Consider the following 230,686-nt stretch of genomic DNA (forward strand, 5'->3'; position numbering starts at 1 on the left):
ATACCGTCGATCGCATTATCCCCAAGCCCGCCTATCTGGGAGGGCCGTTTCAAGCTGCCGGCATTAAGTGGGTTGCATCCTTCCCGGGAAATCTGCAGGTGCGGCTGGAACGCGCCTCCGCGACTCTGATCCTCAACTCTGTAAAGACCGGCTTTGCCGAAGTAATGATGGAAGGCTCGGTCATCAGTTCATACCGAACGGCTGCCAGCGCGGCCTTGGCCGCAGATGTGCTGCATGCAGGAAAAAGCACCAGCACGCTGGGATTGATAGGTTGTGGCCCGATCAACTTTCAAGTATTGCGCTTCCTGCTCTATACCCGTCCCGAAGTGAGGGATATTCTCCTTTACGACTCCGACCCGTGCCGGACCAGCCAGTTTGAGGCTTGCTGCCGCAGCTTGTGCGATGGCCGTACAGTCACTCGGGCGACACGTGGGCAGCATGTTCTGGAACAGGCGAGCATTGTCTCCATCGCAACGAACGCGGTCACGCCCCATATCGATAACTTTGCCGGCCGCGGAAACGATTTGACCTTGCTGCACATTTCTCTGCGCGATCTGACTCCGCAAGCAATCGGCCAGGCAGACAATATCGTCGATGACATCGACCATGTCTGCTCCAATGACACATCTCTGGACCTGGCGGCGCGTTCTCTCGGCCATCGCCACTTCATACGCGCCACGCTCGGGGAGGTCCTCGTGGGCAAGCAACTGCCCCGCAGCGGCGTGGGTCCACTGGTATTTAGCCCGTTCGGACTTGGAATCCTCGATATCGCCATTGGCTGTCTGGTGCGCGACCTGGCAGCCGCCGCTCACGCGGGCACCGCCATCGAAGACTTTCAACCTGTGCCCTGGGCACAACGCACCTATTAAGTTCCGAGACAACCATGAACCCAAGGATCAAGGAAGAAACTGGACCGGCAACCGTGACGGAAGCACTCCGCTTGCATGCTGAGCGGACTCCTGATCGCACGCTCTATCTCTATCTTGAAGATGGCGAGCAGGAGTCCGTACGCCTCAGCTATGGCCAACTCTACGCAAGGGCACTTCAAATCGCGGCAAAGCTCAGAACCCTGACCGAAGCTGGGGACCGGGCGCTGCTGATGTACCCCCCAGGTCTTGAGTTCATCAGCGCGTGGATGGGATGCCTTTATGCCGGTGTCGTTGCAGTGCCAGCCTATCCGCCGAAGAAACACCGTTCTTCACTGCAGCGCCTGCAGTCGATATTAAAGGACTGCGAGCCGGCGCTTACGATGTTGGATTCCAGTACCTTCCAGACCCTTGAAAAGCGGTCCGGCGGATACTCGGCCACGCTGGCGTTGGAGTATCTGATCACCGACGAAGAGTTTGCGACGCCCTCAGACGGAAGACCCACCCCTACGATTACCCCTGAAATGCTGGCGATGCTCCAGTACACGTCCGGTTCGACTGGGACGCCGAAGGGGGTCATGATTCACCATGGCAACATCATGGCCAACATGGCCGCGCTAAAGGCTGCCGGACGAGAAGATGAAAGCGCCGTTTATGCTGGATGGCTTCCCCTCTTTCACGATATGGGGCTGTTCGGCCACATCGTGCACCCGATGGTGCTGGGAGCGACGTCTATTCTGATGGCTCCCGCCGCCTTCGTACAGAAGCCGGAGCGCTGGCTTCGAGCGATTACCACTTATCGCGGTACGGCGGCAGCAGCACCGGATTCCGCCTATCTTCTCTGCGCCCGCGCCGTTTCCGAAGCCGCCAAGAAGAACCTCGATCTCAGCAGTTGGAAGCTCGCTTACAACGGAGCTGAACCTATCCGCGCCGAGACCATCGAACGATTCACCACCGCATTTGCCTCGTGCGGATTCAACCCGAAAGTCATGTATCCGGTCTATGGACTTGCCGAGGCGACACTCTTCGTCACAGCCAATCCCGCAGGAGAACCTGTTGCGCTCAAGAACCTGAGCGTAACCAATCTTGACCGAGGGATCGCCTCCGCACCTGCTCCCGAGGCGAAGACGCGCACGCTGGTCTCCTGTGGGCGCACATGGACAGAGCATGAGATACGCATCGTCGATCCGGATACGCTGCAACCCTGCAGTACCGATCACTGCGGCGAAATATGGATCACTGGGCCTTCAATTGGCGCTGGCTACTGGAATCGTGCGGAGGAATCGGAACGGACCTTCCGGGCTCGCATTCCTGGCGATGACCGGTCCTATATGCGCACAGGCGACCTCGGTTTTTTTGACGGAACTGATCTTGTGATCACTGGACGCCGCAAAGACCTCATCATTGTGGCGGGCCGCAACCTCTATCCTCAGGACATTGAGGCCACTGCAGAAAAGAGCCATCCCGCGCTCGTCATCAACGCCTCAGCGGCCTTTTCCATCGATTCCGACGAAGGAGAGTCCGTCGTTATTGCTTGCGAGGTGCGAAGGGAAGCACTCCGCAACCTGGACCCAGCAGCCGTATTCCAAGCGATTCGACAAGCCGTGGCGGAAGAGCATGAGATCCCGCTGCACGCGGTATTGCTGCTGAAGACCGCGACCATCTCCCGGACATCCAGCGGAAAGATTCAGCGCAGCGCCTGCAAAGCAGCTTTCCTGGCAGATGAGGGGCTTGACGTCGTGGGCAATTGGCGCAACCTCAGCGCGCAGATGGACACAGCTTCTGCCCCAGTAGACATTTCGGCATGGCTTGCAAAGTGGATCTCGCAGCGCACCGGGCAGCCCGCCTCCAGCATCGATATTCACGCTCCGTTCAGCGCATTCGGCCTGGGCTCGCTCGATGCCGTTGAGATGTCTGGCCAACTGCAGCAGAGACTCGGACGCAACGTCTCGCCCACAATCGTTTATGACTTCCCCAGCATTCATTCTCTGGCCAGCCACCTTGAGCCAGACGGCTTGCTACCGGCATCTGCGCACCCGCAGCGGACCCCGTCGCACGACACAGCCATCGCCGTTGTCGGTATGGGATGCCGCTTTCCTCATGCACAAAACCCCTACGAGTTCTGGAAGCTGCTGGTGGAGAAACAGGATGACTGTGACGGAAGAGAGCCAGCGAGTCTGCAGAATGTAGACAAGTTTGACGCGGATTTTTTTGGAATCAATGCTCGCGAAGCCGAAGCCATGGACCCGCAGCAGCGGATTCTGCTGGAAGTGGCATGGGAGACACTGGAGAATGCCTGCATCGCGCCCTCTGCCCTGGCAGGAACACGCACCGCAGTCGTCGTGGGCATCAGTAACGCCGAGTATGCCCGCCTGGCTACCGGCGAGGAGGCGACCGGCCCCTACATCGCCACGGGAAATGCTTTGAGTGTCGCGGCCAACCGGATATCTCATATTCTTGATCTTCGTGGACCAAGCTGGGCCGTGGATACGGCCTGTTCCTCGTCCTTGTTCGCAGTGCATCAGGCTTGCGGCATCCTTCTCCGGGATGAGTGCGATGCGGCACTTGTGGGAGGAGCCAACCTGATTCTCACTTCCCAACTCAGCGAGGCGTTCACTCGCGCTGGCATGCTCTCGCCCGACCGCCAGTGCCGCACTTTCGATGAGGCCGCCAACGGATATGCACGTGGCGAAGGCGTTGGCATGGTCCTGCTCAAACGCCTGCAGGATGCCGTGAATGCGGGCGATCCCATCCTGGCCGTCGTTCATGGCTCGGCGGCGAATCAGGATGGCCGCAGTCATGGCCTCACCGCTCCCAACGGCCCTGCACAACAGGCAGTGGTCCGCGCGGCGCTTGCTGCGGCGGGAACCGCACCCGGCGAGATCGGTTACATCGAAGCTCACGGAACGGGAACGCCACTGGGCGACCCAATTGAGGTAAACGCCCTCGCAGCTGTTCTCAAGGAGGGCCGTACGGCGGAGAACCCCTGCTGGATCGGTTCGGTGAAGACCAATATCGGCCACCTGGAAGCGGCTGCCGGCATCGCTGCCTTCCTCAAAACCGTACTGGCGCTGCATCATCGCCGTATCCCAGCCCACCGGAACTACAGTAAAATCAACCCTCATATCGCTCTCGACAGCTCGATCTTCCACATTCCCACTCAAACGATCGAGTGGCCGCAGGCAAGCGGCCGGCGGCGCGCAGGGGTCAGTTCCTTCGGATTTGGCGGGACCAATGTTCATGTTGTGCTTGGCTCCGCACCGCCGCCCGTCGATGCAGAGCGACCGCTGCACGAAGGACCTTTCACCTTCACTATTTCTGCCAGAACACAGCAGGCCCTTCGGATGCTTGCCGGGCAATACTCCGCTTACATCGACGCCCATCCAGAGACGCGCCTGGACGACTTGGCCTTCTCGATAGCGCATGGACGAACACTCTTTGAGCAGCAGGCGACGGTAACGGTTTCAACCCTGGAGGAGCTTCGCGCTGCATGGTCCGACGTGCAACAGGGAGCCTCACTCCACCCACTCGTTTCCGGGCGGGAAGGGGCCACCCCATCCACCGGACGCAAGCTTGCGTTGCCGACCTATCCCTTTGAAAGAAAGTCTTACTGGTTCCAAAGGCAAATTGCCACGCATCCATTGCTCGGCCGGCAAACGGAGCATCTGGCCGCCGCAGGCACCTGGACCTGGCACTCCGCATTCGACGGGCAGGAATCCGCATTCCTGATTGGACACAGACTGATGGACGCAATGGTCCTGCCCTACTCCGCCTATGTAGAGATGGCCCTCAGTGCGGCTTCGCAGGCTGTGGGTGAGGGAGCGTTCACCATTGCCCGCTTGCACCTCCATAGCCCTCTGATCCTGCGCGAGCGAGAACCACGGAGTGTGCGCACCACTCTCAGCCGGCGATCGGATACGGACCTGAGCTTTGAAGTCTACAGCCAAACGGGCACGGCTGCCTCGGCCTGGCATCTATGCGCAAGCGCCACCGTTCTGAAGCAGGGAGGGCCATGGCAATGAAGTTCAGTCTCATGTTTTTTGCCAGCAGCGAAGAGGCGCTCTCCAGCAACAAGTATCGCCTCGTGATGGAGAGCGCCCGCTTCGCTGACCAGAACGGCTTCCACGGCATCTGGCTGCCGGAGCGGCACTTTACGGACTTCGGCTCCTTGTATCCCAATCCCGCAGTCCTGCACGCGGCACTGGCGACCTCTACCCATCATGTGCGGTTGATGGCGGGCAGCGTTGTCGTACCACTGCATCATCCCATCCGCATCGCCGAAGAGTGGTCGGTTGTTGACAATCTTTCCCGCGGCCGCGTGGGCATCTCCTTTGCCCCCGGATGGAATCCCGGCGACTTCGCGCTCGCTCCGGAGAAGTATGACAACCGTGTCGAAGAGATGCTCTCCGGCATACGCACGGTGCAGCGCCTGTGGCGCGGGGAGAGCATCGATGCAATCGACGGAAAGGGCGAGCCGGTCCGGATCAAAACCTACCCGACGCCGCAGCAACCAGAGCTGCCGACGTGGCTGACAGCTGCGGGCAATCCAAAAACATTTGCGAAGGCGGGAGAGATCGGCGCAAACCTGCTGACGCATCTTCTTGACCAGGACGAGGAACAGCTTGCCGTCAAGATCGCCCTCTACCGCGAGGCGCGCGCCAACAGCGGCCATGACCCGTCCACCGGCATCGTGACCGTCATGCTCCACACCTTTGTCGGGGAGAATCAGGACCTGGTGCGCGAACAGGCGCGCGCTCCGTTCTGCAACTACATCTCCAGCAACATCGGACTCCTGAATGGCCTTGCGCAGAGCCGCGGGCACCAGGTCGATGTGCGCTCCATGCCGGCGCAAGAACTTGATGCCTTTGTGCAGTTTCTCTACGAGCGCTTCGCGGAGTCGCGCGGCCTCATCGGCACCCCCGAAAGCTGCGTTGGCCTGGTGGAACGGTTACAGGACGCCGGGGTTAATGAGATTGCCTGCCTGCTCGACTTCGGACCTCCTGTCGATCTGCTGCTCCAAAACCTCACGCACCTACAGCGCCTGAAGACTCTTTATCTCTCCGGGACTACTTGGGAAGAAAGCTCCCGCTTCGATCTGGCAGTCATTCAGGCGCGATGCCACGAAGAGATCTCGGCCTCCAACTTCCAGCAGATGCTCGAGTCGATGGGACTCCATATTGCGGGAGAGTTCGACGCCATAGAAAGAATCTGGCGCTGCCCGGGCGAAGCGCTAGGGCGCATCTTGGCACCGGAAACCATGCCCTCGGCCGGCTTCCATATCCATCCGGCATTTCTGGACGCGTGCAGCCGCGTGCTGGCAGCGGCCATGGAGACGGACAGCTCTGCAGCGAATGCACTATATCTCCCCGCCGGCCTTGAACTCTTCCGCATTCACGCAGATATTTCGTCCCTCCAGCAGGTCTGGAGCCATGCGATCCTCCGTTCCGCCAAGGAAGGCATCGAAGGGGATATCCGTGTTTACGATCTCTCGGGCGGCCTTGTCCTTGAGATTGAGGGCTTCCGGCTGCATCGCATGGAGACGGAAGCAAAGACGGTCGATTTTGCTCCTTTGCTCTATCGCCGCAGTTGGATCGAGGCTGCCGCCCCGGACTCGCTCCCCGCAGACCGAACCGGTACATGGCTTGTCCTCGCCCATCATAGCGATCTCGCCGATGGGCTCTCCTCTTTTCTGCAGGGCGTGGGGGATACCTGCAAGATCATCCAGCCGGAAGAAGGCCAGCTCCACCTGACAGGCCCTAGTTTTGCGTGGAGGGGAGTGATCTGTCTTCTTCCCGATATCAACACGGCACTCACGGCAGCTCAGGCCCTGACCGGCACCAATATTCCTCTCTGGTTAGTGACACAGGGCGCGATGCCGCTGCCCGACAGCGCTCCTTGCTCCATGAAGGACGCAGCGGTCTGGGGAGTGGGGCGGGCACTCGCCGTCGAACAGCCGGCAAACCTGGGCGGGCTCATCGACCTCGACCCCGCAGGCTCCAGCGGTTACGATCTCGGCCAAGTCCTCCGTTCGAACGGGGGCGAAGACATGATCGCACTCCGCGGCGGAACGCGGTATGTTGCACGGATCACGCGCGACGACTCGATCCCTGCCAAGCCCGCGAAGCGGCTTCGCTTCAGAAAGGATGCCACCTACCTGGTTACGGGGGGGGCGGGCGGACTGGGGCAGCAGGTCATTCAGTGGCTGCAGTCCAAGGGCGCCGAAAATATCGCCGTACTCAGCCGCAGAATGGAAGCTTCCCTGCGCGACGGCATCACAACCTTCCGATGCGATGTCACCCAGCATAACGAAGTGGCCGCCGTGCTGGATCAAATTCGGCAGTCCATGCCTCCCTTGCGGGGAGTCTTTCACCTGGCAGGCATGTTGGACGACGCCCGTCTGGCGGACCTGAATATGGATCGCCTCCAGCTCGCGGGAGCTGCTAAAAGCGGCGGGGCATGGAATCTGCACGAGCTTCTCGCGGACACCGATCTCGATCACTTCGTACTGTTCTCCTCAATGGCTTCGCTGGTCACCATGCCGGGCCAAGGCAGCTATGCCGCAGCAAATGCATCGCTTGATGCGCTGGCGCACACACGTCGCGCAGTGGGCAAAACCGCGCTCAGCATCAACTGGGGCCCATGGTCTGGCGCGGGCCATGCATCCACTGCCTACGGAAAACGGGCGCATGAGGCGCTGGCCGCGCTCGGCATCGCTCCCCTTGCCCCGGAGCTGGCCCTGGCCGCGCTCAACTTCCTGATGGAACGCGACGTGACCCAGGCCGGCGTTGCGCAAGTGGACTGGCAGCGGTTATTCAAAAATGATCCCCAGGCCGCAAAGTCTCCCCTACTCTCGAACTTCTTGCCCGCCAGACAGCAAAAAGCAGCGACAGAGACAGCCCTCGTGCAGGAGCTTGGCACTTGCGCGCCCGGCACTCGCGCAACATTGCTGATCGATCACCTGACCGTGATTCTTGTCGATATACTGCGCCTTCCGCGCGATCTGCCAGTCGATTCCACGCAGTCGTTCTTCCATCTGGGTCTCGATTCGATCCTCGCACTTGAATTCACCGCCCGTATCTCAGCCGGGATTGGCAGACCGTTACCGGCGACCACGTTCTTCACTCACTCCACGCTAGACGCTCTGGCTGCCCATATCCTCAATTCCCTGGCACTCCCGGACAAGGAGGCAGAGAAGATGAGCGAAGACGAGTTGGCGGAACTGATTGCCCAGGAGATCGACCGGCTATGAATCCGAGGAGCACAGAAGCACTGGCGGCTGCGCTCGCAGAACTTCGCCAACGACGCGCGGAGATTGAGGTGCTGCGGGCAGCTCGGTATGAGCCCATCGCCATTGTCGGCATGGCGTGCCGCTTTCCCGGAGACAGCGATACTCCGCAAAAGTTCTGGCAGCTTCTTCAAGCGGGCCGCGATGCGATCGTCGAAATTCCTCGCGACCGCTGGGAGATTGATCAGTATTATGATCCCGACCCGTCGACCCCGGGCAAGATGTCCGTGCGCTCCGGCGGATTCCTCTCGCATGTCCACGACTTCGATGCGGCTTTCTTCAATATCTCTCCGCGCGAGGCTACTTATCTTGATCCACAGCAGAGATTGCTACTCGAGGTCGCATGGGAGGCAATTGAGAACGCCAACATCGCCAGCCACCGGCTCAGGGAATCTTCCACCGGCGTCTATGTAGGGATTACCTGCTTCGACCATGCGATTGAGGTTGCCTCAGATGGAGGACGCTCCAGCAGCTATCTCGGCACCGGAAGCGCGCTCAACATGGCCGCGGGAAGGTTGTCGTTCGCACTGGGTTTAACCGGCCCCAGTATGGCCATCGACACTGCCTGCTCCTCGTCGCTGGTCTGCCTCCATCTGGCTTGCGAGAGCCTGCGCTCGGGCGAAAGCCGTATGGCACTGGCCGGGGGAGTGAACCTGATGCTTTCTCCGGAAGTCATGGTCAGCTTCTCGCAGGCTCGCATGCTCGCCCCCGATGGCCGATGCAAAACCTTCGATGCAGACGCCGACGGCTATGTTCGGGGAGAGGGCTGCGGCATGGTGCTGCTCAAACGGCTTTCGGAGGCCATGGCCGAGGGAGACCGCATTCTGGGGGTCATTCGCGGAACCGCAGTCGATCACGGAGGAGCGAGCGGCGGCCTGACCATCCCCAGCCGCAACTCGCAGGTAAGGGTCATTCGCCGCGCGCTTCAGCAGGCAGGCATTTCGCCTTCCGAGGTGAGCTATGTAGAGGCGCACGGCACCGGCACCTCGCTGGGAGACCCGATTGAAATGGAGGCTCTGGCCGAGGTCTTTGGCGCACGGGAGCACTGGCTCATGACCGGATCGGTCAAGACGAATATCGGCCATCTCGAGTCGGCCTCCGGCATCGCAGGTCTCATCAAGGTTCTGCTTGCCTTCCAGCATGAGCAGGTTCCCGCGCACTTGAATTTCCAGCGGCCGAATCCGCACATTCCATGGAACGATATACCTGTCCGCGTGACGGCGGAACCCTTCGATTGGCCGCGCGGAGCCGTCCGGCGCATCGCGGGCATCAGCGCCTTCGGCTTCAGCGGAACAAACGCGCATGTTGTCGTGGAAGATCCGCCAGCAGGCACACCATCTGCCGGAACAGTCCGCACAGTTCTGCCTGTTTCCGCCCGCTCGTCTGCGGCACTCCAAGCGCTCGAGCATGCGTACGAGGCCATCGTGCGCGAGACCGGTGAGCATGAAATTCCGGCCCTTTGCAGGGCAGCGGCAGCAGGCCGCAATCACTATGCCCATCGCCTGGCCCATGTTCTTCCGCACGGCCCGGTCTACCGCTCTGCGGCACAAGCCACCTCGCCGAGGACGGCATTCGTGCTCGCGGGTGCGCCGGAAGCGTGGGTAAAGGAACTTCACACCGCAGAGCCAGCCTTCCGCCAGGCCTTCGACCGCTATGCCCAGACCGAAGCCTTTGCCGCATGGTATGCCTGGGTGGAGCTATGGAAGTCCTGGGGCGTCCGCGCCTCGGCATTCCTGGGCACTGGAGCAGGAGCCTATGTTGCGGCGTGCCAGGCGCAGGCCATCCCAGTGGAGGATGCTCTGCTGCTCTTCCAAACTGGCCCTGATCCATCCGAACTGCGTGACATCCTCCCGCGCATTCGGATCTCGCCAGCTTCTGCAGCGCTGATGCCAGGAGCCGCGCTGACCGATCCCGAGTACTGGCTCCAACAGAAGACCACTGCTGCTTCCTGCAAAGAAATCCAGGAAGTACTGCGAGCGCTCCCCGCCGCGACCCTGATCCCGTCTCCGCGCGCGGGCAAGGCGCTCGAGCGCAGCGTTGCATGGCTCTATGCACAAGGGCAAGACCTGGATTGGCCTGCCTTTTTCGGCACTGGGCCGCAACCGGCCAGCACACTTCCAAACTATCCTTTCCAGCGCCAGCGTTTTCAGCTCCCCACCCGCTCCCACCAAAGAAACTCCTCCTCGGGAGATCTCTATTATCAGGTGCAATGGGAGGCTGCGCCGACACATCCCGCTACTCCTCGGGCGCGCGCCGACGAAGACACGTGGCTCTTGATTCCAGGGGAGGCAAATAACGGAGAAAGTTTTGCCGCGCTTCTGCAATCCCTCGGCTGTTCCGTTCAGGTTCTTGCGGGCTTTGCGTCTTTCCCTGTGCTCGAACCGCGCACCCGGGTTATCTTCTTCGGCGATACATGTGAGTTACTGCTACGTGTGGCGCAGCAGATGCTTCGCGCCCCGGACGCCAAAGGATCGAAGCTTTGGTGCATCACCCGGGATGCCGTTGACGCAGGAGACGTTCCCGCGCTCACCGGTCTTGCCCAATCACCACTGTGGGGTATGGCGAAGGGAATCTCCATCGAGCATCCGGAGATCTTCGGTGCAGCCATCGACCTTGATCGGGAAGCCTCCTCCGGCGAAGACGAAATGCTTCTCACCGAAATTCTGAGTGGCAGCCGGGAAGATCAGGTGGCACTCCGCGACGGGCGCCTCTTCGTGCCTCGGCTTGTGCGAACTCACGGACAAGCGGCCTCGCCGCTGCGCGTTGACGCCGACAGCCTTTACCTGATCACGGGCGGTCTGGGCCAGCTTGGCTCCCAGACAGCCAACTGGCTCATCGGGCGCGGGGCTCGCACTCTTCTGCTGACCGGACGAAGGCCGCCTGAGGAGTCGATTCTGGCGAGCCTTCGCCGCCATGGAGCCGAGGTTCGTTACGAGCAGATCGACGTGACGGATGCAAGCGCGGTTTCCGATCTTTTCCGAAGGATCCGTGAGGAATATCCACCCCTGAAGGGCATTGTTCACGCCGCCGGCATTCTGGGCTATGAGCCGCTGGAGTTTATGGAGCCATCGACGTTAGCCGCAGTTCTGCGCCCTAAAGTGGAGGGCGCGTGGCTGCTTCATCGCGAGAGCCAATCCCTGAACTTGGATTTTTTTCTTCTGTATTCGTCGATTGCCTCGGCATGGGGATCGAATGAACAGGCACACTATAACGCAGCCAACCGCTATCTCGATTCGCTCGCTCATTACCGGCATGCTCGCGGCCTGCCCGCAATGAGCATCAATTGGGGTCCCTGGACGGGTGGCGGCATGACATCGCCGGAAGCGGCCACCCTGCTCTCCCGAATCGGCGTGAGATGCCTGACTCCGGAATGCGCTCTGGAAGCACTGCATTTCTTACCTACGGTCTCGCAACTGGCCATCGCTGATATCGACTGGCATCAATTTCAACGCTCCTACGAGGCTCGCGGGTTCAAGGCCTTCCTCGATCACATTCGTGCGGAAATTTCTCAGCCCAGAGAGCCTGAGTCCCCGGAAAGAGCAGAAAACGAGAGCTTCACCGGAGACCGGAAATCGCTCGTGGAGGCCCTGGAAAAAGAGGCCGCTCACGTATTGGGTTTCGACTCTGGGCGACTTGACCGCGACCTGGGGTTCTTCGAGATGGGCATGGACTCGCTGCTGGCGCTGGAATTCCGGAGCCGAATTGAGAAATCACTGGGTTTGTCCGTGCCGGCGACTCTGCTCTTCGACAGCCCTTCGATTCATACACTGGCCGACTCACTTCTCAACGGGAAGTCAGCATCGGTGTCTGCACAGGAAGATATAAGGGTTCCCGAAGATAACTTAAAAGTAAAAATTGAACTTCTGTCGGAGGAAGAAGCCGAAGTTATGCTGGTAGAAAAACTTAAGTTTCTTAACTGAAGCAAATTATCTTATACTCCTCTTACATTTTTTCTAAAGGTACAGGCGGATTATCACCTCCTGGCCGTCCACCCATTTCTCCCCCTCCATCCATAGCACTATCTCTCACGGATCTGCACTGTTAGCCACGCGAAAGAGAACCCGGACTAGTCCGAAGCTCTTTCCATGGACAAGTAACGACGGCAGCAAGATGACCGGCAGGCAGCATCGATTCCGCATGACCTTGCGCAACAGGATCAAGGGCTGCGGATAGCGCCGGTTTTTTGCAGCATGGGCAGTCAAGCAGGAGTTTTCTATGGATACCGGAAAGCCGCCTTCAATGCCTGCGCCTGCCAGAGGCACTGAGATGTCTCTGGTGAAGCGGACACTGCTCCATCTGGAGCAGCTTCAGGCCAGGCTCGACGCAGTGGAGCGCGCAAGGTCGGAGCCAATCGCCATTGTCGGCATGAGCTGCCGCTTCCCTGGCGGGGCCAACCATCCGGAAGGCTTCTGGAAGCTGCTACACGGCGGAACTGACGCGATCACAGAAATCCCGGCCAGCCGGTGGAAGATAGACGAGTACTATAACCCGGACCCCTCTGCCGCCGGCACCATGTACTGCCGTCACGGCGGCTTTCTCTCAGACGTCGCGGGTTTTGACCCATCTTTCTTCCATATCAGCCCCCGCGAAGCCGCCTCCATGGACCCGCAGCAGCGCCTGTTTCTTGAAGCCTGCTACGAAGCACTGGAATTTGCCGCGATCCCTCCCTCTTCGTTGAAAGGAACCAGCACGGGAGTATTCGCCGGGATTACCACCAGCGACTATGCCAGTCTGCAACGCGCGGCGGGCCATGTGGACGGTTACTTCCTCACCGGCAATCCATTGAACACTGTAGCCGGACGCGTCTCCTACACGCTGGCCCTCCAAGGTCCGAGCATGGCCATCGACACGGCCTGCTCCTCGTCGCTGGTCTCTCTGCACGCCGCCTGTCAGAGCCTCCGCCTTGGAGAGTCCAATCTGGCGCTTGCCGGAGGCGTCAACCTGATTCTGTCCCCCGATAACACCCTCGCTGTCTGCCGCGCGCGGGCGCTCTCGCCAAGTGGGCGCTGCAAGACCTTTGACGCCTCGGCCGATGGTTTTGTGCGCAGCGAAGGATGCGGTGTCCTGGTCCTCAAGCGGCTGTCCGATGCAGTCGCTGAGGGCAATCGTGTGCTCGCGGTCATCCGCTCCTCTGCCGTCAATCATGACGGAGCTTCCTCTGGTTTTACCGCTCCAAACGGAGTGGCGCAGGAGGCGGTTCTGCGTAAGGCGCTGGGGCCAATGGATCCAGCAACTATCGACTATGTGGAGGCGCACGGTACGGGCACTGCGTTGGGAGATCCGATCGAGGTCAGGGCGATCGCCGAGGTCTACGGCCAAGGACGCACGCCCGGCCATCCCCTGAAGATTGGCTCCGTCAAGACCAATATCGGTCACGCCGAATCAGCATCGGGCATTGCCGGCGTCATGAAGGTCGTACTCGCGCTGCAACATGAAGAGATTCCACCCCACTTGCACTTCCACACACCCAGCCCGCTCATCCCCTGGTCCGAATTTCCGGTTGAGGTCGCAACCGGGGTCTCATCATGGGCTCGTGGTGCGAAGATTCGCCGGGCGGCCGTCAGTGCCTTTGGGGCCAGCGGCACCAATGCCCACATCGTGCTCGAAGAGGCTCCAGTGACCGGCGCTGCTGCCCACGCTTGCCAGCATGATTGCCATCCTCTGCTTCTCTCCGCCAAATCGGAACCGGCTCTCCGGGAGACCGTGCAAGCCTACCGGCTATGGCTGGAGACGCATCCGGAGGCCAGCATGGCTTCGGCCGGTTGGTCTTCCAGTGCGGGACGCGACCACTTCACGCACCGGATCGGTCTACGGGTAGCCTCACGTCAAGACGCGATTGATAAACTTCGCACCTGTACAGTTCCCGGTGCTGCAGCCTCGCAACCTCCGCGCGTCGCGTTCCTTTATACCGGGCAGGGATCGCAGTACACCGGCATGGGGCGTGAGCTGTATCGCACGCAGCCGGTCTTTCGCGATGCCATTAATCGGTGCTGCGGCCTCGCCGAACCCCTTCCACTGCGAGCGATCCTCTTCGAGGAGAATGCAGGCATCGAGCAGACGGGCAACTGCCAACCTGCTCTGTTCGCGCTGCAATACGCTCTCACCGAACTGCTGAAAAGCTTCGGCATCACACCGGGCGCGGTCATGGGTCACAGTGTCGGGGAGTATGCCGCGGCGTGCGCCGCCGGAGTCTTTCCACTCGAGGACGCTATACGCTTGATCCGCGAGCGAGGGCAGCTCATGCAGGCCTTGCCTCAGGACGGCTGCATGGCGGCTGTGCTGGCTGACCTCGCAACCGTGGAGCAGGCCATCTGCCCTCACGCCGCCGAGGTCTCGATTGCTGCCATCAATGGGCCGCGCAACGTTGTGATCTCCGGAGCGCGCAGCAGCGTCGCCGCCATCACCAAACACCTGGAAGAGCGCGATGTGCATTCGGTTGCGCTCAATACATCGCATGCTTTCCACTCGCCGCTCCTTGAGCCGATGCTGGAACGCTTTGAGACTGCGGCTCGATGCATCACAATGCAAGCGCCTCAGGTACCGCTGATCTCAAACCTTACCGGGGCGCTGCAGGATCAAGCTCCATCGGCCCGATACTGGCGCGATCACTGCCGCCAGGCCGTTCGCTTTGCCGATGGGGTTCAAACATTAGCCGCCACCGGCTTTGACACATTGTTGGAAATTGGTCCCAGTCCCATCCTGACCGGTATGGCCAAAGCATGCCTGCCAGCCGACGCCGGGGTCCATCTGGTTCCGCTGCTGCGGCCCGGCTCCACGCAGGAAACCTTCCTTGATGCGTTGCTACATCTCTACCGCCATGGAACCAGCATCCGCTGGTCTGCCTATGAAGAGAACGCGCCGGAACCGGCACCGCTGCCCACCTACGCCTTTCAGCGCAGCCCCATCTGGCTGCAGGAGACACCCCGCACGGAAATACCTAAGACGGAACAGCCAACCCCTATGATCCCAGCAGAACAGAAAAAACAGAGTAGTCTTGAATGGCTATGCACGCAGGTCGCAGAACTGATCCAGGCGGACCCAGCCAGCGTGAGCGTGGAGGTTCCCTTCCTCGAGTTGGGCGCTGACTCCATCGTCCTGATCGAGGCGATCCGCCTGATCGAAAAGCAATATGGCATCAAGATGGCCATGCGCCGCTTCTTCGAGGACCTCTCTACCATTGCAGCCCTGGCTGCCTTCATCGACCAGAACAGCGCAGAGCCCGAGCCTGCCACACCGGCAGTGACGAGCATAGCTGCTCCCGCCTCTCAAGAGAGCAATAGCTCACTTGAGAGGATGATTGCCGGCCAGAACAAGATGCTCGCCGAGGTGATGACGCAACAGATGGAGCTGATGCGCGCCTCGCTGGGGATCACATCACCGGATGCTGCTTCAGCAGGCACCGCAGCCGCCGCAACGGTTAGACCGGCGCGCGTTCAGCCCAAGGCTGCGCCTGCGGCAGAGGCTCCGAAACCGATGATGCCCTGGGGAAATCCGGTGGAGCAGCGCGCTCGCGGCCTGACGCCGGTCCAGCAGCAGCATCTGGAAGATCTGATCGGTCGCTTCACCGCAAAGACCAGGCGTTCAAAGGAATCCGTACAGGCATCCCGCTCGGTCGTTGCGGACAGCCGCGCGTCGGTCGGATTTCGCTTCTCGACGAAAGAGATGCTCTACCCCATCGTCGGCGAACGCACCTCCGGCTCGAAGCTCTGGGACATCGACGGCAACGAATATATCGACTTCACCATGGGCTTCGGCGTGCATCTCTTCGGGCACGCACCGGATTTCCTGCAGACCGCCATCGATCGCGAGCTACGGCAAAACCTGGAACTCGGAGCAAGGTCGCCGCTGGTAGGCGAGGTGGCTGAGCGCTTTGCCCGCATGACCGGCCTGGACCGGGTCGCGTTCTCCAACACCGGCACAGAAGCCGTGATGACCGCCATGCGCCTGGCGCGCGCCGTCACCGGCCGCGACGCGATTGTCATGTTCACACACTCGTATCACGGCCACTCGGACGGAACCCTGGCGGCAGCCAATCCCGAGGGCGGGACTACCGCGATCGCCCCGGGAGTCCCTGCTGGCTCGGTCGAAAACATCCTTGTGCTCGACTACGGCAGCGACGCGGCTCTTGAAAGCATCCGCGCCCTGGGCCCGTCGCTGGCCGCGGTGATCGTCGAACCAGTGCAAAGCCGTAATCCTTCCCTGCAGCCCGTTGCGTTTCTCAAGGAACTCCGGAGCATCACGGAGCAAAGCGGCACGGCACTAATTTTTGATGAGATGATCACAGGCTTCCGCGTGCACCCTGCCGGGGCACAAGGGCTTTTTGGAGTGCGCGCCGACATTGCGACCTATGGAAAGATCATCGGCGGCGGCCTTCCGCTGGGCGTTATTGCGGGCACTGCGCGCTTCATGGACGGCATCGATGGCGGCATGTGGAGCTATGGCGATACCTCTTTTCCCGCGACCGACCGTACCGCGTTCGGAGGAACGTTCTGTCAGCACCCGCTCTCGATGGCTGCAGCCCTTGCCGTGCTGAAGGAACTGGAGCGCGAGGGCGGCGCATTGCAGGCGCGCCTGAATGATCGCACTGCCACACTGGCCGAAACACTCAACAAGCTCTTCGCTGAAGAGCAGGCGCCCATCCATGTCACCAGCTTCGGCTCACTCTTTCGCTTTGAGTTCACTGCGAACTTAGACCTTTTCTTCTATCACCTGCTCGAAAAGGGAATTTATATCTGGGAGTGGCGAACCTGCTTCCTTTCCACTGCTCACACCGAAGACGACCTGCAGCGTTTCGTGAAAGCTGTGCGTGAAAGCGTGGTGGAGTTGAAACGCGGCGGCTACATCCAGACGCCGGCCAGCAAAGAAACCACGACAGCGGTGCCTCTCAGCGAAGCCCAGCACCAGCTATGGCTCGCCTCTCAGATGGGGCCGGAAGGCTCGCTCGCATACAACATCAACACCACGCTGGCGCTGCGAGGCGAAATCGACACGGAAGCACTCCGGAAAGCGATTCAGGGCCTCGTCGACCGTCACGAGGCACTGCGAACCACATTCTCACCCGATGGCACAAGCCAAACCATCCGGCCGAGCTTCCCACTCGAGATTCCTGTCGTTGAAGGGGACATCGAAGCCTGGCGCATGCAGGAGAGTAAAACGCCCTTCGACCTGACCACCGGTCCGCTCTTTCGCGCAGCCCTGCTCCGTGTGGACGGCGAGCATTCCCTCCTTTCGCTCACCGCACACCACATCGTCTGCGACGGGTCCACTTTCGGTATTCTTCTGGATGAAATTGCTACCGCTTATAACGGAAGCGTTCCGGCTGCGCCGCCGCTGCAATTCCGCGGCTATCTGCGCGCGTTGGAAGCGCAACTCGCTTCTGCGGAGATGCAAGCCCATCGTGCGTATTGGCTTGATGAGTGCCACGAGCCGGTTTCCGCACTGCGTCTTCCCGTCGACCGCCCCTATCCCGCCATCCGGAGCTTCCGCGGACAACGTGTCTCGACCCTCATCGATGCGCCCTTGGCCAACGCTTTGCGGGCTGCATCCCGGCACGCAGGATGCACGCTGTACATGACCCTGCTGGCCGGATTTCAGATTTTCCTGCATCGCATCACCGGCCAGGAGGAGATCCTCACCGGCATCCCGGTAACTGGCCGTTCCGTGCCTGACAGTGAGCGAGTCGCGGGATACTGCACGCACCTGCTGCCCATCCGGTCTTATCAAGAAGCAGACCTCACGGTCTCCGGGTTCATGGCCGCAACACGACGGCGCATGCTCGACGCCCTCGAGCACCAGGACTTTCCTTTTGCAGAGCTGCTGCGCGAGATCGGCTCTCAACGTAATCTCCATGCAACGCAGTTGGTCTCGACCGTCTTCAACCTGGAACCAGTCTCCGAGCTGCCCGCGCTTCACGGTCTCGAAGCAACGCTGGCTCCTCCGTTGGTTCTCTACACTGCCTTCGACCTGAGCCTGAACACGATCGACACAGGCACCGAACTGCTTCTCGAATGCCTCTACGATAGCGATCTCTTCGAGGAGAGCACCGTTCAACGTTTTCTTGCCGTCTATCGCCAGATTCTCTCCGCCATAACCCAGGACGCCGATCTTCCGGTGACACGCATCGCGATACTTCCGCCTGAAGATCGCGCGCTCATCGAACAATGGAATGACACTGCGGCCCCGTTCCTGAGGGGCCACGGAGTACACCATCTCTTTGAGGAGCAGGCCGCCAGAACGCCCGATGCAACCGCCTTGATTCACCTGCAGCGCCGCATCTCCTATGCGGAACTCAATCAGCGGGCGGAAGAGATCGCCGCGCAATTGCGCACCGCAGGAGTCAAACCTGGAGCATTGGCCGGTGTATTTCTCCGGCGCGACCCCGACCTCATCGCGGCCCTGCTCGGGGTACTGAAAACCGGAGCCGCGTATGTACCCATGGACCCCGTCTGGCCATCGGCGCGCGTGGCGCTGGTGCTGGAAGACGCCTCACTTGCTGCGATTGTGACCAACCGGGAACTCGCCGATTTCCTGCCCCCCACTTGCCACACTCTCATGGTTGAAGAACGGCCCAAGGAGCCACTGGCACCAGTCAGCTCTGCGGCGGTTTCCGAAGAAAGCCTCGCCTGGGTCCTCTACACATCGGGCTCTACTGGCCGCCCGAAAGGCGTCATGATTCGCCACAGTAGCGCTGCGGCGTTCCTTGCCTGGACACATTCCTACTTCACGGCCGCGCAGACCAGCTGCGTGCTGGCATCGACCTCCATCTGCTTTGACCTTTCCATCTTCGAAATCTTCACTCCGCTCAGCCGGGGAGGAAGCCTGGTGCTCGCTGAAAATGTTCTGGAACTCGGCAGCCTGCCGTCGAAGGAAGAGATCACCCTGATCAATACCGTACCTTCGGCAATGTCTGCGCTGCTGCAAGTCCAGGCTCTGCCCACAAGCGTCACGACCGTGAATCTTGCAGGAGAAGCGCTGCGCCGCCCACTCGTCCGATCTATCTATCAGGCAGCACCCCAGGTCACGGTCTACAACCTCTATGGGCCCAGTGAAGACACGACTTACTCCACCGCCACCCGCATCGACCGTGACAGTCCGCTCGAACCATCTATCGGCCGCCCCATTTCCAACACACAGGCCTACATCCTCGACCGTCATTTGGAGCCTCTGCCCATCGGGGCCATCGGCGAACTCTATCTGGGAGGGGCAGGACTCGCCGCCGGCTATCTGAACCGCCCCGATCTGACTGCGGAACGCTTCGTCTCTGCTTCGTTTGCACCGGCAGCACGCCTCTATCGTACAGGCGACATCGTACGCTATCGTTCCAGCGGAGAGATTGAGTACCTAGGACGTTCCGACAACCAGGTAAAGCTGCGAGGTTTCCGCATCGAACTTGGCGAGGTTGAAGCTGCTATCACAGCGCACACCGGCGTGGAGGCCGCAGTCGTCGCGCTGCAGGGATCGGGAGAACGCGCGCGCCTCGTCGCATGGGTGATGTCACAGGAACCGGATACCCTGCTGATTGCGTCGCTGCGAGTGCGTCTGCGCGAACAGTTGCCGGAGTACATGGTCCCGTCCGTCTTCCTCATCGTCACCGAGTTCCCGCTTTTGCCCAACGGAAAGATCGACCGCAATCGCCTTCCCGTTCCAGAAGAGGAGATTGCCCCAGCTCCGGTGGAAAACGAGGTCGAGGGAAAACTCGCTTCCATCTGGCAAAATGCTCTCGGCCTACCATCCATGCATACAGATGCCAACTTCTTCGAAGCAGGAGGCAACTCGCTGACGGCCATGCAGGTGGTTACACAGACGCGCCGGGATCTCGGTTGTCAGATCGAGTTGAAGACGCTCTTCTCATATCCAACCATTGCCAGCCTTGCACGCCACATTGCAAACGCAACGGTGATCAAGTACGAACCCATCCAACCACAGCCTTCGCAGGAGCATTACGCACTCTCCCCGGCGCAACTGCGCTTCTGGGTACAGGAGCGCCTCTGGGAGGACGCTCGCAGCGGTCCCATGCCGGCGCAGTTCCAGATGGAAGGCCCTCTCGATGTCGCCGCTCTGCAGCGAGCCTTCGAACTGCTAGTTGCGCGGCATGAGATTCTCCGCACGATCTTCGTCGAAACCGGTGGCCAGCCCCGGCAGAAAATCCTTGCACCTGAGGAGTTCGCAGCCTTCTTTGAACAGATCGATCTCAGTCATGCGGAAGACTCGGCGACCCAGCTTCACACACTCACGATGCGCGAGCGCCTGGCCCCGATGGACCTGGGCACCGGCCCGCTCTTTCGCGTCAAGCTGGTGCGGCTGCATGCCACGCGGCACATATGCGTTTGCGCCATGCACCACATCATCAGCGATGGCATCACAAACGAGGTTCTGCTCGACGACCTGCAGCAACTCTACAGCGCCGCAGCCCAGCAGGAGGAGCCGCTATTGCCAGCCCTTGCTGTGCAATACAAGGATTACGCCGCGTGGCTGAACGACCTGCTAGACAGCCCCGAGGGCGAACGAATGAAGGAGTACTGGCTCACCAAACTCTCCGGGTTCACGCCATTCTCCATGCCGGGAGACGCCCCCCCCGGCGGGATGATCCCGGGCGAGCGCTGGAAAACAGCTAGCCTCTCGCTGGATGCAGCCTGTACGGCAGGCTTGCAGAGGATGGCAGACCAACACCAGGCCACACTCTTCATGGTCCTGGTCGCTGCGGTGAAGAGCTTGCTCTATCGCAAATCGGGGCAAGAGGACATCATTGTTGGCACACCTGTGGCTGGACGTGTCTTGCCCGAGTTGGAGCAGCAGGCGGGCCCTTACCTTAACGTGCTGGCGCTGCGAGACCACATCTTCGGCAGCGAACGCTTCGACGCGCTGCTGCACCGCATTCGCGAGACTATCCTTGAAGCTTTCTCGAACCAGCTCTATCCATTGGACCGCCTCTTCGAACCCCTGCGGATCGTTCGCGACCCAGAGCGGAACCCGGTCTTCGATATCGGCTTCACCCTGCAGAACCAGCGCCGCGGTCCGCGCCAGGCTGGCCCGCTGCATATCTCCGAGATGGAGATTCTACCGAAGGAATCTCGGCACTCTGAAGCCAAGACCGCTCTCTGGTTCCTCATAAGCCCAGGCGAAGCAATGCTTGAGATCGACATTCTCTATGACCAGCACCGCATGAGCGAGGCATACGTACAAGCGCTTTCGCAGGATCTTCAATCCATCCTCAACGAAGTGACGGAGCAGCCTGGAGTCCGCCTGCAGGATCTCCGGCTGGGACGCAGCACTCCTCCACAAATCCCCGTGAAACACAGCGTAAAGATGGGAGCCTTTTAGCAATGCCCTTCGGAAACAATGTCTATCTGAAGCCGAACGTTCAGTTTGAGCCGCTCTTCAATCAGTGGTATGCCTGGTTTCTTTCAGTACCGCCCGTGACCGCGTCGCTGAATATCGCGGAGCGTTACCTACCGATCATGAAGTCCTACGTGGCATCCCCGATGATGCATGCCACGGCCTGTAAGAACCCGGCGATGAAGGGCGGTCCTTTCATTGACCTCGACGGCAAGCGGGTAGACGAGATCCGGGACCTGATCACGGTGACCATGGAGCATTCTGCCAAACTGATCGAGTTCGCGAAGGGCTTCAAACAGCTTTCGAGCCTGATCGCGAAAGAGGCGCATGGTCTCGCTATGGACCCCATTTATCCGCAGATTCCCGATGCGCTGAAGGGATATGTGGAGCTCTATTACGACCTGAACCACAACCCGTCATTCCGTGTATTCGAGTCGATGCTCTACAACAGCCCAAGCTACGAGCCAGCAGTCCAGAGCATCGCGCTTTCAGCCATCGATGCGAACACCCGCAGGCCATTCATCCTGAGTACACCACGCCTCAAAGACGAGAGCACCATCTTCTGCCAGATGCCGTTTGCTTCGCCCGAGATCGACACACTCTTCCACATGCGCGACGCTGCCGGCAGCTACAAGGAAATTGCGGAGAAGTTCGGAATCACCGGCGATATCGAGCCCCTCTTCCGCACCTTCTTTACAGAAGATGCTCCAGAGCAGAAAGACGACCGCGACTACGATGGCGATGGATTCCGCATTCGTTACTACGGCCATGCCTGCATCCTGATTCAGGCACCTGGCGTCAATATCATGCTCGACCCTGCGGTCAGCTACAGTTACCCGACAGACCTTCCCCGCTATACCTTCGCCGACTTACCTGAGCGAATCGATTACGCTCTCATCACGCACAGCCATCACGACCACATCATTCTCGAGACCCTGCTGCAGCTCCGCCACCGGATCGGAACCATCGTCGTTGGCAGAAATTGCGATGGGTTTCCGCAAGACCCCTCGCTGCAGCTTGCCCTGCGTAAAATCGGCTTCCCGAGCGTTATAGAAGTCCGCGACAACGAATCCATTCCTGTTCCGGGCGGATGCATCACGGCCATCCCTTTCATGGGCGAGCACAATGATCTCGCCATCCAGAGCAAGAATGCGTACTCGGTTCGCATCGGCTCTCACTCGGTGCTTGCTATCGCGGACTCGTGCAACCTCGACCCCACTGTCTACGATCACATCTTCCGCCAAACCGGCGAACCGGACATCCTCTTCCTCGGCATGGAGTGCGAAGGCGCACCGCCCTCTTGGGTCTTCGGTCCGCTCTTCCCAAAGCCGCTGCCCCGCGACATCGACAACTCCCGCCGCGCCCGCGGCTGCAACATTCACGAAGCTATGGCACTCGTTGATCGCTTCCGCTTCCGGCAGGTCTACATCTATGCCATGGGCCAGGAGCCTTGGCTCAACCACATTCTCGATAATGAGTTCTCTGAAGACTCGCCCAGCCTTATTCAGTCACGCTCCTTTGTGAACTACTGCCGTTCCAAAGGAATAGAGTCCGAGAGTCTCTACGCCCAAAAGGAGATCTTCGTTGCCAGCGCTCACTGAATTCAATGCTCTCGTTACCAGCGGTCCGTATGCCGAGCACCGCGAGTTCTGGATCAATGCCTACGCGCGCATTCCGGACGACTTCCGCTTCACTCAGAATGCACAGTCCTACGCGCTACCGAATGGCCCTGAACCCGTCCATCGCTTCGAGATTGGCGGTGCGGCGTCGGAGTTTCTCCGCAGTGCCGCCCAGCAAGGCGAGACAGGAAGTTTTATCATTCTGCTCGCCGCGCTGTTCCGGGTTCTGAGGCAATACAGCGGCGCGAAAGGGTGCTTTGTCGATGCGCCGCACCTGCTGGCCGAGCCCCGTACAAAGTTCAGCGGCGAGATCCCGCTGATCGCCGAATCGTACGCCGGGCCGACTGTACGTGAATACCTCAACCAAGTCCGCACCATAGTGCAGGAAACCTATGCTTACCAGGACTTCCCAGTCAGCGACTTCGCCGCTACTCTGCTCCCGCGCCATCCGCAGACCAACGTCCTTGTCCAATGGGAAGGACTGCATGAGCCTGCGGCCGGAAGTCATGACCTCATCATCTCCGCTCATCGCGGCTCGACGCCTGCCCTCACCCTCACCGGCAACCCCAACCTGTTCACTCTGCACTTCCTGCAGAACTTTGCCAGGCACCTCACGCATGCCATCGCGGGCTTGGCGGAACTCGACAGTCCACTGGAATCAATCTCTCTTCTCGACGAAACAGAGAGGCTGCGTCTCACCGCCCGTGCGGCGGCGACGCCCGTTCGCGGAACATTCCTCGACCACTTTGCCGAACGCGTGAAGGCGACGCCGGACAGCATTGCCATTCTGACCGAAGACAGTCAGGTGACCTACGCGGAACTGGACGAGCAATCTTCACGGCTGGCCCACTTCCTCAGTACCGGCTATTCCATCCAGCGCGGCGACACGGTCGGCATACTTTCGGACCGCTCGGAACGCTGGGTGATCGGCCTGCTCGGCGTGCTGAAGGCGGGTGGCGTCTATCTCCCGCTCGACCCCGAGCTTCCGCCTGACCGGCTCCGCTTCATGATCGAGGATGCCAATGTTCGCGCGCTGCTCCTGCACTCCGAACATCTGCCTCTCCTCACGGACATGTGGATGATTCCCATGGTTGCAATGGACTTCCAACTCACGGAGCTGGAGCCGGCTCCCGAACCGGCCGCAGGCAACGTTCTTCCGGAAGACGCCGCATACATCATCTACACCTCCGGTTCCACAGGAACGCCCAAGGGAGTGGTTCTCTCGCACCGCGGGCTCTTGAACATGGCACAACATCACGTCACTGCCTTCGGCTTTGACGAGACGGACCGGCTGATCCAGTTCTACTCCGCCAGCTTTGACGGCTCCATGATGGAGGTGTGCGTCTCCCTGCTGGCAGGTGCGCGTCTCGTTCTGGCTCGGCCAGAGATCGTCAAGGACCCTCAACAGTTCTCCGCTTACATGGCGAAGCATCAGGTGACCACTGTCAATGCGTTGCCCGTGTATCTCAACGCGCTGGACTGGTCCATCCTCGACTCCGTGAAGCGAGTCATCAGCGCCGGCGACAGCGCCCGCGTAGACGAAGCGGTGCGCCTGGCCCAGACACGCACAGTCCATAACTCCTACGGCCCCACCGAAGCGACCGTCTGCGTCACAGATTATGTCGTAGATCCCGGCGCGCACTATGGCTCCCGCCTGCCCGTCGGCAAGCCCATTCAGAATGTGCATATCTATCTGCTGGATGAAAACCATCAACTGGTGCCGGAAGGCTGCTTCGGAGAAATCTGCATTGCCGGCGTGGCGCTCGCGCATGGTTATCTTAACCGTGACGAGCTCACTGCGGCAGGCTTTATCGCCAATCCCTTTGAGCCTGGCGAACGCATCTATCGCACCGGTGATTTGGGAGTATGGCTGCCCGATGGCAACCTTGAGATTGCCGGCCGCAAGGACTCCCAGGTAAAGGTACGCGGCTATCGCATCGAACTCGGCGAGTTGGAAGCTGCTCTCCGCGAGCAGAAGGGCGTCGTCGATGCAGTGGCTCTGCTCAAAGACGACGTAACCCGAGGCAAGCATCTCGTGGCATGGGTCACTCCCGAAACGGTGGACCCCGCCAGGCTTCGCGAAGCACTGAAAAGCAAGCTGCCAACCTACATGGTTCCGGCCTCCATCCACAAGCTCGCCAAGATGCCGCTTACCTCCAGCGGGAAAATCGACCGCCGCACGCTCGCCACCATGGCAACCGACGCAGATACCACTTTCAGTTCCGGCGATCATGCGACGCCTGCGAACATGATCGAGCAGACCCTGCTCTCCATATGGACACATCTGTTGGGCCGTGAAGGGATCGGACGCAACGACAACTTCTTTGATCTCGGAGGAGACTCCATTCTGGTCCTCCAGGTCATCTCACGAGCGCATCAGGCGGGCATCAAACTCACAGCCAAGCAGCACTTTGAGCATCCGACTGTCGCTGCTCTCGCCAAGGTGGCCGTTGCGGTATCGAACACGCAGCCTTCCCAGGAGTCCGCCACCGGCGTTGTGCCGCTCACACCTGCGCAGCACTGGTTCTATGCCCAGCAGGTCAAAGACCGGCATCACTTCAACCAATCCATTTTGCTTGAAGTGCCGCAGTACCTGGGACAGCAGACACTCGAACGGGCGCTGAACGAACTCGTCCAGCACCACGATGCACTTCGACTTACCTTCGTGGAAGACGACGGCGTCTGGCAACAGGTCTACTCTAACCAGACACCGCACGTAGAGGTGACCACCTCCAGTCCCTCCAGTGAGAGCGAGAGACTCGCCACCGCAACAAAGTTGCAGCAGGACTTCAACCTGCAAAAGCCGCCGCTCCTGAGAGCACACCTCTTTCATCCAGCAGCCTCGGGCCCTGCCCATCTCCTGCTCATTGCCCATCACCTCATCGTGGATGGTGTTTCATGGCGCATTCTGCTCGAAGATCTGCACGCTGCCTGCCGGCAGATTCAGGAAGAAGATAGCGTCACCCTGCCGCTCAAAACCTCCTCAATCGGCGAGTGGACCCGGATGCTGAGAAGCCTAGACATCTCCGAATTGCCTGCCTCAGGGGATCGGCCGTCCGGGCCGAGCGAAGCAGCAAACTTTTTTGAAGGCATGTCTCCTGGAACCATGACCTCTGCGAGGACGCACACACTGGAACTGGCCCCGCCGCAGACAGATGCTCTACTCCACCATGCCACGCACGCGCTTTCCGCGGATATTCACGAGCTATTGCTCACCGCACTTCTGATGGCCTTCCGGCAATGGACTGGAGCAGGCAGCCTGCTCGTGGACATGGAAGGCCACGGCCGGGAGACATTCTCAAGCGACCTCGACCTCTCGCGCACCGTCGGGTGGTTCACCGCACTTTATCCTGTTCTTTTACAGACGCCGGAGTCCACGACACCAGTGGCGATTCTGCGCGCAATCCAGGCGCAACTGCGCGCCATCCCCCACCACGGCGCAGGTTATGGCATCGCACGCTATCTGCGCCAGGAGCCGGCGCTCCAAATGGACGCCGCAGCTCCTGTCCTCTTCAACTACATAGGGCAGATTGACCGCCTCCTGCCGGGCGGCTCCGGATGGAAGCCGGTGCTGCGCTCCAATGGGCCGGAGCGGAGTTCGCAGTCCGAGCGAATTCACCTCTTTGAGCTGGAAAGTATGGTGCTGGATGGCTGCTTCCGGTTGAGTTGGACCTACAACCAGGATGCCTACGCTGCTCACGAGATCGCGGAGCTGGCCCAGAGCTATGCCGACCACCTGCTCTCACTTACCTCGCCTTCCATTGCTTCTCCTTCTCAGTCCTCAAGCGCAGGCAACGAGAGCGAAAGCGCGTTCGCCACACGGGCTACGTCATGACGACTACCCATATCGCAGAAGACGTATATGAGCTATCGCCCATGCAGCGGGCGATGCTATTCCATGCCTTGCATCATCCCGGGCGTACCACCAGTTTCAATCAGTTCAGCGGCCGCATGACGGGCGGCCTCGACGCACAAAGCTTCCGGCAGGCCTGGCAGAATCTACTGAACCGTCATGCCATTCTGCGCACCTCTTTTCGGTGGGAGCTGCTCGACAAGCCCATGCAAGCCGTCCATCCCGCGCCAGTCGATCTGCCCTGGACCGACCTTGACTGGCGCGGCATGCCGGAAGCGGAGCAGTTGGAACGTTTTCAGCAATTCCTGCAAGAAGACCGCACCAACGGGTTTGCGCTCGACCAGATTCCGCTGATGCGCTGCGCGCTGATCCGCATTGACGACGACCAATACCTCTTCCACTGGAGCCACCATCATCTTCTGAGCGACGGCTGGTGCCTTTCTCTTGTGATGGAGGAGGTGTTCGCCCACTATGCTCATCTCACCCACGGCGCTCCGCTCACTCTGCGTACCGCTCCTCCTTATCGCGATTACATCGATTGGCTGGGCCGTCAGGATATCGACGGCGCCCGGCAGTTCTGGACCCGCTACCTCGAAGGGTTCGACTCACCCACGCGCATCCTCGCCGCAAGGCCTGCAGCATCTGACTTTGGCGCGGCAACCGAGCAGCTTCACTCAAATCTCTCGCAAGAGCTCAGCACACGCCTGAAAGAGTTCTGCAGAGAGCATCGCCTCACTCCCAACACAATCGTGCAAGGTGCATGGGCAATCCTGCTCGCGCGCTACGCGGGGGAGACCGATGTGGTTTTCGGCACAACCGTTGCTGGGCGTCCCTCTGAGCTACCCGATGTGGAGACGATGCTCGGACTCTTCATCAATACGGTGCCAGTCCGGGTACGAGTCGATCCCCGCCAGCTCTTGGTTCCCTGGCTCCGGATGATCCAGGCCCGGCAGGCAGCTCGCAGCCAGTTTGAATATGCCCCACTGTCGGATATCCAGCGTTGGAGCGAAGTGCCTCCAGCCACTCCGTTGTTTGAGAGCAACGTTATCTTCATGAATTACCCCCTAGACCACTCCCTGGTTGAGGGCGCTCACGGCATTCACATCGACCAGGTGCAGATCTACGACCGCGCCGATGTTTCCCTAGAGCTTCAGGTCACCGCGAAGTCACAATGGGAGGCCGATCTTGCCTACGATCCTGAGCGCTTTGAGCGCGAAACCATGCAGCGCATGCTCGGTCACTTCGGCGCTCTGCTGGAACAGTTTGTCAGCGAGCCCTCGAAAACCATCGGGCGATTTTCACTGCTGACTGCACCGGAGCGCGAACAAGTGCTGCAAAATGCTCGCGGCAAGGACGCTCCTTTCGATGCTTCCCGCACACTCGTTCATCGCCTCGAAGAGAATGCTGCCGCGCATCCCAAGAGGCCCGCAGTTGCATGCGATGGCAGAGTCCTATCCATCGGTGAGTGGAACGCGCGCGCCAACCGCCGGGCGCGCCAACTCTTGACGACCACTCCTCTTCAGCCGGACGACCTCGTCGCCATTCTCGCGCCGCGATCCGAACGCATGATGGAGGCCATCCTCGCGATATGGAAGTGCGGAGCAGCCTATGTCCCCATCGATCCGGAGTACCCGGCCGAACGCATCCGCACCATCCTCGCGGATTCACAAGCAAAGCTGCTTCTCACCACCAGCGATTTTCTTGCCAGCGGCTTCCAGTCCATCGCTCCTGTCATCGATCTTGAGGATCGCGTCGAAGGCGATGAAAGCGACCTTCTGCGGCCCATCTCTTCCGAAAGCCTCGCTTATGTGATCTACACTTCAGGCTCTACGGGCATGCCCAAGGGAGCGATGGTCGAGCACGCCGGCATGCTGAATCACATGCTCGCCAAAGTGGACGACCTCTCGCTCGACTCCACCTCGGTCATTGCGCAGAACGCCTCTCACTGCTTCGACATTTCAGTCTGGCAATTCTTTGCTGCACCGCTGGCCGGCGGCTGCACGGTCATCCTCGGCAATGATTTTGTCCACGACATTCCAAACGTTCTCTCCTGCATCGAGTCCACCCGCGTCAACATCCTTGAGGTTGTCCCCTCCTACCTCGCGTTGCTGCTGGAACAGCTCTCATCCCGGCCTGACACGCTCAGACATCTTCGCTACATGCTCGTCACCGGAGAGATTGTCAGTCCGCTTCTGGTGGAGGCATGGTTCCATCGCTTTCCTGAGATCCCACTCGTCAATGCCTACGGTCCGACAGAGGCATCGGACGACATCACGCACCACTTCATGACCCAAGCGGCGGAGGAGGCCTCCATCCCGCTGGGCCGGCCGATTCAGAATCTTCGCATCTACGTCGTCGACGAGCAGATGAATCTTTGCCCGCCCGGTGTTAACGGAGAGATCTGCGTCTCGGGTATCGGCGTTGGCCGTGGATATTTAGGCAACGAAGCGCAGACGAAGTCTGTATTTCGCGACGACCCGTTTCATGAGCATCGCGGCGTCCGCATGTACCGCACCGGCGACATCGGGTGCATGCTGCCGAATGGCGTGCTTTCGCTCGCCGGACGCAAAGACCATCAGGTAAAGATTCGCGGCTACCGTATCGAGTTGGGGGAGATTGAGACCGAACTCCGCAAGCTGCGGCAGATTCGCGAGGCGGTGGTGGTAGCTCACCGTGGCAGAGATGGCCAGGCCATGCTTTGCGCCTATGTGGTCTTTCGTGAAGCGGCTCTGCCGGGCGAAGAAATCGCCGCCTTCCTGCGCCTGAGACTGCCGGAGTACATGGTGCCCGCCATCTACATCGTGCTGGAGCAACTGCCACTCACTCGCAACGGAAAAATCGACCGGCCAGCGCTACCTGCTCCCGGCGTAGCCCGGCTCATGGAAGAACAAGTCAGCTCACCGCCGCGGAATACTGTCGAAGCCGCCCTATGCGCGGCATGCGGAGAGGCACTCGGCATCGATCCGCCCGGCATCCACGACAACATCTTCGCGCTTGGAGGTGATTCGATCCTCAGCATGCGCATCGTGGCGCTAGCCGCACGTGCCGGGCTCAAGATTACGACACGGCAAATCTTCCAGTATCCGACCGTCGCGGATCTGTCTGCAGTGGCAATTCCCCTGGAACCTCAGGCCGTTGAGCCTGTGGCTCCCACGGGTTCCATTCCTCTCGCTCCGATTCAAGAGAGGTTCTTCGCTCTACGCAAGTACGACCAGAACCAGTACAACCAGTCTGTGCTGCTGGAGGTGCCCGTCGATCTCGACATCGCACTCTTGCAAAATGCTCTGTACAGCACCGCACAACTCCACGATGCTTTCCGGCTACGCTTCCATAAGACCTCGGACGGATGGCGTCAGGAGATCGTCCCAGATGCGGATATTCCACTCGCCGTCCATGAAACAGCAAGCAGCGAACTCTCACGAGCTATAGACGAAGCGCATGCCAGCCTGGACATCACGCACGGTCCTCTGGCTCGGGCTGATTTCTTTCGCATCCCCGGCGATGCAACTGCTCGTCTTCTGTTGGTCGCGCATCATCTGGTTATCGATGGCGTCTCCTGGGGTATCTTTCTGGAAACTCTCTACAGCAACTACAAGCAGATGGCGAGTTCCCCACCAGCAGCAGCATGGGCTTCCTTTGCCAGAGGTCTGGAGAGGCTGACGAACTCCGGAGATGTTGAAGCTGACCGAGCGTACTGGAATTCGCTTGCAGAACTGCCTGTGCCGGAGCTGCCCATCGATCTTCAACCACCCGCTGGCCCCAATCTTGTCTCATCTGCGGAAGAAATCCGCACCACTCTGGACGAGCGGCTCACCACAGCGCTGCTTACGACCGCCCCTCAGGCGTATCGCGCACACATCAACGACCTCCTGCTGACGGCACTTTCGATTGCAATGCAAAACTGGACGGGCGCTACGAACATTGCCGTCGATCTTGAAGCGCATGGGCGTAACGAACTGGTGCAGGGCCTGGACATCACCCGAACCATCGGATGGTTCACTTCAATTTACCCCGTCATCTTTCCTCTACAGGAAAACAGCGGTCTGGCCAGCGTTCTCAAATCGGTGAAGGAAACACTGCGCCGCGTCCCCGACGGTGGCCTCAGCTACGGCCTGTTGCGCCACTCGCTTGGCACGACGATACCCACTCCGCACATCCTCTTCAACTACCTGGGACAAACTGACCAGCTCTTTCCGGCCTCGTTCGAGTGGAAGCTCGCTGCGGAGAGCAGCGGTAGAGGCCAAAACCCCAATCAACTTCGCGAGTATCCCCTTACACTCAATTGCTATGTCACCGGCAGCCGGCTCCAGATGGTCTGGGAGTTCAGCCGTCACCTGCATCACCAGGCCACCATTCGCACTCTCGCTCACAGCTATGCGTCTGTCCTGGCCGATCTGATTGAGCACTGCTCCGCCGCACCCACGCTTGGCTTCACCCCCTCTGACTTCCCTCTGGCATCCCTCTCTCAGACATCGCTCGACACGCTCACCGCACGAGCACCCTCCGATGTCGAAGACATCTACACTCTCACTCCCACACAGCAGGGGATGCTCTTCCATAGCATCCATGAGCCGGATGCCGGAGCGTATATCAACAACTTCAGTTGCCTCATCGAAGGCAACCTCGACGTAGAGCGTTTCCAACAAGCATGGGCCGACGTGGTACGGCGTCACCAGGTTCTGCGCACTTCGTTCCACTTCGACGGCCTTGAGGTTCCCGTCCAGGTGGTGCATCGCCATGCCGGTATTCCCTGGCATCTCGAAGACCATAGCCACCTGCCAGAGGCCGAGGCTGCCGCAGCCTGGCAATGCCACCTCACGCAGGAACGCTCTCACCACTTTGACCTCACGCATGCACCGTTGCTGCGGTTGAGCCTTCACCGTGTGGGAGAAGCAGCCTGGCGCTTCAACTGGTGCCAGCATCACATCGTGCTCGATGGCTGGAGCACAGGACTGGTGATGCGCGACGTCATCGCGGCCTATGCCTATCTCGCCCATTCCACGCCGCCACCATTCCGTGACTACATCGCCTGGCTGCAGTCGCAGGATCTCCCCGCGGCAGAAGAGTTCTGGACCAACCGTCTCGCGAGCTTCACTCTCCCAACCCCTTTACCCCTTGGGCCTGCCGAGTTGACAGGGATCGCCGGAGCCGGCGTGTACGAAGAGGCAGAGATTCTGATCTCCGCTGCCGCGACTACACAGCTCAGAGACTTCGCGCAGGAGCAGGGCATCACTCTCAACACACTCGCCGCTGCGGCCTGGGCTCTTCTGCTTCATCGCTACAGTGGAGAGCCCGACGTCGTATTCGGCACCATCGTCTCCGGGCGCCCCGAGTCGCTTCATGAGGCAGACAGCATGGTGGGACTGTTCATCAATGCGCTGCCGGTTCGCTGTACTGTCACCGCGGAGCCGCTGCGTCCGTGGCTGCAGAAGCACCAATCGAACCTCTCCCAACAGAATGAGTTCTCGTACTACCCTCTTGCCGAAATCCAAAAGCGCAGCGGCGTACCCTCCACTTCTCCTCTTTTCGAGAGCCTGCTCATCTTCCAGAACTATCCCCTCGAAGACGCCATGGGGGAGTCACTCGCAGGCATCCGGATCCGCGAGACACAGGCATTTGATCCTAATAACTATCCGCTCTCGCTCGTGGTCACTCCAGGCGCACAACTCTCTCTGCGCGCCTTGTTTTACAACGCACGCTTTGACCGCGAGACGGTGACCCGCATGCTTGGACACTTCGAGACACTTCTCGCCAGCTTTACGGCTTCGTCCGAGACTCCGATCACCACGCTACCGATTCTCACGGCTCACGAGGAGCAACAAATCCTCCATGAGTGGAACGACACGGCAGCGCCTGCCTTCCCGGACAAAACCCTTGTGGAACGCATCGAATCCATGGCACATCAGAACTCCGCGAGAACCGCCGTCCGCTGTGGCGAGGTCACCCGCAGCTATGGAGAACTGATACAGCACGCAGACCGTATCGCCAGTAAGCTGGCCAACCGTCACAGCATCCGGCCCGGCGACCGGATTGCTCTGCAGATGCCTCGCTCCGTGGCGATGATCGAAACCATTCTGGCAATCTGGAAATGCGGTGCGGCCTACGTGCCGGTCGATCCCGGTTACCCCGAGCATCGCATCCAGATGATTCTCTCCGCCGCAAAGCCTTCGCTGGTCGTAAAGGAGGACAGCGATCTCTTCGACACAGCCGGCGAGGACGAAGCCTTTACCCCACTCTGCCGTCCCGAAGATGTCAGTTATGTGATCTTCACCTCCGGCTCCACTGGTCATCCGAAGGGGGCCATGGTCGAGCAGCGCGGCATGCTCAACCACATTCTCGCCATGACGCGCCGGCTGCAACTCGATTGCGATAGCGTCATTGCGCAAACGGCCTCTCACTGCTCCGACATCTCCGTCTGGCAGTCCTTTGCATCTCTGGCCGTGGGAGGCCAGACCATCATTTATCCAGACGCGGTCGTTCTGGAGCCATCCTCGCTCATCGATTCCCTACGGCGTGATGACGTCACTGCTATGCAGTTCGTGCCCACCTATCTGGCCACATTTCTTGACGAGCTCAAGCAGCAAGCATGCACTACCTTCCCGACGCTACGATATCTCCTCGCAATCGGCGAAGTTCTGCAGCCCGCGCATGTCCACGCGTGGTTTGCCCTCAATCCTGGGGTGCCGCTGCTCAATACCTACGGGCCGACCGAGGCATCGGACTCAATTGCGCACTACGTCATGCAGAGCGCGCCGGCACTGCCCTCCATCCCTCTCGGCAAGCCGATACAAAACCTCCGGCTCTACATTCTCGATGCGCATAAGAACCTCTGTCCGATTGGCGTGAAGGGAGAGATCTGCGTGGCAGGAGTCGGCGTGGGACGGGGATACCTCTTCGACGATGCACGCACACGCGCCGTCTTCGAGGACGATCCAATCTCGCAAGAGCCGGGGGTCCGCATGTATCACACCGGAGATCTCGGGTGCTTTGCTCCGGACGGCAACATCCTATTCTTTGGCCGCCGCGATTTCCAGGTTAAGATTCGGGGATATCGCATCGAGCTTGGCGAGATCGAATCCACCCTCACAAGCCTGGATGGCATATCGCAGGCGGTCGTCGTCGCGCACGGCGATACCGCAAAGTGCTTGCACGCATACGCCACAGGAAAGGGCTGGACGCCAGCGACCGTGCGCGCGGCATTGGCAGAACGGCTTCCCGCATACATGGTGCCGGACTTCGTCATGTTGCTGGACGAGATGCCGGTGACTCCGAATGGAAAGATCCACCGCGCTGCACTTCCTCGTCCGCAACACGCTGAGATTGTCCCGACCGCGACCTCTATACCGCGCACGCCGGCAGAAGCGGCGCTCGCACGCATCTTCGCCGAAACACTCCAACGCTCTGCTGTGGCTATGGAGGACAATTTTTTCGACATCGGCGGCCACAGCCTGAAGGCTATGCTGTTGGCCGGCCGCGTCCGCCGAGAGCTTGGATTCGAGATATCGATTGCCGATATTTTCACCTCACCCACCCCTCGCACACTTGCGGAAAAGCTTTCCCACGCAGCCCCGGCACGCAGTCAGGAGATACCTGCGCTACCACTGCAGCCGTGGCATCCGGTCTCACGCGCGCAAAAGCGAATCTGGCTCGCCAGCCGCAACTCAGGCATCTCGACGTACAACATGTCCGCAGCATTGCAGATAGAAGGCGAAATCGATGCTACCCGGCTGGCTTCCGCACTCGAACAGCTCGTCGATCGGCACGAGAGTCTGCGCACCGTCTTCGGCCTCGTTCAGGGAGCGCTTCAACAAAGAATCCTCTCCCGCGTTGATATAGGTTTTCAGGTACGGCATCTCGTCCTCGATGGCAATCTGGACGAGTCGCTACAACGGGAAGCTCAACAGCCTTTCGATCTGACCCAGGGACCGCTCTTCCGCGCTGCAATCCTGAAGATCGGGTCATCCACTCATGTCCTGCTTCTCACCCTTCACCACATCATCGCCGATGCCTGGTCAATGACGGTGCTCACGCGGGACCTCCGGGCACTGTATCGAGGACTTGTTCTCACCCCACTCCCTATTCAGTACCGCGATTACGCGGCGTGGCACAACGAGCAGATCCACACGATGCATCTCCACCGCGAGTTCTGGAGGAATCATCTTCAGGATGCTCCGCGTCTGCAACTGCCGCTCGACCACACACGGCCGTCGCGCCCCACCCATCATGGACGCAGTCTGACGCTCGACTTAGACGCGTCAAAAACCGCTGCGTTACGCGAACTCGCTCGCCGCCACCATACCTCCCTCTATCACGTCGTCCTCTGCTCCATCTGCATCCTTCTGTCTCAGGAAAGTGGAAGCCGCGATCTCGTGCTCGGAACCGTCTCTGCGGAGCGCGACCATCCGCAACTCGCGGGTCAGATTGGTGTCTTCGTCAACCCGGTCGTGCTGCGTGTGCAAATGCCAGCGGATGGCTCCATCGAGCAAGCCATCGGCACGGTCATTCTGGCCTCGACCCAGGCACAGCTACACGCTGCTTATCCTTTTGATCTCCTGCTCGAAGAATTGAAGCTACGCTCCACTCCGGGCCGAGCGCCGCTCTTTGATGTTCAGGTGGACTACATTGCCGATCTCGAAGACAATCGCGATCTTACCGTTAGCGTGCTTGCGCAGGATGACACATCTTCCAAATTCGACCTCTCGTTCCATGCGGTGGAAGATGCGGACGAGCTTCACATCTCGCTCCAATACAACACCGGCATCTTTCGCGAAGAAACCATCCGCACGATGCGTGACCGGCTCATGGACATTCAACAAGCATGCGTCGATACCCCGGATCTGCCAATTGATCGCATTCCGCTTCGCCCCAAGTCCTCTGTTCCACAGCAAAAGGTTCGCGTAGGGCTGCGCCTGAAGCCGGCCGCCACCGCGCCCACTCTCCTGGAGCCATAATGATGGACGATCACCTTTATCTGCGCGGAGATATCGTCGCCGAACCACTCGTCTCCGGCTGGTATGCCTGGCCGCATCTGATCTCGCCCGCGACCTGTGCGATGAACATCGCAGGCCGCCACCTGAAGATCATGCAGTCTTATGTCCAGGCTCCCCACGTGCATGCCGCTGCTGTAAAAAACCCTCGCATGCTTGGAGGTCCCTTCGTCGATTACGACACGGATCGCAGCCCCGAGGTTCGGCAGCTCATCGAGCAAACCCGCAATGCACAGAGCCATATGCTCGAATTCGCCGCAGCTGTCCATGAGCTCAGCCAAATGCTTTCGGCAGAAGCCAGGGGAGCATCGCTCGATAGTCTGTACGCACGCATTCCTGCCCCTCTGCGCGGATATGTTGAGATCTATTACGACCTGCGAAACAACCCTGGATTCCGATTCTTCGAATCGCTGCTGTATCGCAGCCGCTATTACGACCGCAGCGCGCAAAGCCTGCACATTCACGCAACGCAGAATGATAACCGGCCCTTTGTGCTCAGCACGCCACGTCTCGCAGATGCCTCTTCTGTGATCGTCCGCATGCCGTTTGACTCGCCCGAACTCGACCGCCTGTTTCGCACGCGCTACGAACGCGGCCCGGTGCAAGAAATTGCCGAAAAACTCCGCATCCCCCCTGTGCAAAGAGAAACCTTTCGCAGCTTCTTCTCCGAGGAGCCGCCGCCGCAGCGGCAGCGGTTCGAGGGCGAAGGCGCCCGCATCCGCTACTTCGGCCATGCCTGCCTGCTGCTGGAGACGCAAGGCATCAGCATCCTGTCTGATCCCGTGGTCAGCTTCCCATACCGTGGCGCCAACTCCCGCTACACCTATGAGGACCTGCCTCCTCACATCGACTACGTGGTGATCACCCACAATCATCAGGACCATGTGCTCATCGAGACCTTGCTGCAACTGCGTCATATGATCGGCACCGTGATTGTGCCTCGCAACGGCACCGGGCAACTGCAGGATCCCAGCCTCAAGCTGACCTTGCAGGCGCTGGGATTTCCAAGCGTCCTTGAACTCGAAGAGATGGAATCTCTGCCCCTGCACGGTGGCGGCGTGCTCACCGCGCTCCCGTTCCTCGGTGAGCATGCAGACCTGGATATCCGCACCAAACTCTGCCATCACATCGCAGTGGATGGCTGGTCCACAATCTTTGCCGCGGACTCCTGCGCGGTGGACATTGAGATTTACCGCCGCGTCCATGAGCAGACGGGCGATATAGACGTTCTTTTCCTGGGCATGGAGTGTGACGGTGCTCCGCTCTCATGGCTCTATGGTCCGCTGCTCGATAAGCCTCTACCGCGCGACCAGGACCGCTCCCGCACGCTCTCCGGCAGCAACTTCGATCGCGCCCGCCAACTCGTCGATCTCTTTCACCCCAAAGAGGTCTATGTATACGCCATGGGTCAGGAACCATGGCTGCACCACATCATGGCCATTCAGTACACCGCCGAATCACTGCCCATCACCGAATCCAACAAGCTGCTGGAGTACTGCGCCGAAAAGAACATCAAGGCCGAGCGGCTATTTTGCATGAAAGAGACACTTCACGGAGCCGATCTTTGCCATTCCATAGTCTCCTGAACGCCGCCCCCAGCAGGCAGACGGATGCTCGCAGCGTCCATCTCTCTGCCGCGTCACGCTCCCTGCTCGGCCGCATCGCCGAAAACGAACTGGGAGAGCTTGCCCTGGTCACGGCAGCTCTTGCGCTCCTGATCTGGAAGCACTTCCGCGCATCGGCGATTCTCTTCCAAATGCCGGCGCTCTCCGGTACTCCGGGTGCTTCCGGTGCTTCCGGTGCTTCCGGTGAATTTGTAACTCTTATGGTAGAAATTGACCCCGTCAAAGAGCTGGGAGAATTTCTTGAACACATCGGAGCCATGCTCGAAGAGGCGTATAACGCCCCCTCCATAGCCTGCGGCGAACAGCACGCCCACGCTCCATTTCTTGTTACCCTGCACGATAACCGGATTCATGACCCCTCGACCCCGGATACCTCCGCGTCTCTTCGCATCTGCACCGCGCTGGACCAGGGAGAGGTTGAGATCGCTTTTTCCGAACCGGTCGAAGCCTTCCTCGTCGAAGGTCTTGCAGACGGCCTGGCCGATATCCTGACGCAATTGGAAGACTTCGAGCAACCGCTCAAGAACTTCAAGGCTCTGTCCGCCCGCGAGTGGCTGTCTCTCTCCAACTTCAGCGAAGGCCCAACTCTCACTCGAAGCTCAGAGACGGTCGTCGAGATGTTCGAAGCGCAAGCGGCTCGCACTCCCGATCAGCCGGCGCTTCTGCTGGAGGATCGCGTCATCACCTATGCCAAACTCAATGGCAAGGCGAACGCGCTGGCCCGCCGTCTCCGTGAAGAGTATGCCCTTGGCCCCGAGTCCATGGTTGGAGTCATGCTCGATCGCTCCGAGGCGATGATCGTCGCCGTCCTTGGCATTCTCAAGGCAGGCGCAGCTTTCGTGCCCATTGACAGTTCCTATCCGGTAAGCCGCATCCGCGACATCCTCAACGATACCGCGCTGCCGCTCCTGCTCACCCAGTCAGACAAGATGAACCGCTGGTTTGATTTCGCAGGCCAGATCCTCTTTCTCGACCAGACGCTCCCCGGCTGGCAGCCGGAACCTGACCACCCCCATCAGGCCATCGCATCCCATCATCTCGCATACGTCATTTACACCTCCGGTTCGACAGGAAAGCCCAAAGGAGTCCTGCTCGAACACCGCAATCTCTCTCACTACATACGGTGGGCGTGCGACTATTACTTCACAGACAAGCCGGAGACCGGCAGCTTCGGGCTCTACAGTTCTCTCAGTTTCGACTTCACGCTCACCAACCTCTTTTGCCCGCTGGTGCGCGGCAAATCTCTGCGCATTTATCCGCAGTCACAGAACATTCAGGCCATCCTTGAGCATGCGTTCGAGCCCGGCAGCGGTATCGATACCCTCAAGCTGACACCATCGCACGTGAGCCTGCTTGAGTTTATGGACGTGGCTCCGTCCACCATCCGCAAGATTATTGTGGGCGGGGAAGAACTCACGCCCCATCACATCGCCGTGCTCCGCAGGATTGACCGGAGTATCGATATCTATAACGAATACGGTCCCACAGAAGCCACGGTTGGCTGCATTGTCTGGCGTGTGGAAGATGATGTGCCAGCCGTTCTCATCGGGCGCCCCATCACCAACACGCGTGTGGCGATTCTCGATGAAGACAGCAAGCCTGTCCCCCTGGGAGTGCGAGGTGAAATCTACATCGCGGGCGATGGTCTCGCCCGCGGATATCACAACCGCCCCGACATTACAGCGGACAGATTCATCACGAGCCCTTTGCCTGGCGGGGATCGCCTCTATCGCACCGGAGATATCGGCCGCTGGCTTCCGGAGGGCCTGATCCAGTGCTTCGGCCGAACAGATTCACAAGTAAAGATTCGGGGATACCGCGTCGAACTCGGAGAAATTGAAGGCATTCTCTCTAGCCATCCTCAGGTCTGCGCGGCCGCCGTTGTTTATCGCCGCGACTCGCATGGAACCGGCAAGCTCATTGCTTTCACCACGCTCCTTGCAGACTTCTCTGCGCAAATGCTCCGCGAATGGCTGGCCCAAAGTCTGCCCGACTACATGGTGCCCTCTGAAGTCCATGTCCTCCAGACCCTTCCGCTCAACACCAATGGAAAGATCGATCGCACTGCGTTGCAGCACTTCCAGCCGGCAGCCGTGGAGAAATCCCCCACGCAAATAACGGCGACTCAGGAGAGTCTGCTCGGCATCTGGCGCGAGACATTCGATACACCCGACATCTCAATCGAAGACAAGTTCTTCGATCTCGGCGGCGACTCTCTGCTCTCCGTTCAGATCGTCTCGCGCATCTGGAGTGCATTCCGCTTTGAGATCTCCATTGATGACATCTTCGAACTGCAAACGATTGTTGCCATCTCCTGCCTGATTGACTCTGCGCAGCAGCCAGAGGTAGCCCCGGCAGCGCGCCTCATTCCTCCGGCGCCGCGAACCGCTCCTCTGCCGCTCTCGTTTTCGCAGCAGAGGCTTTGGTTTCTGTCACAGCTTGAAGAAACCTCGGCCTACCACCTCTCGAGTGCCCTCCGCATCGAAGGCGCGCTTGAGCATGAACGCATCGAGGCCGCGCTCTCCCAGGTGGTGCGGCGGCATGAGATTCTGCGCACTGCATTTCCAGAACTCAATGGTCTTCCATCGCAAGAGATCAAGCCATACATCCCGGTCAGCCTTCCCCTGCTTGAAGCGTCATCCGAGCAGGACGCGACGGTACACTTCCAAGCCTTCGCCGAACAGCCCTTCGATCTCGCCCGCGGTCCACTTTTCCGTGCGGTGCTCTACCGGGTCCAGCCGGGCTTGCATATTCTCGGACTCGCGATGCACCACATAATTTCGGACGCATGGTCCTCCGGCATCCTTATTCGAGAAATCACCAGCTTCTATCAAGGAGTCCAACTCCCCGATCTCACTATTCAATACGCCGACTATGCGCGATGGGAACGCGAGCAGCTTCTATCACCGGCGATACAACAGCAGTTAGAGGCACAGACGGCAGCACTCCGGGGAGCACCAGGACAGATCGAACTCCCCCTCGATCATCCCCGGCCTCAAATCCAGACCTTTGCTGGCGACGCGGTCACCTTCCACCTCGATGCCGAAGTCATGCGGCCGCTGCGATCCCTCGCGCAGGCAAGTGGCGCAACACCCTTCATGCTGCTGCTTTCGGCCTACGCGCTCCTGCTATCGCGCTACAGCAACCAGCAGGACATTGTGATCGGATCCCCGGTCGCGAATCGTACCGCGCCGGAGTCGGAACCGCTCATCGGATTCTTCGTCAATACCGTGGCATTCCGCATCGTTCTGGAGGCAAACGACACTTTCCGCGATCTTCTCGCAAAAGTGAAGCAGGTCGCGCTCGAAGGCTACGCCCGCCAGCAGGTTCCCTTCGAGCAAATTGTCGATGCACTTCAGCCGGAGCGCAACCTCAGCCGCACTCCTGTCTTTCAGGTCATGTTCGCCTATGAGACCGAACCGCCAACAGCCGCCATCATCCCCGGCCTCACAGTCTCTTCACTCCCTCTCGGCACACAGACCGCGAAATTCGACTTGACCCTGTACATGCAGGACAGCGGCAGCGATATCGAAGGCACGCTTGAGTTCAACACCGCAATTTTCGAACGCTCCACCATCAAACGTATGGCGGCCCATCTCAGGACTCTGCTCGCCGGCATTGCCGCAGACCCGAATGCCCCCATCGACACCTTGCCGATGCTCTCGCCGGAAGAACGTATTTTGGTCACCCGTAGCTGGAACCAGACGCAAGCCGATTTCCCCAGTACTCCTGTTCACTCTCTCTTCGAGCAGCATGCGAAAGAACAGCCGAACGCCGTGGCAGTCACCCTTGAGGACATATCACTTACCTACGGCGAGCTGAACCTCCGAAGCAACAAGGTGGCCCGGCAGCTTCTCGCACTTGGAGTCGCCCCGGGAACACTGGTCGGCGTCGCGATGGAGCGCTCTCTCGAAATGATCGTCGCTCTTCTCGCCATTCTGAAGGCTGGCGGAGCCTACGTTCCCATCGACCCCGAGTACCCGGGCGAACGGCTGAGCTTCATGCTCCGAAACTCCCAGGTATCCTTGCTGCTCACGCAACCCCACATTGCGCCTGCGCTGCCACCCTCCGCAGCCCAGCTCATCCTTCTGTCGCCGGAGCCTCCCAACCTTGCCTTCGCGCAGAATCCGTCGCCCGCCGTAGGTCCGGATCACACGGCCTACATGATCTACACCTCCGGCTCTACCGGGCAACCGAAGGGTGCGCTCAACTCACATCGTGCGCTGACAAACCGTCTGCTTTGGATGCAGAGTGCCTATCGCCTTACCTCCGAGGACGTCATTCTGCAGAAAACACCCTTCAGTTTTGATGTGTCGGTGTGGGAATTCTTTTGGCCGCTCCTGGCTGGAGCCAGCATTGTCTTCGCGAAACCCGGCGGCCACCGCGAGAGCGACTACCTCGTCGATCTCATTGGCAAGGCACAAGTGACTACCCTTCATTTTGTTCCCTCCATGCTGCGCGCTTTCCTGGAAGAACCGGGGGCTGGCGGCTGCACCTCGCTGAAGCGCGTCATCTGTAGCGGAGAGGCTCTGCCTCTCGATCTGCAACAAAAGTTCTTCGACGTTATCCCCGCGGAACTGCATAACTTATATGGACCAACAGAGGCCGCCATTGACGTTACCTTCTGGCAGTGCCGCCCTGGCGAGACCAGGCGCACCGTGCCCATCGGCCGCCCCATTGCAAATACGCAGATTTACATCGTAGACAAAGCCCTGCAGCCTACGCCCATCGGAGTGCCCGGGGAGTTGCTCATCGGAGGAACCCCTGTTGGTCAGGGATACTTCGCCGCCCCCGAACTCACAGCGGCCAAGTTCATTCCAGACCATCTCGGCGGCGACCCGCAGGCCCGGCTTTACCGCACAGGCGATCTTGCACGCTTCACCAGCGATGGCGTCATCGAGTTTCTCGGCCGTCTCGATCATCAGGTAAAGGTCCGAGGCTTCCGCATCGAGCTTGGAGAGATCGAAGAAACTCTGCGCACTCATCCCCAGGTCCGCGATTGTGTCGTCGTGGCAAAGACCGAAGCCGCCATCACACGCCTGGTGGCCTACATCGCCACCAGCGCGAGTCCCTCCTTGGCCGAGGAACTGCGCGCTTTTCTCAAGGACACTCTGCCCGCCTACATGGTGCCGGCGGCCTTTGTGATCCTCCAGTACCTGCCACTGCTGCCCAATGGAAAGATCAATCGCAAGGCTCTTCCAGAGCCCACCGCCGCAGCAGCAGTTCCGATCCAAGCTCAACCAGCCTCCACTCCGCGCGAGAAGATTCTCGCCTCTATCTGGTGCGATGTTCTTCAGCTCACGGCTGTAGACGTCCATGCAAACTTTTTCGAGTTAGGCGGAGACTCCATCCTAGGCCTCCAGGTGGTGGCCCGCGCCAACCAGGCGGGCCTGCACATCACAGCCCGGCAGATATTTCAGCATCAAACCATTGCCACGCTGGCCGCGGCCGCAGGCGATGCGGCAATTCGCTCCAATGTAGATCCAACCGGACCAACACCGCTCACCCCGATTCAGCTATGGTTCTTTCAGCAGGAACTCCCCGAACCCTCGCTCTTTACGCAATCGGTTCTTTTAGAGGTTCCGGCCAATACTGATGCCGAAAGGCTTTCTACGGCCCTGCTGCAACTCTGCGAATGTCATGCAGCCCTCAGACTGCGATTTCACCGTGCCAAAGACGGCTGGCAACAGTTCATTCCTGCCGCAACAGTGCCGCCTGACTTTGAAACCCACACTCTCGCCACGCCCAGCGAGATGGAGCAGCTTACACAGGCTGCCGAAGCCAGAATCGATATTGTCCATGGCCCTCTCCTGGCAGCGCGTCTGTTCACATTCTCAGACGGCAGTCCCTCACGGCTTTTTTTCACCATTCACCACCTTGCAGTCGATGGTGTCTCCTGGCGCATTCTTCTTGAAGACCTCTACCGCGCCTATCACCAGCAACCGCTTGCACCGCCTGCCACCTCTTTCCGGGAGTGGTCTCTTCATCTGCGCGATGTCGCCAAATCTCCCTCCCTGGCGGATGAAGTTTCCTTCTGGCAGCAGGTTCCTTCCTGCAATCTCTGGCCCACGCAAGAAAAAAATCTTGTCTCGGAGGAAGCATCCTGCAGCTTTGAACTCGACGAACACGCCACTGCGGCTCTGCTGCGCCAGGCACCGCGTACCTATAACGCGAGCATTCAGGAACTCCTGGTTGCGGCCTTGGCCCAGGGAGTCGCCAGCACCACTGGCCACTCTCGCGTCACACTCGACGTGGAACGGCATGGGCGTCATGCATCGGACCCACAAACCGATCTTTCCCGCACAGTAGGCTGGTTCACAACGATCTATCCCGTCTCAGTCAGTGTGGCCGTTTCTGCTTCGATCCGCGATTCAGTGCCTTCGGTTCGCGAACAGCTCCGCCGGATTCCGGAAGAAGGATTCCATTACCCGATCCTCCGGTATCTTGCCGCGCCGAACGCCTTCCGTGACTCGCAGCCCTCTCCCATCCTCTTCAACTATCACGGGCAAATAGATACCGCACTGCAGCAGACCGTAGAGTGGAAACCCGCCTCGGAAATAGTCACGCCTCTTCGTTCGCTGCGGGCGCGGCGCTCTCATCTGTTTGAAATTATCTCGGCCGTCAGCAATAACCGGCTGCAGGTCGAGTGGCATTACAACAGCCGCCTGCAGGAGCGCTCAGCAATCGAAGCGCTCGCGAGCAACTTCCAGCAGCAGCTCATCGCTCTGTGCCATCCTCCCATCCATCTTCAGAGTTCGCCAGCCATCGTCGACAGTTACACACTTTCGCCCTTACAAGAGGGCATGCTCTTCCACTCCCTCTACCATCGAGATCCCTCCGCCTACTGCCTGCAATTCAGCTTCCCCATTGAGGGCGCATTCCATCCCGCGGCCTTACGCCAGGCATGGAAGCGCGCCATGGAGCGGCATGAGGTGCTGCGCACCAGTTTTATGTGGGATGGCCTTCGTCAAGCACTTCAGGTCATCGCCGCAGAATTAGAGCTGCCTTGGAAGACGCTCGACTGCACGCACCTCGATCCAGACGAACACCAAAAGATACTAGAAGACCTACTGCTTGAGGAGCGTGAACTTGGCTTCGATCTACTGACGGCGCCCCTGTTCCGCTGCCTGCTCATCCAGTGGTCACCAGTGCGATGGACCCTCTGCTGGACAACCCACCACATCCTCATGGACGGATGGAGCACGGCCATTCTGTTGAGCGAGATCCTGGAAGACTACGTCGCCATCGCAAGCAATAACACTCCTCCGGAGCGGGCCACCCCTACGCCTTATCGCACCTATATCGACTGGCTTGCGCTGCAACCGGAAAGCACCCATGAGAACTGGTGGCGACAGTATCTACAGGGACTGCGGCGGCCAACGCCGCTTCCTGGAGACCGCTCCTCTTCCTCCGAATTCTCTGCCCTGCAGGAACAGTCGCTTGTGCTGGAAGCGGAATTCACCTCTGCTCTCACCGCAAAACTTCGCACGCAGCACCTTACCCTTAACACTCTGCTTCGTGGCACGTGGAGCTTAATTCTTAGCGCCGCCTCAGGGCTTCAGGATGTCACCTTCGGAGTCACTGTATCAGGACGGCCACCACACATCCCAGGCGTGGAAGCGATGGTAGGACTCTTCATCCACACGCTGCCACTGCGCTGCCGTATCGACGGAGCCTCCTCTTTCCATACTTATCTCGACACCCTGCAGGCAGAGCAGGCTGCCATGGACCACCACACTGCCGTCTCTCTCATCGACCTGCAGCGGTGGAGCGGTCTACCCAATGGCTCCCCACTCTTTGAGAGCCTCTTTGTCTTTGAAAATTATCCTGTCGCCTCGCCAGCAGGCATCGATCACTCCGGACTCACCCTCGGCGACATCCGCACTTTCGACCAGACCAACTATCCGTTGGCCATCACCATCACGCCCGGCCAGCAACTCAACCTGCGCATCGCGTGGGATCCGCGGCGCTTGCAGCCCGGCACCGTAAATCGCATCTTTGCTGATATCTCCCGGACGCTTGAGCGTTACCTTCTCCATCCGGAGATCACCTGCGCGGACTTGATTGCGATGCATGAGCCTGCCGCTCCAATGCAAACAACCACTCCCCCTAAAACGTCTGCTCCCAGCCGCATGAGCGTTACTCCACGAGATGAGATCGAGAGCAAGCTGCTCGCCATCTGGGAGGATGTTTTGGATAGAACGGGCGTCGGTATCACCGATGACTACTTCGACCTCGGCGGCCACTCCATCATGGCGGTGCGGCTGATGAACCAGATTGAGATCACCTTCCAGCGCCGCCTGCCGATTGCACAGCTCTTTCAAAATCCGACCGTCGAACAACTCGCCGTGACACTTCGCGACTCTTCGGCCATCTCTACGAACGGCATCGTGAAGATACGTTCTGGACACACCGGCACTCCCATCCTTCTACTTCCAGGCGCAGGCGGCAACGTCCTCTACTTCAACGCCCTCGCTCAGCAGCTACGTGCCGGCCCCTCGATCTATGGCCTTGAGCCCCCGGGGCTGAATGACGCGGCAGAACCACTCGCTACCGTCGAAGCCATTGCTGCTCATCACCTCGCCAACATCCTCCCTATCATTGGCGACGGACCGTGCGCCCTCGCCGGTCATTCCTTCGGATCGTCAGTCGCTCTCGAAATGGCTCGTCTGTTGAACGCGCGAGGAAACACCGTTGAGTGGCTCGCGATCTTCGACTCCACTGCGCCCACCTCGGTCAGCCATCCATATTGGCAATCGTGGACGGAGATCGACTGGCTCCTGGCGATCATCCACGAAATCGGAGAATTTCTGCACGCGGATCTGAATCTCTCGCGGCAAGATCTCGAAGACCGCAATGAAGAGGAACGGCTCACGCTGATCCTCGACCGCATCGCACGGCAAAGCGACTGGCTCGCCGGTGCCGATACAGGACGGCTGCGCGCCTATCTCCGCGTCTACCAAAGCAACTTTCGCACAACTTATCAACCTGAGGCAGCGCCGCTTCCCATACCGATCACGCTCTTTCGTGCTACGGAGTCCGGAGCGGAAGACTATGCGCCCTCTGCCGAAGTAGCAGCTCTCCGCGCCGACTCTTCATGGGGCTGGTCCGCATTTTCGTGCAGGCCGGTTGCAGTGATTGACCTGCCCGGCAATCACCTCACCATGCTGCTCCCGCCGCATGTCTCCGTTCTTAGCTCACACATCAACGCGATCCTGGAAAGAACCAGTCATGCCCGTCACGATTGATACCTTCTTCGCAAAGAAGATCTGCATTAACCTCGACCGGCGGCCGGACCGCTGGCAGGCCGTGCAGCAGAAATTCACCGAGCATCGGATCAGCAATGTAGAGCGTCTCTCCGCCGTCGATGCCCGGACAGCCGTGATTCCCGATCATCTGAGCCATCTTCGCCCGCAGGACTATGCCTGCACCATGAGCCACCTCGCGGCCGTAAAGCAGGCGAAGCGCGAGGGCTGCGAAAATGTCCTCATCTTTGAGGACGATGTGACCCTCGACCCCGCGCTCAACGATCTTTTCCCCGGGTACATGGCAGAGCTTCCCGAAGATTGGCACATGTTCTTCCTGGGCTGCTATCACCTCGTGGAGCCGATTGCAGTCTCACCGCACATCGTGCGCGGCGTGGAAGCGCTCACGGCACATGCTTACTGCGTCCGCGCTACTCTCTTTGATGAGTTCATCGCCCTCAACGAAAATCCCCCCGCCATCGTCGACCGTAATAATACGATTCTGCAACGACGCTTCCACTGTTACTGTTTCCAGCCCAACCTCGCCGGCCAGGAGCAAGGCTACTCCGACGTCATGGAGGAGGTCATGCCCGAGAAGCCCCTGGCGCATAACTACCCCATCGTTGGCCAGTGGTAGTTCCAAGAGCCACAAGGCCCACCGTGGGGTGGGCCTTGCAATGTGCAGTGATATGAAGCGAGCATGGGCAGCCGCTGTCTGTGTCTTTAGGAAACTGGCGGCTTCATCAGGCTGGCAAGGAATGTGTTGGAAAAGATGTTCTTCGCGTCAAATGAGCTCAGCCCACTCACCTCATCGTCCCAGCCGGAGAAAGTGGACTGGAAGCGCTGAATCACCTGCTCGTCTGTCCACGCGCCATCCGCCACAGTATAAGCCCAGCCCTTCGACCATTCGGGACGAACACGGCCGTTCGCTCCAGTGAACCACTGGTTCGACAGCAAAGCTTGTTCCAAATCTACATAGAAGTTGTTGGCGTGCTCCGTGCCCGGCAAATCCAGCACGTCGAGCCAAAGTGCACAGTCCCAGCCATTCGCAATGGCTTCTTTGTCATAATTCAGCGCTGAGATGGCAGGGCTTTTCGCACCGGTCACGCCGATCGCCGCAGGATCATCCAGGCCGGTGATACGAATCTCGAGCGGCGAGTTGATCGGGAACTGGTTCTGATTCTGGTACTTCTCCAGAAGACTGGTAAAGGTGTTGGCAAATACGCTGATCGCCTGCTGCACATTTTCCTTCTTCATGCTGATGGCATAGCCATTCGCCGTCACCCGCAGCGTGGTGTCCTTGATGTAGATCATCGTATCGGCCGATGGTCCCCAGAGATCTGTAGCATCGTCCACCAGAAGCCCGATCTGAGATATCAACTGCATCAACTGTCCCATGAGCGGCGTGAGCTGCGGCCCTAATCCAGTCTTGAAAGCCTGGATGAGATCTTCCAGAATCTGCCAGCCCTCCGCGATCCATCGCAGCCAGGAAATGCCTTTCTCCGACCGCAGGTCGACAGAGGATCCCAGGGACAGCAACCACTTGCGAAGTCCGTCCGTCACCACGGCGCCATCCACGGCGGCATCAAGCGGAACGCCGAGAATGCACTTGAACAGGGGCGTAATCCAGTCCGGGTAGCTGTCGGAAAATGGATAGTTATAAGCCGATGTCACTGCTTTCGAGCCCTGCGGCTGCGTCGGCGAATACGACCACACCTTGAGCCACGGATACTCCGAGAACGGATACCAGATTGCCTCGACCCGGCCGGTCTGGTTCAGATAGTCCAGCATGCTATGCCTCGGCACTTCACCGGGCGTCGAAGGAGCTGCGAACAGCTTCTTCCACGATATGGACATATCGCTCTGGCAGCGAAGATAGAAGTTGGGCACCACCGCCAGAGTTACGTCCGTTAGAAAGGCGCGGCCCAGGTGAGTGAGGAAGAGCGTATCGTTGCCATCCGCCTGACCGCGGGTAAAGGTCTGCAACTCATACTGCCCCTGCGCATTCGACACAACCGCCGTGAACGCCAGAATGCGATTGCTCATGCTGCCATATCCCGTGGGCAGATCTTCGAGCGGCGAAGGAATGGCTGTGCCATGGGCATCAATGGCCAGCACGCCGCCGACGGTGATATGTCCGGGCGCTGGAATGTGCGGAAAGCTGTAGCCGATCGTACCCGTTCCGCCCGGAGCATTCTGCAGAGCCAGCATCAGGTTGTCCATCGTGCAGCCGGTCTGAACTTTTACCTGTGCCGGGGCGCCTCCCGTGGCTGCGGTAACGCTCTCTACCGCGGTCAGGTTCTTCGTCATATCTACGATCAGAATCTTCGCGCTGGGCGACGTGCCCTCCACGACTGCAAGCGGAGACCAGTTGTGCTTGATGCCTGCCGGACGGACTGTGTAACCATTGGCGGCGGCCCAATTACACACCGCGGCCACATCCTCTGCGGTCTTCGGCACACATGTCCACAGGGATTTCACCTGGATGGTCCAGTCCCAATTGACAAAATCCTGCTGCGAGATGGAAATCCCAGTGGGAAATCCGGATGGCGGCGTTGACATATAACTCTCCTGCCCCGGCTGCAAGGGGTGGCTAGATAACTTCACATAGGATGCGGGCGTGAAACCTTCACACGGACAACCACGCCCGAACAAAGAAATTCCGCAAGATATGCCTCCTCTCTGGCAATCCAGAGCGAAATACTGGCATATAATTCTCCTGCCATGAATTTACCGGACCAATATAGCTTCACCACTAACTCATGTACACAGAAAAACTAAGATTTATCTAAACAGTCTGTAAATTTATCTCCCTATCTTCGACCGCACGGTCCTTTCATCGAACTGGCCTGCGCCATTCACCTCTCAACCATGACTTTGCAAGGTATTCGTGAGCCCTCAGAGCCAAACCGAATCCATCGCGGCCCGTTCGCCGGTCATAGATGTGCCTTTCTGGTGCCGGCAGACGGCAGACGGCCCTGATATTCCATCGGAACGCCTCACCTTATCCCCGGAAGAGTCCGCCCGGGCCAGCCGCTTTCTGCGCGCGGAGGATCGCCGTGACTACAGCATTGCTCACAGCCTGCTTCGCGATGCCCTCTCGCAATACCGGCCTACATACTTACCGGCCGCCTGGCAATTTGAGATAAACCCCTTCGGCAAGCCATCCATTCATAAGAGCCAGCGATCCGGCGGCACCATGGAGTTCAGCCTCTCCCATACCCGAGGGTTTGTCGCTTGTGCCATTGCCCCGGTCCGCATCGGCATAGACGTCGAGAGGCTCGATCGCGAAATCGAGGTGCTGGATATTGTCACGCAGCACTTCAGCGCCTCAGAGGCAGCCGCGCTCCACAGGCTGCCCTCCATAGAACATCGCGACCGCTTTTTTCAGCTATGGACGCTGAAAGAAGCCTTCTTCAAGGCACTGGGATGCGGAATATCCGATCGCCTTGACACTGCCATCTTCGACCTGGAAAATCCCGGCGCCATCAAATTCCAGGCTCCCCATGGAATCTGCACTTCCGATTGGCAGTTTGCACTCTTTCTCCCTACACCAACAATCCGAATGGCCATCGCCATCGAATCCGCGCAGACGGTGCGATGGAATGACGCAAGCGTAAAGGCAACATGGCCAGTCTCGCCTGGACTTCAAGCGGAATTTTAAGGAAGGATCGCCGGCCATGCACAGCATCGAAGAGCAAGCTTCTGCATCGGCCCACGCCCTCCCTGACCAGGCATCAGACGCCCCGGAACCGGCTCGCTGGTGTCATGCAATGACACTCCAGATCTCACACCAGAGCAAGCAGGAGATGGCAAGATGAAGAAAGGAAAAGTCGTATGGATGACGGGCCTGAGCGGCTCCGGAAAGACCACCTTGTGCCGCGCGGCCTCCGCGTTTCTCCGCGCCCGAGGAGAGCAGGTCCAAATCCTCGATGGCGATGAGTTGCGCAAAGGCCTGTCCTCAGACTTATGCTTCTCGATTGCCGACCGCATGGAAAACATCCGGCGCACCGCCGAGCTGGCCAAAATGCTGTGCGCGCATGAGACCACGGTCCTGGTCGCGATGATCTGTCCCACAGATGACATGCGGTCGCTCATGCGCAGTGTGCTGCCGGATGTCATCGAGGTCTTCGTCAATGCTCCGCTCGCGGTCTGCGAATCGCGCGATCCCAAAGGGCTCTACAGGCGCGCGCGCGAGGGCGCAATCAAAGAATTCACGGGAATCTCTTCGCCGTTCGACATTCCTCGCCAACCTCATCTCGTCTGCCACACAAACGTCGAAACAGTGCAGGAGAGCACGGCAAAGATCCTCGCCTTTCTCCTCGACACCGCTACAACGGCAGAGTCCAGCCAGCGGCGCAAGACAATTGCCGTGGACTTCGATGGTGTCATCGCCGATTACAATGGCTGGCAAGGCGAAGACGTACTGGGCGCGCCTCGGCCCGATGTCATCGAAGCCCTGCACAAACTTCGTGCTCTGGGCTGGAAGATCATCATCCACACCACCCGCGCGGATTACACCATTGCGTCTTTCCTGAACCAGGCCGCCATCCCCTTCGACGAGATCAACTCCAACACGGATTATCAAAACGCCGGCCCCAAGCCGGTGGCTACAGTCTATTGGGATGATCGCAGCCTAAGATACAGCGGAGACGCCGAACAGGATCTCGCCCATATCCTCAACTTCCGGACCTGGAGCGGACGTTCATGACCATGCTTCTACCCTCCGTCATCCGCGGCACTTACAATCTGTCCCTCCAAATGTAATTTTTGCCCATGGGCAGACCCCATCCTCGTCAGCGTCCGCACCCACCCGTCGGCACATAACTGGAGCTTTATTCTCAGTTATCTTCCTGATTTTCCTGTTGTTATCTTTTTCAGGTGGGATAAGTTTTAATCGTATTTGTGTAGTTCTGCTATACTCCACGTGCAGTAGAAACACACAGGAGGAAGATTCCATGAAAGTGGACAGCACTCAAGCCATGAAGACCGGGATACAGTTTGCAGGCGAAGTCATCCTCCCCGGTGGCAGCAATCTGGTCAGCGGCGACTACAAAGCGGGCGGTATTTATGCGGCACTCGGGCTGGCGGCCAAGGCCGTCTTCGGAGTTCCGGGCCTGCTGGTAGTTTCGGCAAGTTCGTTTGCCAACGCGGTCACGGGTAAAAACCTGATCGACTTCGTCAAATCCGTTCCGCCGCTTGAACTCGGCGCCCCCATGAGCAAGCCTGCTTCCGAAGAGCCTGCCAGCTAACCTTTTTTCACTTCTCTCTCCAGATAGGCATGCTGACTGCTGCGAGGATGCATCGTTTCCTCGCTGCGGGTGACTTTATTTTTTTAGCGAGCTCCCCCATGCCTCGAGAATTTCCTGAAGACCCCACAAAAGACAAGCCGCTGCGGGCCGGGCTTGCCTTTTGTGGAGAATATCTTGTTCCCGGCGGCAGCCACCTGGTTCAGGGAGACCTGAAGGGCGCGGCGGTCCACGGAGTGCTGGGCCTTACGGCCGGCATGCTTTTTGGATTTCCCGCGCGCCTGCTCTTCTCTTCCAACTCGTTGCGCACGGCCCTGCGCCGTCCTGCCACCGGGCCCACAGCCCAGGCGGCGGAGACTCCTGCGGCAGCCGCCCAGACGGCGGAAACCGTCCCCCAGCCATCCCCAAGGCGCGCGCCGCGCAAATCTTCCACGCGTCAGGCGCCCGCCAAGACCCAGGCCAAAGCCTCCGCTGCAAAACCAACGCCGGCGGCCGTTAAAAAACCAGCGGGCAGCCGTTCCCGAAAATCCACCTCATAAAACTCACGGCAGAAATACCACAAAAAAAGGAAGACCACTCCGCCATGAAGAAGAGCAGTTACCTACTCGGCCTTGCCTCCGGCGTTGTTGCAGCCGCTTACTGGAGAACCATCCTCAAAGAAGGAATCAAGGGCGGAGTCCGGGCCGGACGGGTCGTGCAGCGTGTCTCCGCCCAGGCCATCGAAGAGATGCAGGATGCCAGCGCAGAGGCATGGAGCGAGATCGAACAGCAGGATCACAAGGCATCCAAGTGAACACCGCAAGAAAAAACAAAAACTCCCAGCAACCGATCCTCATACTCCGATCCGCTATCCCAGGAAGACAACGATGGGATGTCATAACCATCAAAGGAAATAAAAAAAAAGCAAAAGCTCTGCAATACGCGCTTGAATGCATGCCGCACTTCCGCCAGGTGCAAGCCAACCCAGTCTCCGGGCGCGTGCTGCTTGTCTTCGATCCGCAGCAGACCCGGCTGAATATCGGCAAACTGTTGGCCACCACTCTTCGCAACCTGCCCGAGGTGAACGAAAGCATGCAGCCTCGCGCCTCCTCGGCGGAAAACTTGCGGCAGATCCTCAAGGCCGCCGGCCCGGACCGCAAAAAAGTAGGCGCAGCGATCTTCTTTTCCCTGGTCAGCTTCGCCATCCATTTCTGCGAAGGCCTCTTCGTGGTGTACACCATTACAAGCCGGAGCAAGTCGCTCAAATCCGGAGCCGAGGTCCAGCAAAAGCCGCTCTCGCTGACCACAACCGCCCTCTGTAGCGTGCTTCTCAACGCCGCCGATACATGGGCCCGCCAGGAACGGCTGCGCCGCTGGCACGAGCTCGGCCTGGAAACACGTCAGACCCTCCGCGCTCGGCTCATTGCAAAGATCACCGAAGAAGACCTCGCCTACTTCGATGCCCACTCGACCGGCGGACTGATCAATCTCATCTCAGAAGACACGGCCAGTATCGGCGAGTTCATGAGCCGGGGTTGCGAGATGGCAGTCGACAAGACCCTGACCGTGTGTGTATCCGGCGGCATCCTGATTTCTTCCTCGCCCCGGCTCGCCGCGCTCAGTTGTGTCCCGCTGCTTCCGCTCTTTGCCCTGCCCAGGTTCTTCGGCAAGGCAATCACCAACGCCTTCGCGCGGCGCAGCGAATCCAGTTCCCGGTTCAGCGAAGCCTTGGGAAACAGCCTGGCCGGAATCATCGACATCAAGAGCTTCACAGCAGAAGAAGCCGAGCAGCGGCGGCTCAGACTGCTGGAGGCAGACCTGGCGGACGCATCGCAGCAGGCCAACGATCTCTGGTCCCTGCAAAGCGGCATCGGCCGCGGACTCTACTCCGTAGGCATGTCCATCAACGCGGCGTACGGCGGAAAGCTCGTGGCCGACGGCACGCTCACAGAGGCACAGTATCTCCGGGCCGTCTATATGTTCCCGCGCCTGCTCGATGCCGTGGACGGTATGGCGGAGGTGCGGCGCGTATACCAGAAGGCGCTTACCTCCGCGAACCGGCTCACCGAGGTGCTCAACCACACGCCCGCAATCCTGAGTGGACCGGTCAAACGAAAGCGCAGCAACTTCGCCGGAGAAATCGTCTTCGACAACGTCACCTTCAGTTATCGTCCCGGGATCAGGGTCCTCGAAAACGTTTCGTTCGAGCTGCGCCCAGGACAGACGCTCGGCATCTGCGGCCACACCGGCTCCGGCAAGAGCACACTGCTGCGCCTGCTCATGCGCTTTTATGAGGTCGAAGAGGGCCGCATTCTTCTGGATGGACAGGATATCCGCGAGCTCGACCTTCACGACCTGCGTGCGGCCGTGGGCCTGGTCAGCCAGGACGTATATCTCTTTCAGGGAACCATTCGCGATAATGTACTTTATGGCCAGCCCGACGCCTCCGACGACCAGATTCGCGAAGCGCTCCTCGAGGCCGGCGCGGAAGAGATGGTGGCTGCCCTGCCCGGCGGCCTGCAGGCCGATGTCGGCGAGCGCGGCAGGATGCTCTCTGGAGGGGAGCGGCAGCGCATCGCCATTGCCCGGGCATTATTGAAGCAGGCGCCGGTGATGGCCTTTGATGAAGTCACCTCGCAGCTCGACTACGACACTGAAGCAACCGTGCAGCGCTCGGTCCGGAAGGTGACGGCTGATCGAAGCATGCTGACCGTGGCTCATCGTCTGTCGACGATTCGAGACTCCAATTCCATTCTGGTTCTCGAACGGGGCAAGGTCGTGGAACAAGGCACCCATGAAGACCTGGTCGCGAGAAGCGGTTTATACGCCTCCCTCTGGCGGCTGCAAACAGGCGACATCCAGGCATAAGGTCTCGGCGTTCCCGTTTGTGCATTCGCTCAGATATCTTGATTGAGCCGGACTTGCATGGCAAATAGCTCAGGAATCCCCAGGCTGATCAATGAGCGGCGAACAATAGAATCTCTACCTGGTCTGTGAAAGTAGTACAACGGCCAGAGGAACAGACTCACAGAGCCTTATCCTGATGGAACCGCCGCTGCTCAACTTAAATCCGCGCTAGATGCCCTCGCCGCATGCTTTGCTAACATCGACGCACGAGTTTCCCATGAACATCGTTCTGCACTCCGGTAGCCATACCGCTATCCCAGCCGCGCCGGTGGAACAGCGTCCACCGGCGTTCCCTGAAAGATTGGCCGTTCTCATCCCGGCATGGAATCCCGGAGCGGAGCTGACATCTCTAGTCGAAACCTTGATCCAAATGGGCTGCCGGACTGTGCTGGTCGTCGATGACGGCAGCAGCGCGGGCGCGCAGCCCGTTTTTCAGCGGCTGCGTGAGATGCCGGCCATTACCCTGCTGCGGCACGCGCACAACCACGGCAAAGGCTGCGCCCTGCGCACCGGATTCCAAGAGTTTCTGCGGGCATGGCCAGACTATGATGGAGTCATTACCGCCGATGCCGATGGCCAGCATGCGCCGGAAGACATTGCGCGGGTCGCGGCTGCTCTGGCCGCTTCTCCCACGCGGATCATTCTCGGCGCGCGTCCATTTCCTTCCACGATGCCGTGGCGCAGCCGGCTCGGGAACGTTCTCACTCGATATGCCTTCCGCGCGGCTACTGGGGTCATGCTGGCCGATACGCAAACAGGTCTGCGCGGTATTCCGCGAACGCTCCTGCCCGAATTGCTGACCATTCCCGGCGATCGCTATGAATACGAGATGGCCGCACTCACGCACTGGTGCTGCCAGGGGTGCGCTCCGGTCGAAGTGCCGATTCAGACGATCTATCACGATCACAATCGCTCTTCGCACTTTCATCCACTGCGCGATTCCTATGGCATCTACTCCGTGCTGGCGCTTCATCGTCTGCGCGGAAAGAGCCGCAACCCTCCTCGCTAATCACGGCATGCAGCGCTATTTGTGCGCCTGCAAATGCGATTGCGCCCAGGCAAGATTGTTGCGGGCCAGCGTGAAATCTGGCTTCAGAGCCAGTGCCTGTTGCGCCGCCCGGGCGGCAGCCGGCCAGCGGTGCAGAGCGGCATTGGCCGCAGCCATGTTGTTCCACGCCTCCGGCGAGCGCGGATTCCAGCGCAGCGCCGTGCGCGCCGCCTCAAGACATCCTTCATAATCGCCCGCCTCATAATCGTGCAGAGAGACATCGACCCAGTGATTGGCCAGAACCGCATCTTCCCCCGGACCGGCCGGGGTCTTCTTCTGAAGAAACAGCGCCAGATTATTGCGGGCGATCGCCAGTTGCGGATCATAGCGCAAGGCCGCCTTCTCGCTCTCAATCGCCGGCTTCCACTCTTTCAGCGCCCCATAACTGGCTCCGATGTTGTTGTAGGCAAGCGCCGAGTGCGGGGCGAGCGCCAATGCACGCCGCGCCGACGCAATGGCAAGCAGAAACTGCTGCTGCTGGTACTCGTTCAATGACTGATTGATCCAATACGAAGCGTCTTTGCGTTGAGGCTGCAAAGCGTCTTTGGCGATGGTGTCTGTGGGCAACAGACGAAGCGCCTGCTGTGCCTGTTGCCGTGCGGCGACCAGGTCACCCGTCCGCTCTTCAGCCTCAATAAGCAGATCGCGCTGCATCATCGCCGCTGGATTCAGCGTCACGGCAAGCTGCAACTGCCGTACGGCATCGGCAACACGGCCATGATCGAGCAGCCAGCGGCCATAGTAGGCATGCGGCAGGTCATCGCCGGGCGCCAGCGCAATCGCTCGCAGAAAGTAACGCTCGGCCACCGTCTCCAGTTGCGGTCTGCCCTGATCGGCGAGAAGCCCGTTCACAATGCCCAGATTGATTTCCAGCGTTGGATAATCCGGCGTATACCGTTTGGCCTTGTCAAAGTAGTGGAGCGCGGCTTCATCTTTTCCCTCACTCATCAGCACCAGGCCGTAGTTCATCAGCCCGCGGCCATTGTGCGGGCTCTTCAGCGCATCGTCATACCAGAGCGACGCCTCACTGTGCCAGACACGGTTACGAATGTGAGCGGCCCATCCATAGGCGCACAGAAGCAGCAGCGCGCTCGCGGTAACGGCGCGCCATATCCATGGGCCAGACACCTTGCGCGCCAGCCGCTCCACCGCGAGCCAGGCCGCCGAGGTGGCAGCCAGCGCCAGGCCCACAAACGGCAAAAACAGACGATGATCGTTCTCCACCTCAGAGAGTTTGTAGAGAGCCGTCGGCAGCGCCCCGGCCAGAAACCACAGCAGTCCGAAGGCGACAGGCCGAAGAGCCTTCGCACGGCTCAGCAGCACAATGGCAGCCAGCAAGGCCGCCAGAAATAAAAATCCAAAAACCGCATCCGCATTCACGGTGGAGAATGCTTTCAGATCTGTGTCCACGTTCAGATGCAGGGGCAGAAAGAATGTGACAAACTCGCGTAGCAGCACATAGGGCTGGGTGATAAACCACGCGTAGCTCGACAACGTAGACGGTGTGAAGCTCTTCGGCGTCATCGTGGCCTCCCATGCCATGACCACCGCTCCTGTCAGCACCGAGGGCCACGTTCGCATCACCGCATAACGGTACCGTCTCTCTGGCGGCGCTTCAAACATCGCCAGATACGCAAACAACAACGCGGGAAACACAATCGCCGGCGGCTTGCTGAGCAGCGCCAGCACATAAGGCAGCAGGTAGACTCCCCATCGCCGCCATCGTGGCCGCGCGGCATACAGCAGCAGGGCGCAAACCACGCCACACGCATCGTAAACATCACCCCGCTGAATCACGTAATTGACCGTCTCGGCCATGGCCGGATGCAGCCCATACCAGGCGGCGGCAAAGATCGCCGGCATTGTAAGATTGCGCTCCGGGCAGGCGGACTCAAGCACTTTGCGAAACAGCAGCATCATTACCACGCACTGCATCAGGTAAATCAGAAACGTGCCAATGTGAAAGTAGAACGGATGCAGCCCGTGCCCCATCCAGTAATCGAGGGCGAGGGTCGTTGAAACGATGGGCCGGTACGTCTGGTTAGCCGGCAGAATGCTGAAGGTCGTCGCATCGGTGAAGAAGCGCGGAATGTGACTCAGGCTCCGGATAGCCGGATTGTTCACCACGGTGTGGAAGTCATCAAAGTGAAATCCGTTGTGAAATGAGTTAGCGTAGACAGCGCAGATACCAAGTACTGCGATGGCACCAGCACTAAGTCCCTTGTACTTCACCGGTTTCTTCCCTCCACATTCCAGCTGGCATTATCGTGCATCCTTGCTCCAGTCCGGCAGGTCCAAGTATGCCACCAAAGCCTTCAGGTCACTTGCTCAATAAAGCTTCGGAGATTTCTTTCAAAATTACTTTGACAAGCCATAAGCAATCCACTAGTCTGGCTCGGTCTGCTGTATACCTTCTGCGCGGTTCTCTATCTTTCCGGCAGGCAAGAAATCAGGACGGGAGTTTAGTCCTTCATCCCCACCGAACCATCCGCAAGGAGATGGATCCATGCCGTCACGCCTTTTTTCCCGTCTTCTCTGCGCCATGATGGCGCTGACGCTGTTTACGCCCGCGCTGCATGCCACGCAGGTTGCGCTCACAGGCGACGCATCGATCGACTCCAGCCGTCCCGCAACAAATTTTGGTTCGTTGAGCAATCTCTACGTCAACGGCACCAGCACCACTCTGGTCCGGTTCAGTCTCGGCAATCTGCCCGCGGGCACCACAGCTTCCCAGGTGGAAAGCGCTACGCTCTTTGTCTTCGTCAACCGGGTCAATGCCTCTGGAGCTGTGATGGTCGCGCCCGTCAACTCCAGTTGGACGGAGTCGGGCGTGACTTACAGCAGCCAGCCGGCATATGGAGCAGCGATCGGCACATTTGCCGCCGACACAGCGGGCGAATACGTCGCTGTGGACGTGACCTCCCAGGTGCAGTCCTGGATCAGCACTCCAGCCGCGAATTTTGGGCTCGCGCTGAGCTCTCCCAGCGCCGACATCGTGCTCGACAGCAAAGAGAATGACCAGACCGCCCATCCGCCGCTGCTCGATGTAACGCTGGTCAATCAAGGGCCGCAGGGACCGGCGGGGCCGGCCGGAGCCACCGGAGCCACGGGACCACCGCTCACTTTTCAAGGAGCCTGGAGCAGCAGCACGGCCTATGCGCTCGGGGATGCGGTGAGCTTCAACGGCAGCAGTTATATCGCCTTGACAGGGAATCTTAATGTGTCCCCACCCTCGGATGGGACAGTCTGGGCTCTACTGGCGCAGGAGGGAGCCACCGGCCCAACAGGCGCTCAGGGCATTCAGGGGCTTCAAGGAATTCCGGGCCCGACCGGCGCTCAGGGAGCCACGGGCGTGACCGGTTCTCAGGGACTCCCTGGAGCGACCGGCGCAACTGGCGTGACGGGCGCAACAGGTGCCACCGGGGTTACCGGCGCGACGGGAGTCACAGGTGCAACAGGGGCAACCGGGGCTACAGGGCTTACCGGCGCAACCGGAGTAACAGGCGCGACAGGACCAACCGGAACCACAGGCCCACAGGGAGTCACAGGGTCCACCGGCGCGACTGGTGCCACGGGCGCCACCGGGGTTACCGGCACGACAGGCGTGACGGGCGCAACCGGAGACACCGGGGTTACCGGCGCGACAGGAGTCACGGGCGCAACCGGGGCAACAGGGGCCACCGGAGCCACCTCAAACTTCACCTGGGTGGGCAGTATTGGCAATGCAACGGACACTGCGACGTACTACCTTCCTCCAAGCGGAAACGTGCAGGTTCCTAATAGCAACACGGAAAGCGAGCCTGGTGCGGGAGATGTCTACGTGCCATTCTCGTGCACGGTCTCGGCCCTGCTGGTGCGTGGGCAGGAAGTGAACGCCAGTGCGTTGGCCACCGACTCCTCGACTTTCACGGTGCGGCACAACGGCCTCGATACCGCAATGCATTGCACCGTGAACAATTCCAGCGCGGTGGATGGCGCCGCGGCGACCTGCTCGGATACGGCGGATACATTCAGCGTGACCGCGGGCGATCTACTCGAGTTCAAGTACAGCCAGACGAGTAATGCCCCGATCATCAACTACAGCACCATGCTTGTCTGCCAATGAAGGGCGGAAGCACAAGCGGGGCGCGCAGCAGCAGGGCCCGCCTTTGCTCATGAGGGAGAAGGATTGCTACTTACCCACAATTGCGTCGTTGCCGCAACCGGGCTTGCAGCCCGGTGAAGACGAAAGAGCAGGACAGCACGCTGGTCCTGGCTCTACAAATCACTCCGGCATCAGGAATTGCCGCAGCCGCCCCCAAGGCAGGAAGGAATTCGCATCATGGGTGATGGTTATCTCGGAGAAATTCGCATGGTTGCATTCAACTTTGCGCCGCAATACTGGGCGTTTTGCAACGGGCAGACCTTATCGATAGCTTCCAACAACGCTCTGTTCGCTCTGCTCGGAACTTTCTATGGCGGCGACGGTATCTCGACCTTCAAGCTTCCGGATTTCCGTGGACGCATGCCCCTTGCCTTCGGGCAGGGGCCTAACCTGCCGGTCTATGAAATTGGAGAAAATGGCGGCCAACCGACTATGCAACTGTCACAAGCACAATTGCCGTCCCATACGCATCTGGCCCAGTTCCAGCCCTCCGGCGGAGGAGGAACCCCGACCGTCAGCGTGACCGTGAACGGCAGCAGCGCGCACGGCAACTCCGGCTCCGCAACTGGCAACTACATTGCTGGAATGACAGACGTTAACCGGTCGGCCGGTCAGTTATTTGTCAACAATCCCGAGGCATCCACGCTGGGGGCCATTGCCGGGGTCTCAGCCACCATCAGCGGCGTACCCAGCGGTGGAGGAACGGTCACAAACGCAGTGGCCGGCCAGGGGCAAGCCTTCAGCATTGAACCTCCCTATCTTTCCGTAAACTTTGTCATTTGCACGCAGGGAATCTATCCCTCCAGAAGCTAAAGCCCATGCGGGCCGGCGGCTCCCGGAGCACCGGCCCCGCAACTTCAGTTCCCTATGATCGAGATGCTTTCAACCCGGACCGCCACAGACGCAGACGCCTCCCTTTTGTTTGCTCTTTTTGCCGAACAAAAAGCCGCGGAGATGGCGCCTCTCGGACTCTCGTCCACGCAACTGCAACCGCTGCTCGACATGCAGTACCGTGGCCGCGAGCTGACTTATGCCCAGGCCTGGCCTTCTGCCGCCAATCTCATCCTCTGCCTGCCAGACGGCACGCCCGCCGGCCGGTTGCTTCTCCATCGTCAGCCAGAGAGCATTCGCATCCTTGATCTCGCGGTTCTCGCGCAGTACCAGCGGCGAGGCATCGGCAGTTGCGCTCTGCGCATGGTGCAGCGGTCGGCTGCGGAAGTCTCCACGCCGGTTCACCTGCGTGTCGTCAATGACAGCCGGGCCCGGCGTCTGTATGAGCGGCTGGGCTTCCGGCCGGTGGCGGGCGACGCGCTCTCCTGCGAAATGCAGTGGCTGCCACAAGAGGCTACGGCCCCGGCGCTTTCATCGCCGGCGAACGCCGAGCCCGCGGACGGTTGCGCGGCATCCGGCATCGTGTGCAAAGACCTGCTGCACCAAATCACCGCCTTCCTTCAGCAGATCGGACTGCGAGTGGAAACCGGCCCGCTGCCTTCACCGGGTTTCCTGCCCGGCATTCAGATGATCCGCAACGGATTGCGCGTGGACCCGGACGCATTGCTTTATCCCGGAGATCTGCTGCACGAGGCCGGGCATCTGGCCGTGATGCCTCCGGAAAGAAGAAATGCGGAGAAACCCTCCTCGTCGGATCCCGCCGAAGAAATGGCCTCGATCGCATGGTCCTGGGCCGCGGCTATCCACCTTGGCATTCCGGCTGAGGTTGTCTTTCACGAGCATGGCTATCGCGGCCAGGCAAGCATGCTTGCCGAGGGCTTTGCGCGTGGCCAATGCCCCGGTCTGCCCATGTTGTGGTGGCTTGGCCTGACCACGCAGCCACAACCCGGCTGTCCATCCATTTTTCCGCGCATGCGGGCATGGCTGCGGGAAAAGCCCGAAATCTCGCCCGCGGCACACCAGGATTCCCCAGCGATCAAACCCAATTTCACACCCGCGGTTCACGAGGCGCACGCATGAAGTTCACCAGAAAAATGTGCGGCCAGGAGTTGACACGTCCGCTCCGCAAAAGAGATGGCAAGCTCTCCTGCTGGCTCACGGCCTGTCTCGCGCTTACCTTGGCGTGGCCTGCGTCGCTTTATGGTCAGGCCATCTTGCGGGTCACTCCCGGTACTTCCACCGCGACGGTGGCCGGCACCGGCTCCGCTGGTTACTCCGGCAACGGCGGAGCTGCCACCAGCGCGGCTTTTGCCTCGCCCAGCGCGGTCGCATACGACGGCAGCGGCAACCTCTACATCGCAGACACCAACAACAATGTGATTCGCGAGGTCTCCACCACAGGCGTGGTCACCACCATCGCGGGCAACGGCGAAGAGGGCTATAGCGGCGATGGAGCCGCCGCCACCAGTGCCATGCTCGACACGCCCACCGGCATCGCCGTCGATTCCAACGGCAACATTTACATCGCGGATTCGCACAACAACCGCATTCGCGAAGTCAGCAACGGCATCATCAACACAGTTGCAGGCAACGGGACCGCAGGCTATAGCGGCGATGGAGCCGCCGCCACCAGCGCCATGCTCGACGATCCCACCGCCGTGGCCGTCGACGCCAGCGGCAACATTTACATCGCCGACACAGGCAATCAACGCATTCGCAATGTCGCGGCCGGAACCATCCATACGGTTGCGGGCAATGGCGAAGAGGGCTACAGCGGCGATGGAGCCGCCGCCGCCAGCGCCGAGCTCGACACGCCCACTGGCATCGCCGTGGATTCCAGCGGCAACATTTACATCGCGGATTCGCACAACAACCGCATTCGCGAGGTCAGCGGCGGCGTCATCAACACCGTCGCAGGCAGCGGAGCCGTCACCTTCCCGGGCAGCTACTCCGGCGATGGAGGCAGCGCTACCGCCGCTACCCTGGCCAAGCCCACCGGCGTGGCTCTGGACGCCGCGGGCCACGTCTACATTGCCGATACCAACAATGAGCGGCTGCGCGAAATCGCCAACGGCGTCATCGCGACGGTCGCGGGCAATGGCCAGCAGGGCTACAGCGGCGATGGAGCCGCTGCCACTTCGGCGGCTTTGAATGACCCTCGCAACGCAAGCGTCAACGCCAGCGGAAGTGTCGCTGTAGCAGACACGCTCAACGAGCGGGTGCGCGGCCTCACCCCGCCCACGCTCACCTATGCATCGCAGCCCATAGGCATCGCCAGCTCGCCCCAGTACATCACGATCGCCAACGCTGGCAGCGGCACGCTTGCCATCCAGTCACTGAACATCACCGGCGACTTTGCAACCGCCAGCAGCGGCACCTGTCCGGCTCTGCCCATTGCTCTCGCCGCAAACGCAAGCTGTACCCAGGCCATCGTCTTTCAACCGGCGCATACGGGCAGCCAGCAGGGCAGCATCACCGTTGGTGGCAGCTCGCTCGTGCCACAGACGATTCTGCTGAGTGGCAGCGCTACCATTTCCTCGGCGACACCCCAGCTCACCTCTTCGCTCAACCCTTCCATCTACGGCAAAGCGGTGACCTTCACCGCGACCGTGGCCGCCGGCACGCAGCCCACTCCCACCGGCAGCATCACGTTCTCAGATGGCGGAAGCCCGCTGCAGACCGTCACCATGACCGGCGGTTCCGCCAGTTATACAACGGCCCTGCTGGCGGCCGGTTCGCACTCCATCACCGCAGCCTATAGCGGAGACACTGCCTGGAAGCCCGCGACCTCCACCGCCTTGACGCAAACCGTACAGCAAGTCGCCCCGACGATTGACCTCAGATCTTCCTCCGCGTCCATATTGCTCGACAATCCGGTGACCTTCACGGCAACGGTAGCTTCCGGCAACGGCGCGCCCGGCGGCACGGTGATCTTCCTGGACGGTGCGACAGCACTCGGCAGCGTTCCCATCAACGCCGGGCAGGCATCGCTGACGGTCAACTCGCTCGCCACCGGCGCGCATTCCATCACCGCCATCTATAGCGGCGATACCAACTTTACTTCCGTCACCAGCAGTGTGGTAGCAGTCCAGGTTTCCGACTTCAATCTGAACATCTCCTCCTCCACCACCTCGGTCACCTCTGCCACCGTAACGCCAGGCGGTACGGCAACGTATCAACTGTCCCTCAGCCCGGTCGGCAAACCCACATTCCCCACCGCCGTCACCTTGAGCGCCAGCGGTCTGCCTGCCGGAGCAACGGCCACATTCAGCCCGGCAGTCATCCCAGCAGGAGCAGGCACCACACAAGTCACCCTCACCATCCAGGTGCCCAAAACGTTGGCAGCGCTGCGTGCGCCTGCACTTCCGCACGGCACGGCTCCCACCTATCTGGGGCTGCTGCTGTTGCCGCCGGTTTTCGGCGTTCGCCGCCGGACGATGCGCAGCGCCTCCGGTCGCCGCAAGGCGTTGCGCCGGCAAAGAGTGCTGGTTGGCCTGCTGGCCCTGACAGCTCTGGCCAGCATGATCGGCTGCGGATACCAGAGCGGCTACTTCGGGCAGCAGCAGAAGACCTACACCATCACCATCACCGGCACCTCGGGAGCTCTGTCTCACTCCACCAGCGTGCAACTCACCGTGGAATAAAGGAGACAGAACGATGCTCAGAAGAGTCACCGCCGCCGCGCTTCTCGCTGGACTCATGACTTTGGCCGCCCATGCGCAGTCTGCTCCTCAGCAACCCCGCCGCTTTCACCTGCCGCCGGTAGATCTGGCCGTTACCTACGACGCCGAGCGCGGCAAAATCGCCGCGAGCAACTGCGGCTGCTTCTGGTTTCAAGGCGGCGGCGTCAACTCCAGCATCACCCTTTGGCACGGCCTGGGCTTTGCCGCAGATATCAGTGGAGGCCGCGCCTCAGAAATTAGCCCCGGTATCAGCCTGAGCAAAGTCAACTTTCTTTTCGGGCCGCGATACACGTGGCAGGTGCCGCACTTCCCCATCGCACATCACGCGCCATCCCTCTTTGGTGAGTTTTTGTTTGGCGCCGCCCACGCGTACGGCACGGTCATTCCCTCGGCTTCGGGTGGGTCGTCCCATGCCACGGCCTTCGCCTATCAGACCGGAGGCGGCCTCAACCTATGGCTCGCACCCCACTTCGGCCTGCGCGCCCTGGAGTTGGACTACGTCCACTCGCAACTGCCCAATAACAGCAACTCCTCGCAGAACGATTTCCGCCTCGCGACCGGATTCGTCTGGCGCTTCCGCTAACCTCGGCTTTCCCGGTTCTTCCTGCCGCTCTGCCCGTAACGTTGCCATAAAACCATCGTGATGGATCTGGTTTCGCTGCTGAAAAACACCTGATCGGCCTCGTTATTCCTGGGCCAGTTGAGATGTTAGATCTCGGACGGAAGTGAGCCTGTAAAGGCGGAGGGTCGATAGATGAAGAAGCGACGCTTCAGCATAGATGATGGTGAAACAGTCCGTCGGCACATGCCTGGCAATCACGCCGCCCATGGCTGCGGTGGGTTTTCACTGAACCTGCCATGGCAGACGCAATCCCCCCAAAAACCGATCACACGCCCGAACCTCATTTAGGGGCGGGTTCTGTCTCTTTCTTCCAGGGTTGCCGCCATTCCGTGAGATCGCGGCAGTGGAACTCCCGCAATCTGGTACAGTTTGGGGATTCCTCAGGATTTAACAGCCTAAATGCTTTACTTTGTTAATCTTAGAAATTGGTGGAGGCGGCGGGAGTCGAGCTTTTCCACAGGCCATGGAATCTGTAACTTACAGATTCTATGAAGTGACGAACCGGACCAAAGTGCCACAATGCCGGATTGATCGTACACGTATCGTACACGGACGACGGGCGGGGATCCCGCCGCCTCCCGCATGATACTCATAACACGCAGGCTGCATCATCACAGGATTTCTCCCGGTTTGATGACTTTCGCAGTGAGTGCTTTTTGCGGGAAATCCTTAAGATTCAACGTGACGAGAAAATCTGCGTTGCCGGTTTCCGCGCACTGGCAAATGGGATCGTCGTTCGGATCGGGGGAGAGGGACTCATGGATCCGAACCTCAATCTTCTCCGCCCGTTCGCGAATCAGGTTGATGACGGCTCCGATAACGTGTGGGCGAACGCGCAAGCGCCGTAAAACGTGCTTATATTCCGCCAGAATTTCTTCGGAGTAAAGCCACAGTAAGGTGTCCTCTTCTGCCCATGTGTGGAGTAGGTCGGCGCTCGGATTCCGCCCTTTCCGATAGGGCTCTCGGAACCCAGCGATGCCTGCGACCAGGACGCTCGTATCTATGACGACGCGCCTCTTTCTCCTCTTAGCTTTCGGCGTCAACAGTGATCTCTGGAATGCGGCGTTCCCGCCTGTACGCGCGAACGGTCTTAAGAATCTCCTCTTCGGAGATGTCGCCCAAATCCTTTGCGGCGTCTGACAATCTCGCCAGAAACTCCTTCTTCCATCCGAGGCGCTTCCGTCCACGAGGAAGATCGCGGTACAACTCTGCCCTTCCCATGTTCTGCTCAATCTGCTCTTCCATGGAACGGAGGGGGACGCCGAATTTTATCGGCTCCTCGTTTGCGGAAAAACGACAGGTGAAGACGACGTACTCTGAATTGGCTTTCTTTAGCTGCTTCTGTGATGCCTGAAAAGCCTCGACGAGTTTGGTCAAAACATTCGTTCCAGTTCCGAGTGACTCCTTGAGGCAAAGGGCTACCTTCGCCGTGAGGAGGGTATTGGCATCAAACAAATAAGCCCCCTCTACACGCTTCGGCTTTAGTACGCCGAATTGAACAAGGTTTTGCAGGTCCTTCGGCTGCACCTTCAGTACGGCGCTGGCTTGCTTAAGTTTCAAGGTTGCTCCAACCATGATCCTCTCCCCCCCCCTAATTACAATCTAAATATTAGACGGCAATTAAGAAGAGGTCAAGAAATGCGCCAAACATGAGTTCGATTGCGTCCCTTCCGCGCTGGTTCACAGCTTTTTCACTGAATCCGAAAATGAATGCAGCATGATTTGAGATGGCCCATAGTACCCGTATCGGCATGATCGCCTCACAGATGGAACGTCAAGCTTTGAGCATGGAATCACGGAAAATCCGCAAATAGTTCCTTCGGCGATACCGACAGTGCCTTCGCCAACTTGACTATATTCTCCAACCCGATGTTCCTCTCGCCGCGCTCCACACCACCGACGTAGTTTCGATGCAGATCCGCCCGCTCCGCCAACTCTTCCTGCGAATAGCCCCGCTCTTCACGGAACCTGCGTAACTTGGAGCCGAAGCGGGATTTGACCGAACGAGAGGCCACTTTCCCATGCTTGAGCGATGACCACTATGAGTCTACACACGATGAGTGGTATGTTTACGGGCAGATCTTCGAATAGGCGGCTCCACCGCCGCCAAAGGAAATCCACAATAATGCCGGAATATTCACCGGAGTTCGCGTGATCACAGCCATTGGTTATGCGAATCTAAGAAACCATGAGGTTGTGGTTCATGGAGCAAAACTACGTCGAATGTCCGGAGCTTTCAGGGAAAACCATCCAGACGCTCCGTATATATAAGGACACAGGGGATGGGACCGACTTGCACATTGAGTTGACCGACGGCACCAGTTTCACCTGCTCGCTCTCGCATCTTCCAACCATTAAGGCGTCGTTATACAAAGGCGGCGTCGGAACCCCGGAGACCATCCGGGACTATGACGTGTAGGAGCTTTCTAACCCAGTCTGGACAGTCGTTATTCCTATCATGCATAACGGTCTCCCTAGAATTCATTGGACTCGGCGCTAAAAGCGGGTCTACGTTTTCGGCATAACGCGGCCTGAGATGGGCTGCGGGAGGTGCCGATGAACCCCATTTCCTCTTCTACCGCGCACTGTTGCCATCGTTGGCTCAGGTGGCTGCGCCGAATCCGCGAATCCGTCACGCTTTTCTCTCTGCTCGTCTTGTTCCCGACCTTGGCGGCTGCCCAAACCGCCTCGCCGTTTGATACGGGATTCAATGCCCTGCAAAACCTCTTCACAGGAACGATTGCCCGAGTGGCCAGCCTGATCGCCATTGTGATTGGCGGCTATAGTTTCGCTCACGGAGAGCCCGGTGCGAAGCGCACACTGGCGGGCGTAGTGGCTGGAACGGGCATCGCCGTACTCGCCGCCAACGTACTGAGCTGGCTTTGGGGAGTTTGACAGAGAGCCACGCTGGACCGAAATCATTCCCAACCAACTTCTTGGAATACAGGGATTTGCCATGCAAGCGAACACAACAAACCGCAGACGGAACCGGGTTTACAAGAGTCTGCATAAACCCCTTACGTATCTTGGGGTGGAGCGGACACTGTTTTTCTTGGTCTGCGTGACGGCGGTGGGGGCCTTCAATCTCTTCAACAGCCTGCTGGCCGGAATCGCTGTGTTCGCCGGCGGATTCGCATTCGGCCACTGGGTCACCAACATGGACCCGGCGTTCCTGCGCATTCTTGCTCGCTCCGAGCGGTACAAGACCCGCTACGACCCTGCCAAACACACGATTCCGCATGTGGAGGTGCGGTGATGCTGCGCTTCGACAAGATCATCAAGCCGTGGAGGGATGCCGCCGCCTTCGGCGACTACTTGAACCTGTATGGCTTCTGGAACGAAACAGCGTTTCTGACCAAGAGCGGCGATCCTGGCATGGTGCTGAGGGTCACGGGCGTCGATTACGAGAGCCTCGACTACGGCGAGCAGGAATACGCGGTGAAGCGCCTCGAAGCTGCGCTCAAGAACTTCGGGCCAGGATTCCACGTCTACCAATATCTATTCAAGACGAACAAGCCGGAAATTCCGTTCGCGGAGTACGACGACGCCATCGTGCAGGCGGGCCAGGAGCGCCGTCGCGAGCATTTCCTGAAGAAAGCAGATCATCTATTCGAGATCGAGATTTATTACGCGATCCTGCTGGAAGGCGCGCGGTCGAAAACCGGCTTCAGCACCGCTTTCGAGCGTCTTTCCCATGATCCGGCGGGTGGCCTGGATGAGCTGAAGGCGCAGTTCTCGAACCGCAGCATGAAGGTTCTGCTGCGGTCGCAGATTGAGCGCGATCTGGCCTGGCTTGAGCAGCGCGTACAGACGTTCGTCCGCCAGCTTGCCGACTTCGCGCGGATAGAAGTGCTCGATTACAAGGGCCAGTTCCGATTCTTCAGGCGGCTGGTTAACTACGACGACTGGCGAATTGCAGGAGAGCCGGGACACTCTCAGTTCCTCTGCGATCAAGTCGTGAACTCGCTGCTCGAACCGGAACGCGACCACCTCCGCGTCGGCGACGACTACGTCCGCATCCTGACCATGAAGGAGGCCATCGGCGAAACACGGCCTCTGGCGCTTGATGCGCTGCTGAAGATTCCCGCCAACTTCATGGCGATCTCCGAATGGATGCCACTGCCTGCGGAAGCGGCGCGCAAAGAAGTGAACAAGCGCCGCAGGCACTTCAATATCTCGAAGACCGGTTTCGTCTCGCAGCTCAGCAACGACCCAGCGAAGACAAACCCGCGCGATGTGCTGGTGGACGAATCGAAGCAGGCGGACATTGAGAACCTGGGTGACTGTCTACGCGCGCTCGGCGACGGACGGCAGCTCGGCGAATTTTCGCTGACCATCGTGCTCTACGGCAAAGACCGGCAGGCAGTCGATTCACTTGTGGGCGAGTTCGCGAGCGTTTTCACCAATGCCGACGGAACGCTCTTTGCCGAAACGTATAACCAGCTCAACGCCTACTTTGCCATCGTACCCGGCAATTATGCTTTCAATCTCCGCCGGCTGTATTTGCTGAACACCAATTATGCCGATCTGAGTTTCCTGTTCACGATCCTGCCTGGCGAAAAGGTGAATTCATATCTGGGTGCCGAATACCTCGCTGTCATGGAGACCGACAATCAGACGCCTTACTTTCTGAATCTGCACTGCGGGGAGGTGGCCCACACCCTCATTCTTGGTATGACGGGCAGTGGGAAATCATATTTGTGCTCGTTTCTGCTCCAGAACGCACAAAAGTACAATCCGTTCACATTCATCTTCGATATCGGCGGAGGATTTGAGGCTCTGACCCACATCTTCGGCGGCAGCTATCTGAATGTTGGGCGCGAGGAGCGCGATTTCACCATCAATCCATTTTCACTGGCTCCGACCCGAGAGAATCAACAGTTTCTCTTCAGCCTGTTGCGCGTGCTTATTGAAGGGGATAACCAGCGATACAAGCTGGATTTTAGGGAAGAGATCAAGCTCTGGAACGGCATTGAGCGAATCTACATGCTGGAGCCGGGCCAGCGGACCCTTTCCAACCTCTCCAGCATTGTCGGAGAACTGAAAGACCGGCTCTACCGGTGGACCCGGGCAGGGCAGTATGGATTCCTCTTCGACAATCCAAACGACACCCTTTCCTTTACGAACTTCCAGACGTTCAACTTTCGTGGATGGGGCGATGCGCCGGAACTGCTGGAGCCGCTGCTGTTTTACATCTTGCACCGAGCCTCTCAGGAAATCTGCGATCCACGGCGGCTCGCCACCTTCAAGACCTTTCTCATGGACGAGGCGTGGCTCTTCATGCGCAACCAAGTCATCCGCGACTACATTATGCAGGCCCAGAAGATGTGGCGGAAGCACAATGCCGCGATGATCCTTGCCACGCAGTCGATCAAGGAATTACAGGAATCGGGGATGTTGCACATCGTCGCCGAAAGCTGCCCCACCAAAATATTCCTGGCCAACCCGGAGATGGACCGCGCGGTCTACGCTGAGGCATTCCATCTGAATAATACGGAACTCGACCTGATCGCGAGTCTCGTTCCGCCCGGCCAAATGCTGATCCGGAAAGCGCAGTCCAGCAAGAAGGTCCACCTTAATGTGGATTCGGTTACGCATTGGATGGCTGTGAACAGCGCCAATGAAAACCTGCTGCGGCGTGAATATTTCACGCGTTACGGAATCTCTGAAGGTTTACGGCGTCTTGCCGACGAACATCCCTTTGAGTCCCACCAACAAACCCACACATCCAAACCGAATTCCAAAGGAGCCGCTGCATGAAACGCATACTCATCTTCGCCGCTGGATTCGTTCTGGCTCTTTCTTCCGCCACCGCGCATGCCCAGGATTTCTCGGCGCGAACCGTTCAATACCACTCACAGGACATTGTTCCGATTCACGCCAAGCTCAGATATACGACTCTGATCGAGCTGCCGCCGACCGAGAAGATCATGGAGGCAGCGGTGGGAGACAAGGATTTCTGGATTGTGAACGTGGTGGGTAATCTCTGTTTTGTTCATCCCGCGAAAGCCGGAATCAAATCGGACCTGAATCTCATTACGGACAAGGGAAATATCTATTCCTTCACGCTCCAGGAGGTATCGGGGACGAAGCTCAAGCCGGACTTAAAGGTCATCATTCACCCCGCCGGTCGCTCGTCGATCATAGCCGCCGACGGCCCTCCGCAGTTTGTGCCGGCGGCGCAACTGAAGCAGGCCAAGGAAGAGGTAACGGCACTTGAATCCCACATCACCCAAACCATCGACCAGTACAAAGCGGCCTATCCGCTGTCTCTGAAGTTCGACTACAAATTCCGCGCCAATGCGTCCCCGTTTGACATCGAAGCCATCTACCACGACAAGCGATTCACCTATATCAAGACCGACGCGCCGGAGAAATTCTCCGTCTACGACCTGCGTGACGGAAAACCCAATCTTGTGACGTATCAGCTTGAGAAGGGAACCTACATTATTCCCGAGGTGATGGATTCGGGTTATGTCCAGTTCGGTAAGAAGCGAATGAACTTCTCGCGGAAAGGATGAGAGGGGCGAGTATGCCAGAGCCAATGACAAATACGCAGAACGGACCGGCTGCTGAGACCGACCTGCGGCAAACGGAACACGATCCCAAAGGCGTACTGCCAAAGAATCTGAAGCCGTGGTTTTACCTTGGCATCGCGCTTCTGGTCATCGTCGCCGCAGTGTTCAGCAGCACCGGCAAGAAAGCGGCGACCCAAAAGACAAGTTCACAACAGGCGTCAATGCCCCTGCTTCAGGACAATACGGCGAACAATCAGAAGGAACTTAAAAGTGATGCCGTAGCGGCGGAGCAGAGCATGGAGCAGTCGAATGAGAGTATGGCGGATCCCGCACCAGAGACCATGACGCCCGCGCAGCAGGCCGCGGCCTCCGTCTATAGCCCCAATGGTGAACCAGCTCCATGCGCCCCGGGCCAACCGTGTGCCCAACAGGCAAGCGGCTATATGCAGGGGCAACTTTCTCCGGCTCAGCAGGAAGCCCAACAACTTGCCGCCAAAGATCGAGAGTTGTCTTATGAGTCCCGCTTCGCATCTAACCTTGTCTACACGAGAGCGCCGGTCAAGCCCTCCCATAACGCGTCTTCCCCAGCCTTGGCGAACGGAGCAGGCGTAACCGGCCCGCAGCAGGGCACCGCTTCTTCTCTGACAGTTCAGCGTCGGGCTGAGAGCGGTCGCATAGCACCACAATCTGCCCCCGATCCGGCTATAACTTCGTCCGCGCCCGGCGAGCAGGCGCGGACGGCTCGCCGCCCGGAAGTAGATATCGACTCGGCCGTCGGAAAACCCTATGTGATCTACGAGGGAACAACCTTGGACACGGTTCTCATGAATCGACTGAATGGGGATGCACCTGGTCCGGTGAAGGCGTTGGTGTCGAATCCCGTCTATTCGCACGATCGCCAGCATGTGCTGATTCCGGCTGGAACTGTTGTACTGGGTGAGGCAAGAGCAATCGGCTCCCCGGAGATCGGCCATCAGCGGCGCATGGCCCTGGTGTTTCATCGCATGATTATGCCCGACGGCTACTCCGTGGATCTCGATCAGTTTCTGGGACTGGGACAGTCCGGCGCAGTCGGCGTAAAGGGCAAGGTCAACAATCATTACCTCAAGATTTTCGGAACTTCGATTGCCCTCGGCGTCATCGCCGGCGCAGGGCAGATCGAAGAGGGCGGCGGTATCATCTCGACGAGCGGATCGCAGGCGTTTGCAACCGGGGCGTCGGCCAACATCTCCCAGTCGGCAACGTCCGTTCTCGACCGCTTTCTTGATATTCCGCCGACGATCACGGTTCGGGAAGGCCAGCGCATCAAGGTCTACTTCACGCAGGATCTGTTGTTGCCTGCATACAACAGACACAGGATTCCACAGGACTTCTGAAGGAGGACAGTACATGCACCGAACGGCAATGCGGTTCGCACTCGGACTCACTCTCGCTTTTGCCTTCACAGGATGCCAGAGTCATAAGGCAAAAGTGGCAGCCCTCCAGAAGCAGTACGACCAACTCGGGGCGCAATATCGGAAGGATTGCTTCTCAGAGGTAACTCAAATTTCGCCAAAGCCGAGCCGAAAGTGCATTGCCGAGAAGCGAACACTGGATGCTACCTGGAACCGGCTTCAGGTTGGACGCGCAAAGAAGTAACAACGGAGAAGACAAATGAAACGCTCAATCACCACCGCGGTTCTTGCGGCGGCACTCGGAGTGTTGCCCGCACACGCCCAGTTCGGGTCCGGCATCGTCTACGACCCCACCCAGTCCGCCCATGCAATCCAGCAGATTGCCCAGGCCAATAGGCTCTACACGACAACCATAGAGACCACGCGCAATGTAATTGCCGAGTATAACCTCGCCATGCGCCTGGCTTCGTTGCCTCAGAACCTCTACACCTCCTACAGCAACCTCGGGCGACAGCAATGGAGCAGACTGGTCCGTCCCGAGAATACGTATGGAAACTCGGCAGCCTGGATGAACGCGGCCTCCACAGGCTACGGCGCAACTGCGGCGACGCAATCAGCTAGCATCGCCGAACCAGGCAAAATCGCGGGATACAGCTCACTGAGCCCAGTGGGCAAGCAGATCATAGCTGCGCAAGGAGCCACCGTCGATCTTGATAACGCCGTGGATGCGAGCAGTCTCCAGACCATCGGGACAATCCGGGCTGAATCGGCACAGCGAGAGGCGGACATCGCCGCGCTCGAAGCCGCCTCACATTCTTCCAGTCCAGCCGAGCACACGGAAATGGCTACCCTGCAACGCATCAACCAGGCGCTCCTCATCCAGTTACGGACGCAGCAGGAGACCAACCAAATCCTTCAGGCAGAAGCCCTGCAGCAACTCGTCGGACAGAAAGTGCAACAGGACAACCTGAAATCGCTCTTTGTCACCGCGAACGACTATCAGCAGAATTTCAATTCCGTCACGCCCCAGGAAACGAGCGCCGGCACGGAGTGGGCATTCCATTACTGATGAAAGGGGCTCACCATGCATCTCCTCATTCTCATTAAGAACGGTTGCGACAACCTTACTGCAACAGCTTCTCCATCTGTAGATGCGGTTGGACTGCACATGGTGCTGGCGCTTGCCACCATCATGCTCGTCTGGTTCGGCGTTCAGGAGGCGCTGGCCTCAGCGCAGGGCGGAGCCGGTTTTAATGTCGGGCGATTCCTGAGCTTTTTCCTGTTGATTACCTTCGCTTACTGCTTCGTAAAGTTCTATGACAGCACAATTCCCGGCATCGGCTACTCCCTCAAGGGCTTCATCAGCGGCGGCACCAGCAGCCTGGTCGATTACATTGGGACCGATGCGACACAGCAGATTCAAAATACCATCCACGCTGCTCTCAATCAGGCAGGCACCCTGTCTCCGTCGCTGACCGAGCCTTACACGCTTCTCTGCACATGGACGGTTCAGATCATCCTGTCCATTCTTACCGCGCTCATCGGCGTCATCATCGCCTATGGAGCAATTGGAGCCACGGTCATTGGCTTGGTTGGCCCCGTGTTTATCCCTTGGATGGTATTCAACAAAACCGAATTCCTCTTCTGGGGATGGCTGAAGGCGTTCGTAGGCTTCGAGTTCTACAAAGTCGTGGCCGCAGCTACGCTCAGCGTGATGAGTCATCTGCTCATCGAGTACTTTACGAGTGGCCTGCATAGCTTTTCCGAGCCGCAACAACTCATTACACTGATGCCCGGCCTGCTCATTCTGTGCTTTGTCGCCGGGTTCATTCTTCTCAAGATTCCCACCATGACCGCTTCGCTATTCTCAGGCAACGTCGGTGGGCATGGGTTCGGTGCAGGCGGAATTCTCACCGCCGCGATTCTGCGGATGTTCTAACGCGCATGGAGAGGATGACAATGGCGACCACGGCAAAACCAACCCCGGAGATCACCCGCGCAGCCGAACGGTATCTGGAACAGTACGGCGATCCGCTGGTAATGAACACATACCTGAAGGTCGCCATTCTGGTACTGGCCGTCGTCAGCCTCGTCCTCGCCGGCCTGGTCTATCGCAGCCAGATGGCGCTTGCCCATATCCATCCGCTCGTCATCCGAATTGATAAGGCGGGCCGCGCACAAGCCATCGACTACCACGATTTCAAATATCGCCCCGAGGAAGCGGAGAATAAATACTACCTCGCGCGTTGGGCGGAGCTTTACTTCAGCCGCGACCGCTTCACCATCGAGCGGGACCAGACGAATGCCCTTTACTTCCTCGATGGCAATCTGCAACAAGCTGTGATCGATCAAGAGCAAAAGAGCAACACCATCGCCAACTACACCGAGGACACCTCGCGTCCGTTCGTGGACGTAAAGATCGAGAACGTGATCCTCGATAACCTGCAACGGCCTCCCTATTCCGCACGCATCCAGTTCGAAAGAGTGTTTACCGATCCGACCGATCAGTCGGTCGTCAAGCGGGAGCAGTGGACCGCCAGCGTGACCTATGTCTTCCGGGACAAGGTAAAGAACGAGGAACTAGCCGTGAACCCGCTAGGGTTGACCATCATCCACTTCCACGCCGGTCAAGCATTCGAGTAGTCGAGCGCACTTCTCAAGACGAGGCAGTCGTCATGTCCGAGCGCAGTTTCACAACACGGCCAGTCAGCCCTTTTCATCTTCGCTACGTCCGCCATGTCGATGGACGGCCATCCACTTCGGGTGTGAGATTCAGCCGGTCTTCTTTTGTGCGCGTGGCAAAAAGGCGGGTTCACCTTGTATCGCGGGGTCATGCGTTAGCTAGGAAACGACTAGGGATGCGATCCATGAAGCGCTCATCTCTTCTGGTTCTCCCTTACTCGTCCGGTCACACGCTTCGGGCCATATCCGGCGCCACATCACCCCGTCGCGCAAAGACCATGCGGCCGGGGACCCCGATTCTGCGGCACGTCGCCGCTCTGCTTTCCGGACTCCTCTCCCAAAGCAAGTTTGGGCCCCTGCTCCAGAAAGCGCGTCTTGGCACTTGGGAGCCGGGCTCCTCGCTAAGGCTTCGCCAAGGGGTGACCCGGCCAATCCGGGAATTCACTAACGGAGATTACACCATGTATCAGAACCGCATCACGCTCATCGGATTCCTCGGCAATGACGCCACCGCTATCACTTCCAAGAACGCGAGTTTCACCGTCCTCTCGCTTGCCACTAAAAGCACTTACAAAGACAAGAAGACCGGCGAATACAACGGCCACACCGAGTGGCACCGCTGCATCGTCTGGGGCAAGTTGGCCGATTACGCGAAGACCCTGAAGAAGGGCGCTCACCTAGCCATTGAAGGTGAGTTACGAAGCCGCGAGTCCACGAACAAGAAGACCGGCCAGACCAGCCGAGTCTGGGAAGTGCGGGTCTCGTCCATTCTGAAGCTCGACCGGGCCGAGAAGGCTGGCGTGGAAGAAGGGCCAGACGAAGACTTCAACCCTGAAGAGGACGCGGCCTGAACCGCTCCTCCTTCTCATCCCGGAAGCCCGGCATCACGCCGGGCTTCCAATGCTGGATCACCCGCTATGAGCTTTGAATTGCTGCGCCCATTTCTCCGTCCCATTGAGGATCTCTTGCTCGATCATGACGTGAGCGAAATCATGGGCAACCCCAATGGAAGCTGGTACGCCGAACGCGAGGGGGAGATGCAGGCTTTGCCGCATATCTGCTTCGATCCCGCGAGTCTGCGTACCGGTCTTGAAGTGATCGCCAACAACCTTGGCAAGCGGCTGGACGAAGACAACCCTGTCATCGAAGCCCGGCTTCCCGAAGGCAGCCGCCTGTGCGGTTACATCCCTCCGGCAGTACAACCCTGGCCGGGTCTCACCATTCGGAAGTTTACCGCCCGCCATTTCAGGATTGATGACCTGATCGTGCGCGGTACGCTTTCGCAGTCCCTCGCGTACTTCTTGATAGAGCAGATTCACACTGGCAAGACCCTGCTTATCAGCGGGGGAACGGGAACCGGGAAGACAACCCTGCTCAACGCACTCGCTTGGTACATCTCCGAGGACGAGCGAATTGTGACCATTGAGGATACCGCCGAGCTCTCGATTCCGAAGCCCAACATTGTCGGCTTTGAGTGCCAGAGCGATACCTTCAAGAGTCCGCTCTCGATGGAGCAACTCCTCAGAACAGCCTTGCGCTGCAGGCCGGACCGCATCATCGTCGGCGAGGTCCGGGGAACCGAGGCGCGAACCCTGCTCGATACTCTCAATACCGGGCATTCCGGCTCGCTCGCTACCATTCACGCCAACTCGGCAACCAGGGCACTCGCGCGGTTCGCGAATCTGGTTCTGCGTGGCAATCCGCAATTAAGCTATGCCGACATCGAAGCCGAAATTGGCGAGTCTGTGGATTTTGTCGTGCATGTCGAGCGTGAACTTGGGCGGAGGGTTATCCGCGAGGTGCTGCGGGTTTCAGGTTACGACCGCCGCGCAGAGCGCTTTGAGACAGAGTATGTTTTCCCCGCCAAAGGCCGGTCTGTACTGGAGGCGATCTCATGTTGAAAGACCTTCGCAAAGCCAATGGTCGCCGCCGTCCATCCGTTCGCCATGGTCAGGGCAAGCCGGCCACTAAAGCCGTCACTTCCGGTAAGAATTACGATTCGCTTCGCCGTGGCGAAGACATCCGAGCAGCGAAGGATTGGCTAGCTTGTGGCGCGCCAATCGCCGACGTATTGACCATGCTGGAAGTTCGGCATCGCTTTGATCTTTCTGCGTCAGATTGCCGCGCTTATGCTGTCGAGATTCTATGGGCTGCGCAGGGGTCATCCCAACCCAAAGCAGCTCACACAACCAACCCAAAGGAGTCACCTTATGCCGCTACTTGAAATTGCCGAAACCCGCCGTTATGTCTCCGCGATGATCCGCATCGAAGACACAACCGCGCGACGCATTGACCAGTACGCCGCCTTCATGAAGACCACCGCAGACGAAGTGGTAGATAAGGCTCTCTCCTACGTCTTCGCCAAGGACAAGGACTTCCAGGAGTTTCTTGACTCGCCCCAGTCGGCCCACGTTCGACAGAGCCTTCGAGTTCGTCAACCCAGTCAGAATGGCACGGCTTCCAATGGTGCCCATGGCTCTGCGAAGACACCCAAATCGTCCGAGGTTGCCCATGATTGACGTCCACGCAACGACTGATTCTGGTACAAGCAGTAGGTTCGGTGCTGCGCACCGGGTTTATTTCGACACTCCACCCCTAAAAGGGTTGCGTTTGGAACCGTTCCGGTTCCATTTGCAAACGTCGAAAAAACAAGAACTTAGCCAATTCGTGGTTCCATTTGGAACCGCGCCTCGCAGGTGAATCCATGGCGGAAACAGCGGGCATCGAAAACAACTTCACCCGGCTCACAGGGCGCGAGGCGCGGACACAGAGCATCGCGACGAGATTCACGATCACTGAAGAGCAAGCTCTTCTACGACGCGCCGAAGCCAGCGGCCGGAATCTTAGAGAGTGGGCGCGCGAGGTTCTGCTGCGCGAGGCGAATGCTGCAACCGTGGATTCTGGGATCGAATTGCTGCTGACTGAAATTGTCGGCCTCCAGCTTTTCCTGGCGCATGTCCTCAGCCCGATTGCTTGCGGAAAGGCCATCACGACGGATGAGTACGAGAACTTACTCAGCCAGGTGCGGGCCAGCAAACACAGCGTAGCCCATGAAGCGATGGCCAAGCACGCGAGACCGGAGAAGGAGGTGTAGCCATGCCGAAGACAGAATGGGGCCGCAAGGAATCCGTCATCTGGCCGTCGCGCCGGCCTATCTTTTCTATGGGATGGTTTGTTGTAACGCTGGCGCTGACGGGTGCGCTTCTCTGGCTCACATTCGCGCGGGCCTTCAACCCTTTCCAGCAGTTTTATCTCCCTGTTTATCTGAAGAGCGCCATTACGGAGAGCTTCCGTCCAGAAGGAAAGTACCGCGTCCTGCTCATGGCGGATAGCAAGAAGCGCATCTACTATGCGCGGGCGCAGGACGTGATGAGTGGATCCACGCCGCAGTCGAATGCCAAACCGCTGCCCCTGGCGCTCTCGAATTCCGCCCGAGCCGCGGGTATGGTCTATCTCTTTCGTAGCGCGCCCACGACGTACAACAGTCGCTCGTTGCACAACTGGCTGCGCCTTCAAGTTTACGGTGGACAGAGTCCTCTTCCGATTTTCAAGTGGCCGATCATTTCCGGCATTTTGGTATTCATCCTACCGCTCCCGTATTGGATAGGCCGTGATATCCAACGGCGCAAACAAATCAAATATGGTCGCAGACTTCGCGGGCCAATCCTTGTTTCTCCGCGCACCTTCAATCGTCTTGTGCGAGGCGACGGGGTTGGCTTCAACGTATCCTCCCGCGGGCAGCCGTTGCGCATCCCGCGCGCGGCGGAAGATCGCCATATCGAAATCATCGGCGATACCGGTTCAGGCAAGACGACCCTCATCATGCAGCTTCTCCGGCAAGTGCAGGAACGTGGTCATCCTGCCATCGTTTACGACCCGGCTTGCGAGTTCATTCAGCGTTTTTACAGTGAGAAGCGTCACGACATCGTACTGAATCCGCTGGACCGGCGCTGCCCCTATTGGGGGCCATCGGAGGAATTGGTGCGTCGCTCCGAGGCCCGGACTCTTGCTGCCTCACTCTTCCAACACCCCGACGAGCGGACCAAACATGAGTTCTTTATCGAAACGCCACAGAAGATATTCGCCAAGCTGTTGCTCGACCTGCCTACACCGCAACAGTTGATCGAGTGGATGTCCAACGAGGCGGAAATTGACAAGCGGGTGCAGGGAACCGAACTTGCTGCGATGATTCATCCGTCCGCCCCCCAGCAACGGTCTGGCGTTCTCGGTTCATTGAATTTGGTTGCTGACAGCTTCCGGCTCCTGCCGTCCAAGGATGAGGCGAAAAGGGAGTGGACGGCCCGTGAGTGGTCCAAGCACCGGCAGGGATGGATCTTCATTCCGTCGCAGGCGTCCGAGCGTGAGGCCCTTCGCCCCTTGCATAGCTTCTGGATCGATATGCTTGTGTTGCGCTTGTTGACTGCGCCCAGTCCGAACCAGCCACCTGTCTGGTTCGTGCTCGACGAGTTGGCGACGCTCCAGAAATTGCCTCAGCTTCATACTGCGATCACAGAAAACCGCAAGTCGGGCAATCCTCTGGTACTCGGATTTCAAGGCAAGGCGCAGCTTGAGGTGATTTACGGCCACCTTGCCGAGGTCATGCTTTCGCAGCCCGCTACGCGCATCTTTCTTAAGACTGGCGAGCCGGAAGCAGCCCAATGGGTGAGCCGCGCCATCGGGAATGTCGAGGTAGAGCGCGTGAAGGAAACCCGCTACCACGGTGGCGGCATGGGACAAAACTTCACCGTAGACCGACAGATCGAGCCGTTGGTGCTTGACTCCGAAATCAGCGGAATGGAGCCGATGCGTGCATACCTGAAACATGGAAACTACGTTGCGCGGTTCGGTTTTCATCCTGTCAAGATTCCAGACGACAAACCGAAATTCATTGAGCGCCTGCACAGTGATTACATCGTGCGTGATGCAAAGCCCGACGCTCAAAACGAGCCAGCGGGACAGTCGAACGGGAACCATTCGCGGGAACCTGTCTCGCCACCGGAGGTCGAAGAAAGCAACGGTGTTCAGAAAGGCGCAAGAAAATCCGGGACCGCGAACAAGCCGAAGGATGACCGGATAGATAAACAAACAGAACTGGATTTCACTTTGGGTCGGAAATTCTAAGCCGTGTTGACGATCTCAAAACCGCTTTCCGCAAGGCAGGCACAAAACTACCACAAGACGGAATTTGTCTCGAAAGAGCAGAACTACTGGTCGCAGCGTGGGGAGATTGCAGGTGAATGGCAGGGAAGAATGGCGGCTGATTTCGGTCTGGCGGGTGCGGTTGCCGCAGAAGATTTTGCGCGGCTCAGCCAGGGACAGAACCCACAGACGGGAGAACAGCTTGTCCGGCAGCGCGCCTCCTATACATATAAGGATGGCGATGGGATCACAATTAAGACGATGGAGCACCGAGCTGGGTGGGACGCGACATTCTCTGCTCCGAAGTCAGTCTCATTGACTGCGCTCGTCGGCGGCGATCATCGGGTACGTGAAGCGCATCGGGAGGCGGTGCGTACTGCGCTCGAACATCTGGAGTCCTACACCATGGCACGGATTGGCGGAAACCATCCCGCCGAGGCAACTGGCAGGTTCGTTGCCGCGAAATTTGAGCACGACACAGCGCGCCCTGTGGACGGGTATGCTGCGCCCCAGCTTCACACACATGCGGTCGTTTTTAATATGACCCGACGCGACACAGGAGAGTACCGCGCTTTGCAGCCTCAGGACCTCTTTGCCTCGCAGCAATTTGCCACGGCGATTTACCAATCGGAATTGACCTACAGGCTCCGTCAGCTTGGCTATGAGATCACCGCTGGGCGTAGCGGAGCACCGGAGATTCAGGGCTACACGCAGGATTATCTCGACGCATCGAGCCCACGCAGCCAGCAGATACGCGAGTATCTGGAGCGCACGGGCCGGAATGGCAATGAAGCAGCCGAAATCGCAGCTCATTCGACGCGGGATCGAAAGGAGATTCACTCACTCAAAGACGTGATGGCCGCTCACCGCAAGCTCGCCGCCCAGTACGGCAATCAGCCGGAGGCAGTCGTCAGGGCGGCTCAGGAACGGGTTCGACATCAGGAGCAGAGAACACCAGATTCCCATCAAAAGGTGCGCGAGGCTGTCAGCTTTGCCCGCGACCGCAATTTCGAGCGAGAGGCCGTGGTCGATGAACGCACCCTGGTTCGCGATGCTCTAAGGCGTGGCATGGGCGAAATCACCTATGCTCAGGTGCGGAGCAGTCTCGCTGCGCGGCTCGCCTCCGGCGAGTTCCGCGAGATCGATAACGCGCGCCATCTTCCCGGAAAACGGCTCACCACCGCCCGTGTGATTGAGGCGGAAGGGGATGTGATTCGCCGGATGCAGGAAGGCAAGAACCGGGTTGAACCGCTCATGGCGCAGCACGCGGCCGCAGCGGATAGCCAGCAACATTCCTTCCTCAACCGCGCACAGCGGACGACGATTCAGGAAGTCTTGAGTTCTCCGGATCGTATCCAGGGCATTCAGGGTTATGCCGGATCGGGGAAAACAACCGTGCTTTCCGCGCTGCGAGAGACTATTGAAGCGCAGGGTTACGAACTTCATGGTCTTGCTCCGACTTCCCGCGCGGCACGCCAACTAAACGAAGCTGGCATCCGGACTCAGACATTGCAAGGATTTCTCGCAGCCCGCCCCCCAAGCGCCGGAATTGACGGTGAAAGGTACTATTACTTCATTGACGAATCGAGCCTCGCCAGCACACGCCAGATGCGAGACTTCCTCTCACGCCTCAGTCCCGGTGACCGCGTGCTTCTGATCGGCGACACTCGACAGCACCAGAGTGTGGAAGCAGGCCGTTCCTTCGAGCAATTGCAGGAAGCAGGGATGAGAACGGTCAAACTGGATGAGATTATTCGCCAGAAAGACCCTGCCCTCAAATCCGCCGTGGAGATGCTGGCGCACGGCCAAGCCGCAAGTGCCATCATCGAGTTGAAAAGGCAGGGGCGAGTACAGGAGATTCCTGACCGCCAGGAACGCATCCAGACTGTCGCGCGATCCTACGTCGAGTTTCCAGATAGCACGCTTATCGTTTCCCCGGACAATGCCTCCAGGCGTGAACTGAATGCTGCGGTCAGAGTCGAACTGCGGGCCAACGGCGTTCTATCCGGAGAGGACCATCCGTTCCAAGTGCTAATTCAGCGTCAGGACATGACCGGCGCAGACCGCACGTGGGCCAGCCACTATGAACCGGGTGAGGTGATTCGCTACTCACGAGGAAGTAAGGCCGCTGGAATCGACGCCGGCTCCTATGCCGTGGTGGTGGCTGTCGATTCGACCAATAACCTGCTCACCGTTCAAAAAGAACAGGCTGAGTCCGTCACCTACGATCCCCGCCGTCTGACCGGCGTCAGTGTTTACCGGGAATCAACACTTGAATTTGCCGTAGGCGACAGGATTCAGTTCACCGCGCCGAATAAGAAGCTTGGCGTCGCCAACCGAGACATTGCCGTGATGGAATCGATTTCGCCAGATGGCCGGATGAACGCACGGCTCGACGACAGTCGCCAGATTGAGTTTAATGCCGCCGAGCATCGACACTTCGACCACGGTTACGCTGTCACCAGTCACAGCGCGCAAGGACTCACCGCAGAGCGAGTCCTGATCCACACCGACACGAGTGTCCATCCTGATCTCCTCAATGCACGATTCGCTTATGTCGCAGTCTCCCGCGCCAGCCACGAGGCGACGGTCTATACAAACCATGCAACACGGCTCGCACAGCAACTTGGAACAGAGGTCACCAAAACTGCCGCCCTCGAATTCAATCAAGTCGTGTCCGATGGGCAGGGGATAAGAATGCATTGATGGAGGAAATGTAAAATTGCGAAGACCACAATCAAAATAGAAGATCGGTAGCTACGCTAGTTGTTCCTGAAAAACCAGGAAAAGGTGCATAAAAACAGGAAAAGGCGGGCAAACAGGGGCATAGAATTTCCCCATAAGAAGCAGTCGTGAGGGGAGAAGCTGGGGAAAACGATGCGACCGAAGAGCGAGCCGAAGCAGGTGCAGCGAGAGTTGTTCCAGGTGGAGCTGGAGCAGATCATCGACATGAATCACGCCCTGGTGCGGCTGGGACAGAGCATCGAATGGGCAGAGTTTGAGGAGGCGCTGGGAGCGACGTATCACCCGACCCAGGGAGCCCCCGGCATTTCCACGCGCCTGATGGTGGCACTGCATTATCTGAAGTACCAGCACGATCTGAGCGATGAAGGGGTGCTGGCGCATTGGGTGGAGAATCCCTACTGGCAGCATTTCAGCGGAGGGCGGTACTTTCAGCATCGTCTGCCCATGGACGCGTCGAGCATGACGCGCTGGCGCAGTCGGCTGGGCGAGGCCGGAGCCGAACAGATGCTGCGCGCGACCATCACGGCGGGGATCAGGATGGGTGCGATTCGCAGCTCTGAGCTGAAGCGGATCAACGTGGATACGACGGTGCAGAGCAAGGCGATCCGTTATCCGACTGACGCGCGGTTGTATCACCGCTGCCGGGAGCGGCTGGTGAAGGCGGCGCGGCAGGAAGGAGTCAAGATCAAGCAGAGTTATCAGCATGTGGGCAGGAAGCTGTTGATGCAATCCAGCCGCTATGCCCATGCCCGGCAGATGCAGCGGGCGCGGGCCTGCACACGCAAGCTGCGTACCCAGTTAGGACGGGTGATACGCGAGATAGAACGGCAAGTGACAGAGCCTTCCGATACGTTATCGAAGTTGCTGGAAACGGCGCATCAGATCCACGCCCAGCAAAGGCATGACAAGAACAAGGTGTACAGCGTGCATGAGCCCGAGGTGGCCTGCATCGCCAAGGGCAAGGCGGGCAAGCCGTATGAGTTTGGCAACAAGGTCAGTGTGGCTTCCACCAGCCGGGGCGGATGGCTGGTAGGCGCAAAAAGCTTCACCGGCAATCCCTATGATGGTCACACGCTGGCCGCGCAGATGAAGCAGGTCAGGAGCATGATCGGCGAGCGGGTGCGCGAGGCGCATGTGGACATGGGCTATCGCGGTCACAACTACCAGGGCCGGATTACGGTGCATTTGGACAAGCGAAGAAGAGGCCGCACGCCGCGACCGCTGTGGCGCTGGATGAAACGCCGCGCCGCCATCGAGCCCAGCATCGGCCATCTGAAGAACGAACACCGACTGGACAGGAACCGCTTGAAGGGTGTTGCCGGTGATGCGATCAACGCCCTGCTCGCGGCCGCAGCAATGAACTTCCAGAAGCTCCTCGGAGTTTTTTGGCTCTATTTTCTGCGCGCTCTGCTGAACGTGCTGTCGCGATTGCGGCTCCTCACCGCGCCAACCAACCCGCCGATCTCATCCCTAACAACCTGAAATCCACTTTTCAGGATCGACTACGCTAACCATCTATTAGAAAGGCTTCTAATGTACCGGTTCCAATAATCCCCTATGAAGCTCCACATCGTGGGTTGCGCAATTCATATTCGCCGCTGGAATGATCCATCGGTATCGAAGTTCCGCTATTCGATAACGAAAGATCAATATCTGCTTTGGTATTGGAGAAACAGGTATCACACTAGTAGGTGAACTCAGACAGGGACCGTCTCTCCAGATACAGGCAACGCGGGTTTACCCCGGCATTAGGACTCACAGCCCTCTGCGATCAAAGACGCCTGAATATGCTGTATTGGAACGACTGGTGCGTTCCCCACGGTGTAACGTGCATTTCTGGTTCGCATTTTAGGAGGCTGAACTGCGGACCTACCTCCGCGGCCAGCATTGGCCCGTCATATCGCTGCACTTCGAGCCCACTGCACTTTTCAGGTCCATCTAGAGCAAACGTACCGATCACGGCATATCCGCCGACCGAAACCGTCTGTTCCAGAACCATTCGGTAGGCTGCACGGTCCGCGGCAGACGTAAGAAAATGGAAAACGGCTCGGTCGTGCCATACATCGTAGGTCTCCAGAGTGGGTGCAGCAGTAATGTCAGCGGCAATCCAGCGGATGTTGCCCGCCTTGGCTCCGAGGCGTTTTCGGTCACGCTCCAGTGCGGACTCAGAGATGTCCAGAACAGTGACTTCATAACCTCGATCCAGGAGCTTTTCAGCAAGAGTGGATGTCCCACCACCTACATCGATCACACGGCCATAAGAACATGCCTCCCCGATGAGTTTCATCGACATGAGTGGGTCGAGCAGGGTCCAGCTTAACTCCTGATCGCCTTTCGATCGATAGATGGAGTCCCAATGTCCTTTACGGTTCATTTTGAAATCACCTCCGCTTCGATGTATTTAAGGCCCGCCAGCATCATGGCTTGCAAAACTGCGAAACTATCTTCATCCCTGCCTTTGTCAAATGGATCGTCTTGATGATCCACAGCATTGGTCACGTGCGCAACGATTCCAACATCGACATGCTGGGTATTGGCGAAGGCGAAGAGAGACGCGGCTTGCATTTCAACCGCCAGGATGCCGGCCACCGCGTGGCGCGCAAGCTGCTCCATCGTTTCTCGGTACGGTGCGTCGGTCGTCCAAACTGCCCCTTGAACGACCGTCCGACCCAGGCGACCGAGTTCGTCCGCTAGTAAATTACCAATCGGAGTTGGGCAGGCGACCTGCTCGTCGGCCGGAAGATAGTGCAGGGATGTGCCCTCATCGCGCACAGCAGATGTCACGACAACAAAAGCAGGAAGTTGCAGAGACGGGGACACACGACCGGCCGAAGTAAGCCCTAAGATCAGCTGTACACCTGCGACACGCAACTGTTCGGCAACTAGTACCGCATAGGGACCTCCGATCGTCCGCGCAATAATGCCGCAACGAATTCCGTCCGTTTCTACTAAATACATCTTGGTGTGAAAACACGCCCATGGCTCGTAAGCTGTGGCCCTTCCATGGCTTACGAGCCAATCGGTCAAATCGCCATCAAAGTCGAGAATGCAAAGTGGCGGGACGTTCAACTCCGGCAGACCCTTCGTTGCACGGACTGCGCTCATCAGATCCTCTGGCCGAAATGCCGACGCGGAATCGAGGTCGTGCTCAAATAATGGGCATCGCTGCGATATCTTCATGAGATACCAATTTTAGCAAGGTGGGAAGCAAGGTGGCGTGAACCTTCAGATAGTTCGTTATTACGAACGACGGGGCTCCTTCAGCCAACATTTCGCACCCAGTCTGGGTATCGGATATATCGGCGGGACGCGGTCAAGAGGCTGAAATTTATCAAGCGGCCTCAGGAGCTTGGATTCTCAATGAGCAAAATCAAAGAGCATCTTGACTCTATACCTGGGTATAGGGCTTACGCTGCAAACAGGTTGAAAACATGGTTGTGCTCTTCGAACGCGGCATAACCACGTAAGGTGGCAGGGACTGAGCAAGCAATGCCTCAAACAAATCGAAGACACAATGTAAGTAAAAAACGAGGTGGCATCGTGACTCAATCAGAAGCTGTAGAACGTGCTGTCAAGCCGTGGAGCGATGAGCCGGCTGCAGACTCGGGCCTGCGGCGAGTGAGAGCCCATATTGGTGGCCTGCATTGCTCGCTATGCACCGGCACCATTGAGCAAGCTCTTGGCGGACGTAGTGGCGTGCATAAAGTGGCCGTCAGTCTCACTCATGAACAAGCGCTGGTGGAGTATGACCCGGCAAAAGTTCATGCCGAGGATTTGATGCGCACCCTGACAGATATCGGTTATACCCTTTCTGATCCCCGCAAAGTTGAGCCCTTTCTAGAGCAGGAGCGCGCGCTTACGCGGGAGCGAAACCGCTTTCTAACCGCACTGCTGTTCAGTCTCGGATCCATTGCTCTGATTGTTCGGCCGGAGAGTATCTGGGGGCTTGGTCTTGCGGCCTTTGTCACTGTCAGCCTGATTGCTTTTGGCTTCGCAGTTCTGCGGCAGTTGGGAGTCTGGCGAGCAATCGGCGGCGGCGTGGCGCTGGCGATTCCGGGCGGCCTTTTATTCGCTCTGCGCGAGCAAGGCAAACTAGGCGGCCTGGCGCCCTGGCTGGCATTGCTCTTCGCCATCGTCATGATATTCGGCCTGGGTGGGCATATTTTTCGCATGGCGGCGCAGGCCTTGCGACGTGGCATTCTCAATCAACATGTGCTGGTGCAACTGGGCGCATTTGCCGGATTGGCAGGTGGCATTATCGGCCTGGTGCTTCGTCGGCCTGATTATCCAACAGCGCCATTCTTTGCGGTTTCGGTCATGGTCCTGACCTACCACATTTTCTCCGAGTGGCTATCGCTGATCGTGAAGACGCGCAGCTCTCAGGCCGTGAAGAAACTGCTTGATTTGCAGCCCGAAACTGCTCATTTGCTGCGCGATACGGGAGAAGAAACCGTACCCGTGGAATTGGTACGGATTGGCGACCGTGTACGCATCCGCCCCGGCGAGCGCATACCTGTTGACGGCGACATCATGGAAGGACACTCGTGGGTGGACGAATCCCTTATCACGGGAGAACCGGTCCCCATCGAGAAGCAGTTTGGCGGCAAGGTGTCAGGCGGTTCCATCAACGGTTCCGGTACGCTCCTGGTACGGGTAACCGCAGTCGGCGAGCAGAGCTTCCTGCAAAAAGTTATTCGCAGTGTCGAAGATGCGCGTGCACTGAAGCCGGGGCTGCTGCATATTGTGGATCGTGTGCTTCGTGTCTATACGCCAACCGTACTCGGTATTGCAATGTTGGCCTTCATTGTCTGGACGATTGGGCCGGTACTGGCTGGTCACCACCTCAATCTGGAGCGTGCGGTATTTGCGGCGCTGTCGGTGCTGGTAATGGGGTACCCCTGTGCAGTAGGTATATCCGCGCCTTTATCGATTGTGCGCGGCGCGGGAGAGGCAGCCGAGCAGGGTGTGTTGATGCGAACCGGCGAAGCATTCCAGGCGCTGCGTCGAGTTACCACGGTGATCTTTGACAAGACCGGAACCCTGACAGTAGGTAAGCCAACCGTGCTCGAAATCGAGACTAACGGGATAGATGAAGAAGAACTCCTGGAGCTGGCGGCGGGCGCGGAGTCCTCTTCCGAACATCCGCTGGCACGGGCAATCGTCGACGCGGCCTATGATCGCCATCTTGCGATTCCAAAAATTGAGAATTTTCAGTCGATTGCCGGGCAGGGAGTCAAGGCGGGGCTCCTGGATTCGAATGGCAGCACCTACCGATTATTCGTTGGGAGTCCAACCTTCCTGCGAGAACAAGGAATTGAGATCCGGCTGATGAACGAGTCGATTGCACGGCTCGAGAGGCTTGGACGTACAGTGGTCGGCGTGGCTCGTGAGCAGCGAATCGTCGGTCTTCTTGCGCTGGACGATGCGTTGCGTCCGGACGCACGTGAGACGATAGACCGGCTCAAGAGTTCAGGAATTGGAATTGTTCTCTTAACCGGGGATAACAGCCGAGCAGCGAAGCATATTGCTCGGGAAGCAGGCATTGATGAGGTATATGCGGAAGTCTTACCCGGCGATAAAGCTGAAACTGTTCGCAGGATACAGAATGACAAGCGTACGCGAGTGGCAATGGTAGGGGATGGCATTAATGATGCCCCGGCTCTGATGCAGGCCGACGTGGGTATTGCCATGGGCAACGGCACGGATATTGCCATCGAAGCGGCTGATATCGTTCTGCTGAATACGCGCCTAACCGGCGTCCTTACGGCCTATGAGATCAGCCGCCACAGCTATCGAAAGATGCTGCAAAACATTACATTGGCTTTTCTATTCAATGGAATCGGCATACCGGTTGCGGCCACCGGCTTGATTTACCCGGTGTGGGCGATGGTAGCCATGGCAGCCAGTGTGACGACCATCTTTATCAATTCATTGCAGGGCCGTTCCGGACTATTCTTCGGCGCCATTTCCGGTGTCGGTCACGCTGACGCCGCGTGACTGTTCCTTACTCCAAACGCTGGGGAGTTTCCACAGCGGAAGGAGGTTTGCAGTGCTGAAATTAGCCAGTTATCTAATCAGCGACGAACCACAGCGGTGATGTGCACCTGGTGAATAGAGTGTCGTTCACGCTGTTTCTGCCCGGAAAGGAATTATGGTATGTCTGCTGTACTCCATGATGTAGCCGTTGGCCTCCAAACAGGCGGAATTTTCTTCTACAAAGCTCTTTGGTCGATTCTCTTTGGTGTCTGTGTCACGGCCATCATCGACGTCTTTGTGAATAAAGAAAAGATGGCCGGGATGCTCGGAGGACGTGGCCCAAAGACTGTCGGTATCGCGGCGGGTTTGGGCGCGGCAAGCTCGGCATGCACTTTCGGAGCAGTGAGCATATCGCAGGCGCTCTACAAGAAAGGTGCATCGACCGAAGCCACCTTAGCCTTTGCGCTCGCCTCAACCAACATCGTCTTCGAACTTGCCGTGCTGATCTATGTTTTGCTCGGAGGCGCGGTTCTGGCCGGAGAGTTGCTGAGTGGCCTCATGCTGATTGTCATCATGTACACACTCGTCCACCTTACCCTGCCCGTTAAGACATTCGAGCTGGCGCGACGCCGCCTGCAGGAACGTGATAAGGGTACGTCTTCTGCCATGCGGCGTCTTACCGACGTCGGCATCTGGCATCGAATCGCTGACCGATACTTTCGCACGCTCAACCGGATTGGCAAGAGCGTGGCTTTCGGTTTTTTCGCTGCTGGATTCATCGCGGCGTTGATGCCCGCCCGAGTCTGGACAGTATTATTTCTGGCTCCAAGGGGCTTCTTGGCGATACTCGAGAATGCAATGCTTGGGATTGGCGTCGGCATGCTGAGCATGATCGGTTCCATCGGCATTGTGCCTTTTGCTGCTGCGCTGGCTGTGGGTGGCGTGGGATTCCCAGGCGTGCTTGGTTGCATCGTCGCCGATCTGATCACGATTCCAGTGCTCAACGTTTGGCGCCGCTTTTTCGGTGCGCGTGCAACTGCTTATATTACGGTCATATTGTTCACTTCCATGGTCGGCTCAACCGTATTGATCACCTATATTTTCCGGCAGTTCGGCTGGCTGCCCACAGCGCTCAAGACAGGGCCGACCACCCACTTCCATTTTCATCTCAACTATACGTTGATGCTCAATGTGCTCTTTCTTGGTATCACCTTGGCGCTATGGACTGTTAAAAACTTTGGGGAAGCAAAGCAAAATGCACAGGCCTGACCTGCGGGACGAGGCAGTCTCGATATCAGATGTGGACCAAACTCACCAGAAATTTGGAGAGATAAGGCAGGAGTAACCATTTATCGAGGAGAGGAAAACACATCATGCTGCAATCAGTTTCATTCAAAGTCATCGGTGAACCACGCCTCCATTGTTCGAGCTGTGAACAGAGAATCGCACGTGTGCTATCGGGTCAGCCAGGAGTACGACAAGTTCGCGCGGATGCTTCGTCGCAGCAGATTGAAGTACTGTTTGATAACTCGACGACTGAAGAGAGCGCTGTTGCAGAGCGAATCCATTTGCTCGGCTACAGCGCCAAAATCATGTCGTCCTGACAACACTCCCATAATATCGGCGGGGTTGACGAGGAGAATCAATTATGGATCACAATCTGAAAGATGCGATGCCTTCCGGCAGTTCATCATGGATGACTGCTGCGGTGGCGCTGATAACGCTTTTTATCCTGGGAGCGGGGGGCTACTTTCTCTATTTGTATGCAGGCACCATTCTTCAGCACGGGCCGTCGATGCCTGCCTGGCTGCTGCTTCTGTTGGCGCTGGTGGGCGGCGCCGCGTCCTTTTTTTCGCCGTGCAGTATTGCCATCACCCCTGCATTCCTGGCGTACCTCTCCGGAGGCTCCGCTTCGTCCAAGGAAACCGCAGAGCCTTCGCGTCGCTCACTGTTCACGACGGCGGGGCTGGTTGCACTCGGAATCATAGCCTTTTATGCAGTTGCGGGCGCACTTATTGGCGCTCTGGGCAACGTTGTGTACAACTATCTGATCTATTTCATTCCGGCCGTGGGTGCAGTCTTTTTGCTGCTCGGTGCTCTGATTTTGTCAAGACGCAGTGACGTTCTGGCGTTTGCGGAGCGATGCAATCCGGCGAACAGATTCTATGAGCGCCATGAAGCCGTCCGTCCCAGCACGCAAGTTCGCTCAAAGCGGACCTTGCTATCCTTTGGCCTTGCTTATGGCGCAGCCTCCCACACCTGCTCACTCCCAATTTTTCTCGGAATTATGCTAATTCCTCTGGTCGCCGGCAACTATTTGCTGGCAGCGCTCTCGGTTCTGTTCTACGGCTCAGCGATAGCGCTGCTCATCCTGGTAATGACGATTCTCGGTCGGAAGGCGTTTACGAGTCTGCGGCATATTGGTCCATGGCTGATGCGCGCGACGGCATTTCTATTCCTCGGAACAGGAATATTTTTGATTTACTATTTCACTCAAAATTTCGGTCCATATCGCGACTCCGGAACACTTGCGAAGACTGCGATAGCACGATCAGAACCGACGTTCCAGCTCACCGAAGGGGGAGGCGCGACTGGCTATCCATACATGCCGCGAACCATTGTCATACCCACTGATCAACCTGTTCGTCTCGCCATTACGGATCATATCGGGGGCTGCCTGCTGCAGACGATTTTTGAAGGGCTGGGCAGCGGAGGCCGTGATGTTCAAATCACCGTGCCCGTTGGAAAAACCGTCACGATATCACTTTATGCTCCGCACTCCGGCGTCTATCAGTATCACTGTGGGGGTAATATGTATTCCGGCACGATCATAGCGAAATAGGCGGACATGTTTATAAACAAATCTCCTGCCTCCTCTCGGCTTGGCAGCAAACCGTAAAGCGGCTCAATGCAGTTGAACCGCTTCACAAGGCATTCACAGTAATTCCGGCTTCTCAGTTTACATCCTCCTCCTCGACATAAGAGCGCATAAGCTTTCCGCGTTTCAAGGCCCGCTCCTTGAGCATGACAAAGAAAATAGGCAACAGGATCAGGACATTGATGCTGGACGTAATCATGCCTCCCACAATAGGCGCGGCAATCGGTTTCATTACATCGGAGCCGATGCCTGTCTCCAGCAAGATGGGAGCGAGGCTGGCTAACACGGCAATGACCGTCATGAGGATCGGGCGTAGTCGCAACACCGCGCCTTCAATGGCAGCCGCTTCGAGGTCTTCCTTTGTCTGCGCCCGGCCCGATGCGACACGTTCGCTCAATGCTTCTCGCAGATAGACAACCATGACTACACCGGTTTCGACCGCGATACCAAAAAGAGCAATATAACCGACAGCCACAGCCACGCTGAAGTTGTAGTGTAAGAGCCATTGCAGCAACAACCCGCCGGTCAAAGCGTATGCAGTGGGAATCATGAGCATGAGCGCTTCCGCGACCGAGTGGAAAACAAGATAGAGCAGAACGAGGATGACAATAAAGACAATGGGCAAAATGAGCTTCAGCCGCTGATTCGCCTGTTCCTCAAACTTGTATTCCCCTGACCATTTATATGTATAGCCGGGTGGCAACTTGAGCTTTTCTTGAAGCAGGTGGTTGGCCTTGTTAACGAAACCTCCATAGTTAGTGGTATTCAAATCTACATAGATATAGCCGGTCAGCTCCCCGCCTTCGTCCCGGATCATAGCCGGTCCTTTGGAGTAGTAGATGCTGGCGACCTCTCCAAGCGGGATCTGCGCGCCGGACGGCGTGCCAATGAGAACATTCCGCATCGCTGACAGGTTATTGCGGAAACCGCGCTCGTAGCGCACATTGATGGGAAAGCGATCTCGTCCTTCGATGTTTTCGGCGATATCCTCGCCCCCTATGCCGGAAGCAACCGCAGTTTGAATAGCGGCTATCGTAACGCCATAGCGCGCGGCCTCTTCGCGATTGGGTTTTACATTTATATAGTAGCCTTGCGCTACTTTTTCCGCATATATCGATCTCACCTGCTTCATTCCAGAGAGCGCTTTTTGTATCCGCAAGGCAACATTCTGAATCCCGTCAAGACTTGGCCCCTGCACCTTTATACCTACAGGAGTCTTGATGCCGGTCAACTCCATATCCAGCCGGTTTGCAACCGGCATGGTCCATGTATTCGAGAGGCCGGGAAACTGAAGTTTTGCATCCATCTCTGCGATAAGTTTGTCGTAAGTCATGCCCGCGGGCCATTGTCTGCGCGGTTGCAGCATGATTGTGGTGTCGAACATATCGAGTGGAGCATTATCTGTCGCGCTATCGGATCGCCCCACCGTACCGAATACGCTACGCACCTCGGGAAAACTCCGAATGATACGGTCCTGCTCCTGCAGCAGCACCTTTGCCTGTCCAATCGAAATTCCAGGCAGAGCCGTTGGCATATAAAGAGCCGAGCCTTCATAGAGTGAAGGCATGAACTGGCTTCCGAGGCGAGAAGCAAGCGGCAGCGTCACAACTAGAAAGATGAGGTTGAGCACGATAATCAGCCAGCGATGGCGCAGGCAGAAACGCAATATGGGCAGATAGATCGCCTGCGTGATTCTCGCAATAGGATTGGTATGTTCCGGACGCAGGCGTCCCCTGATTAACATCACCATCAGGACAGGAATGAGTGTGACAGCGAGAATTGAGGATGAGCCGACCGCGAGAGTTTTGGTCCAGGCCAATGGGCGAAACATGCGCCCGGACTGCGCCTGAAGTAGAAAGACCGGCAGGAACGACACTACGATAATCAGCAGCGAGAAGAAAAGCGCCGGGCCGACTTGTTTCGCAGCGTTGATGAGAATACGCCGACGCTCCGGTTCCTTGACAGGCTCCGAATTGTTCTCCTGCCGTTCGGAGAGATGGCGATAGCCATTCTCCACCATGACGATCGATGCATCGACCATGACACCTACAGCCAACGCAAGGCCGCCCAGCGACATGATGTTCGACGATACGCCGAGCAGATATAAAGGGATAAACGACACGATGACCGCAATGGGCAATGCAAGGATAGGAATGAGCGCGGAACGAAAGTGGAACAGAAAAATAATAATGACCAGGCTGACGATAATGGCTTCTTCGAGCAGGTCGCGCTGCAGCGTGTGGATAGAAGCATGTATCAATCCAGAACGATCATAGGCCGGCATGATCTCGACACCAGGAGGCAACGACGGCGCAATCTGGCGCAGCTTCGCCTTAACGCCGTTGATAACATTCAAAGCGTTCATACCCTGACGCATAATCACAATGCCGCCGACCGTCTCGCCCTCGCCATTCCACTCCGCTGCACCCTCGCGAATATCAGGGCCGAAGCTAACGGTACCCAGATCTTTCAGTAAAACTGGCGTTCCATCTTTGTTGCCGACGACGACTAATTTCAGATTATTCAGCGAGTGAAGGTAGCCAAGACCGCGAATGATGTATTGCGCCCCGCTCATATCGAGGACGCGACCGCCGACTTCGTTCGTACTCTGCTTCACCCGGTCGATGACCTTCGATAGTGGAATACCATAGGCCAACAATTTGTTCGGATCGAGTTGGACCTGATACTGCTTGACGTATCCACCAATGGTTGCGACCTCTGAAACTCCCGGCACAGTCTCCAGGGCGTAGCGCAGATTCCAGTCCTGCAATGTGCGCAGATCGGCGAGGCTATAACGATGCGTCTTATCGACCAGAGCATACTCGTAGACCCATCCGGCTCCGGTCGCATCAGGCCCGAGCACAGGATGCACGCTCGACGGCAATTGACTAGCAATCTCCTGCAGATATTCAAGTACGCGTGAACGTGCCCAGTAGAGGTTCGTGCCGTCCTTGAACACGATATAGACGTAGGAATCTCCGAACATGGACTGCGCGCGCACAGCCTTGACATGAGGCGCGGACAGCATAGCGGTGACAATGGGATAGGTCACCTGATCTTCGATCAGTCCGGGGGGTTCGCCCGGCCAGCTTGTGTGTACGATGACCTGAACGTCCGAGATATCAGGCAGCGCGTCGACCGGAACGTGTTGCAGCGACCAGATCCCGGCAAGAGTCAGCAGTAAAACTCCCGTAAACACCAGAAAGCGGTTGCGGGCACACACTTCAATGATTCGAGATAGCATTTACATGCCTCCCGTCGTTGTTAGGTTGAGCTGCTTTGTCGCAATCGTCTGACCGTTCTTTTGAGCAACTACAGTTACCTGCCATGTGCCGCCAGAGCCAAGGGAAGCCGTGCCTTCATAGAGCCCGTTGCCTTTGCCGGTCAGCGTGGCAGTTGTGTTCATGGACGCCATGCCCATGGCCGGCATTGCGGCCATGTAGAACTTCACGGTTACCTGCGCTCCCGATATCGCAGATCCTTTGGCGTCTGTAAGTCTTACATGGAGGGCATTCTGCCCCTTCTGGGGAGGATCAGGATTGGTCGTGAAATTGATGTTTCCCATCGCAGATGCATTTGCAGAAGTAGAGTTGTTCCCTGCGCTCGTGGGGGGCGGTAGAAACGAACCTGCCGCAGCCTGCAACTGACTTTCAGAATCAATGAGGAAATTAGCGGAGGTGACAATTCGCTGGTGTGGCTTCAACCCCTTAAGTACGGCATAGTAATTCCCGGCCTCCGGTCCCAAAGTCACCTGCTTTGGCTCAAGATAGCCGCTGCCCTTGTAAAGGAAAACCAGGGAGCGCGTTCCTGTCTGAAATACAGCGGAAGATGGCACTGCGAGTTGCCTGCCCAGCGGAGCTTTCAAGTCGCAATTTACATACATGCCGGGCTTGAGGATGATTCCGGGATTCTGCACAATGACGCGGACTGGCACAGTGCGCGTTGCCAGATTGACCTGGGGAAGAATTTGATCAATTCGGCCATAGAAGATTCGGCCCGGATAAGCATCGACAGTAATCTCTACCGGATCACCAGGCTTCAATCGTCCCGCATCGTCCTGAAATACCTGTGCATACACCCAGACTCGCGATAGGTCAGCTACGGTGTAAAGCCGGGTCGAGGGATCTATATACATGTTTGGCAGCGCGTTGTAATTTGTGACGTAGCCGGAAGCCGGCGAATCGATCGTCAGATTGGTGATGACCTTTCCGCTGCTTTTAAGTTGTTGGAGTTCTCTGTGCGGTATCTGCCACTGCCCCAGACGCTGCTCGGCAGCGGTGGTCAGCGAAGCGGCACCCGCGGCAACCCCATCCACAGTGCTCGCTCTCATGGCCCTCTGACCTTGCCTTGCGAGCAGATACTCCTGCTCGGTGGCCACAAGATCGGGACTGTAGACCGTAAACAACGGCTCACCCTTATGCACATATTGATAGACCGCATTCACGAATACCTTGCGAATGTATCCCGGGAAGCGCACTTGAACATACGAAATCAGGCGTTGGTCAATATCGACATTTCCAGTAGCACGCACGTCGTTGTCCAGGTTTCTGTATTCAACCTTGCCAACCTGTACGCCGATGCTCTGCATACGCTGGGGCGAGAGTTGAACGGGCGTCAAAGCCGATTGCGGCTTGGAAGGTAAAGTTGCGCCTGCCGATGATCCAGTCGTGTCAGACGTTGACGTTGACGTTGACGTAGCCGCTGGACCTGTCGTCGGGCCTTCTGCTACCGGTTGCACCTCCGTTGAGATGGGTAGGTTCGCCTTTCGATGGTTGGAGGTTTTATGTTTGAGGTATAAGAACAATCCGCTCAGCGCGATGATCAGTACGCCAAACCATACAAGTGAAGTGCGGACAACGTATTTATTCATCGCAGTGTCGCTCCCGTCAGGGTTTCCAGATGCGCAAGTACAGTCTCGTGGTCAGCCAATACCTGGGCTTCATCGAGCTTCATGTCCAGCACGTTGACGAAGTAGAGAAGCACGTGTGTCATGACATCGCGATTGCTGGCGTAAGAACTAAGAGTGGAACGGTAGGCGGCAATCGACTGCGGAATCAGCCCTTCCCGGTATTCCTTCAGAAGCTCCTCGTCGTTCGTCACCTTTACATAGCCTCGCTGCACCTGGGCAAGTTGTTCTTGCAGATGCGAGTCCAGCTCTTCCTTCGATTGCGCTAGCATTTCCGCAGCCTCGGCCACCTTGGCATGGAAGCGCCGTCTTCGATGGAAATGAATATTGAGCGTGAACATGTAATAGTCGGGATACTTTCTGTCATTCTGCTGCCACATGTATGCCAGACCAAAGTCCGGTTTACCGTCTCGTTTGGCCGAAGCCAATGCGGCATTCTTTTCCTTGATCGAACTGGCGTCCACCTGTATCTGTGGATTCTGCCGACGCACCAATTGCAATAACTCAGCGGAGGTCAGCAGCAGCGGATGCTCTTCCAAAGATTCAGCAATAATGTCCGGTGAGTCCTGATCCCGGTGCAGCAGGCCCTTCAGCTCTGCTTCGGCATCGCCTCTTTCCTCGTTGTTCAGGGTAATCTCCCGCAATATTTTTGTGCGCTCCACCTGTGCCTGCAAGACATCTGCCTGCGATCCCTGGCCAACTGCATAGTGAGCCGTCGCATCCTGAATCAACTGGTCGAGCACCTTCTCGTTCTCTCTCAAAATGACGAGGGTCTTCTGCAAATACGCCAGACGGATATAGTCCACTTTGACTGCGTCGGCGACGCTGTCCATCGTCGCATCGAGGTCCGCCTGCTTCACGTCAGCCGCTCGTTTGGCTACTTCGCCGCGTAACCGCAGTTTGCCCGGATACGGCAGTTCCTGCGATGCGCCAATGCCGATGTAAGCAAAATTGTTGGTGGTGTAGCCGGCGAACGGTCTGGGGCTGCCAACGCTCATGTTCTGGTAAGTGAAGGTTGGGTCGGGCAGCGTGCTGACCTGGCGTGGAACCTGTTCCGCAGCCCGCCACGCATCATTTGCGGTTTTTATCCCTGAATTGTTCCGTTTGGCCTCAGCCAGAAGGCTGGCCAACGGTGTAGGCGTGCTTGTCGCCGGCTTTTGCCCAAGCGCAGAAGCCGTTGTGGTGAGCACAAGGGTAATGGTCAACAAAGAGACCATGGTCATACACAAGCTCCAATCTCAAATCCAAAGCAAGTTGTCCTCTGGAGACAGGCACAACCGTGCCTCTCCAGAGACATTTCGTTGGAGAGAGGAGCTTGCTAAATTCTTAGAACGGAAATTGAAGCAGGCGGGGATTGTGGAAGAGAAGAGCCGATGAGTTCGACTGGCGTGGACGACGTAAGAAAGCGTGGCCCCGGCAGCACCTTCGATGCAACGGTTAATGCGTCAAACTTCGCGATATTCGAGTTGAGAGCATATTCGTCGACAGAAGGGATAGCGTTACGAACTGACGCGCGAGTATTCTGGCAGCAACTGCGGCAAATCGGCGTGTTGACTCCGCCGCAATGCCCCATCATAGCGCGACGACATGCACGTTCCTGAACATTCAACTGCGCGCCGGGCATCATGCATGCTGCTGCTGGCGACAGATAGGACACCAGCAGCAAGATGAGAACACCGGCATGGCGAAGACCAGACATTTCCATCGCTAGACTAAATTGAATTTGCGAGAGAAGCAAGGGTGACTTCCAGGCACAACTTCAAAATATGCGGAATCGGAACCAAGTGTTAGGTTTCTATGGCTTCTCTTTCTTTGAATGCTTCCGCGCATACATACCAAGGCGCATCATGGCTGTGCCTGACAATGGCCATTCGGCTGGATTAGAGAAGCGGTATACACAGCGTTCCCTTACTGTACTGCGCGGCCAAGTGGCGCGAGCCGACGGTGCATGCATATCACGGCTGACAATCGGCGCAGCGCGCAGGCATCTCTCTTCAATTCCGCGAATGACCTTGTGCCTGAGTGAGGATGCATCGCGAACGCAGGATTAACTTTCCTTGAAACCAGAAGCGAAGCCGGATAGCCGACGGCATTCGAGACCGCGCCGTAAATGTCACATTGTGTCAAGCTGACCAGGACGAGGTCATTCTCTCTTAAAGGAGTTGTTCGCAGATTCCCCGTGATTTCTAACTGATAAAGGCACGACGAGTACGCTCTGGTTGACAGATAATACACTATATAGTGTATAAGTGAAATATGCAGACTATAGCGCCACGTCAAGCCCGCGCACCAAAGTGCCCGCCCAAACCGGCCATTGAAGATCGGTTGCTCATCGACCTGGAGCAGGCGAACTCGGTGGGGCGGACTTTTCAGGTTCTCTCCGATCCGACGCGGCTGCGCCTGCTGCATGCGCTGGTCAGGGCGGGCGAGATGTGTGTCTCGGACCTGGCTCGCGCCGTGGGAATGAAACCGCAGGCCGTGTCGAACCAACTACAGCGATTGTTGGACAGGGGTATCGTCGCGACCCGTCGCGACAGTAATTATGTGCACTATCGCATCGTAGATCCCTGCGTCGTAGGATTGCTCGATCTCGGCATCTGCCTGGCGGAGGATGCGCGGAAGCAAAAGCAGTGAAGGCAGCGTTGCCACAACTCGATACGCTCGCTCTGAACGAAGCGGTGGGTCAGCTGCACGAGGCGGCAGCCGCTAAAAAGTGCGCGCCGTGCGGATGCCTGCATGGTGCCCTGCGGGCGATCGAGCAGTCCTTTCCTGCAGGCGAGCGGCCTTCCGATCTGGATGAGGCCGTCCGGTCTGCCCGCGAACATACGACGCAGCAGAAGTATGAGTGCCTGGGCTGCCAGGTCTGCTTTCCTGCCAACGCATTGAACGCCCTCCAGGTGGAGGGTGATACCTGCCCAACCGAGCCGGATGAGGAACGGGCTGGATGGCCTCCGCTGCCGGGTGATTTCAAGGTTATTCGCTACGGCGCGCCGGTAGCGGTCTGTGCGTTGAACAGCACGGAGCTGATGAAAACCCTTACGGAAGCCAGGCCGGACGGCCTTGCCATTGTGGGAACAATGCATACGGAGAACCTTGGCATCGAGCGCGTGATCAGGAACACTCTGGCCAATCCGAACCTCCGCTTTCTGGTGATTTGCGGAACGGACACACAGCAGACAGTGGGCCATTTGCCGGGACAGTCGCTCCATTCGCTGTTTCAAAACGGGTTGGACGAAAAAGGCCGCATCGTGGGAGCCAAAGGAAAACGCCCTGTCCTGAAGAATGTGACCCGCGAGGAAGTGCAAGCGTTCCTCGCGCAGGTGGAGCCGGTCTCGATGATCAGCGAAGAGAACCCGGCGACGGTTACGGAGCAGATTACCGCGTGTGCGAGGCGCGATCCGGGAATTTACCCCTGGCCGGCGGGGACAGTTTCGGTGGAGCGCATCCGCGCTCGGGCGCCACAGCGGTTGACACTCGATAAGGCGGGCTACTTTGTGGTGTACCCCGATGCACGCAGGCAGGAGTTGATGGTGGAGCACTACTCCAACCAGGGCGCGTTAGATTGCGTGCTGGAAGGCAATTCGCCCGCGTCCCTGTACAGCGAAGCCATTGAACGCAAGCTACTGACCCGGCTGGACCATGCCGCATATCTTGGACGCGAGCTGGCCCGTGCCGAACAATCTCTAAAAACGGGTGAACCCTTCGTACAGGACAAAGCGCCCGGCGACGAAGAGGCGACGGAAACAACGCACACGAGTTGCGGCTGCAGCTCCGGCTCGTGCATTGGGAGTACGAATGACTGACAGAAGTCTATGTTGCACGTTGAACCAGCCCCCGGAGATCGCGCGTCGGGGCAGCTTGCTGAAGACTTTGTACGAATCAACCCTGGAACGCCGCGAACTGGAACATGGTTTTGCGTTCCAATTCAACGGCGACGCGGCGACGGAGCGAAAAGTGTTCGAGTTCATCGCAATGGAACGGCAGTGCTGCCGCTTCCTCTCCTTCCAGTTAAACCTGGCCGCGGAACGCGGATCGATCTGGCTGGCGGTGGAAGGGCCGGATAACATGAAGGAATTTGCTCGCGCCGAGATGGAAAGATTTGGTCCGCATGGCATAGCAGCCTCGTAGATCGCAATGATCGCGCTCAAGGCACAACTCTGCGGCGAATCGTAGGGCGAGCCATTGGCCGTCAATGCCCGGAAAGCACAGAACGAAGAAAGTACATCTGTCATTTTTATGCTGCGGGAGGGTTTCCGCTGCTGCAAAGAGGTAACGCGTGAAGACACGCTGGATCGGAATTCTTTTCGTAGTCATCGTAGTGGCCGGAATCATCGCGTGGAAGCTACACAGCCAGCCGCTAGCCGCGGCTCAAACTGCGCAAGCCGGTTCCTCCGCAACGCCGCAGGTCATTCTTGTCGCCAACTTGCGCGAAGCCAATGACAAAAGCGACAACTGCTCGACAATCATTCACATGGTTCACGTCGCGGGCAAGCATGGAATCGCGATTCGAGAGCTTTCTCCCGGCAGCCCGTCTCCATTGATCAAGCGTTATCACGTCCTGACCATTCCCACTCTCCTGGTGCTTCATCGCGGCAGGGTTGTTTCGCGTTACGAAGGAGAAAGCCAGTCTACAGTTCAGAAGATTCGAACCCGGTTGGCCAAACTTGAAGAGGCCCAGTCTTGACATCCTTGCTGAATCAACTGACCCACGACTTATCCGGCAGCAGCGTTTTGGCGATTCCTGTTGCGCTGGTGGGCGGCGCCATCGCCTCGCTGTGCCCTTGTTGCCTTCCTTTGTATCCCGCCGCCGCGGCAACCTGCAGCAGTGCAAGGGAGTCAGACTGCGGTTGTTGCGGGCCGCAGATGCCCATCGCGAAACGCGGCCTCGCTAATTCTGTAGCCTTTGCTCTTGGGATGGCGGTCGCCATGGCTCTGCTCGGCATTGTGGCGGCGCTCGTAGGACGAATTGCGACGGCGGGTGACTGGCTTCGATATGTGGTGGCGGTTATCCCACTGTTAATGGGCATGCACATTCTTGGGTGGTTGCGATTGCCGCTGCCTGCATTTTCCATCAAGGAGTCTCGGTTTCAGGCAACAGGCGCATTCGGCATTGGCTTTCTACTCTCGCTGGTGATCGCTCCCTGCGGAACCCCGATACTGGCGGCCGTGCTTTCCTACGCTGCCATCAAGGGAAACACGCTATATGGCGCTCTGCTCCTATTCGCATATGGTGTTGGGGCGGGGATTCCACTTTTGATTGCAGCCAGTGCGAGCGGCCGCATCGCGGGATGGTTGGATCTTCGCGGCTACCGGAAATGGGTGGATAGAGCGACAGGCGCGCTGCTGCTGGGACTGGGCTTTTACCTCTTGTGGGTGGCGTAGCCAGCAATTGAACGCAATATCTCGGATGAGCTTGGCGAAAAAGCAGAAGTTATCGCCGCGCAAGGAAGTACGATCCGACGACCAGCACAGCCGCAATCGCCTGTGCTGATAGTGTCTGCACCGTGGGGAAAATGGAGAACCATAATCCCATCCACGCGGGTGTAAAGCGCACAAGTGAAGGGATGACAGTTGTGGGGAGCCAATGGGCCAACTGCATTTCCTGCGCCTGCTCCCCGACCATCACAAGCAGAACAGCCCCCAGCATCACGCCTGTGAGCACCAACATCCGCTTGTACGGTAACTTCCGATGCCCCATGAACGTAAGAATCGCGACAACTCCGGTGAAAAGCAGCCCGAGCAAGACACCGTAGAAAACCGTGTCCCCTCCCAGCTTCAACCGATAGCTCTGCAGGAACAGAACGACCTCTACACCTTCTCGATAAAAGGATGTGAATCCGAGAAGGGCCATCCCAAACAGCACCCTGCGCTTCGAGATATCTTTATCTCCCGCAGTCTGGATCAAATCCCGCTTGCGTCTGTTGTGCATCGAAATCCATCCGGTCCAATAGACCTTATGGAAAAACCAATTCATCACAACCAGAAGCACAAATATCGCCAGCAGTCCGGTAGCGGCTTGCACATACAGCGCATTCATGCTCTTTGTTAAATCGTTAACGATGCCAACCGCAATGAACCAGGTGACAAGTGTCGCCAGGAATCCCATTCCTACGCCTGCGGCCACTGGACGCTGATAGGACTCGTGCGATTTGACCATGCTCGCGGTGATAGCTGAAAGGACCAGAATGCACTCGAGTCCTTCCCGGAAAACAAGGATGGCGATATCCAGAATTCCGGCAAGAGAGCCGCGGGCCTGGGCCAGTGGGTCCGGGTTACCAGCCGCGGTAATCCCTTGCCAGATCAATACCCCCAACAGTGCGAGGGACAGCCCCCCGAAAACTGCCCACAGGATTAGTTTCAGTTTTACAGGTGGCTCCGGTACAGTACGTAAGTCATTGTCTACATTGAGCATTTCAATCTACGACTATTTTAATCCTAGATTGATGCCCGTGCAAACTCAGCACGTCGCGTCGGCCAGAAGTGCTCCACTCTCACAGCCTCAAACAAAGGCAACGACAATGAGTTCATAACTTCGCATTTCGCAGCCGAAGCGCGTTTGAGATCACCGACACGGAGCTGAAGCTCATCGTCGCAGCCGCAATGACCGGGCTCAGGAGCCATCCAAAAACCGGGTAGAGAATGCCCGCGGCAATGGGCACTCCGAGGGCGTTATAGATGAAGGCAAAGAACAGATTCTGACGAATATTCCGCATGGTGAATTGACTCAAGCGCCTGGCCCGCAGGATTCCGCGCAAGTCTCCTTTCACCAGAGTCACGCCCGCAGCCTCCATCGCGACATCGGTGCCGGTTCCCATGGCAATACCCACCTGCGCCTGCGCTAATGCGGGAGCATCATTGACGCCATCACCGGCCATAGCAACCAGGCTGCCTCTCGCCTGCAAGGCTTTCACTATTTCCGATTTTTGATTTGGTAAAACGTCCGCGTCGTAGTCGATCCCCAACTGGCTTGCCACAGCGGCAGCCGTAACCCGGTTGTCGCCCGTCACCATGCGCAGCTTGAGACCGCTCGCCTTGAGTTCGCGGACGGCTTCCACCGCAGAAGCTTTAATGGGATCGGAGACTCCCAGAAGACCTGCGGCTCGCCCATCGATACCGATGAGCATCACGGTCTGTCCTTCGCTTCGCATCGCTTCGGCTGATTCTTTCAAGTCGCCCGGATCGATCGACAACTCACGAAACAGTGCCTCGTTCCCGGCGGCGACAACCATGCCGGATACCTCTCCTGAGACTCCCATGCCGGTCAGGGAGCGAAAGCCAGTCGCAGGTGGCAGCGTCAGCCCTCTTTCCGTTGCTCCAGTAACGATGGCATGAGCCAACGGATGTTCGCTGGCTCTCTCCAGGCTTGCCGCCAACTGAAGAAGAGCTTTCTCGTCATAGCCTCGCAGTGGAACAACGGAGGTAAGAGTGGGTTTTCCTTCCGTGACGGTTCCGGTCTTATCGAAGATCAGGGTGTCTACTTTCTCAAAGATCTCAAGGGCTTCAGCATTCCGAATAAGGACTCCAGCGCCAGCGCCGCGGCCCGTGCCCACCATGATTGCCATCGGTGTGGCAAGACCAAGCGCGCATGGGCAGGCCACAATCAGCACAGCCACAGCATTCACCACAGCATGTGCAAGGCGCGGCTCCGGGCCAAAGAAGAACCAGACAATAAAGGTGGCGGCAGCTGCGGCGATCACTGCAGGTACAAAATAACTGGACACCCGGTCAGCCAGCCGCTGAATCGGTGCCCTTGATCGCTGCGCCTGGCTCACCATACGGACGATCTGGGCAAGCACGGTGTCCGCGCCAACACGGTCTGCCTGCATCACAAAGCTGCCCGTTCCGTTTACCGTTCCGCCCGTGACTCTGGCTCCCGTGCTCTTTTCGACGGGGACCGGTTCCCCACTAATCATGGACTCGTCCACGGAACTGTGGCCGTCGAGAAGCATTCCATCGACCGGAACTTTTTCTCCGGGGCGCACACGCAGCTTATCTCCAATGACCACCTTGTCCAATGGAATATCGGACTCCTGACCATTCTGATCGATTCGCCGCGCCGTTTTTGGAGCAAGCCCCAGCAACGCACGAATCGCGCTGCTGGTCTGACTGCGAGCTCTCAGTTCCATGACCTGACCAAGGAGGACGAGGGCAACAATAATCGCGGCCGGCTCGAAATAAACCGCTATCTCTCCTCCCGGCCCGCGCAGAGAAGCGGGAAAAAGCAGGGGGAAGAACGTCGCAACAACACTATAGAAATAGGCCGTTCCCGTACCAAGCGCAATGAGCGTGAACATATTGAGATTGCGCGTCTTAAGGGATAGCCATCCGCGCGCAAAGAACGGCGCGCCTCCCCACAGCACCACCGGAGTTGCAAGGGCGAATTCAACCCATGTCCATATCCTTGCCGCAATTCCATGTGAGAACAAAGGGGCAGGCAGAAGTTGGGCGATCATATATGCCAGCAAGGGCAATGACAATGCCACGCTGACCCAGAAGCGGCGCTTCATATCGCGAAGCTCAGGATTCTCCTCTCCGTTCGCAATCGCTTTCGCCTCCAAAGCCATGCCGCAGATAGGACAGCTTCCGGGTTCGGAGCGCACGACTTCCGGATGCATTGGACAGATATATTCTGTCCTGGCCAATGTCGCTGGAACCATCTCAGGTTCGAGCGCCATGCCGCACTTCGGGCAACTTCCGGGCGTGTTTTCTCGCACCTCCGGGTGCATGGGGCAGATGAAGTCTGAACGGCTCGCACTTGCGGCATGATCGGATGCCGCAGATGGGGGCTGCAATTTTTCAGACGGCCAATATTTTCCGGGGTCGTGGCGAAACTTTGTCGCGCATCCTGAGCTGCAAAAATAGAGATTTTTTCCCGCGTGTTCGAGCGTCTCCGCCGCATCTCGTGGATCTACGGTCATTCCACAGACCGGATCCTTAATCTTCCCGGCCGGCTTTTCCGATTCAAGAATGGTCAATTTCTCCTCCTGATTGCACTCGTTCAGGTAGACGCAGGAGCCAGGAGAATCTTACAGTTTCGTCCAGTGGCAGGTGCAATCGACACACTTATGCTGTGCGCAGACACCGCAGACCAGTATCAATTGGCCTGCGAGGGCCTTGCGGGCGCGGTGAAGCCGAACCGAGGCATTGTTCATAGTGATTGCCTTGGCGCGGGCAAAATCTTCAATCGATTCCCCTCCCAAATCGATCCGCTCTATCGCTTCCCGATATTCGCTCTTCAGGCCTGTCACCAAATCTGCGATGCACATACAGCTCTGCTCCTGCAATTCGGGCACATACGAATTCGGAGCTTCCACCGCATAGCGCTGATGAGCATGATCCCGCGCCGCACTTCGGCGATAGTGGTCGATTAAGCTGTTTCGCAGAATGCGATAGAACCAGGCGACTATGCTCTCGTCAGACCGGAGTTGATGTTCCCGCTCAAGTGCTTTGACGTAAGCGGAATGGAGAATGTCCTCGGCCTCAGCCTTGTCCCCAACACGTACTGCCAAAAATCTGAGAAACCTCGCATGTTGATCGGCAATTCCCTCAATCGTTACGACTCGATCACCGTTGCCTGAATTACAAGCGGAATCTTTCATTGCCAAGCCTCTCCTCAAGGCAACTACATTCAAAGATACTGTACCCGACTTTTTCTTAAGGGGTGTCCGGACACTATTGGCTAAGTAACTGCTCATCAACAGAATCCTGACCCTCCTTCGTTCTCGTATTGCGCAAGGGCTGGCGATACAGAACCATGAAATAGCCGAAGATCAGCGCGTAGATTACCGCATTGCCGAACATATTGCCCGGCATGCCGCTCACACCATTGCCGTAAGGTCCACCGAAACCTTCCGCTGTGGACCAGATCATTAGCGAATACACCAACCCAAAAGGCAGAAAGATGCGCATCAGCTTTCCGCTCAACAGGCTCCATGCAATTAGCGCCTCCGCAATCGCAGACACTATGCCGACAAGAATCGGGCTCGTATGAGTAATCAATACGATCCACAGTTTGAGCCAGCCCACAATCCATGCGGGCTGCCCGGCCTCGGCCCCTGAAAGGAAGGAGACGAAATGCGTAATGAAGTAAGGATGGAACTTAAACAAGGTGTCCCAGGCCCACAGAAAACCAAACATCAAACGCGCAACGTAAATCCACAGATGATAACTGTTATTTCCTGCTGCGTTAGCCTCCGGCGGGCGGGGCTGAGATATGCGCCAGGTGAGATAGGCAAGTAGCAGCGCAATCAGATAGGGTGGAGCGATTCCGGCATCCGTTCCCCCGGTAGCAGGATTGAAATCTCCTCCTCGCTCCACCGCAATCCACATCACTGTCAGGTACCCGATGCCGACCCAAAGTGCGGCTCGCATGCCTCTACCGAAAAGCAATGCCAGCGCAATATAGAGTGCAAAGAACATGACTGCTGTGCCCGTGAGATGAACGGCGGTCGATGCAAACGGCAATCCGAGAAACTGCGCAATGGCATGCTTGGTCGCTCCGGAAGAGGCAGTCCAGGCATCGTACAACCACACCAGGCCGAAAAACACTCGAAAGTTGCGAAATTGGCGCGCCTGCGAAGCCGAAATAGACAAGGCCGTTGATGCATCGGGTGGAGCATCCAACCCCACCCATCGAAAAATTGCGGACGTTACGTCAGGCATACGATCCTCCTCATATTCAGGACTGCTGGTTGGCTGTAGCGCTGTTGGTGCGTGAATCGATCAACGCTCACATAATCCCAATGAGGAGCAGAGTCTGGGATCATCTCTACCCCTGATTGGATATTTGCGTCAGTACCAGGCCCTGACTCCGAACACGAAACGCGGATCGCTGGTGGACTCACCAGCTTGCCGTGCGAAATTGGCCGTATCGCCGTACTTGCCGTTGTAGGCAAATCCAATATATGGAGCGAATTTGCGGCTGAACTCGTATCGCAGGCGCATGCCAGTGTCGATCTCGGATAGACCAGAACCGGTGCCGCGGGCACGATCGTCCTTGTTATAGAAGTTCAGTTCCACTTGCGGCTCGGCAATCAGCCGCTGCGTGAACAGCAGTTCATAGGATGCATTGACGCGACCAGCTACGTTCCCGCCGTTGCGGATGTAGAGCGTGGGGGCAAACTCAAACAGGTACGGCGCCAGCCCTTCGATGCCGATGGCGGCCCAGACACGCGACGGACCAGAATCCAGATCCGCGCGCACACCGACTTGAGCATCGAAGTATCGGAGACGCGGAATTGGATGATCGTATAGAAATTCCTGATCGCCGTCGCTCAGCGATCCCATACTGGCGACGCCTTCTGACTTGATCCAGAGTTTGTTCATGTCCGTCCCGAACCATCCTTCGCCATCCCAGCGAAATTCGTGATCGGCCCCATTGGTACGATCTTCAAACTGGTCGACCAGAACATGGCCAAACAACTGATGGCCCATCTCCAGCGGCTTGATGCCCGGGATCGACGACGTCACCTTTCGATGCGAGTTCGGAGGTGCCGACTGTCCTTCCGCCATCAACGGCGATACGAATGTGCTCATCCAAAGCGTGGCGGCAGTAAGAAACAGCGTCGATGCTCCCTTGAATGCACCGGCGGAGCCAAGTACTCTAAGTATTCTCATGGCAGCACCACCACAGCACGAAACATGCCTGCCTCCATGTGATACAGCAGATGGCAGTGATAAGCCCACCGGCCCGGGGTATCGGCACTGACCAGATAGGTCACGCGTTCGGCGGGCTTCACGATAATCGTATCTTTGAATGGTCTGTGCTCTCCCTGCCCGTTCTCCAGTTCGCTCCAGAGGCCATGCAGGTGGATGGGATGCTCCATCATGGTGTCGTTGATGAGTACAAACCGCACCCGTTCACCAAGCTTGAGAACAACAGGATTGTTGTTCGAGAACCTCTCACCATTGAATCCCCATATATATCGATTCATGTTACCCGTGAGGTGCAATTCAATCTCCCTCGTAGGAGGTCTGCCATCCACTCCTCGATAACGAGAGCGGAGATCGGCGTAGGTCAACACGCGCCGGCCATTGTGATTGAGTCCGTCTCCCGGCAAGTTCAAGCGTGACTCTACATGCGCTGCGATGGTTGCAACCTCAGGCCCCAGATGCAGCTTGACCGGGTTGGAAGGTTCTAAACGTGATTCCAGCGAGCCTAATTCCGCTTCAGGAATGACGACTGCGGGTCTGGTATAGGGACCAGGCTGCGGGAATGGAGTTTTTCCGATTTCGCTATCGATCTGCATGCCCCGCATGCCCGCCATCGACATTTTCGCCGCCTTGCTGATCTGTTTCATCCGATTGCGGGCAGCCACCTCGGAGTCATTCATATTCATATTCATCTGCGAATGGCCGTCATCGCCTGTCTGCATGTCAGCGGTGGTCATGCCATCAATGCCGTTCATGTTCGCCATCTTCATACCGGCCATGCTGCCCATTTTCATCCCCATATCGACCATAGTGCGCTTTGGTCGAGGGTCCATGGGCGGAACGGGCGCAGTCATGCCTATGCGTGGAGCCAGCGTGCCGCGCGCGTATCCGGTTCTGTCTTCTGACTGCGCAAAGATGGTGTAGGCTTTTTCATCAGTGGGCTCCACAATCACGTCATATCTCTCGGCCACGCCGATGCGAAATTCGTCAACGGGAACCGGCTCTACATCGTTGCCGTCTGCCTGCACCACGGTCATCTTCAAACCTGGAATGCGGACATCGAAAAAGGTCATGGCCGAGCCGTTGATGAAACGCAGACGAACTTTTTCTCCGTGCGAGAAGAGCCCGGTCCAGTTCCAGCCGGGTGGGTTGCCGTTAAGCAGGTAGGTGTACGTCGCTGCGGAAATGTCGGAGATATCCTGGGTGCTCATATTCATCTTGGCCCATGCCAACCGCTCCGAAATAGTCTTTCCCAGACCCTTCTTTCGGGTTGCCGAGAAAAATCCAGGCACGGTGTGCCGATGATAGTTGTAGTAGTCGCTTTCCTCCTTGAGATTGCTGAAAACTGTTTCAGGGTTCGTGTCCGTCCAATCGGAGAGAAAGATCACGTGTTCGCGGTCAGATTGAATGGGGTCTTCGCCCTGTGGATCGATGATGAGCGGGCCGTTAACCCCTGACTGCTCCTGAAAACGCGTGTGGCTGTGGTACCAGGCGGTGCCATTCTGTTCAACCTTGAAGTGATAGTGAAAAGTCTCGCCGGGAGCAATACCGGGATAGCTCAGACCTGGCACTCCGTCCATATCAGCCGGAATGCGCAGCGAGTGCCAGTGAACGGATGTCGGCACTTTCAGTCGATTGGTAACGTGAATCGACACCTCATCGCCTTCGCGCCAACGTAGTATCGGCCCAGGCACGGAACCGTTGACCGCCATCGCCGTCACCCGCTTGCCGGTAAAATTGACGGGTAGATAGTCAATGGTGAGATGAAAGTTCTTGCCCGAAAGCGTTTGGGGCATGTGCGGAGACGTTTCGCCAAACGCGGGCACACCACGCCAGCCGACGGCTGCCATGGCCGCTCCCGCCGTGACACCCTGTACGAAGCGGCGGCGGGTGATTGGGGGAAACGAGGGAGTTTCATCATTCTTGTGACGATGCATAGTTGCTCCTGAATCAGTTGGCGCTTATGGGAGTGCTCGTTCTGCGGAACGCATTGAGCGTGCGGCGGCGCGGAACAGCGCAAGTCGGGCAGGAGACACTGCCGCGAGGAACAAGCTGGAAAGATGCGGCCAACGAAGAGGCTTTGCGCAAGCATTCCGGCTTTGCAGTGACGCGGCGGCGCCAGGCGACTAGATTCGGAGAATTGTTACAAGGGGATCGTACGGCGGGTTGTAGGTACTACTTCGCCGGTGGGTGGCGAGTCGCGCGCATAGTGGCGGATTATGAGAGACCGGAAGAAGGTAGGTTTGCACCAGTAACTGCGTGGTCCCAGCAGCAGTGACAGCGGGTGGATTAGTGATGCATGCAGAGTCGTCTTTGCAGAGGAGGTCTTTGCAAAGGCTCATTGCAGGCGGAAGATACGCCGCTGTGCGAGCGGAGACGCTGTTTGAGGAATCGCTGCTGATTGCCACGGAAGGACTGGCAAAAGCCATGCTCTCGCAACGGGCGTCGCACGTAACCGTGAGCGCTTGCACGCTTACAATCACAGCCAACAAGATCCAGAATGCGGTCTTTCGCAGCATAGAACGGATTATAAGCAATGCCGGTCGGGTGAGCAACCGATCAAAGGCGACAGGCAATTCCGAAATTAACTCAGGAGGCTCCATAATCACTCAAAAAGCTCCATAGATTTGCAGACACATACATTGGACCTACGATGCCGGTAGATCTGAATAGGTGCAGCGAGTCAACGCAACAGGAAGAGTACAACCTGCAGCATGCCTCGCGTTAACGAGGAGACAATTCGCGTGAAGCGGCTACTACCATGTCAACCTCACCCCTTCTCTTCTTCTTTCAGCTTCGCCCATTTGCATGAAACGTAGTTGACGATTACTCGACAACTTCTGAATAACTGAACGACCCTCGACTTTAAGTCGAGGGGTTGATCGGGCGCATCGAATGAATTCGATGAACGCGCCCGATCTTAACAAAGCCGCCGACTTTCAGTCGGCAGTCTCCTCTCCTTCGGAGACTTCGACCAACGTTCTTCGCCTGAAGCCGAGGGGTTTCCACCATCCCCGATGGGGACACTAAGTTTTTGGGCTCCGGGAATTGGAGCCCAAAAATCAATTTCCTGAAACGGAACGGATCAAGCTCTCCAAAGCACCTTTCTGCGTCAGAATGCTTGATTTTCCTGTAATGAATCTCTCGCTCCTGAAACTAACCCAATAGAACGCCCCTTCAGGGGGAGCGTCCTATAAACGTCGGCATATTGTTGCAACATCTATATTCAGGCTTCTCTGCGCATACCTTATCCCCTTGGACGACGGAATACGCGATAGTGGAACCCAAAACTCACAAAGTCTACCGGAGGACTCCTATGAAACGTAAGTTATTGATGCTCATTGTTGTTGCCGCGACCACTCTTGCCTTCAGCGGAATGGCAGTGGCTCAAAGCTCTATCGTCAAAGTCGAAAGCCAACACAACTTCAATCAGACAATTTCCAAGCTCAAGTCCGCGACCAGCCAGAATGGCCTGATGGTGATGGGACATATCAACCAAGGGCATGTCCTTTCCATGACCGGCCTTCACATGAATGGCGAGGCCTTCCTTGTAGGCAACCCCAACGTCGGCAAGAAACTCTTCAGTGTCGATCACGCTGTTGGGCTCTTCATCCCCGCACGTATTTTTGTGTATCAGGGAAAGAACGGGCGCACGTACGTCAGTTATGACAGGCCGTCAGCGGAGTTGGATCAATTCAACAATCCCAAGATCAGTATGATGGCGAAGATGCTCGATAAGAAGCTCGATAGCATCGCACAATCCGCAACCCACTGATCGACAAGCGTCTGGCTGACGCACCTACAGCAGAAAGCGAGGAGAACATGAGAAAAGGTTGGCCAACTCTTATTCTTGCGGGCATATCGCTGGCGCTGGCGTCAGTCGGACCGCTCATCTTTCCTATTGCCGAGTCGGGCACAAGCAGTCTGAGCGCCCTGGCACTGCACTGGATGGTCCCGGCGATCGTGCTGCTTGCCATTATCGCCATCGCAACGCGCAAGCGCCTGCCCCTAATCAGCCACTCCATCTTCTGGGGAGCACTCGCTGGGATGGTCGCCACCGTTGGCCTCGAATGCATTCGCATCTCCGGCTTCCACCTTGGATACATGCCCGGCAGTATGCCCAAACTCATTGGCGTCCTGCTCCTTGATCAATTCATGACCGGCCCCACCGTCCTGTCCAACATTGCCGGCTGGGCTTATCATTTCTGGAATGGCGCGTGTTTCGGGATTGTCTATGTCCTCTTTCTCGGCACGCGTCGTCGCTGGCTGGCCATCCCGTACGCATTAGTCATCGGAACGATCTTTATGCTCAGCCCGGTAGTCCGCGCCATGGGCATCGGCTATTTCGGTCTTCAGTTTTCCGTGGGCTTCCTGATAGTCGTTTATCTTGCCCACCTGGTCTTCGGTTCCATACTCGGATGGCTGTCTCGGCGACTTCTTCAAGCCCAGCCCAGCGCGGTTTGGCAGGCTGCCCGTTTGATATTCAGAAAGACCAGCGACGAACAGCAGCCCTCGGAATATCCGCGAGCAACAAAATGAAGTCCCGCAATCGAAGCAGAAATGCCTTCGATTCCAGATCACCGCCCGAAAATGCCGTCCATAATCCGGGTCCGCGCCTGGACGACTTCCAAATCGGACACAGCTGTGCTCGCATCTTTCACGGCTTTCCCCATTCCTCGCAACTGCCACGCAAACTCTGAGCAATGCTTGCAGATTGCAAGATGGATACGTAACCGCAACTTCTCTGCAAAGCTGGCGTTCACCGCCTCATCGCTCGCTATTTGTCGGACTACTTCGGCGCAGCTAAGCATCCCTCATTCCTTTCTGAATCCCTTCCGCTCCAGACATTCCCGCAAATGGTGGCGAGCCCTAAAAAGAATCACACCAATGTTAGTGCTGCTCAAATCCATCTTCTTACAAATTTCTCGCGTGCTCATTTCTTCAACCTCCCGCAGGTAGAAAACGATCCTCTGAGTATCCGGCAATTTTCCAAGACAATCCCGAATCGACTTCCCGGCTTCCATCCCATAAATCTCCCGCTCAATGTCGGCAGGTGGCCGGCGCCATCGTCCTCTCTGATCAAACCGTGACTCCACCACTTCGTCGATCGGGTCATTCTTTTCGATCTTGATCACCTCCCGGAGATGCTCTTTCACCTTGTTGTAGAAAATGCTAAACAGATAAGTGCGGATATGTGCCCGCCCCTCAAAATTTGGCGCCGATTCAATGAGTCCAAGAAACGTGGATTGAGCGAGATCTTCGGCTGCTTCGAGGGAAAACCCCATACCGCGCGCAGCGCGCAAAAGCTGCGGCAGATAAGCGTCAACCACTGCTCGTACCGTATTGCGCTCGCGACTCTTCACGCATTCAAGGAATCCCGGCTCCGAAAAATTAAGATCCATTCATTTGTCATCAAGCTTCACAGCCCGATGATCCCACTCCTCTCTATACCAGCCCTTGCCTCTATACCAGCCCTTGCCGGGGTTCTTTAGGCTTTGATATTAGCCGTCCTTCTCAATTTCGGTCTAGACCTCGAATTCTCAAAGAAGTGTAATCACCTGACGCACAGTGCGACAAGCCATTTCACCAGCTTTGCTGAACAGCATCTCTTTACAATCTGCGCGGATCATGGCTTTCTGCCCGTTTGGCCGGTAAAGTCGATCCCCTCCTGCAGAGCAGGAAAGACAAGTTCTGGATCGCTTTGTTGAATATTGATTCCCATGCGGGCTTTAGCAGCAGCGCTCTGTTTGTCGCACTGAATCAGTAAGCCTTCGCTGATTCCTTGCTTTTGCCTCCAGGTAATCAATCAAGTCTGAATAGTGGTCTAACGCAGCCTTCGGCTGATTCAGTCTTACGACATTCGTTTCCGGGCGAACTATAGGCTTCGCTCGGCTCCTTCTGTCAATCCCGCTTGTGCAGCTCCGCGCGACGCAGACGTGCGCGCCGTGCTCGCTTCCGCGCCCCTTCGGGCTTCGGGGATGGACAGCGCCTCACTTCGCCTTTTTCGCAGCCATGAAACGAATGTCTTTTTTTGGCCCCATAGGGCCGAAAAGAGGCAAATCCACACTTGGAGCACATCATGGCAACCTCTACAGTCAACAGCACAGCCGCAACCGCCAACAATAGCGCAGCCCGCAGCCGCAACGAATCGCAGCGCAAGTATCGCAGTGATTCGCCCTACCAGCAGCGCACCACTCAGCGCGACAACCCCACGCAAATGCTCATCAAGCAGGCCGTGGACCACCTCATCCAGCAGCTTGAGGCAGGGAAAAGCGAATCCCTGACCGCGTACCTGAAGGCGATGGCACGGTTTCATAACTACAGTTTCGGCAATGTACTCTCCATTGCCCGCCAGAAACCCAACGCGACCCGCGTCGCAGGCATTCGCGCATGGAACGAACTGGGCCGGTTCGTGAAGAAAGGCGAGAAAGGCATCCAGATTCTCGCTCCCGTGGTGGGCCATCGGCGGAAGAAGACCGAACCCGAGCAGGACGCGGAAACAGAAAACAACGTTAAGCCTCAACCTGTGTTGATCGGCTTTCGCGCCGTGTATGTGTTTGACGTAAGCCAGACCGAAGGCGTGGCGCTGCCGGAGTTTGACCACAACATCAGCGGCGAAGTGGGCGGCCACCGCGACCGCCTGATGGATTTCCTCAACCAGCAGAACATCGCGCTGGAGTTCAACGAGAAGATCGCCCCAGCCCTTGGCGTGAGCTACGGCGGCAAGATCGCTCTTCTGCCCGGCCAGTCCAAGGCCGAGGAGTTCACCACGCTGGTGCATGAAACGGCGCACGAACTGTTACATAAAGCCGAGCGCCGCACCATGACTACCGCAACCGTCCGCGAGACGGAAGCCGAAGCCGTGGCCTTTATCGTGGGTCAGGCCATCGGGCTGGAGATCGGCAACAGCACCGCCGACTACATCCAGCTTTACCACGGCAACGCGGCGCTGTTGACCGAAAGCCTTGAAGTCATCCAGCGCACTTCCGCCGTGATTCTCGGCGCAATCCGGGAAGCGGCTCCGGCGACCGAAAGCGTGGCCGTCGCGGAGGTGGCCTGATGCGCACCGTGGCGCTCATCCTCATGGAGGCCGGGAATCTTCCGCCCGGCTTCCATATCCACATCGACAACCCACCGTGGATGCCGCTCGACATCGAGGATATCGGAGTTCCCGGCCCGCATGGTTTGGTTGCCATCTCTGTCGCGCACTACGGCCAGCAGAACGGCGACACGATGCGCGACCCGGAGATGCTGTTTGAGTTGCGCCGCGCCGGACAGGATATGGAACTGTTTCCGTACCACTGGCGCAACGACTATCTCGGCATCGAGCAGTATTCCAGCTTCCACGATGACGCGGGAAAGCTCTTTACGCTGCCAGCACTCAAACGGCGGCATGAGGAGTTTGCCTACATGTGGGACAACAACCTGCGCGCGCAAGGCTATTACGAAGCCTTCCAGCGCAGCCGCAGTCAATAGCCCGCTCAATCATGGGCGGGTGATTGCGCCCGCCCAAACCTTCCACTCGACAACCAGCAAAGGAGAAGATCGCAATGACAACCGCAACTCAGTCCGAATATCGCAACCTCCCCGTCATCAGCCTCACGGAATCGCCCACCAATCCCCGGCAGGTATTTGACGAGACGAGCCTCAACGAACTAGCCGAGTCCATCCGAGCGCAGGGCATTCTCTCACCGCTTGTCGTGCGGCCCAAGGGGCAGCACACCTATGAGATCGTAGCCGGAGCACGGCGTTACCGCGCGGCGCAGAGGGCCGGTCTTGAATACGTTCCCGTCCGCATCGCGGAATTGAGCGATGCCCAGGCAGTCGAAGTTAGCATCGTTGAAAACCTGCAACGCCGCGACGTTCACCCGCTGGACGAAGCGAACGGCTACGTCGCCTTGATGCGCCTTGACTACACCGTGGAACAGATCGCCGCGAAATGTGGCAAATCGCCCGCATACGTGACGGCGAGGACGCGCCTCGCGCAACTTGCGCCCGCCGTCGCCGAAGCCTTCGCCAAGGACGAGATCGGCGTAGGCCATGCCCTCTTGCTGGCAAAACTTCAACCCGATGAGCAACAGGAAGCACTCGCCGCCTGCTGGCAGCAGGGCTACACCAACGGCAGCAAGGCAAAGCGCATCCTGCTGCCTGTCCGCCATCTCCAGCAGTGGATTGAGCACAACATTCTGCTGGAGCTTGCCGCCGCGCCCTTCCCCAAGGACGACGCGCAGCTTGTGCCCGAGGCAGGTTCCTGCCTTGAATGCCCCAAACGCACCGGCCACAACACGCTGCTGTTTGCCGACATCGGAGCCAACCAGCCCGATGCGTGTAGCGACCCCAAATGCTATCAGGCCAAGGTAGATGCTTTCGTGAAACAGACCGTGGCGGCAAAGCCGAAGCTGGTACAGATCAGCACCGCTTATGGCAAGCCGAACGAAGACAGCCCGGCAATCCCGCGCAACAAGTACGTTGTCATCCGCCAGGACAAACCGCAGAAGAAGGAGCAGCGCGACTGGCCGGAGTACAAGACGTGCAAGTACACCGCCGAGGCCATCGTCACCGAGGGCAGCGAAAAGGGCGAAACGCGCAAGGTGTGCGCCAATCCCGGATGCCCCATTCACCACGGGAGAAAGCGCATGCAGACCGATGCCGCGCTCAAGGCCGAACAGGAGAAGCGCCGCCGCGAGGAAGCGATAGCCCAGACAACCGGACTCCGCGTTCTCAAAGCAGTCGGCGATGCCGTTCCCGTCCGGCTCATGAAACACGACCTGCTGTTTCTTGCCGTTCGCTTGACTTCGATGCTGGATGAGCGCAAGGCTGTCATCCTCATCCGGCAGCATGGCATCGCTAAGCCAAAACACGGCGAGCAGCCAGCGAAACTGCTGGCCGAGTTTCTGCCTAAAGCCGAAGAAGGCAAGCTGGGTCGCATCCTCATCGAGGCTGCCATCCTGCTTTCCATGCGCGGCCCGCAGGACACCGAGCGCATTCTCCGCGAAGCCGCGCAGTGCTACAAGGTGGACGCGGACACCATCGCCGCGAAGGTCAAACAGGAGTTCGCGGCCAAAGACAAAGGAAAGGCCGCGAAGAAAGCCACGGCCAAGCCTCAACCGAAAGCGGCGAAGAAGTCCGCCGCCGCTTAACCACAAACCCAACCGGGATACACAGCGGAGCCGGCAACAGCGGCTCCGCAATTTTTTGTCTCTGGCTGCCCGTCTTCCCACCCGGTTCTGATGCCCCGGACGTGTCCGAGGCGACATCCTCAGCCCACCCGACCGGCAGACACGCACATCTGAACAATATCCAATCGTTACCCGGCGGACTCAGAAACCCGGCATCGCCCACTTGGCCATAGACATTCACAAATTTGATCGCTTCACGCTTGACTCTATACCTACGTACTGGGTTTACCGTTGATTCATGGAAAGGTTGACCATCAGCCAAGTGGCGAAACGTTCAGGCGTCAACATTCAGACGATTCGATACTACGAACGCCAGGGGCTTCTCTCAGCCAGGTCTCGCACCGCAGCGGCATATCGTATCTTTTCAGTTGAGTCGGTGCAACGGATTCGTTTCATCAAACGAGCCCAAGAACTAGGCTTTTCCCTGAAAGAGATCAAGGAACTGCTCTCGTTACGTATGGACACTCACACGACACAAGCCGACATTCGCAAGCAAGCACAGACGAAGATTGCCGACGTCGAACGAAAGATTCTGCATCTCGAAGCTATCCGCGCAAGCCTATTGCGAATGGCGGAGAACTGCTCCGGCTGCGGCTCTTTAAAGGATTGCCCCATCCTCGAAAGCCTGGATAAAGAGGATCCCGAATGACAAACGGCGACTGGAAGCAAAACCTGCTGATCGCGCCTGGAATCGGGCTATCACCTTTGTTGTGGATCGTCTGTTCAGCCTACTGGCCTGCCTACGCGCCGCTACTGGCTACGCTCGGACTTGGGCTTCTGGTTTCGAATCAGGCGTATTGATATTTCGCGCCCGCACGCAGCGTATTGACGGACCCCGGGTGCTTGGAATCGCAGCCGCCTGTCTGATCCTGTTCGGCAAATTCGAACTCGATTCAAGCCCGGCATTCTATTCCGGATCAGCGCTGCTCATCCTGGCCTCTGTATGGAACAGTTGTCCTTTCGCCATGCGCTGTGACTGCGCCCTGCGAGCAAATTCATTTCCGGCTTTGGGGGCGCGCAGCGAAGACAACTTATAACTCCCGGAGGATTCAAATGCCCAACAGCAAAAGGAAGGTGGAAGTCTTCAGCGCCGGTTGCGACGTATGCGATGAAACGATTGCTCTGGTGCAGAAGCTGACTTGCGTATCATGCGATGTTGTGGTCTACGACATACACAAGCCGGAAGCTGCAGCAAAAGCCGCGCACTATGGCGTGCACGCTGTTGTCGTAAATGGCAATCTCGCAGAGTGCTGTGCCGGCACATGACCCAATGAAAGCGCCTTGCGCACCACTGAAATCGGCGTTCCGCGATGAGTCTTGCGATTCCGAAAGCCGGAGCGGGATTTCGTACAAAGAGGCATCGCTCTGGCGTTTCGGAGTTGGTTATCTTGAAAACCAGCTGTGATCAAGAAAATCGCGCACATCGCTCCAAGAGCGACAGCCCATTCTGAGACAGATACCCGGTACCCGTTCTGAAAGAGCATTCACAAGAAGCAATACGCTCCAAGAACGCACGAAAAACTCCGTATAATTTGGGCGCGGCCTACTGGGATTCCTTCCGCTTCAAATGGAGCGTCAGTAAATCCAGCGCACAATCCTACCTCTCATCTTCGACCAACGTTTCGATAATCGGACAGCTACCACGCTTGTGCTTACGCTCGCACCGGCGGACCATTTGCCGTAAGGCATTTTGGATGGAATCGAGGGCTGCGATCTTCTCTTCAACCAGATGCAGTTTGGCGAGAGCCAAATCATGCGCCACCCTGCAGGTCTGGGGACCATCGAGCTTCAGCAGGCCTGCAATGTCGTTCAGACTGAAGCCGAGCATTTGCGCTCGTTTGATGAAACGGACGCGCCTGACATCCTCCTTCGTGTATTCGCGAAATCCTAATATAGGACGCTCCGGTTCCTGCAGCAGCCCTGATCGCTGATAAAAGCGGATGGTTTCTACACCCACTCCGGCGGCCTCGGCCAATTTTCCGATGGTCATTCGTGGTTTCATGCTTGACTCCGTACCTATGTACGGAGAGTACTCTGAATTCAGAGAAAAGGAAAACAAGACACATGGCATCTGAAACCAAGACATCTGAGAAATCGAAATCCGGGATATTGGCGCTGGGAGGTCTGGCGGCAATTCTCGCCTCGACCTGCTGCCTGGGGCCGCTGGTGCTGATTTCCCTCGGCTTCGGCGGCGCTTGGATCGGAAATTTGACGGTTCTCGAACCCTATCGACCGCTATTCATTGCCGTCGCGTTAGTCGCGTTGTATTTCGCCTGGAGACGCATCTATCGTCCGGCGGAGAAATGCCTACCCGGCGAAGTGTGCGCGCTGCCGCAAACAAAACGGCTGTATCAGATTCTGTTCTGGGTCGTTGCGGGACTGGTGTTGATCGCTCTTGCGTTTCCTTACGTTGCACCATTCTTTTACTAAGGGAGGGAGTTTTGCCGATGCCTGACCACAATCAAGCAGCAACCGACCTGGCATGCAGCCGCTACGCCGTTCTTCTCTGGTGGCTCCCAGTCGCCGCTCTTGTCGTCGGAGCCAATTGGCCAAAGCTCGAATTGCTGCTCTGGTTTCCGGCTTTTTTGGTTATGGGTGCTGCGTGCCTTGCGAACGCCGCACGATGTGGGCGAATACACTGCTACGTCACAGGCCCGCTCTTTCTGATCGCATCGGCGTACGTTGCCTTGCACGGCTTTGATCTCGTACCAATGCAGACCAATTTCTTCATGGGGTCCATTGTCGCGGTCTTTCTTCTTGCCCGCCTCGCGGAAATCCCACTCGGCAAATACAAGAGGAGTGCCTGTGGGGATCAGCCCAAGGCCGTTCGCTAAGGTCTGGTGCATCTGACCGTAAAGACAGGAGTGGCATGAATAAGCAATTCGATCTCATTGCAATTGGAACTGGATCAGCGGCGTCGTCTGTGGCTTCGCGTTGTCGTGCCGCCGACTGGCAGGTTGCCGTAATTGATTCACGGCCGTTTGGGGGCACCTGTGCGCTGCGTGGCTGCGATCCGAAAAAGGTGCTGGTTGGGGCAGCGGAGCTGATCGACTGGGGCCGTCGCATGCAAGGCAAGGGAATCCAGGCCGGAGAACTGAAAATCAACTGGCGAGAGCTGATGCATTTCAAGCGAACCTTCACCGAGCCGGTCCCTAAACATCGGGAAGAAGGTTTCCGCAAGGCCGGCATCGAGGCGTTCCACGGTCGCGCCCGTTTCACTGGCCCTACATCCATTCAAGTTGGCGAAGATACGCTGGAGGCGCGCCACATCGTCATCGCTGCCGGGCAGAAGCCTGCCGATCTGAAGATACCCGGCTCTGAGCACCTCATCGACAGTGAACACTTTCTCGAACTCGATAGCCTTCCGTCACGAATTCTCTTCATCGGAGGGGGATACATCGCGTTTGAGTTTGCGCATGTTGCGCTGCGGGCTGGAGCGCAGGTCACCATAGTCCATCGAGACAGCCGTCCACTGCGTCAGTTCGATTCCAGCATGGTGGAACTTCTGGTTCAGCATACGCGCGCGTCAGGAGCGGACATCCAGCTTGAGACCGAGGCCGTCGCGGTTGAAAAGCAATCGGGAGGCTTGGCTGTGCGGGTCTCGACCTCAGGCCAGATGCGGACCTTGTACGCGGACATGGTCGTCCACGCCGCTGGGCGTGAGCCCGAGATCGACGACATGAATCTCGACGCGGGCGACGTTGCGTGGGACCGGCACGGCGTGAAGGTGAATGAATATCTGCAGAGTGTTTCCAATCCGGCGGTGTACGCCGCAGGCGATGCCGCCGCCAGCGGAGGGCCCCCGCTCACGCCCGTAGCTTCTTACGACGGCGTGTTGGTAGCAACAAATCTGCTCAAAGGAAATCATGCCAAGCCCGACTACAACGGAATCCCTTCCGCCGTGTTTACGATTCCACCGCTTGCGTCCGTCGGATTGACGGAAAGCGCAGCGCGGGAAAAGGGATTGAAGTTCACAGTGAAGACGGAATCAACCGGGAGCTGGTATTCCTCGCGAAGGGTTGGCGAATCGTCTTCTGGCTACAAGACGCTGGTGGAAGAGAGAACGGATCGCATCCTCGGCGCGCATCTTTTCGGCGGCGCCGCCGCAGAAGTCATCAATGTGTTTGCGCTCGCCATCCGGTCGGGAATTCCAGCCCGGGATCTGAAACATATGATCTTCAGTTATCCGACCCATGGGTCGGATGTGTCTTACATGCTCTAACCCACGATCATTTACCGTGGATCAAATCCCAGGAGGAAAAGATGAAAAACCTTTCCAGGCTGTTTGTCGTAGCACTGCTGGCCGCACCCATTTCGGCCTTCGCGGCTACTCGCACCGTCACGCTCAACGTACCCGGCATGACCTGCCCGGTTTGCCCAATCACCGTGCGGAAGGCGCTGCGAGATGTTCCGGGAGTCGAGAAAGTGGACGTACGCTACGCGAAGAAAGAGGCAATTGTCACCTATGACAATGCCAGGACCGACGTCGCGGCCCTGACCAAGGCGACTGCAGATGCCGGATATCCGTCGAAACCGGAAGGAAGATCAAAGTAATGTCGACATCATGCTGCCAGACTCGGGTTGGAGCTACACCTGAGACAGACACGTTCTGCTCCATTTCGCAGACGAAGCCCCACAAGGTTGCCATCATTGGAAGCGGCGGAGCCGCCTTTGCCGCTGCGATTCGTCTGCAAGAAGGTGGCGCGGACGTGACCATGATCGAACGCGGCACAACCGGAGGCACCTGCGTCAACATTGGCTGCGTCCCTTCGAAGATTCTGATCAGCGCCGCCCATGTAGCGCATGTCCGCGCCACCAGTCCATTTGATGGCGGCATTTCTGCCATGACGCCCAATGTCAATCGGGCCGTGTTGCAGGCCCAGCAGCAGGCTCGGGTGGAAGAACTGCGCAAGGCGAAGTACGAGTCAATCATAGAGAACAGCGCAAATTTCCGCATGGTTCACGGGGAGGCTCGATTCAAGGACGACCGCACGTTGCTCGTGAAAGGATCTGATGGGCGGGAACACACGATCAGCTTTGACCAGGCATTGATTGCTACTGGAGCGTCGCCCGCCATTCCACCAGTCGCAGGGTTGAATAGTGCTCCGTACTGGACCTCGACCGAGGCCCTTGCCGCGCAGGAGTTGCCCGAATATTTGATTGTGTACGGCGGCTCCTATGTTGCGCTCGAGTTGTCGCAGGCCTTTTTGCGGCTTGGCAGCAGGGTCACCCTGATCGTGCGCTCCAGAATCCTTTCGCACAGCGATCCTGCGATTGGCGATGCAATCCAGCAAGTCCTGACCGACGAAGGCATGCGCATCGTCACTGGCAACGAGATCAAGCGAGTCCAACACGACGGCGGCCAGTTCACGGTGGAAGTCGGCGGTGAGCGCATCGTTGGCGATCGTCTGCTGATTGCGACAGGCCGAAAGCCTAATACGGCCTGCCTTGATCTCAAACATGGTGGCGTGCTGACCAACGTGGACGGCGCAATCCTCGCGGATGAGTTTCTGCGCACTTCCAACCCGAATATCTACGCGGCGGGCGACTGCACCACTAACCCGGAGTATGTGTATGTGGCCGCAGCGGCTGGAACACGCGCCGCCGTGAATATGCTCGGCGGCAGCGAGCCGCTGGATTTATCGGTGGTTCCCGGCGTCGTATTCACAGACCCCCAGATTTCAACGGTCGGCTTGGATGAATCGGCTGCGCGTGCAAAGGAATTTCGCGTGGACACCCGCACCCTCTCACTGGAGAATGTTCCCAGAGCGCTCGCCAACTTCGATACGCGCGGGTTCATCAAGGTGGTCGCCGATGCTGAGACCGCCAGGCTGTTGGGAGTGCAAGTCGTGGCCTCGCAGGCGGGTGAACTCATCCAGACAGCAGCGCTTGCCATTCGAGTGCAAATGACCGTCCATGATCTTGCAAATCAGCTTTTCCCATATCTAACCATGGTGGAAGGACTCAAATTGGCCGCCCAGACCTTCACCAAAGATGTGACTCAGCTTTCCTGCTGCGCAGGATAAGTTAAATAATTGAAAACAGATGCAATCATAGTTTCACATCTGAAGATTGCATTGTTGCGGCAAGCACTGCGGTGCCGCTCCGAGCTTATTGTCTCTTCCGTTGAGAGCTCCCCCTGCGCATATCTACACAATCTTTACGGGGATACCGCGTCAGTCGGCGTTTGCTCAATGGTCGCCGCGCTGATACTGGCCGACCTGAGCTGCCGTCTTGGTTTAGTCCAGCCATAACCCCAAAGTTGCGTGCTAAAAAGTTGTGAAAAGCGAGTCTTTTGGACATGGAATGAATCATGTTAAAGATTGAGACCTTTGTTGACGATGCAGGAGTTTTAAGGTCATGAACAATGAAGATGCCTTGGATGAGAATGACTCTAACCCGGTTCATCTCCACATTTGCACCCACTGCGGTCATCCGCGAAAGCGAGAAGAGGTTGGAGACAGGGAGATCAGTTCAGGGATCGTGCATTGCCCAAAATGCGGCACCGATGGTCCTCTGAACATTGAAATTAGGGATTTTCCAGCCTGAAGCAATTCGATGAAGCGCCCGCCCACCCCGTCAAGCGCTGAGAGGCAATCGCGGCTGCGTCGGCCTACGCAGGCTCTCCAGCTTGCGCGCTGTCGCCTTCACGAACTCTCTTACCAGCCGGGATTTTGTGTCTGCGCGGGCGGCGAGATGGGTGACGAGCTTTAGGTTTTTTTCTGCGAGCGGGCGCATGGTAATGCCGTCCCGCGCGATACGCCATGCACCTGTCCGAGTGAGAAATGCGAGTCCACCGCATTCCAGGATCAGAGGAACAGCCTCTACAGCTCCGGTGACATGGTGCAAGTCGGAAGGGGCAACGCCAGCCTTTTTCGCTTCGCTCATGATCGCGTCGTACATGTAGGGGCTAACTTGCCGTGAAAACATGACCCAGGTGCGGCTTTGCAATTCGGCAAGCCGCACCTCGCGGTTCGCAGCCAGCGGGTCACGGGATAACATCGCGATGTAAAACGGATGCTCGGCCAGCTTGAGGCAAGTGAGATTGCGTATTTCGGGAACTCCTGTGGTCAGCCCAAGATCAAGCGTTCCGCCGACCACATCGCGAGCCACTTCATGGGAGTAACTGCTTGACCAGTTGATTCGAATCCCCGGATAAAGCGGCAAGTGAACAGAGCGAATGACGGAGGCCAGCCATGGATCGGCGTATGCTGATCGCCCGATGTTGAGAACATTTTCTGCTCCCCGTGGCACGGCCCTGGCGGCTGTCACGGCGTCTTCAATATGGGCGACCCCCTTGCGCGCGTGCTCGACAAACTTTGCGCCGGCGTCTGTGAGTTCGACCATTTGGTGATTTCGCTCGAAGAGGCGAACGTCAAGCAGGCCCTCCAATTCGAGAATTCGCTTCGTAAGTGTGGACTGATCCACTCTCAGCCTCACGGCGGCTCTGGAGAAGTGAAGTTCCTCGGCCAGGACAATGCTTGACTGCACCAACCGCATTTCTGGAAGAAGCATGGCTGCCCTCCGACGGAGAACGCAAGGCAGCAACAGTGAACGGAAGAAATGAAGAAGGGATCCCACCACCGGGTGCGTGCAGGGATCATATCGATCAGCTAATCATTCTATTTGATGCGTTCCTGCCCTATGACGGTTGCTGGAATAAACCCGTTATGCATGGCAGGAATAACGGTCTCCCTACTTTTCATTAGACAGATTCTGCGGTTCCGAGTGAATCTCCAAACATCAGCATCCGTTGATTGAGGTCTTGAGATGAGGAAGCTCGAAAGCCGGGAGAAGGAAAACGGAAACAAGTCGCTTCGGCTGATTCCATTTGAAGGTCGCAGCCGCCCAACGGCGCGGATAAACTTAGGGGATGACGCCGATGCGTCTCACTCTGTCGCGCTGGAGCGGCATTTCACCGTGCCGGAAGTTGCCCGGCAATGGGGGATGAGCGAAAAGTCCGTCCGGCAGTTTTTCGTTAATGAACCCGGCGTGCTTAAATGGGGATCACCGGAAACCAGGAAGAAGCGCGGCTACTGCAACCTACGCATTCCGGAGAGTGTCTTGATTCGAGTACACCAGCGCCGGGCCGGATGAACTTGCCGCACGAGCTTTCTTCGGGGATTTCGGCGGTTTTGGTTCCATTTCCTGCCACGCCTGCCGGACACTCGCCGCAAGTTGTTCCTGTCGCGCCTTCACGAAGGGCGCGTAGTGCTTCTCGGTAATCTTTACGCTCTTGTGTCCCAGCAGAATCGAGACCTGATCAATCGGTACTCCAGCCAACAGCATTTCGACAGCGAAGGTGTCGCGAAACATATGGGGAAAGCAGCGCTTTCGCCCTCCGTCCGGCTTCTCCAACCCTGCGACCTCAAACAACCTGCGAAAGGCGCGCTGCCAATCTGCCACCGCCGACTTTGGGTCGCCATTCCCACTCCAGAAGAAGTAGCGCGGGTTCGGCTTAGGGCCGGGAGGAACATTGCGAAGATCCTCGGCAACTTTATGCGGAAGCGGAACGTAGACGGGCACGCCAGTCTTTGCCTGATAGAGTAAGAGGTCGTCATTCGACTGCAAGCGTTCCCTTTCGAGCGTCACGGCATCGCGAATGCGCAGACCGCTCCAACGCAACAACTGCACCAATGCACGGATGCGCTGTCCGCGCTTTTCCACGTCATAGCCGCGCTCCAGCCCGTCATCGAGCCGGTAGGTGCCATCAATGATCTCGTTGTATTCCTCGCGTGGAAAATAGTCGGTTGGCATCTGCTGTACAGTAATGCGCTTGAGATTAAGCGTCGGACTCTGTGTGATCCAGCCGGCGCGGATGCAGAACCAGAAGAACCCCGTAAGACGTTCCTGCTTTTTCTTCTTGGCCAGTCCACCATCTCTCCATGTCGCCCGAAACGATTGAACGGCACGCAAATCCAGTTCGCGCAGCAGGGTGTAGCCCTCTGACTTTGTCCAGGCAAGAAACTGCTTTCGGAAGATCGTCTCCAGTTTGCTGAGTGTGGACTCTGCCAAATTGCGCGCCCGTGCGTCAGCCAGGTATTCATCAACCGCCTGCTTAATAGTGACGGGCTCTTCTTTCTTTGCAGGCGCGGCCTTTGGGTCGTCGGCGCTCTCAATCTCGTGGGCAAGATTCTGAGCGCGTTCCCAGCTGGCGGTCTGGAGGCTGCGACGGATGTAGGTTCCATTGACCGTTCCTTCGACCCACATGGGGCAGGAACAGCGCTTCCAGTAGCGGTCATCGGTCTTGGAGCAGCGCTTCAAATGGCGACGATAGAGCGTAAGCATAATGGAGCTATCGTACGCGTATCGTACATGGAAAATCTATAAATTTATAAGTTGCTCAATATAAATAAGTTAATGCTGGTGGAGGCGGCGGGAGTCGAACCCGCGTCCGAAATTGGTGTCAGAAAAGAGACTCCATGCTCAGTCGCATTCCTTTAGGTTTCGCACTCTGCGCTTAGAAGCGACAAGATACGCAGAATGCTAGTCCGTGGATCTCATCCCCGCGGCCCAGACCCAGCCGAAGGAACCAGCCTGCTGTATGACGTCCTGCCTCGGCCCACAGGCGAAGCCTCAGAGGACGGCAACTTATTTAATTAAGCTGCGAGTGCCAGATTGTTGTTGGCAAGTATTGTTTTGCGAGCGATTACGGGTGCCCACCCCCCGGCATGCCTCTTTGCCGCAGTCAATCCCGTCGAAACCGTGACGCCCCCCTTGCTTGCAGGGTTTGGATCTCAAGCAACTATTTCTATTCTACCGCTGATTCGGGATTTATCCGGCACGATCGGGCACCGGTACGAAATTCAGGCGCGAAGAGTTGCTCTTAACCAGTAAGAGGAGCTGTCCTCAAGGTGAAGCAACCGCGCGGTAGGCTTTGACCGCTCCTGGGCCGCCCACTGGCCAGCTATGAATAGAATGAAAAGTGGCCGGGCAAAAAAAGACGGCACGAACGGTATGTTGTTCGTGCCGGGAGGCCAGTGACGCAACTTATAAACTTTTGACATCCTGGAGAGCACTTGCTCCATCCATAGATGTTGAGATGGGAACTGCCCCTTGGGCGTTGCTGCGATCACCGGAAAAACCAAGCCGGCATTTGCAGTGGATGTGTTCCCCATCCCGGTACTCCTTGAATATACGACGAACTGGATATAAACACAAGCCCAACTACAAAAAATAAAATCAGATTATGGACTCTCATTCAAATCAACAACTTAATGGCGACTCTTCCCTACCAAAGACGGAAGACGCCTCCATAAAACAGGGAAATTCGCGACTTCCGCGGGTGAGCACCGGCGTTTTGCTGGGCGGCAGCGCGCTGATTGGCTGCTTTGCGGTGGCGCTCTGGAACCGGAAGGCGCTGCTGTCGATGGTGCGAGGCCGAGGGGCACAGCCGGAGCCTGCCGCCGCGGAGCAGCCGGTTGATCCGGACGCGATCTATTAGCCGGACGCGATCCAGTTCGATAGACGGCCCCGAGATGAGGAAGTGCTCCAGGGATCAGGCTCTTCGGGAAGGGATGGCCTTCGGAAGGAAAAAGTGAATGCTAATTCGCATTCGTAAATATTCTTTATTCGCGTCTGCCTCAAATCCGCAAATGATTGATTTTATTGGGAGTAAATGTGATTCCGAATTCACATTTCTCGCGCAGGCTTCCTATGCGGTGGGAATCCCGTGCGCATCTTATTGATAATTAATACATTTATCCCATGGATTTCCCTTCCCTGAACGCTTCGCGGATCGGATTTTAGCGGCTACCGAGACTCGTAAGTGATTGATTTCAATAGACCGCAGAAAATGTGAATATGAATTCACATTTTTCGCGATTTTCCCTGATTCTGAATGCGCGATGGAGTCTGGAGCAGTCAGGACGCGCATTTGCGCGATTGTGAATCCTGAATCACATTTTCAAATGGCTCTCGCCGGCCCGGCGAGGACAGACCGCTTGCGCCTCTATATTGCTGATATCAAATTGCTTATTCGCACGCACAATGTGATTTGCAATTCACATTGCGCGCAGGATGTGTCCGGCCGATCCGGCGGCGGGGGCGGACCGGGAGAATGCAGGTCCCTCAGCCCGGTTCGTTTGGCCGGGACGACAAGAGGGCGGGGATTGTGGGAGAAACTCCGGGCGGCGTTTGTGGACGAGACATCGCCGGAATTCTTCGGCCGTTGGCCTCAGAATGACGCATCCGTGGGTGGGGCGGGGTCCGGGATGGGAATGCGGGGCTCTCCGCTACGCGCCTGTGGCGCTTCGCTCAGGATGAATGGCCCTTCTTGATCGCGGGTTTTCCCTCAGGGGCTAAAGCCCTGGATCTTTGGCGAGTTGGGATGTACGGGCCAAAGCCCGTACCCTTCAACAAGGCTGAAGCCATGCCCTGATCCATGCACGCAGTGCAGGGACCTATATCTATGGTACTGGGGATAGGCGGAATTTCCGGCGTTATACACTGTTCGCATTCCGTATGAACAAGATGCTTTTTGCTGCCGGTGCCCTGGTGCTGGCGATGCTGATCTCTACTCCCGGCCACGGACAGACCTTTCCCAAGGGGACGGTGGTGCATTATCCGCCACGCAACCCGGTGGAGCAGGCTGCGCAGACGCCCACCACGCTGGCTGGGCGGAAGAAAGCGCTGGCACGGGTGCTGGGGCAGATTCGGGAGTTCCGGCTGAAGACGGACCCTGAGTATGCTTCGCTGATCGGCGACAAGCGGTATGACGCGGATCTGACGGACTACTCCGTAACGGCGTATGAGCAGTGGCTGGCGCGGTATAACGAGTTTCTGCTGGATCTGGCCCCGATTGACACGACGGGGATGACGGCGGAAGAGCAGGCCAGCAAGAACAAGATGATGCAGTGGCTGATGGAGCAGCAGGAGCGGGCGGAGTCAAAGCCGTGGCAGGAGCCGGTGACGGCGGACAGCGGACTGCCGTTTGAGCTGCCGGAGCTGGCCACGGAGTTGAAGTTCGACTCGGTGAAGGACTACGACGATTACATTGCGCGGCTCGAGAAGATTCCCACGGCATTTCAGCAGATCACCGACGACATGACGGCGGGGGAGCTGGATGGCCGGAGCTATTCGCCGGCGATGCTGGCCAAGGTGCTGGCGCAGGTGAAGGCGGTGGACAGCCAGAAGCCGGAGGCGAGTGAGTTTGCCGCGCCTCTCCGCCACTTCCCTGCTTCGGTTTCGGCGGCGGAGCAGGCGCGCATTCAGAAGGCTGTGCTGGCGGCGATTGCGCAGAGCGTCTTTCCGGCATACGAGAGATTTGGCCGCTTTCTTGAGGGCCTGATGAAGACATCCCAGACCAAGGTGCATCCATGACGATCCCGACCTCTTCTTCTATTTCTGTTGCCCAAGCCCGCGTGGCCGTGCTGGGCGCTGGCAAAATGGGCGGCATTCTGCTGCAGGCGTTTTTGAAGCAGAACATTCTGCGTCCCGACCAGATTGTGGCGACGGTGGCGCATGAGGACCGCGCGCTGGCCCTCTCGGCGCAGTGGGGCGTGGAGGTGACGACGGACAACCTGGCGGCGGCGAAGCAGGCCAACGTGATTCTGCTGGGCGTGAAGCCGTTTCAGATTGCGGGGTTGATGGAGGAGATTCGCCCGGCGCTGGATGGGACGAAGCTGCTGGTGTCGTTTGCGGCCTCGGTGAAGACGGCGGCGATTGAAGAGGCCGCAGGCATGGCACTGCCGGTGATCAGAACGATGCCGAATACGCCCTCAATGCTGGGGGCGGGCATCAGCGCGCTGTGCTCGGGCAAGAATGTGCTGCCGGAGCATCTGCAACTGGCGAGCGCCCTGTTTGAAGCCGTGGGGCGCACGGTGGTGGTGGACGAGAAGCACATGGATGCCGTGACGGGGCTGAGCGCGAGCGGCCCGGCGTATATCTACATCATTTTGGAAGCGCTGGCCGAGGCCGGCGTGAAGGTGGGTCTGCCGCGCGACATTGCCACACTGCTAGCGGCGCAGACGACGCTGGGCGCGGCGAAGATGGTGCTGGATACGGGGTATCATCCGGCGCTGTTGAAGGATGCCGTGACGACTCCGGCCGGGTGTACGATTGACGGCATTCTGGAGCTGGAAGAAGGCGGGCTGCGCGTGACGCTGATCAAGGCCGTGATGCGGGCGACGCAGCGGGCGCGGGAGCTGGCGGCGGGGTGAGAGCAGTGGTCAGTTGTCAGTCCACAGTTGTCAGTTCGGAGTATGGGAGAGACCGCCCTTGAGGAGTTGTGCCTCAGGGGCTGAAGCCCGCTATTTTCTTGCGTGTTACGGCACGACTAAAGTCGTGCCCTGATACGAAGGATGATGCGGCCGTGGCTGCCGCGGCGAAGGAATGGCACTCGGGTTGCCGCCGTGGCGCAGGAATAGGACGCCGCTTTTGCGTGGAACGGAAATTGTCCGCGAAGCGGCGTGAGCGGAGCCGGGCGGGATGCCGGGGGTTCGTACAATAACGACATGGCTACCGCACATGCTTCTTCGGCTCGCACGGCTTTGCCTTCTTCTGCGCTGCGGCGCTTTGCCTGGCTGGTGACGGCCTATACGGTGCTGGTGATTGTGTGGGGCGGCGCGGTGACGGCGACCGGCTCGGGCAATGGATGCGGCGAGCACTGGCCGCTGTGCGATGGGCGCGTGGTAGTGCATCATCCGGCCCTGACCACGATGATTGAGTATGCGCACCGGCTGAGCAGCGGACTGTTTCTGGTGCTGGTGGCGGCGCTGATGGTGTGGACGCTGATGCGCACGGAGCGCAAGCATCTGGCTCGCCTGCTTTCTGTGGTGGGGCTGGTGCTGACGGTGAACGAGGCTCTGCTGGGCGCGGGCCTGGTGATGTTTGGCTACACCGACAACAAGGAATCACTGGCGCGCACGCTCTACTTTGCGCTGCACTTCACCAATACCTTTCTGCTGCTGGCGGCGGTGGCCGGCACGGCGCACTTTTTGTCGCGGCGGGAGGCCTACCGGCGCGACCGGCTGCGGCTGCGGGCGCTGGGCTTTGCGCTGCCGGGGCTGATCGCGATTTTGGCAGTGGGAGTGACGGGGTCGCTGGCGGCGCTGGGGGATTCGATTTATCCGGCAACGAGCCTCGGGGCGGCGCTGCGGGCGGATTTTGCCGGGCATGGGTCGCTGCTGATCCGGCTGCGGTGGCTGCACCCGGCAATTGCGCTGCTCGCCGGGGCGTTTCTGCTGTGGCTGGTGGCCGGCGCGGTGCAGAAGCCGGCACTGCGCATGCTGGGCGTGGGGCTGATGGCGCTGCTGGGCGTGCAGTATTGCCTGGGCGTGGCGGACGTGCTGCTGCTGGCTCCGACATGGGTGCAACTGCTGCACCTGCTGGGCGCGGACGTGCTGTGGATTGTGACGCTGCTGATCTCGATGCGGCTGTGCGTGGTAGATGAGGCTGTGCCCCTCAGGGGCTGAAGCCCTGGATTTTTGGCGGGTTGGGATGTACGGGCTAAAGCCATGCCCTGATACAGGAGGCTTTGATTTGGCTTTTCACCCACATCTCTTTGAGATGTGGGGCACCCGCCGGTAAGGGTGCGCGGGAGGAATGGGCGAGGCATTTGGCTCTGGACTGCGATAGGCTGGCATCACGCCTTTGAAACTATCCTCCGGAGTCTTCTATGCGTTCTTTTCGCTGGCTGTGGTGCGGCGCTGCTGCATTTTTTATTGCCCTTTCGATGCCTGGCTTGCCGCGCGCGCGCGCGCAGGCGACCAACTACCCTGACCAGCCGCCGATTCTGCTGGGTGCGGCGTGGTATCCCGAGCAGTGGCCGAGTTCACGGTGGAATGCCGATCTGGACTTGATGGAGAAGGCGCACATTCACGTGGTGCGCATTGGCGAGTTTGCGTGGAGCAGCATGGAGCCGAAGGAGGGGATCTACACCTTTGGCTGGCTGGACCAGGCGATTGCGATGGCGGCGCAGCACCATATTGCGGTGGTGCTGGGGACGCCGACGGCGGCTCCGCCGGCGTGGCTGACGACGAAGTATCCGCAGACGCTGCGGACGAATGATCATGGCGTGAAGGCGCAGCATGGAAACCGGGCGCAGTACTCGTTCACGGACCCGATGTACCGCAAGTTTGCCTACCAGATTGCGTGGGAGATGGCGAAGCGCTATGGGCATAACCCGGACGTCGTGGGATGGCAGCTCGATAACGAGATTGCGAATCCGGACTTTGGGCCGACCGGGCAGGCGGCGTTTCATGCGTGGCTGAAGAACCGCTACGGCACGATTGCGAACCTGAACCAACAGTGGGCGACGGCGTACTGGAGCGAGACGTACGACAATTTCGATGAGGTTCCGGTGCGGGACTACAACGAGAACCCCGCGCTGCTGCTGGACTGGCAGCGGTTTGTTTCTGACACGTGGAAGAGCTATCTCGAAAACCAGATCGAGGCGATTCGTCCGAATATTGATCCGCGCCAGTTCATCACGACGAACACGATGGGCTGGTTTGATGGATTCAACGAGTACGAGATTCACTCGGTGCTGGACGTGGCGGCGTGGGATGACTACATCTCAACGGACCACTACGACTACCTGGACAACGGCGCGCGGCATGATCTGACGCGCGGATATAAGAACAAGAACTTCTGGGTGATGGAGACCGAGCCGGTGTTTGTGGACTGGCGCGGAACGAACACTCCACTGAAGAAGGGACAGGTGCGCGACATGGCGTGGCAGGCGATTGGACATGGCGCGGACGCGGTGGAGTACTGGCAGTGGAGGAGCGCTCCGAACGGGCAGGAGGAGTATCACGGCGTGCTGGTGGGCGCCGATGGCGAGCCCGCGCCGGTGTACCCGGAGATTCAGAAGATTGGCCAGGAATTTGATGAGGCAGGCAGCGCGCTGGAAGGCACGACGCCGCACTCCGAAGTGGCGGTGATCAACGACTATGACAGCCGCTGGGCGATCAACTTTCAGCGGCAGGCGGCGAAGTTCGATCCGGTCAAGGAGATGCTGGCGTTTTATGATCCGCTGCGGACGGCCTCGCAGGCAGTGGATGTGGTTTCAGTGAATGCCGCGCTGGACCAGTACAAGCTGGTGGTGGCTCCGGCGCTGAATGTGCTGACGCAGGCCGAGGCCACGAAGCTGGAGGCGTATGTGGAGCAGGGCGGGCACCTGGTGCTGGGTCCGCGCAGCGGGATGAAGAAGCTGAATGACGGCCTGCAGCCGGAGCAGCAACCGGGACCGATGGAACCGTTTCTGGGCGCGCGGGTGGAGCAGTTCTATGCGCTGGACAAGGATGTTCCGCTGGAAGGGCCGCTGGGCGTGGGCACGGCGCAGATCTGGGCCGAGCCGTTGAGCGTGACGGCCAAGGGCAAGGATGCCGCGGCGGTGAAGGTGCTGGAGAGCTATGGACGGAGCAACGGATGGCTCGACGGGCAGGCGGCGATTGTGACGCGCAAGATGGGCAAGGGGACGATCACGTATGTGGGCGCGTGGCTGACTCCGGCACTGATGAAGCGCTTTGCCGACTACGAACTGCAGCAGGCGGGCGTGCATCCGCTGCTGGCGGGAGTTCCGGCGGGCGTGGAGGTATGCGTGCGGTCGAATGCGCACAAATATATCCTGATCCTGATCAATCACAACACCGAAGCGCGGCGCGTGGAGCTGCATCGCGCGATGTATAACCTGCTGGCGAACAAGACGGCCGTGGTGAATGCGGTGACGCTGCCGAAGTATGGGGTGGCGGTGCTGGAGGCTTCTTCCGCGCAGTAGCGCACGCGTGTTGACAGGCTTGTTGTCCTCCCAAACACCGGGAATCCCTTGCGGGTTTCCGGTGCCTTTTTTTTGCGGAGAAGGATGCAGCGGTGGAGGCAGGAAAAAGTCCCGGGCCAGCGAGCTGGCCCGGGACCGTAGTTGGGGAAGGGACTTGTGAATTACTGGGTGTTGGAGGGAAGCTGGGTTTCAGTCTGGCCCTGGGTTTGACTCTGGGTTTGGCTTTGGGGCTGCGCGGGCGACTGCGCCTGGCTGCCCGAAGAGCCGGTGGAAGTGTTGCTCATGTTGGTGAGCAACTGCACCTGCACGCGGCGGTTTTTCGCGCGGCCAGAGGCGGTGCGGTTGCTGGCGACTTCATCGGCCTTGCCGAGTCCGAGCACGTAGAACTTGTACGGCGGAACGTGGTAGGTCGCAGCCAGATAGCGCTCGACGGCCTGCGCGCGGCGCTGGCTGAGCTGATCGTTATAGGCCTTGGTTCCGGTGGAATCAGTGCTGCCGGTCAATGCCACAATGTAGCCCTTGGTGCTGCCCATTTGCGAGGCGAGCTGGTCGAGCTTGGACTTGTCTCCGCGTGAGAGCACGGCCTTGTTGAAGCCAAAGGTGACGTTGATCTGAGCCACGGGCTGATAGTTGTCGAGATTGGAAACGACACCCGAGAGCGCGTTGGTCTGGCTCATGGCCTGCTGGGCCGATTGATTGGCGGAGTCCGCACTCTGCTGCGCGGTCTGCGCGGCACCCTGCGCCTGCTGGATGCCGGACTGGGCGCGCTTGTCCACATTCTGAATCTCGCGATGATTTTGCGCGGTGACCTGATTCAGCTCATGGGTCTGCTCGACGAGGGGCTGCGTCTGGCTGCGCACGTACTTCTTTGTGGCGCACCCGGCAGTGAAAAGCAGAGAAGATGCTGCGCACAAGGCCACCAAGGGTGCTACGGAAGAGCGATAACGGGTCATAGGGAACGGTTCTCCATTTCGTGTCTGTCATTCGGCCCGAGACAGCGCCGTCAGGCAGTGGAGAAGCAAGCGAGAGGCCAAAATCGCAAGATTACGGCAGGTGCTTGAAATTACGAAAGTTATCTTGCGGGTTGCGGAAGAGCGCACGGTGAAAGTGTGTAGGTTTTACCCGATGCATAGGGTTGATTTACCCGATTTGGGATGGCGATGAGCCTGATTTTTTGCGCGCAGCAAGCCGCCATGGGCACGGCGGAGAGGGCGCGAGGCGGAGAACTTCCCTGCCCCGTTACACTGAGAGAAGGCTCTCGCCTGAGAAATTGCCGCCATGGATTTGCAGGAAAAGATTCGAACACTGCCCACCGGGCCCGGCGTGTATCTGTATAAGAATGCCGACGGTGAGGTGATTTATGTCGGCAAGGCGAAGAATCTGCGCTCACGCGTGCGCTCGTATTTGCTGGAGGCCTCGCAGGCGAACGCGAAGACGGGCTCGCTGATGCGCGAGGCTGTGGACCTGGACTACATCACGGTCGGCAACGAGCATGAGGCGCTGGCGCTTGAGAACAACCTGATCAAGCAGCGCAAGCCACGGTTCAACGTGCTGCTGCGCGATGACAAGACGTATCCGTATGTGAAGCTGACGCTGGGCGACCGCTACCCGAAGGTGTTTGTGACGCGGCGGCTGCGCAAGGATGGCGCGGCTTATTATGGGCCGTTCTTCCCGGGCAACCTGGCGTACCGGATTGTCGATCTGATTCATCGCAGCTTTCTGCTGCCGAGCTGCAAGGTGGATTTATCGCGCTACCATGCGCGGGCCTGCCTGCAGTACTACATCAAGCGGTGCCTGGGACCATGCGTGAAGCATCTGACGACGCCGGAGGCTTATCGCGAAGCGGTGCGCGACGCGCAGTGGTTTCTGGAAGGGCGCGGCGCGGACCTGGAGCGCTCGCTCGAAGTGCGCATGCAGGAAGCCGCCGCAGCCGAGCAATTTGAGCTGGCGGCGAAATATCGCGACCTGCTGGTGACGCTGCACCAGTTGCAGGAGAAGCAGCGCGTGGCCTCGGCCGACGATGACGACGCCGACGTGTTTGGCTACCACTATGAGAACGGCATGCTGGCGGTGAACCTGTTTCACATGCGCGGCGGCAAGATGGTGGACCGCCGCGAGTTCTTTTGGGAAGAACTGCCGGAGTTTATGGAAGAGGGCGCGCAGGAGGAAGAAGTGCTCCCAGCGCAGGCAGAGGGCCGGGGCGAGGTGCAGGTGGAGCTGCGCTTTGAGCCGGGTGCATTCTTCTCTGCGCTGCTGAAGCAGATCTATATTGAGCAGCCGTATGTGCCGCGCAGCATTTATGTGCCGGTGAATTTTGCCGACCGCGAAGCGCTGGCGGGCCTGCTGGCCGAGCAGACGCATCACCGCATTGAGCTGGCCGTGCCGCAGCGCGGCGACAAGCGCTCACTGGTGGACCTGGCCGGGCAGAATGCGCGGCAAAGCTATGAGCAGCGCTTTCGCGTGATGCAGCCGAATCAGAAGGCCATTCAGGAGGCACTGCAGGATGCGCTGATGCTCGAAGAGCTGCCGCGCCGCATTGAGTGCTTTGACATCTCGCACATTCAGGGCGCGGAGACCGTAGCGTCGATGGTGGTGTGGGAGAACGGCGCGATGAAGAAGGCTGACTACCGCAAGTTCCAGATCAAGACGGTGAGCGGCGTGGATGATTTTGCGTCGATGCGCGAGGTGCTGACACGGCGGTATCGCCGCGTGATTGAAGAGAAGCAGGCGATGCCGGACGTGATCCTGATTGACGGCGGCATCGGCCAGTTGCGTGCGGCGGCGGCAGCGCTGGAAGAACTGGGGCAGACGACGCAGACGGTGGCTTCGATTGCGAAGCGCGAAGAGATTATCTACCTGTACGGACACGAAGACGAGCCGATTGTGCTGGAGCGGCGCTCGCCGGTGCTGCACCTGGTGCAGCGGATTCGCGATGAGTCGCACCGCTTTGCAATCGCCTACCATCGCAAGCGGCGCGAGATGCGCGACCGGGACTCGGAGCTGCTGGAGATTCCGGGAGTGGGCACGCGGACGCGCACGCGACTTCTGGAGCACTTCGGCAGCCTGCGCGGTGTGCGCAAGGCCGATGTGGAAGCACTGACGGCGGTGGTTCCGCGGCCCACGGCGGAGGCGATTGCGGCGCACTTTCAAGGGGAAAAAGCAGAGCCGGAGGCGGCTGCCGGGCTCGTGCGGATTGATGAAAGCAAAACCGTGTAAGCCGCGCCGATGGTGAAGGGGATTTTGTTTGATGCCGCCGAAAGAAGCGCCAAACAGGGATTGGGGCATCGGGCAGACGCCATCAGAATAGAAATATGCCTCGCAAGAATCCGAGCAAAAAGCCGGTCACCGCGATTCCTCTGCTGCTGGTCGGCTCAGACTCGGCCGAATTGGATCGGAAGGCCGCTCTGCTTACGGCTCATGGATATGTGGTGACCCGCGCGGAGAATATCTGCTACGCGGAGATGTTTGCGGCGGAGCAGTATTTTGAAGCCGCGGTGTACGACTCCTCGCTGGACACACAGGAGCAGATCTCTCTGGCGCGCATCATGCGCGTTCGCTGGCCGTGGATGCGGCTGGTGCGCTGCGGGCCGATGCCGGCGCATGCGGATCCGGATTTGTTTGACGCGTGGTCGCTGTCAGAAGAGCGCCTGCCGCAGGATGTGGAAAGCACGCTGGTGTTTTAGGGCGTGCGCTTGCTCCGGGGCTGAGGCCGTGCCCTGATACAGAAACTGAGGCATGGGAGGGGTTTTCCCTCAGGGGCTGAAGCCCGGAGTCTTTGGATGCTTGGGATGTACGGGCTGAAGCCCGTACCCTTCAGAGGCTGAGGTTCTTTCTTTGGTGGGCGGTTGGTGGCATGGCGAAAGCCGTGCCCTGATACAGAGACTTCGATTGATTGGGCTTTTCACCCGGTTCACTTCGTTTGGTCAGGGTGACAAGGGGCGAGGACGCCCGGTCTACTCGGCCGGGACGACAAGAGGGCGGGCATGGTGGGAGAAACCTCGGGCGGCGTTTGGGGGCCGAGGCATCGCCGGGATTCTTCGCTGCGCTCAGAATGACGCCTTCTTTATCGTGTGCTTTGACTCAGAGGCTGAAGCCCGTTCATTTATGCGCGGTTGGTGGCATGGCTAAAGCCATGCCCTGATACAACTGTGCTTCTGGGAGGGATTTTCCCTCAGGGGCTGAAGCCCACATCTCAAAGGCGAGATGTGGGGCACCCGTTTGGTTGTGGCGTTGTGAGATTAGACGCCGATGGCGATGAGCATCTCTTTGACGGTGGCGCGCCAGCGTTGCAGTTCGGCACGGTCGCCGAGCTTGAGCTGTTGCACGGCCTCGGCAAGGGTGATGCGGCGGCTGTACAGTTCGTCGGTGACGCGATCGGCAAGATCGGGCAGATAGAGCGCCTGGCCGCCCTGCTGGGCGATGGCGTCGCGCAGCGGGCTCTGCTCAAAGAGCTCGAATTTGCGCTCGTCGCCGAAGTAGCCGTTGCGCACGACATGCACGACGCCCATGCCGCCGGACATCATCTGCAGATATTCGTTGAGCAGTTCGAGGCTGTCGCGCTGGCGGTTGATGACCCAGAGGGTGAGCAGCGGGCGGCCCAGTTCCTTGAGTGAGTCCAGCAGCAGCGCGCCGTGGGCGCGCACGGCGTCGTTGTTGCGCGCGGGCGTGTTGACGACGATGGTCTTGAATGGGTTGGCATCGGCCACGTTGACCATCTGAATCCAGCCATCGACGGAGTCCAGATCGAGGACTTCGCTCTCGACCTCGCGGTGATAGGACTTCCAGACATCGGGATTGGTCGTGTCGCCTTCGAGCAGGCGCAGATAGCGATGCTCGGCGGTGAGATAGTCCAGCACGGCCATGGAGGTGATGGATTTTCCCACTCCCCCCTTGCTTCCACTGACAAAAACGATGGGTTGGTTCATTGCGCCCCATGCTAAATAATGCGGGCGGTGAGGTGGGAATAATTGTTGGGAAATTTCAAGCGATGGTAACTGCACGCCCAGATACCGGGGTCATGCAGACCTATCGTAGCAATGCCTGCCAGTTTTGCGTGAGGAACTGGCGGATTCCCTGCCCAGGCCTGTAGGCCGGATAGAGAAGCGTGAAGGCGGCGGCAGCGACGGAGAAGCTGTCTTGCGGAATGACGCGGAGATAGCAGGCCAGAAAGAGCATGGCCAGCGAGGGTGCACGCGATTCACCCTGGTTGCAGTGAATGAGCAGGGTGGCTCCGGCATCGTAGTGCCGCGCGGCAAAGAGGAGGAATTGCCGGAAGCTCTCGATTTTGAAGAGCGGCAAGGGCGGGTCAATCAGGTTGAGGAAAAGCTCGCCGGGCTGCAGGCGGCAAAGATACTCCGGGTGCGAGGCGTCGAGGCTGCGAGTGTAACCCACGGCGCGCTGGTGGCAGGGTGACTTGCAGGCGTGCACGACGGCCATTTGCGCGTTTCCAGCGCGGCAACAGGAGAGATCGCCGACGAGGACACGCTCAAAGACGGGGACGGGCTGCATGGCAGCCAGTTTACGCTCCGGAGCGGGTGTAGGGGCGGCCGCGGTACATGGACATGGTTTCGACGGCGCGAATGGCGATGACGAGCGCGGTGATGTTGTCTGAAGCATCGGCGGCGAGCGCCTGATCGACAAGGATCTGCGCGAGCGCCTCGGGATCATGAGGCCCGGAGAGCGTGCGGGCGATCTGCGCGCTGGTGAGTGCGTTGGAGAGGCCATCACTGCACAGCAGAAGAAGGTCACGCGGCTGCAGCATGGCCGTGGTACTGTCAGCGGTGACGAAGCGCTCGGGGCCAAGCGTGCGGGCGAGCACGTTGCGGGAGTGCGATTCCGCAGCCTCAGCGGCGGAGATGAGGCCGAGACGGAGCTGCTCGTTGACCCAGGTGTGATCGGTAGTGAGGGGATGGGCCGTGCCCTGCCGGATGAGATAGCAGCGCGAGTCGCCCACGTGCGCGATGTGTGCCACGTGATTGCGCAGGGCGCAGAGGACGAGCGTGGTGGCGATGCCGCGTTCGCGATGGCCGGCGCGGAGGCCCTCATCATGCACGGCGGCATTGGCGTGCTGTACCAGGCGCGGCAAGAGGCTGGCGAGCGAGGTTTCTTCCGGCGACCGAGCGAAGCCTTCGACGGCAACCTCAACGGCGCGCGCGGAAGCGACTTCGCCGGCCTCAAGACCGCCGACACCATCAGCCACGGCGAAGAGCCATCCTCGCGAGCGGGCCTCTTGCCGGGAGCGGGGAGTGTAGACACCAAGGGCGTCTTCATTGACGGCGCGATGACCGGCAGAGGTGGCCTGTCCGAAGGCTAAATCGATCATTTGGAGCAGCTTTCACACCATCGTGGGTGCGGTGAGCGGGTGAGCAGCGGTGACCCGGGTATAGCTAATGAAACGCAGAAACCGCATGAGGAACGCATAAAGGCGCGAGGGAAAAGAGAAAAACGGGTGGAATCTTCTCTAAACATTAAAAATTCCTTGAGGTTTGGGGAGGCCTTGTGCAAACTTTCTCCATGATGTGGTAATTCCCGCGCTTGCGGACCACGGATTGGAACCGGCCTCCTATAGCGGCTCTGGTTTCCGGCTGAGGGCATGAAGCCTGCTTGGATAGCGGGTTGGATCGCCTGGATGACCGGCGGCCATGCATGTATGAGGTCCGTTCTGGCGGCCATGGCCTTGCCGCAAACCTGGGACTGGTTCCCCGCAGCAGTGGCCATCCAGCGACGCCAGCACTATGGCAACGCGCGACCTGAGTTTCAGAAAAAGAGGATGGCTGATGGGCAGCTCCCGGGTTCTTCTCAAGAAGACGCCGCAGAACTCTACTCTTGACGAGCTACCCCAGCGGCATGGACCTGCCGCCGGGGGCAGCACGGCGCGCGAGCTGGAGGCGGTGTGCTCGCTGGTGGCGGGCGCGACGGAGCTGGACCTGCATCGCAAGCCGGGAGCGCAACTGGCGGAACGGATTCGCGCGGCGCTCGGGCTGGAGGCGGCGGCGATTTTTGATGCCGACCTCGACGAGGTTTATCCGGCAGGGGAATGGTGGCCTGGATTTGAGAATCAGCTGCGGAACATCTGCATTTTCTCGACCGTGCGGGATGAGGAAGAGACCGGGTTGCGGCAGCGGGTGCTGCGGATTCGCAACTTGCCGATTGGCGCGCTGCTGCTGCGCGGCGAGGCCAGCGCGGCGGCCGTGGATGCGGTAGCGTCGCTGGTGGCCGTGACCTTTGACCGCTACCACTCACTCGCAAACGAAACACGCATTGAGAGCGCACGGCGCACCGAGCAGTTGCGCACGACGGTGCTCGACAACCTGGCGCACGCGTATAAGACGCCGCTGACGGCGATTCGGGCGGCGAGCACGGGGCTGGCGGAGATTGGCGTGCTGACGCCGGCGCAAAGCTCGCTGCTGGCGCTGGTGGAAGAGCAGACGACCCTGTTGAATGATCTGACGACCCGGCTGCTGCAGACAGCCAGGCTGGAGGCGCATGAGATTGCGCTGCACCTGGAGCCGGTGGGCGTGCTGGCGCTGATGGAAGAGGTTGTAGCCGGGCTGCGCGAGCCGCTGGCAGGCATGCCGGTGACGATGACCGTGCCGCGTGAGGATCTTGCGCTGCGCGGCGACCGCAGCCTGCTGCGCGCCATGCTCACGCAGTTTGTGGACAACGCGGCGAAGTATGCGCACGCGGGCAGCCCGGTGACGCTGGCGGCCAGCGAAGAGGCCGGAGCCGTGGTGCTGTCCGTGCACAATTTTGGTCCGGCGATTCCGGCCGCCGAACAGGAACACGTTTTTGACCGCTACTTTCGTGCCACGGGCGCTTCGCGCCTGGCAACGGGCACGGGGATCGGTCTTTCCATTGCACGCCGCGCGGCGCAGGCCCACGGCGGCGATGTCTGGGTGACCAGCGACGAAGATCGCGGCACCACATTCTTTGCCTCGCTACCTTTCGAGGCCCAGGAGCTGCAAGCCTCATGAGCGATCTATCGACCCGTATTCTGCTGGTGGACGACGAAGCCGCCATTCGACGCGCGCTGCGCACGTCACTGCAGGAGCTAGGATTTGAAACCACCGAAGCCTCGCGCGGCGAGGAGGCGCTGCACCTGCTGCAGTCGCAGTCGTTTGACGCGGTGCTGCTGGACCTGAACATGCCGGGCATCGGCGGCATGCGCACGCTGACGCGGATGCGGACGCAATGCCCGCGCATGCCGATTCTGATACTAACGGTGCGCGACGACGAAGAGGACAAGATTGAGGCGCTGGAAAGCGGCGCGGATGATTACGTCACCAAACCCTTCAGCATGCGCGAGTGCGTGGCGCGGATTCGCGCGGCGGTGCGGCGCGCGAAAGCTCCGGACAAGCCGGGCAATGCGCCGCTGGAGGTGGGCGAGATTCGCCTGCTGCCCGAGCAGCGGCTCGTTTACAAGGGCGGGCAGCCGGTGCATCTGACTCCGAAAGAATATGAGATTCTGCACTACCTGATGACGAACGCAGGCCGCGCGGTGACGCATGGCAAGCTGCTGACGACGGTGTGGGGAGCAGACTACCGGCAGGAGATCGATTACCTGCGCACGTTTGTGCGGCAGTTGCGGAAGAAGATTGAAGAGGACCCGTCGAATCCGAAGTATCTACTGACGGATGCGTATGTGGGGTATCGCTTCGCGGAGTCCGGCTCGACGATGACGCAGTGAGAAGTGAGTGAAGGCCTGGCTTCCGATTGAAACGCAGATCCTTCGACTGGGCAGCGCGCCTGGCGCGCTGCTGCGCTCAGGATGACATCCTCTACCGCAGGAGCCGGACGAGAGCCCGAGCCTTCCTGCGGCACCGAAGAATGCATGGAGAAAAAGATGCATGGCCGTGTTCGCCATGCATCTTTTTTGCTATGGAATGGACGCTCGCTCTAGAAGAGGTTCCAGAGAGCCTGGTTGTAGACCTCGTGATGGAACTGCACTTCGGCGGACTTGACGAAGGTGCCAAGCGCGCGGGCGCAGCGGTCGGCGGAAGCCTGCTTGAGATCGGCATAGCGGCCCTTGACGTCATCGCCGAGGATCTTCGTAACCCACTCGGAGGCGCGGAAGTCTTCGAGCGCGGAGTAGATTTCGCTGGGCAGATAACGCTCGGCCTGGCGAAGTCCGTCGATGGAAAGCGTGGAGCCTTCAAAGCCGGTCTTGAAGATGGAGTAGAGCGTGAGGTAGGGGTTGGCATCGGGCGCGACGGAGCGCACCTCAACGCGCGAAGACTTCGAGTTGCCGATGGGAATGCGGATCATGGAGCCGCGATCGGTGGCCGAAGCCTTGATCTGATTGGGCGCCTCAAAGTGGGGGTCGAGACGGCGGTAGGAGTTCACGCTGGGGTTGAGAATGAGGCAGAGATCCAGCGCGTGCGAGAGGACGCGATCGACGAACTCCCAGCCGAAGGTGGAGATTTTCTCGACGCCGTTGGGGTCCCACATGAGATTGGTGCTGTCTTTGGAGACCGAAAGATTGGTGTGCATGCCGCTACCGTTGACGCCGACGACGGGCTTGGGCAGGAAGGATGCCGTGTAGCCCATGTTGTTGGCAATCTGGCGGGCGAGCAGCTTGTAGATCTGAATCTGATCGGCGGCGGCGACGACTTCGCCGTAGCCGTAGTTGATCTCAAACTGGCTGGGCGCGACCTCTGGGTGGTCCTTCTCATTCTGGAAACCCATGGCGCGCTGCACTTCAGCGGCGGTGTCAATGAAACGGCGCAGCGGGTCAAGCGGCAGCGAGTGATAATAGCCGCCGGTGTTGACGAACTCGAACTTGCCGGTCTCATGGAAGCGGCGCTCGGCGTCAGGGCCGGCAAAGAGGAAGCCTTCAATCTCGTTGGCGGCGTTGAGAGTGTAGCCCTGCTCCGAATAGAGCTTGTTGGAGTAGCTCTGGAGGACGCCGCGCAGGTCGCCGGAGTAAGGCGTGCCGTTTTTGTCGATGACCGAGCCGAAGACCAGTACCTTGCCGCTGCCGAAGACGTCGGCGGGCACCCAGTAGAAGGCGCTCCAGTCAATGCCGAGGCGCAGATCGCTCTCTTTTTGCGCGGTGAAGCCGCGGATGGACGAGCCGTCAAAGGTGAGGTTATCGTAGCTCGACAGCAGGAACTTCTTGTCGTAGTCCAGCAGGTGCAGCCGGCCCTCGAGGTCAGAGAACAATACGGTCACGGCCTTGATGCGCTTTTCATCGGTGAGATACTTCAGGCGTTCTTCCTGAATCTTGTCGATGGCGACGCGATTGCGGCGGTCGGTTTTGGCCTTGAGATTCAGCTCTTCGAGCTCTTCATAGCTCAGCGCGAGAAAGTTGCGGTACTCACTCGACATGAATGGTTTTCCTCCAGTAGTGCCCGACGTGGGGCCACCTTTTCAACGTAGGAGGCGAGCCATGAAGATTGCATGAAGAGCAGGCACGGAGAGGACTCAATGGCGCTGCGACAACAGCAGCATGGCCACGAAGAGCGCAATGGGAATGGCGGCCAGCGCCACGTAGACCAGCACCTTGCGCCAGGAGCCGGAGCGCTGGGTCTTCCACTCGCGCAACTCGCTGCGATCGGCCACGCCAACCTTGTCGAGATTTTCAAGATCCCAGGCGAAGGCGTGCGCGTTGGGGTAGCGGTTGCGCGGGTCACGCTCGAGGGCGCGGTAAAGCACCTCTTGCAGGTGAGGCGTGATCTGCGGGTTGGCCTCGCGCGGCGGCAAAGGGTGGCGCATGAGGCGCTCATTCATCACGGCCAGGGGCGATGGGCCGGTGAAGGGCGTTTTGCCGGTGAGCATTTCGTAGAGCATGATGCCGAGCGCATACAGATCAGACCGCGCATCGCCGCGCTTGCCCTTCACCTGCTCGGGCGAAATGTATTCGGGCGTGCCGAGCGCCTGTGTGTAACCGGTGTAGGTGAGGCGTTTGGCGCCTTCGAGCGAGGCGATGCCAAAGTCAATGAGCTTGATGTGGTCGTGCTCGTCAACCATGATGTTTTCCGGCTTGAGGTCGCGGTGTACGACGCCGTGATTGTGAATGTATTCGAGCGCGCGCAGAATGCCGAGGGTGATGCGGATGGCGCGCTCCTGCGAGAAGGCATGCTCTTCATTGAGCAGCGTGCGGAGCAGCTTGCCGGGCACCCACTCCATGACCATGTAGGGGCGGGAGTGGTCATGATGCGGCACGATCTGCATGACGTTGACGTGGTGCATGCTTTCGCCGATCTCTTCTTCGCGCTTGAAGCGGTCAAAGAGAATGGGGTCAGCCTCGATGGAGGCGTGCGGCACCTTGATGGCGACCTGGCGGCCGTCGCGCTCGTCAGTGGCGCGGTAGATGGTGGCCATGGCCGTCTCGGCTACCTTGGCGTCGATGCGGTAGTGGTCAAGCTGCGCGCCGACTTCGACTTCAGCAGGAAGCATCATGAAGCGTTCCTCTTTCGGCGGCCCGTCGAGCCGCGGGAGAGATCAGCATGGCTGGAGTATAGCCAGCCAGGAGGTAAGAAATGCGTAAAGTTGCCGCTCATTTTCCGTAAGCCGGCGGCCATGCGTCGCGATTGCGGCGGGCAGAGAGTCATCGGGGCAGAAATTCGTCTCCGTAGATCACAAACTCTGGATAAGCGCCGGCGCCCAGTTCGTGCAGGTCCATGCCGAGACGTTCTCCCTCGGCCGAGGTGCGGTAGCGCAGCGCCTTGTTGAGCAGCCAGTGCATGCCGTAGAGCAGCGGGAACACGAGGCCCAGCAGCGTGCCGATGCCAAGCAGTTGCGCGAGCATCTGGCCGGGCGGAAAGCCGCCGAGCAGGCCCAGCGCGAAGAGGCCCCACAGGCCCGAGACGCCGTGGACGGCAATGGCTCCGGAGGGATCATCCATGTGGGCGTAGACTTCGAACCACTCGACCAGAAACGGCAGCGCACCACCGGCGAGCGCGGCAGCCAGCAGCGCCTCGGCAGGCGAGGCATAAGGCGCCAGCGCGCTGCTGACGACGAGGCCTGAGACCCATCCGTTGGCGCAGAGCGAGGCATCGGGCTTGCGAAAGCGCAGGCCCGTCACCAGCATCGCAGCCAGCAATGCGGCGGCGGCGCTGAGCAGCGTGTTGAGCACCACCAGCACCAGCGACGGCAGGGCGATACCTGCGAAGAGAATTGCGCCGAGACAGTTGAAGGCCATCCAGCCGGGCAGCAACAGCAGGCAGCCGAGCAGCACATAGATCATGTGATGGCCGGGAATGGCGCGCGGCATGGAGGAGCCGGAGAACTTGGTGCGGCGCGGGCCGAGAATCCAGATGACTGCCAGAGCGCTGAGACCACCGAGCGCCTGCACGGTGGCTGCGCCGCCGGGGTCGATGAATCCCGCTCCGAGATGAAAGCTCGTGCCGAGCGTGGCGAGCCAGCCGCCGCCCCAGACCCAGTGCGTAACGACGGGAAAAGCGAACGCAGCAAAGACCGCCGTGACTAGACAAACTGAGCCGAGACGCCAGCGGTCCGCGCCCGAGCCCCAGGGAATCAAGGCGGCGAAGCCTGCGGCCAGAGCCTCGAGCGCGGCGGCGAAGCTGGCGGGAGTTCCGGTCCAGTGCAGGCCGCCGAGGAAAAGCGGGCGCGCGCCGATCCAGTTCCAGGAGGTGGAGCCGAGGTCGAGCGAGTAGTGGGTATTGCCCGGATAGGCCGCGAAGGAAAAGCCTGTCATGCAGAAGACGATGGCGGCGACGGCGATGATCGCAAGCGCGCCGAGCAGCGATTGCGCCGCGCTGCGCGAGCGGCCGAGGCCGGTGTTGAGCAGCGCGATTCCGCACAGTGCGAGCGGCGCGAGCAGGAGCAGCAGCAGGCAGAGAACGGCGGATACGGTGTCGAGCGGCATCAGGTTTGTCCTCCGGCGAGGGCGCGATGATAACGGCCGGCGAGGAAGAGACCGAGCAGTTCCACCAGAAGGCCCGCAACGACAAAGACAAAACGTAACCATGTCGATGACAAAATCACCGGCGCGATGAGCAGCAGCAGCCATCCGGAAAGGAGCAGGAGAAAACCGGCCCACTTCATCGTGCGCTCCCGAAGAGAATTTCGGCAAAAGGCAAGGCCGGATTGAGGCTGTACGTCATGCGGGGATGGATGGGTGTCTGCATCATGGCGGATTCCCTGTCAGGCCTCGGCCCTTGCCTTGAGCTGCGTGGAGCCGGATTCAGCGGTTGCTGCGTAGGACGCGGGGGCGGCTTCGTCCATGACTTCGCCGCCGCCGGGAATGTCTTCATCGTCTTCGGCGCACTTGAGATGGAAGGCTCCGCGCAGGGCCACGGGCGTGAGCAGCGTGGTGAGCAGCACGACGGCAACCATGAGCGCGACCTGCGACTCGGTGAAGATTTTGGCGCGCACGGCCATGGCGGCGACGATGATGCCGACCTCGCCACGCGAGACCATGCCGCAACCGATGCGCAGGCTGCGCACGGGGCTGAGGCCGCGCGCGAGAGCCGCGAGTCCGCAGCCGAACATTTTTGTAACTACAGCGATGACAAATATGACGCCGAGCAGCAGCCAGTGTCCGCCGAGGGCGCGAAAGTCGCTGGTGATGCCGATGGAGATGAAGAAGAGCGGAATCAGCAGACCGTGGCCGAGCGCGTGAAAGGTGCGCTCGACGTCGGCCTTGAAATCAGACTCGGCAAAGACGAAGCCGATGAGATAAGCGCCGGTGATGCCGGCGACGCTGCCGAGCCATTCGGCGCCGACGGCATAGACGAAGACGAGCGCGAGGACGCAACTGGTGACAGCCTCGGCCGAAGAGAGGCGGCGCATCTGCAGGATGAGCGGGTCGAGCCAGCGTTTGGCTCCGCCGTAGCCGATGACGAAGAAGATGCCGACGCTGAGAGCGATGAGCAGCATGCGCACGGCCAGCGGGTATTGCGCGGCAAAGCTGACATGATGCTGCAGCCAGACGGCGGCGGCGGGAGCGACGCCGAAGGACTGGACATCAGCTCCGCTGGCGGTGGCGGTGAGAAAGGCCAGCACGAAGAGGCCCATGACGTCATCGATGACAGCCGCGCCCAGAATGACGGAGGCCTCGGGGGATGACATGCGCCCGGCATCCATGAGAGTGCGAGCCGAGATGGAAACGCTGGTGGCGGTGAGCGCGCCGCCGAGAAAGAGGGCGACGTTCCAGGGCAGGCCGAGCATGTGACCGGCGGCCGCACCGAGAAAGAAGGGCCAGATGACGCCGGAGAGCGCGACCAGAAAGGCCGTGACGCCGGCCTCTTTCATGCGGTCGATGTCGGTCTCAAAGCCGGCGATGAACATGAGCACGAGGCCGCCGACTTGCGCGAGCAGCATGAAGGCACTGTCGGCCTGGGCTCCGCGAAAGGGCGCCATGTGGAGCATGTTGAGCGCGGCCGGGCCAGCGACGATGCCCACGAGCAGCTCCCCGATGATGCCGGGGATGCCGACGCGGGAGCAGACGGACGCGAAAATCTTGCTGGCAGGCAGAAGAATCGCGATCAAAAGCGCGAGTTGGAGAATCTGTGGCATCGAGCTACTGCGGGCTCAGGGCTACGGCGCTGGACTCCTTGGCGGAACGGCCGCTCCAGCGGCGCGCGAAACTGAACATCTGAAGCATTTTGCCATATCCGCCACGCTCGATGCCCTCGCGCAGCATGGTGCGGATGGTGGCGGCCTGGCGGCGCGCAAGGTCGGCCTGCAGCGAATTGGCGGCCAGCTCGACGGCCAACTGCGTTTGCTCGGCAGCCTGATCGCAGATGCGCAGGCGCATGAGCAGCTCGCCAAACTTGAGGCGGGCGATGAAGCTTTCGGGTTCGAGACGACAGGCTTCGCGCAGCTCTTCCATGGCGGACTGGCCATCGAAGTTGACGCAGAGCGCCATGCCGAGCAGCACGCGGAGCGGAGCGGACTCCGGCTGCAATGCGACGGCCTCGCGCAGATGAGCGACGAGTTCGGCGCGCTCGGGGCGTTCGAGCAGACTGGGGTCGCGGAACATGCGCGCCAATTGCGTGCGGGCCGCGTCAGGAATGGCCGCCGGGAGGGCCAGTGGCGCGGCCTGCGAGGAGGTCAGGGAGGATTCAGTATTGGCTGCGGTGGACCACTGAGTCGTGCCGGTCATCTTCGTAAGCTCCTGGAACGTGGACCGCGCATTGTGCAGGCGCGGGCTGGAGAACAAAGGTGCAGCAGAGGGAACGACAAGAGTAGTTCCCTCCGCTGCATGCAGGAGAAGTGGTGCTCAGGCGATGGCGGCTTCTTCGGCCATCGTGAGGAATGCGGGTTCCGGCTTGAAGACGAACTCGGGGTAACCGAGCTGGCCCATTTCTGGCAGGTCGAGACCCGCGACTTCCGACTCGGCAGAGACGCGCTGGCCTACCGTGATGTCGAGAATCCAGTTGAGGACGAAGCTGAAGGTGAAGACGAAGCCGATCAGCGTCACGATGCCGACGAGCTGTGCGACGAGTTGGCCCGCATCGCCATAGAAGAGGCCGGTGACTGAGCCGTTGACGCCGTTCCATGCGCCGCCGTAATTGCTCTTGCCGTCAGCAAAGAGCCCGACAGAGAGAACGCCCCAGAGACCGCAGGTGCCGTGGACGGAGACCGCACCGACGGGATCGTCGACCTTGAGCTTGTTCTCAATGAAGGCCACGCTGATGCAGACCAGGACGCCGGCAATGAAGCCGATGATGGCCGCGCTCACCGTGTTCACAAAGCCGCTCGGAGCCGTGATGGCCACCAGGCCTGCAAGCAGGCCGTTGGCGCCCATGCCGGCATCGGGCTTGCCCTTGAAGATCCACATGTAGAGGAGGGCTCCGAAGGTTCCGGTGCAGCCGGCGAGCATGGTGTCGACCGCGATGGTGCCGATACGCAGATTGCCTGCGGCCGACGCGCCCAGCGTGCTGCCGGGGTTGAAGCCGAACCATCCGAAGGCAAGGATGAAGCAGCCGACCAGCACGGCCGAGATGTCATGGCCGATGATGGCGTTGCTTGAACCATCGCGATTAAACTTTCCGATGCGGGGGCCGAGGATAAGGGCAACGGCAAGAGCGGTAAGGCCACCGACGGCATGCACCACGCCGGAGCCGGCAAAGTCGCAATAGCCATGGCCGAGACCAAGGTTGGAACCGAGGGCCGAGAGCCAGCCGCCGCCCCATGCCCAGTTGCCGAACAGAGGATAAGTGAACGCACCCATGAGCACGGACGAGACGCAGAAGGTGAGGAACTTCCAGCGTTCGGCGGCCGCGCCGGTGACGATGGTGAGGGCCGTATCCATGAAGACCATCTCGAAGAGGAAGATGACCATCACGCCCACATCATAAGTGTGGCCGGAGAGGAACATGCCCTGCGTTCCCCAAACTCCCCAGTGGGCGCCGAAGAGGGTGATCATGTGCTCGGGAGCGAGCGTGGCGAGGCCGCCAAGATTGCCGTTGCCGGCGGCACCGCCCATTTGTATGGCGAAGCCTATGAGCCAGTAGGCGAAGAGCCCGCACGCATACACGGTGAAGTTCATCATGTAGGTGTGGTTGGCGTTTTTGACGCGGCAGAGACCCGCCTCGACCATGGCGAAGCCAGCCTGCATGAACATGACGAGGAAGCCGGTGACGAGTGTCCAGACAAAGTTGATGGCGATTTTGTTCTGGCCGACCTGATTGGCGACATCGCCGGTGGTGACTCCGGCTTTAGCATTGGAGACCGGCACGTCATTGATGGTGCCGGTGAGCGTGCCGCCAGGGTCGCCCTGCGACATCTGGGTGGCAGTGGGGGCCGCGGCTGCGGCGGCTTTAAGATCGGCGGCGGCCGATCCGGCCTGGGCGTGAGCCGTGTTGCCCAAGGCGAGCAGCAACGCGACTGCGCAAATCCAAACTCGATTGCGGAATTTCTTCATTGGCTGGGCTCCGGTTTAAGAAAAGTTAGGCCTTCCAAATGGCGTTCTTGTTGCACGCCGCCGGCAGAATTCCGATCATGCCGACCAGCGAAATCGCGAGACCCACGAGCGCGATGACCATGCGTCCGCCCACCGATGCGGTGAGGTGCAGGCCAAAGAGCGTGAGCAGCCAGCCGCCCGCGGTGACGACCGCTCCTACCAGCTTCATCACGGCAGGTTGCGCGCCCAGCGCAGGTTTGCCTTCCAGCGGTTTGAGCTTGAAGAACGTGAAGAACGACGCTGCCAGAACGACGAGCCCAATGACCAGCGCAGCCTTGCCCACACCACTCGAAAAGGCTGCGATTCCGGCACACGTGGCCGTCAGCCCTCCAAGAAAGAGCCCTAACGACCGGCCCTGTGATTTGTTTGCCGCCATATCCCTTCCTCCAGGAAGAATTGATTGAACTGCATGGGGTGATTCCCTGGCCCTGAGCGAGGAGAAAGCTCAGAGCCGGGGGCTGGCTTCCGCCCGGATGCGATCAGCTCGCCCCGGGACCGGAAACAGGAACCGCAACGCGCCGGTGACGCCCGCTCCGGCCTTTTCTGACTGGCGTCTCAAGCGTGACTCGCTCTCGGGTGGCGCTCTTCTGCTCTTTGGCCACGGGAAGCGCGAGAAAGACGATGAACTGCAGAGCCGCCGTGAGCTCGACGACCAGCGGTACGCCGGTCTGCAGCCGGACCAGGATGAGAATCCCGACCATGGCAAACCACTGCCAGCGGGAGCGGCTGAGCCGCTCCACGCGATCGGTCAGACGGAACAGATCGCGCGGGCGCTGAGCGATGTCCCGGATCTCCCCCGCTCTCGCCTTGAAGCAGGCGACAGCAAAGAAGCCGGAAACCAAGAGTTCGAGAAAGAGTGCCTGATCCTTCATGGGTATCTCCGTTCGAGGTTTGCCGCCGCGTTACCGCTTCGGACCAAAGAAAGCGATGAAAGCCACGGTCAGCGTGGATTGCGCGTCGACCATTCCGGTATCTCCCTTGTGGAAGAAAGGCTGATCAGACCAGTCGCGCCGGTACTCCACGCGGGTGAGCGCGCCTGCGTTCCACTTGTACTCATAAGTCGCGGTGACCTCTTTGAGCTGCTGCGTGGTGCCGGTGGAGTAGCCCTCGCTGTCATTGAAAAATTCACCACGAAACGAGAGCGCCTGCTTGGGCAGGAACTGCTCGTGCAGATCGCCGGCGAAGCCCTGCCAGTGCGCCGAAGACTCAGGCGTTGCGCCGGAGGCATCGGTGTGATTCTGGCCGTAGTCGTAGTTGAGATAAGCACTGAACTTGGGCGTAGGCGTGAGATTGAGCGTGGTGTCAATCAGGTTGCGGTAGGCCTTCTGTGTGTCGGTATTCTGCGGGCCGACGTAGTAGTTGAGCGCCCAGTTGTACTTGGGCTTGGTGTAGAGGCTGGTGAGGCCGACGGTGACGCCGCCGTTGTTGGCCACGACATTGTTCCAGCCGTTGACGACCTGCACGCCGGCGGTCCAGGACTTGGTGACGGGCGTGGAGGTGCGGATGCCGAAGTGATAGTAAGGAATGGCCCAGGCAAAGAGGATGGAACGCGAGTAGTTCCAGTCATTCATCGCCTCGATGACTTCAGCGCCGGCGGAGGTTACAAACTGGCCGAAGTCAAGCTCAGTGCCGTGCCACTTGGGAGGAGTGGCGCTGATGTAGGCCTGCTCAATGTAGCTGTCGGTGTTCTTGTCGGTGCTGGGGTGCATGATGTCATTGGCGCGGCCGAAGATGAGATCCACATGCACGCCGACCGGATCAGGATTGTGGTTGATGGTGAGCTTGGCCATCGCCAGGTTGAACTGATCGGTCTTGTCGTTGAAGTTGTACAGGTCGTTGACCTGTCCGTTGGCGGCATTGCTTGGGCGGTTGGCGTTGTAGCTGTAGTAGCCGTCGACCAGGCCACTGAAGTCGAGCGAACCGACACTCCATACTGAGGGCGCGGGAGCAGGTGCGGGTGCAGGTGATGGGGCGGCTGCAGGTGCCGGTGCACTCTGAGTCTGTGCAAAGGCTGCAACGCTGCAGCAAAGAAGAACTCCGAACAATCCACGTGAAACAGGTTTGATTTTCAAGACGCGGTTCCTCCATCCAAAAATGTGTACTGCTGACTGCATCGACACATCCAACGAGGCTTAATAGGTACAGCTCCAGCGGAACCCTCCTCCCGGGGCCCTGAAACGTTGCCTCTGTAAAAACTGCTTGCGTTCTGGATGGACCTAGGAACTCATGTTGGTCATGAGGAATTCATAAAGAACTTACATAAAGGGCATAAGAATCCACCAAGGCCGGGCGGGGGGTATTGATTAGAAAGATAAGAGCAAAAAGCAACGGGGTGGCCGAAGCCACCCCGCAGATAAGAGTTGATGCCGAGTTAGAAGCTGAACTTAACCTCAACTTCAGAGATGCGGCGGCCAATCTTGATGTTGGTCGTTCCGAACACGTTCGCATTGCTGTTCGTCGCGCTTGCCAGCGCATTCGGGAGCGACTGATAGAAGGTATTGGAGTTGGTTGAGTTGAAGTTGGTGTAGTTGAGAATCAGATTATTCGGCTCAACGTTCGTGTCCAACGTGGAGTTGGCATGGTTGAGGAAGTTGAAGGCCGTGTAACGGACCAGGATGCTCCGGCTGCCACCAAGACCGAAACTCTTCTGCAGCGAGAGATCCGTGTCAAAGAAGGCAGGTCCGGCGACCTCATGGAACTGATAGGGCCCCTGCTGTCCAACCTGGGTTGGAAGGCTGAAGCAGGAGTTGTTGATGTAGACGTGCGAACCATGCGTTGCGGCCGGATTACACGTTACCTGCGGCATGAGATAGACATCCGGGGTACCCAGCAGTTCCTGCGCGCTGACCGGAATGTTGGCTTTGTAGCCGTTGTACAAAATGTTCAACGAACCCGTGGTGCCGAAATCAGGGTTCCAGCTTGCCTGGAGAGGCGATCCGCTCTGCGCCGTGGTGATGCCAGAGATCATCCACTGATTGGCGAGACCGGCCAGCAACCGCTGATGGAAGATCTTGCCCACCGTGTATGCATAGGTGGCGTTGAAGGCATTCCGGCGATCAAAGGCCTCTGGACCGTAGTTTGAGCGCAGATCGAACGGAGTTCCCGGGGTGCCGTTGTTGGAAGCACCCCATACGCCCAGAGCCTTGGACCAGGTGTAGTTGATGCCAAAGGTCAGCGGCCCTTGCTGCTTGTTCCACGTGACCTGCAGGGAGTTGTAGTTCGCGTAGAGCCGGTGGCTTGCGATGTTGAGCGCGTTGTAATCAGGGAACGGACGGAAGTCATCCACCTGCTGCTGGCTCAATCCGCTGATTGCCGTGCAGGTGCTGCTGCTGCTGCCGGGCGGGCAGGCGAGAGGATAGGTCTGGCCAGTGATTGGGTCGGCCTTGTAAAGGCCACCAATCGGGATGGCGTTGATGTTGTCAGTGGTGACAGGCTGCGTCGAACCATTGTCGAGCAGATGCCGCGAGATGTTGCCGATGTATGCGATCTGAAGCAGGGAGTGCCAGATTGTCCGCTGATCGAGATCCACGTTGTAGGTATAGATCTGCGGCTGCAGATCGTCACCCATCTTGAAGCCGGAGACGCTGGTGGTTGGGGTGAAGCCCGAGCCGGTGACGGCATTCTTCGCCAGCTCAGGTACTGCCTGCTGGTAGAGGAACGGGCCGGTGAGCTGAATGGTGCGCTGCCCCACGGCTTCGCTCGCCGGTGTCTCAACATCATTTGCGGAGTCGTGCGAGGTGTAGAGGCCGAAGCCGGCGCGCAGCACCGTCTGGCCGTTGTGACGCATATCCCAGGCAAAGCCTACGCGCGGTTCAATGAAAGGAGCATGCGCGTTGATGCCTGAGGCGGGAATGCTCTTATCGATTCCGTGCCAGAGGAAGCCGGGCAGGCTGGGATTCTGACCCGTGGTGTAGGTGGAGGGATCCCACACAGGGATGCCGATGCCGTGGGCATCGCTCCAGGGAGCCAGATCATCAATGCGGACGCCATACTGCAGTGTGATGTAGGGCGTGACACGGTAATGATCCTGAACGTAACCGGCAATGTTCCAGAAATAGATATTGGGAGCCGGGTCCAGATTGGTTTGCGAGTACTGGAAGACACCACCTTCGAGGAAGTCGGCAAGATAGTTGCCGCCGTTCCCGCTACCCTGAGCACCGGTGGAATATTCGGTGGTGCCATTGGGCGCGTCGTTATAGGTGCTGCCGATGTAATACATGTCAATCGCGCCGTTTGTAGCAACGAAGGGCGTGGCCTGGTGATTGTTGGTGAGACCGATATAGATGCCACCGCGCAGGGTGTGACGGCCCAGCACCTTGGTGATGTCGTCTTCTCCGTAACGATCCCACTTCTTGGCGTAAATACCGCCAAAGCTGGTATCCGGATAAAGGTTTACAGGCAGACCGTTGTAGCCGTAATCCTGGAACTCGGGAATGACTTTGGACCCATTGTTAAAGATGCCAGAAAAATTCCACTGTCCATTCAGCGTCAAAGCGGCCGGGTCTTTCAGAACGTAATCCTGGTCGAAATAAGCACCGGACAGACTGAGTTGGTTGGTCATGGTGGGGCTGAGGATGGTGGTCAGATTGAGCGTGCCGATCTCGGAGTTGAGATCTGCCAGCATGCCGCCACCCGGAGTGTTGGTGCCGCCCGTCGGGCCATGTGGAGAGTAGTAGGGCACCTGGGGAACGCCTTCCTTACCGCGTTCGGTGCTGTACATGACAAACAACCGGTTGTTTTGATTAATCTGGTCGTCGATGCGGATCTGGCCCTGCCAATTGTCATTGTCGATCAGGTTGGTGTGCGCATAGTTGTAGCCCTGCGTGACCGTAGCCTGGTTCGGCAATGGAAGAGTATTAATCAGCGCCTGCTGCGTGGCATTGAGGTTGGAGCCCAGCTGTCCATTGGCCAGAGGAGTTCCGTCAAGGCCGGTCGCCGGAACGCGGGCGAGGTTTGCATAGGAACTATTGCTCGCGAGCGGCCCCAGGTACTGATTGAGCTGTGCCTGACTGAAATCGCCGTTGCGCATGGCTGCGGTGGGAACCAGGGCCGTGACGATCGCGCTACCAGCGTTGCCGTAGGCATACTCGTTCTTCTGGAAGTAGCCTTCAAGACCGGCGAAGAACGTGAGGTGCCGGTTGTGATTGAAGTCCAGATGCGGCAGCAGGACGGGACCGCTGATGGCAAAGCCGGGATAGATTTCGCGGTCTGGCGGAGCGGACTGATGATCAAACTTAGAAAGCCAGTCCACCGAATTCATCTGATAGGTGCGCCCATAGGTGTATACATCGCCGTGGAACTCGCGCGTGCCAGACTTGCCAACAGCATTGATGATCACCGGGCCGCCGACGTTATCCGCTGTGGCGCCCGAGGTGTCCACCTTCACTTCAGCGACCTGATCATAGTTGATGTTCTGCAGGCTGCCGCCGTAGTTGCCGGGGTCTGTAATGTCGATGCCGTCATACAGTTCTTCAATCGCGCTGCTGATGGTGCCTTCAGCAGAATAGGAACCGTAGCCGCCGGCCACGGAGACCTGGGCCGGATCACTCACCGGGGTATTGGTGACGCTGTTGTTGCCGGTCGAGAGCGAGAAGCCGGGCAGAATTTTCAACAGTTCCGTAACGTCGCGGCCTTCGACGGCGAGGTGCTTGATGTCCTGCGCAGAGATGAGGGTGCTGGCGGAGCCGGAATCCAGGGTGATTTCATTGGCCGCGGTTTTGACCACGACGGTTTGCGTCGTGGAGCCGGGCTGCAGAATGAGCTCGTGCAGGTTGCGCGAGTCGCCTGGATCGAGGTGGATTCCGCCAACCTTATCGACCTGAAAGCCGGACATCTGCACGGACAACGTAAAGTTGGCCGAGGGCAGATCGACGAAGGTGAAGTCGCCGGTTCCGTTGGACTTGGTGGTGCGCACGTCGCCGGTGGCCACGTTGGTCAACTTGACCGTCGCACCGGGAAGAACGGCGTGCGTGGGATCGACCACGGTGCCGCTGAGGGTAGCATTGTTGGCTTGTGCAAGGAGCATGTGCGGCGCCGCGCAGACGGCCGCAGACGCGACGGCAAGCCGCAAGTAGCGGCCCCATCGCCCGTTTTTGGGTTCCATTGTTGACTGCCTCCTGAAGATTTACCTGTGTCAAAAAGTGATGCAAATAAAACCGTTAACTAACTGTTTACAATCGATTACCGTATAGCATTCAGCCACAGCGGGAAAACTATTGTCAAGTGGGCAAAGCGATTTTCCTAACGAGTTATACCGCTTTACCATGCCAGCAAAAGGCCGAAGCAGCGTCCTTTTTACTGGCCATAGCTATTGGATTCTGAGTTAACGTTTAAGGCATTCGTTTGCCCGGCACGGGATACGTTTTCCGCCTCTTTTGAGAGATCGGAAAGAACAGGAAAACTATTAGCAATATCATAAAAACGCGCAGGGTGCGGTGACCCGACCGGGACTCCTGAGATCCGGCGTCGCCAACCGGGCACGCCGCAGAATCGATTTTTTGTGACCGCACCTTAACACCCCTGTCACAACCGGCCGGTAGCATGACGGCTTACCGGATATGAACGTTCTGCTCATTGAAGATGACCGGCGCATTGCCCAACTGGTGGAGCGCGGGCTCAGGGAAGACGGCCATCGCGTTTCAGTGACGCATGACGGAGCCGACGGAGCACGGCGCATGCTCTCGGGCGAATTTGATGCGGCGCTGCTCGATATCCTTCTGCCCGGAATGAGCGGCCTGGAAGTGCTGGAACGGGTGCGCGCGCAACATTGCAAGACTCCGATTCTGATGCTGACGGCCGTGGATGCCGTGCCGAAGGTGCTGGAGGCATTTGACCTGGGCGCGGACGACTACCTGGTAAAGCCATTTCTGCTGGAGATTCTGCTGGCACGAGTGGGCGCCATTGCGCGCCGCGTGCAGCCCCAGGCACCGCAAATGCTGCATGCCGGCGGGCTCACCCTGGACCGCCAGCGCCGCGTGGTGGCACGCGACGGACGCCAGATTGCTCTGACGCGCAAGCAGGTCGATCTGCTGGAAGTGCTGATGCGGCGCAGCGGACTGGTGACGTCGCGGGAAGAACTGATTGAGGCGGGATGGGGAAGCGCCTCGGCCGTAAAAGAAAATACCCTTGACGTCTATATTCATAGCCTGCGCACCAAACTGGGCGACCGCTCAGAGAATCGCCCGCTGATTCGCACGATTCACGGCACGGGCTATACGTTTGTGGCGGATTGATGATTCGCTCTCTGCCGATTCGCGCGAAGCTGACGATCTGGTTTCTGCTGCTCACCTTTGCGGGCGCGCTGCTGTTTGGCGTGATCTCGTATGGCGTGATGTTTTATGCGCTGACGCAGGAAAAAGCGACCCACCTGGTGGGTCGCGAGCACCGGCTGGTGCGCCTGCTGCGCGACAACCGCAAAGAGCATGTGAACTCGACGCTCGATGAGCAGCTCGCCAACTTTGCACTGGTGACGCATGAGGGGGATCTGTTTGAGATTCGCCGGCAGGACGGTTCCCTGCTCTTCCCGGTCAGCAGTCGCCGTGCGCCGCGGGTACCCTCCACCCCCGGCGACTGCCCCAAGCGCAGCTACAAGCTCACGCGCATTGAGGGGCAGTGGGCTGTGGTGATGTGCCACACCATTTCGCTTGAAGGCAACGTGGTCACGCTGCATGTGGGCGGCATTCTGGGCGAAGAGCTGAATATTCTGGACACCTATCGGGATGCACTGCTGTTCCTGTTGCCCCTGATTCTGCTGGCTTCTTGCATGGGCGGATACTTTTTGAGCCGGCGTGCGATGGCTCCAGTGGACCGCATGACGAAGGCTGCGGTGAACATTGGCATCGGCAATCTGTCGGCAAGGCTGCCGGTGCCGCAGGCGCGCGACGAGGTGCAGCAACTGGCCGAAGCGTGGAACCAGTTGCTGGGCAGGCTCGAAGCCGCAGTGCTGCGATTGAGCCGCTTCTCTGCTGATGTTTCGCATGACCTGCGCACGTCGATCACCGTGATGCTGGGTACGGCGCAGCTCTCGCTGCGGCAGCAACGCTCCGCACAGGAGCACCGCGACGACCTCGAACGCATTGTGACCGAATGCCGCACCGCCTCCACCCTGCTGGATGCGCTGCTGTCGCTGGCACGCAGCGACAACTTCATGCAGGAAGTTTCGTTTCAGAAAATTGAGCTGTGCGATCTCGCCGTGAGCGGCTGCCGCAGAGTGGAAGACCTGGCCGAGGCCAACGGCATTCTGCTGGATTGGGTGTTGCCTGAAGCGCCGGTCTACATCTATGGTGACCGGCAGTTGCTCGAGCGCCTGTTCGGCATTCTGGTGGATAACGCCATCAAGTACACGCCGCCGAGTGGCGCCATTCACGCGGAAGTCACTCTGGAGCACGGGCAGGCCGTGCTGGCCGTGCGCGATACCGGCATCGGCATGACGCGTGAGGTGCGCGAGAAGATCTTTGACCGCTTCTATCAAGCCGATCTGCGCGAGCGTAAATCACAAGCCGGGTGCGGGCTTGGGTTGTCCATTGCCCGCTGGATTGCCGATGCACACCGCGCGGAACTGACGGTGGAGAGCGCGCCGCTCGAAGGATCGCTCTTCCGGATCCGCTTTCCCCAGGTCACGTCTGAGAATGCCGCGCCGCACATGGAGCAGCAGTTCAGCTAGCGGCTTACCGGCAGGAATGGCGCGCGGCACAAAAAGGAGAGGCAGCCGCAAACGAATTGCGACTGCCTCGGTTACGAATGGAAATCACGGCAAGTTCAAGCTGCGGCGCTGCCTAGAACTTGAACCTTGCCCCAAACTGGAACTGACGCGGCGTATTCACCGTGCTGGTGATTTGACCAAAGGTTTCCGCCACGGTTGGCTGCGTCTCGACGGCGGTGATGGTCGGTACGCTGGGCATGCCGAGCTGCGCATAGTTGGTCACGTTGTAGGACGAAACCTCGATGCGCAGGTTGCGCTCGCCGCCCAATGAGAATGATTTGTAGAGCGACAAGTCAAGATTGCGCGCGCCCATGGTGCGCATGTGGTCGAGATAGGCTGGCGCTGATCCCGGCACAAACGGGCTGGACGGAATCGAGAAGCAGGCCGGAGTGAACCAGGTGGTGGCATTGCGCGGCGCACCCTTGCTGGGGTTGCAATTGAGATTGGCGCGCTGATTGAAGTAGGAGATGCCGGCCCCCACGGTGGGCGAGGCAATGGGAATGCCGCTGCTGATATAGGCGATGCCGTTGACCGTCCAGCCGCCGGCAAAGGCGTCGCCGAGCTTTCCGAGCTGCACGGCTCTTCCCTTGCCGACCGGCAGATCGTAAGAGGCCTCGGCAGTGAGCTGATACTTCACATCCTGCGGGCTGACGGACCACTCGTATTGCAGATCCTTGGTGTCCTGCGGCGCTCCGCCATGCGAGCCCACAAAGCCCAGCGGAGGGTTGCCATCGTTGGTCATCAGCTTGGCCCATGTGTAGCCGACCAGCATGGTGAAGTGATTGGTCAGCCGCTTCTGCAGCTTGGCCTGCAGGGAGTTGTATTCGGATGCGCCGATGGGATCACCGTTGACGAGAACGCCGTTGCCCGAGCCATAGCTGCCGTTGCCGAACTGCGGATACTGCTGCAGCGCTACCCACAGCGGAACAGTCGAGGAGCCATAATTGCCGTTCGTTGCCGGCTGCGTGGCGGCCCACTGGTTCGGGACCATCTGGCAGTTCGGGTTGGAGGTATCAACGCAGAGCGCCGCGCCGTACTTGCGGATGGTTTCAAGGCTCAGGGTGTTCAGGTCAATCTGGCCAAACGGAAGAAAGAGCCCATGGCTGCCGACGTAGCCGACACTCAACACCACGCCGCGAGGAAACTGATATTCGAGCCCCAGGTTGTAGTTGTAAGTGGTCGGCGTGCGCTGGGAATGCAGAACCGTGTTGATGGTCTGCCCGAGATTGTTGTTCAGGCCCGAGGGCGGCGAAGTCAACACTGGCACCACTCCATTGGGAAATGGATTGCTAAGCGAATAGATTCCGGTTTCACTCGGGGCAGGACTGCCCGGCGCAGCACCCACGCACCCTGAGGTGCCGTTGTAGACCGTGTTGCCATCGGCGTTGAGACAAGTGGCGTTCCAGTTGGTGACCGAAGAGAAGCCATCGCTGTCAAGCGAGCCATTCGCAGCCATCTCAGGGCTGGGGCCATAGTAGATGCCGGCGCCACCGCGCATGACGACATGGGTGAGCGGCTGCCAGGTGAAGCCGAGGCGAGGGCCAAAGTCTTTGAGGTTGGTGGTGAAGGGCGAGCGATTATGGCTGTTGACGTAAATCTCAGCGCCGGTGAAACCGACACCGTTGTCATTGCCCTGCGCGTTCGGGTCGAAGTACTCCAAACGATTGTGACGCTCGTTGCGGCCGACGAAGACATCCCACCGCAGGCCGGCCGTGATGGTGAAGTTCTTGAGCGCGTGGTAGGTATCCTGCACAAATGCGCCGTAGTAGGGATTGGATTCCGCAACGAAGAGATCTTTGGTGAAGTTGACGCTCTCGGTGCCGGGCGCGGTGCCCATGCCGACGAGGAATGAGGCGAAGTCGCTGCCGCCCACGCCGCTCGCTACCGATTGATCCGTCGCGCTCACGTCGAAGTAATAAGCCCCTGAGGGAGCCGGTGGCTGCCCCACGTTGAGATAGCGCTTCAGATATTCAAAGCCGAAGCTCAACTGGTGCTTGCCCTGAATGCGTGTGAGGTTGGCGATGAAATCGTGGTTCTCGCTGGCGTACTGGAAGGTGTCATAGTTCGCCGTGCCACCCACGCCGCCGCCCACATCGTTGAAGATGACATAGGGCAGCGTCTTGTAGTTTTCCTGCGCGGCCAGCGATGCCGGGAAGCCGAGCGAAGTAATGTCAAAGCCGGTCTGGCGCGGGTCTCCGGTCTGGTTTTCATCGTGACGCGTAAAGGAATACCGCAGTTGCAGCACGGTGTTGGAGTTGAAGGTGTAGTCATCGGCCAGCAGAAAGTTGTGAGCGTTGGTGATGTTTTGCGCGTAGAAGGGATCCCACATGTTGTTGAAGGCGTTCACCAGAGAACTGGTGAGGTGCGCGTACGAGTAGCGGCCGAAGATGTGCTGCTTTTCGCTCTTGGCCCAATCAAGACGTACATCAAACTTCTGCGCCGTGGAGGGATCGGTGCCCGGCATGTAGTAGTTATTCACATCGCCATTGGGATCAGAGTCGCAGGTAGCAGGATTGGGGTAATTGCACTTGGGCATCTCGGAGAGAAACTTGAGCGCAATTGGATTGGGATTGGAAATGATGTTGTTGGCGAAGGGCTGACGCGTGCCGTCGGGATTGTCGGGAAGACGCGGGTCGTAGATGGTGAAGTTGTCGCTGGAGAAATCGCCCGTGCGCTCGGCCGAGGTGGGCACGGTGAAGAAGTTCGATCCATCAAAGAGCGCCTGTTGTGTTGCCTCATAGTCGCCAAAGAAAAACAGCTTGCGACGAATAATCGGGCCGCCCAGCGAGCCACCCTCCTGATAGCGATGAAATGACGGAGGCGTATTGGGCATGCCGCCGGAGAGCTGCCCTTGCTTGTTGAAGTATTCATTCGACGCCAACACATCCGGACGAGTGACATCGAAGATGTCGCCATGGAATTGCGAGCCGCCGGCCTTGGTGGCGAGGCTGATCACGCCAGCGCCGCCGCTTTGATAAGTGGCCGGAGTGTTTTGCGTTTCGACGCGCGTCTCTTCCACATCGTCTTCCGGCAGCACCATGGCCGGAAGAATGACGCCGGCATTGTTCTCAGCCACGCCGATCGGGCTGCCATCGACCATGTAATACACCGAGCCCTGCACCGCGCCGTTGATGGTGTAGGAGGAAACGTCAATGCCGGGGCGGCCGCTCGTGATGCTCGAAATCGCCTGTGAATTCGAAGAGTTGGGCGCGCCGTTGGCCGGGGTGACGCCGGGGCTGAGTTGCACGAGATCATAGACGTCTCGGGTCAGCAGTGGAACGCGATCCATGGTGGCCGCATTGATCAACTGGCCGACGGTGGAGTTGGTGGAGGCCGTCAACCCTTCGCTGCCGGTAACGGTCACCACCTGCGTGACGCTGCCCAGATGCAGGGCCAGATCGACATTGGTGGTTTGATCGACGGAAACGGGAATGCGGTCATGGACCACGGTGACAAAGCCGGGCTGGCTAGCGCGCAGACTGTAGGTTCCTGGATTCAGAGAGAGAAAGCCAAAATCGCCCGAAGCATTGGCCGTGGTGCTTTGCACGACATGGGTCGCCGAGTTGGTCAGTGTGACCTTTGCGCCTGGGATCACGGCTCCGGAGGGATCGGTGACCGTGCCACTGATGGCTCCTCTGCCGGCCTGGCCAAATGCAGCCACGGTGAAGAGACACAAAAGCAACGTACATAAGGCCGTGAGGGCGCGTCTGGCAAGCTGAACATCGGATTTCATGGTCACCTCGTATTTTGTTCTTGATTTCAAACGTTTGAATGGATTACGACTTTAGGAACAATTGCAAACCATGTCAAGAAAAAAATGGCTGTGAAGCGGGGATTGCAGGCCGGCGGGCAGGGCCAGGATTCTCTTGAGGCAGTAAAGGAAAAGCAGGGCCGGTCAGCAATCCACGTATGATGCTGTTCGGACACCAAAGCCGAGGAGGGTAAGAGTGGGAAGAAGCGCAACAGGACATGTCACCTTGTCTGACATTGCACGCGCGTGCCAACTCTCTGTTTCCACCGTGTCGATTGTGCTGAGTGAAGCACCGCTCTCGCGCCATGTCGCCGAGTCCACACGTCAGCGCATTCAAGCGACGGCGCAGAAGATGGGCTATCACCCCGATCTGTATGCGCGTTCGCTGCGCCGCCGCCGCACACAGACCATTGGAGTGCTGGCCTATGACACCTCTGACCCGTTCTGCATTCCCGTGGTGCGCGGCATTGAAGAGGGCCTGCAAAAGGCACAGTACTTTTCGCTGCTGGTGAATGCGCAGACGCAGCGCAAGCTCTTTGACCAGTACCTGCGCATGATTCTGGAGCGGCGCGCGGAAGGCGTGATCATCATTGCGAGTTGGGTCTTTGAAGAAGCCAACCTGCTCTCTGACATTGAAAAAAACAACGTGCCGATTGTGATTGTGGGTCGCGACCTGACGGAGCGGCGCGCAACGTCGATCCTTGTGAATAACCGTGCCGGGGGCGCGATGCTGATGCGGCATCTGGCTTCGCTGGGGCATCGGCACATCGCCGTGATTCGCGGGCCGCAGGAGATGTTTGACAGCGTGCCGCGCTGGGAAGGCATTCAGAGTGCCGCAGCCGAGGCGGGCATTCGCATTGAGCCGCAACTTGTTTTCCAGTTGCCCAATCTCTCTGACTCCATGTCGAGCTTTGACGGCGGACGCGAGATTGCGGGGCAGATGCTGCGCTCAGGGAAAAAGTTCACCGCCGTGATTGCCTTTGACGATCTCACCGCTCTGGGCGTGGTGCGCGGCCTGACGGAAGCGGGCCTGCGCGTGCCGGAAGACTGCTCTGTGGTGGGCTTTGACGACATTCTGCCGGCGAGCGTTTCGACGCCGGGCATTACAACCGTTCGCCAGCCGCTGCAGGAGATGGGCCTGCTCGCCACCGAGCGCATGCTGCGCGCACTCTCGCAAGGCAAGGATGGAAAAGAGCAGGAGGCCGGACTGCACATCCTGCAGCCAAGGCTGGTCACCCGTACCTCATCCGCACCGCCTCAAGGTCTTGTAAAAGCAGGGAAAAAGGCTGCAAAGCAAAAATCAGAAGCACGCCGTTGACAAGCATGTAGCTTTCGGATTACCTAATTCAAACGATTGAAGCAGATGTTTTTCCTGCTGTTTTCCAGAGCAGGAGACTGGGAAAAAACGCCGCCCGGCGGCAAACTGGGGGTTTCCTGACGATGAACCGTTCTCGCCTATGTTCTCTTCTCGCCGCTTTGATGATGGCTCCGCTGCTGCACGCGAGCCAGGTCACACCGCTGCATGATGGCTGGCGCATCCAGTCTGCCTGCAAACTCAGCGCGGGGGGAGAAACCATTTCGCGCGCAGATTATTCGCCTCAAGGCTGGATTACGGCGACGATTCCAAGCACGGTGCTGGCGGCGCAGGTGGCGGCAGGCGTCTTTCCTGATCCGTACTTTGGCGACAACCTGCGCAAGCTGCCGGGCATGACGTATCCGGTGGGCGAGAACTTTGAGAACCTGCCCATGTCGCCCAGCAGCCCCTACCACTGCGGCTGGTGGTATCGCGACACGGTTATCGCACCTGCCGCAAACGCACACGGGCAGCAGTGGCTGCATTTTGGCGGCATCAATTACCGTGCCGATATCTGGGTGAACGGGCACAAGGTTGCGGACTCCTCACAGATTGCCGGCGCGTACCGCACCTATGACCTCAACGTGACGCCGGAGTGGAAGCCCGGACAGACGAACGTAATTGCGGTCGAAGTGTTTGCGCCGACCCACAAGGACCTCGGCATCAACTGGGTGGACTGGAATCCAGACCCGCCGGATCGGGACATGGGATTGTGGGGCGCGGTGAAGCTGATTTCGACCGGGCCTGTCGCGCTGCGCTCGCCCATGGTGGCCACGCACTTTCATGATGGCGACTTGAACGAGGCCGAACTCACCGTAGAGGCAGAGTTGCAGAATACGACCGATCATCCGCTGCCGGTCACGGTCTCTGGCGGCGCAGCGGGCGCTCAGTTTACACAGGACCTTACGCTTGCGCCGCATGCGACGCAGGCAGTTCTCTTCACGCCGCAAAAGTTTCCGCAGTTGACGATTCACCATCCAAAGCTCTGGTGGCCGCGCCAGATGGGCACTCCGCATCTTGAGGACCTCACGATGACGGTGCGCGCTCAGGGCAAGGTTTCGGACCAGAAGAGCATTCCGTTTGGCATTCGTGAAATCACCTCGGAGCTGACCGCGGGTGGCGCGAGGTTGTTCCGCGTCAACGGCAAGCCAATTCTCATTCGCGGGGGCGGCTGGTCACAGGACATGCTGTTGCGGCGCGATCCCGTGCGTTTGCGGAAGCAGTTTCAACTGGTGCGCGCGCTCAACCTGAATACGATTCGGCTTGAGGGCAAGATGGAGTCGAATGACTTCTTCCACCTCGCGGACAAAGACGGCATTCTGGTCATGGCCGGCTGGTGCTGCTGCGACCATTGGGAGCATTGGAAGAACTGGACGCCCACCGATCTGCAGGTGGCCACGGCCTCGTTGCACTCGCAGATGCTTCGCCTGCGCTCTCACCCGAGCCTGCTGGCGTGGCTGAATGGCAGCGACAACGCGCCGCCCGCCAATGTGGAAACGGCTTATCTGAACGTGGAGGCCGAGACTCACTGGCCGAATCCTGTGTTGTCGGCAGCCTCTTCGCAAGACACTACAGTGACGGGCCTGAATGGCGTGAAAATGACCGGCCCTTACGACTATGTGGAACCCAGCTACTGGTATGTCGATGAGCGGCACGGCGGCGATTATGGCTTCAACACCGAGACGAGTCCCGGGCCGGCGATTCCCTCCCTGGCCAGCCGCAAAAAGTTTCTGCCCGATCCGCAGGCGTGGCCGCCCTCCGCAGACTGGAGCCTACACTATGGCGGCGGCGGCTTCAAAAATCTTGCAGCGCTCGACAACGCAATGAACGCTATTTATGCCAAACCCACCAATCTGGCCGACTACACGCGCATGGCGGCCACCATGGAGTATGACTCAGAGCGCGCGATGTTTGAGTCCTACAGTGGCAACAAGTTCGTTTCGACCGGCGTGATTCAGTGGATGCTGAACAACGCATGGCCGTCGATGATTTGGCATCTTTACGATTACAATCTTGATCCTGATGCAGGCTACTACGCCGTCAAGAAGGCCTGCGAGCCGCTGCACATTCAGTACTCCTATAACAATCAAGGCATTCTCGTGGTCAACAGCACCTATCACTACGTGAGCGGGCTTACGGCGAACGTAGAGGTGCATGATGTTCACTGGAACGAGCTCTACAGCGCAACGGCGAAAGTCGATGCCGCCTCCAACAGCTCGCAGCGTGTCTTTACTCTGCCGGAAAAGCTCTTCAATGGCATGACACGCATCTTCCTCATCAACCTCAAGCTCACTGACGCCAACGGACATGTCGTGAGCCGCAACTTCTACTGGGTGCCTTACACGCTCACGACCTTTGCGTGGGATGCGACGGACTACACGCATACTCCTGCTGCCCGCTACCCTGACCTGCGCGCGCTCACCGGTCTGCCGCAGGCAAGCGTAAGCTCTCATGCTGAGATCGTGCGCACCGCGCAGGGCCGCGAGATTCGCCTGCATCTTGACAACACTTCCGGGCACCTCGCCTTCCAGGTGAGGGCGGAAGCGCTGACACCGTCGGGCGATTTGATTGCTCCGGTGATCTGGTCAGATGACTGGATTGAGCTGATGCCCGGTGAATCACGCACGCTCACGGCTTCTCTGCCCAAAGATGCCCCGGCAGACACAGTGGTGAAGCTGAGCGGATGGAATATCGCATCGACGACGCTGACGCCCGCTGCCGGTAGCGATACGGCAGCGCGGAAATAAAGAGCACAGCTAAGAGCGAGGCGACAAATCACGATGGCAGAAAGCACGCAGCAGAACTCCCCGGCAAGGCTGAGAAAGGTTCTCGGCCTCTGGGATCTGGTCTTCTACGGAATGGTGCTGATTCAGCCCACGGCGGGCGTGCCCCTGTTTGGCGTGGCGCAAAAGCTCTCCAACGGACACACCGTCACCACCATTCTGATTGCGATGTTTGCCATGATGATCACCGCCGTCAGCTATGGACGCATGGCGGCGCTGTATCCCTCGGCAGGCTCGGCCTACACCTATGTGGGCCGCACGATCAATCCGCATCTGGGCTTTATGGTTGGCTGGGCGATGCTGCTGGACTATATTTTGCAGCCGCTCATCAACGTGGTCTGGATCTCTGCCGCGCTGCATAGCCGCTATATTGCTGAAGTCCCGTTTCCCCTGATTGCACTGGGCATCACTGCTTTCATTACGGCGCTCAACTTGATCGGCATTCGATCGTCCGCACGCATGAACAAGCTGCTGCTCATGGCGATGTGCGTGGTGATTGCCGTTTTCCTCGTGATGGGCGTTCACTTCCTCTACCACCAGGGGCAGTGGGCGGCGCTGTTCTCGATTGCTCCGTTTTACACCCCGGCCACGTTCAGCCTGAGCAAGGTGTGGGGAGCAACCTCGTTTGCCGCGCTCACCTATATTGGCTTTGACGGCATTACTACCTTGTCAGAGGACGTTGAGAATCCGCGCCGCAACGTCATGCTGGCCACCGTGCTGGTCTGTCTGCTCACGGGCCTGCTGGCCGGAGCGCAAACCTACCTGGGCCAGCGCATCTGGCCGGACTGGCACACGTTTCCAAATCTTGAGACAGCTTTCATGGACATCTGCCGGCGCGTGGGCGGGCCTGTGCTGTTTGAAGCCATGGGCGTCATTCTGATTCTCGCGGCCCTGGGCAGCGCGCTCACGGGAGGCGTTGGCGCGGCGCGGCTGCTGTTTGGCATGGGGCGCGATGGCGTGCTGCCGCGACGCTTTTTTGCGCACCTGCATGCGGAGACCAACACGCCGACCTACAACATTTTGCTGATTGGCGCGGTGGCATGGCTGGGCGCGGTCGCGCTCAACTATGTAGGCAGCGCCTATGAGCACGCGGGCGAATTGCTCAACTTTGGCGCGTTTCTTGCCTTCATGGGCGTGAATCTTTCTTCATTCTGGCATTTCTCGCTACTGCGCAAGGCAGGCAAGCCGCGGGTGATGGCAGATATCGTGCTGCCGCTGACCGGCTTTGTGTTCTGCGCCTCCATCTGGTGGAACCTGAACATTCTTGCAAAGGTGGTCGGTGGCGTGTGGTTTGCCGTGGGGCTGATCTGGCTGGCGGCGACCACCAGCGGATTCCGGCAGTCGCCGAAGATGATCGATTTCAGCGAAGGCTGAGACTTGTGCGCGCCATGAGGGATGACGCGCACAATTTCATTAGAAGAGCGGTGCGTGCGCAGCATCCGGCGAAGCGAAATATTTCTTCCAGAAAGTGAGACGCGCGGCACTGGCCAGCGGCATGGGCGCCATCGTCTGGCCGAGCTGCATGGTCACCGCAGACTCTGCCTGTACGGCTGGCCAGTGCGGCAGGCCCGCGCCATTGGGATCGCCGGTCGCTACGAAGTTTTTCAAGTATGCAGAGACGGTGCGGGCAACGGCGTCATCCGCTGGCTGCCAGGGCCGGTGCATGCGATTGAGATTGCGAAAGAAGTAAGGCAGCTCGCCGGAATGAAAGGCTCCATATTCGGGGTGCTGCGGCCACGGAATCGCGCGATCAAAGTAGTAGGTGTAGATGGGCTGCGCGCGGCCATGGCTTTGCGCGCGCAGCCGCGCCCAGAGATACATGGAGACGCGGTCACGATCTTCTGAACTGAGAGTCTCCATAGCGGCCGCCTGCTCCGCATTGGCCGCCGGATACAGTTGAAGAAATTGCGCGGCTCGACTGCCATACAGACGATGAGCAAGGGCCCGATATTGCTGGACCGAATGGACGCGCGGAGAACCGAGCATCCAGTCATTGGCTTCATTGCCCGTAATCACTGGAACGTGACTCCCTGTGCCCTGCGCGGTGAGCTTGTTGCTCGCGGCAGGCAGAACCCATCCGTCCACATTGGGCAGAAAGCGGTCGCCGGGGCGCACATCGGCCAGCAGCGCAGCTGCCGGCACGGCACGCAAATCCGCCAGGGAATGGACGCCGATGCGCGTGGCAAAGTTCTCTCCATTGGCCTCTGCCTGCCGCAGTGAGAGCGAATGAAAGCCATTCGCGAGTCCGATGCCACTGTCTGCCTGGGCGCGCTCAAAAAGGCCGACCGGCAGTGGCGACAGCAACAGGTCTTCGACGCTCCAAGCCCCGGCGGACTGGCCCCAGATGGTGACCTGGTGCGGATCGCCGCCGAAATTGCGAATGTTGCGCCGCACCCAGCCGAGCGCGGCCATCTGATCGAGCAATCCATAGTTGCCGGAGCTGTGATGGCGCGACTCCGCGGTGAGTTGAGGATAGGCGAAGAATCCAAAGACGCCGACGCGGTAGTTGAGGGTGACGACCACCATGCCGGTCTCGGCCAGATGAGCACCGTTATAAATGGAGATGCTGCCCGCGCCGGAGGTGAATGCGCCGCCGTGAATGAAGACCAGCACCGGAAGGTTCGCGCTCGCGGATATTCGCGGCGTCCAGACGTTCAGGTAGAGGCAGTCTTCGCTCACAGGGCGATGCGTCATGAAGACCGGCGTCCACGGCAGGAATTCATTCGGCGTCTGCTGCGTGCAACTGTCGCTGAAGTGATCGGCCAGGCGAATGCCCTTCCATGCATGCACCGGCTGCGGAGCGCGCCAGCGAAATTTGCCTACGGGCGGCGCGGCAAAGGGAATGCCCTTGAAGACCGCCAGATCGCCGTGTGCGAGTTGCACGCCGGCGACGCGGCCGGCAGCGGTTGAGACAACGGGGCCTTTCGCGGGCGGCTGCGCATAAGTAGATGGCACACCGAGCACGGTGCAGGCAAGAATGATAATCGCGGCGAGGGCGCGAAGCTTCATGAATCCCTCCTGATGAATCAGCCTAGCCATGGTAGTGCAACGGCGCAGGCTTGCGCTCGCATGGGCGCGTAGCGCAGCAGATCGGTCAGGCTTTGCGCGTCATCTCCCAGGCTTTGGCGTACTTCCAGCTTGTGTAGAGGGAGTGATAGGCGTGCAATAGGAATCCCTCGCGCCCGTCGAGAAAACCGCCACGAAAAATGTAGTTCCAGAGAAAGGTAAAGATGGGCACAAGAACAACATTGCCGAGAAATGCCCACCACGGCTGAATGGTCTTACCCTTTTTCACCGCGACCTGCGCGCCCAGCGTGCTATAGCGGTTCATATGTTCCAGGTAGCCATGGAGAGTGGGGTAGGCATGGTGGATGAGATCGTGGCGCAGTGTTTCGCTGGGGCCGTCATACGCAATGGTTTCGTGCACGGCCCGCTCGGCAAAACGTAGCGGAGCCTCACCCTGCATGCCTGCCCGGCGAAAGAGCCGCAGCTTGGCGTCGGGATAGTAGCCGCCGTGACGCATCCAGCGGCCGAGAAAGAGATTGCGGCGGCGCAGCCGGAAAGCCATGTTCCGCGGACTGCTTTTGAGAAGCGCAAGGATCTCCTGCTGCAACGCGGGGGACAGCTCTTCGTCCGCGTCGAGCGAGAGAATCCAGGTGCTTGAGCATTTTTCGATCGCCAGATTTTTCTGGCGCGCAAAGCCCTGCCACGGCTCTGTGAAAACGCGGCAGCCAGCCTCTTGCGCTATGGCAACGGTACGGTCGGTCGAGCCGGAGTCCACCACGATGACTTCATCGGCAAAGCGAACGCTGCCGAGTGTACGCGCGAGGTTTGCCTCCTCGTTCTGCGTGATGATGGCGACGGAGAGCGTGTCCTTCCGTGGCGTGTCCGGGGGTATGTCCTGTTGTGAGCTCAATGGAGGAATCGTGTCATATCCCGGCCACCTGCATCAACTGGCAAAGAAGTGAAGGCTTCATCATCGCCAGTATCCCCACAATCAAAAAATATGGCCGGCAGCGCATCGCGTTGCCGGCCCAGGAGGAGTCATGCGTGTTTCAGGAGAAAAGATGGCGCGGCACCCTGTCCGGAAGGAGAGTGCCGCACCACAGACTGCGCTTAGAAGTTGAAGGTTCCGCGCAGCTGAATGTTTCTCGGGTTATTCACCGTCGAGCTGGTTGTCCCGAAGGTTGTGTCCTGCACGCCCGTATCCATGCCGGTCCATTCGGTGTGGTTGAAGGCATTCAGGAACTCGCCCTGCAGTGAAAAGTTCATCTTGCCGTGGATGGGAATGAGCTTGGTGAGCGACAAGTCCGTATTGATCCACTTGGGAGCATGCAGCCACATCAGCGTGCCAATTGTTCCCGCCTGATAATTGGGCGTGATGTATTGGCTGTTCGCCTGGCCCTCAGCCGAGATGTACTTCGGATCAAAGAGGCTCACGTATGCCTTGCCGGGTACGCGGCGCGGACGAATCTGATGCTGCAGTTGCGACTTCGTCACGCCAATCAGACGAATGCCGCCGTCATTCTGATTGAAGGTGCTGGTGCCGCCAGTGAAGAGGAAAGGATCGCCGCCCTGATAGGTGAGGATCATGCCTACGGTCCATCCGCCAATCGCATAATTGGCAATCGGGTTCTGGTGGAAGAAGGCGCGATCTTTGCCAAAGGGCAGGTCATAGACGCCGCTGACGTGTAACACGTGATGTACGTCAAAGGCGCTGGGGAAGTAGTTCAGGTGCTTGTCGCGGAGGGTGTAATAGCCGGGTGCGCTGTTGCTGCGGCCACCATAAAATCCAGGAGCGGTGCTGCCCTGCGCGCCGTTGTTAAGCGACTGCGAGTAGCTGTAGTTGGCGTCAAACTGCATGCCGTGCCACATGCGCTGGCGAAAGTCGATTTGCAGCGCGTTGTAGTTGGAGTAGCCGTTATTGGTCATCTCATAGATGCCCTGTCCGGCTGCGTAAGGATTTGCTTCAAAGAAGTTGATGGGGTAGCTGCCCGTGCCTGCCGCTCCTGCACTGCCGCAGGGGGAGAAATTGCTTTCACCCACCAGCGAGCACAGATAGCTGGCATTGCCGGCGAGGGCATTGGCGAAGGCACCCGCCTGCCCCTGCTGCAGATAAGTGATGAACTGAGCGTTGGTGTAGTTGGCCGTGGCTCCGGTTGCATTAAAGGCCTGGTCAAGGATGGGCGTAGGCTGCGAGCCCTTGAATGACTTGCCGCCAGACGCCGACAGATTGGCCTGCGCCGCGCGGAAGTCGTTCAGGAAGCCATTCTCAAAGATATTGATCTCGTTGTAATTCACACCGAGCCATTGATCCTTGGCAACATTGCCCACATACCGGATCTCAATGACGTTGTTGGGAGTGATGGCCCGCTGAATGCCGACCGACCACGACTCCACGTAAGGCTGCTTGATGTGCGGATCAAAGGTGAGGAAGGAAGTTCCGCTGAATCCCTGGCTGGCCTCGGTGATGATCGGCGAGTAGGGATTGGGTGAGGTCGAGGCCAGTGCAGGCAACGAGCCGCCCAGAATCACTGAGCCTGCGTTGTAGAAGCCGGGCCCTGGCGTGCCGCTGCCAGGAGCCACCGGATTGGCGTAGAAGTAGGTGTTGAAGTTGGCGCCGTTGTTCGAGCCGAAATTCCAGAAGTTTTGCGCGCCCTCGGTGTAGTTCTTGAGCGTGAAGCTGGCGCGGATGACGGTCTTGCCGTGCCCAACGAGGCGATCAAACCATGAGTCTGAGTTGCCGCGCGGGTTCCATGCAATGCCGATATTCGGCTCGGGGTGGACGTAGGTGGGCGCGTAGGCCTCTGACGATGGGCCTTCCACGGGATTTTGCACGCCGTTCAACACACCGGGCTGGAAGAGATCGCCCACGGCGGTCGGGCCCCACAGATTTGCGAGTGTGGGATGGGTGTAGAAGCCGGTCTCGTCCTTGGACGCTCCGGTGAAGTCCCACCGCAGACCGTAGTTCAGCGTCAGCGTGGGCGTCAGGCGCCATGAGTCCATGGCAAACAACGCCGCCTGCGTCAGGCGCTCATGCAGGTTGAAAGAAATGCCGGGCTGGAACTGCTTGGTCTTGGCATTCACAAATTGACCAAGGCTGTAATAGGTCATGCGGCCATTCAGGGTCGCATAGAGTTCTTCGACATCTTCAGGTGCTGATGACGGCGCGTTTGGCGACAGCGAATTCACCAGCGCGCTCGTGACCGGATCGCCTGTGGAGATATAGTTGACCCCGATGTAAGGCACAAACTGATTGTTGTAATAGTGATCGATCTCAGTCTGCGCGGAGACGCCAAACTGGAAGCTGTGATTGCCGTGCTGCCAGGAGACGTTGTCCGTAACTCCCAGTACCGGATAGAGTGAACCTCCCTTGAGGCTCGCAAATCCATTCACACCACTGTTCAGGCCAAAGCCGAAAGCCAGGTCGCCCTGCTGCACCATGGACGCGGTAGGCGTATTGATGCCTTGTGTGTTGTAGATGAAGCCGGAGTAGAGATAGCCCACGCGAAGTGCATTCACGATAGTTGGCGTCACATTCCAGTCAAAGCCGGTTGCAATCTGATAGCCGCGCGTCTCATAGCTATAAGCCTGATTGGCATACTGAGCGCCAGGGTACGGCGGCCCGCCGGAATTGGTCACATAGCTGTTGGACTCCGTGACGGTTCCGGTCCAGCGCAGGTTGGGCGTGATGTTGTAGTCCAGGCGCAGCGTGGGATACTTCCGCACCACGTAACCTTTGTTGGGGAACGTCAGATTTTCATGGTTGAGGTCGAGCGGCGTGAGCGTTGCGCCATCCAGCGAATAGGTGGACTCGATGTTGGCGAGATCCTGCGCGATGAGCGGATTGATGGTCGCCGTACAGGTGGAGCAGCCTGCGCTGGCACCGGCCTGAAGCACATTGTCCTGCACGATGCTGGAAGAGCCCTGAGGAATGTACTCATAGATGCCGGAGAGCGCCAGCGGCGTGCCGACCTCTGTCGTGACGGTCGACTTGAACGGCTGCCGGAAATTCGCGAGGCTCGCGAAGAAGAACAGTTTGTTTTTAAGAATCGGGCCGCCAAGGCTGGCACCAAAATCATTGATGATGAGCTTGCTGCGTTTCTGATTGACGCTGTTGTTGTACCAGCTATTGGCATTCAAGGCGTCATTGCGGTAGGTCTCAAAGAGCGAGCCGTGAAAGTGGTTCGTACCGCGCTTGGTATCGAAGCCAATGTCCATGGTAGAGGTGCCGCCGTAGCTGGCATCGAGTTCGCTGGTCTGCACCGTCATCTCCTGCACGTCTTCGAGACGGTTGGCAATCACCGCACCATTGCCGAAGCCAGCGCTCTTATTGCGGTTAGTCTGCGTGGAGAAGCCATTTGCGCTGATATTCGCGGCTCCGCCGGGCAGGTTGTTGAAGTCCGCGCCATCCACTGAGCCGGGCACCAGAAAAGCAAAGCTGGTGACATCACGTCCTGAGACCGGCAGATCTTCCACTTCCTTCAAGTCGATCGTCGTAGCGAGCGCATTGTCCGTGGTCTGCAACAAAGGCGATGAGTTGGCGGAAACGGTCACCGTCTGGTTCGTCGAGCCGACCTCGAGCTTCACGACCATATTGGTCACCTGATTCACCTGCACCGTGACAGACGGATAGACCTTGGTCGCAAACCCGTCACGGCTCACCCGCAGGCTGTAGTGGGCGGGATTAAGAAAAGGAATGACTGCTACACCGGAGCCCGAGGTTGTCGACTTGTGAATGTCATTCGTATCCAGGTCGCGCAGCTCAAGTTTGGCCCCGTTGATGACCGCGCCCGCCGGGTCCTCGACCGTGATATTCAACGATCCGGTGGAGAGGTTCTGCGCTTGGACCATACGGGGCGCAAGAAGGAGGAGGGTGAAGAATAGCGTGAATAGGGGAAATACGGTGCGCCTGGCCCAACGATCGAAGCTCATAGGCATGCCTCTCAGGAAGTTGTTTTCGCAGAACGGGATGATTTGCGGTCTTTGGCGGAAGATTTCTCTGTCATTCGTCCGCGAAAAGACGCAAATTTTGGCTTTTCTCTACGTGGACGAAAATGTATACATTATTGAAAGCCAAGTCAAGGTAGATTTTTGCATCCATAACGTGGTCTAAATATCTATCCGCTGAAATCGCCGCGCAAAGAGGCCCGATCACTTTGCGTGGGGCCGGGCTGACGCTTCGCCGGGACGCTGGTCTGGGGCGCTGTTACAAATCTTTTTGGAGCCAAACGAATGCGCCATTTTTTATCTCGTCAGGACATCTCGCCGGCCGCACGCAGCGCCTTCAGGATGTTCACTGCAGCCTGCTGTCTGGCCGTCGCATCCTCTGCTCTTGCCCAAAGCCAAGCCGCCCCGCCAGCGAAACCCGGCCCCATGTTGCGGCAGGGAATCGAGCATCTCGAGACGCCCGGATTCCGCCTGGACCTCACGCGTTCTTCGCAAACGGTGGCGGCGCTTGACCCCGAGGGCGCGCACGGCTTTGACTTCACGCCCGGCGACCGGCTGGCGGAGCGATCCACAGATGGCTACTATCACCTCGGCGACATTGACCTGCGGCTGCGCACAGACGCCGCTGGCCCGTGGCAGGATTATTCGAGCGCGTTGCACCGGCAGCCGGTGAAGCCGCTCCCTGTCCAAGGCGATGAACTGGCATCCGCCGATCTGACAGCCACCTTCCCGGCCGGCATGCCGCTGCGAATTGTGCGCACCTGGCGCATCGACGGCGAAAATCTTGCGCTGCACTTCACGCTCACGAATACATCCGCCAAACCGGTGACCATTGGCGCACTGGGCATTCCGCTCATCTTCAACAACATTCTCGCCGGCCGCACGCTGGCGCAGGCCTCGGTCCAGTGCAGCTTCGATGATCCTTATATCGGTGAAGATGCGGGGTACGTGCAGGTAACTCGCTTGAACGGCCACGGACCCGCGCTGGTGGTGGTGCCCGAGGGCCACACGCCGCTCGAAGCCTGGCGGCCGATCCTGAATCATCATGGCCCAAACGGTGAGCCGCTGATTTTCAATGACCCAACGCCACGCGGCATCACGTTTGAGGGGTTCTATGAGTGGATGGTCTACAGCCGCGCCTATCAGCAGGGCGCGTGGAAGGGCGCGAATCCGTGGAATCCCGGAACATCGGTGACGCTCAAGCCCGGAGAGTCACGCAGCTTTGGGCTCAAGTTTCTGCTGTCGCCCTCTATTCCTCAGGTGCAGCAGACGCTCGTCGATCACTTCCGTCCTGTGGCCGCAGGCTTTCCCGGCTATGTGCTGCCGCAGGACATTCATGCGCAGCTCTTTCTGCACTATCACGAACCGGTGCGCTCCATCACGGTAGAGCCCGCGGGTGCCATCACGATCACCGCAGGAAAAAGCACCTCGACCGGCTGGCTGAGATATAACCTGCAAGGCCGCAAGTGGGGCCGCGCGCGCGTCGCGGTGACCTACGACGATGGCACGGTGCAGAGCATCGGCTATTTTGTGATCAAGCCGGAGCAGCAGGCCGTTGCGGATATGGGGCACTTTCTCACCACGAAGCAATGGTTTGTTGATCCCAGTGATCCCTTTCATCGCAGTCCATCGGTCATTACCTATGATGGGCAGGCGAACCGCCAGGTGACGCAGGAAGGGCGCGTATGGATTGCGGGCCTGAGCGATGAGGCCGGCGCCGGCTCATGGCTGGCGGCAGCCATGAAAGAGTTTGGGCAGCCGGACAAGCAGGAGATTGCGAAGTACGAACAGTTTGTGGATCACGTGCTCTGGGGCAGCATTCAATACAGCAGCGGACCGCTCAAGTATGGAGTGCGCAAGAGCGTCTTCTACTACCAGCCCAGCCAGTTCCCTGCCGGATTTTATAGCGATCAGTACAACTGGAAAACATGGACCTCATGGAACCGGAAGCAGTCTGAGGCGGTGGACCGCTCCTTCAATTACCCGCACGTCGCGGCAGCTTACTGGGTGATGTACCGCCTGGCGCGCGACCATCAGGGACTGGTCACCGCACATGACTGGCAGTGGTATCTGGGGCACGCCTATCAGACCACCATGGCCATGATGAAGTTTGCGCCTTACTACACACAGTTCGGGCAGATGGAGGGCGACATCTTCCTGCGCATTCTCAACGATCTGCAAAGAGAGGGCTGGACGCAGCAGGCCGGGACGCTGAAGGACGCGATGTATCAGCGCGCGCTTGTCTGGGATCACAAGGCTTATCCTTTTGGAAGTGAGATGCCGTGGGACTCCACCGGGCAGGAAGAGGTCTATGCCTGGACTCACTATTTTGGCTTTGAGGACAAAGCGCAGGTGACGCTCGACGCCATTCTCGGCTACGACCCCTCCATTCCTTCATGGGGATACAACGGCAGCGCGCGCCGCTACTGGGACTTTCTCTTTGCCGGAAAGATTCCGCGCATTGAGAGGCAACTGCATCACTATGGCTCCGGCATCAATGCCATCCCGCTGCTGGCGGCCTACCGGGAGCACCCGCAAGACCTGTATCTGCTGCGCGTCGGCTATGGTGGAACCATGGGTCCGCTCACCAACATTGATCAGCGGGGGTTTGCCTCTGAAGCCTTCCACTCCTTCCCGAGCACGATGAAGTTCGATGCGTATTCGGGTGACTACGGGCCGAACTTCTTTGGCTTTGCGCTCGATACCGCCACTTATGTCACGCATAGCTCCACCTTTGGCTGGCTGAGCTTCGGCGGCAACCTGACGCAGCACGCACAGCAGATAAGCGTGAAGCCGCTCGATGCATTTCGCAGACGCGTGTACCTGGCGCCATTCGGGCTGTGGCTGACGCTCGATGCAGGCAAGTTCCAGCAGATCCGCTTCGATCCGCAATCGCAGACGGTGCAAATTGAGCTTAGCCCGGCAAGCGCCTATACGAAACAGGCGCTGTTACGAGTCGAGCAGCCTGCTTCCATCGCGGGCGTCGGCCGCTTCCACCCGGACACGCATTTTGAATTGATTCGTGGGGCTTACGCTGTTCCACTGCATGCGGGCCTGACGCAGATCACGCTGCAAGCCATGCCAGCGCAGAAGCATTCCCAACCAGCATCCATCTCTCACCCCTAGTCCCTCAGGAGACCTTTTATGTGCGAACAATCAAAACTCTCACGCAGAAACTTTCTCGGCTCAGCAGCCGCGCTCGGCGGACTTTTCCTGCTGCCGCCGCACCTCAAAGCCCTGCAGGACGCAGTCATGGATATTCCCGTGAGCGCCGACGGCACCGGCTATGAAAAGGTCCTTTGGCGGTACAAAGACTTTCCGATGACGCAGGTGCGCATGCGCGATGGCGTGCTCAAAAACGCTCTGGAGATCAACCGGCAATATCTCTATCTGGTACCGAATGACCGCCTGCTGCACACCTTTCGCCTGACGGCCGGCCTGCCTACGAGCGCCGAGCCTCTGGGGGGTTGGGAAGCGCCCGATTGCGAACTGCGCGGTCACTTTGCCGGGGGACACTATCTCTCGGCCTGCGCGCTGATGTATGCCTCCACCGGAGATGAAAAGATCAAGGCCAAGGGCGATGCGCTCGTCGCGGAACTGGCCAAATGCCAGCAGCCGGACGGCTACCTGAGCGCTTTTCCTGCATCGTTTTTTGATCGCCTGCGCCACTACCAGAAGGTGTGGGCGCCCTTCTACACCTATCACAAGATCATGGCCGGCCATCTCGACATGTATGTGCATACCGGCAACCAGCAGGCCCTCGAAACCTGCAAGCGTATGGCTGACTGGGCCATCGAATACACAAAACCGATTCCCGCTGACCAGTGGCAGCGCATGCTGCTGGTGGAGCAGGGCGGCATGAATGAAGTTTCCTTCAATCTGTATGCGGTCACCGGCGAAAAGAAGTATCGCGACCTTGGTTTCCGCTTTGAGCACAAACTCATCTTTGATCCGCTAGCCAAGCGCGAAGATCATCTCGCGGGCAATCATGCCAACACGAATATTCCCAAGGTGATCGGCGCGGCGCGCGGCTATGAAGTGGCGGACGACAAGCGCTATCACACTATTGCGGAGTTTTTCTGGGGCGCAGTGACCTCGCAGCACGCCTATGCCACGGGCGGCACCAGCGATGGCGAGTTCTGGCACAAGCCCGGCACGCTAGCTGAGCATCTTGGGCCTGCCGCTGAAGAGTGCTGCTGCAGCTATAACATGATGAAGCTCTCACGCCATCTCTACGGATGGACGGGCGACCCGCGCATCTTCGACTACTATGAGCGGCTGATGTACAACGTTCGCATCGGCACGCAAGATCCCAAGGGCATGCTGATGTACTACGTCTCGCTCAAGCCCGGCTACTGGAAGACCTTCGGCACGCCCTTCGACGCGTTCTGGTGCTGCACGGGAACGGGCGTTGAGGAATACTCCAAGGTCAACGACTCTATCTACTTCCACGATGCAAAGAACATTTATGTGAATCTCTTTGCCGGCTCTGAGGTGCAGTGGCCTGAGAAGAATGTGTCGCTCGTGCAGGAGACGAACTTCCCGCTCGAAGAAGCCACGACGCTCACGGTTCGTGCCCAAAAGCCGTCAGCGTTCGGGCTGAAGATTCGTGTTCCCTACTGGGCTACCAACGGATTCACCATTCACATCAATGGCCAACCTCAAAGTGTGGAAGCGAAGCCTGAGAGCTATGCCACACTCCATCGCACGTGGCATGACGGCGACACCATCAAGGTGAGCATGCCCATGTCTCTGCATATTTCGCCCATCCCCGATTCGCCCGATGTCCAGGCCGTGCTCTATGGTCCGCTCGTGCTTGCGGGCGAAATGGGACGCCACGGTCTCACGGAGAAACAGATCTATGGCGACTCCGGCCCCTTCTCTGACAAGGAGAACTACCCCATGCCGGAACTGTTGACCGCATCCGGCCAGGCTGGCGAAGCCATCGAGCGCCTGCCGGGCGGCGAACTGCGCTTCGCCACCGCAAATCAACAGCAGACCATGCACCTCAAGCCGCTCTACCAGATCATGGATGAGCGCTACACCGTCTACTGGAAGGTCAATCGCAAGACAGTTTGATGTGCCTTCTATTTGCTTCCACCACAGATACAAAAGAGCCGGCCGCCAATGGCAGCCGGCTCTTTTGTTTACAACGTGAGGGAAGAGCAGATCTATGTCACGGCGGGCAGATCGTCGCCATCAAACTTCCAGCTCGGCTGATAGTTGGGCGTGAGAGGCAGATCAAGCATCGCCGCACGAATCAGCTCAATCGGAATCGCGTACTGCTGCAGCATGGCATCATGAAACTGCTTGTTGGTGAGCTTTGCAGGCACCATCTCCTTGTGCAGGGCATAAATCTGCATGCCGCCGAGCAGATAAGCAGCCTGATACAGCGGTGAATAGGCTCCGCTGAAGGAGCGGCGCACCTCACCGGCAGCGGCATCGGGTTCAACGCCAACTTGATTCACCAGCAGGTCAATGCACTGCTGGGGCGTCATCTTTCCCAGATGAAAGCTCAACGAGAAGATGATGCGGCCGCAGCGCAGCATGCGCCAGTCAAGCGCACCAACCTTCTCCTGCGGTGTGCGGTCAAAGCCGAGATCCCACATCAGCAGTTCCCAATAGAGCGCCCACCCCTCGATGAAGAAAGGCGTCTCGCCGAGCGCCGAGCGGTAATTGCGATAGCGCTCAAGCATGAAGCCCTGCAACTCGTGACCAGGAATCAGCTCATGAAAGACCGTGGCATGGGACATGCCAGTGTTATTCGCGCGCATGCTGTTCATACGCTGCGAATAGGTCATGGTGTTGGTCGGGTAAGAGATCTGCATGACTTCCCCGCCCAGAAAGAACGGCGAGATGAGCTGCTGCTGAGGCGGAATCATGCGCCACCGCCAGGTGTCCCGCGCCAACTCAGGAACGGTGATGAGGTCGTGGCTCATCACAAAGTCCTGCGCTTGCTGCTCCAGCTTGCGCACCAGTGCGGGTTGCTGTCCGGGCTCTACGTAGGTGTTCTTCACCTTGTTCAAGGCGGCGCGCCAGTTATCTCCGTAGCCCATCTCGCGCGAAGCCTGAATCATCTGCTGGGTACACCAGGCGAACTCATGATTGGCCAGCTCGATCAACTGCTCGGGGGTGTAAGGAATCATGGCGTTGGCGAGGTCGGCCATGATGCCGTCGCGGCCAATGGCATGGCCAATGATGTCTTTGTTGCTGCCCGCGCGTGCCGACTGCATGCTTTGCGAATATGCGTCGCCGTCTCCGCTGCCCACCTTGGGGGGCGGCGCCAGCCCCAGCAAATGGACGGCGAGATAGTTCTGGTATTCCGTAAGCGCGCCGGTCGCGGACTTGTAAGGCACGTCAACCCACCAGGTAAAGAGCGGGTCATAGCCGTTATAAAAGGTGAACCACGCATTCAGGTGCCATTCGAGCGTCTCCAACTGATGCACGGCCTCATTCACGGCCTCTTTGTTCGGCTTGGGATACTTGCTGTTGAGCGTGGCCGGCAACTGCTTGAGTTCGGTCGCAAGATGGGCCAGCGTCGCGGCTGCGGCCTTGGAATCGACCGGCTTCATGGCGCGCATGTCGTCAAACAGTGCGAGAATCTCGGGCGCAAAGGGCAGATAGACATCCACCTGCTGCTGAAAGGCAGTATCGAGATCAAGCTGGCGAAGGCGATGCTGCAGATAATTGCGCAGCAGAAGGTAATCCACGCGGCCATCTTGATTCAAGCCCGCAAAATCAATGGCCGCAAGCTGCTTCTGCCATAGCTGATAAAACTCGCGCATGCGGGTCCGGGAATCCGGCGCAAAGGGCACGCTGTAGTAGCGCTGCAGCAGCTCATGATCCGAATCAAAGCGCAACAGGTGCGGACGCAGCGCGCTGTGCGACTCATCGATGGGAACCGGAAACTTCGTGGACTTGGCGGCATCGCCATAGCGGGGTGCGGCGGCGGATTTTGCTTCTGCCGCAAAGGCCGGAACTTCGGCCCCGGCGGCGGCTACCCCAAGAAATGCCGCGGAGCGAGCGCTGTTCAATAGAAATTTTCTGCGTGATGTCATAGGCAATGGCCTTCCTGCAGCTTGAGTCTCCCGCGATCTGCCGGCCTGCATGATAGCGGCCGCATGAAGCAGATTCAGGAAGCCCCCACAGTGTACATTCAATCGCCGCCGAATACATCCAATTATGTATCCAATCATTGCTGCGCCGCGCACATTCAGACCGCCCGGGGCCAGGTCCCCACGTGGCGTCCATCCATCTGTTGAGAAGACGCCCCGCCACGATTCTCTTCAGTCAAAGGAACAGGGTCTTGTATTCTAAGAAACGGCCATGACATATCCCACCAACAACCTCAGAATCAAGTCCAGTCGCATCGTTGTTCCTCCCATTTTTCTTGAAGAGGAAATGCCTGTCACCGAGAATGCCTCGCGCACTGTTTTTGAAGCGCGGCGTCAGATCGTCGACATTCTCAACGGCACAGACGATCGTCTGGTCGTCGTGGTGGGTCCCTGCTCCATTCATGACCCTGCGGCAGCCCGCGAGTATGCGGGCCTGTTGAAGAACGCGATTGCAGATCTCTCCAGCGACCTGATGATCGTGATGCGCGTTTACTTTGAAAAGCCACGCACCACCTTGGGCTGGAAGGGTCTGATCAATGATCCTTACTTCGACGATTCCTTCCGCATCAGCGATGGGCTGCGCATGGCGCGCCGTCTGCTGCTCGATCTGGCCGAGATGAGCGTGCCCGCGGGCACCGAATATCTCGACATGATTTCGCCGCAGTATGTGTCTGACCTTGTAAGCTGGGGAGCCATCGGCGCGCGCACCACCGAGAGTCAGGTGCACCGGCAGCTTGCCTCGGGGCTCTCCTGCCCGGTCGGCTTCAAGAACGGCACCTCGGGCAATGTGCAGATCGCCGTGGAAGCGATTCTATCCGCGAGCCATCCGCACACTTTTCTCGGCACCTCTGAGACAGGCCAGGCGTCGATTATGCTGACCTCGGGCAATCCCGACTGCCACATCATTTTGCGAGGAGGCCGCCAGGTGACGAATTATGACGCAAACTCCGTGGCCTCCACTGCCGAGCAAATGGTGAAGACGGGCGTGAAGCCGCGCATCATGATCGACTTCAGCCACGCCAACAGCGGCAAAGACCACCGCAAGCAAGCCGCGGTCTGCGAGGCCGTCGCCGCACAGGTCGCAGGCGGAGAGCGCCGCATCATGGGCGTCATGATCGAGAGCAATCTGGTCGCCGGCGCGCAATCGCTGGCCAAGGACAAGCCCCTCGTGTACGGGCAAAGCATCACCGATGCCTGCATCGACTGGGCAGAGACCCGCACCCTGCTCGAAAATCTGGCACAGGCCGTGCGGCAGCGCCGCGCACACGCCGCCGGCAACGGGCACTAACCCCGGCGAAGACTGCTCACGGATGCGGGTTTGCGGGACCGCAGACGGTGAGCAAGAAAGAACGCGGGCGCGGCAAGCCCAACCGCCCAGTGCAGCACTGAGATCACGGGCCGTACCTTGTCATCGCCCACGTAATAGAGCAGGTATCCGCTCACAATCAGGAAAAGCAGCAAGCCTACAAGGGCCACGCCTGACCGGCGTCGCCGTTGCCGTGGCCACGCAACTGTGATGTGCGTGCCCCAGAGAAGGCCGAAAATCCAGAGCGCGGCAAATGCAAAAGCGCCATGCAGCCGAAGCCACCAGGCGGTCAGCGGATTCTCTGCAGGGCCGAACTCTCCCTGAGTGACGAAGAAGTAGTGGAACAACAGCCAAAGGCCACCGGATAACCAGATGCCCGCTCCGATGATGTAGGTCTGCCAGCGCCATCCCCGGCTAATCCTGACGGTTTTGTGTACTGTGCTGCTCATGCGATTTCTATTCCGAGATGCTGCCAATGGCGGCCGGGATCTTTGATCCAGGCTGCCGCTTCATATTCGAGGAGCAGTCCGGCGCTGTCTTCTCCTTGCGCCATCACCACTTTGGTGAGCGCGTCCGCAGTCATGCAGTGTTCGGCGATCACGCACACAAAACGCCCAGGGGGAGCAGGCCGCAGCCCTGATCCATGAAAGTGGACACTTCGCGAGAGATCCTCACCTGCTCCGTCCCGGGGTGCGGCGCAGGACCCTGCGACACTGCCCTGTGCAAGTTCCAGAACCGGGGCCATACCCTCGTCTGACGGCGCACTGAGCCGAATAATTTCCGCCTCCATTCCCCGCAGGCGAATGTCTCCCCCTGCATTGACGACCGAGTGCGCAATGCCAAAGCCGGCCAGGCACTCACTGGCGCGATCCACAGCAAAGCCCTTGGCAATTCCTCCCAAGTCAATCCAGAGGGGACGATGAAAGTAGACCCTGCCATCCGGCAGCAGTTCGATATCCCGCCACGAGCCCCCCTCAGGCCGCGCAGCCTGCTGAGGAGACGGTAGAACTCCGCGGCTTACCAGCTCCGCGGCCACCGAAATATCAAAGCAGCCCTGCGAGCGCCGCGCGCACTCCTGCGCACATTCCAGCACCGAGTAGGTCAGGGAATGCACGGAGACAGCGCCGCGCGCGGCCTCGCGATTGAGACGGCTCACGTCGCTCTCAGGGGAGTGAAAACTCATCCGCTCATGGACGGCGGCGATTTCCGCGAACGCCGCGTCCATGGCCTGATGCGCTTCATCTGCTGGCACGCCTTCTATCCGAATGCTGGCCAGCGTCCCCAGCCAGGGCTGCGCCCTCTCAGTGACCGGCAGGCTTGAGCACAACTTCATAAGTCACCAGTAGACGTTCGACTCCGTCAGTGATGTGTTTGCACGAGAGTGTCGCGCCCGAGATATTGCGAATATTTTTCCCCAGGCGAAGCTTTGCATCCGCGCCCTGGCCGAGAAACTGCTTCTGCCAGAGCGGATCGCGAATCTGGCTGCCGTAGGCCTCGCGGTACTCGAGTATCTCGATTCCCTTGACCTTCCCCTCGCCGTCAAGCGCCAGCGCAAACGGAATAAAGTCATGCTTGCCGACCACCTCATCGACCAGGAACCATCCCCCGGTCGAGACTCGCCACGCTCGCAACTGCCTGCTGAGCACATGCACTCCAGACAAATGCTCGATCTGTTTGATCTGATCGTGATCGAGCGCCTTAAACTCCTGCTGAAAGGCCGCCCCCGGAAACATCAACTGCTGCGCCTGCGGAACCGTGAGATACACCGTCGCATAGGCTGGACCGCCCGCCAGCACCAGACCTGCCAGCGGCAGGAACATCAATTTCGATTTCATGATTTGTCCTTAGAAGTACCAGCCCACTTTGAGGCGCACCCGGTATTTTTCAAAGTCGTTGTCATAGTCCCGGCCACCCACAATCGTGCCGGGATTGGTGGACTCATGCGTCGTAGCCCAGGGCATCTGCTCCAGGTAGGTGCCGGTGGCAAAGAAGTGCTTACCGGCATAGTGAAGCGATGGACCAGTGAAATAGGCGTCGTTGATCTCTTTATTCCAGAAGGTCCAACTGTCAAACTCGCGCTCATTCACCAGCTCAAAGCCGGCCGACCAGTTCGGAATAAACCGGTAAGAAGCACCATAATCGGCGTTCATGTCGGTCTCGTTAAGCGTCAGCGGACCGGGGCGATCATTTCTCAACTCAGGCGCATAAGTGAAGTTAGCCGCAAGCACGACGCGGTCCTGACGAAAATTCTTCTGAAACAGAAGCCTGTTTTCTGTTTCAAAAAAGTCGCGACCTGCACGCTCCTCTGAGTAGACACCTATGCCCATGAAGTGCTCATAGGGGCTCAGAATGCGGTAGATTGCCTCTACATCTGTCGAGATGTAGGCCGTGCCGCGGTAATGCGCGTTGGGGTCGGGCGAATCAAAGGAAAAGGGTTCCCCCGGCGTCGTCGCCCCGAAGGGGCCGTTATGATACGCAGCGGTCGAATCGTAATCCTGATAAAGCGAAAGCTGAAAGCGATTGCTCAACCCGTAGGAGAACTCGGTGCGGTTCTCCTGAAGCCAGAAGTTCCCCTGAGACTTGGTGAAGCGCGTCGTTGACCACTGCTCCACCTCATACTTCCCCTTGGGCAGCGTATCGGTTGTATAGGTAAAACCGAAGAGAGGTTCATCCGCGCGCGCCAGGGGAGGCGTAAATAACATCAGCAGCAGGAGCGCGGCACAAAGACAACCTCTCTTCCAGTTGCTGCCGCCTGACAGACGTGTTATCAGAAAATACACAGCGTAATTCGTACGAAGCATAGACCCTTCCTTATGACATTGCGCTTGATGCTGGCCTTTGCCGTTGCAGCGGCAGAGGCCAGCGCTGTTTGCAGGTAGGGTTTGCCATGCCAGGGGCTGGACAAACCAGGAAGCAGCATCGGAATCATTGGAATGCAGTAGCAGCAGAACACCACGCTGCGCGAGTCTTGCGCCGTTTACACCTCTGCCCAGCGCCGCAACAGATTGTGATAAATGCCGGTCAGCTTGACGGCATTGGGCGCATTCACATCCGCAGCACCCACACTCTGCGCCACATTGTCGAGATCAAAGAGCAGCGTGCGCGCGCCATCATCCCTCACCATGCTTTGCATCCAGAAGAACGAACTCACGCGCGCCCCTCGCGTCACCGGCAATACTTTGTGCAGGCTCGAGGAGGGATAAAGCACCATGTGCCCGGCAGGCAGCTTGACCGAATGAATGCCGTAGGTATCTTCGATAATTAACTCTCCACCGTCATACTCCTCGGGGCTGCTGAAGAAAAGCGTCGCCGAAAGATCGCTTCTCACCCGATGCGTGGTTCCTTTCAGATGGCGAATCGCATTGTCCACATGCGTTCCAAAAGATTGACCGCCGGCGTAGCGATTGAAGAGCGGCGGAAACACTTTCATCGGCAAGGCTGCCGACACAAACAACGGGTTCTGCCCCAGGCTTTGCAAAATCCACTCGCCTACTTCTTTGGCTACGGGATGGCCTTCAGGAATCTGCATATTGTTTTTCGCGAGCGCTGACTGGTGCCCCGCCGTCACGCGGCCGTCGGTCCACTCCGCGGAATCAAGTTTCTGGCGGATCGTTGCCACCTGCTCGGGAGAAAAAACATCAGGAATCGTCAAAAGCATAAGGTCTTCCTCAATCTGTCAATGTTGATTTTTAGAACTTCCAATGCAGCCCGAAGAGAGCCGATGTGCCCGCGCCCGGAATAACGTGGCCCGGATGTAACTCATCGAGGTAATAGCGATCCAGCAGGTTCTCCACATTCACCTGCAGCGAGACACGCCGGTTGATTTCGTATTTCCCCATCGCGCTGAAGGTCCAATAGCCGGGCGCCGATTCCAGTGACGCAAGTGACTTCAGCGTGGTGCTGTTCGCATCCCGCTTGCCCACAAAGTCACCGCCGCCGCCCAGTTCTAGCCGATGCGTCAGGTGATATTCCGTCCACAGATGAAAGAGATTCTGCGGCACATTCTGCAAAGGCATTCCGACGGCCGCGGGATAATCCGCCCGGGTCACGGCCGAGTCCAGCACCTCGCTGTGCATGAAGGTGTAGCTGGAAAGAAGCTCCCAGCGATCCGTCAGGTGGCCCTGCACCACGCCTTCGGCACCATCCACCCGCTGGTTGCCCGCCAGCACATCCACTGGGGAATCGTTGGGGTCCGGCTCCATCACGTTATCGCGTTTGGTCCTGAAGAGAGCCGTCCGCAGGGTGAGCAGCCCGTGATTCACATTCCACTTGGTGCCCAGTTCAAAGCTCTCGTTCGTCTCAGGAGGCGTGGCCGAGTTGGCCGCGGAAAGCGAAAGCTGCTCGGCTGAAGGGTCAAAGGACGTTCCGTAATCGAAGTAGATCGTGCCGTTTGCTTTTGGCTTATAGACCAGCGCCGCGCGCCAGCTTCCCTTGTTGATGTCCTGCTCAAAGCCTGAACTCTGCGGCTTGCCTGACGGCGCTCCGGTTGTGGGGTATACCCACGTCACCGATTTCTCATTCGCATCGAAGTGATCGATACGGATGCCTCCGCTCAACTGCCAGTGCGGAGTGAAGTCGAAAGTATCAAGCAGATAACCGGCGGCGCTATAGGCATTGGTGTGAACACTGGTGTTAGGGAATACCGTGCCGGAAAAAGGCTGATACGGGTCAGGGTGCAGCAGTGGCGTCAACGGAACCGTGTTGATGCCCGTCACCGGATCCACAAAACGAATGCGCGTGGGATCAGAACTCTCCTTGCCGCCTTCTGCGCCCAGCACCGCCGTCTGCTCCACACCCAGCAGCTTGCCCGTGTAGGTCAGGTTGGCCTGGTCCCAAAGCTGCGCCTCATCGCTGTGGCCGGCAAGCTGGTTGCGGTTCACCATGACTTCACTCAGCGGCGTCTGCGGCGTGATTGCCCCGGAGCTGGCATTGTTGACCTGCGGCTCGCTGATCTGCCACTTGCGCTCATAGTGCGCATAGCGAATCGCGTTCTGCAGCAGCGCATGCGTGCCCATGTCGTGCTCGGCGCGAATGGTGCCAATGTCTACATTGGTGCGAAGAAAGCTATGACTCGCAAAGCCGTAGTAGTTATGCCGCGCCACCGGTGCGGGGTGGCCGAAGTACCACGGGATGCCGTAGTCAGGAATATCGTCTTCCTGCATGTGCAGATCGCTGAACACGAAACGGGTGGGCGTGTTCAAACCAATCGCAAATGATGGAGCCACACCGAAGCGCCGATTCACCGTCACATCGCGCTGCGCCACGCCCGCATCGGTAATCATCGCATCGAGCCGAAAAGCCGCGCCCTGCGCCACATGCGGAAGCGGCTGATTGATATCTGCCGTGAAGCGCCGCGTGCGATCCGTACCGAGATTGCCATCCAATACCATGAAGGGCCGCAGTTCGGGAGCCTTGCTCTCCTGGTTGATCACGCCGCCCGTGGAGCCGCGTCCGAACTCCACGCCGGCCGGACCTTCGAGCACATCGATCTGCGCCAGATCAAAGGGATCGCGGTAATAGCTGCCGAAATCGCGAATGCCATCCAGAAAAATATCGTCTTCAATCGGAAAGCCGCGAATCGTCAGGTTGTCGCCCTGCAGCGCGCCTTCGCCCGCCGCCAGGCTGATGCCGGGCGAGTTGCGCAGCGCATCGTGAAAGGTGAGAACACCCTCGCTCGCAAGCAGATGCTGTGAAATGGTCGTGACGGATTGCGGCGTGTCCAGCAGAGGAGTGGGCAGCTTGGCCAGCGCCAGGCTGTCGCTGATCGAGCCGCGCACCTCCACCGATTGCGCGTTGCGAATGCCGATAGAAACGGTCGCCGTCCCCTGAAAGGCAAAGTCAAGCCCCGTGCGCGCCAGAATCTGCTTCAACGCCTGCTGCTGCGAATAAAGCCCCGAGACCCCCCGCGAATGAAAGCCGGGCACCGTGTCCACGGGAATGCTATACACCACCGTGAGGCCGCACTCCCGCGCAAATTTCCCCAGCACCTCATCCAGAGGCCCGGCCGGAATTTCAAAGCGGCGCACGGCAAGTCTTGCCTCTCCCTTGCCCGCATCCGTGCCTCGAACCTGCGCGTGAAGTTGCGCTGTTTTCCCTGCCGTGCCCGCCGCCGCATACGCCGCAATGGTACCCATGGCGAGCCATGCCCGCTTGCCACGCTTCTGCTTGTTCAGGGACTTTTTTGAGTGATCTTTCTGCCTGCTGCTCAACGTAACCTCGCAAAAGAGCCAAAGAATCTCCGGCTTCTCGGGCACGGATCTCCGCTGGCCAAATTGAAAGGACCGCCTGGAGCACCTTATAGTGAAAGGCATCCCGGCCAGTCCTGGCTGTGGGTCATCAGGCCTCGCGCTGCTCCGCCAAGAGTTTGAGCGTGGGGCCTGAGCGTCTTCAGGGAATCAACAACTGCGACTTAATTGGTCCGAGTTCAATATAAGACAAGATTGGTCGCACTTCAATCCCCGCGCGTGTTTTTTCTCCGCAGCCGCTCGCTTGCCCTCTTCGCTCCCCAGATCGACAAGGTGAGGTCTTTCTCGCCGGTGCTCTTGCAGAGGCATTCAGCAGTGCAACGCGCGGTGTATGCTGGCTTCTCTTGCGCAATCCCGCTCATGGCAAGCATGAACGGGAGCACTCCATACAAGGACTCACCATGACCAGAACTTTTCTTCGTCTTGCCGCCCTGTTCGCGGCTGCTGTTTTTGGATCATCCGCTCTGGCCGCCACTGCGCCTACCGTTCATATTGCGAATGGCGTCGTTCAAGGCACGCATGAAGATGGGCTCAGCATCTATCGAGGCATACCTTTTGCCGCGCCTCCCCTGGGCGCGCTGCGCTGGCGCGCCCCGCAGCCGGTGAAGAATTGGACCGGAGTGCTGCACGCCGATCACTTTGCACCGGCTTGCATGCAGCACCTTGAGGCCTGGATGGGCCCCATTCACGACAGCGAAGACTGCCTTTATCTGAACGTGTGGAGTCCGGCAAAGTCCGCAAAGGCAAATCTGCCTGTAATGGTGTGGATCTACGGTGGAGGCTTCACCTCGGGAGCCACGTCCATCGCGGCTTATAGCGGAGAAAATCTCGCGAAGCATGGCGTCGTGGTGGTGAGCATCTCTTACCGCGTGGGGCCTCTGGGCTTTCTGGCCTTGCCCGCGTTGAGTGCCGAGTCAAAGCATCATGTCTCCGGCAACTATGGCCTGCTCGATCAAATTGCCGGCCTGCGCTGGGTGCAGCACAACGTTGCCGCGTTTGGTGGAGACCCGCACAAAGTCACCATCTTCGGCGAATCCGCCGGGGGTATCTCGGTGAGCATGCTGGCAGCCTCGCCGCTGGCGCATGGCCTCTTTCAGAGCGCCATCTCAGAGAGCGGAAGCTCGTTCGGCCCCACGCGCACACCGCCTGCTCCGGGTGAGAACGTGCAGACGCTCGCCAATGCAGAACGCGAAGGCGCGGCCTTTGAAAAGCACCTCGGCGCAAGCTCGCTCGCGCAACTGCGCCAACTGCCGCCCAGCACCATCGATGACGCAAGAGCAGCGGGTGGTGAGTTCTGGCCCGTGATGGATGGCCGCGTCATCGTGGGCGACGAGTACAACCTCTACAAAGAGGGCCGCTACAATCACACGCCTGTGCTCATCGGCACCAACTCCGATGAGGGCGCGCTCTTCGGCACCCCGCCCACGCGCGAGGCTTATCTGAATGGAGTGCGCCAGCGGTTTGGCCCCTTTGCGGATCGCGTTCTCGCCGTTTATCCGGCCACGCCCGCTGCCTGGCGTCAATCAAGCATGAACCTCATGCGCGACACGGCGTTTGCCTGGGGCACCTGGAGCTGGGCTCGCCTTCAGTCCCGGACGCATGGCGGCCCGGTGTACATGTACTACTTCGATCACATTCAGCCGCGCCCGGCCGACTCCCCGTGGAAGAACGCCATCGGCGCAGTGCACTCCGAAGAGATCGTGTATGTCTTTGAGCACATCAACCAATCGCCCAACCTGCCGTGGACGCCGGTCGATCGCAAGCTCTCCGCAGACATGGCCACCTACTGGACGAACTTTGCCAAGTACGGCACGCCCAACGGCAACGGGCTGCCGAACTGGCCCGCCTTCACCAACGCCAGCGCAAAGGTGATGCATTTCACCAGCGCGCCCACTGTGGGCGGGGTTGCAAATCTTCACAAGCTTGAAGTGCTCAATGCCTACTTCGCCTGGCGCAGAACGCCGCAAGGCGAAGCCTGGGTGAAGAACCACAAGCCGGCTCCGCGGCATGCTGACGCACATTAGAACATCAGGCTGCGGAGTCGGAGACTCCGCAGTGCCTCCAACGTGGTCCGGCTGAGCGGGCGTAAACCGGCATTCTGGGCGCAACTCCCCCCGAAATGCCTTCAACTTTTCATCTTGTGGCGAATGGCTGAGTACATCGTCGGGAGTGAGCGGCCTCGCGAGCGGAAGGCCCTTCTCCCCATTCTTCCTCCTCAAGGAGCTGTCGCACCGTCGATCCAGATCTTTAGAGCGAACTTAAGACGGACGTGCGCTTCCTCCCTGGGAAGCACTCCGGCACCCAGCAGGACAGCAAGACCATGGATCTGTGCCCAAAGCGCATGCGACGCCATTTGTGCCCGCTCTTTGCCATAGACGCGCGCCACCTGTTGGATGAAAAACTCCGTGTTCCTGGCGCACTGCGGGGTTTGCGAAGCCGAGTTCTTCAGATAAAGCGCAAACGCGCGAGGCCGCTCCTGGGCGAAGCGGAGGTATGCTTCGGAGATCGCGCGGATCGACTCGGATGGGCCTTTTCGTCCAATCACTCTCTGCATGACTTCAAGCATTTGAATTCGGACCTCCTCGGCTACTGCAAACTCCAGTGCCGACAGATTCTCGAAATACCGGTAAAGCGCATTTGGAGTTAATTCCAGCTTTGCAGCCAAGGACCGGATAGCAAGCCCATCCAGCCCGTCGCTCTCGACCTGCTCCAAGGCCGCAGCCAAAATGCTCTCGCGGTCTGTCTTCGCCGGATATGCCATCTGTTGACACTGTACATCTTGACCGTCGGCCACCCAAAATGTACGCTGTGAACAATGTTGGTGAACGATGTACACCTTGCTACATCGCTTCGAAGCTGACCACATCACGGAGAATTCATGGCAAAGGTTGTTTTGATCACAGGGGCTAACAAGGGCATTGGTTTCGAAGTGAGCCGCCAACTAGGACGCGCGGGCTTTACGGTGTTGCTGGGGGCGCGCGATGCATCCCGAGGGCGGCAGGCTGCTGACAAACTTATCGCTGAAGGCCTGGACGTCCGTTATGTTGCCGCGGACTTGAATCGCGCATCGGAGAGCAGCGCCGCACTTGCCAGGCAGATCAGAGAAGAGTTCGGGCGGCTGGATGTGCTCATTAACAATGCAGCCATCTTCGACCGGGAAGATGGCCACGCCAGCGATGTCAGCATCGAGACGCTGCAACGCACCTTCGAAACAAACTTCTTCGGCACCGTGGCATTTACGCAGCCTTTGTTGCCCTTGCTGCGCGCTGCGGAGAATGCCCGCATTGTGAACGTATCCAGCGGACTCGGCTCGCTTTCCATCAACGGAGACCCGAACTCGCCGTTTTACGATACGAAGGTGCTGGCTTATAACGCATCCAAGGCCGCCCTGAATATGTTCACCGTGGACCTTGCGTATGATTTGCGCGATACCAGAATCAAGGTCAATTCTGCCTGCCCCGGTTACACTGCAACCGACATGAACAACCACACCGGCCACCAGACGATCGAGGAAGGCGCGGTCGCAATTGTCCGCCTCGCGCAACTGCCCGAAGACGGCCCGACCGGAAGCTTCATTCACAAGGACGGGACCTACGCCTGGTAATCGCCACTGCTGACAGGGGTTTGAAGGAAGCCGGCCACTCTGAAGAGCGGCCGGCTCTTCGAATTGAGTTCTATGGACCCGGTCTGCACCACGGCACGCTACCTGCACACTTCGCCGCCACCAACCCGACGCCCGATGGTCAGTATGGGCCAGAGGGCTTTCAGGAGATGAAGGGGCTGCCTGCCAAGGCGGAATTGCTCCCATGGCGCTGGATATCGCAATCACTGCAAGGCTCTGAACTCAGTGAGCGACTCACCGGGATTGAGTTTCATCCAGCGTGATCGGAATGGAGGATCTCTCCTGAGACCGGCTTTTGAAAACTCATCTTGCCACGTCCATACAGAATGAACGCCTGCAACCGGAGCGACTGATACGACTGCCCGGCACTCGCGTCCTACCGCTGCGCTGCCTTACAAATCCTAACGAAAGCCTCACGTTTCCTGACAGCCCACCGTGTCTCGCCTTCGTAAGCTCGGCGTATGGGCAATCGGCTCCTGGGCGCTGGCCGGCCTTACGGTACATATCCCGTTCATGGGCTTCATTGCGATCAGGATTTCGAGAGTCGGCGGCGACTCTCAATCGTCATGAGGATATTCAGTCACCAATCACGTTTGGCTATGCCGCTAACGTACCTCTGATCGCACGATTGCCTCCAAAGCTGACACGACGCTTTCCGGCTCCACCCGTCCCGTCATATAGTCCACCTCGACATGGGCGAAGCGAATGATCCCACTCCTATCGATGATGAACGTCGCAGGCACGGGAAGTTCATAACTATCCTCGCCGTTGCGAAGAGCAAGATCATTCTGGAACACAGTCCTCGAGAGGTTCTGGACCTCGTCGCCAACACGGAACACGATCCCGAATTGCCGCGCAACCTCATTTCTGAAATCGCTCAAAACAGGAAAGGTCAGATGATTCTTCTCTGTCACCAGGAGCCCACCATCAGGCTTCTCAGGAGAGACTGCAATGAGACCGGCTCCGAGTTTTTTGATCTGAGGAAGCGCCTGCTGCAGCGAGCGCAACTCAAGATTGCAGAACGGACACCACTCGCCGCGGTAGAAGCTCATAACAACCGGGCCTGCCTTGAGCAATGTCGTGAGCGAAACTTCATGGCCGTAGGCATCCGGCAGTGAGAAATCAGGAGCGCCATCGTTGACCTTCCGTGCCTGGTCCAGGACACCGGACGACCGGACTCGACTCATGTCATCGGTAAGAATCTTGAACTGATCTCCGAGGCGCTCCTGGGCCTTGGCCTTAAAAGCTTCTGCTTCCTGCATGTAGGACATTTGTTGCTCCTTGACGTAGATGTAATCAGATGGCTGTTTGCAGCTCCGCTGCAAAGGAATGTTGCCGGGAAGAGGAATCGGACTCGCATCAAGAGACGCCGAACCGCTCAGGAAAGTGCGGGATAGGTGGTATAGCCTTCAGCGCTTCCTCCGTAGAAAGTCGTTGGATCGGCTTCATTCAGAGCGGTTCCGAGTTGCAGCCGGCGCGGCAAATCCGGGTTGGCCAGAAATGCTCGACCGTAGGAGACAGCATCGGCACGCCCTGTTCGTAAAGCGTCCTCCCCGCGGGGCCCGTCATATCCGCCGTTCACCACGTACAGACCTCTCCAAAGTGTTCTGAGATAAGCTGACATGGCAAGATCCTCGTCGCTGCTGCCTTTGCTATTCTGCGCGGTTTCAACCACATGAAGGTACCCGAGTCCATAGTTGCCGAGTCTATCGAGCGCAACAGAGAAGGTTTCGCGCGGGTTGTCATCTCTCATGTCGTTGAATCCGCCCGTCGGCGAGATTCGCACGCCCACGTGCTTGCTATCCCAGACTTTGAGGATCCTCTCGACTGTTTCATTAAGAAAGCGAGCTCGATTCGACGCACTCCCTCCAAATTCGTCTGTTCGCTGATTTGATCCTGTCTTGAGAAACTGATCGATCAGATATCCGTTGGCCGCATGAATCTCGACGCCGTCAAATCCTGCTTCCTTTGCGTGGATGGCGGCCCGCTGATAATCCTCAAGGGTCTCTTTGATCTCGCCAGCCGTCATGGCAACCGGCTCTGAAACCGGCACCATGCCTGTGGCAATGAGTGTCTGGCTATTAGCCCGGATTGCGGAAGGAGCCACGGGTTGCGCGTTGCCGGGCAGCAAGGATGTATGAGAGATTCGACCGACATGCCATAGCTGCAGAAAGACCCGGCCTCCCCGTTGATGAACGGATTCCACGATGCGGCTCCATGCCCGCACCTGTTCAGTGGAATGAATTCCTGGAGTGTTGAGGTAACCCTTGCCCATGGGCGAGATCTGCGTCGCCTCAGTTACGATGAGTCCGGCCGAAGCGCGCTGCGAGTAATAAGTTGCTGCGAGTTCGCCCGGGACCCCGTCAGCCGTTGCGCGGTTGCGCGTGAGCGGCGCCATGAAGATGCGATTTGCCAGGACCAGAGATCCGAGCTGAACAGATTCGAAGAGTTTCACCATTCTTGTTCTCCTGTGATTCAACGGCGTGGTGTGCTGATTGAGAGGGGTTCGAAGAAAAGGCCTTTGCCATTTCGGAGTCCCGCCAACTGATTAGTCCATGGTTCAGCGGGGAATGAGGCGGAAGCTCATTGTGCATCTTCTGTGCGCAGCCTCTTCCAGACACTCAAGCCAGTGAGCAATGCGAGGAGCAGAACGGTTCCGGGAATGATAGGCGGTTTGATACCGAGAGGAAGAACGCTTGCGGGCACCCCGGGCTGCAGATGCACATAGATGGCCACGCACATCTGGCTGAGCAGCAGCAAACATGCGGCTAGACGGAGTTCGTCTTTTCTCTTTGCAGTCAGCGTTCTCCAGACCCATGGCAGCAGAAAGAGCACCCCCGTCATCATTTCCGTTACTTTGCCCGCGAGAAGCGCCTCGTGGGGGAGATGACTCTGCTGAATCTGGATAGCGAACCATCCACGGAATGGCTGGAAGAATTTCAGAAATCCGAACATCAGCATCAGAATTCCCAGGAACAGCGAGGAAGCATTGGTGAGGCGACGGGACATTTTTCCACTTTCCGTATTAGGGATTTTCAGCCCAAGACAGACAGGTGTGTCTTGAACATCACCAGTATAGACAGACAGGTCTGTCTCGTGTCAATATAAATCCGATGAAAATAATGGAAAAATCTGATTCGCGAGAGAGAATCCTCGCGGTAGCCGACGGCCTCTTTTACTCCGAGGGTGTTCGCGCAACCGGCACCGAGAAGATCATGTCCATCGCTGAAGTCGCAAAAGCGACCTTTTATAGGCACTTCGAAAGCAAGGATGCTCTCGTGCTCGCATACCTTGAAAAGCGCGATCAAGATTTTTGGGACTCTATCTCTCAACCCACTCCGGCAAAAGATCTGCGCGAGGCTCTCACTCGATTGGAACAAATGGCGAATAAGCCGGAAATCGTCGGTTGTCCGTTCCTTCGGATTGCTTCAGAGTTCCCTGATCCGGCCCATCCATTCCATAGCCGCGCCATCGAGCACCAGAACAAAATTGTTGACTATTTAACTGCTCTGCTCGAACCCTTCAAAATCGACAAACGAGCGGCGGCAGCGGCGATACTGAGCATCATCGACGGCGCCCTCTCCCTCCGAATGCTCTATGGAAATTCCAGGGTGGTCCGGATTCTCTCGCCCGCCGAAGCAGTCCTCCGCACCTTTCAGAGTTCGCGCCCTCAACGCCGCAGATGATTGGATGGAACCGTAAAGTCTCGTCCGGTTACGCTCCCCCCGGGCCGTGTAGACGCGGAATCAGACCGATAACCAAGAGGGTAACTGCCTCTCTGTCGTAGATGGCATAACCACACTCATTTAGCTCGATGCTGCCGGCGCAGATTGTGGTCGCAAAGCGCGTTATCGCCAAACCACTCATGGACCTTGATTGCTCCCGTAATTTCGGTCGAGCTTCAAAATTCTGAAAATGTACCCTCAATAACCTCAGCTATCTAAGTCAACGATCCGTCAGCCTCGGCGAGCGCCCAGACCATGCCTGTCTCGTATATACAGTCTACCTTTACAGGTAGACTGTATATACGAGATGCTCGTTTCATAACCCACCCTAGCCTCTTTTTGCCTGCGAGGAAAAACTCGTTTGCGATTGGCGCGTTCATGCCATCTCACCCGCATCTCGCCGCGAGTGGCCTGAGCTTGAAGGACCCTGGCGATGTATGCGGGCGCAGTCATGTGTCCTGGTAGATTGATCTTCGCCGGAACCCGCAGGATGACAGCAAGGTTTCAGAACGCCGTTCTCTGCCTCTTCGGCGCGCTGTTTGGCGTCGCAGTTCCGGGTTGGAAGCGACTGTTACCTTCTTTGCCAGGCTCTGATCGCCGGACAGAAGAGCGGTACCAGCCATCTGTCCTTCGCGCAAGCCCGAGACGTCTCTCGCGTGCACGGAGCGTCTCGAAAGGCCCTGGCAGTAATCCCGATCAGGAATGAACCCGCATCGCGACAATTTCGCCGTGCGGAGCGTCGGCTTCCAGCGTGTCGCAACGAACCAGAATCTCAAAGGGCCGCAGCGAACCATCTGGCATGAGTGCCCGCTTGATCCAATGATCCAGATCAGAATCCTGCATCAGGATGTTGGCCGCCGCCTGCGTGCCCGCCATACTAAGCCCCTGGATGAGCAACACGTGGCCGGAAGCATTCAGGTTGGGCAGATAATCGATCACGCTATACGTAAGATGGTGCGAAGTCCCCGCGAGATTGCGATATACCGCCTCTTCACCGGCCGCAGGACGTTCATTGGCAATGTAGGACTCGTTCACAGAGGAGCCGAACGTCGGACGAAAATTGAGCTGATTCTCAAAGAGCGAAACCCAGGGATCGGAATGCACCGAACCGAGAAGGATGACATTGAATTCGCGAAAATCCTTGAGGCTCAGAAAGCGCGGATACCGAACAAAACAGCGGTCCGGCTGATAAAGCCTCATTCGGCTGAGGCCCAGGATGATATCCAGTGATACCAGGCTCGTGTAGTGCTGGCTCTGCAGGTCGTTCAGGCTGCCATCGTCTCGCCCGGCGGTCACCGGCGCCCCCGCCAGATAATGGGCAAGCGTCATTGGCCGATGGGTCAGATTTTCGAGCACACCGATACCGCTATCCGCCGGAACAATGAGCGTATTTCTATCCTGCTGAAACATCTCACGCCACACCAGCAGCGCAGCAGCGGGGGGCGTCCTGCCCGGGGCGGCGGACAAGCCCTGAAACCCGTTGGGGGCAAAGATCAGAAAAGCGGCCAGGCAGAAGAACGCGCCCGCTAGAAATGCCAGCGGAAGCCGCAGGCGCGTCAGGAGACGGACACTCGTCCCTATATATGGCAAGGCGGCCGGCGGCGGCTCCGCTACCTCCCGGTCAGTGGCTTTCGCTGTTTCTTGAGGGTCAGTGTCGCAACTATCTCCTGCATCACTCTCTACCTTTTGCGGTTGAAGGATCTCAAAAAAGGGAATGTAACCTCCGCGCGGGATGGTGAGACGGAACGGCTCCGCAGCGCCCTCTAGCTGGAAGTAGTCCTCGATGCGCTTGCGAAGGATGCGCGCGTAGTTTCGAACCACATTGTCTTCGGCAGGGTTGTAATTCTCGGGGCGGTGAAATACTTCCACACCGATGCGCGTTTCACTGATCAGGTGCTCGCGTCCGCTGAGCTGCAGACGGCATACATAGAGGAGAAAGCGCGGAAGAAACGCCGACTTCCGAAAGCTCTTACTGCCGGCGATCCTGAGCGCAAGCTGCCACTCCGGACACTCGTCAAGATCAGAGCCGGAGAGCTCCAGCTCACCTTCACGATCGGAGTCGGTTGGAATGCGGTGGGGAGCCGACATGACGAAATGGTAACGATCTTAAGTGAAAATTAAGTAAACAGCTCCACCCATCGATGCGCTACCTCGTTGAAAAATAGGAGGTGTAAAGCATGTGGAGGCCACCTGCGCCCACAGTGTATCCCCCTTCCCGCCCCATCTCTCACGAGACAAGATCAGGCCATACCCCACAATAACGCTCCTTACCAGGGAGAGAGGTCTGAATGATGAAACCGCATGTCTCGTCTGCTGCCCCTCGCAGCGGAACGGATTTGGCAAGTTGCTTCCGGAGGATTGCATTTGGTCTGCTGCTGCTGCTCGCCATTTGCCAGACGCTACCCGCCTTCGCACAGTTTGAAACCGCAACGGTGCTCGGCTATGTCCGCGACAGCACCGGAGCACCTATCGTCGGCAGCAAGGTAGAGCTCATCAACGTCTCCACAGGTACGTCGACGACCGTAACGACAAACGGCCGCGGTCAATACCAGTTCACCGACGTCCATGTGGGCTCATACAAGATCGACGCCAACGCCAGGGGATTCCAGGAAACGGCAACTGAGGCGTTCCATGTCACGGTCAATGCGCGCCAGCGCGTGGACGTTTCCCTGCAGCCGGGCAGCGCTACCCAGACCGTGGTGGTATCTGGCGCCGCCACTGCTCTGCAGACCGACAGCAGCGATACGGGAACGATCATCCCTAAAACTGCCGTGCGGAACCTGCCGCTCAATGGCCGCTCCTACGCCGACCTTGCCACTCTGGTTCCGGGCGTGCGCCGCAACAACCTGGAAGATCAGAGCGTGACCAGCCGCGATGCGTCTTTCAACGTGAACGGCCAGCGCTCGGAGTTCAACAACTTTCTGCTCGACGGTCTGGATAACAACGCCTACGGGACTTCGAACCAGGGCTTTTCCAACGAGGCCATTCAGCCTTCGCCGGACGCGATCAGCGAATTCAGCGTGGCGACCAACAATTACAGCGCCGAATACGGGCGCGCTTCCGGTGCGGTCATCAATGTGTCGCTCAACAGCGGCACCAACCAGCTTCACGGCAGAATCTGGGAATACTACCGCAACACCATTCTGAACGCCGACGGTCCCTTTCTGCCGCCGGTGAACGTTCTGACAGGCAAGCGCCAGGTTCCGGTGTTGAACCGCAATCAGTTTGGCGGAGCCATCGGCGGCCCGATCGTCAAAGACAAGCTCTTCTTTTTCGCCGACTACGAGGGCAACCGTCAGGTGCAGGGCCAGTACACGGCAGCCACGGTTCCCACGGCACTGCAGCGTCAGGGCGTTTTTGTCGACTCCAAGGGCAAGCCTGTTCCGCTGCGCAATCCCGTGACGGGCGCGGTGTACGCCAACGGCGTTGTGCCCCAGAGTGACTGGACTCCGCTGGCAAAGCTGGTCATCAATGCCCTGCCTGCTCCCAATGTGGCCAACAGCTTCTCTGATAACTACGTATCGCTGCCCAAGGCGAGCACGGTAGACAACAAGGGCGATGTGCGCATTGACTATTTCCGCGGCCCGCGCACCTCGCTTTTTGGCACGTTCAGCCAGCACCACGACGACATCATCGACGCCACCTCAATCCCAGGTATGGCAGGCGGTGGTGGCAACGGCACCATTCACATCTATAACAAGCAGGTAGCAGCCGGTCTCACCCACGCTTTCAACCAGAACCAGGTGCTCGATGCTCGTATCGGCTTCACCTGGACGCAGGGCGGCAAGAGCCCCTACCTGGCCGGCCAGGAAAGCCTGAATGAACAGGCCGGCATTCCGGGTCTGCCCACCGACAAGGCAATCATCCGGGCGCTCAGCTCAGAAAATGTCAAAGACTACACCTCGTGGGGCGCTCAGGGATCGAATCCTCAGTTTCAGAATCCCTTTGTCATAGATCCTAAAGTGAACTATACCTTCCTGCATGGTCCCAACAGCTTCAAGTTCGGATGGGAGATGCTCTCGATCAACACCGAAGTCGACGACTTCAACCCCGTGTACGGTTCCGAGTCATTCAGCGGTGGCTTCAGCCAGCATGGCGGCGGTACCTCTGACATCGGCGATGCCGAAGCGGCATATCTTACGGACTTTCTCACCGGCGCTCGGGATACCTATCAGCTCAACAACTATCGCATCGTGAACTATCACCAGTTCATGAACTTCTTCTATGCGCAGGACGACCTGCACCTCACACCGAAGCTTACGGTGAACGCCGGACTTCGCTATGAGCTCGCGACGCCCCAATACGTCAGCGGAAATCACCTTGCAAACTTCGATCCCACGACTAACACACTGATCCAGGCCAGCTCGGGTTCACTCTACAAACGTGCGCTCGTAAACATGCCGACGAACGATTTTGCTCCGCGCATCGGCTTTGCGTGGCAGATCGATCCAAAGACGGTCATTCGCTCTGCCTATGGCATCAGCTATGACCAGTTCAATCGTGAAGGCGGAGAAAACCTGCTGGCCTACAACGGTCCGTACATCGTCAATTCCTCGATTACCCAGGTGGCGCCCTACGCGCCGGCCAGCGCAGGCACTCCTCAGCCTCTCTGCACCGGTCAGAACTTCAGCAACTGCTTCCGCACCGTCGCCCAGGGCTACCCGACCAACTTCGCCAGCGCGCAGAACTTCAGCACGCTTCTCGCGCAGACCCGCTACATCCCCAAGAACATTCCTACGGGTTACGTGCAGTCCTGGCATCTGGATGTTCAGCGTCAGCTCAACAAGAACACCGTCTTCACCATCTCCTACGTGGGCTCGCATGGCGTGCATATCTGGGTTCTGGCCGACTATAACCAGGCGGTGCCCAACCAGCCCGGACAAGCTCTCAGCCTTCAGGCTCGCCGTCCGATCTCGGCTTTCACCGGCATCGAAGAGTCGGTTCCTTACGGCTTCCTGCGCTACAACGCGCTGCAGACCCGCCTGGAACACCACTTCTCCAAGGGGCTGTATCTGCTCAACTCCTTCACCTGGTCGCGTGCCATCGACAATGCTTCCGGCCATCTCGATACACCGAACGGGGACAATTCACGCGTCAACCTGGCAAATCTGAAAGGCGAAATCGGCCAATCGGCTTATAACCAGCCGCTGAATGAAACGCTGTCCCTGGTCTGGGATCTTCCCTTCGGCCGCGGCCAGATGTTTGGCGGCAATTTGCCGCGCGCCGCCGACCTGGTGCTCGGCAATTGGGAGCTGACTGCCATCAATACCGACACGAGCGGGCAGCCCGTCAACCTGCACTATGACGAATCCGCAGCCTATGACATCAGCGATCTGCTCACGTATCGCCCAAATGTCAGCGGCAACCCCGTCAATCCATCTTCAAAGCGCGTGAAAACCAGCACGGCACTGGACGGCTTCCTCAACCCCGATGCCGTTTCGATTCCAACCGATGTGAGCCAACCCTACGGCAACGCCGGCCGCAACTCGGTGCGCGGCATGCCGTTCAACGAACTCGATCTCGGCCTGCACAAGAGCTTCCATCTCTGGAGCAGGCGCTCTCTGCTCGACATTCGCGGAGAAGCGTTCAACACGCTGAACCACGTGAACTATGAAGCTCCCAACTCGGACCGCTCCAGCGGCTCCTTCGGCAACATCACTTCGGCTTATCCTCCGCGCCAGTTGCAGGTTGCGGCCAAGCTGATCTTCTAACCGCCCGCGCAGGGCAACGAAGGGAGCGTTCGCTTGCAAACGCTCCCTTCGCACTTTTAGTTCGCCGATCAAAAACTCAAGGAGCTTGCAGTGAAGAAGGGAAAAATGACTGTGCCAGGGAAATCAGAAAAAGCACTTCGCCAGATGCGCGCCATCGCGCTCTGTCTTGCCGCCGTGGTGCCCGGAATGGCGCGCACAGCGATGGCGCAGACAGACGCACAGGTCCGCATCAACCAGATCCAGGTGATTGGCACGCACAACAGCTACCATGCCGGCTTCGGGCCCAGCGCGACCAAGCTGTGGAAGAAGATGAATCCGCGCGCCTACGCCGCTCTCAACTATCGCCACCCAAAGCTGGCAGTACAACTGAACGCAGGAGTGCGGCAGATTGAAATCGACGTCTTCGCCGACCCCAAGGGCGGAATGTACGCGCATCCTTACGGAAAAACGCTCATTGCGCAGGCAGGACTGCCCGCGGATCCGCCCTTCGATCCCCACCACGTGATGGAAAAGCCGGGATTCAAAGTGCTGCACGTGCAAGACGTGGACTATCGCAGCAACTGCGAGCCGTTTACGGAGTGCCTGAAAGAAGTCCGTCGCTGGTCACACCAGCATCCCCGCCATCTGCCCGTCTTCATCCTTGTGGAGACCAAGGAACATAAGCTGAAGCATGTTGGCTTTCCGACCGTCACCCCGCTCCCCTTCACCACCGATGTGCTGAACAACCTGGACCGGGCGATTCTCTCGGTCTTCCCCCGGCGTGAAATTATTACTCCAGACGATGTTCGCGGCTCGTATGCCACGTTGAATGAGGCGGTGAAAGCGGACAACTGGCCCACCCTTGCAAAGGCGCGCGGTAAGGTAGTCTTTCTGCTTGACCAGAAGAGCGTCGGGCCGGCCTACCTGGCAGGACATCCTTCACTGCGCGGTCGCGTGCTCTTTACCAATGCCACGCCCGGCCAGCCGGACGCCGCATTCATTGAACAGAACAGTGCATCTGCCTCGCAAATCAATGCCCTCGTCAAACAGGGATACCTGATTCGCACTCGAACCGATGAACCGGGCAAGCAGGCTCCAGCCGACGATACCTCGCGGCGCGACGAAGTACTTTCCAGTGGCGCCCAGATCCTCAGCACGGACTATCCGGCCTCGGAAAAGGCCGCGAGCGGCTACGAGGTAGAACTGCCGGGCAATGAAGCCGCCCGCTGCAATCCTGTTCTGAAGCCGAAGGGATGCATCAGTTCTGATCTCCCCGGCACCCGATCAGCTCATTAGTCCGTAAAATTCTTCCTCATCCGGCTCGCGGAGAGGGCTTCTCTCTGTGAGCCGGCTTGTTGGGTAACTCCGCACCTCAGGCATGCCAAGGCGGACACGATCGCCAACCAGTACGTACAGGAACTGCCGGAGAGCGTGGTGGCGATGGTCGGAGCGGCCTACGAGAAACTGCGGAAAGGAGAGGAGGAGAAGGCGCATCCTGAAACGGATTCCGAATGCGGAACGGAGATTTTGCTGCCAATTGCTACCAGTCCGCCGGGAAGCCTGCCTCTAACTTGTTGATTCTATGGTGTGCGCAGCAGGATTCGAACTTACGACTTCCACCGTGTGAAGATGGCCGAGAAGCAGCCGGATCATGATTCTAAAAGGGTTATAGGTCGGCAGAGGAGGCATAAACCGGCATTCTGGGCGCAATTTGCCACCAAAATGCCATCAACTTTTCATCCTGCGAGCGAAGGGGCTGACTGTGGCGGATCAGCCCTTTTCCAATGTCTGGAGACGCTATGAGGCGACGTCAAGTTCGCTCCCTACGGAAAGCAGGAGATTGCTGCCAGAGGGGTTCGTCATTAAAGGATGAATATCGGGATGCATTTTCTTTGTTCAGTCAGCCCAGAGAGCGCTTCTGATCGGATTGGAAGGTGAAAACATGCCGCGGGCTCAACAGGAATCTTCGCGGCATTCAACTTTGGATGATGAGGACCGCTAGAAACTGATTCCACGAGACTTAAAGCGGCGCGGATCATAACGAGCCCCGTCGAGAATCAGTAAGATACAGAGCCCACTCACTAACCGCGCTCCAGATTGCGCCCTCGTCTCCGAAGACAATCTGAGATGACGGGCAGGCCCGGCAAAGTCGAACCTCAGTCGATTTAGACACAGCACTCTCTTTGTGGGTGACGCGTCCACACCTTGCCAGCCGCCGCTTTAGCAGCGTTGCCCTTTGGATGACCTGCCCCGACTGCCGGAAGGGGCTACGCGCACCGCAGGCTTATTCGCCAGGAGCTACTTTACCTCGATGATGTCAGCCGTTATGACGTTGGGACTCATCGGAGCAGTGAGCCGTCCTGGCTTTCTGCATGATAGGGTCGTTTCAGTGAGCCTGCACGTCCGGACAACATACGGCTTCTTGCACGCTTCGCAAAGGCCCTGCCCGGAGGCCGACCAGAGCTCCATCTCTGACGGGGATTTCCGGTAAACCACGAGCTTGCCGTGGCCGACGAGCGGTAAGCCATCAACTTGGATTTTGCCAGCGGAGCGTCTGATGACTATGAAGCCTTGAGTTGCATCCGTCCATCCCGCTGTGAGACCCAGAACAAGCAGAGGCTGACCTGACTGATCGCAGACTCTACGAACACGGAACAGCCGCAGGCCATCTCCCCCCTTAATCAGAGCTGGAACATCGAACTTCTGGTTCCCGTTTGCATCTCTGATGGAGATTGTGGAGTCATATGCTCCGGCATCCGTAGGAACCTGTAATTCACGAACTGACACTGTAGCCGCCGCATCAAGTCGGAGCTGCACACGTAGGGTCATCTCGGGACCAGGACGCTGATTTTCATTTGGTAGCGTCAAGGGAAACGTCCTGCTCATTTCCGAGCATTTGCTGCCCCCATGATGCACCTTTTCTGGCAACTGCTGTGCAGACGCTCTCCGTAAGCCTGAACCACAGACCAACAGTGCGACTGCAACGCATATGGCACTCGGACCTGATCTTTTCATCCCGAACATGTTCACCCCCGGCACTCAATAGTCCTTTCCGGCTTAAGGCTGCGTCGTTTGTTCCTGAAGCCCGTTGTAGAACTTCATGAACAGATCAACGACCCCGCTAGGCTGACCGCTGAAACGCGTGTAAGTTGATCTAGGATCGTAGTCTGATGGCCTTCCGGCCCACTGGACAACGCCCAGGCCGCCGGTGATGTTGTGTTGCACGTTCATATTCGCGCGTCCGCCGGATAGCTGTAGAGGATTGATTGCTGGATTCTTAAAAGCAGGTTCCCCAGCGGCAGGAGGAGCAGCTCCCATGAGTGTTTCTTTGGTGGCAATGGAGGTCAGCAGTTCGGTTGTATTCGCCCCCAACCCAAGACCGACACCTCCCTGCTGAATCATTCCGATGTTCGCCCCCATGGTGCTCAACTGGGAACCCGAAAACGCATAGCCGGATACGTTTGACACAGTGGAAGAGGCGGACACTGAAGTGATCTTCCCTTGAGAATTGGAATCAACAGTAAACTTCGTCGAAACAAGCCGAGAACTAACCCTATAACTGGTATCGAAAAACCAGGCCCCTCACTTTATCTGCGCGCGCACAATAGCGCAATGGAATAAAAAAGAGCAGCCCTTGGGCTGCTCTTTTGCCAGGAGGCAGACAATTACTGCAAGGTGACTGGGATGGTGAGCGTGTGAGTAATCGATCCCGAAGCCGCGTTCACCGTGAGGTTAAAGCTTCCGGTGACCGTCTGCTCCAGCGTGTTACTGCTGGTGCTGGCTGAATTATCGCTATCGCCCGAGTACTTCGCCGTAATGGCATGAGTACCCACCGCCAGAGAGCTTGTCTGTACGGTTGCCACACCGTTGACCGGGATCACCGCATCCCCGATTTGCGAGTTGCCATCAAAGAATGCGACAGTTCCCTTCAGCTTGTGGGTAGCCAGAATCGTCGCCTGCAGGGTCAGGCTCGACCCTGACGCCACCTTGGTATTAGAAGAGGAAATCGACATCTGCGTATTACCCACGGAGTTGCCGCCACAGCCCGCGATGAGACCGATGAATCCGCAGGCAACCAACACCATTGCGAGATTGGACAACCGGCGGCGGTTTGGAAGGAACAGCAGAAATAGTCCGGCGAAGCTGACCGTTCCAGAGACAGGCCATAGCCATCCATGCGCCATGGCTGTAGTTGTGCTGTTGGTGCCAGGCGCAACGGTGGTCAGTGTGACGGTTCCGGTGGATCCCGGCGTGATTTGAACCGTGTTGCAGGTCACCCCTTCAGGCAACGTGCCACCACAACTCAGCGAAACCGGCGAGTTGTAACCAAGAATGCTCTGCGTGCTCACTGGAATCGATGCGGTTTCTCCGGCAGCCACGGTCAAAGAGGATGCGGATGTTGTGGCGGTATAGTCCGGCGTTGTCACTTCGATCGGAGTGGATGCCGCCGAGGTAGCGCTCTTCCAGTTCGCATCGCCGGAGTAGACCGCGGTGATCACGTTGGCACCCTGCGGCAGAGTTGGAGCGAGCGTTGCTACCAGCGTTCCTCCGTTGCCGTTCGTCACCATCTGCGCGGTGCCGATCGCCTTGGCCGTGCCCCCGTTGACAGAATCGTAGAACTGAATGCTGCCGGTCGGAGCGGGAGCGCTCGTCGAGACCAACGAACTGCTCAGCAGTGCGGTGACACTTGCCTGACCGCCTACAGCAACGTAGCCGGCTTCGGGTTGTACGGTCACGGCCGGTACGCCCTGTGCCACGGTCACCGTGGTCATCGGGCTGCTGCCCCCGGCAAACTTGCCATCGCCACCATACACCACATAGACAGGCTGCGATCCGACGCTATCCCATTCCACTACACCACTCGCATGGCCGCCGGCCAACTCCATCTGACCACTGATGGGGCCTGAACTGGAGTAGAGCGTGACGTAACCGATCGGAGTTCCCGTTTCGCCCTGAGCTGGCGTGACGGTAACGGTAGCCTGTGTGTGCTGCCCCAGTGCGAATGCACTGGCTCCGAGATTCAATGCAACGGTGTCCTTCTTGGTGCCGCCGTTGTCGGTCGTGACAATCTGCTGGCTCGACACCTGGTAGCCGGGGCTGTAGTTATCGTCTCCGCTATAGCTTGCGTCAAGGAAGTAGGAACCAGACGGAGCGATGAAAGGAACGGTCGCCGTGCCGGTCTTGTCGATAGTGGCTGTGCCCAGTACCGCGCCGGTGTCGTCGCGGGTGAGTGTGACGGTTCCGCTGGGCGGCGTCGCTGGATCGCCACTGAAATATACATAGCCGATCACCTGGCTATTGGCCACCGGCGTCGTGTTGTTGGCCCTGGTCTCCCAAGTGGCCGAGCCTTTGGTGACGGTGAATGGAAAGGTCGTGGTACTGGCATTGAAGCTGCCATCACCGGAATAGCTGGCAGTGATCGTGTAGCTCCCTGGTGCGAAATCGCACTCGGTCTCCGGCCCGCACTGCACGTAGATTTTGCCTTCTTTGCTGACGGGATACGTGCCGAAGGTCTTGCCGCCTACCGCAAGGCTGATGCTTCCTGTCGCAGCTTCAGAGCCGGAAGCGCCCTGTACCTGTACCTGCAGCCAGAAGGTCATTCCAAATTGCGTGGCCGATAGCTGCACAACAGGGCGACGGCCGAGGATATAGAACCGGCTGTAGGCATAACTGGTTCCGGTGAGCGTGCTGTCTTCTGGCGAGACCGTCACGGAAACAGGAGCGGACTTGCTGGAGCCGAACGTCTCATCGCCAGAGTAGGTGGCCACCAGATCATAGGTGCCGCCGGGCAGATCGATGGTGCTGCCGCTATACGCTCCACTGGAAAGCGTTTCGCTGGCTACTCCTCCTCCGGTAGAGCTGGCGGTTACCAGCACCTGCCCGGAGGGCGTTCCACTGCCGGAGGCGGCGGTGACCGAACCGCTCAGCGTAATGGAAGTTCCATGCTGGAACGTGGTTTGTGAGACCTTCAGTGTCGTGTTGGACGCAGCGGTGCTCAGCGTGCCCCATGCCTTCACAAGGTTAGCGGCATTCACAGAGCCAAGTCCGGTGGCGAGATCATAGCCGGTGGTTGTAGCCTGCCCGTCTGTAAAACTGTCTGGGGGGAAAATGGCGGCCGGTAAGCTCACGCCAACCTGCACAGGCTGATCTGTTCCCTGGCAATCCTGGTTACCAGAGAAGCAGGGCACAGCATTGGAGCCTTGTGTCACATCGTTGAAGATACAGCTTGCGCTCTGCGTTGGATCATTGCGCTGACTGGCGTCGCAGGTTGCTCCGGACTGCGCAGCCAACTTGTACATCTCGTAATTCACCACGCCCAGATATTGCCCATGTGCCTGCTCGACTAATGCCATAATGGCAGCCATGGAGGGCGATGCAGCCGAAGTACCGCCCACAACCGAAGCGGAATCCAGAGTGATGGAGCCATCCGCATTTTGGGTCCATTGACAACTGCCCTGATAGCAGACGAAGTAGCCGTCATGCTCAGAGGCCGCCGCCAGTGACACGTCGGGCAAATCGCGTACACCGTCCTGCGGAACACCGGTTCCTGTTTGCCAGTCCGGCTTTGTGTAGCCACCGGCGCAATACTCATCTCCATATTGATCTGTGGTTCGAGTCGCGCAAGAGCTGGCCCCACCTCCTCCGGCGTAAGAGTAGATGTAATACGGGGGAAATGCGCAGTTCGTGGCACTGGGGTCCAGTGCTCCGGCGCACGACTCGTTCCAGGCGGCCTCAGGGATGTACCCCTTTGCGGAGGAAAGCGTGGCGGAGTTATCGAGATTCCAGTAGGTATTCGTGTCTGTGTCGGAAAACTCCGTTCCGCCAACGGCGACATTATAGGGCGTCGAAGCAAGGCCATTGACGCCAAATCCATAGACGGTCGAGGCATTGGTCGGAGCGTTGCACCCACTTGCCCCGGCATCTCCCGAGGAGACAAGAACCGTGATGCCTTCCGCTGCGGCCTGTTCCCAAAGGATCTGGTAAAAAGCAATCTGCGCGTCTGACATATCCGCTTCGCAAAGCCCAAAGCTTACCGTCAGAATCGGTGAGACCGCATTGTTGACCGCATAGGCTGCTGCCAGATCCACTCCATCGGTCGTGTTGGTGCTGGCTCCCACGATGTAGTTGATTTTGGCCTTCGGAGCAATTGCTCCTGCCCACTCCGTGTCCAGTGACGCCTCCACATCATCCCCCGATACATCGCCCGGGTCTGTGGTTGCATAGATGACATTCGGGTCGTTGAACGGCAGACCGAAGATCGTACGAAACGCCTCTATGTCGGACAGACTGATGTCTGAGCGCCCCACCACCGCAATCGAAACTCCAGAACCATCTGTGCCGGAAGCGATCAACGATTGCGTATCGTAAATCGTCGAAAAATCACCAGGGGTCAGAAAGTTTTCTACCTGAGAGCCAGCGGAGGTAAATGATGGCGAAGAGCTGCCACCTTTGACAGCGATATTTGTATCCACGGCAGGCACCAATTTGCCTTGTGTATTGCGTGATAGCTGTACCGGTGTTGTGTGTTCAGGGCGGGAGATAAAGTTATTGAGGCTCACTACGCCCTGGACGGCCGGAGCGAGTGCTGACGGAATAGAAGCCGCCGTGGTATTTGCGTAATGGGCGCTGCCATTCCAGGAGAACTGATGCACCTGGGTTTGAAATGCGCTCTGCACCTGTGAGGCTGTGCCGCTGAAGCGAATCCAGTTCTTGCCGGCAGAAACCGCATCTACATTGAACCCCTCCGACTGCAGCCAGCCGCTGATGGTCTGAATGTCGGTATCATCCACGCCAAACTGCGCCGCATACTGCGCAGGCGTCAGCCACTTGTGGTAATTCGGAGAATTTGGATTGTTCAATTCCTGCAGATACTCTCGCAGCGCAGCCTGCTGTGCGGCCGAGGGCTGCAGCATCAGCAGAATGTTCTTCATGGCCAGGCTGCCGCTGACAGTCCCCATATCGGTTGCGGTGGAGGGCAACTTGCGAACCGAACCGGGTAGTAGCTTGCGCTGGGCTGTGTTCACGGCCTGCGTGATTTGAGGCCTTGCCTGAGCATAGCTGAACAGGGGACAAAACAGGAAAAGAGCGGCCGCCAACGCACTGAGCTGCGACCTGATCCAACCTCGAACCTTCATGGAAAATGCCTCCGAAAATCGTGGGTGCAACATCTGAGCTTTCATGGGGAAAGGAGCAAGGGAAGAAGAACAATTGCGCAGCATGCACTACCCTGCCCTGAAATTTTTGCAAGCTTAACACCCACGTAACGGAGCCACTGCATGAAACGAAGGGTAGTTTTCCAATTACCCAAAAGGGTATAAGGATGCGTATCCATGCGCAGAATTAGAGATTGATTCGATCGGGCAATTTACCTGGCCGCGAAGCAATACGGCTGGCGTCTGGTTTCCGCTTATGCTAATCAGATACGAAGCCGATGCTGCCGAGAGATTCAGGAGTGCTGCGCTGGTTCGCGATCCTGCTGCTTGTGGCAGCAGGCAGCGCTCCTACGCCATGCGCTGGCGAAGTTCCTCTTCAACACGAAGTCCTGACTACGTGGACCACAGCACAGGGTTTGCCGCAGAACTTTATTACAGCGCTCGCGCAGACACCGGATGGATTTTTATGGGTCGGCACCATGAACGGTCTGGTTCGATTCGATGGACTGCACTTTCAGGACTTCACCAGGAACGGGCCGCCGGAACTTGAAGACGATATAGGAGCGCTCGTCCGGGATTCCGGAGATGGCCTCTGGGTCAGTGCCTTCAACGGTTTTTTCCATTACGTACATCATCGCTTTGTGCCGATTCTTTTACACGGGCGCAGGCACTATACCGTGCAATCCATCGCCCGCACGCTGCAGGGCGGCGTATGGATCAGTTCAAACGGCAAGGTCTACCGCACCCAAAACGATCAGCTCATTCCAGCCACTCTTCCCATGACAGTGCATTCGCCGCAGGACATGACAGTAGACCGGGAAGACAATCTCTGGATCACCGACCGTGCGAACGTTTATCGAATGCACCTGCAGGCAAACCGGTTGGTTGTCGCGGCAACCTATCCGCTTCCCGGCTGCCAACTCCTTTACACCAGCCGCTTCGGCACATTGTGGGCCGGTGACGGGCACCACCTCTTCCGCTTCGACGGCAATAGCTTCGCGCGTGTGCACCATCCGGGCCTCGGCAACTTTGTGGGCGTGATGGTCGATCGCCAGCACCGTCTCTGGATGGCGAGTGGCGGTCTCCACGGCATCAGCCGTGAATCCAATGGGCATGTAGAAACTCTTACCGCTTCGCAAGGGCTCGCGAGTGACGATGCACGCGTCCTCTTTGAGGACCGGAATAACGACATCTGGATTGGCACAATTGCCGGACTGCAACGGCTTCACCACGGCGCCTTCACCACTTATACCGATATTCCAGGGCTTGCCGCAGCCGCCAATCAGACGGATGCCGCTTTTGAACAAAGCGATCACTCCATCTGGGGCGGAACACTCGAAGGGGGCGTGATCCGCTTCAAAAATGGCCAATGGAGCCACTTCGGAAGATCGGCAGGCCTGCCTCCGGGACAGGTTCGCGGCTTCTACAACCACGGAAATATGCCAGCCATCGCGATCGCGGATTACGGAATCTTCGTTTTCCACGGCGGACGGTTCATCAAGATGCGTGGCATCCCGCATGGCTATGTGAGCAATCCAGTCAATGCTCCCGATGGCAGTGTCTGGTTCAGCATTCAACATCGCGGCCTCTTCCGCTTGCAACACGACCGCGTGACTCATATCACCGCCGGCCAGGGGTTTCCCGGCAACTTTGTTGGCGCGATTTCTGTGGATCCCCATGGAGACGTCTGGGTTGGCGGCGCGCGCAAGTTGCACCGTTGGAATGGCACGCACTTCCAGAATCTCGTTACCGCACCGGCCCCCATTCTCTGCATCGCATGGCCCGCCGGCGGCCTTGCTCTCGGCACGATGGACGGCCTCCTGCTGCGTACGAGCATGAAACGCAACGGCCGCATGCTGACGCAAAAAGACGGTCTGCCCGGCGACATGATTCTCGACGTCGTCGGCGACAGCGAAGGCAATTTATGGATTGCCACGACGCGAGTGATCGCACGCATCTCGCGCGTCCAATGGCAAGCCTTCGCCAATGGACAACTGCGACATATTGACCCGGAGATATTTACAGAAGCAGACGGCCTGAAGAGCCGCTCGCTGCTCCCCATGAACTCCACCAGCGCGCTTCGATCCACTGATGGCCGCATATGGTTTGCAACGCCAAAAGGGTTGGCGGTTGTGAACCCGCACCTCATTCCTGAACCGCGGGCTCGAGCCGTCACGAATACGATTTCAGTGGATGACCGCCTGAGCCTGGCGACCAGCAGTATCACCGTTCCACCGGGCCGCCATCGCCTGACGCTCACCTACACCGCTCCTGCGAGCATCGCGCCGGAACAGGTTCGATTTCGTTACCGGCTGTCAGGATGGGATCACAAGTGGATCAACGGTGGCACCGCACACGAGGTCTCCTACACTGGATTACCACCCGGAAGCTACGCCTTCCAGGTCATCGCGATCGGACGCGACGGCAACCGCAGTCTTCATCCTGCAACCGTACACATCACGCTGCAACCGTTTTTCTGGCAGACGGGCTGGTTTCTTGCATGCATGATTCTTCTGGCGGCCGCCGCGCTGGTCGAAGCGACACGACGCTTGACCCATCGACGCGCGGAGCGGCTCAGCATGCGCTTCCAGGAGCGCGTGGCAGAACGTGAGCGCATCGCATACCAGATTCACGATACCGTCATTCAAGACATGATCGGCGCGACTTTGCAATTGGAACTGATCGGATTCCAAATTGCCGAACAGCCGGAGACCTCGGGGAAAACGCTCGCCGAACTTGCCGGGCGCATGCGAGAAACCATTGCACGCAGCCGCAACATGGTCTCAAATCTGCACTCCACGGCGGTCACACAATATAGCCTTGCGGACGTGCTACGTCATGCCGAGGCGGAATTCCGGCTATCCGAGTTACCGCACTTTGAGATGCGCAGCTTCGGACTTGTCCGCAAGGTGCATCCACTCATCAGGGATGAAGTGTACCGGATCTGCCGCGAGGCCCTCGCCAACGCTTTTCGCCACTCCCAGGCTGAAAATGTTACAGTGACAGTTTCGTATTTGCCTGACATGCTTGAGGTGACGATTGCAGATAACGGGCAAGGAATGAGCCAGAATCTTCTGGAACATGGCCGCACCGGCCATTTTGGTCTCCGCGGCATGCAAGCGCACGCGCAACGAATAAACGCATCGCTGACCATAGAGAGCAGCCCCGGGGATGGAACAAAAGTGATTCTCCGAGTGAAAACCAGCCGCTTCTGGCATATGCGAAGAAAAGACTAAGAAGGAGCAGTCATAGACGTGTCTTCAGGGATCACACAGAATGTACAAGAGATCTCGGTCCTGATTGTCGATGATCACCCCATGGTGCGCGAGGGGCTTGCCGGTGTCCTGCTTCGCCACAAAATGACCGTCGCGGGTCTTGCCGCTAATGGACGGCAGGCTATCGAAATATATAAGGAGCAGAGGCCAGACGTTGTGCTGCTCGACCTACGCCTTCCCGATCAAAGTGGATTCGATGTCGCGCGCGCAATTCTGGAATTCGACCCCGAGGCACGGATCCTCGTCTTCAGTTCCGCACAAGGGGATGCTTCGATCCATACTGCCATCAGCCTGGGGGTTCGCGGCTACTTATTGAAGGGCATCGATGGTGCGGCCCTGGCCGAACAAGTGCGGCATGTAGCTCGCGGAGGGAGCTGTCTTTCTCCTGAGGCTGCGGAGAAACTGACACAATACATTACTTCCAAGAAGTTGAGCGAGCGCGAACTGGAAGTTCTGAGCCTCATCTCCAAAGGCAAGAGCAACAAAGAGATCGCCGGCCTCCTTTTCGTGACCGACAACACGGTCAAGATGCATGTAAAGAAGATTCTGTCTAAACTGCAGGCAAATGATCGCACTCAGGCCGTAGTCATTGCCATTCAGCGGGGCCTGCTCGACTCCTGAGCAACGCAGCCCTTCCGCGGACATTGAGACGAATACGCACGGCTGCGCGATCTATTCGCACGCGGCTGCGGGCACAGACGCCGAAGCGGATGTCATCTCACAGTATCGAAGGCCAGTCTGAGCTGCTTTTGCGCTTTGTCCTTGCGATGAAGCTTTTATCCTCCTGAGACAGTTGACTCGCATCTTGTTCCAGCTAAACACCCATGCCGGGACGGCCCAACGGAAACGGCGATTGCTTTCCGCACTAAAGCAGCTTTGTCTGCTCGGGAAAAACGGAGCTGCATCTGGAGAGGCACAAACCGTATGGAGGCTGTTTCACACTTTCCCCGGCTCGCATTAAGCTGGAGAAACCATGAAAGCTTTCGGCGGCATCTGGCTCGACCGGGCCGGTGAAGCGACGCTGCAGGACCAGATCGCCAGTCAGATTCGCGATCAGGTTCAGCGTGGCATGCTTCGCCCGCATGAGATGCTGCCCTCCACCCGCGATCTGGCGGCGCAACTCCACGTCTCACGCAACACGGTCGTCTACGCCTACGATCGGCTCATCAGCGAGGGCTACATGGAGTCCCGCCCCCGCTCAGGCTTCTTTGTTTGTGCCCTCGGCGCGCTTCCTCGTAAGACTCAAGAGCGCGCACCGGCGCGCCGCCGCAGTTCGCTCGACGCTGAGAGCAGCTTGGCCTCTACTATCATTCGGTCCCCGCGGCCATTTCGCCCCTGCCAGCCTGACGTCGGGCTTTTTCCGCTGCTCATGTGGAATCGCCTGCGAGGCCGTGTACTACGCCAGATAGGCAAGGACCTGTTGCATTACCCGGCAAGCGGCATCGCAGGTTTTCCGGCGCTGCGCCGCAACCTCGCGCAGTATCTACGAGTCAGCCGCGGGGTCAGGTCACACAGAAACGGGCGAAGAATGGGGGCAAGTCAATCACAAGCAGAGCCGCCGGAAACGAATCCCATCCGCCGAACGCTAGCCCCCGAACGCGCCGCGGGGTAGAAGGGCCTCTTCCGTTACGCTCCAGAGCCCCTTCTACCCCGCTATCCCTCTACAACGACACAGCCATCAGCTGGCCGGCTTTTACTCCGCCCTTGACACGCCATGACGAGATTGGCGATCAGCGCCCCGCCAGTGCATTCCAAGCCGCGTGAGAGTCCATGTAGTCTCTCCAATGCGCGATCTTCCGGTTCTCAAGCCGAAGGATAGAACAAAACCGGTTGTCGTACTGTTTGCCCGTCGCCAAAACGGTTCCATGAACCTCGTACTCGATCACGATGACACGGCCCGAGTCCGCAGTGTGGACGGCCAGATGATCAGCCGATTGCAGACTAATGATGTCGGTATAGCCTCGGAACGCATGCATCAGCTCGATTCGCCCATGAATGATGCGAGGCCATCCTAGTTCATAGAGAACTTCGTAGATGGTATGTTCGGTGACGATATCGAAGAAGTGATCCCCATCGACGAGGTCACCCAACGCTTCTCGAACGATCTTGAAGTAGGGCTCAGCGCCTTTATAGGCAGCGTACTTTGAACTGGACATCCGAACGACTCCTCATGTTGATGGTACTCAATGAGCTTCAGAGAGATTGGCCGATGCATTCAAAGCATATTCTCAACGGGCACGCCGTCAGCCCGCTCCATGAGCAGGAAACCTGGATTGCAGCCCACTACGATGGGCTTCACTGCAATATTGAACATGGGTGGGCGAGCGTTGGCTACAGCCTGAGCGCAAGTTCCGTGGTGAGGTGGGCGATGTCTTGTCCGCTGGCAAGAATCCGCAGCAGGTCCGACGTTTTGCTGCTCTTGAGATAGAGATTGACACGAATCAGTTCGGCCTTGTGCTCGCCGAACCACTCAAAGTTCTCATCATCCGTGGCGTGCCACGTATGATCGGAATGATCATAGGGGAGCAGATTAGCTAACGATGGCCGTTATTGATGCCTCAACGTGTGGCGAAGTTGTAGGCGGCGATGAAATCGTTGAGGTGAGTTAGCAACTGGTTATGACTGTCGTAGTGATAGCGCTGGACAGTAGCTTCCTTGATAGTTCGGTTCATGCGATCTACTTGCCCGTTGGTCCAGGGATGATTCGGTTTTGTCAGCCGATGTTCGATGCCGTGCAGCAAACAGACCCTGTTAAAGGGATGTCCGCGAAAGCGGGCCGTTGGCCCTTGGCGGTTCTTTGGCAGATCGGCGAACCTAATTCCGTTATCGGTGAGCACGGTATGGATGCGGTATGGGACCGCTTCGACAAGGGCATCGAGGAAGGCAGCGGCGGCTCGCATGTCGGCTTTTTTTACTAGCTCGACCACGACGAACTTGGAGGTGCAATCGATGGCGACGAAGAGATAAAGCTTGCCTTCCGCAGTACGCACTTCGGCCAGGTCGATATGGAAGAAGCCGATCGGACAACTGTTGAATTTCTTCCTCTTGGGCTTGCCGCCTTCGACTTCCGGCAGGCGACTGATGCCGTGCCGTTCCAGACAGCGATGTAGCGATGAGCAAGTGAGCTGGGGAACGTGGCCTGCAAGGCATACAAACAGTCGTCCAGAGGCAGCAGCGTGTGCTTGCGAAAGGCAACGATGATCGCTTCCTGCTCGACGGTTTGCACGGTGGAGCGAGGATGCTTCGGCCCCGTCGGTAGATCGGCCACCGAGCAACGCTTCCTCCACTTGGCTACTGTCTTCGGGTTGATGCCGTGACGACGGGCCAGAGCCCTCAAGCTCTCTTGACTATGTTGTATCGCTCGACGGATCGCCTCTGTCGTCGTGGCGCCCCGGTGTAAAACCTGCCCCATAGTGCCTCCTTCCACTCGTGTGAAAAGTATGCACCATCAAATGCCGGGACTATACACCTAATGGAGCCGTTATGAGCATTCAGTGAGTCTCCATTTCTAATGGAATCCATTACAGCGCCATATTTGGATATGGCCACTGCTGCTGCAAGGAAATCAAAGGTCTACACCATCAGCTTGCCGCCCGAACTCGCGCAAAGGGCTGAGGCGCTGGCACAGCGGGACAGCCGCATCATGAGCGAGCTATTCCGCGAAGCCTTCCGCACGTACTCCGCACAGCAGGCGCGGCGGACGTTGGATGAATTGGGCGAGTACGCGGCGGGCCGCAACCCCAAGGGCTACACCGAAGCAGATGTGCCCCGGCTCGTTAAAGAAGTGCGCGCCGAGAAGCCGCGCCGACGCAAGGTACGGTCTAACGGGTGATTGTCGTCGTAGACACAAATGTCTGGATTTCCGCGCTTCAGTTTGCGAAGAGGCGCGGCACTCCGACATTGGCGCTTGAAAAAGCGATGAGCGAAGATGTGATTGCCACCTGCGATGAGATTGACGCGGAGATTGTGCGCGTCCTGACGGAAGAGTTCTCCTGGGAGCAACACCGGGCAACGTCGGCGCTGCAAGCGATTCTGGCGCGCGGCATCCGTGTAAAGATTCGAGGCACGGTAAAGGTCTGCCGTGACCCGAATGACGATATGTTTCTGGAGCGCGCCGCCCCTGCGAAAGCGGATTTGCTGGTGGCAGGCGATAAGGATTTATTGACTCTCGGCGCGTACAAGGGAACACGCATTATCACTCCCTCGGAATATCTAAGAGCCGGATAGCAGCATCCGGCCAATGCTCATAGATAAGCATGGCCGTAGATCGCCGGAGCGATATTCACCGCAACGGCTGCGGGGATGCCGCTGACAGCGGCATCCCCGGTGTTTTCAGTTGTCTCGTTCCCTTCCTCAAACGTGCTGCCGAGAATCATATCCACGGCTCTCTGCGCGTTGACGGCGGCATTCACCACTAATCCCGAAGAACCACCCTCCAACATCCGAGGCGGATCGCACCCGATCCGCCTCTTCTCATTTCCAGGAAACACCGCCCCCTGCCCTCCCGTCCCGCCTCCTGCTATCCGGCCTCCTGCTATCCGGCCCCGGCAACCTCACGCCTTGTCCTCCCGCAGCGGAGAAGCCGAACAAAGACAAAAAATCGAGTGCTCCTCATAAAAAAAGAGAAGCACCCGGGGAGCGGTCTCTGCATCTAGTGGTGCGGGTGGGCGAAGGTCTGCCCACCGGAGGAACCCGGACGACTCCGAATTCCCTCCTTGCCCGGCCGGCCTACTGAATTGTGAGCTTCATCGTCGTGCTCGCGGTGTTGCTTCTCGAGGCCGAGTCCGCGCCCGTAACGGTGAGGGTGTAGGTTCCCGTGGCTGCTGCGGCCGGTGGGGTGGGCTTGACGCCCGATCCACCGCAGCCGTTCAGCAGACCAAAGACGGATACGACCGCCAGCAGCACCAGCAGGCGCGCCAGCACCCGCCGGCGGCGGCGCAGACCGAACAGCAGGAATCCGGCGCCCCAGGCCGAGGCCAGGGCCACTCCAGCCGTGCCTTCCAGCCCGGAGCTGCCCTGCGCGGCCGCGATGCTGGTCGCGCCCAGCGAGATTGCATTCGGCACCGTCGTGCAGGAGCCGCCGGTGTAGAAGGTAATTTGCGTGGTCGCCGTGCCCTGCGGGCTTACGGTGGGGTTGCCATTGACGAGGTAGCACGCGTTGGACGGGCCGCTGCCGGAGACCGCAAGCTGCACGGTTCCCGCGTAGTCGCTGGTGGAGGTGACCGTCACCGTCGAGCTGGCGCTGTCATTGGTTCCCATCGTTACGTTGCCCGCCGTCAGCGTGAAAGCCGATGCCGTGGAGCTTACGATGAAGGTCTGATCCCCGCTGGCCGCGGCAAACGAGCTGTCGCCCGAGTACTGCGCCGTCACGGTATGGCTGCCGGCCGCGAGCTTGCCGAGGGCATACTGCGCCGTGCCGTTGGCCAGGGTCACCGGCGAACCCGCCGCCGTGCCGTCCAGCAGGAATTGAACGCTTCCGGTCGCGCCCGCCGTGACGGCCGCGGTTGCGGTCACGCTGTCCGTGGTCGTGGGGGAGGCCGGCGTCACCGACACCGCGGCCGCCGAGGTCGAGAGGCTGACGACATCGAAGCTCACTTGGCCAGTCGAAGCCGCATAGCCGGTATCGCCCGAATATTGCGCGGAGACGGTGTGCGCACCCGGCGTCATTGCCGGCAGCGTGACCGTGGCGGCTCCGTTCGCCAACGTCACAGGATTGTTCGTGTCATTGCCATCCACGGTCAGATCGACCGTGCCCGTGGGGGTGCCGGCCGCCGCCGAACTGATCATCGTCGTCACGGTAATAGGAGTGCCCGCCGTAGGCATGGCCGGAGAGATGGTGATGACCGTGCTGCTCGGAGGCAGCGCCGCAACATTCAGCACGGCCGTCGTGGCCGAACCGCCCAGCGTGGAGTTGCCGGCATACTGCGCCACAACCAGGTGGTTGCCCGCCGTCAATGGGGTGCTGGTCGCGGTGGCCACATCGTTGCTCAGGGCCACCGGGCCGCCTGTGGGCACGCCGTCGATCAGAAACTGCACATTGCCGCTGACGGCAGAGGGACTGGAGGCACTGGCCACCGTTGCCGTGAAGGTGAGCGTCGAGCCGGCATCCGGCGCCGAGGGACTCGTCGTCATCGTGATCGAGCTGCCGCCCAGAGGGGTTGCCGATCCATAGTTGGGGAAGGCCTGGGCCAGCAGCAGAGCGTCGATCGAGCCCAACCCTGTTGCCTGGTCATAGCCCGTGGTGGCGCTATAGCCAATCTCCGTGGTACTGCCCGTGCAGTCAGTCGTTCCCGTGGCGCATGGACTGTCGTTGTTGCCCACCGTGATGTCGTGAAAGGCAGACGGCGCGCTCGAGGCGAACTGATAAAGCGACGGGTTAATGTTGCCTTCGCCTGCCGACCCCGTGCTCTGGTTGATCAGCGCGGTGATCCCCGCAAAAATGGGCGCGGCAAAGGAGGTACCGCCCGCTTCATACACATAACCGTTGGCGCAGTTATTGCCTTTTGAATCCGGCGGCCCACAGTAAAAGTACGGATCATGCTCGCCCGACGAGTCCAGTGCGATATCCGGAACGTCGCGAGCGCCGTCGGAAGGAACGCCCGTGCCTGCCTGCCACGCCGGCTTTGAAAAAACCGTGCTGGCGCCCCCGCCCGAGGCCGAGAGCTCCGGAGCAACTGCATCGTCGTTCCAGACCATTTCCGGGATGTAGCTGGTCACCGAACCGCCCGTGCCGTCGTTTGAGGAGTTCCAGTAGGAGGTATTCGTCCCTTCGTTGAACTCGGTTCCTCCCACGCCGGTCACGTCCGGAGAGTCGGAGGGAAACTGGATGGCGAGACCACTGGCGGCGATCGAGTTCCCGCGATCGCAGGCCGTTGCGCCCGAGTCGCCCGAGGCCGCAATCAGCGTCTGGCCCTGGGCTGCCGCTTCGTCCATGAAAAACCCATAGGTATCCGCCTCGCTCTGCCCGTACAACGGCTCGCAGGCCCCATAGCTGATGCTGATAATCGGTGCAATGTCATATTGAATGGCATACTGCATCGCGTCGAAGGCGCTGGAATTGCTGTCGTTGCCGACGAAGAGAAAGTTCACCGTCGCATCCGGCGCAATCGAGCCCGAATACTCGATATCGAGGTCGGATTCTCCTTCATCGTCTGCCGAGGTCACCGCCGGATCTCCGGTGAATGGAACCAGGGTCATGATGAGGCTATGGTTCCCGCCAAAGTTGGAATCGAAGAGAGCGATGTCATCGGGGTCCACCAGGCTCTGTCCCACCACCGCAATCGTCTGCCCGGCGCCGGTATAGCCCGCGTTATAGATCGGGTGGATATCGTAGATGGTCTTCAGGTCTTCGGGCACGGTGTAGTGATTTCCGCTCGTGTCTGTGAAGTTGGGGCTCATCTGTACCATGGCGCTGCTGCGGTGCAGCGGCACCGGGCGCAGCGAGTTCAGGTGGCCGATGGCGCGCACCAGGCCGGTCAGGCTCGCCGGCAGGGTCACGGGCGTGGCATTGGCAAAGTACTTCCGGCTTCCCAGGGCATAATTGTGGATCTCGGTCTCAAAGGCCGCATCCACCTGCGTGACGGTCCCGGAGAAACGCACAGACTCCGCGTCCGCCTGCTCGATGGCGAAGCCCTGCGAGCGCAGCCACGCCTCGGCCGTCGCAACCTCGGCCGCCGAGGCCCCGAAGCGCGTCCTGAACTCGGCCGGCGTCAGCCAATGGTGATAGAGCGGCGACGACGGATCATGCTGCTCCTCCAGAAGCGTTGCAAGCGCCGCCTTCTGCGCGGCAGTCGGGGCAAAGTACATCTCCACATGTCTCAGCACGGCGGAGGACGTCATCTGCCCGAGATCGGACGAAAGACCCACCGCCGGCACCAGGCTGTTGGTCAGGGTGCGGGCAGGCGGCAGCGCGGCTGCCTTGTTGGTGGCCACGGCCTGTGCGTATCCTGCCGCCGCCGGCAGCAGCAGGGCGGCGGCGGCAGCCACGGCCCCCCGGCGCGCCCGGGCGCCAAAGACCATGCGGCCGAGGCGCGTCAGCCTCGCAACCACCCGGGAGCGAATCGAGAACATGAGGGTCAGCGCGCTGTGAAGAAACATCGCTGCGAAAACAAAAACCATGGAATTCCTCGCGAGATCGAAGTCATCGTTGAAAGCGGTTGTGGAGCCACAGGAATCTACCGGCTCCTTATGCCCGGGATGGGCCAGGCAGCGGGAGCGGTGGAATCGATTCCGCTCCCCTGCCGTACCCCTCTGCTCGGCGGCCCTGACGGTGGCTGATCCTTCACCCCCGCTCATCACTGCACCTGCAGGGTAAAGGTCGTGGTGGCGCTCTGGTCACCGGCCGTCGCCACGACCGTTACAGTGCTCGTTCCGGCCGGGGTAACATCTGTGCTGGCCGTCTTCCTGGAATCACCGCCACAGCCGGTCAGCAATCCGCCCGTGATGGCGGCCGTAAAGAGCACGGCCATCCATAGCTTGAGCAGGGCTCCGCGGCGCTTTCGCCTGAAGCCGGACAGCGCGATGAGTCCGGGAATCGCGGCCGCCATCCACGGTGCCCCCGATCCCGGCGCCCGGCTCTTGCCCGGCAGGTTTCCATCCGCGTGCAACTGCGCGCTGAGGCCGCCATCGGTGACCACCTGCAGGGTGGCCGTGCCATAGGCCTGCGTTCCGGTGACCGTGCTGAAGAGGCATTGAGCCTTCGCGGGCAGGCCCGAGCACGAGAAGGAGAAATCATTGGCGGCAAAGCCTGAGACCGCGAGCGTTGTTTCCGCCGTTCCTCCCGGATTGCCCACGTTGAGCGTGCTGGAGTTGATCGTGACCGCCGGCGCTGCCGCCGCCACCGTGATCGTGAAGCTTCCCGAAGCCGTGACCGGCACACTCTCCGAGTCAGTGGCCTGCACTGTGAAGCTGCTGATGCCCGGCGCCGTCGGCGTGCCTGTGATGGCGCCTGTCCCGGCATCGAGAGAGAGGCCCGCCGGCAGGCTGCCGCTGGTCACCGCCCACGTGAGGGGAGCCAGTCCGTTCTGCTCGCTCAGCGTCTGCGAATAGGCAGCGCCCACCTGCCCATCCGGCAGGCTTGACGTGGTCACCTGCATGGCAGGCACCGTCAGGGTGGCAGACCCACTGATGGTGCCGCCGCAGGTCAGGGCATAGGTGTAGGTCCCGGGTGCCGTCGGCGTAATGGTGGCAGAGCCGCCATAGTAGTCTCCACTGAGCGTGCCCTTCTGCATGCCCGACCAGCCGCCCGCGCCGGCCCCTCCGCTTCTGACGGTGGCAAAGCAAAGCTGCGCCGTGGTTGAAAATGCGTAACCGGCCTGCCAGTTCAGCTGCACAGGCGTACCTGCCGTCGTGGTCTGTGAGCTCAACGTCAGTTTCACCAGCGGCGCAAGGGCCGGACTCGGTACCGCTTTGAAGATTGCACCATTCGAGTTCGGGCCGCCGGTGTCCGTCGTTCCATAGAGGTTGCCGTCGCTGCCCACGATCGGGCCGCCCAACGACTCCGCGTAACTTGGACCCAACAGGCCGAGCGTCACAAAACCACCCGCGGGAGTGAGTTGGAACAACGTACCTGCCGGGCTGTTGGTGGTCGTTCCGTAGAGATTGCCGTCGCTGCCGAAGCTCAGCGTGCCTTCCGGCCGGCCGCTGTCGGCAGCCTGCCCGGTAAACTCATAGAGAGTGGTGAAGGTTCCCCCCGGCGTGATGTTATAGAGCGTTCCCTGGCCGGTGGAGTCAAAATCGTCGGCGTACAGTCCAAAGTTATGGGTCGAGCCATAAAAGCTGCCGTCCGGGCCTTCGACCAGGCCCCCATCCGGGTTGCCGCCATCGTTGCCGCCCCCAAAGTGGTACAGCGTGGTAAACCCCGTGCCCGTTTTGCTGAGTTTGAAGACGCTGCCAACAAAGTAGTGCGTGGGCCCCACCTCGTCGTTATTGGTGGTGCCATACAGATTGCCGTCGCTGCCTTCGACCAGCCCCGCATACGGACTGGCTCCATCCGCATCTTCGCCCAGAAAGGTATAGAGGGTCGTCAGCACTCCCTCCGGAGTGATCCTGAAGATCGTGCCGTACCCCGTGAAGCCCGCGGCGTTGATATCTCCGCCATAGACGGTCGTACCGTAATAGTTGCCGTCGCTGCCTTCGATCACCCCTCCGGCAGGAAAGCTGCCGTCCGTGCCGCCGGTGAAGGTATAGAGCAGGGTGAAGACGCCCGAAGGACTGATCCGGAAGACCGTGCCCGCTCCATCGGCTCCGCCAAAGGCGGCGGTGCCGTACAGGTTGCCGTCGCTGCCCGCAAATAGACCCGCCTCGGGCATCTGGCCGTCGGGCGATCCCTGGAAGCTATAAAGCACCGCGTACGCGCCATCCGGCATTACCCGAAAGATGGTCCCGTCCCCGTTGGCTCCCCCACGCGCGGTCGTGCCGTAGAAGTTTCCGTCCGGCCCCTGCACCAGATTTCCGTACGGAGATTGTCCGTCGGTGGTGCCATTCAGGGCATAAAGATTTGTTATCGTCGCGCTCTGGGCTCCGGCGTGATGCGTCAGGGCTCCAAAGAAAAGAACGAGGATGATCAAGCGAATCGCTCGGCGCAAAACTAGCCTCTCAGTGTCATTAAGAATTCACGGATACTTCGCCACAGGGAGGAGGAGTCGAACGGGCCCGATTCCTCCCATGGGAATCTGCAAAAACCGGCCCTGGAAGGAATGAGACGGAGTTCCGCCGTAGCGTGGAAGCCACATGGATGCGGCCTCCACCAATTTTTGCGACTGTGGAAAAATTGGCTGGATCGGTTTGAAGGAACTATGGCATTGCAACGCCCAGACCACAAGCATCTTATGGGCATCATTTCGGCAGCCGGAAGGAATCAGGAAAAATCATTTTGTATCTGCAACTTGGCTATTCATCGAGAGCACTGTTGCCCCTCCTTCGGCCCCCCCGCACAAATTGCTTTGAATCGGCAAACCGATTTGAGACGATGTGACATGGAGCCCCAAGAGCCAACCGTCTTTTCCTTTGCCGCCTATCTTTACGACGCAGAGAATCGACGCCTGACCCGGAATCAGGTTCCCATTCGCATCAACCGGCAGATGCTCGATCTGCTCGATTTGCTGGTCCGCAGCAGCGGCCGCCTCGTGACACGAGAGCAAATCCAGAAGACACTCTGGCCCGGCCAGTTTCTGGACAATAGCGAAAAACGGATCACGAATGCCGTCGCCCGTCTCCGCCACATATTGGGAGACAACTCTTCCCGGCCCAGGTACATCGAGAGCGTTCCTCGAACCGGCTATCGCCTCATCGCACCCATCCGTGTTGTGGAGCTGGCACGCGGTGCTCGTCCGGCCCCTGCCGCCCTGCTCCCTCCGGCCGTGGAAACCGCCGTGCCTGCCGAGGGTCTCCCCGAGGTTCTCCCCGACGCGCCTTCTGCCCTTTCCGGCACGACGGCTACCGCCGACTCCCCGTCACTTTCAGAGGACCGGGAAGCCCAAACCCGGAGTGCCGGCCTTCTTCAGCCGCCTGGCTCTGCTTCGGCGCCGATAAGCGGCCTGCCGAGGGCCCTGGGGCGGCGCGGCGTCTTCTATGCGGCGGGCGTCTTGCTGCTGCTCGCGGGCATGCTGGCGATGGCGCCGCGGCTCAAGCGCAGGCCTGCCGCCGCTCCGGCCGAAATCACGCTCGGCATTGCACCTTTTCAGGCCTCCGGCCCGGGCGCGGCCAGCCTGGCGCAAAGCTTCCGGCTCGATCTTACCGATACGCTTTCGCAACTGCCCCATCTGGACGTGCGAGCCTCCAACTCCCTCGATCTGCTCAATCTCGACCGCTCCACTTTTCGCGCCCAGGCTACGCACCTGGGCCTGGATGTATTGATCCTTGGCAGCTTCACCCTCCAGAACAACGAGTGCCATGTGCAGCTCGAACTGGTGCGCGGCAACGATCTGTCTCACATCGCCAGTTTCAACCGCACCGTTTCCCGCTATGAGCTGGCGGACCTTCGCACCATGATTCAGGATGAGGTCTACCGGAGCCTCAAACTCTCCCCGGTCTCCGGCGGTTTGCCCACCACCCCGATCGACGGAACCTCCAATCCCCTGGCCTACGACGCCTATCTCCGGGCCCAATATCACTTTTCACAGCTCACTGGAAATTCGCTGGTCCTGGCCGTGGCCGAATACAACGAAGCCATTGCCGACGACCCCAACTTCGTCGACGCCTATGCGGGCCAGGCACGCGCGTACATCTTTCTGGTGCAGAACGACCGCATTGGAGAGAGCGAGGGCTATACTCTGGCCCGGCAGGCGGCGCGCCACGCATTGGCGCTCGATGCTCATACGGCCGAGGCCCATGCCGATCTCGGGTTCATCTACTTTCTGCAGAGCTGGAACCTCAAGGCCGGCGAACGGGAGCTGCGGCAGGCCATTTCCGCCAATCCCGACGACCCGTTCTACCATCAGGGCCTTGCATTGATCTATAGCGATGAGGGCCGCTTTCACGAAGCCGAGGCTCAGATCAACCAGGCACTTGCCGTCGATCCTTACTGGGTCTCGGCCTACATCACCGATATTCATATCGCCAGCGTTGCCCAGGACCGGTCACGCGTCGAAAGCGATATTCGCAAGATCATGCAGTTGGCTCCTAACTCCACCCACGCACGCGACGGCATTGCAAATGCGGAGTGGAGCCTCGGCCTGCATCTCCGGGCTATTCAAACGTGGCGAGAGATGGCCGTTATGGACCACACGCCCAGCCGCATCGCCATGGAAGACCGGGGCCTTGCGGCCTATCGCAGGGGCGGAGTCGCCGCCTATGCCCGGATCCGCATCGAAGCCATCCGGGAAGGGATGAAGACCGCTCCCCATGGAAACGACTTTTTCCCTCCCGAATGGTACGCGCAAGCCGGGGAAACACAACAGGCACTTCGCGCCATCCGCGCCAGCATTGCGATGCATGATGATGGCGTTCCCGGCATGACGGTCCTCCCGGCTTACGATTCGCTGCACTCCAACCCTGAGTTTCGGGCCCTGCTTGCCGGCGTGGGACTCAATATCCCTGCGCGGGCCCATAGCTGACCGGCTTTTGCATCCATCCCCGCACCCCTCCCAAAAGCACCAGCAACTGACAACTGACCACTGACAACTGACCCCTGGCAACCAAAAACTCCCACAGCCCCACCCGGTACCATAAAGCTATGTTCGGCAAGCTTTACGCCAATTGGATGTACCGCTGGGAAACCGCCCTCACCACCCGCGATGAGAACCGCGTCGTGCGCCCCCTTCCATGAGAAGCCACTCCGATGTCAACTATTTTTTCTTTTTTGCTGGCAAGGAAAGTTCTCCGTGCGTTGCGTAGGTTCCGTCAGGGGCGCGTGTTTGTTGCGCGGCGAAGCGAACCCTTGACGGGTTCTGCGCAACGCACTACACAGATCACCCAGCAAAAAAGAAAAGCAGCCGCTGTAGCCTTACGTTGGTAGATTTCGCCCGCCAGCCTTCCATCCGCACTCTGAAATGGACCATGCGGTCCGGTGCACCTTGTCATACTGGCGAATGCTGCTACCTTGACTTCGGTCTACAGGAGGAGAGCTCCTCTCTGTGATGCCAGGGCGCGCCCGCAGTCATTCGTTTCCGGTTTCGACGATTTCGTACCTTACAAACAACGTTATGCAGAGACTGGTTCCAGAGCGCGTTGCTTGATCCTGCTGTTATACAGCGGATCATAGACCTCGCCTGTGACCCACAAGTGATGCAGAAGAACAGCGAGTTTGCGGGCAACGGCCACAACCGCACGACTTCTTGCTCCCCGGCCGCCTCGAGCGATCAAGCGTTCGCCCCATCGCCGCAGATCCGTGTCCGGACCGAACGGACCCAGGATGTACTGTGCGGACTGCACCAGCATTCGCCGCATGAATCCATCCCCCTCTTTGCTGATTCCCAATTGCGGATTGCTTTCCCCTGATTGGTAGCACCGAGGTCTAAGTCCAAAATATGCTCCCGCATTGCGGCTGTGAACCATACGACTGCTGCGTCCAATGGTCAGTACAAAACCGAGCGCGGTCAGCGGCCCCACGCCTCGAATCTGCTCTAAATGCTGGGTTGCCGGATAACTCGTCTCCGCGATTCTGGCAATCTTACGATCGTAGCGTTTGATCAAGTTCGTCAGGCTTTGGATCTGATCAAGAAGCGGATCGAGCGCCAGCAGCAAATCCGACGGTACCGCCGGCCTTGCACGATTGGCGAAGCTCACTGGGGAACAACTCGGCAATCTGGTTCCGGTGGGCTTCACCAAGCCGCGTGCACAGTTAATCAGTCTCGTCCGCGTGCGCACCAGCAAATCTCGTACCCGCAAAACCGCCAACATGCTCTGGTCTTCGTCGCTGCGATGCTCAACTGGACCGAGTAACTCGGGATCGACCCTCACCAGACGCGCCAGAGCGCACGCATCTACTCGATCACTCTTTTTGCTGCTCTTGTGGATCAGTCTCAGACGCACCGGATTTGCCACGACTACCTCGTGACCGAGTTCCCGCAACACACGACTGGCCCAGCGGGAATGAACTCCCACTTCCATGGCAATCAGAGATGATGTCAGCACCCCGAAGTGCTCGTTGAATGCGGCTGGCGTACTAACAACAGTTCCTTCCTCGACGACAACTCCGCCTTCACCCAATACGCAGTAATGGCTCTTCTTGTCTCCGAGGTCAATCCCTATCACTCTATTCATTCCGAACCTCCTGTGCGCAACAGCGCGATAATTGCAGCTTACGTTTTGTCTCCGTCCACGTGCGTATAAGCGTTCAGCAATAAGGAAGTAGCCCAATTTTCTTCTTCGTTCAAGTGCCCCCGCTTCATGCGGCGTTATGGCAGAGCCGGTCGGAACCCGTCAAGGCTCTGCGCTTCGCTCCGACCGCTCACGCGGCGCCTGCGGCGGCACTGACATAAGAAGCCATTATCCGAGTCCTTGATTCGTAACCGTTGGCGACGAGAATCTCACCGTGTCGCCGCAATCCAAGCTTCGGCTTCTCATGTCATCTTGA

The 230,686-nt window shown here is 58.7% G+C and carries 152 protein-coding genes, 1 other RNA gene and 1 pseudogene (2 of these 154 only partly in view); 92 read left to right on the top strand and 62 right to left on the bottom strand.

The features are described 5' to 3' along the window. The 11 genes from sbnA to ACP_RS05545 all read left to right on the top strand — a co-directional run. On the top strand, positions 1 to 869 hold the 3' portion of the coding sequence (sbnA, locus tag ACP_RS18260; protein ID WP_015896309.1) for a 2,3-diaminopropionate biosynthesis protein SbnA. Its footprint begins 1,207 nt before the window's first position; the window shows 869 of its 2,076 coding nt (coding positions 1,208-2,076); its start codon lies off the left edge, out of view; its stop codon occupies positions 867 to 869. 71 nt (positions 870 to 940) lie between these two features. Further along, complete coding sequence (locus ACP_RS05500; RefSeq protein WP_202944492.1) at positions 941 to 4,888, top strand: beta-ketoacyl synthase N-terminal-like domain-containing protein; 3,948 nt, start codon at positions 941 to 943, stop codon at positions 4,886 to 4,888. After that, positions 4,885 to 8,115, top strand: coding sequence for a type I polyketide synthase (locus tag ACP_RS05505; protein WP_015896310.1), 3,231 nt, complete (start codon positions 4,885 to 4,887; stop codon positions 8,113 to 8,115). The genes ACP_RS05500 and ACP_RS05505 overlap by 4 nt, the downstream gene beginning before the upstream one ends. Continuing rightward, on the top strand, positions 8,112 to 12,071 hold the full coding sequence (locus tag ACP_RS17200) for a type I polyketide synthase (RefSeq protein ID WP_052294693.1): 3,960 nt from the start codon (positions 8,112 to 8,114) through the stop codon (positions 12,069 to 12,071). The genes ACP_RS05505 and ACP_RS17200 overlap by 4 nt, the downstream gene beginning before the upstream one ends. 346 nt (positions 12,072 to 12,417) lie before the next feature. After that, positions 12,418 to 21,471, top strand: a complete 9,054-nt coding sequence (locus tag ACP_RS05515) for a non-ribosomal peptide synthetase/type I polyketide synthase (RefSeq protein ID WP_169305925.1) — start codon at positions 12,418 to 12,420, stop codon at positions 21,469 to 21,471. Between the two features lie 2 nt (positions 21,472 to 21,473). Continuing rightward, positions 21,474 to 23,087, top strand: a complete 1,614-nt coding sequence (locus ACP_RS05520; RefSeq protein WP_015896312.1) for an MBL fold metallo-hydrolase — start codon at positions 21,474 to 21,476, stop codon at positions 23,085 to 23,087. Next, entirely contained in the window at positions 23,071 to 26,940 is a 3,870-nt protein-coding gene (locus ACP_RS05525) for a non-ribosomal peptide synthetase (protein WP_052294694.1), read from the top strand. Before ACP_RS05520 ends, ACP_RS05525 begins: the two co-directional genes overlap by 17 nt. Beyond that, the gene (locus tag ACP_RS05530) at positions 26,937 to 35,909 is read left to right on the top strand and encodes a non-ribosomal peptide synthetase (protein ID WP_083770523.1); all 8,973 of its coding nucleotides are present in this window, start codon (positions 26,937 to 26,939) and stop codon (positions 35,907 to 35,909) included. Before ACP_RS05525 ends, ACP_RS05530 begins: the two co-directional genes overlap by 4 nt. Then, the gene (locus ACP_RS05535) at positions 35,909 to 37,531 is read left to right on the top strand and encodes an MBL fold metallo-hydrolase (RefSeq protein ID WP_015896313.1); all 1,623 of its coding nucleotides are present in this window, start codon (positions 35,909 to 35,911) and stop codon (positions 37,529 to 37,531) included. Before ACP_RS05530 ends, ACP_RS05535 begins: the two co-directional genes overlap by 1 nt. Continuing rightward, entirely contained in the window at positions 37,510 to 46,818 is a 9,309-nt protein-coding gene (locus ACP_RS05540; RefSeq protein ID WP_015896314.1) for a non-ribosomal peptide synthetase, read from the top strand. The genes ACP_RS05535 and ACP_RS05540 overlap by 22 nt, the downstream gene beginning before the upstream one ends. Further along, the gene (locus ACP_RS05545) at positions 46,802 to 47,452 is read left to right on the top strand and encodes a glycosyltransferase family 25 protein (protein ID WP_015896315.1); all 651 of its coding nucleotides are present in this window, start codon (positions 46,802 to 46,804) and stop codon (positions 47,450 to 47,452) included. Before ACP_RS05540 ends, ACP_RS05545 begins: the two co-directional genes overlap by 17 nt. Positions 47,453 to 47,538: 86 nt before the next feature. On the opposite strand, the gene ACP_RS17205 is transcribed toward ACP_RS05545, so the two are convergent. After that, the gene (locus ACP_RS17205; RefSeq protein ID WP_169305926.1) at positions 47,539 to 49,275 is read right to left on the bottom strand and encodes a cholesterol oxidase substrate-binding domain-containing protein; all 1,737 of its coding nucleotides are present in this window, start codon (positions 49,273 to 49,275) and stop codon (positions 47,539 to 47,541) included. Positions 49,276 to 49,705: 430 nt separating this feature from the next. Here ACP_RS17205 and ACP_RS18265 point away from each other — a divergent pair, with 430 nt between their 5' ends. The 7 genes from ACP_RS18265 to ACP_RS05585 all read left to right on the top strand — a co-directional run bounded on the left by ACP_RS18265 (position 49,706) and on the right by ACP_RS05585 (position 55,959). Beyond that, a complete protein-coding gene (locus ACP_RS18265) occupies positions 49,706 to 50,479 on the top strand; it encodes a 4'-phosphopantetheinyl transferase family protein (RefSeq protein ID WP_015896317.1) in 774 nt (257 codons plus the stop codon). A 99-nt stretch (positions 50,480 to 50,578) separates the two neighbouring features. After that, the gene (cysC, locus tag ACP_RS17655; protein ID WP_015896318.1) at positions 50,579 to 51,526 is read left to right on the top strand and encodes an adenylyl-sulfate kinase; all 948 of its coding nucleotides are present in this window, start codon (positions 50,579 to 50,581) and stop codon (positions 51,524 to 51,526) included. 247 nt (positions 51,527 to 51,773) lie between these two features. Next, positions 51,774 to 52,067, top strand: a complete 294-nt coding sequence (locus tag ACP_RS05565; protein ID WP_015896319.1) for a DUF6072 family protein — start codon at positions 51,774 to 51,776, stop codon at positions 52,065 to 52,067. 98 nt (positions 52,068 to 52,165) lie between these two features. Further along, a complete protein-coding gene (locus ACP_RS05570) occupies positions 52,166 to 52,603 on the top strand; it encodes a DUF6072 family protein (RefSeq protein ID WP_041839318.1) in 438 nt (145 codons plus the stop codon). A 44-nt stretch (positions 52,604 to 52,647) separates the two neighbouring features. Beyond that, positions 52,648 to 52,857: a hypothetical protein gene (locus ACP_RS05575; RefSeq protein ID WP_015896307.1), complete on the top strand. Its 210-nt coding sequence runs from the start codon at positions 52,648 to 52,650 to the stop codon at positions 52,855 to 52,857. Beyond that, a complete protein-coding gene (locus ACP_RS05580; RefSeq protein ID WP_083770525.1) occupies positions 52,815 to 54,911 on the top strand; it encodes an ABC transporter ATP-binding protein/permease in 2,097 nt (698 codons plus the stop codon). The genes ACP_RS05575 and ACP_RS05580 overlap by 43 nt, the downstream gene beginning before the upstream one ends. A gap of 256 nt (positions 54,912 to 55,167) precedes the next feature. Next, complete coding sequence (locus ACP_RS05585) at positions 55,168 to 55,959, top strand: glycosyltransferase family 2 protein (RefSeq protein WP_169305927.1); 792 nt, start codon at positions 55,168 to 55,170, stop codon at positions 55,957 to 55,959. Positions 55,960 to 55,974: 15 nt separating this feature from the next. Here the strand turns inward: ACP_RS05585 and ACP_RS05590 are convergent, their stop codons facing one another. Next, positions 55,975 to 58,230 carry a tetratricopeptide repeat protein gene (locus tag ACP_RS05590; RefSeq protein WP_015896323.1) on the bottom strand — a complete coding sequence of 752 codons (2,256 nt, stop codon included), beginning with the start codon at positions 58,228 to 58,230 and terminating at the stop codon, positions 55,975 to 55,977. A gap of 274 nt (positions 58,231 to 58,504) precedes the next feature. On the opposite strand from ACP_RS05590, the gene ACP_RS18685 reads away from it, so the two are divergent. The 5 genes from ACP_RS18685 (at position 58,505) to ACP_RS05615 (ending at position 65,299) form a co-directional block, all read left to right on the top strand. Beyond that, positions 58,505 to 60,103: a DNRLRE domain-containing protein gene (locus ACP_RS18685; protein WP_015896324.1), complete on the top strand. Its 1,599-nt coding sequence runs from the start codon at positions 58,505 to 58,507 to the stop codon at positions 60,101 to 60,103. Between the two features lie 216 nt (positions 60,104 to 60,319). Further along, complete coding sequence (locus ACP_RS05600) at positions 60,320 to 60,955, top strand: phage tail protein (protein WP_015896325.1); 636 nt, start codon at positions 60,320 to 60,322, stop codon at positions 60,953 to 60,955. A 141-nt stretch (positions 60,956 to 61,096) separates the two neighbouring features. After that, a complete protein-coding gene (locus ACP_RS17915; RefSeq protein ID WP_169305928.1) occupies positions 61,097 to 62,113 on the top strand; it encodes a GNAT family N-acetyltransferase in 1,017 nt (338 codons plus the stop codon). Positions 62,114 to 62,142: 29 nt separating this feature from the next. Continuing rightward, positions 62,143 to 64,677 carry an Ig-like domain repeat protein gene (locus tag ACP_RS17220; RefSeq protein WP_169305929.1) on the top strand — a complete coding sequence of 845 codons (2,535 nt, stop codon included), beginning with the start codon at positions 62,143 to 62,145 and terminating at the stop codon, positions 64,675 to 64,677. A 13-nt stretch (positions 64,678 to 64,690) separates the two neighbouring features. Next, on the top strand, positions 64,691 to 65,299 hold the full coding sequence (locus ACP_RS05615; RefSeq protein ID WP_015896328.1) for a porin family protein: 609 nt from the start codon (positions 64,691 to 64,693) through the stop codon (positions 65,297 to 65,299). A gap of 650 nt (positions 65,300 to 65,949) precedes the next feature. Here ACP_RS05615 and ACP_RS05620 read toward each other — a convergent pair. The 3 genes from ACP_RS05620 to ACP_RS05630 form a co-directional block, all read right to left on the bottom strand. Further along, entirely contained in the window at positions 65,950 to 66,381 is a 432-nt protein-coding gene (locus ACP_RS05620; RefSeq protein WP_041839319.1) for a PIN domain-containing protein, read from the bottom strand. Continuing rightward, positions 66,365 to 66,913, bottom strand: coding sequence for a hypothetical protein (locus ACP_RS18270; protein ID WP_015896329.1), 549 nt, complete (start codon positions 66,911 to 66,913; stop codon positions 66,365 to 66,367). Before ACP_RS18270 ends, ACP_RS05620 begins: the two co-directional genes overlap by 17 nt. A gap of 218 nt (positions 66,914 to 67,131) precedes the next feature. After that, positions 67,132 to 67,353, bottom strand: coding sequence for a helix-turn-helix domain-containing protein (locus ACP_RS05630; protein ID WP_041839320.1), 222 nt, complete (start codon positions 67,351 to 67,353; stop codon positions 67,132 to 67,134). 541 nt (positions 67,354 to 67,894) lie between these two features. Here ACP_RS05630 and ACP_RS05640 point away from each other — a divergent pair. The 16 genes from ACP_RS05640 to ACP_RS05715 all read left to right on the top strand — a co-directional run bounded on the left by ACP_RS05640 (position 67,895) and on the right by ACP_RS05715 (position 85,298). After that, complete coding sequence (locus ACP_RS05640) at positions 67,895 to 68,233, top strand: TrbC/VirB2 family protein (protein WP_015896332.1); 339 nt, start codon at positions 67,895 to 67,897, stop codon at positions 68,231 to 68,233. 61 nt (positions 68,234 to 68,294) lie between these two features. Next, positions 68,295 to 68,594, top strand: coding sequence for a VirB3 family type IV secretion system protein (locus ACP_RS05645; protein WP_015896333.1), 300 nt, complete (start codon positions 68,295 to 68,297; stop codon positions 68,592 to 68,594). After that, the gene (locus ACP_RS05650) at positions 68,594 to 71,098 is read left to right on the top strand and encodes a VirB4 family type IV secretion system protein (RefSeq protein WP_015896334.1); all 2,505 of its coding nucleotides are present in this window, start codon (positions 68,594 to 68,596) and stop codon (positions 71,096 to 71,098) included. The genes ACP_RS05645 and ACP_RS05650 overlap by 1 nt, the downstream gene beginning before the upstream one ends. After that, positions 71,095 to 71,859: a TrbG/VirB9 family P-type conjugative transfer protein gene (locus tag ACP_RS05655; protein WP_015896335.1), complete on the top strand. Its 765-nt coding sequence runs from the start codon at positions 71,095 to 71,097 to the stop codon at positions 71,857 to 71,859. The genes ACP_RS05650 and ACP_RS05655 overlap by 4 nt, the downstream gene beginning before the upstream one ends. A gap of 11 nt (positions 71,860 to 71,870) precedes the next feature. Beyond that, a complete protein-coding gene (locus ACP_RS05660) occupies positions 71,871 to 73,232 on the top strand; it encodes a TraB/TrbI/VirB10 family type IV secretion system protein (protein ID WP_015896336.1) in 1,362 nt (453 codons plus the stop codon). Positions 73,233 to 73,509: 277 nt separating this feature from the next. Then, on the top strand, positions 73,510 to 74,319 hold the full coding sequence (locus ACP_RS05670; protein WP_015896337.1) for a hypothetical protein: 810 nt from the start codon (positions 73,510 to 73,512) through the stop codon (positions 74,317 to 74,319). A 15-nt stretch (positions 74,320 to 74,334) separates the two neighbouring features. Continuing rightward, positions 74,335 to 75,189, top strand: coding sequence for a type IV secretion system protein (locus ACP_RS05675; RefSeq protein WP_015896338.1), 855 nt, complete (start codon positions 74,335 to 74,337; stop codon positions 75,187 to 75,189). A 20-nt stretch (positions 75,190 to 75,209) separates the two neighbouring features. Further along, positions 75,210 to 75,893, top strand: coding sequence for a VirB8/TrbF family protein (locus ACP_RS05680; protein WP_015896339.1), 684 nt, complete (start codon positions 75,210 to 75,212; stop codon positions 75,891 to 75,893). A 500-nt stretch (positions 75,894 to 76,393) separates the two neighbouring features. Continuing rightward, positions 76,394 to 76,783 carry a single-stranded DNA-binding protein gene (locus tag ACP_RS05685; protein ID WP_041839325.1) on the top strand — a complete coding sequence of 130 codons (390 nt, stop codon included), beginning with the start codon at positions 76,394 to 76,396 and terminating at the stop codon, positions 76,781 to 76,783. 66 nt (positions 76,784 to 76,849) lie between these two features. After that, positions 76,850 to 77,833, top strand: coding sequence for a TadA family conjugal transfer-associated ATPase (locus ACP_RS05690; protein ID WP_052294698.1), 984 nt, complete (start codon positions 76,850 to 76,852; stop codon positions 77,831 to 77,833). Further along, positions 77,827 to 78,156: a hypothetical protein gene (locus tag ACP_RS18050; protein WP_148215051.1), complete on the top strand. Its 330-nt coding sequence runs from the start codon at positions 77,827 to 77,829 to the stop codon at positions 78,154 to 78,156. The genes ACP_RS05690 and ACP_RS18050 overlap by 7 nt, the downstream gene beginning before the upstream one ends. Further along, on the top strand, positions 78,143 to 78,451 hold the full coding sequence (locus ACP_RS17225; RefSeq protein WP_015896342.1) for a hypothetical protein: 309 nt from the start codon (positions 78,143 to 78,145) through the stop codon (positions 78,449 to 78,451). The genes ACP_RS18050 and ACP_RS17225 overlap by 14 nt, the downstream gene beginning before the upstream one ends. Before the next feature lie 185 nt (positions 78,452 to 78,636). Beyond that, positions 78,637 to 79,026 (top strand): hypothetical protein, encoded by a 390-nt coding sequence (locus ACP_RS05700; RefSeq protein WP_015896343.1) that lies wholly within the window; start codon positions 78,637 to 78,639, stop codon positions 79,024 to 79,026. 2 nt (positions 79,027 to 79,028) lie between these two features. Further along, positions 79,029 to 81,053, top strand: a complete 2,025-nt coding sequence (locus ACP_RS05705) for a type IV secretion system DNA-binding domain-containing protein (RefSeq protein ID WP_015896344.1) — start codon at positions 79,029 to 79,031, stop codon at positions 81,051 to 81,053. Between the two features lie 3 nt (positions 81,054 to 81,056). Continuing rightward, a complete protein-coding gene (gene mobF, locus ACP_RS05710; protein ID WP_041839326.1) occupies positions 81,057 to 83,777 on the top strand; it encodes a MobF family relaxase in 2,721 nt (906 codons plus the stop codon). 171 nt (positions 83,778 to 83,948) lie between these two features. Beyond that, positions 83,949 to 85,298 carry an IS5-like element ISAcp1 family transposase gene (locus ACP_RS05715; protein ID WP_015896346.1) on the top strand — a complete coding sequence of 450 codons (1,350 nt, stop codon included), beginning with the start codon at positions 83,949 to 83,951 and terminating at the stop codon, positions 85,296 to 85,298. Positions 85,299 to 85,587: 289 nt separating this feature from the next. Here the strand turns inward: ACP_RS05715 and ACP_RS05720 are convergent, their stop codons facing one another. Further along, entirely contained in the window at positions 85,588 to 86,190 is a 603-nt protein-coding gene (locus ACP_RS05720) for a class I SAM-dependent methyltransferase (protein WP_041839327.1), read from the bottom strand. Next, complete coding sequence (locus ACP_RS05725) at positions 86,187 to 86,921, bottom strand: nucleoside phosphorylase (RefSeq protein WP_169305931.1); 735 nt, start codon at positions 86,919 to 86,921, stop codon at positions 86,187 to 86,189. The genes ACP_RS05720 and ACP_RS05725 overlap by 4 nt, the downstream gene beginning before the upstream one ends. 84 nt (positions 86,922 to 87,005) lie before the next feature. Between ACP_RS05725 and ACP_RS18920 the strand changes: the two genes are divergently transcribed. From ACP_RS18920 to ACP_RS05740, 5 genes are all read left to right on the top strand, one after another. Further along, on the top strand, positions 87,006 to 87,275 hold the full coding sequence (locus ACP_RS18920) for a MerR family transcriptional regulator (protein ID WP_353744938.1): 270 nt from the start codon (positions 87,006 to 87,008) through the stop codon (positions 87,273 to 87,275). A 30-nt stretch (positions 87,276 to 87,305) separates the two neighbouring features. Continuing rightward, entirely contained in the window at positions 87,306 to 89,813 is a 2,508-nt protein-coding gene (locus ACP_RS05730) for a heavy metal translocating P-type ATPase (RefSeq protein WP_015896349.1), read from the top strand. 159 nt (positions 89,814 to 89,972) lie between these two features. After that, complete coding sequence (locus tag ACP_RS05735) at positions 89,973 to 91,061, top strand: permease (protein WP_015896350.1); 1,089 nt, start codon at positions 89,973 to 89,975, stop codon at positions 91,059 to 91,061. A 104-nt stretch (positions 91,062 to 91,165) separates the two neighbouring features. Then, positions 91,166 to 91,396 (top strand): heavy-metal-associated domain-containing protein, encoded by a 231-nt coding sequence (locus tag ACP_RS18800; protein WP_083770532.1) that lies wholly within the window; start codon positions 91,166 to 91,168, stop codon positions 91,394 to 91,396. Positions 91,397 to 91,440: 44 nt separating this feature from the next. Then, the gene (locus ACP_RS05740; RefSeq protein WP_015896351.1) at positions 91,441 to 92,634 is read left to right on the top strand and encodes a cytochrome c biogenesis protein CcdA; all 1,194 of its coding nucleotides are present in this window, start codon (positions 91,441 to 91,443) and stop codon (positions 92,632 to 92,634) included. Between the two features lie 112 nt (positions 92,635 to 92,746). On the opposite strand, the gene ACP_RS05745 is transcribed toward ACP_RS05740, so the two are convergent. The 4 genes from ACP_RS05745 to ACP_RS18055 form a co-directional block, all read right to left on the bottom strand. Continuing rightward, the gene (locus ACP_RS05745; RefSeq protein WP_015896352.1) at positions 92,747 to 95,914 is read right to left on the bottom strand and encodes an efflux RND transporter permease subunit; all 3,168 of its coding nucleotides are present in this window, start codon (positions 95,912 to 95,914) and stop codon (positions 92,747 to 92,749) included. Continuing rightward, positions 95,915 to 97,540: a FixH family protein gene (locus ACP_RS05750; RefSeq protein ID WP_015896353.1), complete on the bottom strand. Its 1,626-nt coding sequence runs from the start codon at positions 97,538 to 97,540 to the stop codon at positions 95,915 to 95,917. It lies immediately after the preceding gene. Beyond that, positions 97,537 to 98,799: a TolC family protein gene (locus ACP_RS05755; protein WP_015896354.1), complete on the bottom strand. Its 1,263-nt coding sequence runs from the start codon at positions 98,797 to 98,799 to the stop codon at positions 97,537 to 97,539. Before ACP_RS05755 ends, ACP_RS05750 begins: the two co-directional genes overlap by 4 nt. Before the next feature lie 95 nt (positions 98,800 to 98,894). Beyond that, the gene (locus ACP_RS18055) at positions 98,895 to 99,314 is read right to left on the bottom strand and encodes a hypothetical protein (RefSeq protein WP_015896355.1); all 420 of its coding nucleotides are present in this window, start codon (positions 99,312 to 99,314) and stop codon (positions 98,895 to 98,897) included. A 587-nt stretch (positions 99,315 to 99,901) separates the two neighbouring features. On the opposite strand from ACP_RS18055, the gene ACP_RS05760 reads away from it, so the two are divergent. From ACP_RS05760 to ACP_RS05780, 5 genes are all read left to right on the top strand, one after another. Then, positions 99,902 to 100,210 (top strand): ArsR/SmtB family transcription factor, encoded by a 309-nt coding sequence (locus ACP_RS05760; RefSeq protein ID WP_202944493.1) that lies wholly within the window; start codon positions 99,902 to 99,904, stop codon positions 100,208 to 100,210. After that, positions 100,207 to 101,379 (top strand): tetrahydromethanopterin S-methyltransferase subunit A, encoded by a 1,173-nt coding sequence (locus ACP_RS05765; protein ID WP_015896357.1) that lies wholly within the window; start codon positions 100,207 to 100,209, stop codon positions 101,377 to 101,379. Before ACP_RS05760 ends, ACP_RS05765 begins: the two co-directional genes overlap by 4 nt. Positions 101,380 to 101,446: 67 nt before the next feature. After that, entirely contained in the window at positions 101,447 to 101,704 is a 258-nt protein-coding gene (locus ACP_RS05770) for a hypothetical protein (protein WP_148215052.1), read from the top strand. A gap of 148 nt (positions 101,705 to 101,852) precedes the next feature. Next, complete coding sequence (locus ACP_RS05775; protein WP_015896358.1) at positions 101,853 to 102,260, top strand: thioredoxin domain-containing protein; 408 nt, start codon at positions 101,853 to 101,855, stop codon at positions 102,258 to 102,260. Positions 102,261 to 102,328: 68 nt separating this feature from the next. Continuing rightward, entirely contained in the window at positions 102,329 to 102,958 is a 630-nt protein-coding gene (locus ACP_RS05780) for a cytochrome c biogenesis CcdA family protein (RefSeq protein ID WP_238525690.1), read from the top strand. A gap of 49 nt (positions 102,959 to 103,007) precedes the next feature. On the opposite strand, the gene ACP_RS05785 is transcribed toward ACP_RS05780, so the two are convergent. The 6 genes from ACP_RS05785 to ACP_RS05810 form a co-directional block, all read right to left on the bottom strand. Further along, on the bottom strand, positions 103,008 to 103,988 hold the full coding sequence (locus ACP_RS05785) for an FTR1 family iron permease (RefSeq protein WP_083770534.1): 981 nt from the start codon (positions 103,986 to 103,988) through the stop codon (positions 103,008 to 103,010). 112 nt (positions 103,989 to 104,100) lie between these two features. Next, positions 104,101 to 106,551, bottom strand: coding sequence for a heavy metal translocating P-type ATPase (locus ACP_RS05790; RefSeq protein WP_015896361.1), 2,451 nt, complete (start codon positions 106,549 to 106,551; stop codon positions 104,101 to 104,103). 51 nt (positions 106,552 to 106,602) lie between these two features. After that, on the bottom strand, positions 106,603 to 107,175 hold the full coding sequence (locus ACP_RS05795) for an RNA polymerase sigma factor (protein WP_015896362.1): 573 nt from the start codon (positions 107,173 to 107,175) through the stop codon (positions 106,603 to 106,605). A gap of 73 nt (positions 107,176 to 107,248) precedes the next feature. Beyond that, positions 107,249 to 108,238, bottom strand: coding sequence for a hypothetical protein (locus tag ACP_RS05800; RefSeq protein ID WP_015896363.1), 990 nt, complete (start codon positions 108,236 to 108,238; stop codon positions 107,249 to 107,251). A 129-nt stretch (positions 108,239 to 108,367) separates the two neighbouring features. Beyond that, positions 108,368 to 109,192: a copper resistance protein B gene (locus ACP_RS05805; RefSeq protein WP_238525664.1), complete on the bottom strand. Its 825-nt coding sequence runs from the start codon at positions 109,190 to 109,192 to the stop codon at positions 108,368 to 108,370. Then, positions 109,189 to 111,165, bottom strand: a complete 1,977-nt coding sequence (locus tag ACP_RS05810; protein WP_015896365.1) for a copper resistance system multicopper oxidase — start codon at positions 111,163 to 111,165, stop codon at positions 109,189 to 109,191. Before ACP_RS05810 ends, ACP_RS05805 begins: the two co-directional genes overlap by 4 nt. A gap of 1,379 nt (positions 111,166 to 112,544) precedes the next feature. On the opposite strand from ACP_RS05810, the gene ACP_RS05815 reads away from it, so the two are divergent. Together ACP_RS05815 and ACP_RS05820 are read left to right on the top strand one after the other, a co-directional pair. Beyond that, positions 112,545 to 113,003, top strand: coding sequence for a DUF302 domain-containing protein (locus tag ACP_RS05815; protein ID WP_015896367.1), 459 nt, complete (start codon positions 112,545 to 112,547; stop codon positions 113,001 to 113,003). Positions 113,004 to 113,050: 47 nt separating this feature from the next. Beyond that, positions 113,051 to 113,767 (top strand): hypothetical protein, encoded by a 717-nt coding sequence (locus ACP_RS05820; protein ID WP_015896368.1) that lies wholly within the window; start codon positions 113,051 to 113,053, stop codon positions 113,765 to 113,767. A gap of 275 nt (positions 113,768 to 114,042) precedes the next feature. Here the strand turns inward: ACP_RS05820 and ACP_RS05830 are convergent, their stop codons facing one another. Then, positions 114,043 to 114,630 (bottom strand): sigma-70 family RNA polymerase sigma factor, encoded by a 588-nt coding sequence (locus ACP_RS05830; protein ID WP_015896369.1) that lies wholly within the window; start codon positions 114,628 to 114,630, stop codon positions 114,043 to 114,045. Positions 114,631 to 115,307: 677 nt separating this feature from the next. Between ACP_RS05830 and ACP_RS05840 the strand changes: the two genes are divergently transcribed. The 5 genes from ACP_RS05840 (at position 115,308) to ACP_RS05860 (ending at position 119,673) form a co-directional block, all read left to right on the top strand. Continuing rightward, positions 115,308 to 116,288: an ArdC family protein gene (locus ACP_RS05840; protein WP_015896371.1), complete on the top strand. Its 981-nt coding sequence runs from the start codon at positions 115,308 to 115,310 to the stop codon at positions 116,286 to 116,288. Continuing rightward, positions 116,288 to 116,704: a DUF6908 domain-containing protein gene (locus ACP_RS05845; RefSeq protein WP_015896372.1), complete on the top strand. Its 417-nt coding sequence runs from the start codon at positions 116,288 to 116,290 to the stop codon at positions 116,702 to 116,704. The genes ACP_RS05840 and ACP_RS05845 overlap by 1 nt, the downstream gene beginning before the upstream one ends. Positions 116,705 to 116,778: 74 nt before the next feature. Further along, a complete protein-coding gene (locus tag ACP_RS05850; protein ID WP_015896373.1) occupies positions 116,779 to 118,368 on the top strand; it encodes a ParB/RepB/Spo0J family partition protein in 1,590 nt (529 codons plus the stop codon). A 277-nt stretch (positions 118,369 to 118,645) separates the two neighbouring features. Then, complete coding sequence (locus ACP_RS05855) at positions 118,646 to 119,056, top strand: MerR family transcriptional regulator (protein ID WP_015896374.1); 411 nt, start codon at positions 118,646 to 118,648, stop codon at positions 119,054 to 119,056. A gap of 404 nt (positions 119,057 to 119,460) precedes the next feature. Continuing rightward, on the top strand, positions 119,461 to 119,673 hold the full coding sequence (locus ACP_RS05860; RefSeq protein ID WP_015896376.1) for a hypothetical protein: 213 nt from the start codon (positions 119,461 to 119,463) through the stop codon (positions 119,671 to 119,673). Positions 119,674 to 120,004: 331 nt separating this feature from the next. Here the strand turns inward: ACP_RS05860 and ACP_RS05865 are convergent, their stop codons facing one another. After that, positions 120,005 to 120,409 (bottom strand): MerR family transcriptional regulator, encoded by a 405-nt coding sequence (locus ACP_RS05865; protein ID WP_041839333.1) that lies wholly within the window; start codon positions 120,407 to 120,409, stop codon positions 120,005 to 120,007. A gap of 62 nt (positions 120,410 to 120,471) precedes the next feature. Between ACP_RS05865 and merT the strand changes: the two genes are divergently transcribed. Further along, positions 120,472 to 120,837 (top strand): mercuric ion transporter MerT, encoded by a 366-nt coding sequence (gene merT, locus ACP_RS05870; protein WP_041839334.1) that lies wholly within the window; start codon positions 120,472 to 120,474, stop codon positions 120,835 to 120,837. On the opposite strand, the gene ACP_RS18275 is transcribed toward merT, so the two are convergent. Next, on the bottom strand, positions 120,834 to 121,253 hold the full coding sequence (locus ACP_RS18275; RefSeq protein WP_015896377.1) for a hypothetical protein: 420 nt from the start codon (positions 121,251 to 121,253) through the stop codon (positions 120,834 to 120,836). The genes merT and ACP_RS18275 overlap by 4 nt on opposite strands. A 23-nt stretch (positions 121,254 to 121,276) precedes the next feature. Between ACP_RS18275 and ACP_RS05880 the strand changes: the two genes are divergently transcribed. Genes ACP_RS05880 through merA form a run of 3 tightly spaced genes read left to right on the top strand, consistent with a single transcriptional unit; the run spans position 121,277 to position 124,433 of the window. Then, positions 121,277 to 122,629, top strand: a complete 1,353-nt coding sequence (locus ACP_RS05880) for a dihydrolipoyl dehydrogenase family protein (RefSeq protein ID WP_015896378.1) — start codon at positions 121,277 to 121,279, stop codon at positions 122,627 to 122,629. Positions 122,630 to 122,670: 41 nt separating this feature from the next. Beyond that, on the top strand, positions 122,671 to 122,961 hold the full coding sequence (gene merP / locus ACP_RS05885) for a mercury resistance system periplasmic binding protein MerP (RefSeq protein WP_015896379.1): 291 nt from the start codon (positions 122,671 to 122,673) through the stop codon (positions 122,959 to 122,961). Further along, positions 122,961 to 124,433 (top strand): mercury(II) reductase, encoded by a 1,473-nt coding sequence (merA, locus tag ACP_RS05890; RefSeq protein WP_052294703.1) that lies wholly within the window; start codon positions 122,961 to 122,963, stop codon positions 124,431 to 124,433. The genes merP and merA overlap by 1 nt, the downstream gene beginning before the upstream one ends. Positions 124,434 to 124,986: 553 nt before the next feature. Here merA and ACP_RS05895 read toward each other — a convergent pair. Further along, positions 124,987 to 125,922, bottom strand: coding sequence for a LysR family transcriptional regulator (locus ACP_RS05895; protein ID WP_015896380.1), 936 nt, complete (start codon positions 125,920 to 125,922; stop codon positions 124,987 to 124,989). 255 nt (positions 125,923 to 126,177) lie between these two features. Between ACP_RS05895 and ACP_RS18060 the strand changes: the two genes are divergently transcribed. After that, on the top strand, positions 126,178 to 126,504 hold the full coding sequence (locus ACP_RS18060) for a hypothetical protein (protein WP_148215053.1): 327 nt from the start codon (positions 126,178 to 126,180) through the stop codon (positions 126,502 to 126,504). Here ACP_RS18060 and ACP_RS17230 read toward each other — a convergent pair. Next, positions 126,451 to 127,695 (bottom strand): tyrosine-type recombinase/integrase, encoded by a 1,245-nt coding sequence (locus ACP_RS17230; RefSeq protein ID WP_015896381.1) that lies wholly within the window; start codon positions 127,693 to 127,695, stop codon positions 126,451 to 126,453. The genes ACP_RS18060 and ACP_RS17230 overlap by 54 nt on opposite strands. Positions 127,696 to 127,771: 76 nt before the next feature. Next, positions 127,772 to 128,123: a transfer-messenger RNA gene (gene ssrA, locus ACP_RS17675) on the bottom strand. Positions 128,124 to 128,692: 569 nt separating this feature from the next. Between ssrA and ACP_RS18280 the strand changes: the two genes are divergently transcribed. The 5 genes from ACP_RS18280 (at position 128,693) to ACP_RS05920 (ending at position 135,127) form a co-directional block, all read left to right on the top strand. Next, positions 128,693 to 128,851 carry a hypothetical protein gene (locus ACP_RS18280; protein ID WP_169305933.1) on the top strand — a complete coding sequence of 53 codons (159 nt, stop codon included), beginning with the start codon at positions 128,693 to 128,695 and terminating at the stop codon, positions 128,849 to 128,851. A 1,019-nt stretch (positions 128,852 to 129,870) separates the two neighbouring features. Next, entirely contained in the window at positions 129,871 to 130,728 is an 858-nt protein-coding gene (locus ACP_RS05905) for a DUF885 family protein (protein WP_052294705.1), read from the top strand. Beyond that, positions 130,725 to 131,567: a pyrroline-5-carboxylate reductase gene (gene proC / locus ACP_RS05910; protein ID WP_015896385.1), complete on the top strand. Its 843-nt coding sequence runs from the start codon at positions 130,725 to 130,727 to the stop codon at positions 131,565 to 131,567. The genes ACP_RS05905 and proC overlap by 4 nt, the downstream gene beginning before the upstream one ends. A gap of 294 nt (positions 131,568 to 131,861) precedes the next feature. Beyond that, positions 131,862 to 132,821, top strand: coding sequence for a COX15/CtaA family protein (locus tag ACP_RS05915; RefSeq protein ID WP_148215054.1), 960 nt, complete (start codon positions 131,862 to 131,864; stop codon positions 132,819 to 132,821). Between the two features lie 203 nt (positions 132,822 to 133,024). Beyond that, positions 133,025 to 135,127, top strand: coding sequence for a beta-galactosidase (locus ACP_RS05920; protein WP_041839335.1), 2,103 nt, complete (start codon positions 133,025 to 133,027; stop codon positions 135,125 to 135,127). 161 nt (positions 135,128 to 135,288) lie between these two features. Here ACP_RS05920 and ACP_RS05925 read toward each other — a convergent pair whose 3' ends face one another. Beyond that, positions 135,289 to 136,080 carry an OmpA family protein gene (locus tag ACP_RS05925; RefSeq protein WP_015896389.1) on the bottom strand — a complete coding sequence of 264 codons (792 nt, stop codon included), beginning with the start codon at positions 136,078 to 136,080 and terminating at the stop codon, positions 135,289 to 135,291. A gap of 325 nt (positions 136,081 to 136,405) precedes the next feature. Between ACP_RS05925 and uvrC the strand changes: the two genes are divergently transcribed. Next, positions 136,406 to 138,343 carry an excinuclease ABC subunit UvrC gene (uvrC, locus tag ACP_RS05930; protein WP_015896390.1) on the top strand — a complete coding sequence of 646 codons (1,938 nt, stop codon included), beginning with the start codon at positions 136,406 to 136,408 and terminating at the stop codon, positions 138,341 to 138,343. 95 nt (positions 138,344 to 138,438) lie between these two features. Then, entirely contained in the window at positions 138,439 to 138,810 is a 372-nt protein-coding gene (locus ACP_RS05935; RefSeq protein WP_015896391.1) for a hypothetical protein, read from the top strand. A 555-nt stretch (positions 138,811 to 139,365) separates the two neighbouring features. Here ACP_RS05935 and ACP_RS05940 read toward each other — a convergent pair. The 3 genes from ACP_RS05940 to ACP_RS05950 all read right to left on the bottom strand — a co-directional run bounded on the left by ACP_RS05940 (position 139,366) and on the right by ACP_RS05950 (position 141,449). Then, positions 139,366 to 140,010 carry a protein mobD gene (locus ACP_RS05940; RefSeq protein WP_238525665.1) on the bottom strand — a complete coding sequence of 215 codons (645 nt, stop codon included), beginning with the start codon at positions 140,008 to 140,010 and terminating at the stop codon, positions 139,366 to 139,368. A gap of 142 nt (positions 140,011 to 140,152) precedes the next feature. After that, positions 140,153 to 140,635, bottom strand: coding sequence for a protein-tyrosine phosphatase family protein (locus ACP_RS05945; RefSeq protein ID WP_015896393.1), 483 nt, complete (start codon positions 140,633 to 140,635; stop codon positions 140,153 to 140,155). A 10-nt stretch (positions 140,636 to 140,645) separates the two neighbouring features. After that, a complete protein-coding gene (locus tag ACP_RS05950; protein WP_015896394.1) occupies positions 140,646 to 141,449 on the bottom strand; it encodes a PP2C family protein-serine/threonine phosphatase in 804 nt (267 codons plus the stop codon). Positions 141,450 to 141,903: 454 nt separating this feature from the next. Between ACP_RS05950 and ACP_RS18690 the strand changes: the two genes are divergently transcribed. Both ACP_RS18690 and ACP_RS05970 read left to right on the top strand, forming a co-directional pair. Next, positions 141,904 to 143,100 (top strand): sensor histidine kinase, encoded by a 1,197-nt coding sequence (locus ACP_RS18690; protein ID WP_052294706.1) that lies wholly within the window; start codon positions 141,904 to 141,906, stop codon positions 143,098 to 143,100. Then, entirely contained in the window at positions 143,097 to 143,813 is a 717-nt protein-coding gene (locus ACP_RS05970) for a response regulator transcription factor (RefSeq protein ID WP_015896395.1), read from the top strand. The genes ACP_RS18690 and ACP_RS05970 overlap by 4 nt, the downstream gene beginning before the upstream one ends. Positions 143,814 to 144,022: 209 nt before the next feature. Here ACP_RS05970 and ACP_RS05975 read toward each other — a convergent pair whose 3' ends face one another. From ACP_RS05975 to ACP_RS06025, 11 genes are all read right to left on the bottom strand, one after another. After that, complete coding sequence (locus ACP_RS05975; RefSeq protein ID WP_015896396.1) at positions 144,023 to 145,453, bottom strand: glutamine synthetase family protein; 1,431 nt, start codon at positions 145,451 to 145,453, stop codon at positions 144,023 to 144,025. Positions 145,454 to 145,549: 96 nt separating this feature from the next. After that, positions 145,550 to 146,527 carry a serine/threonine-protein kinase gene (locus tag ACP_RS05980; RefSeq protein WP_015896397.1) on the bottom strand — a complete coding sequence of 326 codons (978 nt, stop codon included), beginning with the start codon at positions 146,525 to 146,527 and terminating at the stop codon, positions 145,550 to 145,552. Positions 146,528 to 146,675: 148 nt separating this feature from the next. Beyond that, the gene (locus ACP_RS05985; RefSeq protein ID WP_041839339.1) at positions 146,676 to 147,956 is read right to left on the bottom strand and encodes a hypothetical protein; all 1,281 of its coding nucleotides are present in this window, start codon (positions 147,954 to 147,956) and stop codon (positions 146,676 to 146,678) included. Continuing rightward, a complete protein-coding gene (locus tag ACP_RS18285; RefSeq protein WP_041839340.1) occupies positions 147,956 to 148,135 on the bottom strand; it encodes a hypothetical protein in 180 nt (59 codons plus the stop codon). The genes ACP_RS05985 and ACP_RS18285 overlap by 1 nt, the downstream gene beginning before the upstream one ends. Before the next feature lie 99 nt (positions 148,136 to 148,234). Then, positions 148,235 to 149,608 (bottom strand): cation:proton antiporter, encoded by a 1,374-nt coding sequence (locus ACP_RS05995; RefSeq protein WP_015896399.1) that lies wholly within the window; start codon positions 149,606 to 149,608, stop codon positions 148,235 to 148,237. Positions 149,609 to 149,612: 4 nt separating this feature from the next. Continuing rightward, positions 149,613 to 150,197 (bottom strand): hypothetical protein, encoded by a 585-nt coding sequence (locus ACP_RS06000; protein WP_015896400.1) that lies wholly within the window; start codon positions 150,195 to 150,197, stop codon positions 149,613 to 149,615. Between the two features lie 117 nt (positions 150,198 to 150,314). Further along, positions 150,315 to 151,961 (bottom strand): ammonium transporter, encoded by a 1,647-nt coding sequence (locus ACP_RS06005; RefSeq protein WP_015896401.1) that lies wholly within the window; start codon positions 151,959 to 151,961, stop codon positions 150,315 to 150,317. A gap of 25 nt (positions 151,962 to 151,986) precedes the next feature. Next, positions 151,987 to 152,376, bottom strand: a complete 390-nt coding sequence (locus ACP_RS06010; RefSeq protein ID WP_015896402.1) for a hypothetical protein — start codon at positions 152,374 to 152,376, stop codon at positions 151,987 to 151,989. A gap of 103 nt (positions 152,377 to 152,479) precedes the next feature. Further along, a complete protein-coding gene (locus ACP_RS06015) occupies positions 152,480 to 152,872 on the bottom strand; it encodes a hypothetical protein (protein WP_041839342.1) in 393 nt (130 codons plus the stop codon). A 30-nt stretch (positions 152,873 to 152,902) separates the two neighbouring features. Next, the gene (locus ACP_RS06020; RefSeq protein ID WP_015896403.1) at positions 152,903 to 154,072 is read right to left on the bottom strand and encodes a porin; all 1,170 of its coding nucleotides are present in this window, start codon (positions 154,070 to 154,072) and stop codon (positions 152,903 to 152,905) included. Between the two features lie 299 nt (positions 154,073 to 154,371). Further along, on the bottom strand, positions 154,372 to 158,103 hold the full coding sequence (locus ACP_RS06025; RefSeq protein WP_015896404.1) for a TonB-dependent receptor: 3,732 nt from the start codon (positions 158,101 to 158,103) through the stop codon (positions 154,372 to 154,374). Positions 158,104 to 158,557: 454 nt separating this feature from the next. Between ACP_RS06025 and ACP_RS06030 the strand changes: the two genes are divergently transcribed. After that, complete coding sequence (locus ACP_RS06030; RefSeq protein ID WP_015896405.1) at positions 158,558 to 159,232, top strand: response regulator transcription factor; 675 nt, start codon at positions 158,558 to 158,560, stop codon at positions 159,230 to 159,232. Then, positions 159,232 to 160,662, top strand: coding sequence for a sensor histidine kinase (locus ACP_RS06035; RefSeq protein WP_015896406.1), 1,431 nt, complete (start codon positions 159,232 to 159,234; stop codon positions 160,660 to 160,662). Before ACP_RS06030 ends, ACP_RS06035 begins: the two co-directional genes overlap by 1 nt. 112 nt (positions 160,663 to 160,774) lie before the next feature. On the opposite strand, the gene ACP_RS06040 is transcribed toward ACP_RS06035, so the two are convergent. Further along, positions 160,775 to 164,434, bottom strand: a complete 3,660-nt coding sequence (locus ACP_RS06040) for a TonB-dependent receptor (RefSeq protein WP_015896407.1) — start codon at positions 164,432 to 164,434, stop codon at positions 160,775 to 160,777. A 244-nt stretch (positions 164,435 to 164,678) separates the two neighbouring features. Between ACP_RS06040 and ACP_RS06045 the strand changes: the two genes are divergently transcribed. The 3 genes from ACP_RS06045 (at position 164,679) to ACP_RS06055 (ending at position 169,963) form a co-directional block, all read left to right on the top strand. Then, on the top strand, positions 164,679 to 165,770 hold the full coding sequence (locus ACP_RS06045; RefSeq protein WP_238525666.1) for a LacI family DNA-binding transcriptional regulator: 1,092 nt from the start codon (positions 164,679 to 164,681) through the stop codon (positions 165,768 to 165,770). A 122-nt stretch (positions 165,771 to 165,892) separates the two neighbouring features. After that, positions 165,893 to 168,553, top strand: a complete 2,661-nt coding sequence (locus tag ACP_RS06050; protein ID WP_015896409.1) for a glycoside hydrolase family 2 protein — start codon at positions 165,893 to 165,895, stop codon at positions 168,551 to 168,553. Between the two features lie 33 nt (positions 168,554 to 168,586). Next, positions 168,587 to 169,963, top strand: coding sequence for an APC family permease (locus ACP_RS06055; protein ID WP_015896410.1), 1,377 nt, complete (start codon positions 168,587 to 168,589; stop codon positions 169,961 to 169,963). A 39-nt stretch (positions 169,964 to 170,002) separates the two neighbouring features. Here ACP_RS06055 and ACP_RS06060 read toward each other — a convergent pair whose 3' ends face one another. The 3 genes from ACP_RS06060 to ACP_RS06070 all read right to left on the bottom strand — a co-directional run bounded on the left by ACP_RS06060 (position 170,003) and on the right by ACP_RS06070 (position 176,524). After that, entirely contained in the window at positions 170,003 to 171,598 is a 1,596-nt protein-coding gene (locus ACP_RS06060; RefSeq protein ID WP_052294707.1) for a carboxylesterase/lipase family protein, read from the bottom strand. A gap of 85 nt (positions 171,599 to 171,683) precedes the next feature. Beyond that, the gene (locus tag ACP_RS06065) at positions 171,684 to 172,505 is read right to left on the bottom strand and encodes a glycosyltransferase family 2 protein (protein WP_015896412.1); all 822 of its coding nucleotides are present in this window, start codon (positions 172,503 to 172,505) and stop codon (positions 171,684 to 171,686) included. A 200-nt stretch (positions 172,506 to 172,705) separates the two neighbouring features. Beyond that, positions 172,706 to 176,524, bottom strand: a complete 3,819-nt coding sequence (locus ACP_RS06070; RefSeq protein ID WP_015896413.1) for a TonB-dependent receptor — start codon at positions 176,522 to 176,524, stop codon at positions 172,706 to 172,708. 441 nt (positions 176,525 to 176,965) lie between these two features. Between ACP_RS06070 and ACP_RS06075 the strand changes: the two genes are divergently transcribed. After that, entirely contained in the window at positions 176,966 to 179,665 is a 2,700-nt protein-coding gene (locus tag ACP_RS06075) for a DUF5695 domain-containing protein (RefSeq protein ID WP_148215057.1), read from the top strand. Positions 179,666 to 179,683: 18 nt separating this feature from the next. Next, positions 179,684 to 181,618 carry a glycoside hydrolase family 127 protein gene (locus ACP_RS06080; RefSeq protein ID WP_015896415.1) on the top strand — a complete coding sequence of 645 codons (1,935 nt, stop codon included), beginning with the start codon at positions 179,684 to 179,686 and terminating at the stop codon, positions 181,616 to 181,618. A gap of 92 nt (positions 181,619 to 181,710) precedes the next feature. Here ACP_RS06080 and ACP_RS06085 read toward each other — a convergent pair whose 3' ends face one another. Beyond that, positions 181,711 to 183,597: a DUF885 family protein gene (locus tag ACP_RS06085; protein ID WP_015896416.1), complete on the bottom strand. Its 1,887-nt coding sequence runs from the start codon at positions 183,595 to 183,597 to the stop codon at positions 181,711 to 181,713. A 268-nt stretch (positions 183,598 to 183,865) separates the two neighbouring features. On the opposite strand from ACP_RS06085, the gene ACP_RS06090 reads away from it, so the two are divergent. Further along, a complete protein-coding gene (locus ACP_RS06090) occupies positions 183,866 to 184,942 on the top strand; it encodes a 3-deoxy-7-phosphoheptulonate synthase (protein ID WP_015896417.1) in 1,077 nt (358 codons plus the stop codon). On the opposite strand, the gene ACP_RS06095 is transcribed toward ACP_RS06090, so the two are convergent. From ACP_RS06095 to ACP_RS06120, 6 genes are all read right to left on the bottom strand, one after another. Next, a complete protein-coding gene (locus ACP_RS06095) occupies positions 184,939 to 185,409 on the bottom strand; it encodes a hypothetical protein (RefSeq protein WP_041839343.1) in 471 nt (156 codons plus the stop codon). The genes ACP_RS06090 and ACP_RS06095 overlap by 4 nt on opposite strands. Then, the gene (locus ACP_RS17240; protein WP_015896419.1) at positions 185,406 to 186,293 is read right to left on the bottom strand and encodes an FAD:protein FMN transferase; all 888 of its coding nucleotides are present in this window, start codon (positions 186,291 to 186,293) and stop codon (positions 185,406 to 185,408) included. Before ACP_RS17240 ends, ACP_RS06095 begins: the two co-directional genes overlap by 4 nt. Next, positions 186,262 to 186,795 carry an FMN-binding protein gene (locus ACP_RS06105; protein ID WP_015896420.1) on the bottom strand — a complete coding sequence of 178 codons (534 nt, stop codon included), beginning with the start codon at positions 186,793 to 186,795 and terminating at the stop codon, positions 186,262 to 186,264. Before ACP_RS06105 ends, ACP_RS17240 begins: the two co-directional genes overlap by 32 nt. A 9-nt stretch (positions 186,796 to 186,804) precedes the next feature. Beyond that, positions 186,805 to 187,761 (bottom strand): DUF6662 family protein, encoded by a 957-nt coding sequence (locus ACP_RS06110; RefSeq protein WP_015896421.1) that lies wholly within the window; start codon positions 187,759 to 187,761, stop codon positions 186,805 to 186,807. A 176-nt stretch (positions 187,762 to 187,937) separates the two neighbouring features. Then, complete coding sequence (locus tag ACP_RS06115; RefSeq protein ID WP_015896422.1) at positions 187,938 to 188,618, bottom strand: Fe2+-dependent dioxygenase; 681 nt, start codon at positions 188,616 to 188,618, stop codon at positions 187,938 to 187,940. Positions 188,619 to 188,649: 31 nt separating this feature from the next. Further along, on the bottom strand, positions 188,650 to 191,214 hold the full coding sequence (locus ACP_RS06120) for a TonB-dependent siderophore receptor (RefSeq protein ID WP_041839344.1): 2,565 nt from the start codon (positions 191,212 to 191,214) through the stop codon (positions 188,650 to 188,652). A gap of 392 nt (positions 191,215 to 191,606) precedes the next feature. Between ACP_RS06120 and ACP_RS06125 the strand changes: the two genes are divergently transcribed. Further along, entirely contained in the window at positions 191,607 to 193,229 is a 1,623-nt protein-coding gene (locus ACP_RS06125) for a carboxylesterase/lipase family protein (protein WP_015896424.1), read from the top strand. Between the two features lie 191 nt (positions 193,230 to 193,420). Here the strand turns inward: ACP_RS06125 and ACP_RS06130 are convergent, their stop codons facing one another. Next, positions 193,421 to 193,966, bottom strand: coding sequence for a TetR/AcrR family transcriptional regulator (locus ACP_RS06130; protein WP_169305934.1), 546 nt, complete (start codon positions 193,964 to 193,966; stop codon positions 193,421 to 193,423). Positions 193,967 to 194,083: 117 nt separating this feature from the next. Between ACP_RS06130 and ACP_RS06135 the strand changes: the two genes are divergently transcribed. Both ACP_RS06135 and ACP_RS18290 read left to right on the top strand, forming a co-directional pair. Next, the gene (locus ACP_RS06135; RefSeq protein WP_015896425.1) at positions 194,084 to 194,809 is read left to right on the top strand and encodes an SDR family oxidoreductase; all 726 of its coding nucleotides are present in this window, start codon (positions 194,084 to 194,086) and stop codon (positions 194,807 to 194,809) included. A 20-nt stretch (positions 194,810 to 194,829) separates the two neighbouring features. Further along, positions 194,830 to 195,090, top strand: a complete 261-nt coding sequence (locus ACP_RS18290) for a Rossmann-fold NAD(P)-binding domain-containing protein (protein ID WP_015896426.1) — start codon at positions 194,830 to 194,832, stop codon at positions 195,088 to 195,090. A 342-nt stretch (positions 195,091 to 195,432) separates the two neighbouring features. On the opposite strand, the gene ACP_RS06145 is transcribed toward ACP_RS18290, so the two are convergent. The 3 genes from ACP_RS06145 to ACP_RS06155 all read right to left on the bottom strand — a co-directional run bounded on the left by ACP_RS06145 (position 195,433) and on the right by ACP_RS06155 (position 197,836). After that, positions 195,433 to 196,098 (bottom strand): peroxiredoxin-like family protein, encoded by a 666-nt coding sequence (locus ACP_RS06145; protein ID WP_015896427.1) that lies wholly within the window; start codon positions 196,096 to 196,098, stop codon positions 195,433 to 195,435. Positions 196,099 to 196,205: 107 nt separating this feature from the next. Beyond that, on the bottom strand, positions 196,206 to 197,285 hold the full coding sequence (locus tag ACP_RS06150) for an alkene reductase (protein ID WP_015896428.1): 1,080 nt from the start codon (positions 197,283 to 197,285) through the stop codon (positions 196,206 to 196,208). Between the two features lie 125 nt (positions 197,286 to 197,410). Beyond that, positions 197,411 to 197,836 carry a hypothetical protein gene (locus ACP_RS06155; protein WP_015896429.1) on the bottom strand — a complete coding sequence of 142 codons (426 nt, stop codon included), beginning with the start codon at positions 197,834 to 197,836 and terminating at the stop codon, positions 197,411 to 197,413. A gap of 113 nt (positions 197,837 to 197,949) precedes the next feature. Between ACP_RS06155 and ACP_RS06160 the strand changes: the two genes are divergently transcribed. Next, positions 197,950 to 198,513 carry a TetR/AcrR family transcriptional regulator gene (locus ACP_RS06160; RefSeq protein WP_238525668.1) on the top strand — a complete coding sequence of 188 codons (564 nt, stop codon included), beginning with the start codon at positions 197,950 to 197,952 and terminating at the stop codon, positions 198,511 to 198,513. Positions 198,514 to 199,248: 735 nt separating this feature from the next. Here ACP_RS06160 and ACP_RS06165 read toward each other — a convergent pair. Beyond that, complete coding sequence (locus tag ACP_RS06165) at positions 199,249 to 200,640, bottom strand: hypothetical protein (RefSeq protein ID WP_015896431.1); 1,392 nt, start codon at positions 200,638 to 200,640, stop codon at positions 199,249 to 199,251. 248 nt (positions 200,641 to 200,888) lie between these two features. Between ACP_RS06165 and ACP_RS06170 the strand changes: the two genes are divergently transcribed. Beyond that, positions 200,889 to 204,263, top strand: coding sequence for a TonB-dependent receptor (locus ACP_RS06170; protein ID WP_041839345.1), 3,375 nt, complete (start codon positions 200,889 to 200,891; stop codon positions 204,261 to 204,263). 105 nt (positions 204,264 to 204,368) lie between these two features. Further along, the gene (locus ACP_RS06175; RefSeq protein WP_015896433.1) at positions 204,369 to 205,538 is read left to right on the top strand and encodes a phosphatidylinositol-specific phospholipase C1-like protein; all 1,170 of its coding nucleotides are present in this window, start codon (positions 204,369 to 204,371) and stop codon (positions 205,536 to 205,538) included. A gap of 1,761 nt (positions 205,539 to 207,299) precedes the next feature. Here ACP_RS06175 and ACP_RS06190 read toward each other — a convergent pair. After that, positions 207,300 to 207,728 carry a hypothetical protein gene (locus ACP_RS06190; RefSeq protein WP_148215059.1) on the bottom strand — a complete coding sequence of 143 codons (429 nt, stop codon included), beginning with the start codon at positions 207,726 to 207,728 and terminating at the stop codon, positions 207,300 to 207,302. Positions 207,729 to 207,907: 179 nt separating this feature from the next. Then, positions 207,908 to 212,266 (bottom strand): Ig-like domain repeat protein, encoded by a 4,359-nt coding sequence (locus ACP_RS06195; protein WP_169305935.1) that lies wholly within the window; start codon positions 212,264 to 212,266, stop codon positions 207,908 to 207,910. Between the two features lie 428 nt (positions 212,267 to 212,694). Between ACP_RS06195 and ACP_RS06200 the strand changes: the two genes are divergently transcribed. From ACP_RS06200 to ACP_RS06210, 3 genes are all read left to right on the top strand, one after another. Continuing rightward, complete coding sequence (locus ACP_RS06200; protein WP_169305936.1) at positions 212,695 to 215,631, top strand: sensor histidine kinase; 2,937 nt, start codon at positions 212,695 to 212,697, stop codon at positions 215,629 to 215,631. 18 nt (positions 215,632 to 215,649) lie between these two features. Beyond that, complete coding sequence (locus tag ACP_RS06205) at positions 215,650 to 216,291, top strand: response regulator (protein WP_015896437.1); 642 nt, start codon at positions 215,650 to 215,652, stop codon at positions 216,289 to 216,291. A gap of 352 nt (positions 216,292 to 216,643) precedes the next feature. Further along, positions 216,644 to 217,282: a GntR family transcriptional regulator gene (locus tag ACP_RS06210; protein ID WP_015896439.1), complete on the top strand. Its 639-nt coding sequence runs from the start codon at positions 216,644 to 216,646 to the stop codon at positions 217,280 to 217,282. Positions 217,283 to 217,400: 118 nt separating this feature from the next. On the opposite strand, the gene ACP_RS06215 is transcribed toward ACP_RS06210, so the two are convergent. Next, the gene (locus tag ACP_RS06215; protein ID WP_015896440.1) at positions 217,401 to 217,826 is read right to left on the bottom strand and encodes a nuclear transport factor 2 family protein; all 426 of its coding nucleotides are present in this window, start codon (positions 217,824 to 217,826) and stop codon (positions 217,401 to 217,403) included. A 160-nt stretch (positions 217,827 to 217,986) separates the two neighbouring features. Here ACP_RS06215 and ACP_RS06220 point away from each other — a divergent pair, with 160 nt between their 5' ends. Next, a complete protein-coding gene (locus ACP_RS06220; protein WP_041839351.1) occupies positions 217,987 to 218,208 on the top strand; it encodes a hypothetical protein in 222 nt (73 codons plus the stop codon). Positions 218,209 to 218,231: 23 nt separating this feature from the next. Here ACP_RS06220 and ACP_RS17680 read toward each other — a convergent pair. Continuing rightward, positions 218,232 to 219,082, bottom strand: a pseudogene (locus ACP_RS17680) (IS481 family transposase); the annotation flags it as partial. A gap of 129 nt (positions 219,083 to 219,211) precedes the next feature. Here ACP_RS17680 and ACP_RS06230 point away from each other — a divergent pair. Continuing rightward, positions 219,212 to 219,502 (top strand): CopG family transcriptional regulator, encoded by a 291-nt coding sequence (locus tag ACP_RS06230; RefSeq protein WP_148215060.1) that lies wholly within the window; start codon positions 219,212 to 219,214, stop codon positions 219,500 to 219,502. Continuing rightward, entirely contained in the window at positions 219,499 to 219,897 is a 399-nt protein-coding gene (locus ACP_RS17245; RefSeq protein WP_015896442.1) for a putative toxin-antitoxin system toxin component, PIN family, read from the top strand. Before ACP_RS06230 ends, ACP_RS17245 begins: the two co-directional genes overlap by 4 nt. A 17-nt stretch (positions 219,898 to 219,914) precedes the next feature. Here the strand turns inward: ACP_RS17245 and ACP_RS06240 are convergent, their stop codons facing one another. The 3 genes from ACP_RS06240 to ACP_RS06250 form a co-directional block, all read right to left on the bottom strand. Beyond that, on the bottom strand, positions 219,915 to 220,112 hold the full coding sequence (locus ACP_RS06240; RefSeq protein WP_041839353.1) for a hypothetical protein: 198 nt from the start codon (positions 220,110 to 220,112) through the stop codon (positions 219,915 to 219,917). A gap of 286 nt (positions 220,113 to 220,398) precedes the next feature. Then, positions 220,399 to 223,788, bottom strand: coding sequence for an Ig-like domain repeat protein (locus ACP_RS17250; RefSeq protein WP_015896444.1), 3,390 nt, complete (start codon positions 223,786 to 223,788; stop codon positions 220,399 to 220,401). Between the two features lie 176 nt (positions 223,789 to 223,964). Next, positions 223,965 to 226,238: a choice-of-anchor tandem repeat GloVer-containing protein gene (locus ACP_RS06250; RefSeq protein WP_041839354.1), complete on the bottom strand. Its 2,274-nt coding sequence runs from the start codon at positions 226,236 to 226,238 to the stop codon at positions 223,965 to 223,967. Positions 226,239 to 226,646: 408 nt separating this feature from the next. On the opposite strand from ACP_RS06250, the gene ACP_RS06255 reads away from it, so the two are divergent. Beyond that, entirely contained in the window at positions 226,647 to 228,725 is a 2,079-nt protein-coding gene (locus tag ACP_RS06255) for a winged helix-turn-helix domain-containing protein (protein ID WP_015896446.1), read from the top strand. Between the two features lie 586 nt (positions 228,726 to 229,311). On the opposite strand, the gene ACP_RS06260 is transcribed toward ACP_RS06255, so the two are convergent. Continuing rightward, entirely contained in the window at positions 229,312 to 230,373 is a 1,062-nt protein-coding gene (locus tag ACP_RS06260; RefSeq protein ID WP_015896448.1) for an IS110 family RNA-guided transposase, read from the bottom strand. Positions 230,374 to 230,624: 251 nt separating this feature from the next. Here ACP_RS06260 and ACP_RS06265 point away from each other — a divergent pair, with 251 nt between their 5' ends. After that, positions 230,625 to 230,686, top strand: partial view of a hypothetical protein gene (locus tag ACP_RS06265; protein ID WP_015896449.1) — the start only. It continues 517 nt past the right edge of the window; the window shows 62 of its 579 coding nt (coding positions 1-62); the start codon lies at positions 230,625 to 230,627; its stop codon lies off the right edge, out of view.

This window comes from Acidobacterium capsulatum ATCC 51196 (assembly GCF_000022565.1).
GTDB classification, from domain to species: Bacteria; Acidobacteriota; Terriglobia; order Terriglobales; family Acidobacteriaceae; genus Acidobacterium; species Acidobacterium capsulatum.

Coding starts and splice junctions, on each gene's coding strand:
- ACP_RS06010 (WP_015896402.1), bottom strand. CDS start 152,376: ATGGCGGCAAACAAATCACAGGGCCGGTCGTTAGGGCTCTTTCTTGGA.
- ACP_RS05820 (WP_015896368.1), top strand. CDS start 113,051: ATGAGAAAAGGTTGGCCAACTCTTATTCTTGCGGGCATATCGCTGGCG.
- ACP_RS06025 (WP_015896404.1), bottom strand. CDS start 158,103: ATGGAACCCAAAAACGGGCGATGGGGCCGCTACTTGCGGCTTGCCGTC.
- ACP_RS06165 (WP_015896431.1), bottom strand. CDS start 200,640: ATGTCGGCTCCCCACCGCATTCCAACCGACTCCGATCGTGAAGGTGAG.
- ACP_RS05830 (WP_015896369.1), bottom strand. CDS start 114,630: ATGGATCTTAATTTTTCGGAGCCGGGATTCCTTGAATGCGTGAAGAGT.
- ACP_RS06080 (WP_015896415.1), top strand. CDS start 179,684: ATGTGCGAACAATCAAAACTCTCACGCAGAAACTTTCTCGGCTCAGCA.
- ACP_RS17915 (WP_169305928.1), top strand. CDS start 61,097: ATGGCGCCTCTCGGACTCTCGTCCACGCAACTGCAACCGCTGCTCGAC.
- ACP_RS05690 (WP_052294698.1), top strand. CDS start 76,850: ATGAGCTTTGAATTGCTGCGCCCATTTCTCCGTCCCATTGAGGATCTC.
- ACP_RS06135 (WP_015896425.1), top strand. CDS start 194,084: ATGGCAAAGGTTGTTTTGATCACAGGGGCTAACAAGGGCATTGGTTTC.
- proC (WP_015896385.1), top strand. CDS start 130,725: ATGACGATCCCGACCTCTTCTTCTATTTCTGTTGCCCAAGCCCGCGTG.
- ACP_RS06230 (WP_148215060.1), top strand. CDS start 219,212: ATGGCCACTGCTGCTGCAAGGAAATCAAAGGTCTACACCATCAGCTTG.
- ACP_RS05905 (WP_052294705.1), top strand. CDS start 129,871: ATGAACAAGATGCTTTTTGCTGCCGGTGCCCTGGTGCTGGCGATGCTG.
- ACP_RS17240 (WP_015896419.1), bottom strand. CDS start 186,293: ATGAAGTTGTGCTCAAGCCTGCCGGTCACTGAGAGGGCGCAGCCCTGG.
- ACP_RS06000 (WP_015896400.1), bottom strand. CDS start 150,197: ATGACCGGCACGACTCAGTGGTCCACCGCAGCCAATACTGAATCCTCC.
- ACP_RS05740 (WP_015896351.1), top strand. CDS start 91,441: ATGGATCACAATCTGAAAGATGCGATGCCTTCCGGCAGTTCATCATGG.
- ACP_RS05850 (WP_015896373.1), top strand. CDS start 116,779: ATGACAACCGCAACTCAGTCCGAATATCGCAACCTCCCCGTCATCAGC.
- ACP_RS06215 (WP_015896440.1), bottom strand. CDS start 217,826: ATGTCCAGTTCAAAGTACGCTGCCTATAAAGGCGCTGAGCCCTACTTC.
- ACP_RS05860 (WP_015896376.1), top strand. CDS start 119,461: ATGCCCAACAGCAAAAGGAAGGTGGAAGTCTTCAGCGCCGGTTGCGAC.
- ACP_RS05700 (WP_015896343.1), top strand. CDS start 78,637: ATGGCGGAAACAGCGGGCATCGAAAACAACTTCACCCGGCTCACAGGG.
- ACP_RS05685 (WP_041839325.1), top strand. CDS start 76,394: ATGTATCAGAACCGCATCACGCTCATCGGATTCCTCGGCAATGACGCC.
- ACP_RS05755 (WP_015896354.1), bottom strand. CDS start 98,799: ATGACCATGGTCTCTTTGTTGACCATTACCCTTGTGCTCACCACAACG.
- ACP_RS05975 (WP_015896396.1), bottom strand. CDS start 145,453: ATGTCGAGTGAGTACCGCAACTTTCTCGCGCTGAGCTATGAAGAGCTC.
- ACP_RS05645 (WP_015896333.1), top strand. CDS start 68,295: ATGCAAGCGAACACAACAAACCGCAGACGGAACCGGGTTTACAAGAGT.
- ACP_RS18275 (WP_015896377.1), bottom strand. CDS start 121,253: ATGCACCAGACCTTAGCGAACGGCCTTGGGCTGATCCCCACAGGCACT.
- ACP_RS06175 (WP_015896433.1), top strand. CDS start 204,369: ATGACTGTGCCAGGGAAATCAGAAAAAGCACTTCGCCAGATGCGCGCC.
- ACP_RS06160 (WP_238525668.1), top strand. CDS start 197,950: ATGGAAAAATCTGATTCGCGAGAGAGAATCCTCGCGGTAGCCGACGGC.
- ACP_RS05600 (WP_015896325.1), top strand. CDS start 60,320: ATGGGTGATGGTTATCTCGGAGAAATTCGCATGGTTGCATTCAACTTT.
- ACP_RS18690 (WP_052294706.1), top strand. CDS start 141,904: ATGGGCAGCTCCCGGGTTCTTCTCAAGAAGACGCCGCAGAACTCTACT.
- ACP_RS05725 (WP_169305931.1), bottom strand. CDS start 86,921: ATGAGCGCAGTCCGTGCAACGAAGGGTCTGCCGGAGTTGAACGTCCCG.
- ACP_RS05565 (WP_015896319.1), top strand. CDS start 51,774: ATGAAAGTGGACAGCACTCAAGCCATGAAGACCGGGATACAGTTTGCA.
- ACP_RS17200 (WP_052294693.1), top strand. CDS start 8,112: ATGAATCCGAGGAGCACAGAAGCACTGGCGGCTGCGCTCGCAGAACTT.
- ACP_RS17230 (WP_015896381.1), bottom strand. CDS start 127,695: ATGCTTACGCTCTATCGTCGCCATTTGAAGCGCTGCTCCAAGACCGAT.
- ACP_RS05840 (WP_015896371.1), top strand. CDS start 115,308: ATGGCAACCTCTACAGTCAACAGCACAGCCGCAACCGCCAACAATAGC.
- ACP_RS05585 (WP_169305927.1), top strand. CDS start 55,168: ATGAACATCGTTCTGCACTCCGGTAGCCATACCGCTATCCCAGCCGCG.
- ACP_RS05915 (WP_148215054.1), top strand. CDS start 131,862: ATGGCTACCGCACATGCTTCTTCGGCTCGCACGGCTTTGCCTTCTTCT.
- ACP_RS06255 (WP_015896446.1), top strand. CDS start 226,647: ATGGAGCCCCAAGAGCCAACCGTCTTTTCCTTTGCCGCCTATCTTTAC.
- ACP_RS06260 (WP_015896448.1), bottom strand. CDS start 230,373: ATGAATAGAGTGATAGGGATTGACCTCGGAGACAAGAAGAGCCATTAC.
- ACP_RS05615 (WP_015896328.1), top strand. CDS start 64,691: ATGCTCAGAAGAGTCACCGCCGCCGCGCTTCTCGCTGGACTCATGACT.
- ACP_RS06040 (WP_015896407.1), bottom strand. CDS start 164,434: ATGAAATCCGATGTTCAGCTTGCCAGACGCGCCCTCACGGCCTTATGT.
- ACP_RS05730 (WP_015896349.1), top strand. CDS start 87,306: ATGCCTCAAACAAATCGAAGACACAATGTAAGTAAAAAACGAGGTGGC.
- ACP_RS05660 (WP_015896336.1), top strand. CDS start 71,871: ATGCCAGAGCCAATGACAAATACGCAGAACGGACCGGCTGCTGAGACC.
- ACP_RS05640 (WP_015896332.1), top strand. CDS start 67,895: ATGAACCCCATTTCCTCTTCTACCGCGCACTGTTGCCATCGTTGGCTC.
- ACP_RS06240 (WP_041839353.1), bottom strand. CDS start 220,112: ATGTTGGAGGGTGGTTCTTCGGGATTAGTGGTGAATGCCGCCGTCAAC.
- ACP_RS17225 (WP_015896342.1), top strand. CDS start 78,143: ATGCCGCTACTTGAAATTGCCGAAACCCGCCGTTATGTCTCCGCGATG.
- ACP_RS06090 (WP_015896417.1), top strand. CDS start 183,866: ATGACATATCCCACCAACAACCTCAGAATCAAGTCCAGTCGCATCGTT.
- ACP_RS05815 (WP_015896367.1), top strand. CDS start 112,545: ATGAAACGTAAGTTATTGATGCTCATTGTTGTTGCCGCGACCACTCTT.
- ACP_RS06050 (WP_015896409.1), top strand. CDS start 165,893: ATGAACCGTTCTCGCCTATGTTCTCTTCTCGCCGCTTTGATGATGGCT.
- ACP_RS18270 (WP_015896329.1), bottom strand. CDS start 66,913: ATGGTTGGAGCAACCTTGAAACTTAAGCAAGCCAGCGCCGTACTGAAG.
- ACP_RS18800 (WP_083770532.1), top strand. CDS start 91,166: ATGCTGCAATCAGTTTCATTCAAAGTCATCGGTGAACCACGCCTCCAT.
- ACP_RS06085 (WP_015896416.1), bottom strand. CDS start 183,597: ATGACATCACGCAGAAAATTTCTATTGAACAGCGCTCGCTCCGCGGCA.
- ACP_RS05805 (WP_238525664.1), bottom strand. CDS start 109,192: ATGAGAATACTTAGAGTACTTGGCTCCGCCGGTGCATTCAAGGGAGCA.
- ACP_RS18685 (WP_015896324.1), top strand. CDS start 58,505: ATGCCGTCACGCCTTTTTTCCCGTCTTCTCTGCGCCATGATGGCGCTG.
- uvrC (WP_015896390.1), top strand. CDS start 136,406: ATGGATTTGCAGGAAAAGATTCGAACACTGCCCACCGGGCCCGGCGTG.
- ACP_RS05895 (WP_015896380.1), bottom strand. CDS start 125,922: ATGCTTCTTCCAGAAATGCGGTTGGTGCAGTCAAGCATTGTCCTGGCC.
- ACP_RS05545 (WP_015896315.1), top strand. CDS start 46,802: ATGCCCGTCACGATTGATACCTTCTTCGCAAAGAAGATCTGCATTAAC.
- ACP_RS06055 (WP_015896410.1), top strand. CDS start 168,587: ATGGCAGAAAGCACGCAGCAGAACTCCCCGGCAAGGCTGAGAAAGGTT.
- ACP_RS05530 (WP_083770523.1), top strand. CDS start 26,937: ATGACGACTACCCATATCGCAGAAGACGTATATGAGCTATCGCCCATG.
- ACP_RS18060 (WP_148215053.1), top strand. CDS start 126,178: ATGAGGAAGCTCGAAAGCCGGGAGAAGGAAAACGGAAACAAGTCGCTT.
- ACP_RS05980 (WP_015896397.1), bottom strand. CDS start 146,527: ATGATGCTTCCTGCTGAAGTCGAAGTCGGCGCGCAGCTTGACCACTAC.
- ACP_RS05675 (WP_015896338.1), top strand. CDS start 74,335: ATGCATCTCCTCATTCTCATTAAGAACGGTTGCGACAACCTTACTGCA.
- ACP_RS05995 (WP_015896399.1), bottom strand. CDS start 149,608: ATGCCACAGATTCTCCAACTCGCGCTTTTGATCGCGATTCTTCTGCCT.
- ACP_RS05935 (WP_015896391.1), top strand. CDS start 138,439: ATGCCTCGCAAGAATCCGAGCAAAAAGCCGGTCACCGCGATTCCTCTG.
- ACP_RS06105 (WP_015896420.1), bottom strand. CDS start 186,795: ATGAAATCGAAATTGATGTTCCTGCCGCTGGCAGGTCTGGTGCTGGCG.
- ACP_RS05810 (WP_015896365.1), bottom strand. CDS start 111,165: ATGCATCGTCACAAGAATGATGAAACTCCCTCGTTTCCCCCAATCACC.
- merT (WP_041839334.1), top strand. CDS start 120,472: ATGGCATCTGAAACCAAGACATCTGAGAAATCGAAATCCGGGATATTG.
- ACP_RS05715 (WP_015896346.1), top strand. CDS start 83,949: ATGCGACCGAAGAGCGAGCCGAAGCAGGTGCAGCGAGAGTTGTTCCAG.
- ACP_RS18050 (WP_148215051.1), top strand. CDS start 77,827: ATGTTGAAAGACCTTCGCAAAGCCAATGGTCGCCGCCGTCCATCCGTT.
- ACP_RS05570 (WP_041839318.1), top strand. CDS start 52,166: ATGCCTCGAGAATTTCCTGAAGACCCCACAAAAGACAAGCCGCTGCGG.
- ACP_RS05655 (WP_015896335.1), top strand. CDS start 71,095: ATGAAACGCATACTCATCTTCGCCGCTGGATTCGTTCTGGCTCTTTCT.
- ACP_RS05720 (WP_041839327.1), bottom strand. CDS start 86,190: ATGAACCGTAAAGGACATTGGGACTCCATCTATCGATCGAAAGGCGAT.
- ACP_RS05970 (WP_015896395.1), top strand. CDS start 143,097: ATGAGCGATCTATCGACCCGTATTCTGCTGGTGGACGACGAAGCCGCC.
- ACP_RS05985 (WP_041839339.1), bottom strand. CDS start 147,956: ATGCCGCTCGACACCGTATCCGCCGTTCTCTGCCTGCTGCTGCTCCTG.
- ACP_RS06110 (WP_015896421.1), bottom strand. CDS start 187,761: ATGCTTCGTACGAATTACGCTGTGTATTTTCTGATAACACGTCTGTCA.
- ACP_RS05785 (WP_083770534.1), bottom strand. CDS start 103,988: ATGCTCAATGTAGACAATGACTTACGTACTGTACCGGAGCCACCTGTA.
- ACP_RS05670 (WP_015896337.1), top strand. CDS start 73,510: ATGAAACGCTCAATCACCACCGCGGTTCTTGCGGCGGCACTCGGAGTG.
- ACP_RS05750 (WP_015896353.1), bottom strand. CDS start 97,540: ATGAATAAATACGTTGTCCGCACTTCACTTGTATGGTTTGGCGTACTG.
- ACP_RS06035 (WP_015896406.1), top strand. CDS start 159,232: ATGATTCGCTCTCTGCCGATTCGCGCGAAGCTGACGATCTGGTTTCTG.
- ACP_RS06115 (WP_015896422.1), bottom strand. CDS start 188,618: ATGCTTTTGACGATTCCTGATGTTTTTTCTCCCGAGCAGGTGGCAACG.
- ACP_RS06155 (WP_015896429.1), bottom strand. CDS start 197,836: ATGTCCCGTCGCCTCACCAATGCTTCCTCGCTGTTCCTGGGAATTCTG.
- ACP_RS05865 (WP_041839333.1), bottom strand. CDS start 120,409: ATGAAACCACGAATGACCATCGGAAAATTGGCCGAGGCCGCCGGAGTG.
- ACP_RS06130 (WP_169305934.1), bottom strand. CDS start 193,966: ATGGCATATCCGGCGAAGACAGACCGCGAGAGCATTTTGGCTGCGGCC.
- merA (WP_052294703.1), top strand. CDS start 122,961: ATGTCGACATCATGCTGCCAGACTCGGGTTGGAGCTACACCTGAGACA.
- ACP_RS05680 (WP_015896339.1), top strand. CDS start 75,210: ATGGCGACCACGGCAAAACCAACCCCGGAGATCACCCGCGCAGCCGAA.
- ACP_RS06015 (WP_041839342.1), bottom strand. CDS start 152,872: ATGAAGGATCAGGCACTCTTTCTCGAACTCTTGGTTTCCGGCTTCTTT.
- ACP_RS06095 (WP_041839343.1), bottom strand. CDS start 185,409: ATGAGCAGCACAGTACACAAAACCGTCAGGATTAGCCGGGGATGGCGC.
- ACP_RS05745 (WP_015896352.1), bottom strand. CDS start 95,914: ATGCTATCTCGAATCATTGAAGTGTGTGCCCGCAACCGCTTTCTGGTG.
- ACP_RS05920 (WP_041839335.1), top strand. CDS start 133,025: ATGCGTTCTTTTCGCTGGCTGTGGTGCGGCGCTGCTGCATTTTTTATT.
- ACP_RS17250 (WP_015896444.1), bottom strand. CDS start 223,788: ATGGTTTTTGTTTTCGCAGCGATGTTTCTTCACAGCGCGCTGACCCTC.
- ACP_RS05705 (WP_015896344.1), top strand. CDS start 79,029: ATGCCGAAGACAGAATGGGGCCGCAAGGAATCCGTCATCTGGCCGTCG.
- ACP_RS05950 (WP_015896394.1), bottom strand. CDS start 141,449: ATGATCGATTTAGCCTTCGGACAGGCCACCTCTGCCGGTCATCGCGCC.
- ACP_RS06070 (WP_015896413.1), bottom strand. CDS start 176,524: ATGAGCTTCGATCGTTGGGCCAGGCGCACCGTATTTCCCCTATTCACG.
- ACP_RS05845 (WP_015896372.1), top strand. CDS start 116,288: ATGCGCACCGTGGCGCTCATCCTCATGGAGGCCGGGAATCTTCCGCCC.
- ACP_RS05925 (WP_015896389.1), bottom strand. CDS start 136,080: ATGACCCGTTATCGCTCTTCCGTAGCACCCTTGGTGGCCTTGTGCGCA.
- ACP_RS06005 (WP_015896401.1), bottom strand. CDS start 151,961: ATGAAGAAATTCCGCAATCGAGTTTGGATTTGCGCAGTCGCGTTGCTG.
- ACP_RS05855 (WP_015896374.1), top strand. CDS start 118,646: ATGGAAAGGTTGACCATCAGCCAAGTGGCGAAACGTTCAGGCGTCAAC.
- ACP_RS05800 (WP_015896363.1), bottom strand. CDS start 108,238: ATGCCTGACGTAACGTCCGCAATTTTTCGATGGGTGGGGTTGGATGCT.
- ACP_RS05735 (WP_015896350.1), top strand. CDS start 89,973: ATGTCTGCTGTACTCCATGATGTAGCCGTTGGCCTCCAAACAGGCGGA.
- ACP_RS05520 (WP_015896312.1), top strand. CDS start 21,474: ATGCCCTTCGGAAACAATGTCTATCTGAAGCCGAACGTTCAGTTTGAG.
- ACP_RS05795 (WP_015896362.1), bottom strand. CDS start 107,175: ATGAAAGATTCCGCTTGTAATTCAGGCAACGGTGATCGAGTCGTAACG.
- ACP_RS06145 (WP_015896427.1), bottom strand. CDS start 196,098: ATGTCCTACATGCAGGAAGCAGAAGCTTTTAAGGCCAAGGCCCAGGAG.
- ACP_RS18285 (WP_041839340.1), bottom strand. CDS start 148,135: ATGAAGTGGGCCGGTTTTCTCCTGCTCCTTTCCGGATGGCTGCTGCTG.
- ACP_RS06075 (WP_148215057.1), top strand. CDS start 176,966: ATGTTGCGGCAGGGAATCGAGCATCTCGAGACGCCCGGATTCCGCCTG.
- ACP_RS05650 (WP_015896334.1), top strand. CDS start 68,594: ATGCTGCGCTTCGACAAGATCATCAAGCCGTGGAGGGATGCCGCCGCC.
- ACP_RS05515 (WP_169305925.1), top strand. CDS start 12,418: ATGTCTCTGGTGAAGCGGACACTGCTCCATCTGGAGCAGCTTCAGGCC.
- merP (WP_015896379.1), top strand. CDS start 122,671: ATGAAAAACCTTTCCAGGCTGTTTGTCGTAGCACTGCTGGCCGCACCC.
- ACP_RS05880 (WP_015896378.1), top strand. CDS start 121,277: ATGAATAAGCAATTCGATCTCATTGCAATTGGAACTGGATCAGCGGCG.
- ACP_RS05535 (WP_015896313.1), top strand. CDS start 35,909: ATGATGGACGATCACCTTTATCTGCGCGGAGATATCGTCGCCGAACCA.
- ACP_RS06030 (WP_015896405.1), top strand. CDS start 158,558: ATGAACGTTCTGCTCATTGAAGATGACCGGCGCATTGCCCAACTGGTG.
- ACP_RS06060 (WP_052294707.1), bottom strand. CDS start 171,598: ATGAAGCTTCGCGCCCTCGCCGCGATTATCATTCTTGCCTGCACCGTG.
- ACP_RS05575 (WP_015896307.1), top strand. CDS start 52,648: ATGAAGAAGAGCAGTTACCTACTCGGCCTTGCCTCCGGCGTTGTTGCA.
- ACP_RS06210 (WP_015896439.1), top strand. CDS start 216,644: ATGAAAGCTTTCGGCGGCATCTGGCTCGACCGGGCCGGTGAAGCGACG.
- ACP_RS05580 (WP_083770525.1), top strand. CDS start 52,815: ATGGAGCGAGATCGAACAGCAGGATCACAAGGCATCCAAGTGAACACC.
- ACP_RS06125 (WP_015896424.1), top strand. CDS start 191,607: ATGACCAGAACTTTTCTTCGTCTTGCCGCCCTGTTCGCGGCTGCTGTT.
- ACP_RS06150 (WP_015896428.1), bottom strand. CDS start 197,285: ATGGTGAAACTCTTCGAATCTGTTCAGCTCGGATCTCTGGTCCTGGCA.
- ACP_RS05945 (WP_015896393.1), bottom strand. CDS start 140,635: ATGCAGCCCGTCCCCGTCTTTGAGCGTGTCCTCGTCGGCGATCTCTCC.
- ACP_RS05505 (WP_015896310.1), top strand. CDS start 4,885: ATGAAGTTCAGTCTCATGTTTTTTGCCAGCAGCGAAGAGGCGCTCTCC.